General features: G+C 70.9%; 146 protein-coding genes and 2 pseudogenes (1 of these 148 cut by a window edge). 81 read left to right on the forward strand and 67 right to left on the reverse strand.

The genetic code is table 11. The features are described from left to right. The 4 genes from LXT23_RS35740 to LXT23_RS35755 all read left to right on the forward strand — a co-directional run. Positions 1 to 1,128: hypothetical protein (locus LXT23_RS35740; RefSeq protein ID WP_253984894.1), on the forward strand; the 1,128-nt coding region annotated here is incomplete at its 5' end. A gap of 53 nt (positions 1,129 to 1,181) precedes the next feature. Continuing rightward, positions 1,182 to 1,625 (forward strand): cupredoxin domain-containing protein, encoded by a 444-nt coding sequence (locus LXT23_RS35745; protein WP_253984895.1) that lies wholly within the window; start codon positions 1,182 to 1,184, stop codon positions 1,623 to 1,625. 57 nt (positions 1,626 to 1,682) lie between these two features. Continuing rightward, entirely contained in the window at positions 1,683 to 4,652 is a 2,970-nt protein-coding gene (locus tag LXT23_RS35750; protein ID WP_253984896.1) for a helicase C-terminal domain-containing protein, read from the forward strand. Between the two features lie 270 nt (positions 4,653 to 4,922). Continuing rightward, entirely contained in the window at positions 4,923 to 5,690 is a 768-nt protein-coding gene (locus LXT23_RS35755; RefSeq protein WP_253984897.1) for a Uma2 family endonuclease, read from the forward strand. Between the two features lie 24 nt (positions 5,691 to 5,714). Here LXT23_RS35755 and LXT23_RS35760 read toward each other — a convergent pair whose 3' ends face one another. Continuing rightward, positions 5,715 to 6,452 carry a sensor histidine kinase gene (locus tag LXT23_RS35760; protein WP_253984898.1) on the reverse strand — a complete coding sequence of 246 codons (738 nt, stop codon included), beginning with the start codon at positions 6,450 to 6,452 and terminating at the stop codon, positions 5,715 to 5,717. Then, positions 6,449 to 7,198, reverse strand: coding sequence for a HEAT repeat domain-containing protein (locus LXT23_RS35765; protein WP_253984899.1), 750 nt, complete (start codon positions 7,196 to 7,198; stop codon positions 6,449 to 6,451). The genes LXT23_RS35760 and LXT23_RS35765 overlap by 4 nt, the downstream gene beginning before the upstream one ends. Positions 7,199 to 7,376: 178 nt before the next feature. On the opposite strand from LXT23_RS35765, the gene LXT23_RS35770 reads away from it, so the two are divergent. From LXT23_RS35770 to LXT23_RS35825, 12 genes are all read left to right on the forward strand, one after another. Further along, positions 7,377 to 9,155, forward strand: coding sequence for a S53 family peptidase (locus tag LXT23_RS35770; protein WP_253984900.1), 1,779 nt, complete (start codon positions 7,377 to 7,379; stop codon positions 9,153 to 9,155). A 120-nt stretch (positions 9,156 to 9,275) separates the two neighbouring features. Further along, on the forward strand, positions 9,276 to 10,091 hold the full coding sequence (locus LXT23_RS35775; protein WP_253984901.1) for a hypothetical protein: 816 nt from the start codon (positions 9,276 to 9,278) through the stop codon (positions 10,089 to 10,091). 29 nt (positions 10,092 to 10,120) lie between these two features. Next, positions 10,121 to 10,921 carry a hypothetical protein gene (locus tag LXT23_RS35780; protein ID WP_253984902.1) on the forward strand — a complete coding sequence of 267 codons (801 nt, stop codon included), beginning with the start codon at positions 10,121 to 10,123 and terminating at the stop codon, positions 10,919 to 10,921. A 103-nt stretch (positions 10,922 to 11,024) separates the two neighbouring features. After that, positions 11,025 to 12,377: a DcaP family trimeric outer membrane transporter gene (locus tag LXT23_RS35785; RefSeq protein ID WP_253984903.1), complete on the forward strand. Its 1,353-nt coding sequence runs from the start codon at positions 11,025 to 11,027 to the stop codon at positions 12,375 to 12,377. A 107-nt stretch (positions 12,378 to 12,484) separates the two neighbouring features. Continuing rightward, complete coding sequence (locus LXT23_RS35790; protein ID WP_253984904.1) at positions 12,485 to 13,708, forward strand: hypothetical protein; 1,224 nt, start codon at positions 12,485 to 12,487, stop codon at positions 13,706 to 13,708. 233 nt (positions 13,709 to 13,941) lie between these two features. After that, positions 13,942 to 17,148, forward strand: a complete 3,207-nt coding sequence (locus tag LXT23_RS35795) for a poly-gamma-glutamate biosynthesis protein PgsC/CapC (RefSeq protein WP_253984905.1) — start codon at positions 13,942 to 13,944, stop codon at positions 17,146 to 17,148. Next, a complete protein-coding gene (locus LXT23_RS35800; RefSeq protein ID WP_253984906.1) occupies positions 17,145 to 19,781 on the forward strand; it encodes a hypothetical protein in 2,637 nt (878 codons plus the stop codon). Before LXT23_RS35795 ends, LXT23_RS35800 begins: the two co-directional genes overlap by 4 nt. Further along, on the forward strand, positions 19,778 to 20,791 hold the full coding sequence (locus LXT23_RS35805) for a hypothetical protein (protein ID WP_253984907.1): 1,014 nt from the start codon (positions 19,778 to 19,780) through the stop codon (positions 20,789 to 20,791). Before LXT23_RS35800 ends, LXT23_RS35805 begins: the two co-directional genes overlap by 4 nt. A gap of 6 nt (positions 20,792 to 20,797) precedes the next feature. Next, positions 20,798 to 26,008 (forward strand): hypothetical protein, encoded by a 5,211-nt coding sequence (locus LXT23_RS35810; RefSeq protein ID WP_253984908.1) that lies wholly within the window; start codon positions 20,798 to 20,800, stop codon positions 26,006 to 26,008. 73 nt (positions 26,009 to 26,081) lie between these two features. After that, a complete protein-coding gene (locus LXT23_RS35815; RefSeq protein WP_253984909.1) occupies positions 26,082 to 30,683 on the forward strand; it encodes a hypothetical protein in 4,602 nt (1,533 codons plus the stop codon). A 37-nt stretch (positions 30,684 to 30,720) separates the two neighbouring features. Further along, positions 30,721 to 31,959 (forward strand): GNAT family N-acetyltransferase, encoded by a 1,239-nt coding sequence (locus LXT23_RS35820; protein WP_253984910.1) that lies wholly within the window; start codon positions 30,721 to 30,723, stop codon positions 31,957 to 31,959. Continuing rightward, positions 31,941 to 32,381, forward strand: coding sequence for a serine O-acetyltransferase (locus LXT23_RS35825; RefSeq protein ID WP_253984911.1), 441 nt, complete (start codon positions 31,941 to 31,943; stop codon positions 32,379 to 32,381). Before LXT23_RS35820 ends, LXT23_RS35825 begins: the two co-directional genes overlap by 19 nt. A gap of 15 nt (positions 32,382 to 32,396) precedes the next feature. On the opposite strand, the gene LXT23_RS35830 is transcribed toward LXT23_RS35825, so the two are convergent. After that, positions 32,397 to 32,903, reverse strand: a complete 507-nt coding sequence (locus LXT23_RS35830) for a tetratricopeptide repeat protein (protein ID WP_253984912.1) — start codon at positions 32,901 to 32,903, stop codon at positions 32,397 to 32,399. Positions 32,904 to 33,074: 171 nt separating this feature from the next. Beyond that, the gene (locus LXT23_RS35835) at positions 33,075 to 33,659 is read right to left on the reverse strand and encodes a hypothetical protein (RefSeq protein ID WP_253984913.1); all 585 of its coding nucleotides are present in this window, start codon (positions 33,657 to 33,659) and stop codon (positions 33,075 to 33,077) included. 270 nt (positions 33,660 to 33,929) lie between these two features. On the opposite strand from LXT23_RS35835, the gene alaS reads away from it, so the two are divergent. From alaS to LXT23_RS35855, 4 genes are all read left to right on the forward strand, one after another. After that, positions 33,930 to 36,623 (forward strand): alanine--tRNA ligase, encoded by a 2,694-nt coding sequence (gene alaS / locus LXT23_RS35840; RefSeq protein WP_253984914.1) that lies wholly within the window; start codon positions 33,930 to 33,932, stop codon positions 36,621 to 36,623. Further along, the gene (locus LXT23_RS35845; RefSeq protein WP_253984915.1) at positions 36,620 to 37,282 is read left to right on the forward strand and encodes a hypothetical protein; all 663 of its coding nucleotides are present in this window, start codon (positions 36,620 to 36,622) and stop codon (positions 37,280 to 37,282) included. The genes alaS and LXT23_RS35845 overlap by 4 nt, the downstream gene beginning before the upstream one ends. Next, on the forward strand, positions 37,279 to 39,903 hold the full coding sequence (locus tag LXT23_RS35850; protein ID WP_253984916.1) for a TIGR02266 family protein: 2,625 nt from the start codon (positions 37,279 to 37,281) through the stop codon (positions 39,901 to 39,903). The genes LXT23_RS35845 and LXT23_RS35850 overlap by 4 nt, the downstream gene beginning before the upstream one ends. A 147-nt stretch (positions 39,904 to 40,050) precedes the next feature. Next, positions 40,051 to 40,668, forward strand: a complete 618-nt coding sequence (locus tag LXT23_RS35855) for an outer membrane beta-barrel protein (protein ID WP_253984917.1) — start codon at positions 40,051 to 40,053, stop codon at positions 40,666 to 40,668. 14 nt (positions 40,669 to 40,682) lie between these two features. On the opposite strand, the gene LXT23_RS35860 is transcribed toward LXT23_RS35855, so the two are convergent. Next, on the reverse strand, positions 40,683 to 42,020 hold the full coding sequence (locus LXT23_RS35860; RefSeq protein WP_253984918.1) for a glutamate--cysteine ligase: 1,338 nt from the start codon (positions 42,018 to 42,020) through the stop codon (positions 40,683 to 40,685). Between the two features lie 58 nt (positions 42,021 to 42,078). Here LXT23_RS35860 and LXT23_RS35865 point away from each other — a divergent pair, with 58 nt between their 5' ends. The 3 genes from LXT23_RS35865 to LXT23_RS35875 all read left to right on the forward strand — a co-directional run bounded on the left by LXT23_RS35865 (position 42,079) and on the right by LXT23_RS35875 (position 47,458). After that, positions 42,079 to 42,894, forward strand: coding sequence for an EI24 domain-containing protein (locus LXT23_RS35865; protein WP_253984919.1), 816 nt, complete (start codon positions 42,079 to 42,081; stop codon positions 42,892 to 42,894). 216 nt (positions 42,895 to 43,110) lie between these two features. Continuing rightward, positions 43,111 to 46,350: an MXAN_5808 family serine peptidase gene (locus tag LXT23_RS35870; protein WP_253984920.1), complete on the forward strand. Its 3,240-nt coding sequence runs from the start codon at positions 43,111 to 43,113 to the stop codon at positions 46,348 to 46,350. 178 nt (positions 46,351 to 46,528) lie between these two features. Further along, positions 46,529 to 47,458 (forward strand): hypothetical protein, encoded by a 930-nt coding sequence (locus LXT23_RS35875; RefSeq protein WP_253984921.1) that lies wholly within the window; start codon positions 46,529 to 46,531, stop codon positions 47,456 to 47,458. Between the two features lie 6 nt (positions 47,459 to 47,464). On the opposite strand, the gene LXT23_RS35880 is transcribed toward LXT23_RS35875, so the two are convergent. Next, on the reverse strand, positions 47,465 to 48,190 hold the full coding sequence (locus tag LXT23_RS35880) for a glycerophosphodiester phosphodiesterase (RefSeq protein WP_253984922.1): 726 nt from the start codon (positions 48,188 to 48,190) through the stop codon (positions 47,465 to 47,467). On the opposite strand from LXT23_RS35880, the gene LXT23_RS35885 reads away from it, so the two are divergent. Beyond that, entirely contained in the window at positions 48,189 to 48,533 is a 345-nt protein-coding gene (locus LXT23_RS35885) for a twin-arginine translocase TatA/TatE family subunit (protein WP_253984923.1), read from the forward strand. The genes LXT23_RS35880 and LXT23_RS35885 overlap by 2 nt on opposite strands. A gap of 26 nt (positions 48,534 to 48,559) precedes the next feature. Here the strand turns inward: LXT23_RS35885 and LXT23_RS35890 are convergent, their stop codons facing one another. Both LXT23_RS35890 and LXT23_RS35895 read right to left on the reverse strand, forming a co-directional pair. Further along, positions 48,560 to 49,363 (reverse strand): hypothetical protein, encoded by an 804-nt coding sequence (locus tag LXT23_RS35890; RefSeq protein ID WP_253984924.1) that lies wholly within the window; start codon positions 49,361 to 49,363, stop codon positions 48,560 to 48,562. A 7-nt stretch (positions 49,364 to 49,370) separates the two neighbouring features. Next, positions 49,371 to 51,740 carry a zinc-ribbon domain-containing protein gene (locus LXT23_RS35895; RefSeq protein ID WP_253984925.1) on the reverse strand — a complete coding sequence of 790 codons (2,370 nt, stop codon included), beginning with the start codon at positions 51,738 to 51,740 and terminating at the stop codon, positions 49,371 to 49,373. A 171-nt stretch (positions 51,741 to 51,911) separates the two neighbouring features. On the opposite strand from LXT23_RS35895, the gene LXT23_RS35900 reads away from it, so the two are divergent. Further along, entirely contained in the window at positions 51,912 to 52,577 is a 666-nt protein-coding gene (locus LXT23_RS35900; protein ID WP_253984926.1) for a polyhydroxyalkanoate synthesis regulator DNA-binding domain-containing protein, read from the forward strand. 34 nt (positions 52,578 to 52,611) lie between these two features. Here the strand turns inward: LXT23_RS35900 and LXT23_RS35905 are convergent, their stop codons facing one another. Together LXT23_RS35905 and LXT23_RS35910 are read right to left on the reverse strand one after the other, a co-directional pair. Then, positions 52,612 to 53,415 (reverse strand): ParA family protein, encoded by an 804-nt coding sequence (locus tag LXT23_RS35905; RefSeq protein WP_253984927.1) that lies wholly within the window; start codon positions 53,413 to 53,415, stop codon positions 52,612 to 52,614. A 9-nt stretch (positions 53,416 to 53,424) separates the two neighbouring features. Continuing rightward, positions 53,425 to 53,733, reverse strand: a complete 309-nt coding sequence (locus LXT23_RS35910; protein ID WP_253984928.1) for a hypothetical protein — start codon at positions 53,731 to 53,733, stop codon at positions 53,425 to 53,427. A gap of 164 nt (positions 53,734 to 53,897) precedes the next feature. Here LXT23_RS35910 and LXT23_RS35915 point away from each other — a divergent pair, with 164 nt between their 5' ends. The 4 genes from LXT23_RS35915 to LXT23_RS35930 all read left to right on the forward strand — a co-directional run bounded on the left by LXT23_RS35915 (position 53,898) and on the right by LXT23_RS35930 (position 58,483). Beyond that, positions 53,898 to 54,812 carry an ArsA family ATPase gene (locus LXT23_RS35915; RefSeq protein ID WP_253984929.1) on the forward strand — a complete coding sequence of 305 codons (915 nt, stop codon included), beginning with the start codon at positions 53,898 to 53,900 and terminating at the stop codon, positions 54,810 to 54,812. After that, complete coding sequence (locus LXT23_RS35920) at positions 54,809 to 55,927, forward strand: ArsA family ATPase (protein ID WP_253984930.1); 1,119 nt, start codon at positions 54,809 to 54,811, stop codon at positions 55,925 to 55,927. The genes LXT23_RS35915 and LXT23_RS35920 overlap by 4 nt, the downstream gene beginning before the upstream one ends. Positions 55,928 to 56,097: 170 nt before the next feature. Further along, entirely contained in the window at positions 56,098 to 57,234 is a 1,137-nt protein-coding gene (locus LXT23_RS35925; protein WP_253984931.1) for a tetratricopeptide repeat protein, read from the forward strand. A gap of 49 nt (positions 57,235 to 57,283) precedes the next feature. After that, positions 57,284 to 58,483, forward strand: a complete 1,200-nt coding sequence (locus tag LXT23_RS35930; protein WP_253984932.1) for a M48 family metalloprotease — start codon at positions 57,284 to 57,286, stop codon at positions 58,481 to 58,483. A gap of 110 nt (positions 58,484 to 58,593) precedes the next feature. Here LXT23_RS35930 and LXT23_RS35935 read toward each other — a convergent pair whose 3' ends face one another. Then, positions 58,594 to 59,115 (reverse strand): tetratricopeptide repeat protein, encoded by a 522-nt coding sequence (locus LXT23_RS35935; protein ID WP_253984933.1) that lies wholly within the window; start codon positions 59,113 to 59,115, stop codon positions 58,594 to 58,596. Positions 59,116 to 59,120: 5 nt separating this feature from the next. Beyond that, on the reverse strand, positions 59,121 to 60,677 hold the full coding sequence (locus tag LXT23_RS35940) for a hypothetical protein (RefSeq protein WP_253984934.1): 1,557 nt from the start codon (positions 60,675 to 60,677) through the stop codon (positions 59,121 to 59,123). 205 nt (positions 60,678 to 60,882) lie between these two features. Here LXT23_RS35940 and ruvX point away from each other — a divergent pair, with 205 nt between their 5' ends. Continuing rightward, entirely contained in the window at positions 60,883 to 61,338 is a 456-nt protein-coding gene (gene ruvX, locus LXT23_RS35945) for a Holliday junction resolvase RuvX (RefSeq protein WP_253984935.1), read from the forward strand. A gap of 48 nt (positions 61,339 to 61,386) precedes the next feature. On the opposite strand, the gene LXT23_RS35950 is transcribed toward ruvX, so the two are convergent. Continuing rightward, complete coding sequence (locus tag LXT23_RS35950; RefSeq protein WP_253984936.1) at positions 61,387 to 62,970, reverse strand: ArnT family glycosyltransferase; 1,584 nt, start codon at positions 62,968 to 62,970, stop codon at positions 61,387 to 61,389. Between the two features lie 167 nt (positions 62,971 to 63,137). Beyond that, the gene (locus tag LXT23_RS35955) at positions 63,138 to 64,292 is read right to left on the reverse strand and encodes a hypothetical protein (protein ID WP_253984937.1); all 1,155 of its coding nucleotides are present in this window, start codon (positions 64,290 to 64,292) and stop codon (positions 63,138 to 63,140) included. A gap of 134 nt (positions 64,293 to 64,426) precedes the next feature. On the opposite strand from LXT23_RS35955, the gene LXT23_RS35960 reads away from it, so the two are divergent. From LXT23_RS35960 to LXT23_RS35990, 7 genes are all read left to right on the forward strand, one after another. Beyond that, positions 64,427 to 65,188: an ABC transporter ATP-binding protein gene (locus LXT23_RS35960; protein ID WP_456106867.1), complete on the forward strand. Its 762-nt coding sequence runs from the start codon at positions 64,427 to 64,429 to the stop codon at positions 65,186 to 65,188. After that, on the forward strand, positions 65,185 to 65,982 hold the full coding sequence (locus LXT23_RS35965) for an ABC transporter permease (protein WP_253984939.1): 798 nt from the start codon (positions 65,185 to 65,187) through the stop codon (positions 65,980 to 65,982). The genes LXT23_RS35960 and LXT23_RS35965 overlap by 4 nt, the downstream gene beginning before the upstream one ends. A 342-nt stretch (positions 65,983 to 66,324) precedes the next feature. Then, complete coding sequence (locus tag LXT23_RS35970) at positions 66,325 to 68,388, forward strand: PrkA family serine protein kinase (protein WP_253984940.1); 2,064 nt, start codon at positions 66,325 to 66,327, stop codon at positions 68,386 to 68,388. 22 nt (positions 68,389 to 68,410) lie between these two features. Next, on the forward strand, positions 68,411 to 69,520 hold the full coding sequence (locus LXT23_RS35975; RefSeq protein WP_253984941.1) for a DUF444 family protein: 1,110 nt from the start codon (positions 68,411 to 68,413) through the stop codon (positions 69,518 to 69,520). A gap of 33 nt (positions 69,521 to 69,553) precedes the next feature. Next, complete coding sequence (locus LXT23_RS35980; RefSeq protein ID WP_253984942.1) at positions 69,554 to 71,047, forward strand: SpoVR family protein; 1,494 nt, start codon at positions 69,554 to 69,556, stop codon at positions 71,045 to 71,047. 166 nt (positions 71,048 to 71,213) lie between these two features. Continuing rightward, a complete protein-coding gene (locus LXT23_RS35985; protein WP_253984943.1) occupies positions 71,214 to 72,413 on the forward strand; it encodes a M23 family metallopeptidase in 1,200 nt (399 codons plus the stop codon). A 23-nt stretch (positions 72,414 to 72,436) separates the two neighbouring features. Then, positions 72,437 to 73,513, forward strand: a complete 1,077-nt coding sequence (locus tag LXT23_RS35990) for a methyltransferase domain-containing protein (RefSeq protein WP_253984944.1) — start codon at positions 72,437 to 72,439, stop codon at positions 73,511 to 73,513. Positions 73,514 to 73,534: 21 nt separating this feature from the next. Here the strand turns inward: LXT23_RS35990 and LXT23_RS35995 are convergent, their stop codons facing one another. After that, a complete protein-coding gene (locus LXT23_RS35995; protein WP_253984945.1) occupies positions 73,535 to 74,122 on the reverse strand; it encodes a TIGR02265 family protein in 588 nt (195 codons plus the stop codon). 148 nt (positions 74,123 to 74,270) lie between these two features. Here LXT23_RS35995 and LXT23_RS36000 point away from each other — a divergent pair, with 148 nt between their 5' ends. The 3 genes from LXT23_RS36000 (at position 74,271) to LXT23_RS36010 (ending at position 79,249) form a co-directional block, all read left to right on the forward strand. Further along, positions 74,271 to 76,775, forward strand: a complete 2,505-nt coding sequence (locus LXT23_RS36000; RefSeq protein ID WP_253984946.1) for a glycogen/starch/alpha-glucan phosphorylase — start codon at positions 74,271 to 74,273, stop codon at positions 76,773 to 76,775. Positions 76,776 to 77,041: 266 nt separating this feature from the next. After that, positions 77,042 to 78,151 (forward strand): esterase/lipase family protein, encoded by a 1,110-nt coding sequence (locus LXT23_RS36005; RefSeq protein WP_253984947.1) that lies wholly within the window; start codon positions 77,042 to 77,044, stop codon positions 78,149 to 78,151. A 21-nt stretch (positions 78,152 to 78,172) separates the two neighbouring features. After that, on the forward strand, positions 78,173 to 79,249 hold the full coding sequence (locus LXT23_RS36010; protein ID WP_253984948.1) for a hypothetical protein: 1,077 nt from the start codon (positions 78,173 to 78,175) through the stop codon (positions 79,247 to 79,249). A gap of 10 nt (positions 79,250 to 79,259) precedes the next feature. Here the strand turns inward: LXT23_RS36010 and LXT23_RS36015 are convergent, their stop codons facing one another. The 3 genes from LXT23_RS36015 to LXT23_RS36025 form a co-directional block, all read right to left on the reverse strand. Further along, on the reverse strand, positions 79,260 to 81,212 hold the full coding sequence (locus LXT23_RS36015) for a M3 family metallopeptidase (RefSeq protein WP_253984949.1): 1,953 nt from the start codon (positions 81,210 to 81,212) through the stop codon (positions 79,260 to 79,262). A gap of 156 nt (positions 81,213 to 81,368) precedes the next feature. Beyond that, positions 81,369 to 86,924: a lamin tail domain-containing protein gene (locus tag LXT23_RS36020; protein WP_253984950.1), complete on the reverse strand. Its 5,556-nt coding sequence runs from the start codon at positions 86,922 to 86,924 to the stop codon at positions 81,369 to 81,371. Positions 86,925 to 87,089: 165 nt separating this feature from the next. Beyond that, positions 87,090 to 87,890 (reverse strand): SDR family oxidoreductase, encoded by an 801-nt coding sequence (locus tag LXT23_RS36025; RefSeq protein WP_253984951.1) that lies wholly within the window; start codon positions 87,888 to 87,890, stop codon positions 87,090 to 87,092. A gap of 115 nt (positions 87,891 to 88,005) precedes the next feature. Between LXT23_RS36025 and LXT23_RS36030 the strand changes: the two genes are divergently transcribed. After that, positions 88,006 to 90,708, forward strand: coding sequence for a DUF3656 domain-containing U32 family peptidase (locus LXT23_RS36030; RefSeq protein WP_253984952.1), 2,703 nt, complete (start codon positions 88,006 to 88,008; stop codon positions 90,706 to 90,708). 21 nt (positions 90,709 to 90,729) lie between these two features. Here the strand turns inward: LXT23_RS36030 and LXT23_RS36035 are convergent, their stop codons facing one another. From LXT23_RS36035 to LXT23_RS36060, 6 genes are all read right to left on the reverse strand, one after another. Further along, the gene (locus tag LXT23_RS36035) at positions 90,730 to 91,770 is read right to left on the reverse strand and encodes a prephenate dehydrogenase/arogenate dehydrogenase family protein (RefSeq protein WP_253984953.1); all 1,041 of its coding nucleotides are present in this window, start codon (positions 91,768 to 91,770) and stop codon (positions 90,730 to 90,732) included. An 81-nt stretch (positions 91,771 to 91,851) separates the two neighbouring features. After that, complete coding sequence (locus LXT23_RS36040) at positions 91,852 to 92,049, reverse strand: hypothetical protein (RefSeq protein ID WP_253984954.1); 198 nt, start codon at positions 92,047 to 92,049, stop codon at positions 91,852 to 91,854. Positions 92,050 to 92,136: 87 nt separating this feature from the next. Then, positions 92,137 to 92,964: a crotonase/enoyl-CoA hydratase family protein gene (locus LXT23_RS36045; protein WP_253984955.1), complete on the reverse strand. Its 828-nt coding sequence runs from the start codon at positions 92,962 to 92,964 to the stop codon at positions 92,137 to 92,139. Between the two features lie 10 nt (positions 92,965 to 92,974). Beyond that, on the reverse strand, positions 92,975 to 93,697 hold the full coding sequence (gene sitI6 / locus LXT23_RS36050) for a SitI6 family double-CXXCG motif immunity protein (protein WP_253984956.1): 723 nt from the start codon (positions 93,695 to 93,697) through the stop codon (positions 92,975 to 92,977). Between the two features lie 24 nt (positions 93,698 to 93,721). Beyond that, complete coding sequence (sitA6, locus tag LXT23_RS36055; protein ID WP_253984957.1) at positions 93,722 to 94,393, reverse strand: SitA6 family polymorphic toxin lipoprotein; 672 nt, start codon at positions 94,391 to 94,393, stop codon at positions 93,722 to 93,724. A gap of 131 nt (positions 94,394 to 94,524) precedes the next feature. After that, positions 94,525 to 96,606 (reverse strand): methyl-accepting chemotaxis protein, encoded by a 2,082-nt coding sequence (locus LXT23_RS36060; RefSeq protein ID WP_323379121.1) that lies wholly within the window; start codon positions 96,604 to 96,606, stop codon positions 94,525 to 94,527. Between the two features lie 299 nt (positions 96,607 to 96,905). Between LXT23_RS36060 and LXT23_RS36065 the strand changes: the two genes are divergently transcribed. From LXT23_RS36065 to LXT23_RS36075, 3 genes are read left to right on the forward strand one after another with little or no spacing between them, the layout of a single operon-like run. After that, positions 96,906 to 97,610: an ABC transporter ATP-binding protein gene (locus LXT23_RS36065; RefSeq protein ID WP_253984958.1), complete on the forward strand. Its 705-nt coding sequence runs from the start codon at positions 96,906 to 96,908 to the stop codon at positions 97,608 to 97,610. 10 nt (positions 97,611 to 97,620) lie between these two features. Continuing rightward, complete coding sequence (locus LXT23_RS36070; RefSeq protein WP_253984959.1) at positions 97,621 to 99,048, forward strand: ABC transporter permease; 1,428 nt, start codon at positions 97,621 to 97,623, stop codon at positions 99,046 to 99,048. 18 nt (positions 99,049 to 99,066) lie between these two features. Further along, complete coding sequence (locus tag LXT23_RS36075; RefSeq protein ID WP_253984960.1) at positions 99,067 to 100,482, forward strand: ABC transporter permease; 1,416 nt, start codon at positions 99,067 to 99,069, stop codon at positions 100,480 to 100,482. 89 nt (positions 100,483 to 100,571) lie between these two features. Here the strand turns inward: LXT23_RS36075 and LXT23_RS36080 are convergent, their stop codons facing one another. Beyond that, complete coding sequence (locus LXT23_RS36080) at positions 100,572 to 101,120, reverse strand: DUF2378 family protein (protein WP_253984961.1); 549 nt, start codon at positions 101,118 to 101,120, stop codon at positions 100,572 to 100,574. 289 nt (positions 101,121 to 101,409) lie between these two features. On the opposite strand from LXT23_RS36080, the gene LXT23_RS36085 reads away from it, so the two are divergent. The 4 genes from LXT23_RS36085 to LXT23_RS36100 all read left to right on the forward strand — a co-directional run bounded on the left by LXT23_RS36085 (position 101,410) and on the right by LXT23_RS36100 (position 104,651). Then, complete coding sequence (locus tag LXT23_RS36085; protein ID WP_253984962.1) at positions 101,410 to 102,087, forward strand: TetR/AcrR family transcriptional regulator; 678 nt, start codon at positions 101,410 to 101,412, stop codon at positions 102,085 to 102,087. Between the two features lie 160 nt (positions 102,088 to 102,247). Beyond that, complete coding sequence (locus LXT23_RS36090; RefSeq protein WP_253984963.1) at positions 102,248 to 102,769, forward strand: DoxX family protein; 522 nt, start codon at positions 102,248 to 102,250, stop codon at positions 102,767 to 102,769. A 150-nt stretch (positions 102,770 to 102,919) separates the two neighbouring features. Beyond that, positions 102,920 to 103,495 (forward strand): SMI1/KNR4 family protein, encoded by a 576-nt coding sequence (locus LXT23_RS36095; RefSeq protein WP_253984964.1) that lies wholly within the window; start codon positions 102,920 to 102,922, stop codon positions 103,493 to 103,495. 118 nt (positions 103,496 to 103,613) lie between these two features. Continuing rightward, a complete protein-coding gene (locus LXT23_RS36100; protein ID WP_253984965.1) occupies positions 103,614 to 104,651 on the forward strand; it encodes a hypothetical protein in 1,038 nt (345 codons plus the stop codon). A 76-nt stretch (positions 104,652 to 104,727) separates the two neighbouring features. Here LXT23_RS36100 and LXT23_RS50785 read toward each other — a convergent pair whose 3' ends face one another. Further along, positions 104,728 to 105,072 (reverse strand): SDR family oxidoreductase, encoded by a 345-nt coding sequence (locus tag LXT23_RS50785; protein ID WP_253984966.1) that lies wholly within the window; start codon positions 105,070 to 105,072, stop codon positions 104,728 to 104,730. A 364-nt stretch (positions 105,073 to 105,436) separates the two neighbouring features. Between LXT23_RS50785 and LXT23_RS36110 the strand changes: the two genes are divergently transcribed. The 7 genes from LXT23_RS36110 (at position 105,437) to LXT23_RS50215 (ending at position 115,510) form a co-directional block, all read left to right on the forward strand. Beyond that, positions 105,437 to 105,622, forward strand: coding sequence for a DUF6229 family protein (locus LXT23_RS36110; protein WP_256561514.1), 186 nt, complete (start codon positions 105,437 to 105,439; stop codon positions 105,620 to 105,622). A gap of 3 nt (positions 105,623 to 105,625) precedes the next feature. Continuing rightward, entirely contained in the window at positions 105,626 to 108,511 is a 2,886-nt protein-coding gene (locus LXT23_RS36115; RefSeq protein ID WP_323379122.1) for a type 2 lanthipeptide synthetase LanM family protein, read from the forward strand. A 95-nt stretch (positions 108,512 to 108,606) separates the two neighbouring features. Continuing rightward, on the forward strand, positions 108,607 to 110,409 hold the full coding sequence (locus LXT23_RS36120; RefSeq protein ID WP_253984969.1) for an ABC transporter ATP-binding protein: 1,803 nt from the start codon (positions 108,607 to 108,609) through the stop codon (positions 110,407 to 110,409). Next, positions 110,406 to 111,848, forward strand: coding sequence for an FAD-binding oxidoreductase (locus LXT23_RS36125; RefSeq protein ID WP_253984970.1), 1,443 nt, complete (start codon positions 110,406 to 110,408; stop codon positions 111,846 to 111,848). Before LXT23_RS36120 ends, LXT23_RS36125 begins: the two co-directional genes overlap by 4 nt. A 91-nt stretch (positions 111,849 to 111,939) precedes the next feature. Next, positions 111,940 to 112,320 carry a hypothetical protein gene (locus tag LXT23_RS36130; RefSeq protein WP_253984971.1) on the forward strand — a complete coding sequence of 127 codons (381 nt, stop codon included), beginning with the start codon at positions 111,940 to 111,942 and terminating at the stop codon, positions 112,318 to 112,320. 37 nt (positions 112,321 to 112,357) lie between these two features. Next, positions 112,358 to 114,034: a hypothetical protein gene (locus tag LXT23_RS36135; RefSeq protein ID WP_253984972.1), complete on the forward strand. Its 1,677-nt coding sequence runs from the start codon at positions 112,358 to 112,360 to the stop codon at positions 114,032 to 114,034. Beyond that, positions 114,035 to 115,510 carry a TIGR02996 domain-containing protein gene (locus tag LXT23_RS50215; RefSeq protein WP_267146731.1) on the forward strand — a complete coding sequence of 492 codons (1,476 nt, stop codon included), beginning with the start codon at positions 114,035 to 114,037 and terminating at the stop codon, positions 115,508 to 115,510. 11 nt (positions 115,511 to 115,521) lie between these two features. Here the strand turns inward: LXT23_RS50215 and LXT23_RS36145 are convergent, their stop codons facing one another. Together LXT23_RS36145 and LXT23_RS36150 are read right to left on the reverse strand one after the other, a co-directional pair. After that, positions 115,522 to 116,370: an alpha/beta fold hydrolase gene (locus tag LXT23_RS36145; RefSeq protein WP_253984973.1), complete on the reverse strand. Its 849-nt coding sequence runs from the start codon at positions 116,368 to 116,370 to the stop codon at positions 115,522 to 115,524. Positions 116,371 to 116,508: 138 nt separating this feature from the next. Beyond that, positions 116,509 to 122,172: a sensor histidine kinase gene (locus LXT23_RS36150; RefSeq protein ID WP_253984974.1), complete on the reverse strand. Its 5,664-nt coding sequence runs from the start codon at positions 122,170 to 122,172 to the stop codon at positions 116,509 to 116,511. Between the two features lie 284 nt (positions 122,173 to 122,456). Between LXT23_RS36150 and LXT23_RS36155 the strand changes: the two genes are divergently transcribed. Both LXT23_RS36155 and LXT23_RS36160 read left to right on the forward strand, forming a co-directional pair. After that, positions 122,457 to 122,789, forward strand: coding sequence for a hypothetical protein (locus LXT23_RS36155; RefSeq protein WP_253984975.1), 333 nt, complete (start codon positions 122,457 to 122,459; stop codon positions 122,787 to 122,789). A gap of 121 nt (positions 122,790 to 122,910) precedes the next feature. Next, positions 122,911 to 123,081, forward strand: a pseudogene (locus LXT23_RS36160) (lysyl endopeptidase); the annotation flags it as partial. A 258-nt stretch (positions 123,082 to 123,339) separates the two neighbouring features. On the opposite strand, the gene LXT23_RS36165 reads toward LXT23_RS36160, so the two are convergent. The 4 genes from LXT23_RS36165 to LXT23_RS36180 all read right to left on the reverse strand — a co-directional run bounded on the left by LXT23_RS36165 (position 123,340) and on the right by LXT23_RS36180 (position 132,492). Continuing rightward, positions 123,340 to 123,876: a hypothetical protein gene (locus LXT23_RS36165; protein WP_253984976.1), complete on the reverse strand. Its 537-nt coding sequence runs from the start codon at positions 123,874 to 123,876 to the stop codon at positions 123,340 to 123,342. 140 nt (positions 123,877 to 124,016) lie between these two features. Then, positions 124,017 to 127,349 (reverse strand): tetratricopeptide repeat protein, encoded by a 3,333-nt coding sequence (locus tag LXT23_RS36170; protein WP_253984977.1) that lies wholly within the window; start codon positions 127,347 to 127,349, stop codon positions 124,017 to 124,019. 23 nt (positions 127,350 to 127,372) lie between these two features. Further along, positions 127,373 to 128,317: an ADYC domain-containing protein gene (locus LXT23_RS36175; protein ID WP_253984978.1), complete on the reverse strand. Its 945-nt coding sequence runs from the start codon at positions 128,315 to 128,317 to the stop codon at positions 127,373 to 127,375. A 212-nt stretch (positions 128,318 to 128,529) separates the two neighbouring features. Beyond that, a complete protein-coding gene (locus LXT23_RS36180; protein ID WP_253984979.1) occupies positions 128,530 to 132,492 on the reverse strand; it encodes a bifunctional serine/threonine-protein kinase/formylglycine-generating enzyme family protein in 3,963 nt (1,320 codons plus the stop codon). 99 nt (positions 132,493 to 132,591) lie between these two features. Here LXT23_RS36180 and LXT23_RS36185 point away from each other — a divergent pair, with 99 nt between their 5' ends. Next, the gene (locus tag LXT23_RS36185; protein ID WP_253984980.1) at positions 132,592 to 133,440 is read left to right on the forward strand and encodes a sigma-70 family RNA polymerase sigma factor; all 849 of its coding nucleotides are present in this window, start codon (positions 132,592 to 132,594) and stop codon (positions 133,438 to 133,440) included. Between the two features lie 144 nt (positions 133,441 to 133,584). Here LXT23_RS36185 and LXT23_RS36190 read toward each other — a convergent pair whose 3' ends face one another. From LXT23_RS36190 to LXT23_RS36205, 4 genes are all read right to left on the reverse strand, one after another. Then, positions 133,585 to 134,310, reverse strand: coding sequence for a hypothetical protein (locus tag LXT23_RS36190; protein ID WP_253984981.1), 726 nt, complete (start codon positions 134,308 to 134,310; stop codon positions 133,585 to 133,587). 830 nt (positions 134,311 to 135,140) lie between these two features. Beyond that, complete coding sequence (locus LXT23_RS36195; protein ID WP_253984982.1) at positions 135,141 to 135,341, reverse strand: hypothetical protein; 201 nt, start codon at positions 135,339 to 135,341, stop codon at positions 135,141 to 135,143. A gap of 705 nt (positions 135,342 to 136,046) precedes the next feature. After that, entirely contained in the window at positions 136,047 to 136,616 is a 570-nt protein-coding gene (locus tag LXT23_RS36200; RefSeq protein ID WP_253984983.1) for a hypothetical protein, read from the reverse strand. A 19-nt stretch (positions 136,617 to 136,635) separates the two neighbouring features. Continuing rightward, positions 136,636 to 137,985, reverse strand: a complete 1,350-nt coding sequence (locus LXT23_RS36205; protein WP_253984984.1) for an AHH domain-containing protein — start codon at positions 137,983 to 137,985, stop codon at positions 136,636 to 136,638. Between the two features lie 1,044 nt (positions 137,986 to 139,029). On the opposite strand from LXT23_RS36205, the gene LXT23_RS36210 reads away from it, so the two are divergent. The 5 genes and pseudogenes from LXT23_RS36210 to LXT23_RS36230 all read left to right on the forward strand — a co-directional run bounded on the left by LXT23_RS36210 (position 139,030) and on the right by LXT23_RS36230 (position 144,633). Then, positions 139,030 to 139,368: a hypothetical protein gene (locus tag LXT23_RS36210; RefSeq protein WP_253984985.1), complete on the forward strand. Its 339-nt coding sequence runs from the start codon at positions 139,030 to 139,032 to the stop codon at positions 139,366 to 139,368. A 247-nt stretch (positions 139,369 to 139,615) separates the two neighbouring features. Next, positions 139,616 to 140,458: pseudogene (gene istA / locus LXT23_RS36215) on the forward strand (IS21 family transposase); the annotation flags it as partial. A gap of 1,408 nt (positions 140,459 to 141,866) precedes the next feature. Next, positions 141,867 to 142,778, forward strand: a complete 912-nt coding sequence (locus LXT23_RS36220) for a hypothetical protein (protein ID WP_253984986.1) — start codon at positions 141,867 to 141,869, stop codon at positions 142,776 to 142,778. A gap of 103 nt (positions 142,779 to 142,881) precedes the next feature. Further along, on the forward strand, positions 142,882 to 143,382 hold the full coding sequence (locus LXT23_RS36225) for a 3'-5' exonuclease family protein (RefSeq protein WP_253984987.1): 501 nt from the start codon (positions 142,882 to 142,884) through the stop codon (positions 143,380 to 143,382). 30 nt (positions 143,383 to 143,412) lie between these two features. Beyond that, positions 143,413 to 144,633, forward strand: a complete 1,221-nt coding sequence (locus tag LXT23_RS36230) for a tyrosine-type recombinase/integrase (protein ID WP_253984988.1) — start codon at positions 143,413 to 143,415, stop codon at positions 144,631 to 144,633. Between the two features lie 97 nt (positions 144,634 to 144,730). Here LXT23_RS36230 and LXT23_RS36235 read toward each other — a convergent pair whose 3' ends face one another. The 4 genes from LXT23_RS36235 to LXT23_RS36250 form a co-directional block, all read right to left on the reverse strand. Next, positions 144,731 to 146,632, reverse strand: coding sequence for a hypothetical protein (locus tag LXT23_RS36235; protein ID WP_253984989.1), 1,902 nt, complete (start codon positions 146,630 to 146,632; stop codon positions 144,731 to 144,733). Then, positions 146,629 to 147,474 carry a cupin domain-containing protein gene (locus LXT23_RS36240; protein WP_253984990.1) on the reverse strand — a complete coding sequence of 282 codons (846 nt, stop codon included), beginning with the start codon at positions 147,472 to 147,474 and terminating at the stop codon, positions 146,629 to 146,631. Before LXT23_RS36240 ends, LXT23_RS36235 begins: the two co-directional genes overlap by 4 nt. Further along, positions 147,471 to 148,007: an RNA polymerase sigma factor gene (locus tag LXT23_RS36245; protein ID WP_253984991.1), complete on the reverse strand. Its 537-nt coding sequence runs from the start codon at positions 148,005 to 148,007 to the stop codon at positions 147,471 to 147,473. The genes LXT23_RS36240 and LXT23_RS36245 overlap by 4 nt, the downstream gene beginning before the upstream one ends. A 121-nt stretch (positions 148,008 to 148,128) precedes the next feature. Further along, positions 148,129 to 148,749: a hypothetical protein gene (locus LXT23_RS36250; RefSeq protein ID WP_253984992.1), complete on the reverse strand. Its 621-nt coding sequence runs from the start codon at positions 148,747 to 148,749 to the stop codon at positions 148,129 to 148,131. Between the two features lie 233 nt (positions 148,750 to 148,982). On the opposite strand from LXT23_RS36250, the gene LXT23_RS36255 reads away from it, so the two are divergent. Continuing rightward, positions 148,983 to 150,461, forward strand: a complete 1,479-nt coding sequence (locus LXT23_RS36255; RefSeq protein WP_253984993.1) for a S28 family serine protease — start codon at positions 148,983 to 148,985, stop codon at positions 150,459 to 150,461. A gap of 93 nt (positions 150,462 to 150,554) precedes the next feature. On the opposite strand, the gene LXT23_RS36260 is transcribed toward LXT23_RS36255, so the two are convergent. The 3 genes from LXT23_RS36260 to LXT23_RS36270 all read right to left on the reverse strand — a co-directional run bounded on the left by LXT23_RS36260 (position 150,555) and on the right by LXT23_RS36270 (position 152,697). Further along, the gene (locus LXT23_RS36260) at positions 150,555 to 151,349 is read right to left on the reverse strand and encodes a hypothetical protein (protein WP_253984994.1); all 795 of its coding nucleotides are present in this window, start codon (positions 151,347 to 151,349) and stop codon (positions 150,555 to 150,557) included. A gap of 242 nt (positions 151,350 to 151,591) precedes the next feature. Continuing rightward, entirely contained in the window at positions 151,592 to 152,044 is a 453-nt protein-coding gene (locus LXT23_RS36265; protein WP_253984995.1) for a DUF6174 domain-containing protein, read from the reverse strand. Between the two features lie 275 nt (positions 152,045 to 152,319). Further along, the gene (locus tag LXT23_RS36270) at positions 152,320 to 152,697 is read right to left on the reverse strand and encodes a hypothetical protein (RefSeq protein WP_253984996.1); all 378 of its coding nucleotides are present in this window, start codon (positions 152,695 to 152,697) and stop codon (positions 152,320 to 152,322) included. A 282-nt stretch (positions 152,698 to 152,979) separates the two neighbouring features. On the opposite strand from LXT23_RS36270, the gene LXT23_RS36275 reads away from it, so the two are divergent. Beyond that, positions 152,980 to 155,073, forward strand: coding sequence for a PQQ-dependent sugar dehydrogenase (locus LXT23_RS36275; RefSeq protein WP_253984997.1), 2,094 nt, complete (start codon positions 152,980 to 152,982; stop codon positions 155,071 to 155,073). A gap of 26 nt (positions 155,074 to 155,099) precedes the next feature. Here the strand turns inward: LXT23_RS36275 and LXT23_RS36280 are convergent, their stop codons facing one another. The 4 genes from LXT23_RS36280 to LXT23_RS36295 form a co-directional block, all read right to left on the reverse strand. Continuing rightward, the gene (locus LXT23_RS36280; protein WP_253984998.1) at positions 155,100 to 156,896 is read right to left on the reverse strand and encodes a hypothetical protein; all 1,797 of its coding nucleotides are present in this window, start codon (positions 156,894 to 156,896) and stop codon (positions 155,100 to 155,102) included. A gap of 65 nt (positions 156,897 to 156,961) precedes the next feature. After that, positions 156,962 to 158,494, reverse strand: coding sequence for a caspase family protein (locus LXT23_RS36285; protein WP_253984999.1), 1,533 nt, complete (start codon positions 158,492 to 158,494; stop codon positions 156,962 to 156,964). After that, positions 158,491 to 159,267, reverse strand: coding sequence for a hypothetical protein (locus LXT23_RS36290; RefSeq protein WP_253985000.1), 777 nt, complete (start codon positions 159,265 to 159,267; stop codon positions 158,491 to 158,493). The genes LXT23_RS36285 and LXT23_RS36290 overlap by 4 nt, the downstream gene beginning before the upstream one ends. Continuing rightward, a complete protein-coding gene (locus LXT23_RS36295; protein ID WP_253985001.1) occupies positions 159,260 to 159,802 on the reverse strand; it encodes an RNA polymerase sigma factor in 543 nt (180 codons plus the stop codon). Before LXT23_RS36295 ends, LXT23_RS36290 begins: the two co-directional genes overlap by 8 nt. Before the next feature lie 128 nt (positions 159,803 to 159,930). Here LXT23_RS36295 and LXT23_RS36300 point away from each other — a divergent pair, with 128 nt between their 5' ends. Next, positions 159,931 to 160,248 (forward strand): hypothetical protein, encoded by a 318-nt coding sequence (locus LXT23_RS36300; RefSeq protein ID WP_253985002.1) that lies wholly within the window; start codon positions 159,931 to 159,933, stop codon positions 160,246 to 160,248. Between the two features lie 158 nt (positions 160,249 to 160,406). On the opposite strand, the gene LXT23_RS36305 is transcribed toward LXT23_RS36300, so the two are convergent. Continuing rightward, positions 160,407 to 163,925 (reverse strand): VWD domain-containing protein, encoded by a 3,519-nt coding sequence (locus tag LXT23_RS36305; RefSeq protein ID WP_253985003.1) that lies wholly within the window; start codon positions 163,923 to 163,925, stop codon positions 160,407 to 160,409. A 510-nt stretch (positions 163,926 to 164,435) separates the two neighbouring features. Between LXT23_RS36305 and LXT23_RS36310 the strand changes: the two genes are divergently transcribed. The 3 genes from LXT23_RS36310 (at position 164,436) to LXT23_RS36320 (ending at position 169,517) form a co-directional block, all read left to right on the forward strand. After that, the gene (locus tag LXT23_RS36310; protein WP_253985004.1) at positions 164,436 to 167,663 is read left to right on the forward strand and encodes a beta strand repeat-containing protein; all 3,228 of its coding nucleotides are present in this window, start codon (positions 164,436 to 164,438) and stop codon (positions 167,661 to 167,663) included. Between the two features lie 134 nt (positions 167,664 to 167,797). Then, positions 167,798 to 168,376 (forward strand): flavin reductase family protein, encoded by a 579-nt coding sequence (locus LXT23_RS36315; protein ID WP_253985005.1) that lies wholly within the window; start codon positions 167,798 to 167,800, stop codon positions 168,374 to 168,376. Between the two features lie 508 nt (positions 168,377 to 168,884). Next, entirely contained in the window at positions 168,885 to 169,517 is a 633-nt protein-coding gene (locus LXT23_RS36320; RefSeq protein WP_253985006.1) for a hypothetical protein, read from the forward strand. 90 nt (positions 169,518 to 169,607) lie between these two features. Here LXT23_RS36320 and dnaE read toward each other — a convergent pair whose 3' ends face one another. Next, a complete protein-coding gene (dnaE, locus tag LXT23_RS36325) occupies positions 169,608 to 173,162 on the reverse strand; it encodes a DNA polymerase III subunit alpha (RefSeq protein ID WP_253985007.1) in 3,555 nt (1,184 codons plus the stop codon). 275 nt (positions 173,163 to 173,437) lie between these two features. On the opposite strand from dnaE, the gene LXT23_RS36330 reads away from it, so the two are divergent. The 3 genes from LXT23_RS36330 (at position 173,438) to LXT23_RS36340 (ending at position 176,995) form a co-directional block, all read left to right on the forward strand. Further along, on the forward strand, positions 173,438 to 175,528 hold the full coding sequence (locus LXT23_RS36330) for a sulfatase family protein (protein WP_253985008.1): 2,091 nt from the start codon (positions 173,438 to 173,440) through the stop codon (positions 175,526 to 175,528). 133 nt (positions 175,529 to 175,661) lie between these two features. Further along, the gene (locus tag LXT23_RS36335; RefSeq protein WP_253985009.1) at positions 175,662 to 176,111 is read left to right on the forward strand and encodes a Spy/CpxP family protein refolding chaperone; all 450 of its coding nucleotides are present in this window, start codon (positions 175,662 to 175,664) and stop codon (positions 176,109 to 176,111) included. 83 nt (positions 176,112 to 176,194) lie between these two features. Then, the gene (locus LXT23_RS36340; RefSeq protein ID WP_253985010.1) at positions 176,195 to 176,995 is read left to right on the forward strand and encodes a M14 family metallopeptidase; all 801 of its coding nucleotides are present in this window, start codon (positions 176,195 to 176,197) and stop codon (positions 176,993 to 176,995) included. Between the two features lie 18 nt (positions 176,996 to 177,013). Here LXT23_RS36340 and LXT23_RS36345 read toward each other — a convergent pair whose 3' ends face one another. After that, a complete protein-coding gene (locus LXT23_RS36345; RefSeq protein ID WP_253985011.1) occupies positions 177,014 to 178,411 on the reverse strand; it encodes a hypothetical protein in 1,398 nt (465 codons plus the stop codon). A 279-nt stretch (positions 178,412 to 178,690) separates the two neighbouring features. Here LXT23_RS36345 and LXT23_RS36350 point away from each other — a divergent pair, with 279 nt between their 5' ends. The 3 genes from LXT23_RS36350 (at position 178,691) to LXT23_RS36360 (ending at position 181,856) form a co-directional block, all read left to right on the forward strand. Further along, complete coding sequence (locus LXT23_RS36350; RefSeq protein ID WP_253985012.1) at positions 178,691 to 179,572, forward strand: aldo/keto reductase; 882 nt, start codon at positions 178,691 to 178,693, stop codon at positions 179,570 to 179,572. Next, on the forward strand, positions 179,572 to 181,173 hold the full coding sequence (locus tag LXT23_RS36355; protein WP_253985013.1) for a sigma 54-interacting transcriptional regulator: 1,602 nt from the start codon (positions 179,572 to 179,574) through the stop codon (positions 181,171 to 181,173). Before LXT23_RS36350 ends, LXT23_RS36355 begins: the two co-directional genes overlap by 1 nt. 227 nt (positions 181,174 to 181,400) lie before the next feature. Continuing rightward, positions 181,401 to 181,856 (forward strand): hypothetical protein, encoded by a 456-nt coding sequence (locus LXT23_RS36360; protein ID WP_253985014.1) that lies wholly within the window; start codon positions 181,401 to 181,403, stop codon positions 181,854 to 181,856. Positions 181,857 to 181,886: 30 nt separating this feature from the next. Here LXT23_RS36360 and LXT23_RS50220 read toward each other — a convergent pair whose 3' ends face one another. The 5 genes from LXT23_RS50220 to LXT23_RS36385 all read right to left on the reverse strand — a co-directional run bounded on the left by LXT23_RS50220 (position 181,887) and on the right by LXT23_RS36385 (position 191,498). Next, positions 181,887 to 185,357, reverse strand: a complete 3,471-nt coding sequence (locus LXT23_RS50220) for a serine/threonine-protein kinase (protein WP_267146732.1) — start codon at positions 185,355 to 185,357, stop codon at positions 181,887 to 181,889. Positions 185,358 to 185,489: 132 nt separating this feature from the next. Continuing rightward, positions 185,490 to 187,553, reverse strand: a complete 2,064-nt coding sequence (locus tag LXT23_RS36370; protein WP_253985015.1) for a glycoside hydrolase family protein — start codon at positions 187,551 to 187,553, stop codon at positions 185,490 to 185,492. A gap of 187 nt (positions 187,554 to 187,740) precedes the next feature. Beyond that, positions 187,741 to 188,943: a substrate-binding domain-containing protein gene (locus tag LXT23_RS36375; protein WP_253985016.1), complete on the reverse strand. Its 1,203-nt coding sequence runs from the start codon at positions 188,941 to 188,943 to the stop codon at positions 187,741 to 187,743. Next, entirely contained in the window at positions 188,940 to 189,749 is an 810-nt protein-coding gene (locus LXT23_RS36380; RefSeq protein ID WP_253985017.1) for a hypothetical protein, read from the reverse strand. Before LXT23_RS36380 ends, LXT23_RS36375 begins: the two co-directional genes overlap by 4 nt. Before the next feature lie 48 nt (positions 189,750 to 189,797). After that, a complete protein-coding gene (locus tag LXT23_RS36385; protein ID WP_253985018.1) occupies positions 189,798 to 191,498 on the reverse strand; it encodes a VWA domain-containing protein in 1,701 nt (566 codons plus the stop codon). 226 nt (positions 191,499 to 191,724) lie between these two features. Here LXT23_RS36385 and LXT23_RS36390 point away from each other — a divergent pair, with 226 nt between their 5' ends. Next, a complete protein-coding gene (locus tag LXT23_RS36390) occupies positions 191,725 to 192,531 on the forward strand; it encodes a hypothetical protein (RefSeq protein ID WP_253985019.1) in 807 nt (268 codons plus the stop codon). 6 nt (positions 192,532 to 192,537) lie between these two features. Here the strand turns inward: LXT23_RS36390 and LXT23_RS36395 are convergent, their stop codons facing one another. The 4 genes from LXT23_RS36395 to LXT23_RS36410 all read right to left on the reverse strand — a co-directional run bounded on the left by LXT23_RS36395 (position 192,538) and on the right by LXT23_RS36410 (position 195,606). Then, on the reverse strand, positions 192,538 to 193,245 hold the full coding sequence (locus LXT23_RS36395; RefSeq protein WP_253985020.1) for a hypothetical protein: 708 nt from the start codon (positions 193,243 to 193,245) through the stop codon (positions 192,538 to 192,540). Then, positions 193,242 to 193,655 carry a hypothetical protein gene (locus LXT23_RS36400; RefSeq protein ID WP_253985021.1) on the reverse strand — a complete coding sequence of 138 codons (414 nt, stop codon included), beginning with the start codon at positions 193,653 to 193,655 and terminating at the stop codon, positions 193,242 to 193,244. The genes LXT23_RS36395 and LXT23_RS36400 overlap by 4 nt, the downstream gene beginning before the upstream one ends. Before the next feature lie 28 nt (positions 193,656 to 193,683). Continuing rightward, positions 193,684 to 194,544 carry a WGR domain-containing protein gene (locus tag LXT23_RS36405; protein WP_253985022.1) on the reverse strand — a complete coding sequence of 287 codons (861 nt, stop codon included), beginning with the start codon at positions 194,542 to 194,544 and terminating at the stop codon, positions 193,684 to 193,686. Positions 194,545 to 194,610: 66 nt separating this feature from the next. Beyond that, a complete protein-coding gene (locus tag LXT23_RS36410; protein ID WP_253985023.1) occupies positions 194,611 to 195,606 on the reverse strand; it encodes an NAD-dependent epimerase/dehydratase family protein in 996 nt (331 codons plus the stop codon). Between the two features lie 95 nt (positions 195,607 to 195,701). On the opposite strand from LXT23_RS36410, the gene LXT23_RS36415 reads away from it, so the two are divergent. Then, complete coding sequence (locus tag LXT23_RS36415; RefSeq protein ID WP_253985024.1) at positions 195,702 to 196,727, forward strand: nucleotidyltransferase domain-containing protein; 1,026 nt, start codon at positions 195,702 to 195,704, stop codon at positions 196,725 to 196,727. An 82-nt stretch (positions 196,728 to 196,809) separates the two neighbouring features. Here LXT23_RS36415 and LXT23_RS36420 read toward each other — a convergent pair whose 3' ends face one another. Next, complete coding sequence (locus LXT23_RS36420) at positions 196,810 to 221,226, reverse strand: non-ribosomal peptide synthase/polyketide synthase (protein WP_253985025.1); 24,417 nt, start codon at positions 221,224 to 221,226, stop codon at positions 196,810 to 196,812. Between the two features lie 151 nt (positions 221,227 to 221,377). On the opposite strand from LXT23_RS36420, the gene LXT23_RS49835 reads away from it, so the two are divergent. After that, entirely contained in the window at positions 221,378 to 221,503 is a 126-nt protein-coding gene (locus tag LXT23_RS49835) for a hypothetical protein (protein ID WP_256561516.1), read from the forward strand. Between the two features lie 2 nt (positions 221,504 to 221,505). Here the strand turns inward: LXT23_RS49835 and LXT23_RS36425 are convergent, their stop codons facing one another. The 4 genes from LXT23_RS36425 to LXT23_RS36440 all read right to left on the reverse strand — a co-directional run bounded on the left by LXT23_RS36425 (position 221,506) and on the right by LXT23_RS36440 (position 225,328). Beyond that, positions 221,506 to 222,690 carry a GNAT family N-acetyltransferase gene (locus LXT23_RS36425; protein WP_253985026.1) on the reverse strand — a complete coding sequence of 395 codons (1,185 nt, stop codon included), beginning with the start codon at positions 222,688 to 222,690 and terminating at the stop codon, positions 221,506 to 221,508. A gap of 52 nt (positions 222,691 to 222,742) precedes the next feature. Next, positions 222,743 to 223,174 (reverse strand): cereblon family protein, encoded by a 432-nt coding sequence (locus LXT23_RS36430; RefSeq protein ID WP_253985027.1) that lies wholly within the window; start codon positions 223,172 to 223,174, stop codon positions 222,743 to 222,745. Between the two features lie 71 nt (positions 223,175 to 223,245). Beyond that, positions 223,246 to 223,776 (reverse strand): FHA domain-containing protein, encoded by a 531-nt coding sequence (locus LXT23_RS36435; protein ID WP_253985028.1) that lies wholly within the window; start codon positions 223,774 to 223,776, stop codon positions 223,246 to 223,248. Positions 223,777 to 223,795: 19 nt separating this feature from the next. Continuing rightward, positions 223,796 to 225,328 carry a GspE/PulE family protein gene (locus LXT23_RS36440; RefSeq protein ID WP_253985029.1) on the reverse strand — a complete coding sequence of 511 codons (1,533 nt, stop codon included), beginning with the start codon at positions 225,326 to 225,328 and terminating at the stop codon, positions 223,796 to 223,798. A gap of 214 nt (positions 225,329 to 225,542) precedes the next feature. Between LXT23_RS36440 and LXT23_RS36445 the strand changes: the two genes are divergently transcribed. Both LXT23_RS36445 and LXT23_RS36450 read left to right on the forward strand, forming a co-directional pair. Beyond that, positions 225,543 to 226,190, forward strand: coding sequence for an NAD(P)-dependent oxidoreductase (locus LXT23_RS36445; RefSeq protein ID WP_253985030.1), 648 nt, complete (start codon positions 225,543 to 225,545; stop codon positions 226,188 to 226,190). Between the two features lie 58 nt (positions 226,191 to 226,248). After that, positions 226,249 to 227,154: a sigma-70 family RNA polymerase sigma factor gene (locus LXT23_RS36450; protein WP_253985031.1), complete on the forward strand. Its 906-nt coding sequence runs from the start codon at positions 226,249 to 226,251 to the stop codon at positions 227,152 to 227,154. A gap of 706 nt (positions 227,155 to 227,860) precedes the next feature. Here LXT23_RS36450 and LXT23_RS36455 read toward each other — a convergent pair. Then, positions 227,861 to 228,748 (reverse strand): sigma-70 family RNA polymerase sigma factor, encoded by an 888-nt coding sequence (locus LXT23_RS36455; RefSeq protein ID WP_253985032.1) that lies wholly within the window; start codon positions 228,746 to 228,748, stop codon positions 227,861 to 227,863. A gap of 107 nt (positions 228,749 to 228,855) precedes the next feature. Between LXT23_RS36455 and LXT23_RS36460 the strand changes: the two genes are divergently transcribed. Then, on the forward strand, positions 228,856 to 229,323 hold the full coding sequence (locus tag LXT23_RS36460; RefSeq protein WP_253985033.1) for a carboxymuconolactone decarboxylase family protein: 468 nt from the start codon (positions 228,856 to 228,858) through the stop codon (positions 229,321 to 229,323). Positions 229,324 to 229,413: 90 nt separating this feature from the next. Here the strand turns inward: LXT23_RS36460 and LXT23_RS36465 are convergent, their stop codons facing one another. Next, positions 229,414 to 230,517, reverse strand: coding sequence for a citrate synthase (locus tag LXT23_RS36465; RefSeq protein WP_253985034.1), 1,104 nt, complete (start codon positions 230,515 to 230,517; stop codon positions 229,414 to 229,416). A 107-nt stretch (positions 230,518 to 230,624) separates the two neighbouring features. Continuing rightward, positions 230,625 to 230,686: the 3' end of a serine/threonine protein kinase gene (locus LXT23_RS36470; protein ID WP_253985035.1), read on the reverse strand. The gene runs 1,345 nt beyond the window's last position; only the last 62 of its 1,407 coding nucleotides appear in the window; its start codon lies beyond the right edge, outside the window; the stop codon is at positions 230,625 to 230,627.

Consider the following 230,686-nt stretch of genomic DNA (forward strand, 5'->3'; position numbering starts at 1 on the left):
ACGCCCCGGCCGACCGCCGCGGCGCCCACTCCCACGCCCGCGCCCCGGCCAGCCGCCACGGCGCCCACGCCGACGCCCGCGCCCCGGCCCGCCGTCACGGCCCCGGCGCCCTTGCCGGCCCCGACGCCGCGCCCCGCGGTGGGCGTGACGCCTGCCCCCACGCCCCGTCCGACGGGTGTCGCTCCGGGCGCGCGTCCCATGGGGCCCCGCCCCGGGGGTCCCGGCGGCGCGCCCCGGCCGGGTGGCTTCGGCGGACGTCCGGGCGGGTTCCGCCCCTCGACGCCGCGCCCGCCGCCCACGCCGGAGCAGATCCAACTGCTGGCGGCGCGCGAGCACGTCCCCGCCCGCATCGCCAAGGGCGAGCTGGAGGGGAAGATGAAGTGCCGCGTGTGGCGCAAGCTGCACGCCGAGGAGGCCAAGCGCTTCGACCAGGTCTATGAGCTCATGGGCCAGACGCCGGGCCTGTCGCTGGGAGACGCCTTCGGCGTGCTCCAGAGCGGCATGACGGTGGCCGAGTTCATGGCGCGCAAGGAGCGCACCCAGCGCAAGGCCGCCATCAAGCAGGCGCGTGGCGAGGTGGAGAACGCCATCGTCGCCGAGTTCCTGACGGGCCTCATCAGCGGCAAGGCGGAGGTCTCCGTGGTGCTGGCGGAGCGCTCCCTGCTGGACACGCTGGTGGTGGAGGAGCCCATCTCCTTCACGCTGGAGCGCACCGGGCGGCTGGAGAAGCTGCAGGTGGTGCTGCTGGCCCGCCGCGCGGACTGGGAGCGGCTGCTGCCCGGGCTGGAGCGGGACGCGAAGCTGACGCAGAAGCCCGCGTCGGTAGCGCGTCAGCCGGACAAGCGTCCGTACTCGGACCCTCGCGCCTTCCTGGACCACCTGGGCCAGGAGGTGAAGCTGGTGCTGCGCAACGGCATCACCCTGAAGCTCCCGCTGATGCACGTGGGCCGGTTCGACCTGCTGCTCGGCGAGAAGGGCCACGAGGTCTTCGTCCCGCTGCACGCCCTGCTCCGCTTCGAGCCGACCGCGGAGCCGAATCCGGATGTGGATTCGGAGACCGGCTCGGAGACCGGCTCGGAGACCGGCTCCGAGCCCGGCGCCGAAAGCGCCCCCGCGGACGAGGCCTGAGCCTGTCGCGGGGGTGCAGCACCCCCTTCCCTCCTCCCGTCGAGAGACACCCCATGCGCCCGTTCATCTCCCGCATCATCAAGCCCTGGCTCGCCCTGGCCGCGACGGCCGCCATGGTGGGCGCCACGCAGCAGGGGTGCTCCAAGCCCTCGGCGCCGGCGAAGGCCGAGGAGGCGCCCGCGGCGGCCGCTCCCGCGGCGGCTGCTCCCGCCGAGAAGCGCGAGGGGGGCGTGCGCGTGGTGGAGCTGACCGTGACGCAGAAGGGCTACGAGCCCAGCCCGGTGAGCCTCAAGAAGGGTGAGCCGGTGAAGCTGGTGGTGACGCGCAAGACGGAGGAGACGTGCGCCACCGAGGTCGTCATGGACGGCTACGGCATCAACACCCTGCTGCCGCTGAACCAGCCGGTGGAAATCGCCTTCACGCCCAAGGAGTCCGGCGAGCTGGTGTACGGCTGCGCCATGGGGAAGATGATTTCCGGCGTGTTCATGGTGGAGTGAGGCCGCCGGCCGATTTCTGTCCTCCGCGGCAGGTCGGGCTTAGGCTCGGCGGCCAGCATGGGCGGCGCGGCGGACCTCTTCACCCGGCATGTCTTCCTCGACCTCGAGACCACGGGGCTGGACCCGCGTGTCGACGAGGTCATCGAGCTGGGCTGCCTCTTCTATGAGAACGGGCGCGAGGTGGACCGCTTCGCGCGCCTGTACTCGGCGTCGAGGCCCCTGCCTCTCACCATCCGGCGCCTGACGGGCCTGACGGACGCGGACCTGGCGGGTCGGCCGCGCTTCGGCACCGACGTGGCGGAGCTGCGCGAGCGGCTCACCGGCTGGACGGTGGTGGCGCACAACGCGCCCTTCGAGAAGGGCTTCCTGCCCGACTTGCTGGGCCCCATCCGCGCCCCGGTGCTCGACTCGTGCGAGCTGATGCACTACCTGCACCCGGAGCTGCCCAGCCACTCGCTGGAGTCGCTGCTGCGGTGGGCGGGGCTGGCCCTGCGCCAGCCGCACCGCGCCCTGTCCGACTGCGAGGCGGTGCAGTCCGTGCTGGTGCACGCCATGGAGCGCTGCATCCGCGAGGGCCGCGCGGAGGACGTGACGGACCTGCTGGCCACGCTGGACCCTCGCCGCGGCGCGGAGCTGCGCCTGGCCCAGGAGGACGCGGGGCTGGAGGAGGCGGCCGGCGGCAGCGGCGCCTTCGACTACGAGGAGTGGCCGCTGGTGGACCTGCTGTCGCGGCTGCGCGCGGCGTGCCGGGCGGCGTCCGTGCCGCTGGCGCTGGAGCCGCAGGGCTTCCTGCGCGCGCGCCCGGAGCGCCGCCGGGCGGGGGGCATGGCGGCCCCGCCCGAGCCGGACGCGGACGCGCCGGTGGTGCCGGTGCGCCCGGACGAGGTGGCGGCGGTGCTGGGCGCGGGCGGTGCGCTGGAGCGCGCGGGCGACGGCTTCCTCGGGCGGCCCGCGCAGCTCGAGGTGGCGCAGGCGGTGGCGCGCGTGCTGTCGGACGGCGGGCAGGTGGCGGTGGAGGCCGGGACGGGCACGGGCAAGTCGCTGGCGTACCTGGCGCCCGCGGCCCTCTTCGCCGCACGCAACGGGCGCAAGGTGGGCGTGGCGCCGCACACCAAGACGCTGCAGGACCAGTTGCTGGAGAAGGACCTGCCCCGGCTGCACCGGGCGATGAATGGCGCGTTCGGCTACGCGCTGCTCAAGGGCCAGACGAACTACCTGTGCCGCCGCCGCACGCTGGAGGCCACGCGGGTGGAGCCCGGCATGGGCCACTCCGCTCGCGCGCCCCGGGCCTACCTGCGCGCGTACATGCGGCGCAGCAAGGAAGGCGACCTGGACCGGCTGAGCCACTGGTTCCGCGAGCGCTTCCCGGTGATGTTCGGGCTGCTGCCGGCGGTGCGCTCGGAGGCGGCGACGACGCTGGGCGAGAAGTGCCCGCACTTCCACAAGTGCTTCTACCACTCGGCGGTGGCGCAGGCCCGCGAGGCGGACGTGCTGGTCATCAACCAGTCGCTGGCCTTCGCCTGGCCCGCGCGCTACCCGAAGCTGGACCACCTGGTGCTGGACGAGGCCCACGAGGTGGAGGACGTGGCCACCACCGCGCTCGCCGTGGAGCTGTCCGACCTCGCCTTCCAGCGCCTCACCGAGCGGCTGCACGGGCGGGACGGGCGGCGCGGGCTGTTCGCGGAGCTGCGGCGGGCGCTGGGCTCGGCGCGGCTGGAGTCCCGCGCGCTGATGGGCGAGGTGGAGGACGGGCTGCGCCGGCTGCTGGACGCGGCGCGCGACCTGGGCCTGCGGGTGACGGAGCTGTGCGAGCCGTCCGCCACCGCCGTGGGTGAGGACCCGGACGAAGGCGCATATGCGCCGGAGCTGCGGGTGACGGAGGCCGTGCGCGCCCTGCCCGCCTGGGAGCCGGTGAGCGACGGGCTGGAGGCGGTGCGCGACGCGCTGCAGTCGCTGCACACGCTGCTGGCGGTGCGGGTGCTGGCGGCGCTGCCCGAGCTGGCCGCGAGGAACCCGGCGCTGGAGCGCGAGCTGTCCGGGGCCACGTCGGAGCTGGGGGAGCTGGCGGTGCTGGCGGGCGAGCTGTCCGGCGAGCCCGCGCCGGGGCGGTGCTACTCGGCCACGTCGGAGCCGAAGCGGCAGCGCTGGAGCGTGGGCGCGCAGCCGGTGGACGTGTCCGCGTACGTGTCGCGCGACTTCGCGGCGAACAAGCGCTCGCTGGTGCTGGCGTCGGCCACGCTGGGCACGGGGGACGGTGCGCCCTTCGTGCTGCGGCGGCTGGGCCTGGACGGGCGCGGCGAGGGGCCGGCTCCGAAGCTGGTGCGAGCGCCCTCCCCCTTCCGGCTGCGGGAGCAAGCGCTGGTGGTGCTCGTCACGGACGCGCCGCGCGCGCACGAGGAGGCCTTCGTGGAGTGGGCCGCGCTGCGGATTTCAGGGCTGGCGCAGACGATGGGCGGGCGGGTGCTCGGCCTCTTCGCGTCCACCCGGCGCATGGAGCGCGTGGGCGCGGAGGTGCGCTCGCGGCTGGAGCCGCTGGGCATCGAGGTGATGCGGCAATCGCGCGGGCACAGCCGCTCGCTGGCGGCGCGGCAGGAGCGGGACACCGGCACGGTGCTGCTGGGGACCAAGAGCTTCTGGCAGGGCGTGGACATCCCCGGCCGGGGCGTGGGCTGCGTGTTCATCGACAAGCTGCCGCTGGAGCCCGCCTTGCGTCCGCTGGTGGCCGCGCGCGAGGAGCCGCTGTCTCGCAACGGCGGTGAGTACCTGGGCTTCCTCCACTACCGGCTGCCCCGCGCGCTGCTGCTGCTGCGCCAGGGCGTGGGCCGGCTCATCCGCTCCACCACGGACAGGGGCGTCGTCATCCTCGCGGACCCGGGCCACTCCAGCTACCGCGGGCACCTCATGGCCGCGCTCGACGGCTACCGCGTGGAGGCCCTGCCGTGGGCCCAGGCGCGCCTGCGCATCCATGGCGTGCTGAAGGAGACGGGGCTCACCGTGGACGTGGACCCCGCGCGCTCCTGGGGCTGACGGGCGCCGAAGCCCGACGAGCTCGAAAATCCCGGCGCGTGACGCGTGCGGAGTCCGTGAGCCTGGACTCTTCCGCCCGTTCCGGATGGAGCGGAGGCGGGTGCGAGCACCCTGCCCTCTCGGCGCCCGCTGGCGCGCGGCTTGCCATGCACCGCGAGGCATTGACGCGCGAGGCTGCCGACCGCACGCTTTCACGGCATGGGATGGCACGCGGATGACGACCGTGGACGGACCTTCCCTCAGGCCCCCACCCAAGAGGAGTGGGACGCGATGGGGCCCGAGGAGAGGGCGGAGGTGGTGGAGTCACTTCCCGACGAGGTGACGGACAGCGAGATGTCACCGCCGGAGGGCGACAGACATCAGGAGGGCAAGCATCGGGCGTTGGACGTGCTGCGGGGCCACTTCCGCCACCAGCGGCGAAACGTGTACGTGGGCTCGGAGCTGCCGGTCTACTACCCTGCCGAGCGACGCTTCGCGCCGGACGTGCTGGTGGTGTTCGACGTCGAGGCCCACAGCCGGGGGAAGTGGCTGGTGAGCCACGAAGGCAAGGGCCTGGACTGGGTGATGGAGGTCCACGTCGGCGGCGACCGGAAGAAGGACGCCGAGTTCAACGTGCGGCGCTATGCCCGCCTCGGCATTCCCGAGTACTTCATCTACGACCGCAACCGGGAGCTGCTGGAGGGCTTCCGGCTGAAGACACGCTCCGCGCGCACGTACACGCGCATCAGGCCGCGAAAGGGACGGTACGTCTCGAAGGTGCTGGGGCTGGAGCTGGAGGTACGGGACGACCAGCTGCTGCTGTGGACGGGCGAGACGCTGCTGCTCGAGTCCTCGGAGTTGCTGGAGCTGCTCCGGGAGAAGATTGAGAAGGTGAGCCGGCGCGTCGACGAGGAAGCCCGGAGGCGCAGGGCGGCGGAGCGGCGCCTGTCTGCCGAGTCCCGGCGACGCGAGGAAGAGTCCCGGCGACGCGAGGAGGCCGAGCGACAGCTGGCCGCACTGAAAGCGGAGCTTCGCAAGCTCCGCCCCCGCAAGCACTGACGCGGCGAGGCCGCTCCCGGCGGGCTACGCCTCCAGCCGCGCCCGGTAGCGGCCTTCCAGCGTGCGCAGCTCCGCCACCAGCTCCGGCGTGGCCCCGGAGCGCTCCGCGGCCTCCAGTGCCTTCGCCAGCGCCCGCGCGTCCTCCTCGTGCTGCTCCCTCAGCCGCTGCACCATCTTCCGCGTCGCCTCGAAGAGGTCCCGCAGTTCGTCCCCGTCCCGCAGGCCGTACTGGGGCGGGCGCAGCTTGCCTTCGTGCACCTCGTTCACCATGCGCCGGATGCGCAGGAGCGGCCCCGCCAGCCGGTGCGTCACCACGATGGTGCCCAGCGCCACCACCACCGTGAAGCCCGCCAGCAGCCCCCCCAGCACCCACCAGGTGAGCCGCTGCTGCCGCTCCAGCTCCGCCCGCTGGGCGACGATGGCCGAGCGCTCCGCCTCGTACGCCGCGTCGATGGAGCGCGCCTTCTCGCGGAAGGTGGCCTCGAACGCCGGGTCGTCCATCCGCGCCAGCAGCTCGTTGGAGAGCGTGGCGCCGGACAGCTCGCGGCTCACCTCCGCCGCCCGCGAGCGGGCCTCCACCGCCGCCGCCGTCTCGCGCATCAGCGAGCGCGCCGCGCGCACCAGGAACACGCCCAGCAGCGCCGACAGCACCAGCGTCACCAGGACCATGTACGCCGTCAGCTTGAGCTGGAAGCCCGTGTCGAGCAGGAAGTTGCGCCAGCGCCGCTTCGTGGGCGCCATGGGAGCCGTGGTCGTCGTCATGTCTCGCTGCTCCACTCGAAGGTTTCCGCCGCCTCCTCCACCGCCTTCGGCACCAAGGCCTTGAGGAGGTCCCCGGGCTGCGCGCCCGCGGCCTTCACTTCCACCTGCCCCATCAACGACAGCTCCGGGTACGTCAGGCAGACGATGGCCACCTTCAGCCCGCCGCCCTCCGTCGCCTGAATCTCCGGGGTGAGCCGGTAGCCCGGCACCCCCAGCTTCTTCAGCGTGCCCTTCGCCGCCGCCTTCGACTCCTTCGCCGGGGCCAGCATCGCCCCCCTGCGCATCAGCCTCGAGCGCAGCCGCGCCTCCGTTGCCTTCACCAGCTCCGGCGGCAGCTTGCCCGTGCGGTCCTTCAGCCCGTCCATCGATACATACAGGCTCGGCGTCCGCGACTGGTACGCCTTCAGCGCCCCCACCGCCTCGCCCACCGCCGCCTGCACCGCCGCGTCCGCCTCGCCCTTGTGCCCCTGGAGACAGCCGAGCGCGGAGGGCTCCAGCAGCTTCTGCAGCCCCTTCGCCGCCGCCACGCGCACCAGCTCGCTCGCGTCCTTCAAGCCCCCGCACAGCAGGGGCACCGCCTCCGGGTCCTCGGTGGCGCCCAGCACCAGCGCCGCCTGCGAGCGCGTGCGCGGGTCCTTGCCCTGCTGGAGCTGGCGCCCCAGGAAGGCAATACGGGAGTCACCCTGGGCCAGGGCCGCGCAGGGCGCGAGGAGCATCAGGACGAGGGCAGAGGGCAGCAGCCGCATGCGAGGGGGACGGATGCGCTCACTCTAGCCTCCTATGCACGCTGGCGAACAGTTGCACAGCCTCCCAGCCGCACCCACCTTCCCTCAGCGCGTGAGCGCGCGGGTCCTCCTCGAGGGGGGGCGGGATGGGAAGCGGCCGGCCGGTCCAGGCCCGCCGCTCGGCTGGGGGAGCCACGACATGAGAGGAAGCATCCTTGCCGGCGTACTTCTCCTGACGGTCCTGGGAGGCACGGGCTGTCGAGACTCGGACCGGTTGGTTCCGGTGGGTCTGCCCAAGGTCACGGGTCCCACGGAACCCGTCCCTCCAGAACCTGCGCCCACTCCGCCGCCACAGCCACCTCCGCCGACGCCGCCTCCGCCCGAGCCGCCGCCGGCCCCCGTCGACCCGGACGGGCCACCGCCCCTGCCGGAGAACCCGGACCGCACGCCCACGCCCACCCCGGACGGCGTGCCGGGGCCGATGACGGGCGTCTACACGGACCTGGGGCCCGCCAAGAACACGGACCTCATCCGCGGCCTGGTGGCCCTGCCCATCCGCAAGAAGGCGGAGCTGGAGACGGCCATCCAGGAGATGTACGACCCGAAGAGCCCCCGCTTCCGCCGGTACATGACGCCCCAGGAGTGGAACGCGAAGCACGCGCCGTGGGAGCAGGACGTCAAGCTGGTGTCGGACCACCTGGAGTCGGTGGGCCTCAAGGTGGAGCGCGTCGCCACCAACCGGCTGCTCATCCACTTCACCGGCACCGTGTCCCAGTTCAACGAGGCCTTCGGCGTCCAGCTCATCGTGCTGGAGCGCAAGTCGCCCCAGGGCGGCAATGACCCGCACAACGTCTACGGCCTGCCACCCAACGTGGAGATCAAGGCGCCGGCGTACGTGAAGGAGCGCATCGCCTCCATCGTCGCGGTGGACCTGCCCACCGACCCGGGCCCGCTGCCTGGCGAGTTCGGCGACGTGCCCACCACGCAGCCCCAGCCGCTCAGCGACGGCCTCACACCCCAGCAGGTGGCGAGCGCCTACGGGCTGACGCCCCTCTACCAGCGCGGCTTCCGCGGCAAGGGCGTGAAGCTGGGCGTCACCATCGGCGCCAGCTTCCGGTGGAAGGACCTGCGCGCCTTCTGGAAGATCTTCGGCATCGAGCGCGCGGACCCCACCGTGGTCCAGACCATGGAGCCGCCCGGGACGCGCTACCGTGAGGGCCAGCTCGACGTGGAGTGGGCCAGCGTCATGGCTCCCGAGGCGGACATCGTCGTCTACATGGGCCCGGATGCCCGCAACACGTCGATGATCTACACCTTCAACGAGGCCATCGCCCGGGGCGAGGTGTCCGTCATCACCGACTCGTTCGCCCACCGCGAGGACTCGGAGCCGCGCGCGGTGCACGAGCAGTACAGCGCCTCCGCGACGATGGCCGCCGCGCTCGGCATCACCGTGGTCGCCGCGGGCGGTGACTCGGCCGGGGTGGACGTGCCCTCCTCCAGCCCCTACGTCACGTCCGTGGGCGGCACGCAGCTGCGGATGAACGGCAACACGGTGACCAGCGAGGTGACCTGGCTCTACTCCGGCTCCGGCATCAGCATGACCTTCCCCACGCCCGAGTGGCAGCGGGGCCTGCCCACGCCGCCCCGCCGCCGGGCCGTGGCGGACGTGGCCCTCAACGCGGACACCGGCTACTGGTACACGTGGCTGGGCAACACCCTCCCCAACACGGGCACCTCGTTCGGCTCGCCCATCTTCGCGGGGCTGATTGCGGTGGTGAACAGCGCCCGGGCGACGCAGAACAAGCCTCAGGTCGGCTGGCTCAACTCGCAGCTCTACACGCTGCCCGAGGTGCAGGACACCTTCCGGGACATCACCGTGGGTGTCTCCGACCGGGGCTACGTCTCCGGCCCTGGCTGGGACATCCCCACCGGGTGGGGCGCTCCCAGCGGGCTGGGCCTCTACAACACCCTGCCGTGAGCCGACTCCGGAGGCCCTCCGTCCGCCTGGCGGAACCCGGGGGAGGGCCCGCCGCCGGAGGTGCTGATCCGGATCCGCGCGGGTTGGGGTAACGTGCGCGGGTCCAGGAGGGCTCGCCAGGTGTCTTTCACTTCCCGGTTGGAAGGTCTGCTCCAGAACGTGGGGTTGGGTGGGGTGGTGGGTGAGGTGCGCGCGATGCTGGGGTACCGGCGCGAAGCGGCCTCGCCCCGGAACGAGGTCGTGGGACGTGCCCCGCCGCCCTCCGCTCCCGCCCGTGCCGCCGAACAGACTGTCGTGGAGCGCACGCCGCGCCCGAGGCCCATCTCCGAAGCCCGGGCCCCCGAGCCCGTGAAGGCCTCCGAGCCCGAGCTCCCGGCGCCTGCCGCCTCCGAGGCCGAGCCTCCGAGCCCGAGCGCGAAGAAGGCCGCGCCCGCCAGCCGCGCGAAGGCGAAGCAGGCCCGGGCCACGAAGGGCGGGAAGGCCGCCGTCCGCAATGGCGTCGAGGCCGCGGCCCCGAAGGCGCGCAAGAGCGCGGCGAAGGGCCGCGCGAAGCCGAAGAAGAAGGCGGAGCGCGCCGCGGGCGATGCGACGCAGGACGCGACGGTGGTGGTGTCCCGGCTGGTCGAGGCGCTCCGCGCGCACCCCAAGCACGAGGCGCTGGTCTCCGCGGGGCGGCAGAAGGACCAGCTCGTGCGCTCGCTCATCCCGCTGTACCTCGCCCGGGCCGTGGAGACGGACGTGGAGGTGACGTCCGGCACCACGTCGCGCTTCTGGGGCGAGCTGGGCGTCACGTACGCCGCGCCCAACGCCGCCAAGGCGCTCCGGCTGCACAGCGGCTACGCCCAGGACACCAAGAAGGGCAAGGCGATTACGCCCCGGGGCATCCAGTACGTCGAAGAGGCCCTGGCACGCGTGGGCACGCCGGCCTCGCGGTAACCACCGTTCCACGAAGAGGGGGAACATCCATGCGTGTGTGGCTCGTGACGTCGTTCGCGCTGGCCCTGGCCTGGGCACCCGCCGGCAGGGCCGAGGAGGCCACGGCGCTCATCTGGAAGGGCGCGAAGACCCGGGCGGAGGCGGAGGCGCTGCTCCCGGCCTGGAAGCCCATCGGACAGGTGCTCTCCAGCGGCGGCATCGCCGTGCCCGAGGGTGGCCCCACGCTCGTCGAGAGCAACACCCTGCCGGGGCTCAAGCCCGGTTTCTGGGTGTGGGTCGTCGGCATCTGTCCCAGGGAGGACGGTGGAGCGGTGCTCGAGCACCTCAAGAGCGTCGCTCCGGACGCGTACGCGCGCGACGTCAAGGTCCCCAAGGAGAAGCTGGCGTGCCCGGGCCTCGAGGCGGCCACCCTGAAGGTGGACTCCCACCGCTTCAAGCTGGACGGAGGCCGCGTGCTCCAGGTGTTCACGTACGAGGAGTCCGAAGCGCCCGAGGACGACATGCCGGGCGACACCTTCACGCGCACCCACTACCGCTTCGCGCTGATGAGCAAGGCGGGCCAGGTGCTCCACAGCGTGGCCGTCGTGGGTGAAGAGGACTTCTCCGGCGACGTGCGCAACGGCCCCGCGGCCTACCGCTGCACCGTGGCCAGCATTCGCCGCGCGAAGAAGGACACCGTGGTGTTCACCCGTCACTGCCAGGCGGGTATCGCCGAGTGCGGCTCGGTGGTGAGCGGGGACGAGGTCACCACCCTCACCCTCTCCGGAGACTCCATCGAGAGCAAGGAGGCACGCCGCAACGAGGTGCGGGAGGAGTGCGTCACCGACTAGCGAACACCCAGGTGACACCCGGGGCCGTGGTGCGGCCCTGGACCCGACTCCGCATCCTCCCCTCCCGGCGCTCCGCGTCGTCGGAAGCCACGGGGAGCGCCGCATGGGGAGAGCCAGCCAGGTGGCGATGCTGTGGGCGCTGGTGCTGGCCTCGAGCCGCGCCCTCGCCTTCCCCATGCCGCAGCCTCCCGACGCCGGGACGCCCGCTGACGCGGAGCCGGCCCGCGCGGAGGCGGCCCCGGACGGAGGCGTCCCCTCCATGGCCCAGGAGGCCACCGAGTCCGAGGAGCCCGAGCCGCCCACCACCGAGGCGAAGCCGGAGGAGGTGCCCGGGGCCCTCATCGACCCGGACCTCACCGGCATCGTGATGAAGGCGGGCCCGGCCACCGAGGAGGACCTGAAGCGCGGCTACGTCACCTTCCGGGGCCGCATCAAGGTGGACCTCAACTACGACTTCCGCCCCATCGAGAACGAGGAGGACTTCGTCCCCGCCTCCATCCCCGTGGGCTCGAGCCTGCGCGGGCCCAACCTCAACTTCAACGCGAAGCAGAGCCGCCTCTTCTTCGAGGGCGGCAAGCTGTCGATGCTCGGCCCGCTCATCGGCCACGTGTCCGCGGACTTCTACGGCGAGGGCTCCAGCGGCGGCGACTTCCGCGTGTACGAGGTGTACGCCGCCGTCGGCCCGTTCCTCGCCGGGCGCAAGTGGTCCACCTTCATGGGCCTGGAGTCCATCCCCGACACGCTCGACTTCCAGGGGCCGGGCTCCATGCTGGCCGCGCGCAGGGAGATGCTGCGCTACGGCCCCACGCTGGGCCCGCTGCTCGTGCAGGTGTCCCTGGAGCGCCCGCAGCCGGACCTCACGCTCTTGGATGACGAAGCGGAAGAGGCGCGCACGCCCATGCCCGACGTGTCCGGCGCACTGGAGTGGGACTTCGGCGAGGGCCGCAACGTCCGCGCGGCGGGCGTGGCACGGTGGCTGACCTACTACGCGCTCGACGGTGGGAGCGAGGACACCGTGACGGGCTGGGGCGTCATGCTGAACGGGCTGTGGACGTGGAAGCGCAATGGCTGGCGCGCGTCGGGACAGGTCCACTACGGCAGCGGCATCGGCACCTATATCGGAGACCTCGCGGGCCAGGGCCTGGACGCGGTGCTCGTGGCCCCCGGGCGACTGGAGACGGTGGCTTCCTTCGGCTTCTACGGCGGGCTCGAGCCCCAGTGGACCGAGTGGCTCGCGTCGACGTTCGTCTACGGCTACCTGGAGGTGCTCTCTCCCCCCGCGTCGCTGCCCGGCACCACGCTGAAGCGCACGCACTACCTCTCCGGCAACCTCAAGGTGCGGCCCATGCGCTCCTTCGAGCTGGGCGCGGAGCTGCTCTTCGGGCGGAGACAGAACCTGGACGGCGCCGCGGACCATGCGCTGCGCCTCATCCTCTCCACGCGCTTCTTCTACTGAGGCACCCCGCATGTGGGGCGGGCATGGGAGCAGCCCCCCGGCGGGCCGCCCCGTGCCGGGAGTGGTGGGAAGAATGGTCCCGACCAGTCGGCTGTTCGGCTCGGGCAATGGCCCCCATCCTGCGCTCGCTCGCTGCCTCGCTGATGCTCTTCTCCGTCGCCGCCTGTACGGGCTCCGACGGAGGTGGTGACTCGCCCGACGCGCCCGGCGCCGTGGAGGCCCCCGTGCCCTCTGCGCCCGCGCCCGGGAAGACGCCCGACACCGCGCTCCCCGACATTGCCGGTGCGACTCCGGCGCCTTCGCAGGAGGCCGTCGCGCCCGCGCCCCTCAACAGCTGCGGCCTGGCCGCCAGCCTGCCCCTCCAGAAGGGGAGCCTGCGCACGTGGCTCGGCGGCGTCTCCATCACGGCCCAGGACAGCGAGGGCTTCCGCGAGCCGGGCGGCACCGAGCTCGCCGCCTTCGAGCGGGCCTTCCGTGAGCTGCTCTCCTCCGGCCCCTCCGCGGAGCGGGCGCGGGACTTCGCCCAGCTCGGCTACGCGCTGTCCACCTTCCGCGACGACGACAGCGGCAACGGGTGGCTGGTGCTGACGGAGCAGGGCCAGGGCCGTGGCGGCGGCACGTTCATCGTCAACCTCGCGCCCGCGAGAGACCTGTGGCTGGAGACGCCGCACGCGGACTCCGACGCGGGCACCCTGCAGCAGGGCGCCGAGCAGCTCGTGGCGCTGGGCGCGCGCGCCCTGCTCATCACCGGCTCCAACCGCTGCGCCGGCGCCGCGGTCAGCCCGTGCAGCGGCACCACCACCCTCTGCGGCACCACCGGCCAGCGCGTCTCCGACGCCGCGCACTACGCCAACAACTTCTTCACCGCCGCCCACCGCGCCCTGCGCGGCACGTTTCCGGACGGCGTCGCGGTGAGCGTCCATGGCATGGAAGTCGCCGAGGAGGGCCCCGAGGCCGCAATCGTCAGCGACGGCACCTCGAAGGACCGCGCCGGCTCGCTCTCCGTCCGCCTGCGCGACGCGCTCAACCAGCGCCTGCCCGCGGGCCCGCGCCGCGTCTTCTCCTGCAATGCCCCCGACGACACCGGCAAGCACCGCGCGCTGTGCGGCACCACCAACGTCCAGGGCCGCATCGACAATGGCGCGGGCGACGCGTGCTACTCGGACGCGCCCACCGCCAGCGACCGCTTCCTCCACCTGGAGCAGGCGTCGATGCTGCGCGGCACCGCGTCGGGCGCCGTCATCGAGGCGCTCGCGGAGACGGTGCCCTGTTCGCTTCCGGGCAATGGCCTGGGCTGCCCCGCCGTGGCGAGCAGCACCGGCTGTCCGTGATCCCCCCGGGCGCCTGGTGCGTGCAGGCTCCGTGCCCCTGAGAATCCGACCCGCGCCTACTTCGTGGGCGTGAGCCTGATACTGGACCCCTTGCCGGTGGCAGTGTCTGGCGCCCGGCAGTCGCGTCCGGAAAGGCCGGGGAATTCGGTTCCCTGGCCGACGCTCGGCCAGTAACGGCGGGCGCGTTACTAGCCGGTGAGAAGAGTCTCCTTAGCTTGGCGCGGAGCGACGTCATGGCGCTCCTATCCACATTGACACTCTTCCCGGCGTACAGCCTCGACACCTCCATTCTGGCGGCGGTGCTCGTGGGCGTGCTCATCCTGGCCCTCCTCACCGAGTCGTTCGGGTGGGTGTTCGTGGGCCTGGTCGTTCCGGGCTACCTGGCATCTGTCTTCGTCATCCACCCCGAGGCGGGCGTCACCGTCGTGGTGGAGTCGATACTCACCTACGCGCTCGCCCTGGCGCTCTCAGCGGGCTTCAGCCGCACAGGCGCGTGGAGCGAGTTCTTCGGAAGAGACCGCTTCTTCGCCATCGTCCTCTCCAGCGTGCTGGTGCGCGCGGTGAGCGAGGCGGTGCTGCTGCCGCACGTGGGCCTGTGGATTGACGCGCGCTGGGGCACGTCGTTCGCCCTGGACCGCAGCCTGCACAGCATCGGCCTCGTGCTGGTGCCGCTGACGGCCAATGCCTTCTGGAAGCTGAAGCTGCGCCGCGGGCTGTGGCAGGTGGGCGTGCCGGTGCTGCTCACGTACGTGCTGCTGCGCTTCGTGCTGCTGCCGGCCACCAACCTGTCCTTCTCCAGCCTGGAGCTCATGTACGAGGACGTGGCGCAGGACTTCCTGGCCAGTCCCAAGGCGTACATCATCCTGCTCGTCACGGCGCTGCTGGCCGCGCGCTTCAACCTGCACTACGGCTGGGACTTCAACGGCATCCTGGTGCCGGCGCTGCTGGCCCTCACGTGGCTGGAGCCGGCCAAGCTGCTGGCCACGCTGGTGGAGGTACTGCTGCTGGTGGTGGGCACCCGCGCGCTGCTGGCCACGCCGGGCCTGCGCACCCTCAACCTGGAAGGCCCCCGGAAGACGGTGCTCGTCTTCTTCCTGGGCTTCGTCGTGAAGTGGGCCATCGGCTGGGCGCTGGGCGGCCGCGTCCCGGGCCTGAAGGTCACCGACCTGTTCGGCTTCGGCTACCTGGTGCCCACGCTGCTGGCGGTGAAGATCCTCCAGAAGCAGGCCGTGGCGCGGGTGATGCTGGCCACGGTGCACACGTCGCTGGCGGGCTTCATCGTGGGCAGCCTCATCGGCTTCGGCCTGTCGCTGGTGGAGCCCCGTCCGGCCATCGCGCTGGCGCCGGAGGCCCCGGCCACGCAGGCCCCCGGGCTGGGCCTGGACACGCGCCCGCTGGGCGTCATGGCGCATGCGCGCGCCACCGCCCGCGAGAATGACGCCAGCGGCGTGCCGCTGCGCCGGCGCAACCACGAGCTGCGCCAGTACTCCGCGCTCTGGCGCGCGGCCAATGCCTGGCTGGCGTCACCCGACGCGGCCGGACAGCAGCGGGTGAAGGAGCGCGCCACGGCGCTGGGCCTGGAGCTGCGCGCGCTGCCTCGCGAGACGCCGGAGGCGCCCGAGCGCTTCGCCCTGGTGGAGCGCGAGCGCGCCGAGGGCCGGCTGGGCTGGGACACCGCGCTGCTGATTCCGGGCGCGCCCGGCCCCGTGCTGGAGGTGCCCCGTCCGCTGACCGAGGCCCCCAGCGCCGAGGCCGCCGCCGCCCTGTGCGAGCGCGTGCGCTGCCGCGCCATCATCGCCAGCGGCCTGGACACGTCCGGCGCCGGGCTGAGGACGGGTGACGCCCTCCACGAGCCGGACGCGCCCCTGCGCGCCGCCCACGTCACGCTGACCACGAGCGAGCGCCTCCAGGTGCGCGCCGACGCGGCGGTGGCACCCGGCGGCGCGCAGCTCCACGTGCCCGGCGGCCAGGCTCCCACGGGCATGGAGGCCCTGTGGCCCGGCATCACCGTCACGGATGCCGCGCCGCCCGAGCCCGGCCTCGCCTGGGGCGACGAGCAGCTGAGCGTGCTGCGCGCGCATCCCCATGACCTGGCCGTGCTGGCGCTGGAAGGCCTGCCGGAGCTGCCCGCGCCCCTCACCGAGGCCCAGGCCCGGGCGGGACTGCTGTCGCCGCCACGGACCGCGCCGTACGCGGAGGGCGCCACGCCCCAGCCCACCGACGCGGAGCTGCTGGTGCTGGAGCAGCAGGTCGCCGCGCCGCTGCTGGGCGGGGGGGATGCGACGGTGCCCCAGCCGCTGCGCGCGCGCTGGGCCGCCGCCATGGCGAGGCTGATGGGGCTGACGGTGCAGCCGGTGGAGGGCTGCGCGGACTCGGGCCCGTGCTGGTGGGTGACGGACGCGCAGGGCCAGCATGGCCGCGCGGGCGCCGCGCTGCTGGTGCGCTCGGGTGGTGGGCCGCTCGCCTTCGGGGTGCCCGCGCCGGACCGCGAGCAGGGGACGCTGGCCGTGGCGCTGGAGGCGTGGAAGGAGTCCCGCGCCCGTGCGCTGGTGGTGGCCACCCAGGCCGACGCCATCGGCGTGCCCCACCCCGCCACCCAGGGCCACCTGCGCACGTCCTTCCAGGCCTTCCACCAGGCCGTGCACCGGGCGCTGCCCGAGGACACCGGACGCATCCTCCAGATTCGCGGCTTCTCGGGGCGGCCGTCGGTGAACGCGGACGTGCTGGTGGACGTCGGCGGGCCGGTGCTCCAGCAGGACCAGCGTCCGGCGGACCTCGAACGGCTGCTGGCGAAGAGCGGCTCGCTGGGCTGGCTCTCCTCGCGCGTGCGCTACCACGACGGCGCTCCGGAGCTGGCGGGCCTCACGGACGCGAGCCCGCAGGCGGCCTTCTCCCGTACCTTCGGCGGGGCGCGCCTCGCCACGCTGTGGCTGTCCGAGCCCCTGCGCGGCGCCTTCGTGGGCCCGCGCCTCGTGGCCTCGGAGCTGGCGCTGGCCGGCCTGGCGAAGCCGGCGCCCGCGCAGGACTCTCCGCTGCAGGCGCTGCTGAAGCCGGGGCTGGGGGTGGCCTCGCGACCTGCGCCGGCCGCGCTGCAGGAGCGCTTCGCCGCGCTCACCGCGAGCGCCGAGCGCTACATCATCCAGCAGAACGTGCATGAGCTTCGGATGCTCGCCCGGACGCAGCGGGCCGGGCCGGTGACGCAGTCGGTGCGCTCGGGCTTCAGCGCCGAGCACGGGCTGCCGTGGCTGGTGGTGGAGGCGCGCCAGGGGCGGCACGTGCTGCGCGGCGTGTACTTCCTCCAGCAGCACCCGTCGCCGCTGAAGCGGGTGGAGCTGGTGGCGGGCGTCGAGGGGCTGGAGGCGGCCGTGGACCGGGCGCTGCGCCACCGACGTCCGGTGGTGCTGACCGGAGAGCTGACGTCCACGGAGGGACGGCGATGAAGACGAAAGCTCGCGCCCTGCTGGCCCTGGCCGGCCTGGCCATCGCCCTGGCGCTCATCTATGCCGCCAGCGCGGGCGTGGTGCGCAGCGCCGACTCGGCGGCGGCCCTGCGTGACGACAAGTTCGCCCGCGCCGAGCGGCTCGTCTTCTACCGGCTGAAGCCGGGCGAGGAGATGCGCTTCAAGGTGCCCGAGGACGCCGAGGAGCTGCGCGTGGTGACGCACCTGGTGCTGCCCGACGGCACCACCTACGCACCCGAGCGCCAGTACCAGTACGGCCTGAAGGTGCTCCTGCGCGCCCCCAACGGCGTGCTGATGGAGCGCCCCCTCTTCACCCGCACCCGGCAGAGCAAGGACCAGCCCCAGGAGGATGGGACGTTCCTGCAGGAGAGCGCCTTCACCACGGACCCGAACCACCAGGTGACGGACGAGCGGGAGTTCCTGGTGCGCCTGCCGCTGCCGCGCCCGGAGCACACGGTGATGTACCTGCGCCCCGCTGGCGTCCACGGCACGCTGCTGGTGCGCATGTACGTGCGCACCCAGCGCCAGCTGCCGCTGCTCTCCTCGGAGCGGGCCGCCGAGGAGCGCGCCGAGAAGCGCGTGGAGCGCACCACCTTCCTGCCCTTCGAGAAGCTGTCCGCGGAGACGCGGCACCGGCTGGCCCGCGAGAAGTGGGAGCGGCTGAGCGCCGAGGGCGAGGCGGGCACCGACTACTTCATCGAGCCCGTCTACCGCACCCCGTTCCGCCTGCCGCTGGTGGAGGTGGCCGAGTCCGCGCAGGAGCGCCTGGGCGCCGGCGGCGCGGTGGCCCTCAACGTCACCGGCCCCACGCAGGCGGTGCTGTGGCTGTGGAGCACCACGCCGGACACGGAGGGTGGCACGCTCACGCCCGCCGGCCCCGTGACGGTCCGCGCGCTGGGCCCCACGGGCGCGGAGCGCACCTGGGAGGTGCCCGCGCTCGGCAACGGCGCGCCGGTGTCCCACGTGCTCGACGTGCCGGAAGGCCACCACACGCTGTCCATCCACAACACGGGCACCGAGGACCTGCGCTACACGGTGGAGGGCCCCGCCGGAGCCTGGCTCGCGCCGCCCGAGCTGCGCCCCACCGCGAAGCCCGACACGCGCATCGCCTGGCTGCCGGACCTGCGCCGCACCGAGGCGTTCGTCACCGGGCCCGGCTGCGCCACGCTGGACGTGGAGCTGGACCCGGCCATGGACTCGGCGGGGCGCCTGCTGCGGCTGGACGCGCGGCGGCTCGGCGTCACCGGCGCGGACGACGAGAAGCCCTCGGACGTGCTCTTCACCGTGCTGGACGCGCGCGGCAAGGTGCTGGGCCAGACGCGCATGGAGGTGACGACGCAGCCGGCGGCCTTCGAGAGCGCCGACCTGCCGCTGCTCCCGGGCCAGCGCCTGCCATGCGCGCAGGCGCAGGCGTCGGCGGCCGACGCGGGCACGGGCGAGGTGACGGACCGGCCGACTCCGGTGTCCGTCCCCACCAGCGCGCGGGTGTTCCTGCCCGCCGGGGCGCGCAGGGTGCGCGTGCAGGCCGCGCGTCCCACGGCGGTGTTCCTCTCCACCTTCCTGCCCACGGCGGGCGGAGTGGCGGGGATGGAGCCCTACCTCACGGACGGGCTGCAGGGGGTGCGCTGGCGCAACGCACCGCTGGAGCGCCGGAGCTGGCACCCGATGCGCCCCGCCAACGTGACGGAGCTGACCCGGCGCGGCGCGCGGCTGGAGCTGATGAGCCAGGTGCGCCTGGAGCCGGAGGGGCTGGAGACGGTGTCGTCCACGCCCTCGGGTGACACGGTGGTGCTCAAGCCGTCGGGCAGCCCGGACACGCTGGAGGTGCTGGAGCCGGTGCAGGGCGCCGCCGACGCGGCCCGCCCGCTGGCCACGCTGCTGACGCCGGGCCAGCCGGTGCGCGCGCGGTTCGACGCGCGCTCGCCGACGCGGCCGGAGCTGCGCCTGTCGCTGGAGGGCACGGAGGGCCTGGGCTCGGAGGTGGAGGTCGTCCTCGACGGAGAGCCCGTCCACCGCTGGACGCTGCGCTCCACCCGCTCGCGCGAGCTGCTGCCGCCGCTGCCGCCGGGGGAGCACGAGGTGCTGCTGCGCACCGACGCGGCGGGGCTGACGGCCACCCTCAACCGGCCTCCGGTGGCGGGCAGCGGGCTGCGCTCGCGCACCGTGTACCGGATGGGGAGCGAGGGCCTGAGCGTGCCGGTGCGCAAGCCGGGCGCGGGGGCCGTCACCGTCAACATCATTATATATGCGCGAGAGGCCGAGAGCTCCGCGCAGCAGCGCGTGTCGGTGACGCTCGACAACGGCCAGCCGAACCGGCGCAGCGGCGTGCTGCTGCCCCGCATCACCCGCGCCTCGCGCGTGCTGCCGCTGCCGTCCTCCACGCGCACTCCGGCCACGCCGGCGGGCCGGCCCCAGGCGCGGTGGTACGCGCGCACGGTGTCGGTGACGCTGGGTGAGGACCTGGCGCCCGGCCTGCACCACGTGCGCGTGGTGCCGCAGGGCATGGGCGACTCGCCGCTGTGGGTGCGCTTCTTCATGTTCGGCCACCAGGACGGTGACGGGACCACGCGCGAGTGGAACCGCTCGGGCTGGGAGCTGGAGGACACGCTGTGAGCCGGTGCCTGCCGCGCGGGGCCGCGCCCTGGCTCGCGGCGGGCGTCCTGGCGGCGTCCTCGTCCATCGCCATGGCCTCCGAGCCTCCCTCCAAGCCCGTGGAACAACCTCGGCCCACCCGGGGCGCGAAGGAGTGCGTCCCCGATGCGCGCTTCGCCGGGCTGTGGCCGAAGGTGGCGGACGTGAAGTTCCACCCCACCACGCTGCGCGAGCGCGCGGCCTTCTCGAAGCTGCTCCCCGCGCTGCTGGACGCGGCGCCCAAGCGAAGCAAGCCGCCCGAGGCGCTGAAGGCGACGGCCGCCTCGGTGGGCTTCCGGCTGGAGGTGTGGGAGGGCAGGCAGGACACGTTCTGGGTGCTGCGCGAGGAGGCCGAGCGGCTCCGGGGCGCGGGCGCCTACGTGGTGCGCACCGGGCCGGCCACGGATGACGTGGTGCAGGTGCCGCACCCCTGGTTCGACCGGGGCACCGAGGACATCGGCGTGGGGCTCTTCGCCTGCGCGCCGGAGGACCGCAAGCCGCGGCTCTTCATGACGGCCACCGCGCACCGCTACCACGGCAACCCGGGCGAGACGCCCGAGGACCCGGAGCACCCGGCGGACGTGGCGCACAACCCGGAGCACCTCTTCCAGGAGGTGACGGACCTGGTGGCCCGCACGCTGGCCGCGCCGCGCGTGGTGCAGCTGCACGGCTTTGGCACCGCGAAGGCGGAGGCCGGACTGCGGGACAAGGACCTGGTGGCGGTGGTGAGCGCCGGCACTCGCGAGCCCACGACGTGGGCGCGGCAGGTCTCGAAGCAGCTGGTGAAGGTGTGGGGTGAGGGGGTGCGCCTGTTCCCGGAAGGGGCACAGGTGCTGGGCGGGACGCAGAACGCCCAGGGACGGCTGCTGCGGACGTACGAATGCGCGCGCTTCCTCCATCTCGAGTTGTCGGCCAGGGCGCGCAAGTCCCTCTCCTCCGGGGAACGACTGGCGCGCGTGGGCCATGTGCTGTTCGCACCCTTGGAGGACTGAGCACCGATGGTTGCCCTTCGATGCCGCACCCGACTCGTCTCGCTTGCTGGCGTGCTCGTCATGCTGCCCCTGGCAGTGATGGCCGCCGCACCGCCGGAGCCGTTGCACTCGGTGGAGGGACTGAGCTGGGAGCCGCGCCCCGTGCGCGCTCCGGTTCCCCCCGCCGACGTGCGCGCCGCCGCGCCGTACGTGCCTGACGGCGTGCCCCAGGTGACGGGCGCCGTGGAGGTGGGCCCCGAGCGCGCCGCGGCGCTGTGGCTGGGGCCGCTGGACGTGGCGCGCGTCACGGGCACGCCGGGCGCGCTGCGCTTCGTGCGCGTGCCCACGGCGGGCGAGGACGGACCGCACCTGCGCCTGGAGGAGGAAGGCGTTCCGGAGAAGCCGGGCCGCTGGTACCTGGCCGAGCCCATGGGCCCGGGCAGCGTCTGGCTGGTAACGGCGACGAAGCCGGGCCGCATCTGGGTGGAGCGCCCCCAGCCCTACGAGACGGCGCACACCGACGAGGCCATGCGCCAGGCGCTGCTGCGCTGGGTGGACGGCCAGGGCCCGCGCCCGCCGCTGCCCTTCCATGCCTCGCTGCGCACGCGGCTGGACGTGGACGCCGAGCTGGAGGCGCTGCTGGCCGAAGGCGTGCCGGAGGGCTCGCCGCTGCGCACGGCCCTGCGCGACTGGCGCAAGGCCGCCGTGCTGCGCGAGTGGGCCCAGGTGTCGCCCCTGCGGGGCGCGGCCCTGCGCGTCTCGCGTCCCCAGCCGCCGGGTGACACGGTGACGCTGGAGGGCATGGACACGCCCTGGGTGCGACTGGCGGAGGGCACGGGCAGCTGGGCCGTGGAGCTGGAAGGCCCCGGCGTGCTGTCCCTGGAGGCACGGCCGCTGCTGAAGGGCACGGATGCAGCGCCCGCGGCACTCGAGGTGCGCAGCGCGGGTGAGACGGTGGCCCGTGCGGACCTGTCGCTGGAGCCCGCGTGGGTGGGCGAGGCCTCGGACGTGGCGATGCCCGGCGACCGCCGGCCGCGCGTGCTTCCGTCGGGTGAGCGCGTGGGTGTCGAGGAAGAGGTGCGCGTGGCACTGCGCCCGGGCAAGCACGCCTACCGCGTGCACTGGGCGGGCAGCCCGGTGCTGCTCCGCGCCCGGGTGGCGTCGCGGCGGCCGAAGCTGGGCGAGGCGCTGACGGACTCGGCGCACTGGCACGACCTCGCCCGCAAGGCGTGGGACGCGGTGAAGGCGGATGGCTCGCCCAGGGCCGCGCTGCTGCGCCGGCAGCTCGCCGCGCTCGCGCCGGAGCTGGTCTCCGGTGACGCCTCGTTTGCTCCGGAACTCGCCTCTGGTGACGCCGCGCGTGCACCGGTGGTGGCCGCCGGTGACACCGCACCTGCACCGACTCTGGCCTCTTCCGGCAACGCCGCGCTCGCACGTCAGCCGGTCTCCAGCAGTACCGCGCTCGCGCATCAGCAGGTCGCCGACAGCTCCGCTCGGGTGCAGCAGGCGCCTTCTGGCGACGCCATGCGCGCGCCCCCGCAGGCATCGGCCGACCTTCCTCCCCTCCTCCGTGTCCTGGCCGCACTGGACGCGAAGCAGGCGCCGCGGGCCTCGGAGCTGCTCCGCGCGCTGAAGGGCAACGCGGGCGCCTCACCGCTGGCGTGGCACCTGCGGCTGCGCACGGCCCGGCTGCTGCTCGACTCCGGGAAGCCGGACACGGCGCACGCGCTGCTGGGCACGGCGCCCTCCTTCCCGGAGCAGGGCTGGCTCGCCGCCGAGGCCGCCGGGCTGGTGGCGCGCCTCCCCCTGGGAGACCCGCTGCGCAGCCGCGAGCTCGCCGCGCTGGAGCTGGCGTGGCGCACCGAGCCGCTCTCCGACGAGGTCCGCCGCCGCTACCGCTCCGCGTGGTGGCGCGCGAGCCGCTGGTCCCGCGTAGTGCCCGCGCCGGACGATGACGCCTCGGCCCTGGTGCCCACGCGCTGGCTGGACGTGCAGCGCCTGGACGCAGAGGAAGGGACGCCCACGGACAGCGCCCTCTGGCCGCTGTCGCAGGGGGCCACCGCCCGCGTGCGCGCCGCCGGCCCGGCCGAGGCGCCGACGCTGCTGCGCGCCTACGTGCTCGCCCCGCCCCGCGCGGGAACGCCGCTGGTGCTGCGCGTGGGCGAGCAGGCGTTCCCGCTGCTGCCGCTGTCCGCGGTGGAGCCGGTGGAGATTGCCCTGCCTCCGGGTGAGCACACCGTGCGCCTCGAAGGTGGAGCGGGCGCGCGCGCCTTCCTGTCGCTGCGTCCGACGGCCATGTCGGCCGAGGTGACGGAGGTGGGCTACGTCCGCACGCAGTGGCCGGTGCACCTGGACAAGAAGGCGGTGCGCTTCCGCGTCCCGGACGCGAAGCTTCCCACGCCCGTGCGCGTGCAGCTCCGGCTGCCAGGCGCCGTCACCGGGCCCGTGTCGCTCCGCATGCACACGGACGTGGGCCAGCCGAAGCGACTGGTGCTGATGCCGGGCCCGTCCGGCGCGGGGCACCACGCGCTGGAAGGCGCGGAGGGCACCTCGGGCGCGCCCGTGTCCGCGGTGGTGGTGCTGCCGCCGCTGGCGCGCGAGGTGTGGTTCGAGGTGGAGGGCAAGGCCGCGCCGCTCGTCGCGTCGCTGTCGGTGCGCCGCGGTGCACCGGGCCTGTCGGATGAAGTGGCGCCTGCCGTGGCCGCCGCGGGCGCCTCGGCGATGGAGACGCTGCTGGCGCTGTCGCGGCAGCTCCGTGACGCCCCGGAGGACCCGGAGCCCCGGCTGACCCGCGCGGAGCTGCTGCTGTCGCTCCAGGAGGACGGCTTCGCCCGCGCGGACCTGGTGCCCCTGCTGAAGGACCAGCAGCGCCTGTCGCCGGAGCAGTCGCGGCGCCTGCTCGCGCTGCTGGGCCAGCTCCAGGACGGCGCGCGGGACGGGCTGCGCTTCCACCAGGCCATCACCGCGCCCACGCTGGTGTCTCCCGCCTTCTCCGTGCTGCCGGGCGCGAGCGAGGCGGACTTGATGGCGCGGGTGGCGAAGGCCCGTGAGGACGGCGCGTCGCTCGCGCTGGAGGGCCTGAGCTCCGAGGGCTCCGCCACCGTGGCGCGGCGCTACCTGCGCGCGCGCTGGCTGGCGGCCTCCGGCCAGGACGAGGCGGCGGCGCTCGCGCTGGTGGCGCTGTACCGCGAGACGGGCCTGCCCCAGGTGGGCCTGGAGGCGCTGGGCCTGCTGGAGCGGCTGGAGTCGTCCCCGCGCGCGTGGCGTGAGGGTGGAGCCCCGCTGGGCGCCGCGCTGGCCGCGCAGCTCGAGGGCTGGGCGGACCATCCGCGGGTGCGCCGCATGCGCTCGGTGACGGGCCGCTGGACGCGCTGGGAGCGACTGCGCGACGCGGAGCAGGCCGCCGGCCTCGTGGACGCCATGGCGGACGGAGACCCGGAGGAAGCGGGCGCGGACACGGTGCGCAAGGCGCTGCTCGCCCCGCCGTGGCCGCTGGAGCAGGGCCGGCTGCTGCCTTCGGGCCGGGCCCGCGTGCTGAGCATGGACGTGCGCGAGGCGCGTCCGGTGGGAGCCCAGGTGCTGTGTGGCTCCACTCCTCGCGTGGGCGCGGAAGGCCCGCGTCCGCCGTGCACCTTCGCGCTGCGCGTGGACGGCCGCACCGTGGTGGAAGAGCAGGTGGAGGACGGGAAGACGGCGCTGCTGACCGTCGTCATGGACGTGAAGGGGCGGCACCAGGTGGAGGTGCTGCACGCGAAGACGGACACTCCGGCCCTGGGGCTGGTGCGCTTCGTGGACCCGTCCGTCGCCGCCTCCAGAGATGCCTCGCCGCTGTCCGCGCAGCAGCCGCTGTCGCTGCTGCGCAGCAAGCCCGGCACGCCGGTGGTGATGACGGTGCTGGGGCCGAGTGCGCTGCGCATCCAGGCGCGTGCCCTGGCTCCGCGGGCCGGGCGGCACGTGCTGCTGTCGAGCAGCGTGGTGCCCTCCGGCGAGGGTACCGGAGGCGCGGGCGCGGCGGACGGGCCGCCGGTGCGCCTGGGCCTGCCCGAGGACGCGGACCCGACGGTGCGAGGCGTCACCGGCCCGGTGGGCCGCGCGGGCGAGACGTGGCTGCTGCTGCCCGGCAAGGGCCCCCACCAGGTGCGCCTGGAGTCGCCCGAGGGCGAGGCGCTGGTGCGAGTCGAGCTGGGCGTGGTGGAGCCGCCGGATGCGGCGCCGGCGCGCTGGTGGGAGCAGGGCTCCACGGGGCTGGAGCCCCTGCCGTGGCCCGCGCTGCCGCCGCGCCTGTCGCTGCTGCCGGAAGGCGTGGCGCCGGCACAGTCGCCTCGGGGCCTGGGCATGCTCTCCGCGGAGCTGGCCTACCGGCGCGAGGAGGTCGACGAGGGTGAGCTGGTGGAGCGGCCGCTGCGCTCGGGCATGGAGGTGCGCCTGGGCCTGCGCCGCGAGCTGGTGGAGGACCGCGCGTGGCTGCGCTTCGTGCCCGAGGCGCGCTACCCGAACGGCCAGCCCACGGTGTTCGGCGCCACCACCGGGCTGTACCTGACGCAGCTGCCGCTGGAGTTGCGGCTCAACGTGCAGGGCTCGCTGTTCACCCAGTCGGTGGACTCCGTGCTGCGCTGGAGCGCGCGGGGCCGGGCGAACGTGGACCGCTGGGTGCGGCTGGGCCCGGACCTCGGCCTGATTCCGGGCCTGGGCCTCGCCCTGGAGACGTCGCACGGCGGCTCGGCGGTGGACGCGGACCGGTATGACCAGGGCGTCTACTGGCGGTACGGGGAGAACCACCCGCGCCGTCTGACGCCGAAGCTCGCGCTGCGCTGGCAGCCCTTCCAGGACCACGTGGGCACGGTGGGCACGTCCGCCACCACCAACGCGGACCTGGGCTCGCTGGACCACGCGGGCGGGCAGCTGCGCTGGGCGGCGCTGCTCGGCGGTCCGCTGCGCGGCACGCGGGCGGAGCTGGGCTACGAGCTGTCCTACCGCTTCCAGGACGAGCACCGCTCCCAGGCGTACCTGCGCCACCGGGTGGCGGGGCGGCTGGACTGGAACGTGTGGGCGGGCAGCGGCAGCCGGCTGATGCTCTTCGCCGAGGACCGGGCGTTGGTGTCCGGCCCCTTCGGCCTGCAGAACGTCTTCTCCCTGGGGGCGCGGTGGGACTGGATGGGCGGTCGCGGCCTGAGGGACATCACTCCTCCTGAGGAGGAGTTCGAGGAGCTGCTCGATGCAGGACGTTCCATCGACTGAAGTGTCTCCGTCCCAACGCGAAGCGGCTCCCCGGCGGCAGCCCGCCGGGGCAGTGCATAGCTCTCCGCACCACATGCGACCGTCGTCTGATCCGCTGGAAGACCTGCTGCTCGAGGCGCTCCCACCCCTTCACCGGCGCGTGCGCCATGCCGTCGTCGCCACGCTGGCTCGCCGGTTGCTGGAGTCCTGCCCACGCCCCCATGGGGGCGGCGACGGGCTCGCGCTCTGGCTGCGCGAAGCGGTGCAGTCCCTGGTGGCGGAGGTGGCGGTGGTGGACGCAGAGGCCGCCGCCCTCACCCGCCGCTACCACGAGGCCGAGGGCGAGGAGGCCCGGCGGGCGGTGCTCGTCGCCCACCTCAAGGAGACGGTGAAGGACCGGAAGGAGCGCCGCGAGGACATCCGCGCGTTGGACAGGTGGATGGGCCTGGACGCGCTGCGCGAGCGGCTGGAGCGCAAGCGGCACCAGCTCCTCGTCGAGGAGGAGACGGCGCTGCGGTGCCTCGCGGGTGTGCTGCGGCGACTCGACGACGAGACGCGCACCACCCACGCCACGGCGCTGGCCGCGCTGGCCGGCGAGCTGCTGGGCCGTGCGGCCGGAGCGCCGAGGGCGCAGAACCGGCAGGCCGCGCTGGAGTGCTTCTACGAGCTGGTGCGGCAGGAGCCCGCGTCGGCGGCGGCGCTGACCGAGGCCAGCGCCATCCTCTCGGGCCTGGTGGGCCAGGAGGACGCGAGCCCCTTCTTCCAGGCGGAGGCCCTGAGGGCGCTGCTGATGACGGACCTGCTCGCGGGGCTCGCGCAGCTGCGCCAGCGGCTGCGAGGCCCCTACCCGTCCGCGAAGGACTTCCTCTTCCGGAGACAGGTGCTGGAGCTGGCCGCGCCGGTCCTCCCGGCCGAGCACCGCACCGCCCTGCTGGCGGAGGTGGCCGCGAACGACCCGAGCGAGTTCGTCCGCATGGGCCTGTGCGGCCTGGTGGCGTCGCGGACCGACGGGCAGCCGTTGCTGCGGCGCCTTGCGGGCCTGGACGGAGGCACGCAGACGCCGCGCGTGCGCACGGCCGCGGTGCTCGCCGCCGTGGAGGCCACGCGCCAGGAGGCCTCGGTGCGCGAGTCCACGCTCGCGCTGCTGGTGGACGTCCTGAGCATGGAAACCCACGCGCTCGTCCTGCGCGTGGCCTGCGAGCAGTCCGCGGCCCTGGCGGAAGCGCTCGGCCACGCGGGCCTGGGTGATGCCCATGCGCGGCTCACGGAGGCCGTCGCCACCCTGCGCGCGCGTCCCGGCACGGAGGGCGTGGTGCTGGAGGCCGCGGCCAACGCGGAGCAGGTGCTCCGCCGGACGGCCGACCCCGCGCGCCTCGCGTGGACGCAGTACCTCGCCCGGCGCGTGGAGAAGCTGCGCCCGGGTGGCAGGACGAAGGTGTCGCTGGCGCCGCTGCCGGAGGGTCTGCCGCCGCTGCCGGAGGAGCCGGCGTGGCTGGGCGCCATCCTCGCGGACCTGTCGCGGGACGGGTACGGCCTGTACGCGGAGCGCTCGGAGCGCACGCTGACGCTGTGGCAGGGAGACCGGCAGAAGCGCCGGCTGTGGCGCATCCTCCACGAGTTGCGCACGCCCGCGCCCAACAAGCGCCAGGCCTTCCAGCACACCACGGGCCGGGTGATGCCGGGCACGCTGCGCGCGCACCCGGGCCACCTGGACGAAATCACGGAGACGGTGGTCCCCGGCGAGCGCGTCCACGTGGCCAGCCAGGGCGGCTGGGGCCGGCACCTGCCCACCGTGGATGACCTCCTGGACCTGCCGCTGCGCGCGGGTGGCAAGGTGCACCTGTTCAGCAGCCACGGCACCACGGTGCTGGTGCCTCCGCCCTCGCTGGCGCGGCGGCTGCGCAACCGGCTCAAGGTGACGCGCGACTACCGCAAGCTGGCGGCGCTGCGCCTCAACGCGCTCGGGGGCGAGGAACCACGCGAGCGGCGCCGCTTCGTGGAGCACGTGGAGAAGGACCTGGGCGTCCTGGTGCACTTCTCGCCGTACGAGTCGCAGGCGCCGGTGCCCGGCCCGCTCTCCACCCTCTTCGGAGACCCGGACGAGCGCCAGGGCCCGCGGCTGCACTCGGCGGCGCTGGTGGGGCTGGAGAGCGGCTGGCTGGCGGTGCTCACCGAGCGCATCCTGGAGAACGAAGACTACTTCCTGGGCACCGGCGGCAACGGTGTCGCGGCGCTCGGCATCTTCACGGCGGCGCTGTTCACGCTCTTCCTGGGCGAGACGTACGTGAAGCGCCAGCGGGTGCGCAAGGCCCGCTCGCAGGTGCCGCTGAGCATCGGCGGCTGGGGCACGCGCGGCAAGTCCGGCACCGAGCGCCTGAAGGCGGCGCTCTTCACCGGCCTGGGCTTCGACGTGTTCGCGAAGACGACGGGCTCGGAGGCGATGTTCGTGCACTCCGCGCCGGGCGGGACGCCGACGGAGTTCTTCATCTTCCGTCCGTACGACAAGGCCACCATCTGGGAGCAGAAGGACATGGTGGAGCTGGGCGCGCGCCTGGGTACGGAGGTCTTCCTCTGGGAGTGCATGGCGCTGCAGCCCAACTTCGTGGAGCTGCTGCAGAACGACTGGATGAAGGACGACTACGCGACGCTGACCAACGCGTACCCGGACCACGAGGACATCCAGGGCCCGGCGGGCATGGACGTGGCGTCCGTCATCACGAAGTTCATGCCCAGGGGCGGCAACGTCGTCACGACGGAGGACCACTTCCTGCCCCTGTTCCAGCGGGTGGCGAAGGACGGCGGCACGGCGCTGCACCACAGCGCGTGGTGGGAGGCGGAGCTGATTCCGGAGGAGCTGCTCTCGCTGTTCCCCTACCGCGAGCACCCGCGCAACATGGCGTTGGTGGCCACGCTGGGCGAGCAGCTCGGCATCCCCCGCGCGCACGCGCTGGCGCTGATGGCCGAGCACGTGCAGCCGGAGATTGGCGTGCTGAAGGTCTTCCCGAGCGCGAAGGTGCGGGGGCGGAAGCTGACCTTCATCAACGGCCACTCGGCGAACGAGCGCACGGGCTTCCTCAACAACTGGCGGCGCATCGGGCTGGACACGGTGGAGCCGGAGACGCAGCCGGAGCGCGCCGTCATCACCGTGGTGAACAACCGGTGGGACCGCGTGGCGCGCTCGGAGGTCTTCGCGCGCATCCTGGTGGAGGACGCGCCGGCGGACCGGCATGTGCTCATCGGCACCAACCTGGAGGGCCTGCAGAAGTACGTGCGTGACGCGCTGGAGCGCCTCCTCCAGCGCACCGAGGTGGTGTCGACCGAGGACCTGGTGCCCGGCGCGGATGCCCACCGGCCCGAGGTGCGCCTGACGCGCGAGCTGGCGCGGCTGAAGATTCCCCGCCCCTCGGCGGAGTCCTTCCTGGAGCGGCTGCAGCTCTACGCGCGGGGCGCGGGCCTCACCGCGTCGCGCACGCCGGAGCTGGTCGCAGCGGTGCACTCGGCGCTCGAGTCGCCGGGGGACGAGCTGGGCGTGGCGCGGGTGCGCGAGGCCCTGGAGCAGGAGGTGGGCTCGCTGGTGATTCATGCGCTGCGCGAGGCCCCGGTGCGCGAGGACGCCGCGCTGCCCGAGGTGCTGTCTCCGGCGACGGCGGAGGACGTGCGCGGGCACGCGCTGTACCTGCTGGCGCGGCTGGTGGTGCACGCGCGGCTGCGGCGCGCCCTGCCCCGCCCCGGTGAGGAAGGGAGCGCGGAGGCGGTGGAGGCGTTCCACCGGAAGTTCCGCGCGGCGTACCGCGAGCTGTACCTGGAGCAGCTGGTGCCGGTGAGCGACGCGGCGGCCACGGGCGATCAGATCATCGACGCGTGCGCGCGCTCGGTGCCGCCGGGGCTGGACGTCAGCATCATGGGCGCGCAGAACATCAAGGGCACGGGCCTGGACTGGGTGTACCGGTGGCTGGCGTTGGACAGGGTGGGCTCGGCGCTGGAGGCGCTGCGCAAGGGCTCCGCCGAGTCGCGCCGCCGCGCGCTGGAGTCGCTGGAGGCGTTCGAGGACGCCGGGCTGGTGGACTCGGGGCTGGCGCGGGTGGCGCTACCGCGGCTGGCGGTGAGTGCCCAGACTCCGGAGGAATCCGAGCGGATGCGCCGCCTGGCGGAGCGGGCACGGGCCACGCACGAGGCGAGGCTCGCGGCGCTGCGGCACACGGGCTCGGACACGCTCATGCAGTCCGTCACGCGCAAGGTGGAGAAGGTGTTCGACTACCTGGACAGCGTGAAGCGGCGGCGGCTGAGCGAGCTGCTGCTGGCGGACCTGGTGAGCGGCCGCGTGTCGCATGCGCGCGCGGCGCTGGAGACGCGCAAGCTGTACGAGCGGCAGAAGGGCGGCTGGCTGCTGTCGGGCCTGGGGGTGCGCAAGCCGGAGGCGCCCGCGCTGCCGGTGGAGCCGCGGCCGCTGGCCCAGGAGCCGGTGGCGCCGCCGCCGCTGCGCGAGGTGTTCGACGAGGCGCTGGAGGCGAAGCGCGACAACGTGGCGGTGCCGGTTCCCCGGCCCGCTCCGGGGGTGGGCAACCCGGTGCTCGTCGCACCGCGGACGACATTGGAAGGAACGCACGCGAAGCCCAGGGAGGAGCGGGAGCAGGCGGCCAAGGAGGCTCCGGTGACGCGCACTCCGGTGGACGACGCGGGAGACCCGGCGAGCTGAACCAGGGACAGCCACGGCAACCGGAGGAGACGACTTCATGGAGGAGCAATCCACCCTGGATGCTCCCGGCATCGCGAGCGAGCCTCAGGGCCCGCGCCTCGAGGTCGGAGCGCCGGGTCACAAGGAGACCGCCGCACGGGCCCGCCGGAAGCGGGCGATGTTCTACGCGCGCCAGCGCTCCATCCTCGTCAGCGAGGTGAGGGACCTCGCGGGCTTCGACGCGCTGGCGCCGGAGTGGAACGGGCTGGTGGCGAGCACGGACGACCAGGTCTTCTACCGGCACGAGTTCCTGCGCTGCTGGCTGCGGCACTTCGCGCCCGAGGGGCGGCTGCGCATCCTGACGGGACGTGACGTCGACGGCCGGCTGGTGGCGGCCCTGGCGCTGCGCGCGACGCGGGGGCGGCAGTACGGGATGCCGGTGCGCCAGCTGCTGTCGCTGACGAACAAGCACTCGTGCCGCTTCGACCTGCTGGCGGAGGACCCGCGCCGCGCGGGGAAGGCCTTCCTGACGCACTTGCTGAAGGACCCGAGCTGGGACGTGCTGCGGCTGGCGGACGTGCCCGACGGCGGCTCCGCGTGGACCCTGCTGGCGGTGGCGCAGAAGCTGGGGCTGCCCTGTGGGACGTGGGAGAGCGCTCGCTCACCGTACCTGGCACTGCCGGAGACGGTGGAGGCGTGGCAGGAAGAGCGGGGACGGAACGCGAAGCCCCTGAGGAGGCGTCGGCGCCGGCTGGAGGAGCGCGGGAAGGTGACGCTGGAGCGGGTGACGGGGGGAGAGCGGCTGGCGGAGCGGCTGGAGGAGGGCTTCGCGCTGGAGCGCAGCGGCTGGAAGGCGCAGCGCGGGACGGCGATTGCGCAAAGCGAGCGGCGGCTGGCCTTCTACTCGGACCTGGCGCGCGTGGCGGCGAAGGCCGGGTGGCTGGGGCTGTACTCGCTGCGGCTGGACAGGCAGGCCATCGCGTTCCAGTACGGGCTGGAGTACGGCGGCCGGTACCTGGCACTGAAGCCGGGCTACGACGAGGCGTTCGCCGAGGTGAGCCCGGGGCAGCTGCTGACGGAGGGGCTCATCCAGGACTGCATCGGCCGGGGGCTGACGGAGCTGGACCTGCTGGGGGATGACGCGCCCTTCAAGCGGGAGTGGACAGATGCGGTGCGACCGCACCACTGGCTGTTCATCTACCGTGACACGCTGAGGGGCCGGGCAATGTACCGGGCAAAATTCCGCTGGGCCCCCGTGGCCCGGCGCATGGTGGGCAAATGGGTCCGACGGCGCTGACGTTCTACTGGGCCGCGAAGCGGCTGAAGACGTGGCGGGTGCCGCTGCTGCCGGAGCTGGTGGCGGCGGTGGGTACGCGCATGCACCAGTGCCACGTGGACCAGGACGCGCGCCTCCACGCGAGCGTGGAGCTGGGCTACGGCGGGCTGGGCGTGGTGGTGGCGCCCGGCGTGGAGGTGGGAGAGGGCAGCTTCCTGTCGCAGAACGTGACGGTGGAGCCGAAGCCCGGAGTGGCCGGGGCCCCGCGCATCGGCCGCAACGTCTACGTCGCCTCGGGCGCGAAGATTGTGGGCCCCGTGACGGTGGGGGATGGGGCGGTGATTGGAGCGAACGCGGTGGTGACGTCGGACGTCGCTCCCGGGGCTGTGGTGGCGGGGATTCCCATGCGCGAGCTCAAGCGCAAGGTGTCGGGAGGGCGGTGAACTCGAATCGAGGTCTCACCAGGCGCCGCAATTCGGAGTGGGGGCGGCCAGGAGGTCGTCGATGAGTCCCTGCGTTTCCCGCAACTTCAGCAGGTCGGGGTCGGTCTTGAGCGCGTGGGGGTCCTGCAGCCCCGCATGCCAGGCCTGCCGCACGAGGGCCGCGGCCTCGGCAACGTCATCTTGCTGGAGCCGCACCACCGCCAGGTTGTAGAGCGCACCGGAGAGCAGGGGCGCGCGTCTGAGCACGTCCCGAAGCTGCTTCTCCGCCTCCGCGAATCTCCCCTCCTGGATGCGAAGCGAGGCCCTCGCGCTGTCGATCAGCTCGCGGTCGGCCCCTGCCGTCGCCGCACGGTCGAGCGTCCGTTCCGCATCCTGGAGCCGTGCAGCGGCACTCTGCGCAAGGCCCAGCCCCAGGAGCCGCTCTGCTTCATCCAGGGGATCGCGCTCTGGCCCGAGGGCCTCGATGACCGCGACAGCCTCCGCCCCTCGACCGAGCTGAATGAGCAGACGCGCCTTCAGCATCTTCCCCGCTCGTGATGCCTGCTCACCCGCTGGCGCTTCCGCGATGGGGACACATGCCCCGAAGACTGCCGCAAGTACAACGACGCGCACGACCTGCATGCTCGGGCTCCTCGGCTGTCTGCATCTCCCGTCGAGAGATACTTTGAAGAAGCCCTCGTGTTCATGTGCGTTCTAGCGCTTCTTTGCCGGAACCTGCTCCCACTCGTCCGCGCGAACCTGGAACTCCTCTTCCACCCACTGCTTCGCGAAGCGCAGGGAGGTGGCGTTGGCTCCGTTGTCATGGAGCACGTCCATGTCCACCCGACGCTTCGCATGGTGGAAGCGCAGGAAGTACAGCGGCTCGGGCGCGTACTGGACGACCTCGATGACCCGTGGCACCTCCAGGCGTCCGCCGAAGCCGATGACCGCGTGTCTCCCCGTGGCCTGGTGATGCTTCTTCATTCGCACCCGCGCACGCACCGTGGGGCGCAGCTCGCGGAACTCGTCGAGCAGCGCGAAGAACGTCTGGGCAGCGTCCGCCTCGCTCCGGCTGTTGCTCGTCACCGCGGCGGCCCAGCCGCACGACAGGGACCAACCTCGCCGCAAGCGCAGCCACGCGCCGAAGTGGCGGCTGTCCAGCGCGAAGCCTTCATCCACCGAGTGGACCCACAGGGCCGTCGAGTAGCCATCAACCAGCATCTGCAGGTCGCGCAACGTCGCGAAGTACATGCTCGGGCGGCGCCGCACCTCATCAAGCCACTCGAACAGGGTCGACACCTCTCCCCCCTCGCGCGTCCGGCCGCCTGTGGTCCTGGCCCGTCCCATGGCTCCCTCCTGGTGCCTCTCACCCGACCGGGACTCCATACCCCACCGTCCCACACCTGACACCGCCCCGCCCGGCCCCCCCACGGCCGGCCGTCCCGGGCCGCCCCCTCCCCCGGCGTGCCGCCAGGCAAGGTCAGCCCGGGGCGCCGTGGGCCGTCCTCCTACCCCATGCACCCTCCAAGAACTCCTGCGCGGCCTGCTCTTGTGGCATATACCCACACCATGCCTTCCGTCCTCACCGCCTCCCAGATTCGCGAGGCGTTCCTCAAGTTCTTCGAGGAGCGTGGTCACCGCCGTATCGCCTCCTCCTCGCTGGTGCCCGCCAACGACCCGACGTTGCTGTTCACCAACGCCGGCATGGTCCAGTTCAAGGACGTCTTCACCGGCCGCGAGAAGCGCGACTACTCCCGCGCGACCACCTCGCAGAAGTGCGTGCGCGCGGGCGGCAAGCACAACGACCTCGACAACGTGGGCTACACCGCGCGCCACCACACGTTCTTCGAGATGCTCGGCAACTTCTCCTTCGGCGACTACTTCAAGCCCGAGGCCATTGCCTACGGCTGGGAGTTCGTCACCAAGACGCTCGGCCTGGACGTCTCGCGCCTCGCCGTCACCGTGTTCAACGGCGAGGGCGGCATCCCCTGGGACGAAGAGGCGTTCGAGCTGTGGGCGAAGCAGGGCGTGCCCCGTGAGCGCATCTACAAGCTCGGCCTGAAGGACAACTTCTGGGCCATGGGCGACACCGGCCCGTGCGGCCCCTGCTCCGAAATCCACTACTTCCAGGGCGCCGACATCCCCTGTGTCGAGGAGGCCGAGGGCAAGCCGTGCCAGGGCGTCGCGTGCGACTGTGACCGCTGGCTCGAAATCTGGAACCTCGTGTTCATGCAGTTCGAGCGCAAGGAGAAGGACGCGCCGCTGATTCCGCTGCCCAAGCCGTCCATCGACACGGGCGCGGGCCTGGAGCGCATCGCCTCCGTCGTCCAGGGCAAGCGCTCCAACTACGAGACGGACCTCTTCCAGAACATCCTCGCCACCGTCAGCGAGCTGTGCGGCAAGCCCTACTCGCAGGAGGGCGGCGCGTCCATGCGCGTCGTCGCCGACCACAGCCGCGCGGCGGCCTTCCTCATCTCGGACGGCGTGCAGCCCGACAACGCGGGCCGCGGCTACGTCCTGCGCCGCATCATGCGCCGCGCCATCCGCCACGGCACCCTGCTGGGCCTGGACGACCTGTTCTTCTTCAAGGTCGTCGACCGCGTCATCGACCTGATGGGCGACGCCTTCCCCGAGCTGCGCGAGAGCCGCACCTTCGTGCTCGAGGTCTGCCGCCACGAGGAGACGGGCTTCCGCCGGACGCTCAACCGCGGCATGAAGCTCATCGACGAGGAGCTGGCGAAGCTGCAGAAGTCCGGCAGCAAGGAGCTGTCCGGCGAGGTCCTCTTCCTCCTTCACGGCACCTACGGCTTCCCGTGGGACTTGACGCAGATCATCGCCCGCGAGCGCGGCTACGGCGTCGACCTGAAGCGCTTCTGGGAAATCATGGAGAACGGCCCGGGCCAGGACGGCACGGGCGGCGGCGGGCAGACGGCGATTGCCGACGTCTACATGAAGCTGGTGGAGCGGCTCGGGACCACCGAGTTCCTCGGCTACGAGGGCGAGGGCCACGAGGGCGAGGGCAGCATCCGCGCCATCGTGAAGGAAGGCGTGGAAGTCACCCAGGCGTCCCAGGGCGACACGGTGGAGCTCATCCTGGACCGCACGCCCTTCTACGGCGAGTCCGGCGGCCAGGTGGGTGACACCGGGCGCATCGTCGGCAATGGCGGCAAGTCGGTGGCGCAGGTGAAGGACGCGCAGCGGCCGGTGTCGGGCCTGGTGGCGCACACGGTGGAAATCACCGAGGGCAGCTTCAAGGTCGGCGACATGGTGCAGGCGGGCGTCAACGTCGAGCGCCGCAAGTCCATCCGCGCCAACCACTCCGCGACGCACCTGCTGCACAAGGCGCTCAAGCTGGTGCTGGGCGAGCACGTGAAGCAGGCGGGCTCCGTCGTGGCGCCGGACTACCTGCGCTTCGACTTCTCGAACTTCTCCCCGGCCACGCCCGAGCAGCTCGAGCAGGTGGAGGACCTGGTCAACGGCTGGATTCGCGACAACGCGTCGGCGGAGACGCGCGTCATGAAGCTGGACGAGGCGAAGAAGTCCGGCGCGGTGGCGATGTTCGGCGAGAAGTACGGCGAGACGGTGCGCGTCGTCACGGTGCACCCGGAGTCCACCGAGCTGTGCGGCGGCACCCACGTGCGGCGCAGCGGCGACATCGGCCTGTTCAAGATTGCCAGCGAGTCGGGCGTCGCGTCCGGCGTGCGCCGCATCGTCGCGCTCACCGGCATCGGCGCGCTGCAGCACGTGCGCGAGCAGGAGCACGAGCTGCGCCGCGCGGCCGAGCTGCTGAAGACGAACCCGAAGGAGCTGGCGAAGCGCGTCGAGGCCACCCAGAAGCGCGTGAAGGAGCTGGAGCGCAAGGTGGAGGAGGTCGCGGTCAAGGCCCAGACGGCCAGCAGCAAGGACCTGATGGACCAGGCGCGCGATGTGAATGGCATGAAGGTGCTGGCCACGCGGGTGGACTCGGGCGACGACAACGTGCTGCGCGGCATGGCGGACCAGCTCAGGGACCGCATCCGCTCGGGCGTGGTGGCCATCGGCGGCGAGAAGGACGGCCGGGCCATCATCCTGGTGGCGGCGACCAAGGACGCGGTGGCCAAGGGCATCAACGCGGGCGCGCTGGTGCGGGAGATGGCCAAGGAAGTCGGCGGCAAGGGCGGTGGCAAGGCGGACATGGCGCAGGCCGGTGGCCCTGACGCCGCGAAGCTGCCCGCCGCGCTCGACAAGCTGTACGAGCTGGTGAAGGGAGTGGGCGCCGCGTGAGTCCCCGGTCCTCTCCTTCCTTGGCGTCGGTGGCGGTCCTCTCGGCGGCCCTCCTGTGGGGGGGCTGCACGAAGGAGGAGTCCGCGCCCGCGGCCCTGGGAGGGGGAGACGACCGCACGCTGCGGAAGCTCCGTGAAGAGGTGGACCGGGTGAACCAGGGAGGCCGTCCCACCCAGGGCCCCGAGTCCACGCGCGGCGACCCGAACGCGAACCTCGCGGGCCTGGCCGCCGGGCTGGGCGAGTCCGCCGAGCGGAAGCTGTCGCTGCCCGAGTCCAACAGCACCGTGCACGTGGACACCGTGGCGGTGAAGCTCACCGGGCTGGACTCGTCCCACTCCGTGAAGGGCTCCGGGAAGGTGAGCCTGACGACGGAGGAGCTGTTCCTCCGCGTGCAGCTGGTGGCGCAGAACGTGGGCGCCGCGCCGCTGCCGCTGGACCTGGATGGGGCGAAGGTGGTGGGCGCGGCGGGCCAGGAGTACCCGGTGGCCCGGGACGCGCAGGTCGTGGCGGGCACGCGGCCTCTGCGGCGCACCTGGGCGCCGGAGGAGCGCAGTGACGTGGTCCTCCTGTTCGAGCTCCCCCCGGCCGCCCTGCGGGAAGACGGCCTGCACCTGGTCCTGCAGGGGTCCGGGGGAGATGTGCGGATTCCCCTTCGATGAGCGGAACCGCGTCAAAGCTCCTCCCCCTGCGCATCCGCCTTCCGTACACGACGGAGGACGAGTTCATCGACAAGTACGGCTCGAACGTGGCGCGCGGCGGCGTGTTCGTGGCCACGCGCGCGCTGAAGCCCGAGGGCACGGGGCTGGCGTTCGAGTTCGTGCTGTCGGACGGCACGCGGCTGCTGCGCGGTGAAGGCGTGGTGGTGAAGGCGCAGGTGGACGCGGGCGGCGGTCGCGCCGGCATGACGGTGCGCTTCGTGAAGCTGGACGCCGCGAGCAAGGCGCTCGTCGACCGCGTCGTGGCCCGGCGCAGCGGCGCGGTGGAGCCTCCGCCAGCGGTGGCGCCCGTGAAGACGCCCGCCACCGCACGCCGCGTGACGACGCCGGCCGCTCGCGCTCCGGAGCCGGCGGAGGAGCGTGGCTCGCCCCCTGCCGACGTCGTCCCGAGCGAGCCCACGGCTCCTGAAGCAGCGGGCCTTGCCCAGCCTTCCGAGACCGAGCCCACGCCCTCCGAGCTCGAGGGCATGGCCGAAGCGCCAGCAGCGAGCGGGACTGCCGCCGAGCCGTCCGAGCTCGCGGCGGGTACCGCCGACGCATCCGGGCCGTTCACGACCGTGCCCGCGCCTTCCGAAGCGGAGCCAGCGGTGACTGGCACTGCCGAGGAGCCGGCGGAGGACGAGGACTTCGACATCACCGCGAGCCTCACGGAGGAGGACGAGCAACAGTCGCATCAGCCCGCCTCGCGGGAGGCGCCTGGCGAAAAGCGTCCGGAGACAGCGGTCGCACCTGCCGGTGCCGAGCCGGCGACTGCCACGACGCGCGAAACCGCCCCGGTCCCGCCCCAGCCCGGGCCCACCCCGAGCGCCACGGCCACGGCGCAGGCCGAGCCCACCCCGGCACCTCAACCCGTTCCGCCGGAGCCCACGCCGAGCGCCACCGAGCCCGAGGGCCCGTCCTCCGCCGCGCAGGACGCGGAGGCCGTGCGCAACCGCCGCCGCGCGTTGCTCGACGTCCCCGTCAACACGGCCCTGCCCTCGCCCGCGATTCCCGAGGTGGTGCTGGGCATCGACCTGGGCACCTCGCATGCGCGCGTCGCCGTCTTCCACGAGGGCACCGCGCGGCTCGTCCCCCTCCCCGGCACGGACGGCACGGAGCTGCCCGCCCTCCTCGCCGTGGACTTCAGCGGCGAGCTGCTCGTCGGTCCCGCCGCGCAGGTGGAGGCCGACCGCGCCCCGCGCCGCGCCGCCTCGGGCCTCAAGCGGCTGCTCGGCCTGCGCGCCCGCTCGCCCCGCATCCGCGCCCTCTCCTCGCAGCTTCCCTTCCCCGTGGTCGCGGACCCGGGCGGAGACGCCGCCGTGGAGCTCGGCGGCCGCGTCATCGCGCCCACGCTCTTCACCGCGCTGCTGCTGCGCGAGCTGAAGCACGCCGCCGCCACCTTCGTCGGCCGCAAGGCCACCCGCGCCGTCATCTGCGCCCCCACGCACTTCACCGACCGCCAGCGCGCCGCCCTGCGCGAGGCCGCCACCCTCGCCGGCCTCGACGCGCAGCGCATCCTCACCGCCCCGGCGGCCGTGGCGCTCGCCTACGGCCATGGCCGCGGGCTGGCCAGGAAGCGCGTGCTCGTGGTGGACCTGGGCGGCGGCGGGCTCGAGGTCTGCGTGGTGCAGGTGACGGGCGAGGACCTGGAGGTCATCACCACCGGCGGCGACGCGACGGTGGGCGGCATGGACTTCGACGCCCGCATCGCCGAGGCGCTCGCCAGCGACCTCGCCGACCAGGGCGTGCCCCGGCCGGAGAGCCCGCTGGACTGGGCCCCCCTGCGCACCGCCGCCGAGTCCGCGAAGGTGGCCCTCTCCGAGCGCGAGCAGGCGGAGGTCTCCCTGTCCTCGGGCACCGTGCCGCCCCTCACCCGCGAGCGCGTGGAAGCGCTCACCGCGGACCTCGCCCAGCGCGTCACCACGGTCGTCCGCGAGGTGCTGGAGTCCAACGCCCTCTCCCCGCAGGGCCTGGACGCGGTGCTGCTCGTGGGCGGCCAGGGCCGCACGCCGCTGGTGCGCCGCCGGCTCGAGGAGAGCCTGGGTGTGCCCGTGCGCGACGACGTGGACGCGAAGGGCGCGGTGGCACTCGGCGCCGCGCTGCTCGGTCAGGCCCTGCTGCTGGCCGAGGCCGGCAAGCCCGCGGCCTCCGTCTCCGAGGTGCTCTCCGCCCCCATCGGCGTCGCCGAGCGCGGCGGCACGCTGCGCCGCGTGCTGGAGCGGGACACGCGCCTGCCCACCAGCAAGACGCTGGTGCTGCCCGTCGCCGCCCCCGGCCCGGTGGAGCTCGCCCTCTTCCAGGGCCCCTCGGCGGTGGCGGCGGAGAACGAGTACCTCGGCCGCATCCACCTCCCGGTGGAGCGCGCGGGCGAGGTGGAGCTGCACTTCGCCCTCACCGCGGACGCAGCCCTGTCGCTGGAGGCCACGCTGCCCGGCGGCCGGCGCAAGCCGGTGTCCCTGGGCAACGAGGCCCTGGACGACGCGGCCCGCGACGCGCTCATCGGCCGCTCCCCGCTGGAGGGCGAGCCCGAGGCGCGTCCTGGCGGCCTGCTGTCCGGCCTGAAGAAGCTCTTCGGCCGCCGCTGAGCGCCCGTCCGGCCGCTCCCCCCACGGCACCGTCAGCCCGCCCCGCCTGCGACCATCCAGGCTGTCGCCTTCCCTACGGTGTCTCTGTGTAGCCATGGCACCGGATGCCCACCTTTCCGGTGACCGACACTTTGGGGAGGAATGGCGATGCGACTTTCAGCGGTGGGAGGAATCGCGGCAGCGGCCCTGTGCCTGTCCGGGCCGGCCCTGGCGATTGAAGCCCAGAAGGTGGGCGAGGCGCTGAACTACAGCGATACGCCCCCGGTGGGTATCGACGTGCGCGTGGGCCTGGGCGGCTTCACGGGGGACCTGGGAGACCAGACGGGCGTGGGCCCGCTGTTCGGCATCAACGCCGGCGCGCAGCCCTGGTCCTTCATCGGAATCGAGGCGGGCTACGAGGGCCAGCGCCTGCCCATCGACGACAACCGCGTGGGCGACGGCGAGGGCATCTGGCGCCACAACGTGGGCCTGCTGGCCAAGGTGGGCCCGCTCATCGACGAGAAGTGGCGGCCCTTCGTGGGCGCGGGCGCGGGCTTGAGCTACCTCAACCCGTCCGACGACGCCGAGGGCATCTACGACAGCGACTTCGTCTCGGAGCTCCCGCTGGCCGCGGGCGTGGACTACCGGCTCGGCAACCTCTTCGCCGGCGCGCGCGCCACCTACCGCATCGTCGGTGACGAGGAGGTCGTCAACGACGCGGTGACCAACAACGACGAGAAGGGCAGCCTCTTCAACGCCAGCATCATGGTGGGCGGCCGCTTCTAGTCGCGCGGGCGCGCTCAGAGCGAGAAGCGCGCCAGCACCTGCTCGGGGCGGGGGTCCTTCTCCCATGCCTCGAGCACCGCCTTCGCGGGCGAGCGCCCGGAGGCAGCCACCTCCGCCAGCGGCTCCAGCAGCGGCGCGTCCGCGGCATCCAGCCGCTGCAGGCCGCGCCGGGAGATGGCCACCATCTCCGCCGCCAGCCGGTGCAGCTCCTGGGAGCCCAGCTTCCCGCCAAGGCCCTCGCGGCGCGCGGTGTCGTGGAAGGCCAGGTGCTCGGTGAAGGAGAGCTTCGGCAGCAGCCGCTCCGCCTCGTCCAGCGCGGTGGCGTCGTAGAGGATGCCGCGCCACAGCGCCCCCAGCGCGCCCGTCATCGCCGGGTTGACGCAGTCCGCGCCGCGCACCTCGAGGACCTTCTTCAGCCGCACCTCGGGGAACAGCGTGGACAGGTGGTCCGTCCAGTCCGCCAGGTCCGGCGGGTGCCCCTCGAAGCCCTCCTTCAGCAGCTGCCTGAAGGTGAGCTTGGGGTGCAGGTACTGCCCGTTGCGGCGCAGGAAGAGCAGCGGCGCGTCGATGGCCCAGTCCACATAGGCCCGGTAGGAGAAGGAGCCGTCGAAGAACGCCGGCAGGTAGCCACAGCGCGTGGGGTCCACCTCGTCCCAGACGCGGTTGCGGAAGGACAGGTAGCCGGACGGCTTGCCCTCCACGAGCGGGCTGTTGGCGTACATCGCGTTCATCAGCGGGGCCAGCCGCGCCACCACCACCGTCTTGCGGACACAGTCCGCCTCGTCCGCCCAGTCCAGGGACACCTGTCCGGTGGCGGTCATCAGCATCATGTTCAGCGCCAGCCGGCCGCGCTCCGGCAGGGTGCGCCGCATGACGAGGTAGCGCGTCTTGGGCATCCACGGCATGTCCGCCGTGGTGACGGTGGGGCGGTAGCCCAGGAAGACGACCTTCAGCCCCAGCGCGTCCGTGGCCGCCTTCACCTCCTGGAGGTGGGCCAGGTTCTCCGCGTGGGCCTCGCGGGCCGTGTGGAAGGGGCTGCCGGACAGCTCCAGCTGGCCGCCGGGCTCCAGGGAGATGGTGGCCTCGCCGCGCTGGAGGGCGATGACGGGCGACTCGGGCGTCTCGCGGAAGGGCGTGTAGCCCGCCGGGGCCAGCCGCATCAGCAGGGCGCCCACACCGGCCTCTCCCTCATAGGGAAGGGGGCGCGCGGAACCCGCGGGGTAGAGGAGCTTCTCGTGCTCCAGGCCGAGCCGGTGCTCGCTCCGGGGCTTCTCAGCGGCCCGGAAGCCGGCCACCAGCATGTCGACAGAAGTGATGGCCTCGGAGGCCGCGCGCTTGAGATCGAGAGACATGAGCGCGCCCTATATAACGGGGGGCGTTGGACCCGCCCTGATTTGCGCACAGGCCCCCATGAGCCCACATTCCGCCGTCCCCACCATCGCCCCCCAGCCCCGCCTGTCGGACTTCTTCCAGGGACTGGGGCTGCTCGGCCGTGCCCTCTCCCTGGTCTTCCGCTCCAAGCGCCTCTTCCTCCTGTCCGCCCTCTGCGCCGTCGTCACGGCCGTGGCCCTGGTGGGCCTGGCCTGGCTCCTCGTACGGCATGCCCCCGGCGTGCTGGACTCGCTGTGGACGCGGCCTGACTCCTGGTACGGCCGCGCCGCCTGGGGCACCGTGCTGGTCCTCTCCTCACTCGTCGTCTGGGTGGTGGGCGCCAACGTGGTGCCCCCGCTGCTGCTCGCCCCGCTGCAGGACCCCTTGTCCGAGACGACGGAGGCCGTGGTGGGGGGCGACGAGGGCGCGCCCTTCTCCCTGGGCAGCCTGCTGCGCGGGCTCGTCACCGGCGTGGCCCACACCCTGGCCCGCCTCTTCTTCCTCCTCGTGGGACTGGCCGTCCTCCTGCCCCTCCACCTGATACCCGTGGTGGGCAGCATCCTCTGGACGGTGCTCGGCAGCCTCTGGACGATGACCTGGATGGCGGGCGAGTTCCTGGCCGCCCCCATGACGCGCCACCTCTACCCCTTCGCCGAGGTGCGCCGCATGCTCCGGGAGCGCCGGGCCCTCTGCCTGGGCCTGGGCGCGGGCGTCTACGTCCTGCTCTGGGTTCCCATCCTCAACACCTTCTTCCTCCCCCTGGCCATCATCGCCGGCACCCTCCTCTACCGGGGCCTGCGTCAGGCCGGGGTGCTGGCTCCCCCTCCTGCCCCCGGACCGGGTGCCTTGAAATAAACGCCCCCGCCGCGTGTCGTCCCTGGGGGGCGGGAACGCAATGCCCACCAGGGACGTTCTGCATCCTCAGCAGCAAGGCGATGCCTTGAAGCACCCGGCAGGCGTGATTAGGCTTGCCCGGCCGCTCCCAGCGCTCGTTTCTCGCGTTACAAAGCTTCGGAATTTCAGGGCATTTCTCGCATCACCCCAGGGACGCCGCAGGGCGCCCCAGCTTGGATGAATCACATGCCGCGTTTCCTCCGCCGCATCACAGCCGTTGCCGTGCTCCTCGGCGCCTGGGCCCTGGTGGGCAGTGACAGGGCTCCCTTGCCGCTCACCATGGGCGCAGCCGAGGCCGGGCAAGGCTCCTGGGACGGCAGCCTGCCTGCCGCCAAGGGCGAGAAGAACCCTCACGACCTGAACAGCCTCCGGGTCCTGACGAAGGTCATCCTCTACGTGAAGGAGAACTACGTCGACCCCAAGCGCGTGAAGCCCAAGGAGATGATGATCTCCGCGCTGGAGTACGTGGAGAAGAGCGTCCCCGACGTCCTCGTCGAGGGCAGCGCGGACACGGGCAAGCTCAACGTCAACGTGAACGGCAAGCAGCGCGAGTTCGACATCGCGCACGTCGACTCGCTCTGGAAGATGTCCTTCGCCCTGAAGGACGTGTTCGACTTCCTGTCGAAGAACATGCGTCCCATCGAGGAGACGCGCGACATCGAGTACGCGGCCGTCAACGGCATGCTGTCCACGCTGGACCCGCACTCGGTGCTGCTGCGCCCGGAGCTCTACCGGGAGATGAAGCTGTCCACCAAGGGTGAGTTCGGCGGCCTGGGCTTCGTCATCCAGATGCGCGAGGGCAACCTCACCGTCGTCAAGGTGCTGCCCAAGACGCCCGCGCACCGCGCCGGCATCCAGAAGGACGACCGCATCAAGAAGATTGGCGAGGAGTCCACCGTCAACATGGACCTCAACGAGGCCGTGTCCAAGCTGCGCGGCGCGGTGGACAGCCGCATCACGATTACGGTGGAGCGCGACGGCTGGGAGAAGGCCCGCCCCATGACGCTGGCCCGCGCGATGATCTCCATCGAGAGCGTCCAGCACAAGATGCTCGCCGGCAACGTCGGCTACGTGCGCCTGAAGAACTTCCAGGGCAACACCACCCGCGACCTCGAGTCCGCGCTGTCCGAGCTGCGCAAGCAGGCGGCGGCCAAGGGCGGCTTCAAGGGCCTCGTGCTGGACATGCGCGGCAACCCGGGCGGCCTGCTGGAGCAGGCCATCCAGGTGTCGGACACCTTCCTCTCCAGCGGCACCATCGTCGCGACGGTGGGCCTGTCGGACAAGCTGCGCGAGGAGAAGCGCGCGCGTCCCACCGAGGGCGAGGACGCGTACCCCATCGCGGTGCTGGTCAACGCCGGCAGCGCCTCCGCCTCCGAGATTGTCGCCGGCGCGCTGAAGAACCTGGACCGCGCGGTCATCATCGGCCGGCAGACGTTCGGCAAGGGCAGCGTGCAGGTGCTGTACGACTTCCCCGACGACAGCGCGCTGAAGCTGACCATCGCCAAGTACCTCACGCCCGGTGACGTCTCCATCCAGGAGGTCGGCATCGTCCCGGACATCCAGCTCATCCCCACGCGCGTCACCGACGAGCGCCTGGACGTCTTCGCCCCCCGCCGCTCCATGGGCGAGGCGGACCTGGACCAGCACTTCGGCAACCCGGACTCCACCACCGTCGCCAAGAAGCGCGAGGACGTGCTGGACCGCGAGAAGCCCCAGGAGAGCCTCAAGTACCTGAAGGTGGACGAGAAGCAGCAGCAGGCCGCCGCCGCGAAGGAGGAGTCCAAGAACCCGAAGGTCGCCGCCAACGAGAAGGCCGCGGGTGAGAAGAAGCACGGCGAGAAGGACCCCATGCTGGACGTGGACGTGGCCGGCCAGGGCGAGGACCTGGACGACCAGCTCGACGCCGAGTCCCAGGACGAAATCAAGGAGGACTTCGAGGTCCAGTTCGCGCGCGACTACGTGCTGCGCGCCCCGGCCACCACCCGCAAGCAGCAGCTGCAGCAGGGCAAGGCCTTCGTGGACCAGAAGCGCAAGGACGAGGAGGCGCGCATCAACGCCGCCATCGCCGGCCTGGGCATCGACTGGAGCGCCGGCCCCACGCCCAAGAGCGTGCAGCTGGCCGCCACCCTGTCCCCCGGCGCGGACGCGAAGATTGCCGCGGGCGAGGTGCTGGAGATGGTCGTCACCGCCGAGAACAAGGGCACCGAGCCCCTCAAGCGCGTCCGGGCCTGGACGGAGAGCGACAACGCCTTCCTCGACCGCCGCGAGTTCCTCTTCGGCGCGCTGTCTCCTGGCGAGAAGAAGTCCTGGAAGGTGAAGGTGCGCCTGCCCAAGGACCTGACCAGCCGCCGCGACGACGTGACGGTGCGCTTCTTCGACGACCAGGGCGCGCTGCCCGAGACGCGCGTGGCCGAGCTCAACTTCGTGGAGCTGCCGCGCCCCGCCTTCGCCTTCAACTGGCAGGTGGTGGATGACTGCACGGCCTGCAACGGCGACGGCACGGTGCAGCGCGGTGAGACGGTGGCCGTGCTGCTGGACGTGACGAACGCGGGCACCGGCCCGGCGCTCGACTCCTTCACGCAGATCAAGAATGGCGGGGACGCCAACATCTTCATCGAGAAGGGCCGCTTCAAGCTGGGCGAGCTCAAGCCCGGCGAGACGAAGACGGCGCGCTTCAACCTGGAGGTGAAGAAGGGCTTCAAGGGCGACACCTTCCCGCTGAAGCTGGCCATCATCGACGAGCCCCTGGAGGAGTTCGTCATGGAGAAGCTGGAGCTGCCCGTGCGTGACGCCGCGGTGGCCGCGCTGGAGCCCAAGAAGAGCTTCGTCCGGGTGAACGACAAGGCGGAGCTGTTCGGCGCCCCGGCGACGGACGCCCGCCCGGTGGCCAAGGTGGGCGCGGCGACGGTGCTGCCCGTGGAGGCCGTGTCCAAGGGCTTCTACCGGGTGGAGCTGGAGAAGGGCCGCTTCGCCTTCGTGCGCACGCAGGACGCTCGCGAGCAGAAGTCCGCCCGTGGCGGCACGGCGCCCAAGCTGGCGTGGACCACGAACCACCGCCCGCCGGACATCCGCCTGGACGTGGACCCGGCCGCGGGCGGCCTGGTGGCCAACGGGGAGAAGTTCTCCCTGACGGGCACGGTGACGGACCCCAACGGCCTGCTGGACGTGTACGTGCTGGTGAACGACCAGAAGGTCTACTTCAAGGGCGTGGACCCCAAGGGCGGCGAGCCGAACACGCTGAAGATCGCCACGGAGTTCACGCTGAAGGAGGGCAACAACAACGTGCTGGTGGTGGCGCGCGAGGACAGTGACTTCGCCAGCCGCCGCACGCTGGTCATCCGCCGCCGTCCGGCGGAGGTGGCCCAGAAGGTGGCGTCGCCGGGTGGCGCCACCTCCGTGAAGCCCCAGCCGCAGTAGGCGCCCGCGCCACCCTGGCGCGTCCGTGCCGCTTCCGGGCGGCCTTTCCAGCGGGTCTTCCTCACGAAGACCGCGGGAGGGGCCGCCCGTTTTGTTGACGCTCCTCTCGGGCAGGCGTTAGCGTCGGACGCGTTGGGCGCCCCCCGGCCGGTTGTGCGCCCCGGAGACGGTGACTCGAATGCGGACGTTCAGTCGGTGGTTGGCCCTTGCGGCCTGGGCGTCAGGGGCAGCCGCATACGCGGACAACAACGACCTGCGCATCTCCCAGCTCGGCAACCCGAGGGCGAGGGACGACCTGGGGAATCCCACCGTCCGCGCGAACCTCGCCGCCAACGCGGAGTTCCAGGCGTTCGCCCGCGTCATGGGCGCGGCCATCACCTCGGTGAACCTGATGCCGCCGGAGACGACGGGCCACTCGGCCTGGGCCGTCAACGCGGAGCTGTCCGTGGTGTCGCTGCCGGACAGCGTGGTCATCCCCATGGAGGCCGCGCAGCCCTCCACGGTGCTCATCCCCTCCTTCCACGTGCGCAAGGGCCTGCCCTTCTCGCTGGAGCTGGGCGGGCGCGTGGGCTGGATTGAGCGCAGCAGCCAGGTGGTGGGCACGGGCGAACTCAAGTGGGCCGCCAACGAGGGCTTCACCTGGCTGCCGGACGTCGGCGTGCGCGGGCACGTGACGAAGCTCTTCGGCGCGCGGGACCTGAGCCTCACGGTGATGGGCCTGGACATCGGCGTGGGCAAGCAGTTCCCGCTGGGCGGCATGGTGACGCTGACGCCCTACGGTGGCCTGGACCTGGGCTTCGTGGGCGCCACCTCCAGCCGCATCGACTTCAACCCGGAGCGCTCGTTCGGCGAGTCGGCGGGCGACACCTCGCGCGCGGCGCTGGAGAACACCGAGGCGTACCGGAAGGTGTCCTTCGGCGACAACGTGAACCAGCGCCTCTACGGCGGCGTGCGCTTCATCGGCGGCGTGCTCCAGCTGGGCGCGGAGCTGTCGCTGACGCGCACGGGCAGCGTGGACGTCCCCCTGGAGCCGAACCCTGAAACCCCGGAGAACCGGGGCCTGCCGGCGGTGTTCGCCTTCAACACCACGCTCGGCCTGGACTTCTGAAGCCGCCTACGCCGCGGGGCGCAGGGCCTGGCGCACGACGCCGGGCCGGTTGGTGATGAGGTAGCTGACGCCCATCCGCGCCAGGACGTTGGCGCGCTCGGCATCGTTCACCGTCCAGGCCGCCACGCGCAGGCCGGCGTTGCGCCAGGCCGCGACGCGCTCGGGTGTGCACGCCTCGTGGGAGGGGTGGACCGAGTGTGAGGACACCAGCGGGCTCAACCCGTAGGCCTGCACGGCCCAGGGCTTGTCCGGGTCGATGAGGAAGCCCCGGCGCAGCTCCGGCGCGGCGGCGGCGAGGCGGAAGAGGCACAGCGGGTTGAAGCTGGAGACGACCACGCGCTCGGACATGCCGAGCCGCCGGACCAGCTCCCCTACCTTGCCCGCGAGGCCGCCGTCGTCGAAGCGCTCGCACTTCAGCTCGATGTTGACGAGGAAGTGCTCGGGCAGCGCGTCCAGCACCTCCTCCAGCAGGGGGATGCGGGCGGGGGCAAAGCCCAGCGTCGAGCCCACGTCGGCGCGGCGCAGCTTCCACCACGGGGTGCTGCGCACCTCCCAGGGCAGGCCCGCCAGCCGCTTCAGGTCGTCGTCGTGGCAGACCACCACCTCGCCGGAGCCGCACACCATGGCGTCCAGCTCCACCCCGTCGGCGCCCTGACGGGCGGCCTCGGTGAAGGCTTCCAGGGTGTTCTCGGGGGCGTCGTCACTGGCACCACGGTGGGCAAGCAGGAGCATGGCCCCGCACTTTGCGCCGGCCGCGTCCTGCGCGCAGCAGTCGTCCCACCGGGCGCGTCCACAGGTGGACGCGCGGCTTGCCTCCCCCGGGCCTTTGCTGCACTGTGCCCCCATCATGCTGGGCCTCGGCCTCGGAGAAATCATCGTCCTCGGCTTCATCCTGCTGGTGGTCTTCTCGGCCGCCCGCATGGGTCAGCTCGGCAATGCCGTGGGCAAGTTCGTCTATTCGTTCAAGAAGGCCTCGAAGGGTGAGGACCTGGTGGACGTGAAGACGCTGTCCACGACGCGCCGGGGCACCACGGACGCCGAGGTCTCGGACCCCGAGCCGCCGCGCCGCCGCTAGCCTGCCTCCCCGCCGCTTCCCGCCACTCAGTCGGGCCCGTGAGGCCCGCGCCGGGGCATGGGCACGGCCGCGCTCCCCTGCCCCACCGCAGGCCCCTGGGCCAACAGCCGGCTCGCCTGCTCTCGCAGGGCCACATGCAGCCCGGCAGCGGCGACGAGCTCGCGCAGGTCGGTGGTGTTGAGGAGCGGGACAATCTTGGCGCCAATCTCCGGCGGCAGGTACGGGTTGAAGACGAGCGCGCGGCGCACCGAGTGACGCACGGACCAGCGCGGCGACTTCCAGATTTCGATGAGCGGCTCGGGGCGGGCCGGGCGGCGCGCGGCGATGCGCACCACCAGCTCCTCGGTGAGCCGGGGGTTGATGAGCACGTTGCGCAGGACGGACGGGTCGCTGACGGTGGCCATGCGGGCCAGGGCATCCGGGTCCTTCGTCAGGCGGGCCTTCGTCTTGAGGTGGCCCAGGGACTGGGAGAACGCGGTCGCGTCCGCGCGGGCGGCGGCGTCCGCGTCCATCTCCAGCTTCGCGGGCCCCTGGGCGAACAGGTCCGCCACCGTGTCGAGCGACTGCACGTGCGCGAGCCGGCGCAGCGTGTCCACGTGGGGGATGTGCTCGGCCTCCTGCTCCAGCGCGGCCATGAAGTCCGACAGCACGCAGGTGGCGGGCCCCCAGCCGCCTCGGGACAGGGAGATGAGGTAGCCGACCAGCTCGTTGGTATCGAACGGATCTCTCCGGGCCAGCTCGCGCGCGGCGGCCTTGCGGCGCACGTCGGGGCCTCCGCTCAGTGCGTGCATGAAGCGAGCGACGTTGCGGGCGTCCTCCAGCGTGGGCATGGGCGGCTCACTCCGTGCGGCCAGCCTCCGCTGTCGCGGCGGGCATGGCCTCCAGCGTGACCTCCAGCCGGAAGCTGCCGAGGTCCGCCGGGTACTCGTGGAACATGACGAGGAAGGGGGCCTTCGCGCCGGGCGCCACGGACACGGCCCCCGCGTCCAGGCGCTGGGTGAGCGCCGCGGCGGACTCCGAGTTGCCCACGGCGTACAGGTCCTCGGGCGTGGGCAGCGTGCCCGCGAGCGCCTCCGCGGAGCGCACCCGCTGGTCGCCGTCGAACAGCGCGGCGCGCACGCGGATGCGGGTGGGGGCGGCGGTGCGGTTCTCGGCCTCGCCGCGCACGAAGAAGAGCGGGCGGCCCGACCGCGTCTCGTAGAGGGCGTTGGACACGTCGACGGCCACCAGCGGCTGGGGCGGCGGGACGACCAGCGCGCGCAGGCGCTCCGGCGAGAGCACCGAGAAGTCGATGCGGCCCTCGCGCAGGTAGACGCGGCCCACGGCGCCGACCGCCACCAGCAGCACCGCGGCCACGACGAGGTTGGCCACGAGCGCCGTCGCCTTGAGGGCGCGGCTGGCGGGGCGACGCAGGGGAATGCCCACGTCCTCGGGCCGGGCCGTGGGCTTCGCCACGGTGACGACGGGCGCGGCCGGCGCGGCGTCCAGGTCCAGCACCTCGCGGGTGCCGGCGGCGGGTGCCCCCACCTTGCCGAGCGTGATGGTGAACTCCTGGCCCTCGTCCGCCGGAGGCACGTCCCCCAGCAGCGAGCCGCCCCCGGCCTCCGCCCCGAAGTCGGAGCCGTCCAGTCCCTCCGCCTGCGGAGGTGGCGTCCCGAGCAGCGCGGCACGGCCGGTGTCCGTCGGCTGCATGCCGGCGTGCTCGCCGAACGCGTCCGAGTCCGACGAGAGGTCGAACAGGTCGGAGGGATTCGACGAGGGAGGCGGGGGCGCGGGAGGTGCCTTCGCGGGAGGCGCGCTCACGGGCGCGGCGGCGCCCTGGGTCCGCACTGGAGCCGGAGCCGGCGGCGCAGGAGCCATGGCCGGGGCAAGCCCCACGTCGATGTCGATGGACGCGAACGGGTCGTCGCTCGGGGGCGCGGCGATGGCCGGGGCGGCTCCCTGCGTCCTCACCGGGGCCGGAGCGAGCGCCGGGGCAGGCCCGACGTCGATGTCGATGGACGCGAACGGGTCGTCGCTCGGGGGCGTGGAAGCCGCCGGAGCCGCCATGGGCGCGGAGGTCACCGTGACGTCGTCGAGGTCGAAGGAGCCGAACGGGGCGGGCCCGCCGAAGGCCGGCGGCGCCGCGGGAGCCGGCGGCGCTGCGGGAGCTGGCGGCGCTGCGGGAGCCGGCCCCCTGGCGGCCGGCCGGGTCGGACCCAGGGCCACGGCCCCTGCGGGCGTGGCGGCCGGGGCAGGCGCGGCGGAGCGGCGGAGCGCATCCGCCGGAGCGGCCCGGGGCGCCGGCAGGTCATCGAAAGCCCCCGGCACGGGGGGCGAGGAGGACGGCGGGCCACCGAGCAGGTCCGAGAACGGATCCGGCCCAGTCGCGGCGAACGGAGGCGGCGCGGTGGGCCCGCGAGCGCCGGGCGCGACCGGGGCCGAGCCTGGAGGAGGCGGAGGTCGGGCCGCAGCGGCTGGCGCCCCTGGAGCGCCCCGAGGGGCCGGGGGCACCGGGGCCCCCGCCTTCGGCGCGCCGAACATGGTCACCGAAGCCGGAGCGGACATCGCGGCCGCCCCTGGAGGCGACGCACGCCCCGGAGTCCCCTGCCCGTTCGAGGCAGCCATCCCGGGAGCGGGAGGCGGCACGCCCCGGGGCGTACCGACGGCGCCCGGCAGCGGCACGGCGCCCACCGTCGGCTGTGCGCCGCTGGGAGGCACCGCGCTGCCATACAGGCCCGTCGAGGACCGAGGCGTCGGGCCCGCCATCCCCGGAGGGGCGGGCAGGGGCACGGCGCCCAGGTCTCCAGCCTCGCCGAAGGGGGACGTCGGAGGCCGGGCCGCGGGCGGCAGCGGGATGGGGCCGATGCGGGTCGGCTCCTGGAAGACGCCGGCCTCGGTATCGAGCTCCCCGTCCACGCTGTTCCAGGGGGCGGAGCTCGCCGGGGCAGCAGCCGAGCCCCGGGTCGCCTCCACGCCCTGCGCGAAGTAACCCGGTTTCGTTATCTCCACGCCCTTGGGGTCTGGGGCGACTCCGAAGCGGGCGAAGGGGTCCGCCTGCCCGGCCGCAGGGGGCGCTGGCGGCGCACCCGTATCGGCCGTGGCGGGTTCACGGGTGACTCGGAACGTGTTCTGACATTTGGTGCAGCGGACCTTGACCCCCTTCTCGGTCACCTTCTCGTCGGGGATCTTGAACCGCGTCTGGCACCGCTCACACTTGACGATCATTCAGCAGGGCCCGGCCGGGGGAAACGCAGTATAGGCCCACCGGGTGTACACGGCGAGCCGGGTTCTCGTAGCTTGCTCGCCCCCAACCCCTCTGGTACGAGACTCGCCCCTGCGAGACTCGGGCGCAGAGCAAGTGGCTTGGAGTCGAGCCCAAAAGGGGCGGAGAGACACATGAGCGAGGCTGAGCAAGCAGGCGCTCCGAGTAAGGAGCCCAAGATCATCAAGCGGTACACGAACCGGAAGCTCTACGACACCGTGGAGAGCCGGTACGTCACCCTCGATGAGATCGCCGCGATGATCAAGGAGGGTACCGAGGTCCGGATTGTCGATAATCGGACCAAGGAGGACCTGACCTCCGTCACGCTCGCGCAGATCATCTTCGAGGAGGAGAAGAAGAAGAACCAGATGCCGCTGTCGGTGCTGCGGGAGATCATCCGCCACCCCGGCGAGTCCATCTCCGGCTTCATCCAGAAGGAGGTCGCGCCCCGCGTGGTCTCCATCCGCGAGGAAGCCGAGTCCCGCCTCGACAAGCTCCTGCGCAGGGACGAGACCACCGGCAAGGTCGCTGGAACCCCGGAGGAGGCGCCGCAGCCGGAGCCCACCCCCGCCACGGCCGCTGATGCCAACGCCGCGGGCCTCAACCCCGCGGACCTGCTCAAGGCGAGCCAGCGCGCCTTCGAGGACTGGCAGCGGAAGATTGACGAGCGCGTGAAGCACGTCGTCGAGAACCTCACCGGCAACCTCCCTGCCCTGGGCCGCGACATGGCGTCGCTCACCCAGCGTCTGGAGGAGCTGGAGAAGAAGCTCGAGCAGGTCGAACAGCAGAAGAAGCAGTAGGCCCCGAGGGCGTGGGGCGCCGCCGGCCCCTGCCTCAGCCCGCCGCCGGTGCCCGCCTCCGCTTCCGGGGGGCGGGCCCGCCATGCAGCTCCGCGGCGATGGCCGCCAGCATCTGGGCGCCCCGGCTCTTCGGCGCGTACTCCCAGATGGTCTTCCCGTGGCTCTGGGCCTCGTCCACCTTGACGTCGTAGCCCAGCGGCGTGCTCGCCAGCGCGTCCGGGAAGTAGGCGCGCAGCCGCTCGAGAATCGCCGTGGCCAGCGCAGTCTTCCGGTACAGCGTGGGCACCACCTTGGTGACGCGCAGGTCCGGCCGCCCCTCCGCCTCGCCCACCTGCCGCACCGTGTCCGCCACCTCGGCGCAGCCATCCAGCGCCAGGTACGTCAGCGCCACCGGCACGACGACTTCCGTCGCGGCCACCAGGATGTTGCGCGTGGTGAGGCCCATGGACGGGGGCGCGTCGAAGACGATGGCGTCGTAGCCCGCCGCCTCCGCCGCCTTCAGCCGGTCCGCCAGCCGGTGGGCGCGGCGCGCGTCCTGCGCCACCACCACCGGGAACTCCGCCATCTCCTTGTACGCCGGCAGCACGTCCAGCCCCTCCACGGCCGAGCGCTGGACGACGTCCTCGAAGCGAACCGCCGCGTCGGTCAGCAGGTGGAAGACGTTGCGGGGCAGCGTGCGCACGTCCACGCCCAGCACCTTGCCCGCGTGCCCCTGCGTGTCCAGGTCCACCAGCAGCACGCGCAGGCCCTGCTCCCGCGCGAGCCACGCGGCGGTGTTCACCGCCAGCGTCGTCTTGCAGGTGCCGCCCTTCTCGTTGATGAACGCGATGCGCCGCATGGCCCGGGGCTACTTCTTCGACTGCGTCTTCGCCGCCACCAGCGTGTCCACCTTGCCCTCCACCGACGCCAGCAGCCGCTCCAGGTCGTCCACCTTCGAGCGCAGCTGCTCCAGGTCCGCCGTGGACGGCAGGTTCATCGCCGACAGCGCCGTGCGCAGCGTGCTGTCCATCGTCCCCTTCGCCGCCAGCGAGCGCGCCACCAGCGTCTGCACCGCCGCCACGAACTTCTCGTTCGACAGCAGCTGCTGCGCCAGCTTGCCAATCCGCTCCTCGCCCGTCTCCACGAGCTTCTTCATCACAGGATTGTTCTTGAGCATGGGTAGCGCGTCCTCGCGCGCGAGGCCTCGGAGGGCCTTCGGGAAGTCAGGAAAAAGACGCCGCACTCTGTGAGGTGCCAACGCGACGTGTCAAGCAGCGCAACAACGCGTGGCCAAACGCGTTGACTCCTGGAGACACGATTCCTACGGTTCGCCGCTCTTTTATGGCCGGACTACTCGACAAGCGACTGTGGATCGTCTCCGGCAAGGGCGGAGTGGGCAAGAGCACCGTTGCCGCGGCCCTCGCCCTGGCCTCCGCACGTGCGGGGCGCCGCACGCTGGTCTGCGAGGTGAACGCCCAGGAGCGCGTCAGCCGCTTCCTGGAACGCCCCGCGGCCGGCCCGGAGGTGACGCTGCTGGAGGAGAACCTCTGGGCGGTGGACGTGCGCCCCCAGGAGGCCATGCGCGAGTACGGCCTCATGGTCCTGCGCTTCGAGACCCTCTACAAGACGGTCTTCGAGAACCGGCTGGTGCGCTACTTCCTGCGCTTCATCCCCTCGCTCCAGGAGCTGGTGCTGCTCGGGAAGATCATGTTCCACCTGCAGGAGAAGCTGCCGGACGGGCGCTGGCGCTTCGACACCATCGTCATGGACGCGCCGGCCACCGGCCACGCCATCTCCTTCCTGAGCGTGCCGCAGGTGCTGGTGCAGACGGTGCCTCCCGGGCCCATGTCCCGCGAGGCGCAGAAGATGCGGGACTTGCTGGTCGACCCGGCGGTGACGGCGGCGGTGCTGGTGGCGCTGCCGGAGGAGATGCCGGTGAACGAGGCGCTGGAGCTGCACGCGGCGCTGCGTGACAAGGTGAACATCCGCACGCACGCGGCGGTGCTCAACCAGTCCTTCCCGGAGCGCTTCACGGAGGCGGACCTGGAGGCCCTGCTGGGCCACCCGGAGCTGCACCACGCGGCCAAGGCACACCACGACCGGGCCGCGCAGGCGGTGCTCGCCGGCACCAAGCTGGAGCGCAACCTGCACGCCCCCGTCTTCACGGTGCCCCGGCTCTTCACACCCGAGTTCGGGCGCGACGCGATTGAACAGGTCATGGGCCATCTCGAGCCACTCGTGACGGGGGAGCTGTGAGCAAGACGGCCCTGGCGCCCGCACTCGCGGGCAAGCGCGTCCTCATCTGCGTGGGCTCTGGCGGTGTGGGCAAGACGACGGCGGCGGCCTCGCTGGCCCTGCGCGCCGCGGCGGATGGCCGCAAGAGCCTGGTGTGCACCATCGACCCGGCGAAGCGGCTGGCCAACTCGCTGGGCCTGTCCGGCGGGCTGGGCAACACGGAGACGCGGGTGCCGGCCACCGCGCTGGAGCCGCTCGGCATCCAGTCTCGCGCGCCGCTGTACGCGATGATGCTGGACATGAAGCAGACGTGGGACGACCTGATTACCCGCGTCGCTCCGCCCGACCAGCGCGAGCGCATCCTGTCCAACCGCTTCTACCAGTCGCTCTCCACCGCCCTGGCCGGCAGCCAGGAGTACATCTCCATGGAGAAGCTCTGGGAGCTGCGCCGCCGCGGTGAGTACGAGCTCATCGTCCTGGACACGCCTCCCACCGCGCACGCGCTGGACTTCCTGGACGCCCCCAACCGGGTGCTCGACTTCCTCGACAACGAGGCGGCGAAGTGGCTGCTCTCCCCCGCGCTGAAGGCGGGCAAGTTCGGCATGTCGCTGTTCAACCGCAGCGGCTACGTCATGCGGGCGCTGGCGAAGTTCACCGGCACGGAGATGCTGCAGGAGCTGTCCAACTTCATGCTCGCCATCTCCTCCATGAACGAGGGCTTCCGCGAGCGCGCCCGGGGCGTGCGGCAGCTCCTGGAGGACCCGAGCACCGGCTTTGTCCTGGTGACCAGTCCCCACCCCGAGCGCATGGACGAGGCCATCCACTTCCACACGCTGCTGAAGCAGCACCGGATGGAGGTGGTGTCGCTGGTGGTCAACCGCGTGCACCCCATGCCGCCGGAGGCGCTGTGGGAGGACGCGGCCACGCTGACGCCCACCCGCCGCGCCAAGGTGGAGGAGACGCTGCGCGAGCTCCAGGTGCTCGCCGAGCAGGACCGGACCGGCGTCGAGCAGCTCCAGGCCGCCTGCCCGGGCGTCCCCATCGTCCAGGTGCCCCGCTTCGAGCTGGACGTGCACGACATCACCGCCCTGTGGCGCACCGGTCGCTACCTGCTGGGGGACGAAGCCCTGGAGTGACGGGGGCCGTCCGGAGGGCAGGCAACCGGGGAGGCGCGCCAGGAGGGGACGCATTAAGCTGGGCGCGCCCATCGCCGTAGGAAGGTGGGAACTCCACGGGGCCCGGCGCTGTCCTGGAGGATGGCCCGTCCAGGAGGACGCATTTCGTGATTGGGAGCGAGCGGACGCACATGTCGGTCAGTCGATGGTGGTGGGTGGCGGCGCTGGGGCTGGTGGTCTCCGGGTGCCGGACGACGGGCTCGGCCGCGCGGGGTGACGGGCAGGGGACGTCCCCGAAGCAGGAGCTCGAGTTCGACGCGGTGACGGTGACGGCGGACCTGGAGCTGGACAAGCTCAACGACGAGGAGCTCTTCGCGGGCGGCACGTCGGCCTTCGCGGCCAGCGACTTCAAGCAGGCGGCGCGCTACTTCGGCCGGCTCGTGGACTTCCACCCGGCCAGCCGCCACCGCCGCGCGGCGCTCTACAACGCGGGCCTCGCGCACCAGCGCCTCAAGGAGTGGGAGGAGGCCCAGCACCGCTTCTCCGAGCTGTCGGACCCGGCCAGGGGCCAGGGCGACGCGCTCGACGCCGCCTTCCGCGTGGCGGAGACGCAGTACCACCTGGAGCGCTACGACGAGGCGGTGGCCCTGCTGGGCGTCATCTCCGCGCGCCAGGACGTCACCGTCAACCGCCGCATCGAGGCCCAGGTGCAGCAGGGCATCTGCCAGCTGGAGGCCGGCCGCCCGGACGAGGCCGAGGCCACGCTGCGCAAGGCCCTCTCCACCTACGACGCGCTGACGGACAAGGAGGAGGTGGACGACTACTTCCCCTCCCAGGCGCACTTCTTCGTCGGGGAAATCTACCGGCTCCACTACGACAACGTGAAGCTGGACCCGGTCAAGGGCGCCGACAAGCTCGCCGAGGACCTCAACTACAAGGCGGAGCTGCTCCTGTCCGCGCAGGGCCACTACCTGCGCTCCATCCGCGTGGGCAACGGCTACTGGGCCACCGCGGCGGGCTCGCAGATTGGCGCGCTGTACGAGAACCTCTACGAGCACATGGTGAACTCGCCCGCGCCGTCCGAGCTGGACGCCCGCGAGGCCGAGGTCTACCGCCAGGAGCTGCGCAAGAAGATTCGCGTGCTGCTCACCAAGTCCATCAACATCTACGAGCGCACCCTCGAGACGGCCGAGCGCATCGGCTCCCAAAGCGCCTTCGTGGACCGCACCCGCGAGAGCCTGGCCAAGGTGAAGGCCCTGCTGCTGGCGGACGCGGAGGCCGAGCCCACGCCGGCCCCGCCCACCTCGGGCGCCGAGCCGCACTCCTGAGCCCCGGCTGGGCACCCGGGCCCCGGGCGGAATAGCCTGGGGCCCGCCCATGGAGCCCCTCTTCACCGCCGAGCAGCTCGCGGAGATTCACGCCTACCACCTGCCCTACTACATCCGGGCCGCGGTGAACCCGTTCGTGCGCCTGGGCCTGCTCGCGCTGCTGCTCGGGGTGCTCGTGCAGCCCCTGTATCGCGGGGCCCACGGCCTCGCCGCCGCGCTGGAGCGCAGGCTCGGCTTCCTGCGCACGGCTCCCGTCAGCCGGGCCTTCTTCCGCGTCATGGACCGGCTGTGGGGTGAGCCCGGCTGGGGGGCCGCGGTGCTCTTCGCGCTCTCGGTGGACCTGTTCGAGAAGCTCGTCTACCTGCCGGTGGACGTCTGGTTCGAGTACACGCTCGAGCACCGGCACGGCCTCTCCAACTACACCCCGGCCACCTTCGCCTGGGACATGCTCAAGGGCCACCTGCTGGTCGCCGTGGCCATCGCCTCGCTGGTCATCGGCATGTACGGGCTGGCCCGCCGCACGCGGCACTGGTGGCTGCTGCTGGGCGTGCCGATGTCGCTGGTCCTCCTCGTGTCCTCGGCGCTGGACCCGTACCGGGACATGCTCTACTTCGACAAGAAGCCGCTGCCCGAGGGCGCCCTGCGCACCCGGATAACGCAGACGATGGAGCAGGCGGAAATTCCCTTCGCCAACGTCATGGTGGAGGAGACATCCGTGGCCTCGCGCCGCGTCCAGGCCTACTTCGCCGGCCAGGGGCCCACGCGCACCATCGTCCTCAACGACGTCATCCTCCAGGAGCTCTCCGAGGACGAGGTGCTCGCCGCGGTGGCCCACGAGGCCGGGCACGTCCACGAGCCCAAGTGGCCCGGCCGCATCGCGTCCTCTTTTGCGCTGCTGGTGCTGCTCTTCGTCATGGACCGGCTGCTGCGCCTTTCCGCGTCCCGGGGCTGGTTCGGCACCACGCGCTTCGCGGACATCCGCACCCTGCCGCTCATCTCGGTGCTCCTCTTCTCCGTCAGCCTGCTGGGCAACCCCATCTCCGGGGCCTTCTCCCGCGAGCGGGAGCGCGAGGCGGACCGCTACGCCCTGCGCCTCACCGGTGACGTGGAGGCCTTCCGCCGCATGCTGGTGAAGGCCGCCCGGGTGAACAAGATGGACCCCGCCCCGCCGCGCTGGGTCGTCCTCCGGGGCATGAGCCACCCGCCCATCGGCGAGCGGCTCGCCGCCCTTCCTCCTCCCGTGAAATAGCGGCCGGCAGGTGGGCCCCCCTTCCCCGTCCTCGCCCCTCCCGAGCCCACCCGCCGACAGCCGCCACCGGGCCGCTCCCCGTCGTCCCAGCGGCACGACATCCCCTCGCGCTACGGCTGCGAGCCCTCCTTCAGCTTCTCCACCGCCACCAGGGTGATGGCCTTCACCAGCGCCCTCGCCCTGCGGCCTCCCGCCGTCTCCCCGTGCGGGTCCGCCTCCACCGCGTTGGCCAGGTCCGTGAAGCCCTGCCGCTCGCCCTTGCGAAGGTAGAGCTCCCCGCGGTTCGCCAGCGCCACCGGGTGGGCGGGCTCCCGCTCCAGCGCGGCGCTGTACTCGGCCACCGCGTCCTCGAACCGCCCCAGCTTCTGGTACACGGTGCCCAGCGCGGCCCGCGCCGCCGAGTCCTTCGGGTTCCCCTCCACCAGGCCCTCGAAGAGGATGCGCGCCTCCTCCAGCCGGCCGGCCCCCGCCAGGTCACACCCCACCTGGGCAATGGCCTTCGCCTCCTCGAAGGTCATCCCCTCCACCTCCGCCCACGTCGACTCCCCGCGCGCGAACGACTTCAGCCGCTGCACCGCTCCGCTCTGCATCCGCATGGCCACCGCTCCCTCGTGCTTGATGACGCGTCCCATGGCGCTCACGCGCTCCGCAGGTTGGAGATGGCCGTCTTCGCCATCTCGTTGAACTTCGAGGACATGTTGCTCATCAGGTCGAACATGGACTTGCGCTTCTCCATCAGCTTCTGCAGGCGCAGCTCCAGCTCCTGGAGGCTGGTGTCCAGCTTCGCCGCCTTCTTCTTGTCCCCATCGCTGTTGCCCAGCGTGGCCTTCTCCCCGCGCGCGCTGTCCATCTCGCGCATCACGTCGAGGACCTGCGCGTCCGTGTCCTCGGTGATGGACATCAGGACGGCTTGAATCTTGTCCTCGACGCTCATGTTGGGGTTGTCGATGATGTTCCGCACGCTCGCGCCGCTGCTGCCGCCCGGCCGGCCTCCGCCCGTGGACGGCTGCGTCCCCGAGGAGCCCAGCACCGAGTCCGCCTGGCGCAGCGCCGCCGTCACGTCCGGCCGCCCCACGTTGCCATCGCGCCCGCCCACGCCCGACGCCATCTCCAGCCGGTCGAAGTACTCGGGGTGGTCCTTGAAGAACTGCGCGGCCGTCTTCAGCGTCGACGAGGCCGCCGGGTTGTTCAGGATGGCGGCCAGGTTCTCACGCGTCATCACGTTGTCCCGCGCCCCCACGGCCGAATCGAAGGTGTCCCAGTTCGTGTTCAGCACGGCCAGCGCGTCGCGGTACTCCCGGAAGGCCGGGTCCAGCGGGCCCTTCGAAGGCCCGGGCACCGGCGTCGCCGGCGTCGTCGGCGTCGTCGGCGAGGGAGGCCCGCAGTCGGTCGTCGGTCCAGGACGGGGCGGCGGAGTCGGCGTGGGCGTCCCGCAGTCGGGCGGCGCCGAGGGGCCGGGCGCAGGGGTGGTCGGGCCCGCTCCCGTGCCGCAGCCCGGGCGCTCGGGGCGGCCGTACTTCGCGAAGTCGCCCTCCACCCGCGCCAGCTCGCTGCGGAGGTTGGCCGCCGAGAAGCGGTCGTTGTCGTTCAGCCGGGTCGCCGGGCCGAAGAAGCTCGGCAGCGGGCCCCGGCCATCCAGCCGCTCGAAGAGCCCCTGGTTCTCCAGCATGAAGCCGGCCGCCTTGCGCAGCGGCGACGACAGGCTGGCGTCGGTGGAGATGCGCTCCAGGTCCTTCTTCGACAGGGAGCCGTTCTTCTTGCCGTCCACCATGTCCAGCTGGTCGAAGTTCGCCTCCAGCACCTTCAGCGCGTCCGCGTAGTCCAGCAGCTTGGGGTCCAGCGGACTGGCGCCCGGAGCCAGGATGGCCGACGAGGCCTTGCCGGCCGCGGCCGACGTCGAGGACGTGGAGGTGGAGGACGCCGCATAGCCCTCCCCTGCCTTGGCGCTGCCTCCCGGGGAAGTCCCGGAGGACGGGCGGTACTCCGTCTTCCCCGGCGGATTCTCCGACAGGTCCTTCGCCACGCCCATGGCGCCGCTGGCCGCCAGCATGACGTTGCCCGTCGCGACGCCCGCGCCGACCTTGACTGCGTTGGTGATGAGGGGTGGCAGGCCCAACGCGCTGCCGGCACCGTCCACCACGGCGGACATCGGGCCAGCCAGCAGGTTCGCCGCACCTTTGAGGAAATCGAGCATGAGTCCTCCCACGCGGCGGGGTTGGAATGAGGGCCGCGCTGTCGTCCTTCGGACGGGAGGTCTGGTTTGCAGCGGCAATGCCGCGCGCCGTCCCCGGGGTGCCTCCAGGGAATTCAGCTGGTTGGCCCGCTCCCTCCACCACAGCGCGTCCCTGAGCGCGGACGAGCGGTCCACGGCGGAGGATTGCGGCTAGAGTCCCGGCGCCATGCGCACCATGGGTTTGGACCTGGGCACCAAGACCATCGGAGTGGCCGTCTCGGACGGCCTCGGGCTGACCGCCCAGGGCGTCACCACCGTGCGGCGCACCTCGCTCAAGGCGGACCTCGCCGCGCTGTCGGCACTCGCGACGGAGCACGAAGTGAGCCGGGTCGTCCTCGGCCTGCCGCTCAACATGGACGGCAGCGAGGGCCCCCGCGCGGAGGCCTCCCGGAAGTTCGCGCAGACGCTGGGCACCACCCTGGGCGTGCCCGTGGAGCTCTGGGACGAGCGCCTGTCCACCGTGGCCGCCACGCGGACTCTGCTGGAGGCGGACGTCAGCCGCGCCCGCCGCCGCGAGGTCATCGACCAGGTGGCCGCGCAGTTCATCCTGCAGGGCTGGCTGGACGCCCACCGCCCGCCGGACTCCGACTACCACGCGGACGACTACGACCCGGAGTCGTGAGCCGGACGCCAGGCGCCCGGGCAGCCCCGGGCGCCACCGTTCGAGGCGCTACTGACGGCGCCGGTACACGTGCAGCGGCGCGGTGAAGCCGTCCAGCTCCTCGTACGAGACGCCGTCCAGCACCAGGGTGCGGCCCTCCAGCTTGACGCCCGGGTCCTTCACCAGCGAGCCCTGGTCGAAGCGCACCAGCACCTCCGGGTTCGTCTCCTGGAGCCGCTTGCGGAACGTGTCCCAGCGCACGCGCGCCATCCGCAGCTCGGGCAGCCCGGAGAAGAAAGCAATCTGCAGGTCCATGTAGCTGGGGTCGTCGTCGATGGCCACCGCCCCGCCCTTGCTGGCCACCTCCTGCTTGATGAAGTCCGCGACCTTCATCACCGCCACCGGGTTGGTGGACGTGGGGCTCACCGGCCGCAGCGAGTCCTGCAGGCGGCCCTCGGTGCGGAAGGTGTACAGCCCCATGGCCACGGGCAGTGCCACCGCGAGCACCGCCGTCACTCCCGCCAGCGCCTTGCGCGCGCCAGCGCCTCGCGCCCCCATCAGCGCGGCGAAGCCGAAGGCCACGAAGACCGGCACCACCGTGACCTGCGTCACCGTGAAGCGCCCGAGCGGCACGAAGGTCAGCAGCACCACCGCGCGGAAGGTGAAGTACGCCGCGGGCACCACCGCGGCGACCACCAGCCAGCGCGTGTCGGGGCGCGCGCGCCAGGCCTTCACCATGCCCACCATGCCCAGCAGCGCCACGCCGGGGCTCAGCGTGAGCAGCGCGATGCCGGGCCAGAACCCCAGCTGCTGCAGCCGCCAGCCGATGGCCGCACCGGAGCCCGCGGAGGACTGCACCCAGTTGCGGTGGAACTCCTCCACCGCCTTCACCGGGTAGAACGGGTCCCCGTGCATCATCTCGTTGCCCTGCATCCACAGCAGGGGGAACGGCAGGCACACCAGCCCGAAGCCCACCGCGCGCGTCACCGACGCCACCCGGTCCTCGCTGCTGAAGACCAGCGCCAGCGACAGCAGCGGCATGTACATCCACGCGTCGTAGCGCAGCGCGCAGGCGAGGTTGAGCATCACCGCCGCCTGGAACAGGGGCGCGAACCGGTTCTCTTCGACGCCTTCCGCGTACAGCGCGAAGGTGGCCAGCATGAAGAAGAGGGACACCGCCTCGCTGCCCGCGGTCGTGGAGAACTGCAGGTGCATGCCCCATGCGGCGAAGGACAGCCCGGCCACCACGCCCGCGCGCCAGCCGAACAACCTCCGTGTCAGCGCGAACAGCGGCACCACCGACAGCACGCCGAACAGCAGGCTCACCGCGCGCCCGGCCACCTCCCGGTCCATCACGGACAGGGCCGCGCCCACCAGGTACATGTGCAGCGGGCCGAACTGGTAGGCGCCGTCACCGTATGCGGTGATGACATGGGGCGCATTCAACCAGCGCTCCGCCAGCTCCGTGCGCACCACCGCGTCGCCGTAGAGGTTCTCGTTGACGGTGAAGACCAGCAGGCGCGGGACGAGCGCCGCCACCAGCAACAGTCCGATGAGCAGCCGGGTACTCGGCTCGGGCGCGGGGGCGGGCACCGCCGAGAGACCAGGCGCGGGGGACGGGGGAGCGGACAGGGGGGACGGGGCGGTGGCCATGTTCGCGCGGCAGGATACGCAGGCAGGGGCCAAAGCCAAGCCGACGACCCTTGCTCCCCTGCTCCCAGGGCGTCCCCAGCTTCACCCTCCGCGAAGGTCCGCTCTCCCGGCCGCTTCCGTGGAGCCGCAACCATCCCTACCCGGAGCGACTTCCGCCCACCCCGGTCTCACTCCGGCACCGTACGCCCGACCTCGAGGGGCAGCGGCTCCGGCGCTCCCGCCTCCAGCGTGACGTGGGTGCGTCGCACCACCTCCAGCCTCCGCCTCGCCGACCCGAGCTCCAGTTGGCTCCGGGAGGTGTAGAGCACGGCCATCCGCTCGGGCAGCGGACGACGCAGGTCGAAGCGCAGCTCGCCTTCCGCCTCCGGCTCACTGCGCCTTCCTCGCTGCCGCGTGTGGAGCTGAAAGCGCACCCGCCCACGTGAGCCTCGAAGCTCCGCCAGCTCGTAGGTGATGATGGACAGGGCGTCTGGCCCTCGTGCCCATGCCATCGACCAGCGCGCTCCGGGGCCCACCGGCTCCTCGGGGAACCGGGGCGTGCCGAGCCACTCCGACGACAGCGCCTTCGCCACCAGGGCCGTCAGAGCCGGAGAGGCCCCTTCACGCAGGGCCATTCCACCATCCACCACGACGCCCGTCGCGGACAACACCACCTCACCCTCCCGGCCGCTCATCGCACCCAGCTCCTCCGCGAGCCGCCACGTGGACTCCACGCCGTCCTCGTCCACGGCGCGCACCTCGGGGCGCCCTACGCCCAGTCGATATCGAGCCTCTCCAGGCATCAAACGTCGACGGCCCCCCACGCCCCGCCACACCCGAAGCTCGACAGCGTTCGACACTGCCGGGGCCGTCACAGCTGCCTGAGCCCGAAACCCTCCGGCATCCGGCACTCGCGGAACCTTCACGCCTGCGTGAGCCCCACCCCCTCCCGCCGCCGGCTCCTCCCCATGAGCGCCCTCCACCCCTCGCCGGTACCCGCCTCCTCCATGCACTGGCAGCTCCAGCCGCAGCGGCACCACCCCACGCTGGGGCACGCCTCGTCCATGCACCGGCAGCTCCAGCCGCAGCGGTACGACCACCTCCGGCCCGTACTCCGTCCTCAGCTCCGCACCGGGACCGACGCCCAGCACCGTGTCCACCTGCCACGTCACCGACAGCCGTGCCCGCTGTCCCCAGCCCGGCCGGTGCGCCAGCCGCAGCGCCCGACGCGGTGCCGCCCCCGCGTCCACGAGCGCCAGGGCCACCGCCTCCTCGTCCGACACGGAGGCGATGCCCTGCAGCAACGAGCCCAACAGACATGACGCGACAAGCAAGGCGGACACCACTCGACTCCCTGGGTGGGGTGACGCCGCGCCCCTTCTGCACGGCCCGTGCTCACCGTCCTCCCTCGGAGGCCCACGCGGCGGAGCGTCCGGTGCCAGAGACACCGTGCGCGATTTCGGCTCCAATGGCCCCAATGCCGGAGGTCGAGGTCGCCGCCCTGGAGAAGACGTACCCGCCGCCCTGGAGCTGGGCGCGCCTGCGCGGCCGCGCGGCCCCGTCCCGCCCCGCCCTCCGCGGCGTCTCCTTCCATGTGGAGGCCGGTGAGGTCGTCGCCCTCATCGGCCCCAATGGCGCAGGCAAGTCCACCCTGCTGCGCATCCTCTGCGGCCTGCTGCTCCCCGACGCCGGCACCGCGCGCGTCGCCTCCCACGACGTGGTGAAGGACCGCCCCCAGGTGCGCCAGCACCTCGGCGCCGCGCTCAGCGATGACCGGGGGCTCGCCCCGCGACTCACCGCCCGCCAGAACCTCCGCTTCTACGCCGCGCTCTACGACGTCCCCCGGCAGGACGTGGAAGCGCGCATCGACGAGCTGGCCCACACGCTGGAAGCCCGGCGCCTGCTGGAGCGCGAGGCGCGCACCCTCTCCAGCGGCGAGAAGGCCCGCGTGGTGCTGATGCGCACCCTGCTCCACCGCCCGCGCGTGCTGCTGCTGGACGAAGTCACCCGCTCGCTGGACCCTGGCGCCGCCCGCCGCGTGCGCACCCGCGTCCTCGCGGATGCCGCCTCGCGAGGGGCCGCCGTCCTCTTCGCCAGCCATGACCTCGCCGAGGTCCAGGCCGTGGCCCACCGCGTCCTGCTCCTCGACGCCGGGAGCATCGCCGCCTCCGGCACCTTCGCGCAGGTGCAGCCCGCCGCCGAGGCCGTCTTCGCCGCCATCGCCGGAGACGACGCATGAGACGCCTGCTCGCCTTCCTCCGCAGGGACTTCGAAATCGCCACCGCCTACCGGCTCAACGGGCTGCTCTCGGTGGCTGGCGGGCTGTTCACCCTGACGCTCTTCTACTTCCTCGCCCGCACCGTGGGAGAAGCTCCCGCCATCCGCGGCCGCTACGGCGCGGACTACTACTCCTTCGCCCTCGTCGGCCTGGCCACCGCCGCCCTGCTGCGCAGCCTCCAGCGCGGCTTCGGCAACACGGTGCGCGCCGCACAGAACGATGGCTCGCTGGAGCCCCTGCTCGCCGCGCCCCTGTCCACCTTCCATGTCGTCTCGCTGATGGCCGCCGGCACCGTCGCCAGCTCGCTGGTGCGCGCCTGCGGCCTGCTTGCCGCGGGCTCGCTCTTCTTCGGCGCCCGGCTCTCCATCCACCCGCTGACCTTCGCGGTGACGCTCGCCCTCAGCGTGCTCGCCTTCAGCGCGCTGGGCCTGCTGTCCGCCGCCTTCGTGCTCGTCTTCAAACGCGGAGACCCGTTCGCCTACGCGCTGGACATGCTCAGCTATCTGTTCGCCGGTGTGCTGTACCCGGTGGACGTGCTGCCCGAAGCACTGCGCATGGCTGCCCGCCTGCTGCCGGCCACCCATGCCCTCCATGGCCTGCGCGCCGCCGCACTCGAGCGCGCCGGAGTGGAGCCCCTGCTACCCACCTGGGGCGCCCTGCTGGCCTTCAGCGCGGTGCTCTGGCCGCTCGCCGCCTGGGCGGTGCAGGCCGCGCGCCGACATGTGGAACGAACGGGCACGCTGCCCCACAGCTAGGTAACAGTCCGTCCCCACCAGGCGCCTGGAAAAGCACCGCTCAGGCGTTCAATACCCCTCGGGGAACCGGTGTGGACCTACCCCCGTGGGCCGGGGGTCTTATAATCAAAGTGCCTTTTCACCCCGTGGAGGGGGTGCGCCTGTTTCCGGCGTCCAACCCCCGACACGAGCGTAACGCGCGGTCCCACTCCGCGGCGGGGTCCCGAATCGGCAGCACATGGCGGTTTGTGCCTGGGACCTCGGCGGGGTGGTTGTGGAATGGCAATCCAGCCCTCCAGGTTCACCATTTTGGCCCCTTGTCGGCGCGGCTCCTCCGCGTCCCAGGTGGCCCGAGGGAGAGACATGAAGGACGCTGAGAAGGTTTCGTGGGTCTCCAGGATTGCCTCGCTGCAAGACCAGAAGACCTACGCTGAGCTCACCTGGGAAGGCTCGTTCGAGGACTACCTCGAAATCGTCCGGAAGAACCCCAAGGTCACCCGCACCGCCTTCCAGAGGATCTACGACATGATCCTCAGCCACGGGAAGTCGGAGTACATCGACAACAAGAAGAAGCTCATCCGCTACCACTTCTTCAGCGACGAGAAGTTCGGCGGCCGCGACGCCATCTTCGGCCTGGACGTGCCGCTGATGAAGCTGGTGAACGTCTTCAAGTCCGCCGCCCAGGGCTACGGCACGGAGAAGCGCGTCATCCTCCTGCACGGCCCCGTCGGCTCGTCCAAGTCCACCATCGCCCGCCTCCTCAAGAAGGGCATGGAGGACTACTCCAAGACGCCGGACGGCGCCGCCTACACCTTCTCCTGGACCACCGACCGCAAGCTGCCGGACGGGACGACCACGCGCGAGAAGATGAAGTGCCCCATGAATGAGGAGCCCCTCAACCTCATTCCCAAGGAGTGGCGGGCCAAGGTCTACGCCGAAATCTCCCCGCCGGAGAGCGGCTACACCATCCCCGACGGCTCCGAGCTGTGCCCCGCCTGCCGCTTCGTCTTCAAGGACCTCATGACGCAGTACCAGGGCGACTTCGCCAAGGTCATGAGCCACGTGAAGGTCAACCGCCTCGTCTTCAGCGAGAAGGACCGCGTCGGCATCGGCACCTTCCAGCCCAAGGACGAGAAGAACCAGGACTCCACCGAGCTCACCGGTGACATCAACTACCGGAAGATCGCCGAGTACGGCTCCGACTCCGACCCGCGCGCCTTCAACTTCGACGGCGAGTTCAACATCGCCAACCGCGGCATCATCGAGTTCGTCGAAGTGCTGAAGCTGGACGTCGCCTTCCTCTACGACCTGCTCGGCGCCTCGCAGGAGCATAAAATCAAGCCGAAGAAGTTCCCCCAGACGGACATCGACGAGGTCATCCTCGGCCACACCAACGAGCCCGAGTACAAGAAGCTCGAGAACAACGAGTTCATGGAGGCCTTGCGAGACCGTACGGTGAAGATCGACATCCCGTACATCACCAAGCTGTCCGAGGAGGTGAAGATCTACGAGAAGGACTTCAACTCCCGCGCCATCAAGGGCAAGCACATCGCTCCCCACACGCTGGAGATGGCCGCCATGTGGGCCGTCCTCACCCGCCTGGAGGAGCCCAAGAAGCACAACCTCTCGCTGCTGCAGAAGCTCAAGCTCTACAACGGCAAGACGCTCCCCAACTTCACCGAGGACAACATCAAGGAGCTGCGCAAGGAGAGCAACCGCGAGGGCCTGGAGGGCATCTCCGCCCGCTACATCCAGGACAAGATCTCCAACGCGCTGGTGAGCGACAAGGGCGAGGGCTGCATCAACCCCTTCATGGTCCTCAACGAGCTGGAGGCCGGCCTCAAGACGCACTCGCTCATCAACAGCGAGGACGCCCGCAAGCGGATGAAGGAGCTGCTCACCTCCGTGAAGCAGGAGTACGAGGACATCGTCAAGAACGAGGTCCAGCGCGCCATCTCCGCCGATGAGGACGCCATCAGCAAGCTGTGCGGCAACTACATCGACAACATCAAGGCCTACACCCAGAAGGAGAAGGTCAAGAACAAGTACACCGGCCTCTACGAGGAGCCGGACGAGCGCCTCATGCGCTCCATCGAGGAGAAGATCGACATCCCCGACAGCCGCAAGGACGACTTCCGGCGCGAGATCATGAACTACATCGGCGCGCTGGCCGTCGAGGGGAAGACCTTCAACTACCGGACCAATGAGCGGCTCCACAAGTCACTGGAGCTCAAGCTGTTCGAGGACCAGAAGGACAGCATCAAGCTCAAGAACCTCGTCTCCTCCGTCGTCGACAAGGAGACCCAGGAGAAGATCGACCTGGTGAAGGACCGGATGATGAAGAACTACGGCTACTGCGAGATCTGCTCCACCGACGTCCTCAACTTCGTGGCCAGCATCTTCGCCCGAGGCGACGCGAAGGAGTAACACCAGAGAGGGGCGAGCCGTCGTGACCTTGAAGATCCACCAGGACCACTCCCGCTTCAAACAGATCGTCCGCGGCAAGATAAAGGCCAACCTGCGCAAGTACGTGCAGAAGGGCGAGATGCTCGGGAAGAAGGGGAAGGACGCCATCTCCATCCCCATTCCCTTCATCGACATTCCCCGCTTCAAGTACGGCCACAAGGAGCAGGGCGGTGTCGGGCAAGGGGATGGAGAGGTGGGTCAGCAGCTCGGCCCCGGGGCCGTGGAGCCCGGGGAGGGCCACCAGGCCGGCCAGGGCGAGGGCGACCACGCCCTCGAGGTGGACGTCACCCTGGACGAGCTCGCCCAGATTCTGGGCGAGGAGCTGCAACTGCCCAACATCGAGCGGCGCCACAACGAGAAGATCGTCACCCAGAAGATCCGCTACACCGGCATCAACACCACGGGCCCCGAGTCGCTGCGCCACTTCAAGCGCACCTACAAGCAGGCCCTGCGCAGGCAGATTGCCGCGGGCACCTACGACCCGAACCGGCCCATCATCATCCCCATGCGCGAGGACCGGCGCTACCGCAGCTACAAGCTGCAGAACCTGCCGGAGACCAACGCGGTCATCATCTACATGATGGACGTGTCCGGCTCCATGGGCGACGAGCAGAAGGAGATCGTCCGCATCGAGAGCTTCTGGCTCGATACGTGGCTGCGCCACCAGTACAAGGGCCTGGAGTCGCGCTACATCATCCACGACGCGGTGGCGCGCGAGGTGGACCGGGACACGTTCTTCCACACCCGCGAGTCCGGCGGGACGATGATCTCCAGCGCCTACAAGCTGTGCCGCGACATCATCGCGGCGGACTACCCGAAGAGCGCGTGGAACATCTACCCGTTCCACTTCAGCGACGGTGACAACTGGAGCGCGGACGACACGCGCCAGTGCATCGAGATGCTGCGCAACGACGTGCTGCCCGCCGTCAACCAGTTCGCCTACGGCCAGGTGGAGTCACCCTACGGCAGCGGCCAGTTCATCAAGGACCTGCGCGAGGCGGTGGGGGACACGCCCAACGTCGCGCTGAGCGAAATCGCGGACAAGGACGCCATCTACGCGTCCATCAAGGACTTCCTCGGCAAGGGCCGCTGACCGCGGACTCCACGCCACCGGAGCAACTGCCCGATGCCCAAGAGCCTGACACCCCGCCTCGCCGCGCTCAGGGACGAAATCCACGGCTATGCCAAGGAGTTCGGCCTCGACTTCTTCGACACCAACTTCGAGATGGTGTCCTACGACGAGATGAACATGGTCGCCGCCTACGGCGGCTTCCCCACGCGCTACCCGCACTGGCGCTGGGGCATGGAGTACGAGCAGCTGTCCAAGGGGTACGAGTACGGGCTGAGCAAGATCTACGAGCTCGTCATCAACAATGACCCCTGCTACGCCTACTTGATGGAGAGCAACCCGGAGGTGGACCAGAAGCTCGTCATGGCCCACGTCTACGGGCACTGCGACTTCTTCAAGAACAACTTCTCCTTCCGGCACACCAACCGCCGGATGATTGACGACATGGCCAACCACGCCACCCGGGTGCGGCGCTGGGTGGACAAGATTGGCGTGGAGAAGGTCGAGGACTTCATCGACCGGACGCTGAGCCTCGAGAACCTCATCGACCAGCATGCGCCCCACATCCGGCGCAACCCGGACCCGAAGAAGGCGGAAGAAGAAGTCAAGGCCAACGAGCGCGTGGAGGGCTTCAAGGTCGGCCGCGAGTACATGCGCGGCTTCATCAACCCCTCCGAGTTCCTCGACTCACAGCGCAAGCGCGTGGAGGACGAGAAGCAGCGCGCCAAGAAGTTCCCCGAGCGCCCGCAGCGCGACGTGCTGATGTTCCTCCTGGAGCACGCCCCGCTGGAGCCGTGGGAGTCGGACATCCTCGCCATCCTGCGCGACGAGGCCTACTACTTCGCGCCCCAGGGCCAGACCAAAATCATGAACGAGGGGTGGGCCAGCTACTGGCACTCCACCATCATGACGCGGCGGGCCCTCAGGGACGATGAGATCATCGACTACGCGGACCACCACTCGGGCACCATGGGCACGCGCCCCGGCGCCATCAACCCGTACAAGCTCGGCATCGAGCTGTGGCGGGACATCGAGGACCGGTGGAACAAGGGCCGCTTCGGCAAGGAGTGGGACGAGTGCGATGACCTGCGCGCCCGCCGCAACTGGGACAAGAAGCTGGGCGCCGGCCGCGAGAAGATCTTCGAGGTCCGCAAGCACTACAACGACATCACCTTCATCGACACGTTCCTGACGGCCGAGTTCGCGATGGAGCAGAAGCTCTTCGTGTACGGCTTCAACGACAAGCGCAACTCGTGGGAAATCATGGACCGCGAGTTCCGCAAGGTGAAGGGCAAGCTGCTCCAGGGCCTCACCAACTTCGGCCAGCCCATCATCGAAGTCGTGGACGGCAACCACGAGAACCGCGGCGAGCTGCTCCTCGCGCACAAGCACGACGGGCAGGACCTCAAGGGCGACTACGCCCGCGAGACGCTGCGCAACCTCCAGTCCCTCTGGCGCCGCCCCGTCAACATCGTCACCCGCTACGACAACAAGGGCGCCATGCTCCGCTTCGACGGGACGAACCACACGGAGAAGAAGGTCGACCTCTAGCCGCCCCCCACCGGGCGGTTCAGCAACGCGGTAGAAGTTCAGACTTGGTGGCCCTGGAACGCCCTACCCGGCGGGTTCCAGGGCTGCCGGGCAGCCGAGCGCGGGAATTCTCCGGGCGGCTTCTGGGCGCGGGCGCGAGTGTCCACTACACTCGGCCGCCGCGCCCATGAGAATCGCCCCCCTGCTCTGCCTGGCTGCCCTGCTGGCGGCTTCCGTCTCCGAAGCCACCGTCCGCTACACCATCAAGAACCGCCGCATCGAGCCCGGCCAGGCGCTCGCGCAGGCGCTGCATGACGCGCAGCTCCCGGACGCGCAGGTGACGGCCGTCATCTCCGCGCTGGAAGGCGTGTTCGACTTCCGCAAGTCGCGCGTGGGAGACCAGTTCCGGCTCGTCATCCGCGACGGGGAGCTGGACTTCTTCGACTACCGCCAGAGCCTGGTGGACGAGTGGCAGGTGCGCCGCGACGGCGAGAAGTACGTGGGCAGCAAGCGCTCCATCGAGGTGGAGAAGCAGGTGTCCGTCGTCTCGCTGGACATCCAGTCGTCGCTGTACGAGGCGGCGGTGGACGCGGGCGAGGACCCGGCCATCGGCATGGTGCTGGCGGACGTGTTCGCCTGGGACATCGACTTCTACCGCGACGTGCGCAAGGGCGACCAGGCGCGCGCGCTGGTGGAGAAGTTCGTCTCCAAGGGCCGCGTGCTGCGCTACGGCGAGGTGCTGGCGGCCACCTACGCGGGCGGCCTCGTGGGCAACAAGAAGGTGTTCCGCTACGTGCTGCCGGACGGGCAGCCCAACTACTTCGCCGAGGACGGCGCCAGCGCGAAGAAGACCTTCCTCAAGAGCCCGCTGAAGTACGCCAACGTCACCAGCCGCTTCGGCTCGCGCTTGCACCCGGTGCTCAAGTACCTCAAGGCCCACAACGGCGTGGACTACGGCACCCCCATCGGCACCCCGGTGTGGGCGGTGGCGGACGGCACGGTGACGCAGGCGGGCTACTCGGGCGCCGCCGGCAACATGGTGGTCATCCGCCACGCCAACGGCTTCGAGACGCAGTACATGCACCTGTCGCGCTTCGGTGACGGCGTGCGCGCCGGCGCCCGCGTGCGCCAGAAGCAGGTCATCGCCTACTCGGGCAACACCGGCCGCTCCACCGGGCCGCACCTGCACTTCGGGCTCAAGCGCAACGGCGGCTACACCAACCCGCTCAACCAGCAGTTCCCGCGCGCGGACCCGCTGCCCAAGACGCTCCTGCCGGACTTCCTCGCGAAGGCCGCGGAGCTGACCGCGCAGTTGGAGGCCGTGTCCGTGGCCGCGGTGGCCGGCCAGGCCGCCAGCGCCCCCGTCGCAGTCCCCACGCAGCCCTAGCGCTTCCCGGGGGCCGGCAGCCCATGACCTCTGTCGCCGAGTTCATCGCGTTGTCGGAAGCGCTGCACGCCGAGCTCCTCGCCCTGGACGAGGAGCTGCTCCACGGCCTGCCGGAACGGCTGGCGCGCTTCCCCCGGGACCCGGAGCAGCGGCGCGGCCTCCGCCAGGAGCAGGAGGAGGCCCTCCAGCGCCACCTCCCCGCGCTCACCGCCCGCCTGGACGCCGCCTATGCACGGCTGACGGAGCTGGACGCCGGGTTCTCCGACGCGGAGCGCGAGGCCGCGCTGGAGCACCACCGCGCGCGCGTCCAGCCCTTCTTCCTCCAGTGCCCCTTCATCCGCCGCGCCGCGGACAAGCCGCTGGGCTACCCGGGCGACTACCTGACGGTGGAGATGATCTTCAACGAGCAGGACGAGGGCGTCTCCACCCTCGCCCGCCTGCTGTCGCGCTATGCGCTGCGCTGCGGCCCCTCGCGCGCACACCGCGCCCGCCCGCCCTGGCTGCTGCGCCACCTGCGCCAGCACGAGCGCGAGCTGGCCCGCCCCCTGCGCGTGCTGTCCTTCGCCTGCGGGCCCGAGCACACGCTGCGCGAGTACGCCGCCGCGGGCGCCACGGGCCACTTCACCCTCTGCGACTTCGACCCGGCCCCGCTGGAGCACTGCCGCCGCCAGTTCCAGATGCTCACCGGCCGCTCGGGCCCCGGCATTCCGCCCCCGCCCACGGTGGACTACGTCCAGGTGTCCACCTACCAGCTGCTGCGCCAGAAGGAGCTGGTGGACCGGCTGCGCCAGCCCGAGGGCCATGACGTGCTCGTGGTGGCCGGCCTGCTGGACTACCTGACGGACAAGGTGGCCGAGCGCTTCCTGGACGTCCTCGCGGCCCTGGTGGCGCACGGAGGGCTCGTCCTGCTGACCAACCTCCACCGCCCCAACCCGTGGCGGGCCTTCATGGAGTACGTGGGGGACTGGCGCGTGCTGCACCGGAGCACGGAGGAGTTCCAGGCGCTGTGCGAAGGAGGGCCGGAGCGGCGGCTCGCCACGCTGGAGCTCACCAGCGACGCCTCGGACACCAACCTCTTCTGGGCCGGGCGGCGGGGCTGAGCGCACGGCCCGCCGGCCGGGCTACCACTGCACCAGGAACTCGGAGTGGTCCAGTGCCATGGCCGTGCCCTCCACCACGCTCTGCGGGCCGCCGCCCACCGACATCAGCGCGGCCTTCAGGCTGCCCTCGTGGAAGAGCATGGGCTGCATGTCCCCGCGGAAGATGATGCGCACCCGCCGGCCTTCCAGCGGCTCGCAGTCATGGGTGCCGTAGCTCACCAGCGTCTTGTAGACGGTGGAGGTGCTGGAGAAGGCCCGCTTCGGGTCCCCCCGCCCCACCAGCTTGGACAGCGTGTTGCCCACGTGTGACTCGAAGAAGCCGCTGACGGTGGCCGCCCCGCAGGCCCGGAAGGTGTCATCGACGGAGCCGTAGACGGGCTCGAGCACGTCCACTGCCGCGTAGAGCAGCCGCAGGAAGTCCGCCGCCGGGTAGGAGAAGAAGTCGATGGGCTTCTTCATCTTGATGGACTCGGCCAGGCGGAGCATGGCCTCGCTGCCCGCCCGCTGGGACACGAGCATCAGGATGGAGTTGAAGATGAACCCTCGCACCGCATGGTCCGGCCGCGTCAATGCAATCCGCTGGGAGAGTTCGCTCTTGTCGCTGGGCATTCGAGAGGGGGTCTCCAGACAGTGGAGTGCAGGCCCGCTGACCTTGCAGGCGTCTTTTACCAGAGTCATCACAGAGCAGTGGAGCCAATGGCTCCAGACGCGATAAATGATGGGCTTCTGGAGGATTCCTTACCCGATGGGTGAACCCATGAGGACGCAGACCCCTGTCACGCCGCCCCGCGCTTCCGATGGAGGGCTGACGGACGACAGCGGCCGCACCGGACAGGACGCGGCGAGCATGCGCCGCTCCTTCCTCGACCACGTCCGCTACTCGCGTGGCAAGAACTACGAGACGTCCACCGCGCATGACCGCTTCATGGCGCTGTCGCTCGCGGTGAGAGACCGCCTGGCGGACCGCTGGGTGAAGACGGCGCGCCAGTACTACGAGGCCGACGTCAAGCGCGCGTACTACCTGTCCGCGGAGTACCTGCTGGGTCGCGCGCTCGGCAACAACCTGCTCAGCCTGGGCATGCACGAGGCCGCCGCCGAGTCGATGCGTGAGGTCGGCGTCGACCTGACCAACCTGCTGGAGATGGAGCCGGACGCGGGCCTCGGCAACGGCGGCCTGGGGCGTCTGGCGGCGTGCTTCCTGGACTCGCTGGCGACGCTGGCCTACCCCGGCATGGGGTACGGCATCCGCTACGAGTTCGGCATCTTCACGCAGGACATCGTCGACGGCTACCAGGTGGAGCGCGCCGACGAGTGGCTCAAGTTCGGCAACCCGTGGGAAATCGTCCGGCCGGAGAAGGCGGTGCCGGTGCGCTTCTTCGGGCGCGTGGAGCACCACCAGGGCCCGGACGGCCGGCCCGTGGCGCGCTGGGTGGGCGGCAAGACGGTGATTGGCGTGCCGTACGACACGCCCATCGCCGGCTACCACAACAACACCGTCAACACCCTGCGGCTGTGGCAGGCGCGCGCGTCGGAAGAGTTCGACCTGCTGCTGTTCAACGCGGGCGACTACGAGCGCTCGGTGGTGGAGAAGAACGACTCGGAGGTCATCTCCAAGGTCCTCTACCCCAACGACGCCTTCCAGGCCGGCAAGGAGCTGCGCCTCAAGCAGCAGTACTTCTTCGTCGCGTGCTCCATCGCGGACATCGTCCGGCGCTACCTGAAGAACCACACCGACTTCCGCGAGTTCCCCAACAAGGCGGCCATCCAGCTCAACGACACGCACCCGGCCATCGGCGTGGCGGAGCTGATGCGCGTGCTGGTGGACGAGAAGCGGCTGCTCTGGGACGAGGCCTGGTCGATTACGCAGGCGGTGTTCGGCTACACCAACCACACGCTGCTGGCGGAGGCGATGGAGCGGTGGCCGGCGACGCTCTTCGAGCGGCTGCTGCCCCGCCACCTGGAAATCATCTACGAAATCAACACGCGCTTCCTGCGCCAGGTGCAGATCCGCTACCCGTACGACCAGGAGAAGCTGCGGCGGATGAGCCTGGTGGAGGAGGGCCCGGAGAAGAAGATCCGCATGGCCCACCTGGCCGTGGTGGGCAGCCACAGCGTCAACGGCGTGGCCGCGCTGCACACGGAGCTGCTGCGCCGGGACGTGATGACCGACTTCGCGGCCATGTACCCGGAGCGGTTCAACAACAAGACCAACGGCGTGACGCCGCGCCGCTGGCTGGCGTGGTGCAACCCGCGCCTGAACAAGCTGATTACGTCCCGCATCGGCGAGGGCTGGGCCACGGACCTGGACCAGCTGCGCAAGCTGGAGCCGCACGCGGAGGACCCGGAGTTCCGCAAGGCCTTCCGCGAGGTGAAGCGCGCCAACAAGGAGGACCTGGCGCGGCACATCCGGGACTTGCGCTGGGTGCAGCTCAACCCGGACGCCATCTTCGACGTGCAGATCAAGCGCCTGCACGAGTACAAGCGGCAGCTGCTCAACGCGGTGCACATCGTCGCGCTGTGGATGAAGGCCCGGAGGGACCCGTCCACCATCATCCACCCGCGCGCGTTCATCTTCGGCGCCAAGGCGGCGCCGGGCTACCACCTGGCGAAGCTGACCATCCGGCTCATCAACGGCATTGCCGAGGTCGTCAACAGCGACGCGGGCACCACGGGCCTGCAGGTCGTCTTCGCGCCCAACTACCGGGTGAGCCTGGCCGAGCGCATCATCCCCGCGGCGGACGTGTCCGAGCAGATCTCCACCGCCGGCATGGAGGCGTCCGGCACGGGCAACATGAAGCTGATGCTCAACGGCGCGCTGACGCTGGGCACGCTGGACGGCGCCAACGTGGAGATTCGCGAGGCGGTGGGCGACGAGAACTTCTTCCTCTTCGGCCTCACCGCGGACGAGGTGATTGCCCGCAAGCGCGAGGGCTACCGCCCGCGTGACGTGTACAACCAGCACCTGGAGCTGCGCGAGGCGCTGGACCTCATCTCCACGGGCTTCTTCTCGCCCGAGGACAAGCACCTCTTCAAGCCGCTGGTGGACAGCCTCCTCGACGAGGACCGCTACCTCGTGCTCGCCGACTTCCCGTCGTACATGGCGAAGCAGGAGGAGGTCGTCCGCGCCTACCAGGACCAGGAGGGGTGGGCGAAGAAGTGCATCATCAACGTCGCCCGCGGCGGCATCTTCTCCTCCGACCGCACCATCAAGCAGTACGCCGAGGAGATCTGGCGCATCCAGAAGACGCCGGTGGAGCTGTGAGCCCCACCCGGCGCGGGTGAACCACAGACGCATCGCGTCACCCGCGGCCACACCCGACTGACGCAACGCATTGGCCCACCTCGTCACACTCGACGGGGTGGGCCTTTCATTGTCTGGCGCACAGCGTCAGCCGATAACGCGGCGCAATGTATTGACTGGGGAATCAATCCCGGGCACTAGCACTCCCAGTGTCCCGGGCTTCCCCGGTAGTGGGGGAAGGCTGGGACGCGGCTGGAATTGCCTCTCCTCTCCCGAAGGAGTCCCCCATGAAGCAGTCTCGTGTGTTGCTCGCGGCCCTGGCGCTCGGCGTCCTGGGGTTCGCCTCACCCGCCTCCGCCGCCGCGGAGAAGACGACGTACCCGGTGGTGTTCGCCCATGGCCTGGGCGGCTTCGACGACATCCTTGGCTATGATTACTGGGGCGACGACTACGGCACCTTCGTCGGTGACCCCTGCAACGAGCTCTTCGAAGTGACGTGCAACGAGGACATCCACAGCGGGCAGCGCTCCTTCGTCGCCGCGGTGCAGCCGCTCCAGAGCTCGGACGTGCGCGGGCTGCAGCTGGCCGAGGACATCGAGAGCTACCTGGCCTCCGCGGGCGTCCGCCACGTCAACCTCGTGGGCCACTCGCAGGGCGGCATCGACGCGCGCAAGGCCGCGCGGGTGCTGCGCGAGCGCAAGGGCTACGCCGTCGTGAAGGTGCTCCTGAGCGTCTCCTCGCCGCACCGGGGCTCGCCGGTCGCCAAGTTCATCCTCGACCTGGGCCCCGGCGTCACCAGCGTCATCGACGCGCTGTTCCGCATCTACGGCGACGTCGTCTACGGGCCGGGCAATGACGGCTTCGCCGCCGTCAAGGCGCTCGTCTACAACGACTATGACGCCAACGACGGCCTGGCCACGGGCGCGAAGCTGTTCAACTCGAACTACCCCGTCAGCGCGAACTACGCGTCCCACTACGCGTCGCTGATGACGGCCCAGTCCGGCATCAACGTGAATCCCGCCCTCTACCTGCTGCGCGGCTTCTTCTTCGACATCGACGGCGACGGCTACTGCGTCGACGACTGCGAGAATGACGGCGCCGCCGGCCGTGGCGACGGGGTGAAGGCGGAGGACGACGACGACGGCCTGGTGGGCATCAACTCGCAGCAGATGGGCTACCGGCTCCGCTACAGCGAGAACTTCTTCATGGACTCCATCTCCGTGGACACCGCGCTGGGCTACGTGGCCAACATCAACGCGCCGAGCGCCGCGCAGATGACCTCGTCGTCGTCCCTCATCAGCCAGGACCACCTGGACGTCATCGGCCTGGGCGGCGACACGTTCGACGAGATGGAGTTCTACGCAGCCATCTTCGACTACATCGCGCGCAACGACTAGCAACCCCGGGGTGAGGGCGGAATGAGAACGCGGACGAAGCTGATGCTGGGTGGCGCGGTGGCCCTCACGGGCCTGCTCGTCGGACTGCGCCTCATCCCCGCCGGGCAGGCGGCAGTCGCGCCCGCGCCCTCCCGTCAGGACACCGCGCGCGCGGCGTCCCCGGCTTCGTCCGCGCCCCTTCCCACAGCCGCCACGCCCGGCGCCGCGCCCGCGCCCTCCCCCACCCCCACCGTGGCGGAGGCTGGCGTGGACGCGGAAGTCGAGGCGCTCATCACCGTGATGCGGGAGCGCTACGGCGCGCGGCTGGACGAGCCCTCCGTGCAGATTCGCCTGCTGGAGGAGCTGATGCGCTACTTCCAGCGCAAGAGCCCGGACCGCTGGAGGGAGGAGCTGCTGGCCTTCCTCCAGAAGGCCTTCCCCGAGCGCTACCAGGAGCTGGCTGCCACCCTCCGCAACCGGGAGGACTACGAGAAGTGGGTGAAGGACAACGACGCGTACCTGCGCGGGCTGGGCGAGAAGGAGCGCCGCGCGGCGATGTGGGACGCGCGCAACCGGCTCTTCGGGAAGGAGACCGCGGAGCGCATCTGGGCCTCCGAGCTGAAGAACCAGGCCATCGCGGACACCCTGCGGACGCTCGACGCGACGGAGGGCGCCACCGTCACGCAGAAGCTGTCCGCGTACAAGCAGCGGCTGCAGGAGGTCCACGGCGAGCAGGCCCAGGCGTACCTCGCCCGCCACCAGCAGGAGACGCTCAACCGCTTCCTGGACCTGTCCTCCATCCAGCGGGAGCTGACGCAGATGCCGCCCCAGGAACGCTCGCGCAACCTGCGCACCATCCGCCAGGAGCTGGGGCTGGACGAGGAGGCGCTACAGCGCTGGGACGCGCTGGACCAGACGCGCGACGCCCGCTGGGACGCGGGCGCCCGGTACCTGGCGGAGCGCCAGGCCCTGGCGAAAGAGCACTCCGGCGCCGCGCTGGAGGCGAGGCTCCAGGAGGTGCGCGCCCGCTACTTCGGCGCCGAGGCGGACATCATCGCCCAGGAGGAGGCGGCGGGCTTCTTCCGCTTCGAGCGCCCCCGGCAGTGGGGGCGCAACTGAGCCGCGGGCCTCAGGCCGCCTTGTTGAGCCACTCCTCGTAGGCGCGGTAGTCGTAGTCGCGGCCGAGGAAGGCGTGCACCAGGCGGGCCGCGTCGTCCGAGCCGCCCGGCTCCAGCACCTTGCGCCGGTACGCCTGCGCGGGGGCCGGGTCCAGCATCCCCTTCTGCTGGAACACCGTGAAGAGGTCCTTCGCGATGACCAGCGACCACATATACGTGTAGTAGTTGGACGAGTACCCCTCGAGGTGCCCGAAGGAGAGGTGGAAGTACGTGCCCTCCACATAGGGGAACGGCGTGTACTTGCTCTGCAGCTCGCGCACGAGCGCGGTGGCGTCCACGCTGCTCGGCTCCCGGCGGTACAGCTCCAGGCTGAGCGCGGCGTAGTACATCTGCTGCCGCACCCACAGGCCCTTGCCGAACTCCTCCGCGCGGCGCATGCGCTCCACCACCTCCGCGGGAATCGGCTCGCCCGTCTGGTAGTGACGGGCGAACGTCTGGAGGCTGGCGGTGTCGCGCGCCCACTCCTCCAGCATCTGCGAGGGGGCCTCCACGAAGTCCCACTCCGTGCGCACGCCGGACACGCCCGCCCAGCGCGTGTGGCCGCCGAAGATGTGGTGCAGCAGGTGGCCGAACTCGTGGAGGAACGTCTCCACGTCGTCGTGCTGCAGCAGCGCGGGCTCGGTGCCGGGCCGGGGGAAGTTGCAGATGAGCACGCCCTCGGGCAGCCGGCGGCCCGACTTGCCGCTGGTGAGGGTGAACTGGGCCGCGTGCTTGTACTTGTCCTCGCGCGGGTGCATGTCGAGGTAGAAGCGGCCGCGCAGCGCGGTGCCCTCCAGGACGTCGTAGGCCTCCACGTCCGGGTGCCACACCGCCGCGTCGGGCACCTTGCGGTAGGTGACGCCGAACAGGCGCGCCGTCAAATCCAGCATGCCCTGCTTCACGCGCGTGTACTCGTAGTAGGGCCGCACCACCTGCGAGTCGAAGGCGAACTGCTCCGCCTTCACGCGGTCCTCCAGGTAGGCCTGGTCCCACGGGTCCACCTTCTGGGCGCCGGGCACGTCGCGGCGCTTGCGCTCCAGGAGCATGGCGTAGTCGCGCTCCATGCGGGCGCCGGCTGCGTTGGAGATCTTCTCGATGAAGTCCGCGGCGGCCTTCTCGTCGCGAATCATCTTGTCCTCCGTCGCGTAGGCCGCCCAGTTGCGGTAGCCCAGCAGCGTGGCCAGCTCGTGGCGGCGGGCCACCATGCGCTGGAGGACATCCGCATTGGAGGGGTGGCCGCGCATGCGGAACAGGCGCCACATCTGCTCGCGGGACTTCGCGTCGCGCGAGTACGTCATGAACGGGATGATGTCCGGGTAGTCCGTGGTGATGCGCACCATGCCGTCCGGCCCGGGCGGGTGGGCACGCACGTAGTCGTCGGGCAGGCCGTCCAGGGCGGACGGCGGCAGGCTGCCGGTGCGCGTGTCCTGGAGCATGTTGCGGCTGAACTCCTGGCCGATGCGGACCAGCTCCTCCTGGAGCTCCTTCACGCGCGTGCGGGTGGCCTCGTCGCGGTCCACGCCGGCGCGGCGGAAGTCACGCAGCACCTTCTCCATCCACTTGCGCGTGGCGGCGTCCTCGCCGGACAAATCCAGCGAGGCGAGCACGTCGTAGACGCCCCGGTCCATGCGGATGTCGTTGCCGAGCGTCTCCAGCGCCTGCTCGGCGGCCTCGGAGGCCTCGCGCATGGCGGCCTCCGGGTGGGCATGGCGGACCACGCTGGCGCGGGAGCTGGCGTCATCGAGGGCGGCCATCGACTCGTCGTACAGCTCGAGCACGTCGCGCACGACGAAGGGGGGCCTGAGGGACTTGAGACGGGCAATGCCGGCGCGGGCGGCGGCCATCGCTTCCTCACCGGAGCGGCGGAACTCGGCCGGCGGGCAGGTGATGAGGCGGGCGGCGTCGGGAACTGGGGTCTCTGACACTGTCTGCTCCTGGACTTGATGACAGGGAAGGTAGGGCCGCAAAGGTAATGCGCCCGCTCGCTGGGGGCAGCAGCCTTCGCGGGCTGGAAAGCAGGAGGCCGCCCTGGCGTGCAGGTGCCAGGGCGGCCTCCGTGGAATTCTGGTCGTTTCAGCGGCTCACGGCTGTTCGGTGCTGCTCGTCGAGCTCTGCGGCTGGCGCACCGTCCGGACGATGAAGTCCGTCGCGTTGTTGTCCGTGTCCGCGCCATTGCCCCGGAGCGAATCGGACCCACCCTCCATGGTGGTCGCCGTGGACGAGGGCAGCGCCTTGCGCTCCAGGCTGCCACCGGCGGCCGGGTGGAACGGGCCGACGGTGCCTTCCGGCTGGTTGCCGGTGCCATAGGCCAGCCGGTCCACCGGGACGTCCGAGACGCTGGCGGTGAGCCCTGGGCCGATGCGGACATGGCCACCGCCCGTGGTGGAGGCCGACGTGTCTTGCGAGTACGTCAGGTCCGGGGTCGCGCTCCCGGTGTAGTGGGTGTGCGCGAGGAGGTAGTAGCCATGGGCCCGGATGAACGTGTTCGGGGGGATGGTGGCGATGCTCGCATAGCTCGATCCCGTGGCCGACTTGTACTGCACCAGCCAGCCCCCGATGTTCACGGCCGCGCTCGTCGGGTTGTAGAGCTCGATGAACTCGTCCGTCTGCACCGTGGTCGCCGTGCCGGCACCGCGCCCGCTGAACTCGCTGATGACCACGTGGTTGGCCACCGGGTACGCGTTCACCGTCACCGTGCCGTAGTCCGCCGGGTTGCCCGGGCCGACGACGCCCTGCTGGTCGCAGTAGGCCCACTGGTCCGCACCGGCCGGCCCGCGCGTGAAGCGGTAGCGGAAGCCGTAGACGTAGCTGCCGGGCGTGGTGATGTTCAGCGTCGCCATCGTCTCGTCGTCGTTGCTGCCCCCCGGCACGTCGTAGCCCGGGTTGAACGGCGCGGGCGCCCACGTCCAGGACTCCGGAGCGCCGGGGTCCGTGCCGTAGCCCAGCTCGGCGACGATGAACGGGAAGTTGTCGTTGCCCCGCTGATGCCGGTTGGTCACCTGGTCGTCGTAAAACCGGCTGTAGAGGGGCTGCGGCGTGTTGATGAAGATGGGCGCCGGAATCGTCTTCGGGGACTGGATGACGCAGTAGTCCACCGGCGGGTTGATGGCCACGGCGCACGTCTCGTTGGGACTGCCCCCCGTGCCCCGGTCAGGGTTGCCCGGGTGGACCGTGGTGGCCGAACACCAGTACCAGGGGTACTGGCGCGCGGCGGTGCCCACCACCACCGAGGACAGTTGCAGGGAGCGGCCCGTCGACTGCGGGAAGAAGGACGTGTACACGAAGTCGTCCACCAGGGTGCCGCCCATCTGGACGGTGAGGCGCCCCCCGGTTTCGAAAGCCATGGTGGGGGGGATGGCGTAGTCCGCCGGCACGCCGTTGGCCCACATGTCCAGTCTGTGCGCGATGACGAAGGTCCTCCCTGGGGCGACGATGCGCGGCTGGCCTGCCGGGGACTGCACGGTGAAGCTCGTCACCTCGCCCGAGCGATTCTCGTAGGCAATGACGATGCCGGTCACGTCGAGCAACTGGCTCGTCACGTTGGTGAACTCGATGTACTGGGAGTAGCCCGGGCTGGGCGTGGTCATCAGCTCGGTGACGACCAGCTGCCCCGCCGTCGGCGGAGACGCGGTGTCGCAGGCGCCCTCGAAGCAGACCCCACCTGGGCCGGGGCAGGTCGAGCGCACGGGATTGTCGCTGCACACCCCGTTGCCGTTCTGCACGACACACGTCGACTCCCACGTGTAGATGCTCCGCTGGTCCGGGTCGCACTCCGCGGGCGGAGGCGTGCAGACGACGCCGCTGCAGGGGCCCAGCACGTCGACGGAGGCGAGCGTCAGGGTGCTGCCGTTGCCGGCGCCGTCGAAGCTGCGCAGCCCGAAGTACCAGGTTGCCTCCGCGTTGGGCAGCGTCACGGTGGCCACCTCGTCGGAGCCCTGGGGCAGTGGCGGAGTGGTGGAGATGCGGGTCGCCGCGCCGAAGTTGACGTCGTCGATGGGCTCGGGGCTGTAGCGCAGCTCGTAGCTCGCGGCCCGGCCGGTGTTGCCGTCATCCCCCGGGGCCCGCCACGTCAGGCGGACCGTCGTGTTGTCCACCAGGCTCGCCGTGAGCGGGGCCGCCGCGGGCGCCGTCGGGTCGGTGACGACGAGCGTGGCATCAATCGTCGGAATCCGAGCGTCCTCCGTGCGCACGAGGAGCATGTAGTCCCCTTCCTGACTCACGGTGAGGTCGCTGAAGACGGCCACGCCATCCACCGGGTTCACGGTCAGCGTGCCGCCCACCGTGGCGCCAGCAGGCCCGGACAGCACCACCGTCACCGCTGGCATGGTGACCGGAGGGGTGTTGTCGAAGTCGTCGCGCAGGGCCACCCGCGTGGGGGCCAGCGTCTGGCCCGCGATGCCCGTGCCCGGCGAGTCCACGAGGAAGATGCGCGTGGGCGGCCCCGCCTCCACCGTGACGTCCTCCGTCTCGGACACATTGAGGTCGAAGTCCGTGAAGGAGACGGTCTGCGGGCCCGCGGTCCTCAGCGTGACGCGGAAGAGGAACTCGCCGTTGTCCGCGGCGGTGAACGTGTGCGGCTCCATCGGCCCCGGGTTCTGGTCCGAGGTGGCGCTGTACACCGTCCCCGTGTAGTTCGTCTTCCGGTTGCCGAAGCCGTCATACGCGGTGACGACGAAGCCGAGGGCCTGGCCGGCGACGACGGACCCCGGCGGCCGAACCGCCCGCAGCTCACCGAGCGCGGCCGGCTGCACCACCACGGCCTCGCGGGCCTGGAGCCCGGGCCCCGCCACCTCCTCCGCGATGAGCTCGCTGTTCCGCGCGGCGGTGAACGTCACGCTGAAGGTGTGGCGGCCCGCGTCCGCCTCGGTGAACGCGTAGTTGGCGGGCACGGTGGCCTGGGCGTCGCCAGGAATCCGGAAGCCCACCGTGCCCCGGTAACCCGAGACACGGTTGTCGAAGCCGTCCAGCAGCGTCACCGTCGCTTCCACCGCCGCACCCGCGACGGGCGTGGCGGTGGACAGCGCCAGCGACATGCGCACCAGCGCCCCCGGCGCCACGCGCGTCTCCACCGTGACGCTCAGTCCCGTCCCGCCCTGCTCCGTCACGGTGACGGAGCGCACGCCGGAGGTCCGCAGCGTCACGGGGAATGCGTGCTGGCCGCCGTCCTGTGCGGGAACGAAGGTGTAGTCGGCCGGGAGCACCGCCTGGGCATCGTTCGACGTGAAGTGCACCGTGCCGGCGTACCCGGTGACGAGGTTGCCGAAGCGGTCTCTCGCGCGGAGGGTGAGCTGATTCTGGGTCCCCGCCGTCACGTCCGCGGGCAGGCCCGCCAGCTCGAAGGCTTCGGCGGTGGCGCTCGCCACCTCCACGTCCAGCGAGTCGGTGAGCAGCGCATCGCCCGCATCCACCACCGTCACCCGCCGGAGGCCGGTGGAGACCAGCACCACGCCGCTGAAGACATGGCGGCCCGCGTCCTGCGCGGTGAATATGTGGTCGCCCGGCAGGCTCGCCCGCGCATCATCCGACGTGAAGTGCACCGTGCCGGTGTAGCCGGTGGCCACGTTGTCGAAGGCGTCGCGCGCCGTCACCTCCAGGCTGCCCGCGACGCCCGCGGTGACGGGCGCCACCAGGCCGGTGAGCGCCAGGGTGACGGCCGCGCCCGGAGCGATGGTGAGCGGGTTGCTCTCCACCGGCTCCAGCCCGTTGGCGGTGGCGGAGAAGCGGTGCGTACCCGCGGCCTCCACGCGCAGGCCGTTGAACGTGGCAATGCCGTTGACCGCCGCGACGGTGACGGGCTGGAACGTCCCGGAGCCCACGAGCGCCAGCGTCACCGGCGAGGTCGCCGTGGTGACGACGTCGCCGTTCGCATCCAGCAGGGAGACGCGCACGGCCGGCAGCTCGGCGCCCGCGTTGCCGCCCACGGGCTGCGTGGAGAAGACGACCTGCGCCACGTCCGCGTTGCGCGTCTGGACCTCGAGGCTGGCGGAGCGGGCGGACTGGCCCTGGTTGTCCGTCACGCGGAGCGCCACGTGGTAGGAGGTGCTCGGCAGCAGTCCGGAGAGGGTGGCGGACTCAGAGGTGCCCGGCGCAGCGGGGTTGCCCACGCCCGCGACTGGGGTGGCCGCGGTGAACTCGGCGTCGGTGGTGATGGGGCTCAGCGAGTAGCGCACCTCCTGGGCGGTCGCCGTGCCCTCGTGGCCGTCGTCACCCACGGCAAGCCACGTCACCGTGGCGCCGCGGGCCGTGGTTGCACCCGCCGACAGCGTGGGCCGGGCCGGGGGCACGTCGTCCGCGATGGTGATGGCCGTGCTGGTGGCGAGGGAGAGCCCGCTCGCGGAGGCGCGCAGCTGGAAGCTCCCTTCCTCCGTCACCCGGAGGTTCGTGAAGGAGGCCACGCCATCCACCGGAGCCACCTCGGTGACGCCCGCGAGGCCGTTACCGCCCTGCTCCAGCGCCACCGTCACCGCGGGCGCGCCCACGGCGGCCCAGTTCCCGAAGGCGTCCTCGAGCGCCACCGTCACGGTGGCCAGCGTCGCGCGCACGGAGGCGCTCTCGGGGACGGAGGTGAAGGCCAGCGCCCGGGCCTCCGCCGCCACCACGCCCACGTCCTGGCCCACCGTCAGCGCGGCGGTGGCGCCGTCCTGCACGGTGACGCGCTGGCTGCCCGCGCGCTTCAGGGAGAGGCCGGTGAAGGTGAAGCGGCCCGCGTCCTCCGCCGTGAAGGCGTGGGCGGCCGGCAGGCCGGCGGTGGCGTCCGTGGACGTCACGGCCAGCGTGCCGGTGTAGCCGGTGGCCACGTTGCCGAATGCGTCGCGCGCCGTCACCTGGGCGCTCAGGGCGACGCCAGCAGGGGTGACGACGGGCAGGCCGGACACCTCGAGAGAAGTCGCGGCAGCGGGCGCGACGGCGAACTCGGGACTGGCGGCGCCCTCCAGGCCGGCGGCCTCCACGTCGAGCCGGTAGCCGGTGCCCGCCTTCTTCAGCACCGTCTCCGTGAACCGGGCCACGCCGGCCACGGCATTGACCGTCAGCGTGCCCTCCAGCGCGGCGTCACCGGGGCCCGCAGCCAGCGACAGCGTCACCGCGTCCGTGGCGCTCGCCACGGTGCGGCCCGCGGCGTCCCGCAGCACCACCTCCAGGCCGCCGATGGGCGCACCGGCCGAGGCCGACAGCGCCGTGGCGGTGAAGGCCAGCCGCGTGGGGCGCCAGGCCGTGAAGTCGATGACGGGGCGCGTGGCCAGCACCACCGGGCCGCCGTCGGACTCCACGGAGACCGTCACCGTCTTCGCTCCCGCGCGCGTGGACACCACGGAGGCCGTGGTGCGGCCCTGGGCATCCGTCCGCGACGTGGGCTGCGTCACGGTGTTGCCCTCGCCGGACACCTCCACATTCACGGTGCGGCCCTCGATGGGCGTGCCGTCCTGCTGCTTCACGGTGATGGTGATGCCCACCGCGTCCAGGCCGCTGGCCACCTGCGATGCCCGGCCCACCTCCACCAGCGACAGCGCCGCATCCGGCAGCGGCTTCGTCGGCGGCGGATTCGGCGGAGTGGAACCACCGCCACAGCCCAGGCCGAAGGCCAGGCACATCACACTCAGCCCCAGCAGACGGGCGAGCGGCACGAGACGACGGGACATGGATTCTCCGGGAGCGAGCACACCCGCGCTTGGACGTCCCCCCGCGGGGTTGCATCAGCTTGTACCAGACATTCCCACACGGAGAGTAGTGTCCGGCCGTAATCTTGCGCCCCCAATGAAATTCCTTGAGGGCGCCGGAGTCCCTGAGTCCGTCGTTCCGCGGGGTTACATGAGGGCGGCCATGAGGGCGCCGCCGCCCAGGAGGGACTGCCCGCCGTCGCACACCATGATGGAGCCGGTGATGTACGAGGCGGCATCCGAGGCGAGGAAGAGCGCGAGCTGGGCGATGTCGTCCTTCTTGCCGAAGCGCTGCAGGGGCAGGGCCTGGATGATCTTCTGCTTGCCCTCCTCGTTGGGGGCGAGCCGGCGCATGCCCTCGGTGTCGTCGATGGGGCCGGGGGTAATCGCGTTCACCCGCACGCCGGAGCCACCCCACTCGATGGCGAGCACGCGGGTGAGCATGTCCACGCCCGCCTTGGCGGCGCACACGTGGGCCTGCATGGCCATGGGCAGGTAGGCCTGGGGCGCTGAGATGTTGATGAGGCAGGCGCCGGGCTTGCGCAGGTGGTCGAAGGCGGCGCGGCTGATGTTGAAGGTGCCCAGCACGTCGATGTCCATGACGGCCTTGAAGCCGTTGGAGGACATGCCCAGCGCGGGCGCGGGGAAGTTGCCGGCCGCGCCGCACACGACGATGTCCAGCTCACCGAAGGCGTCGCGCACCGTCTGGAGCGCCTTCTCCACGGCGGCGTAGTCGCGCACGTCGGCGGCCACGCCCATGGCGGAGCCGTGGGCCTGGAGGCCCTTCACCGCGCCCTCCAGCTTCTCCACGTTGCGGCCGTTGATGGCGACCTTGGCGCCCGCCTTCACGAAGGCCTCGGCGATACCGAGGTTGATGCCACTGCTGCCGCCAGAAATGAACGCCGTCTTGCCCGCGAGCAGCCCGTTCCGGAACACGCCATCTGCCATGACTCGTCTCCTGTGGAAGCGACCAGGCGCGGACTTGAACAGAAGCTGCCGCACCGCGCCATGGCCTTCACGTGGCGGACGGCGGGTACGGGTTGGCTGTGTTAGAGGACGCAACATGACCCGCCGTCGTCCCGAAATCCTCGCCCCCGCGGGGGACCTCGACTCGATGAAGGCCGCGCTGGCCAGTGGCGCGGATGCCGTCTACTTCGGCCTGGACGAGGGCTTCAACGCGCGGGCCCGCGCGGAGAACTTCTCGCTCGCCACCCTGCCCCAGACGCTGGCGCTCGTGCACCGCGCCGGGGCGCGGGCGTACCTGACGCTGAACACGCTGGTCTTCGAGCCGGAGCTGCCGGTGGTGGAGGACATCCTCCGGCGCGTGGCCGCGGCGGGCGTGGACGCGCTCATCGTCCAGGACCCGGCGATTGCGCTGGTGGCGCGTGCGGTGTGCCCCCAGATGGAGGTCCACGCCTCCACGCAGATGACGATTTCGAGCGCGGAGGGCGCGCGCTTCGCCCGGGGGCTGGGCGCCACCCGGGTGGTGGTGCCGCGCGAGCTGTCGGTGGCGGAGATTCGCCGGCTGGCGTCGGAGACGGACATCGAGCTGGAGGTCTTCATCCACGGGGCGCTCTGCATGTCGTGGAGCGGGCAGTGCCTCACCAGCGAGGCGTGGGGCGGGCGCTCCGCCAACCGCGGGCAGTGCGCGCAGTCCTGCCGGCTGCCGTATGACCTGGTGGTGGACGGCCAGACGCGCGAGCTGGGAGACGTGCAGTACCTCCTCAGCCCCAAGGACCTGGCCGGAGTCATGGCGGTGCCGCAGCTGGTGGACATCGGCGTGCACTCGCTGAAGATCGAGGGCCGGCAGAAGGGGCCGCAGTACGTGGCCACGGCGGTGCAGGGCTACCGGCGCTGGGTGGACGGCGTGGCGGCGGGGAAGCCGGACGCGGGCGCGCTGCGCAAGGACCTGGCCGACATGACGCTGTCGTACAGCCGGGGCTTCTCGCACGGCTTCTTCGCGGGCTCGGACCACCAGACGCTGGTGGAGGGCCGCTTCCCCAAGCACCGCGGCGCGTACCTGGGCCGGGTGGAGTCGGTGCACGGGCGCGACGTGCGCGTGGTGGATGACCCGGAGGGACGCCCCTGGACGGGCGCGCTGGGGCACGAGGCCACGAAGGCGCGCCCGGCCTCGCCCGAGGGCAAGGTGTCCTCGCCGCTGGAGGGCGCCGCGCCGGTGGCGGCCGAGCTGTCCCCGCGCCCCGGCATGGGCGTGGTGTTCGACGCGGGCCATCCGGAGGACAAGCACGAGCCGGGCGGGCCGCTGTTCCGCGTGGAGCGCAAGGGGCGCGGCTGGGTGCTGGGCTTCGGCAACCCGGGGCCGGACCTCGCGCGCGTGGCGCCGGGCCAGCGCGTCTGGGTGACGAGCGACCCTTCGCTGGCGAAGCGCACGGAGGAGCTGCTGGCACAGGGCGAGCCCGAGGGCCGCGTGCCGCTGGAGCTGACGGTGTCCGGCGCGGCCGGGGCGCCGCTGGCGGTGACGGGGCGGGCGCGCGGCGGGCACGTGTGCGCGGTGACGAGCGAGGTGCCGCTGGCGGAGGCGCGCGGCGGGGGCATGGACGCGGCGCTGCTGCGGGACAAGCTGGCGGCGCTGGGCGGGACGCCCTTCCACCTGGCGGGGCTGGACGCGTCCGGGCTGGCGCCGGGGCTGCACCTGCCGGTGTCGGAGCTGAAGGCGCTGCGGCGCAGGCTGGTGGCGGAGCTGGCGGAGGCCGTCGCGCGCGGGCCGGTGCGCACGGTGCGCGAGGGCTCGGTGCTGGACGGGCTGCGCACGTCGCTGCGGGAGAAGGTGGCAGCGGCGGGTATGTCAGCGCGCGAGCACGTCACGGCGGCGCCCGCGCCGGAGGCCCCGGGGAGCTCAACGCCGGGGCGCTCGCCGGAGGCCGGGCGGCTTTTGCCGCTGTGCCGGACGGACGAGCAGTTGGAGGCCGTCATCGCCGCAGGGCTGCCCGAGGTGGAGCTGGACTGGATGGAGCTGGTGGGCCTGCAGCGCGCGGTGGAGCGGGCGCGGGCGGCGGGGCTGCGGGTGACGATTGCGACGGTGCGCGTGCAGAAGCCCGGCGAGGAGGGCTACGACGCGCGCATCGCGAAGCTGAAGCCGGACGCGGTGCTGGTGCGGCACTGGGGCGCGATGATGCACTTCCTGGAGCGCCCTCCCGCGCCCGGGGAGGCCCGGCCCGCGCTGCATGGCGACTTCTCGCTGAACGTCACCAACTCGGTGACGGCGCTGCACCTGCTGGGACTGGGGCTGGACACGCTGACCTTCGCCCACGATTTGGACGCGGTGCAGCTGGGGGCCATGCTGGAGCACCTGCCGGCGGAGCGCTTCACGGTGACGCTGCACCACCACATCTCGACGTTCCACACGGAGCACTGCGTGTACTCGCACACGCTGTCGCACGGGCGCGACTACCGCAGCTGCGGGCGGCCGTGTGAGAAGCACCGCGTGTCGCTGAGGGACCACAAGGGGCTGGAGCACCCGGTGGTGGTGGACGTGGGGTGCCGCAACACGGTGTTCAACGCGCAGGCGCAGAGCGCGGCGTCGCTGGTGCCCCGGCTGCTGGAGCGCGGGGTGAAGCGCTACCGGGTGGAGTTCGTGCGCGAGTCGCGTGACGAGGCCGCGCGCGTGCTGGCCGCGTACCAGGACCTGCTGGCGGGGAAGATTGGCCCGGCGGAGGCGGTGCGCCGGGCGGCGGTGCACGAGCAGTTCGGCGTGACGAAGGGCACCATGAAGGTGCTCAACCCCACGTTCACCGTGCAGCGCTGACAGTGAGCAGTGCGCCCCGGGTCAGTCCTGAGGCGTGCGGCGGGAGAAGCGCAGCACGGCGCGGAACACGTCCTCCACCGCGTCGGCGTCCACCTTGTGCTCCGAGGCCCACTGGCGCCGCACCTCCAGCAGGCTCTTCTCCCGGCCCATGTCAGGCAGGGGCAGGCCGTGCTCCGCCTTCACCTTCGCTGCCTGCTGGACCAGGCGTGCGCGCCGGGCCAGCAACTCCACCAGCTCTCGGTCCAGGACGTCGATGCGCTCGCGGACCTCGCTCAGTCCGGGCGGCGTGGGGATGGCCTCGGACGCCGCGGGGCTGGCCGATGCCCGCGAGGCCTCGAGCTCCAGGTGCAGTCGCGTGAGCGCATCCATCAGCCCCACGCGCGCGTCCCGGCCGTAGGGATTCTCCGACTGCACGACGCCGAGCAGGTGCGGCACCTCCTGGCGTGCGTACTCCACCAGGCGGGCAATGGGCTGGAAGCTCGGCGGCGCGAAGGGGAGGTCCTTGCCGGCCTCCGCTCGCGCCAGGCCGTGTGCCAGGAAGAACGTGAGGACGTGCGTGCGCGCCATCAGCCCGTCGTGCGCATCCGGCGACATCTCCGTCACCTCGCACCCCAGTCGCTCGAACAGCGCCCGGGCCCGCCGTACGGCGTCGGGGTGGAGCTCGTTCGGGCACACGACGGTGCGCAGCGGGCGGTCGCCTCGCGCGAGGCTGGCCGGGCCGAAGAGCGGGTGCGTGCCGGCCCAGGGGATGTCGCGCCCGAGCACGGAGGCGAGCACCTGCACGGGCTTCACCTTCACGCTGCCTACGTCGAGCACGGCCTGCCCGGGTGACAGGTGCGGGCGGAGCTCCTCCAGCGTCGCGCGCATGGCAGACACCGGCATGGCGAGCACGACGAGCCCCGCTCCGGCGAGCACCTCCGGGAGCGAGCTCGCGCGGAGCGTGGGAGGCACCTCGGCCTGCCGGGGGTCGAGCACCCGGTGCGCAACACCGGCCTCCAGCAACAGTCCCGACAGGGCACGGCCGAAGCGGCCATAGCCCAGCAACGCGATGCGCTCCGTCATTTCGCCAGGCTCCAGATGCACGTGCAGGAAGAGGTACAGATCCTCGCATCGGCATGTTCCTGGCGAAAGCCCCCCTGCCCTTCAGAGCAGCTCGCGCTTCAGGTACAGCCGGGTCAGGTTCGCGCCAGGCAGCGTCTCGGTCGTAACCGACACCAGCTCCCAGCCCTGCTGCCCCTGGGCTTGAAGCCACTCCCAGATGTTCTCGCAAGTCCCAGCACCGGAGCCTCCCGCCTTCATGGCCACTTCGACAGGGTCCTTCCCGGCCCATTTCCCATTCACGAACGTGACCTTCCCCTCCTGTGACTGCCCACAGAGATACTCGAACCGGCGCGAAAACATGGAGGGCTCCTCTTGTCGGGGTTGCTCTCAACGACCCTGGAAGCGGGGAGGCCGGCGCTCGGCGAAGGCGGTGAAGGCCTCGGCGAGGTCATGCGACTGGAGGAACGCGGAGTTCCACACCGCCACGTAGCGCAGGCCGTCGGCCACGGACTTGTCTGCGCAGTACTCCATCACCTGCTTGGCGCCCTGGACGACGAGCGGCGGGTTGTCGGCGACGCGCCGCGCGGTGGCCCGCGCCTCGGTGAGCAGCGCTTCCGGCGTGGGGAACACCTCGTTGACGAGTCCCATCCGCAGTGCCCGCGCGGAGTCCACGTCTCCGCCGGTGTACGCCAGCTCGCGCGTGTTGCCTTCGCCGATGATGCGCGGCAGGCGCTGGAGCGCGCCGAGGTCCGCGACGATGCCGACCTTCACCTCGCGCAGGGAGAACTTCGCGTCCTGCGAGCAGTACCGGAAGTCACACGCTGCGATGAGGTCCATGCCGCCACCGATGCACCAGCCGTGCACCGCGGCGATGACGGGCTTGCGGCAGCGGGCGAGGCCCTCGGTGGCCTGCTGCATCTCCCCGATGAGCTTGAGCAGCTTCAGCCGCTCCAGGGCCAGGTTGCCCTCACCGGTGAGGAGGGGCCCGAGGGACTCCATCATCCCCATGAGGTCCAGGCCGTAGGTGAAGTTCGGGCCGTCGCCGCGCACGAGCACCACGCGCACGGAGTCATCCGCGTCCAGGGCCCGGATGGCCTCGGGCATCTCCCGCCAGAAGTCGGGCCCCATGGCGTTGCCCTTGCCCGGGCCGGTGAGCACCAGCTCGGCGACGCCCTCACCCTTCTCGATGCGCAGCGACTTGTACGTGCCGTCCATCCGTTCCTCCTCAGCGAGTTTCCAGCTCCTGAAACGTCACGCCATCCAGTCCCAGACCTGCCACCGCATCAACGAAGCGTTCACTGACGATGACTGTCGCCCAGCCCTGTCGATGCCGGAAGACATCCACGTCCGTCGGGAGCGATGCGGCGTCGAGGATGATGACCTTGGGCCACTTGAGATTGCTGTTGCCACACTCCGGACACGGTGGCTCACGCGTCGGAGGGAGGCAGTCCGGATGCAGCAAGCCATGCAGCTCCAGCTGCAACTGGAGCAACACTGGCGGGCTCTTACCACGGAAGCGAACATCGACTGGGCACCCCTGGAGTCCACGCACTCCCGCCTCGCGCAGCTCCGTCATCGCCTCTTCACGGAGGAAGAGCGTGGGCGAGTCCTGCATGAAGAGCTGGCCGAAGCTGCCGGAGCCCTTTCCGGTACAAGGCCCTAATTCTGCGCCAGGCTCCAGGAGGGCCCACGAAGGAGCCAGGGGTCTGACCAATTCCCTTAGCCGACGGAACTCCTCCCGTGGCACAGGCCAGGGATCCGAGAGCTTCTCAAGCTCATGGGGAGGCAGGCCGGACAGGTCCACACATGGATAGGAGATCCAAGGCGAGCCTCCTCCTGCACGGCACTTTGGACAGGGCTGCACACCTGGAAGGCACCACCTGCTTGCCGCATCCAGTTGCCCCGTGTACCCCGACGACCTGTCCTCATCGGCCTTGTAGAACTTCAAGAGTCCTCGCGAAGCGGTCTGCAATCAAGGAGTCCGCAACTGTGGCCCCAGCTGCTGGTACGGTGCCAGAGGCGCATTGTAGGGCACTACAGGGCCAGTCAATTGGAAACGAAAGATGAGCTCCACGGCCTTGCGGTGAAGAACCTCAGGCGTCACAGAGCCGCCCTGCATACTGTCCCGGAAGTCCCGCCACGCTTGGTTCCACATGCCACCCCGCCCAGTACCGCTGTGAAGCTCGCGATGGATGTGCTCGGGAATGAGGATGGTGAACTTGTGGATGTCGACACCATTTCGTTTGAACCACCGCGCGAGCCCGGGCTCCTGAGGAAACAGGTGGTGATGGACCAGCTTCCCCGGCTCGCGAGGCAGCGCAGGAAGGAAGCCCTGGCGGTAGCGGAAGTGGAAGGTCATCCGAGGCCTGGCCCCAGAGCGGATGCCTGAGTTCCGCCAGTTGCGAAAGGCTGGCGGGCGGTGCGGAGGACGATAGGCACCCTGAGCCCGCTCCACTTTCGGCGCGGCAGCATCCGGGTCTAGGTCCTCACAGCTGAACAGCCCGCAGTCCTCCTCCTCACAAGCAAGGACGACACAGGAGTGCTGCCCCTCGCGCTCGCAGGACAGCGAGGGAGCGCTGGCTGCGCATCCGGAGAGCACCAGTGCCACCAGCGGCAACAAACGGACGAGCGGCGAGAGCCCCATGAAGACGCGACTCTACGGACTCTGATGCGCCCTCATCAATGAGCCGACGTCGTCCACGAGAGTGCCGGGGACGCATCGCCATCCGGTATCAGCCGAACTCCACCTCAAAACTCCGAGGATGGTGCGCCCGCCTACCGGGCCGGCTGCTCCCGCGCCTCCAGCGCGTCGGAGCGGAGCGCCTTCTCCGCGACGTCCGCCATGCTCTCGGCCAGCGTCTGCACGGAGTGCGTGACGGTCCGGGTCTCCTCGACGACCTTCAGCGTGCGCTGCATCTGACCGGACAGTTCCTGGATGGCCTGGGCAATCTGGTGCGTGCCCACGTCCTGCTGGGCCACCGCGGCGGAGATCTGCCGGACGTTGCTGCTGGTGTCGCTGATGATGCCGGACAGCTTCTGGAGCTGGACGCCCGAGGTGCGCACCGCGTCCAGGCTTCCCCGCACCCGCAGCACGCCCTGCTCGCTCAGCGTCGCCGTCTCGCGCACGCTCACGCCCAGGCCATCCAGCACCTCGCGGATGCGGTGGGTGGCCTGGATGGACTGGTCCGCGAGGCTTCGCATCTCGCGGGCCACCACGCCAAAGCCCTTGCCGCTGTCACCGTTGCGCACCGCTTCAATCGCGGCGTTGATGGCCAGCATGTTCGACTGGTCCGCCAGCGTCTTCACCGCGTCCACGATGCCGGAAATCTCCCGCGTGCGCGTGTCGAGCGAGAGGATGCGGCTGGCCATCTCCGACACCTCGGCGCGGATGGCCGCGAGGTCCACCAGCGTGCGCTCCAGCGCCGCGCCGCCTTCGCGTCCCACCTCCTCCGCCGTCTCCGCCGAGGCCGCCAGCAGGCGGGCCTTGTCCGCCGTGACGTGGGAGCCCTGCCGGATTTCTTCCACCGTCTGCTCGAGCTGCTGGAGCGCCGTCGCCTGGCGGCTGATGCCCGAGGTCTGCTCCTCGACCGTGGTGCGCAGCTGCTGCGCCACGGCAGCCAGCTCCCCGGAGCCGCTGCCCATGCGCTCGGCGAGCTGACGCACCTCGACCCGGCGCTCCTCCAGCTGACGCGTGTGCCCCGCGAGCGCCTGGACCAGCAGCGCGGAGCGGCGCCCGACGACGCCCACCAATGACAGCACGAGCGCGAGAAAGCCCCAGTGAACCTGGGTGCCGCCACCCGTGCGCAGCAGGCCAATCAAAGGAAGGATGCCCAGCACGAGCGCGATGGAGAGCAGGCCCAGGCCCACGCTGAGGATGCGCGCGTCCGCGTTGCCCCGCCACGCCTCGACCAGCACGATGCCCACGCAGACCAGCATCGCGGGGACGGAGTAGAAGATGAACGGCGCCATGAGCCCCATGGCCGCGGAGGGCTCCACGAGCACCAGCACGGCCTGGATGGCGGCCGGAACGGAGACGACCGCCGCGCCCCGGCGCAGCCAGCGCATCCGCCCCTCGCCGACCATGTCCGAGACGAACCAGGCCAGGCCCGGCAGGATGCAGTACGAGCCCAGCAGCGTCAGGCGGGTGCCCAGCGAGGGGTCGCCCCAGAGGGAGCTGAAGAGGCCGCTGGAGCCGAGCAACATCACGCCCGAGCCCGCGCAGAAGAGGGCCATGGGCACGAGCATCCGCGCCTCGCGCCGCACCACGGCGGCGCCCCCGGACACCGCCGCGATGACGAGGATGAGCAGCCCCATGAAGAAGGTCCCCAGGCCGGTGCGGGTCTGCGCATCGAGCAGCTCATGGTGCGAGCCCACCCGCGAGCCCCGGCTCACGCCAATGGCGGGCCTGCTGCTCTGGATGCGCAGCAGCACGCGCTGCCCCGGGGCCGTGGGCGGCAGGGGCACCAGGTGCCAGGACATGTTGTCCATGGCCTCCCTTCCGTCGGGGGCCAGCGTGCCGCTGGTGTAGATGCGCTCCCCCTGCGCATACGCCTCGAAGGCGGTGGCGACGCCTCCCAGGAAGAGGGCGGGCTCGGGCCACGTCCCCTGGGGGACCGGGATGCTCAGCCAGAGGAAGGTGTTCTTTCCCCGGCCCGGCGGCTCCTTCAGCGCGTCCACGGGCTGCCAGTCCGCGGAGTCGCCCGTCTCGTGTGCCCACGCGGGCGTGCCGTCCGGACGCTGCGGCCCGTCACCCCAGCGGTAGCGCCACCCGGACATCGCCGGCAGGACGGAGCGGGTCGCCGCATGCGCCGCCGCGGGCGCCAGCGCGAACACCAGCAGCAGGGCGAGCAGTCGCAACGGCTCGTGCCGCCGGACACGCGCGCACCGTGGAGCAAGGGAGGAGAGTCGGGGAACGACGAGCACCTGCGGCGCGCGGGAGTGACCCATGTAGGGGGAAATCGTCCAGCGCTTTGCCCCGTTCTGCAACTCGGGCCCCAGGTTCCTCGCTCACCCTCCGCCCGGCCACCCACCCGAAGGCGCCGCCAATCGCGCCCGCGTCACGGGCTTTCCTTTGAAAACCCGATACAGCTCCTGGCCGCAGCCATTAATGCAATCAGATTGCAACAACGCGCGAGGCCCGCTATGGGGGCCGCACCATGCTTGAAGCGAGAAAGCTGACCAAACGCTACGGCGAGCATCTGGCGCTCGAGGAGCTCGACCTGGCCATCGGGCCGGGCGAGGTGTTCTGCCTGCTGGGGGCCAACGGGGCGGGGAAGACGACGACCCTGAACCTCTTTCTCGGCTTCATCGAGCCCACCGCGGGTGAGGCGCGGGTCGCGGGCCTGGAGGTGCGCCAGCATGCGGCGCAGGTGCGCGGCCACCTCGCGTACGTGCCGGAGCTGGTGATGCTCTACCCCCGCCTGTCCGGGCGGGAGAACCTGGCCTACTTCAACACCCTGGCGGGCCGGCCCGCGCTGTCCCCCTCCGAGTCCACGGCCTGGCTCACCCGGGCGGGGCTCGCGCCCGGCGCGGTGGACCGCCCCGTGGGCAGCTACTCGAAGGGCATGCGGCAGAAGGTGGGAATCGCCATCGCGCTCGCGAAGGGCGCGCGGGCCCTGCTGCTCGACGAGCCCACGTCCGGGTTGGACCCGCTCGCCTCCAACGAGCTGTCCGAGCTGCTGCGGCACCTGAGCGGCGAGGGCATGGCGGTGCTCATGGCGACGCATGACCTGTTCCGGGCCAAGGAGTCCGGCACGCGGGTGGGCATCATGAAGGCGGGCCGGCTGGTGGAGACGCGCTCCACCCAGGAGCTGGGCCACGCGGAGCTCGAGCAGCTCTACCTGACGCACATGCGGGGCTGAGGACGGACAGATGATTCTCACCATCGCACGCAAGGAATGGGTGGAGCTGCTGCGCGACGGGCGCTTCCGGGGCGCGGCCTTGCTGGTGTTCCTGCTGGCCACCGTCGGCATCGTGGTGGGGGCGCAGCACGTGCGGAGCGCGCGCGCCGAGCGCGAGGAGGGCACGCGGCTGACCCGCCAGCACTGGCTGGAGCAGGGGGAGAAGAACCCGCACTCGGCCGCGCACTACGGGGTCTGGGCCTTCAAGCCCGAGTCCCCCCTGGCCGCGTTCGACCGCGGCGTGGAGCCCTACCTGGGAGTCGCCGTCTACCTGGAGGCGCACAAGCAGAACCTGACGCAATACCGCCCCGCGGCGGATGCCACCGCGGCGGCGCGCTTCGGAGAGCTCACCGGCGCGGGAGTGCTCCAGCTGCTCGTCCCGCTGCTCATCGTCCTGCTCACCTTCTCCGCCTTCACCACCGAGCGGGAGAGCGGCACGCTGAAGCTCCTGCTGAGCACCGGCGTGCGCCGGCACCAGCTCATGCTGGGCAAGGCGCTGGGCGTGGGCCTGGCGCTGGCGGTGCTGCTGGTCCCGATACTCGTCGTCTCCGCGGGGCTGCTGTTCCTGCCGGGCGCCACGTCCGGGCTCGCGGACGGTGACGTGCTCGGGCGCGCGGCGGTGATGGTGCTGGGCCATGGCCTCTACCTGGCCGGCTTCGTCTTCCTGGGGCTGGCGGTCAGTGCCTTCGTTCGCTCCTCGCGCGTGGCGCTGGTGGTGCTCCTGGGCCTGTGGACGGTCAACGCGCTGCTGATACCCCGGCTCGCGGCGGACGCGGCCCGCACCTGGAGCCCCGTGCCCGCGGCGCAGGACTTCGCCCGTCAGCTCGCCGACGACTACGAGCGGGGCCTCAGCGGCCATGACCCGGCGGACCAGCGGCTGGCGGCGCTGGAGCGGCAGACGCTGGAGCGCTACGGCGCGGCCTCGCTGGAGCAGCTTCCCGTCAACTTCCGGGGCATCGCGCTGCAGGCAGGAGAGGAGTACGGCAACAGGGTGGGCGCGGTGCGCTTCGGGGAGCTGGAGGCGCGCTATCACGCCCAGGAGCGCCTGCACCTCTCCTTCTCGCCCCTGTCTCCCCTGCTGGCCCTGCGCCAGCTCTCCGCGTCCCTGGCGAGGACCGACCTGGCGGCACACCTGCGCTTCACGCGGCAGGCGGAGGCGTACCGGCAGGGGCTGGTGAAGCAGATGAACGACGCCGTCGCGTTCCGCTCGCGGTACGCGGACTCGACCTACAAGGCGGATGCGGCCCTCTGGCGCGAGGTGCCCGAGTTCCGGACGGAGGCGGACACGCTGGGGCAGACGCTGGTGTCGCAGGCGCCCGGGCTGCTCCTGCTCGCCTTCTGGCTGCTGTGGACCACGGTGCTCGCGCTGCGCGCCGGCGCGCGCCTGAGCGCCGTCTGAGACGGAAGAACCACACCCATGTCCCTCCTTCGACACGAGTGGCGCCTGCTCCGCGCGGACCGGATGCTGGCCCTGACGACCACGTTCCTGCTCCTCCTCGTCGCGCTGGGCCTCTTCAACGGCTGGCGCTTCACGCGCACGCTCCAGGCACACCAGCAGTCCCTCATCGCCCAGGAGACGGAGCGGCGCGCACAGCTCGCGCTCCAGGCGGAGGAGCTGCGCCAGGGGAAGGGCCAGGAGGTGCCCGCCTGGAAGAGCCCGGCGATGCCGGTGCCCGTGGGCAGCCGGCTCGTCCAGCCCCAGGCGCTGCTGCCGCCCGGCCCGCTGGGCGCCCTGGTCATCGGCCAGCTGGACCTGCTGCCCACCGTGTACCAGGTCTCCCTCCAGGGCCGCGTCACCGACTTCGCGCGAGACACGCTGGAGCACCCCACGCACCTGGCCACCGGGCCGCTGGACCTGGCCTTCGTGCTGCTCTACCTCCTGCCGCTGTTCGCGCTCGCGCTGTCGTTCGACCTGGTGTCGCGCGAGCGCGAGGACGGCACGCTGCGGCTCGTGCTGGTGCAGGCCGCGGGCCTGCGCGGCTGGGCGCTGCGGCGGCTGGCGGTGCGCGCGGGCGTGCTCCTGGGGCTGTGTGTGCTCGCGGGCCTCGCCGGCCACGTGCTCACGGGTGGGCCAGGAGGAACGGGGAGGCTGCTGGGGTGGGTGGTGCTCGTCGTGGCGTATGGCGCCTTCTGGTTCGCGCTGGCGCTGGCGGTGAATGCGCTCGGGCTCGGCTCGTCCACCAACGCCCTGGTGCTGCTGGGCGCGTGGGTGCTCCTGGTGGTGGTGGTGCCGGCGGTGGCGCAGCTGGGCGTGAGCCGCATGTATCCGGTGCCATCGCGCGTGGCCCTCGTGGGTGCGACGCGCACGGCCTCGCTGGAGGCCGAGAAGCGCGGCAGTGAGGTGCTGTCGGCCTATCTCCAGGACCACCCGGAGCTGGCCCCGGAAGGCACCCGGACCGAGGGCTACTGGCCCACCGCCCTGGCCGTCCAGGACGAGGCGGCCCGGGCGACCGCGCCCGTCGTGGCCGCGTTCCAGGCGCAGCTCGCGCGACAGCAGGCCACGCTCGGCGTGCTGCGCTTCGCCTCCCCTGCCCTGGCCTTCCAGCAGGCGCTCCAGGACGTGGCGGGCACCGGCAGCCGCCGGCACGAGCATTTCCTGGCGCAGGTGGACCGCTTCCACACCGCCTGGCGCGAGGCCCTGCTGCCGCGCGTCTTCGCCGCCAGTCCCCTGGGGGCCGCGGAGCACCGGGCGCTGCCGCGCTTCGCCTATGAGGAACAGCCCGGGAGCGACGTGGTGGCCCAGGTCGCACTCGGACTGCTCGCGCTCCTGCTGCCCACGCTCCTGGCCCTGGGCCTGGGGTTATCGTGGCTGGGCCGCCCCCGCATCTCCTGAGCTCCCAGGACATGGGGGCTGGAGGAACCCTGCAAGGCGCTCCACCCCCGGGGCGAGGACGTACTCCCGCCAGCGCTGGCGGACGGCGCTCACGTCCACTGGATGCGATAGGTGCAGGCGCTGCCATCCTGCCGGACGATGGCCACGCGGCCATCCTTCGCTCCGGCGACACGTAGCGCCTGGAGCATGATGCCGCCGAAGTAGCGGGGCACGCCGCTCGTCTCGTTGATGCTCATCTCGAAGGTGTTGCCCTCGAGGTGGTTCAGCTTCGTCTCCAGGTAGTTCGTCGCCGAGCGGAAGTTGTGCGTCGTGCGCTCCAGCATCCGCTTCGGCCCGAGCAGCCGCACGGTGGCCATCACCGCCTTGCCCATCAGCGTCTTCTCGTAGCCCGTCACCAGCGACTCCCCCACCTTCTGCAGCGCCTCGTCGGCCGACAGGCTCGGGAAGACCTCCTCCGCCGCGATGCGCACCCAGCTATGGAATTGCGCCTCGGGATACGCGGGAGCGAAGGCCCGCCCCAAATCCAACCCCGCGGCCTTGAGCCGCTCCTTCGCGGAGCCAGTCAGCTTGTCCGACAGGGCCTGGACGAACAGCCCCTCCACCGTGTGTGCGAATACGACCTTCTGCTCTTCAGCCATGGAGATGTCTCGAGGAACGCAGCGCCGCCGAAGCAGTCTGACTGTAAAATATCCACTACATCGTAAATCTCTGTCATGACTGAGGGAATCAGCGCCGCGTGAGGGCGTCCCACACGGGCTGTGCAGCGTCCCCCTCCCCCGAGGGCAGGCTGGAAGAGCCTGGACTGTCACCAAGAAAACACGATTTACTAGTTATTGACTCTCCGTGTTTGCTGATGCTACCCATTGTAAATCCGCGACCGACCGGTAGGTAGGCGAACAGGTCGGCTGCGGCACGGGGAGGTGCCACATGACCCACATGGAGCGCAGTCCGGACGAGCGTGGGCGTTACCGCGCCATCCTGGAGACGGCGGCGAGGCTCATCTGCGACCGGGGCTATGAGGGCACGTCGATGCAGGAGATTGCCGACGCGTGCCGGCTGACGAAGGCGGGGCTCTACCACCACATCCAGAACAAGGAGCAGCTGCTCTTCGCCATCATGAAGTACGGGATGGACGTGTTCGACGAGCAGATCATGGACCGGGTGCGGGGCATCGCGGATCCGGTGGAGCGGCTGCGCGCGTGCATGCGCCACAACATCCACCTGGTGACGCGGGGGTGCAGCAAGGAGGTCATCATCATCCTCCACGAGCAGAACACGCTCACCGGCGAGGCCCGCGCGTTCGTCGACCAGCGCAAGAAGACCTACGTGCGGTTCCTGGAGGAGTCGTTCACCGAGGCCATGCAACAGGGCCGCATGCGCGCGGTGGACCCCACGGTGACGGCCTTCTCGTTCCTGGGGATGGTCCTCTGGCTCTACAAGTGGTTCAAGCCCGACGGGCGGCTGACGGACGACCAGGTCGCCGACGGGATGGTGGATTTGTTCTTCCAGGGGCTCGTCATGACCCCGGGTGCCGCGGCCGCTCCGGCGGCTCCCGCCCCGGCTCCGCTGCGAAGGGTGCCTCGCGCGGCCGACAGCGCGGAATGAGCGTGACGACAGATTGAGGGCGCGGGCGCGGACGGCCACTCGGGCACGACTGCGTCCGGAGCCCAGGCTTTGCGATTTGCTCCCGGCCGCCAGGCCATGGGTGTGGATTGCCAACGGTGTCTGGAATTGCAGCTCAACCCCCAGACGACAAGGAGACGTCATGAACTCCTTCGATTCTCCGCAGCAGTTGTTGGAATCCCCCTGGCGATTCGCATTGCGAATGTTCGCGGGGGTGGTGTTCATCTTGCTTGGTCAGGTGAAGTTCTTCGGCTCCATCCACCTGGGGACGGATGCCGTCGTCCTCCCCCAGGGGCCAGAGGGCTTCGCGCTCTACCTCTCCGCCGTGGGAGTCCCCTTCCCACTCTTCAACGCCTATATGGTCTGCTGGGTCGAGATGGTCTGCGGCGCGTTCCTGATGTTGAGCGCGCTGTTTCCCGCGCACTATTCGACCCCGCTCACCCGGCTGACAGCCTTTCCCCTGATGATGGACATGGTGGTGGCCTTCCTCACGGTGGGCCTGCGCAACGCGCTCGGCCACCCGGTGCGGATGAATGACATTGCAGTGACGGCCCAGGCCTGGCGGCTGCCACTGGAGGTCGTGCTGCTGATTGCCACTGCCTATCTGCTGCTGAAGCCCCTGCCACAGGGAGGCGCCCAGCCCGCGGCACTGGCGAGGTCCTGACCTGCGCCATCCACGGAGGCCGGGGCGGAGCCCGCACTCCGCCCTGGCCCGCGGCCGGTGCGCAGTCACTTCATGCATTCAGCGCGCCGTGCTTCGCTCGCGCGGGTAGAGTCGCAGCCGCCTTGGTCCCGATGAAGAGGAGCCCGAAGCGTGCCTCGTGCGATTGATGCCATCGAAGCCCTGAAGGAGCGTCTCGAGCGCGAGAAGGGGCTTCCCCTCCAGGCGGTGCGGTTGACGCCTGTCGATGCGAAGGAGCTTCGCATCCTGGAGAGCGCCCTGGGCACGGTGCTGCCCGAGTCGTACATCCAGTTCATCACCCGGCACGGGTTGTTCTCGGCGACGGGTGCGCATGGCGGCGAGCTCGCGAGGATGCTGAGCCCCACGGAGGTGCTCGAGTGGCACGCGTGGCAGAAGGAGTTCATGGAGGGTGGCTCGTTCGGAGACGACGACGAGGACCTCGAAGCCGCCCGCCGCGAGGCGCAGGTGCGGGCGAGACTCGTTCCCTTCCAGTACGTCTCCCGCTCCGTGAGCGACTTCTACTGCTTCGACCTGGGGCTCCGCCGTGCCGAGGGGCTGCTCATCCTCCAGGCGTACCATGACGACTTCGACCTCGCGCCCTGGCTGCTGGCCGAGTCCCCCGACGTCTCCGCCTGCACCTTCGACTTCGACGAGCACCTGACCTGGGTGCTCCGGGAGTGCCTGAACGAAGGGAAGTGGGGGCGATAGCCTTGGCCGGGTGACAGAACTCTCGAATGGAGGAGGTCCTTCCCTGGGCCTCGGCGGGTTTCGCGCAACTTCCGGACGCCTCCCGGGTTCATAGGGGAATTTCCCGGAGGAATCGCGCATGAAGCAGCACGGAAGGAAGACCCTCATCTCTGCGTACGGGCTGCTGGCCCTGGGCGTCATCGGCTGTGGAACCGGCGAGGACGCCCTCGAACCCAGCGCGGAGGCGCCCCCGGGCACCTCCCATGCCGCCCTCACCGTGTACGAACAGGCCGCGGTGGACACGGCGAACACCTCGGCGAGCTGCACGCCGCTCGGGAACTTCTACTGGGAGATTGGCAATGGAGCGGGGCCGCTCTACGGCCTCTCGCGCGGCAGCGACGTGTCGGCCACGACGGTGATGCGCATCGCCTCCGCGAGCAAGTGGCTGTACGCGGGGGCCTACGTGCAATCCAGGGGGTACGCGAACCTCACCCCGGACGAGAAGAAGCGGCTCAACTTCACCAGCGGCTACCTCGACGAGAACACCACCTTGTGCAAGGACGCCGGGACCACGGTCTCGGATTGCTACGGACCCTCCCACAAGAACGTGACCTACCGCCCGCTCCAGAATGGCCGGTATTTCTACGACGGGGGCCACATGCAGAAGCTGGCCCTCGACGACATCGGTGCGAGGAAGGGCACGGGGGTGCTGAGCGTCATGGACTGGGTCAACGCCCGGCTGGGCACCACCCTGCCGGAGTCCGACAGCGACGTCGCTCCGGCCGGCGGCTTCTCGGGCAGCGCGGCGCAGTACCGCGTCTTCCTGACGAAGCTCATCAACAACCAGTACGAGCTGTCCTCCAAGCTGACCGTGGACTCCGTTCCCGCCTGGCAGGGTGGCCCCAACGTGTCCTTCACGCCGTGGTCGGGGCCGGGCCAGGCGTATTACGGACTCGGGCACTGGATTGAAGGAGAGACGGTCAACGGCGTGTGGGCCGTGACGGGCCACTCCTCGCCGGGAGCGTTCGGCTTCTATCCCTGGGTGAACGCCGCCAGGAACCGGTACATGCTCCTGGCTCGCAGCCGCCAGCTCGGCGGGGATGAGGAGGGCGAGAAGTCACGCGCCTGTGCCCAGACCATTCGCAAGGCCTACGAGCTGGGCGTGCCGCAGCCGTAATCCACGGAGGCCTTGCTGCTGGCAGGCAGCGCTGCAACTGCAGGGGCGGTTCAGGTCCCGGAGACGAAGGGCATCATCACCCGAGCGACCCGCGCCGGCAGCGAGGTGAAGAGCACGGGGCGGCCTCGCACCTGCCCCAGCAGGTCCGCCACCTCCGACAGGCTGTGGGCCCGCGGCCCGGCATCTCCCAGGGAGAAGAACGCACGTGAGCCCCCACGAGGGCAGGACGCAGGGACTCGGGCCGGCGCAGGTCCCCTGCGAACAGCTCCGCCCCGGCTGACGCGAGCGGCTGTGCCCGTGACGCGTCGCGTACCAGCACCCGGACACGCTGCCCCTCCGCGAGCAGTCCGCGCGCCACCGCCGCGCCCACCCGCCCCGTCGCACCCAACACCAGGAGGGACGCCTCCGCCGTCGTCTGCATTCCGTGCTCCCCCTGCCCGCGAATGAATGGCGGTCAGGAGGCAATTGTAGAGCAACGGTGTTCTCGACGCGGTGCGCCCCGCGACGCACCGTCCCAGAAGCTCCGTCCTGCCCCAGGTATGACTGGCATGGAAATGTCGTCAGGCCGTGAGACGACACACAGGCAGACGGTTCAATCCGTACATATACGGTATTTTGTGGTTCATTGATTTGCAGAGATGCAGTCACTATCATCGACACCGTGCTGCAGGTCTGATGCATCCGGGCAGCGTGGACTCAGGAAGCGCGAGCAGTTCGGTCCGTGTTCGCCCTGAAGTGTTCATTCCTTCAGCACGTTCGTCAAACCCGAGCCTGAGGAGCGCGTTATGGACAATGTTCAGGGAATCGATCTCGTTGAACAGTGGCGCAACGATGCTGGCATGGACAACCCCGCCGGCCCGCTGTTCATCGGTGGCGAGTTCACCGAGGCGGACATCATCTGTGAGACCGGCACCATCAGCGGGCGCTGTGGTACGGCCTGCACGGGCTCGCGGACCCTCGACTGCTGCTGACCCGTGACGGCGTCTGACACAGGCGCCAGTAACTTCGACGCATCCCTGGGTTGCCTGGTCCTGCCCGCGCTGGAGGAACTGGCAACCCAGCTCGAGCGGGTTACTGGGTTGGCTCCCGGCGAACGCGACATCGTCGTCGCCGCGACGCGTGAATCGCTCTATGCAGTGCTCTCCCGGAAGCTGACCCGCCTGCTCGTCCTCGAGCTGAACGCCGCGCGCGTGATGGGACGGCTCACCGGTGAGGATGCCGCCCAGCGCTGGGCCCAGTTCCTGGAGCTCTCGTCCCAGCGCGCTTTCTGGGATGGCCTCGCGGGCCCGTACCCGACGCTGCTGTCCCGCGTCGGCCGCATCCTGCGCAACCGCTGCGCCGCCTCGCTGCGCTTCGCCGAGCGCTGGGCCGCCGACCGCGCCCGCCTCGACGGGTTGTGCGGAGGCCCGCCCGGTGAGCTGGAGGAGCTCAGCTTCGGCGCCGGAGACAGTCATTGCGGCGGTCAGACGGTCTCACTGCTCCGCTGCCAGGGCGGGCGGCTCGTCTACAAGCCCCGCTCGCTGGCCATCGACGTGGCCCTGCGCGACTTCATCACCGGGCTGGCGCGGCAGCACGACAGCGCCATGGCCATCCGGGTTCCCCTGGCGGTGATGGGCGAGGCCCACGGCTGGGCCGAGTTCATTCCGCACCGCTACGCCTCCAGCAGGGAGGAGCTGCTCAGCTTCTACCGTGGCATCGGCCACTGGCTCGCCATCATGCGGCTGCTGGGCGGCAGCGACCTGCACGCGGAGAACCTCATCGCCCACGGGGGAAGCCCCGTCGTCGTGGACTGCGAGACGCTCTTCACCCCGAAGCTCCCACCGTCCCCATCGGGGCTGGGCCAGGCGCTGGACCGCGCGGCCGAGCTCGTCGGCGGCACCGTGCTCTCCATCGGCCTGCTGCCGGGACGCGGCGAGGGCCTGGGCTGGCGCGGCGTGGACAGCTCCGCCGTGGGAATGCTCCCCGGCCAGCAGCCGCGTCTGCAGCAGCCCGGCGTCGTCAAGGCTGGCACCGACGAGGCGCGTATCGGCGCCACCCAGGTCGAGGCGCCGGTCTCCCAGAATCATCCCAGCCCGGAGCCCGCCCTGGCCCGGTACTGGCCCGAGGTCCTCAGCAGCTTCGACGAGCTGACCAGGACGCTGCGCCGGCTCGACTCGACAGGACAGCTGCGGAGCATGCTGGAGGGCTTCGACGCCTGCCGCATCCGCGTCGTCACGCGGACGACCGAGGTCTACTCCGAGCTGGCCCGCATGCTGTGGCACCCCGTGTCACTGCACAAGGATGCCCCGCCGCGCCAGCGCGCCAGGGAGCTGCTGGCGAAGATGGCGGCCAACGTCTCCACGGCCCCCGGCGACCCGGCGGTCATCGAGGCCGAGGTCGAGGAGCTGCTCGACGGCGACATCCCCGTCTTCACCACCGTGGCCCGCCACGGCCAGCTGGAGGGCCCGCGTGGCACCTCCTGGCTGCCGCCCCGGAACCTGGTGGACGCCGCGCTGGAGCACTGGCGCGGCGCCGACTTCAAGCTGGAGCGCAACGTCATCCAGTCCGCGCTGGTCAGCGCCTACATCAACGACGGTTGGCGCCCGGAGGAAGTGCCGCGCCGGCCCGAGCGGGTGAAGACGGACGCGCTCGACCTGCGCCGCCGTCGCATCGTGGCGCGCATCATGGGTGACCTCTGCTCCACCGCCATTCGTGGCGGGGACGGCAGCGTCACCTGGATTGCCCCCATCTTCCGGCCCACCGGCTGGTCCGTACAGCCGCTGGAGCAGGACCTCTACGGAGGCACCTCGGGGGTGGCGCTCCTGGTGGGCGCGTACCTGCGCGAGGCTGTCGCCGGCCGCGCCGACCCGGTGGAGGGCCTGGAGGCCCTGCTCGCCTCCACGCTGCGCACCCTGGACCTCGCCGAGGCCCGGCCCGGCGTGCAGCGCGCCCGGGGCGTGAAGCTCCGGCCCCAGGCGCCGGGCGCCTATATCGGCCTCGGCTCGCAGCTCTGGACGCGCCTCGTCCTCGCCGGCTGGGGCATGGACCGGGGCGACGGCGTGGCACGCGCCGCCGCGCTCGCGGAAGGCATTCCCGAGGCCGCCGCGGCCGACGACATCCACGACATCCTCACGGGCAAGGCCGGCGCCATCGCGCCCCTGCTCGCGCTGTACCGGAAGACCGCGGACGCGCGCCACCTGGAGCTGGCCCGCCAGCTGGGCGACAAGCTGTGCGACCTGGCGCAGCGCAAGGGCGACGGGGCCTTCTGGGTGCACCAGAGCTGGCCGGAGGGCGTCGGCGGCTTCGCGCACGGTGTCACCGGCATCGGTTGGGCGCTGACGCGGCTCGCCCGGGTGACGGGCGCTCCCCGCCATGCGCAGACGGCGCGAGCGGCCTTCGCCTTCGAGGAGTCCCTCTTCGATGAAGGCGAGCAGAACTGGCTGGACCTGCGCCTGCTCGAAGGCCTGAAGACGGCGGCCGCGTGGTGTCACGGCTCGGTGGGCATCGGCCTGGCGCACGCCGACCTCGACCCCAGGATGGAGAGCCCGCAGACGCGGCTGATGCTGCGCAGGGCCGCCGCGGCGACGTGGCGCATGGGCTTTGGCTGGAACCACTGCGCCTGCCATGGAGACCTGGGCGCGTGGGAGCTGCTGGACCGCGCCATTGCCGCCGGTGAGGGCCCCGAGGGACTGACGCGGGAGCACCTGCTGGGCACGATTCTGACCAGCATCGAGGAGCAGGGCCCGTCCTGCGGAATGGCGCGGGATGCCTTCGTCCCGGGCCTGCTGCCGGGCCTGGGCGGCGTCGCCTACCAGCTGCTCCGGGCGCACCCGGAGAACGGGCTGCCTTCGATTCTGCTGGTCGGGGGTGGGGACCTCTGAGCACGGACGCCAGCCAGGTCGAGCTGGAGACACCGTACTGGCGCCTCGACGGGGCGGCGCAGCCAGGACACGGGCTGCTGGCGCTCGGCCGGCGCGTGGGCCTGGCCGTCCAGCCGGTGCTGTCCGTGCTGCGCCGCGCCGCGCCCCGGGCCGCGCTCGCGGTCATCTTCTGCCAGCTCGTCGCGGGCGCGGCCACCACGTGGGCCCTGCTGCTCACGACGAGCGTCCTCGGACAGCTCCTGTCCGGCGGCACCGGCGCACAGCGGCTGGAGGCCGCCCTCCCCACCCTGCTCCTGCTGGGCGGCGTGCAGGCGGTCCGGATGGGCCTGGAGACGGCCACCAACGTGGCCCGTGCGTACCTCGTCCCGCGCGTGTTCCGGGTCGCCGAGGAGGCGCTCTTCCGGGTCAGCCTCCAGGTGGACCTGGCGTCCTTCGACGACCCCGGCTTCTACGACCGGCTGCACCGCGCCCGGGACCGGGGCGTCATGCACATGGAGGGCGCCACGACGTGCCTCGTCGAGGCGCTCCGTGCCGCGTTCTCGGTCTTCGGCGCGGTGCTCGCGCTGCTCTGGCTCCACCCGCTGCTGTTGCCCCTCCTGGGGGTCGCCCTGCTGCCCCAGGGCTGGGCGGTGCTCCACGCGGCGAGGCTGCAATACTCCGGCATGGCGACGACCATCTCCCTCACGCGCCAGGTCCACATGATGGCGGAGCTCGCCACGCAGCGGGAGTCCGCGCCGGAGATTCGCACCAACCAGGCCCAGGACTACGTGCTCGCCGAGTACCAGCGCAGCGCCGTGGCGCTGCAGGACCACCTGGTCCGCCTGGGCATCGCCGAGGCGCGCTCCACCGCCTTCGGCCGGATGCTGTCCGGCCTCGGCCTGGTCGCCACCTTCGTCGCGCTCGGGATGATGCTGCAGGCGCGCTGGCTGGAGCTGGCCGTCGCCGGCACGGCGGTCATCGCCGTGCGCAGCGCGAGCGCGGCGCTCGCCCTGTTCATGCAGATGGCGCATGGCCTGTTCGAGAAGGGCCTGTATATCAGCGACTACCGCGAGTTCATCGAGCAGTCCTCGCAGCGGGCCCGGCCCGCCACGGCGGGGGTGAAGGCGCCGGAGAACCCGGGACGCATCGAGCTGCAGGGCGTGGGGTTCCACTACCCGGGCCAGGAGGGCCGGCTGGCGCTGCGCGACATCTCCCTGACCATCGAGGCCGGGCAGAGCATCGCCCTCGTCGGGGAGAATGGCTCGGGCAAGACGACGCTGGCCAAGCTGATTGCCGGGCTCTACCCGCCGACCTCCGGCCGCATCACCTGGGATGGCATCGACCTGCGGGAGATGTCACCCGACAGCCTCGCGGACCGGGTGGTCATGGTGCTGCAGGACCCCATCCGCTGGCCGCGCAGCGCCCGGGACAACGTCCGCCTCGGCCGCCACCAGCGGGTGGACCCGGACGCCCGCATGCTGCTCCAGTCCGCCGAGCAGTCGCGCGCCCTCGAAGTCGTGGAGAACCTGCCGCAGGGCTGGGACACCCTCCTGTCGCGCCAGTTCCGGGGCGGCATGGACCTGTCGGGCGGGCAGTGGCAGCGGCTCGCCGTGGCGCGCGGCCTGTACCGGGACGCCCCGCTGGTCATCTGGGACGAGCCGACGGCGCCGCTGGATGCCAGGGCCGAGCATGCCGTCTACGAGTCGCTCCGGCAGCTGGCCCGAAACCGCACCGTGCTCCTCATCACCCACCGGCTGGCCAGCGTCCGCAACGCCGACCGCATCTACTTCCTGGAGCGGGGCGCCGTGGTCGAGCAGGGGCGCCACGAGGAGCTGATGACGCTGAACGGGCGCTACGCCGAGCTCTATCGCCTCCAGACGCGGCTGCACGGGCTGGAGGAGGACGCCCCCGGAAGATGACGACCTCGACTGAAGCCGAAGCGCGCTGCCGGGACGTGGACTGGTCTCCCCTGCGCACGGCCCTCGAGGGCGCGGTGATTGTTCCCGGAGATGAGCAGCTGCTCCTGGCCAACAAGCAGTTCGCGGCCGGCCGGCCGTTGCTTCCGCTCCAGGCCCTGGTGCGCTGCCGGAACACCGCCGACGTCCAGCGCACGCTGGAGTTCCTCGTGCGGCACGAGCTGCCCTTCTCGGTGCGCAGCGGCGGGCATTGCTTCGCCGACCTGTCCACCCGCGCGCCCGTCGTCGTCGACCTCTCGGAGAACAACCGCGTCGAGCCCCAGGAAGGCCTCGCCGTCATCGGCCCGGGCGCCCTGTCCGCCGAGGTCAGCAGGCGCCTGGCCTCCGTGGGGCGTGTCGTCCCCACTGGAGGCTGTCCCCGCGTGGCCCTCGGCGGACTCGCGCTCGTCGGAGGCTTCGGCTTCCTCGGACGCCGCCACGGGCTCACCACCGACCAGGTCGAACGTCTGGAGGTGGTCCGTGCCGACGGCAGCGTGGTCCATGCGAGCGCGGGCGAGGCGCCGGACCTCTACTGGGCGCTGCGCGGCTCGGGCACCGCCGGCTTCGGCATCGTCACCCGGCTGACGCTGCGAACGTTTCCCCTGGAGGCGCTCACCGTCGTCAACGGCAGGTGGGCCCCGACGGAGGCCGCCGGGCTGATGGAGCTCTGGCAACGGCACGCGCCCGACGCGGAGGACGACGTCAACCTGGAGCTGGGCCTCGTCGCGCCGGACGACCCGGAGCTGCCGACCTACGTGGAGCTCTTCGGCGTCATCCTCGGCAGTGAGGCCGGTGCAGCGAACCACCTGAGAGCGTGGGAGCGCCACCTGGGGCCGCTGGCCTCCGGACTGCGCACGTGGCGGCTGCCTCCGGCCGAGGCGGCGGACTACCTCGTCGGGCTCCTCGACCACGAGACGGCACCGGCGTGGATGCCCAGCCTCCCCTACAGGCACACGGGCTACCAGTTCACCCGCTCCAACTTCTTCGACGAGCCCCTGGCGCCGGAGTCCATCCAGGCCTGCGTCGAGCAGTTCCAGGCCGACCGTCGCTACGCCCAGCACCGCGAGCTGGAGCTCATCCCCTGGGGCGGTGCGTATGCACGCTCCAACGAGGGCTCCAGCTTCATCCACCGCAAGGCGCGCATGATGCTCCGCCACACCGGCACGGTGGGCTCGCGGTCGTCGGAAGCGCTGCGTGAGCATGCGCGCGGGTGGGTGGATGCCTCGCAGGCCACCGTGCGCCGTCACGCCAATGGCCATGTCTACCAGGGCTACGCGGACCTGCGCCTGGACGACCCTCACCGTGCCTATTACGGGGACAGCCTTCCGCGGCTCCGGCACCTCAAGCACGAGTACGACCCGCACGACGTCTTCCGCCACGCCCAGAGCCTTCCTCCGCGGTGAGCACGCCGTCCCGGGTCCGCTTGTTCAAGTCCAAAACACAACGCATCCAGCCGCGTCGGCTCCCAGGTGGCGCCGTGGTACGAGCGGGGACGTGCTCACCATTCGCACGTCCCAGATGCAGGCCTTCGTCACGCAGCGCGAGCGTGTCTTTGCGCAGTGGGCCCTGCCCCACCTGTTGCGGCGCGCCCCCGGGGCCCTCGCGGCGCTTCCAGGCCCGGAGCAGGAACGACGCGTCATGCTGGCCATTCGCCGGGCTCGGACCTGGGGCCTGTGGACGGGTGAAGGGCTCCTCGAGTTCGTCTCGCTGATGTTCGAGGTGGCCCCCAGGTTCGACGAGCACCCCGTCGTGCAGGCCCTCCTGCACGACGCGGAGCAGCCACCGGATGCGTCCGTCCACCTGCTGCGCTTCCGGCTGGAGCCGGGCGCGGTCGCCGAGCTGCGGCAGCGGTACGAAGACGCCCACTGGGAATGACGCGCCTGGGTGCACGCCGTCGCCGGAGCCCGCGGACATGACCTTGCCCCCCTACCCTCCCATCCGGTCCGAAGACTTCGCGGACTTCTCGGACGCGCCGTCCACAGGCATCCAGGCGACGTGCGACCTCCCGGACAACTCGTGCTCGCTGACGGGCCTTGCCATCACGTTCCGCGAGGCCCTGTTCCAGAATCAGAAACCTCATTTCTGGACGGAGCGGGGGCATGCCCCGGTCGGCCTGTGCGAGCCGGGCCGCTATCACGTCCCGATGAGGGCGCCGGGGACACGAGGGTTCCTGGGCGACTACGCGGTGGTCGTCTCCATCGAGAACCCGGAGCGGGTCGCCAGCGTGCTCATCCGGGTGATGAAGCCCCACGCGGACGTGCCGCTGGTGTCCTTTTCCGTCGCCCCAGCCAATGCGGCACAGGGAGTCCCGCTGTCCACCCTCCAGGATGTCCTGCTCCCCGGGAATGGGCCCTACAAGCTCGTCGTGAAGCTCATTCCCACCGCGGAGACCATCTTCGTGAAGCAGGGCACCGGCTGGGTCTACCTCGACGATGACGCGCCCACCTTCGGCTTCGAGTTCGAGTTCGTCCGGCCGGAGTACCTGGACGAGCGCCTCACGGACTCCCAGGCGCTGCACAACCTCGCCGTCCCGGACCTCGAAAAATGGAGGAAGGCGCTGGAAGCGCTCAAGGCCGGTCCGGAACTGACGCCGGAGACCGACTTCGAAATCTCCAGGGAAGAAGATGCCGACCACTATTCGATTACACAGTTGAAGTCGGGGAGCTTCCTCGTGCGCTACAGGCAGCTCGGCTGGGACATGAAGATTCACTACGACTCGGGCTGCATCGAGGTGAATGGCGCGCCCCGCACCCGGCGTGGCCATGAGCCGCTCGCGGGAATCATCCAGAAGCACATCTTCGGCATCGCGCAGAGCATCGGCCTGGCGCCGAACATCGACCCTCGAACGGGCAATGGGGCAGGTCACCTGCACATCGGCCTGAAGCCCACCTTCTGGACGAACCCGCTGCTGCGCTACAACTTCCTGGTGAGTTTCTTCAACTTCGCCACATGGGGCTGCGGCGTCTTCTACCGGGACTTCGGCCAGGCGTACCCGCTGCTCGTCTCCGTGGCGCCCGAAGAGGTCCAGGCGTTCTTCAAGGCCAGGGGTGGCATGCTGCCCCATGACCGGTTCTTCAACGAGTTCGAGCTCAAGTTCTACCAGGGCCGGGCCTTCCTCAAGGCCGAGTACACGGTCTCAGACACGCAGAAGTACCAGAGCCTGTCCGTGCAGAACCTCGCCCGCTACAGCCGCAAGGAGACGTTCGAGATTCGCGCGCTGCGCTCGCAGACCTCCTTCAAGGGCTTCGACGTGCTGATGGAGCTGGTGGAGCGGAAGCTCGACTCGCTGCGTCCCCTGGAGGCCCGCCTCGAGGTGAAGCCGAAGTCGGGCGAGCGACTGAAGGCGCTCCGCGAATACATCTCAAAGCGTCAGAGCCAGGGCCAGCTCACCAAGGAGGTGGACTACTACCGGGGCTGCGCCACCACTGGCGATCCGGAGCTGGAGGGCCGGTGTGACGAGCTGTGCCAGGAGCATGGCCTCGAGGAGCTCGAGGAGTACCTCGCGGGCACGGGCATGACGGTGGAGCAGCTGCGCGACAACCTCCGGCTCATGGGCCCGCCCGGGCCCGGCCCGGCGACGCAGCACTAGATGATGACGGGAAACGTCCTGAACGGTCTGCTGGCGGGCGCGCTCGTGGCCTTCGAGCAGCGCGAAGAGGAGGAAGTCCTCCGGCTCCTGCTGGACGCGTGGCGCGAATCGCGCTCGGTGCGCATCGCGACACTCGTGCAGAAGCTGTCGGACCGGCTCACCGTCGGGCTGCCACCGTGCGAGCGCCTGTCCACGGCGTTTTCCGGCGAGCAGCCCCGGCCCACCGGCGTTCCGCGCATCCTCAATTGGCTCCTGAGTGTCGCGAACGAGGGCAACGCGGAGACGCTCGAGCGCCAGCTCCGGAGCGCCCGGAGGTGGCCCGAGGACCCCCGGCTCATTCCAGTGCTGCGGACCATCGCGCGCTGGCCTGTCGCTCGGGATGCGGAGGTCATCGCGGCGCTTCGAGACCTCTTGCTCCAGCTGAGGGACCCACGCACGGCCGATGACCTTCAGGCGCTGCTCCAGGCCATGGGCTCGTGGACCACCTATGAAGAGGCGCTGGCCCGCCTCCAGGAGAGGAAGGATGCTCCGCCAGCGCACTCGCTGGACGTCGCACTGGACTCGGAGGCCCGGGACGCATGCGAGGCGCTGGAGAGGGCCCTCGCCCTGCGCGAGGAGGCCGAGGCACGCCAGCTTCCCTTGCGGGACATGCTCCTGGCGCGCGTGTACGCCCACCCGGACGATGACAGCGCGCGGCTCGTCCTGGCGGACCACCTGCTGGAGCAGGGCGACCCGCTGGGAGAGTTCATCATGCTCCAGTGCTCGGCGCAGCCGGACGAGGCCCGCATCCGTGAGCTGCTGGCCCAGCACGGGGCGGCGTGGCAGGCCCCGCTGGGGCCACTCGTCCGCCCCGATTCCACCCGCTTCGAGCGGGGCTTCCCGGCTGCGGTCCGGGGGTTCCTCGAATGGAAGAGGCCCGCCCCCGGGCCGGCCTGGGGCACGGTGCGGGAAATCAACGGGGAGTTGATAAGGGGGCCCTCGGCCGCGGGCTGGTTCGCGCACCCGCACCTGCACGCCGTGACGTACCTCCGTAGGATGCAGTCCTCCGTCGTCCCAGCTCTCGGGGCATACCCCCTGTCGGTGCGGCGGCTGGAGCTGTCCTGCTGGAGCCGCATCGAGGAGACACTGTTTCTCAGGCTGTCCACGCTGCCGCACCTGACGTGGGTGGAGCTGACGGAGGCGCACTCGCGCGACGTGGCGCTGTGCGCCAGCTCGCCCCTGGCCAGCCGGCTGGAGCGCTTCACGGCCAGGAGGGAGAACGCCTGGTCCCTGGAGGCAACGCCCTCGGAGGCGGTGACGGTGTCGGTGACGCTGTTGAGCGAGGAGGGCGTCGACGAGCTCGCGCAGGCCATCCGTGCCGCGGTGGGCTTCGGCACCCGGGGCCTGCGCCTGGTTTCGCGGCCCCGGCTCGAAGGCTCGAACCGGCGGCTGCTGGAAGAAGCAGCCGCCGCCTATGCGCACATCGAGTGGGTGTGAAGCCTCACCCCTTACGGCGCCTCGAGGAAACCCTTCGGCGTCTGGCCCTTCAGGAATGGCTCGATGAAGGCGTGAAGCAGCTCCGGCTGGCTGATGACGGCGGTGTGTGCCGTCGCCGGCATGACCGCCAGCCGCGAGGGGGACAGCGGCTTGCCCATGTCGCCGGGGCCGCCGCCGCCGAGGAGCCGGAACATGGCGACGGAGTGCTCGAGCGTCGCGACGTCGGCGTCACCGGTGATGATGAGGACGGGCGTCTCGAGCGCCTTCACGTCCTTCTCCCACGCCATCGGCTCCTTCTCGAGCTGGATGAGCTTCTTGACCAGCGCGGGGAAGCCCTTCGGATTGGCCGCGAGCTTCGGGTACTCCTTCGCGAAGGGCATCTCGAGGAACATCTCCACCGTCATCTTCGGGATGAACTCCCTGAACTCGGGCTGCCAGCCCTGGATGTCGTACGCGACAGACGCCGCGACGAGCTTGTTCACCTTCTCCGGATGGCGGATGGCGAGCTGCAATCCGGCCGCGGACCCCATCGAGTAGCCGAACACGTCGGCCTTCTTCAGCCCGACCGCGTCCATGAAGGCGGCCACGTCGTCCGCGAGGTTCTGATACGTGATGGGCCTGTCGATGTCGGTGGTGCGGCCGTGTCCCTGGAACTCGAGCGCGTAGACCTTATGGCTCTTCGCGAGCTTCGGGATGATGGCGCCCATCGTCGGGATGTTCATGTAGGCGCCGTGCAGCACGACCAGCGGCTCGCCCTTGCCCGAGACCTCGTAATAGACCTGCATCCCGTTCACCTGGACCCGAGCGCCCTTCGCTTGTGCGTCGGCAGCGGTGGAGGTGAGGAGCAGGGTCACAGCCATCAAAGCAGCGTGGAGCATCGTCAGACGCATTTGGGTCTCCCTTTCACCGAGGCGTCGAATGACGCGGGCGCGGATCGACAAGCGACGATTCTTTTTTCGCCGTCGCCCTCGCGAGCAGCCTGGCGGGCGGCTGTCCGGTCACCGCCCGGCGCACGGGAGGGTGACTGTGAACGTGGAGCCGACGCCGGGCACGCTCTGGACCTGGATGGAACCGCCGTGCGCCTCCGCAATCCTGCGGCTGAGGTACAGGCCAAGCCCCAGCCCGCCATAGTTCTTGGACACGCCGCGCTCGAAGCGCTCGAAGATGCGGCCCTGCCGCACCGGGGTGATACCGATTCCGTGGTCCCTGACCACGAGCCGCGCGCTCTCCGCCTCCTTGCCGACGGAGACCTCGATGGGCTTGCCCGGCCCGAACTTGAGGGCGTTGTGGAGCAGGTGGGTCACCACCTGCTCGAGCCGCGCGGCGTCCCACTGCCCCACCACCGGCGCGGCGCACGTGAAAGACACCCTGCAGCCGGCCGCGGTCAGCTCGGGCTCCAGGCGCTCCACCCTGGTGCGCACCAGCGCGCCGAGCTCGACCTCCCCCCGCTCCAGCTCCAGCCGTCCCTGCTCGATGCGCGTCACGTCGAGGATCTCCCCGGTGAGCTGCTCGAGCCTGTCGGTCTTGCTCAGCACCCGGTTGAGGCTGCGGTTCAGCGTCTCCGCCGAGACGGTCCTCCCGGACGCGGCCGCGCGGAGCAGGCCCTCCACCGAAAGCCTGAGCGAGGTCACCGGCGTGCGGAGCTCGTGCGAGGCCACGGTGAGGAACTCCTCCCGCAGGCGCAGCGCCCACTGCGTCTCCGCGAGGAGGCGCGAGTTGTCGATGGCCAGCGCCGCGCGGCGGCCCAATTCCACCGCCAGCTCCACGTCGGCCGTCCCGAACCAGTGCGCGGTGGCCGCGACGAACGTCAAGGCCCCGAGCGGCGTGTCTCGGGCGACCAGCGGAACGATGAGCACGCTGCGCGTGCCCAGCTGGTGGATGAGCGCGGCGTGGTGCTCGTCGAGCGTGAAGGCCCGGATCTGCTCGTCGGAGAGGGCCGGCAGGTGGATGAGGGCCCCGCCCTGGAGCACGCGCGTCACCGGCGTGGCCGTGCCGATGCGCGCGGGGTAGCGCTCCGAAAGCTCACGCAGGAGCGGCTGCTTCCGCGGGTCGCGGTGTGCGCCCGCCAGGCGCATCACCGTGCCCCCCTGGTTGAGGTCGATGACCGCCCACTCGGCGAACGAGCGCGCGCACAGGCGGGTCAGCGCGTCGAACATGCCCTCGTCGTCGAGCGTCGAGGAGATGAGCGCGGTCGCCTCGCCGAGCAGGAGCGCACGCCGCCCGGCCGCCTCGGCCTCCACGCGGCCGGCATGCTCGCGCTCGAGGAGGAGCGCGTTCTCGATGGAGATGGCCGCCTGGGCCGCGAGCAGCTCGAGCGCCAGCAGGCGCTCGGGCGTGAAGCTGCCGGGGACCAGGTCGTTCTCGAGGTAGAGGAAGGCGACGAGCTCCGCCTGCCTGCGGATGGGCAGACAGAGGACGGACCGCGGGCGCGTCCGCGCGAAGTACGGGTCTGCCGAGAACCGCTCCGCGTCGGCGGCCGCGTCGGCAAGCAGCACGTGCTCCCGGGTCCGCTGCGCGTACTGCAGGATGGACGCCGGGACGCGTGCCGCCAGCCCCTGCGGGGCCGTGCTGAACAGCATGCCCGGCGCCCCCTCCTCGCCCACGGCGGACTCGGCCGCGACCTCGAGCTCGCCCTCGCGGGACATGACGAGGAGGGCCCGGCGCGCCCCGCCCTGCTCGAGGACGACCTGCAAGAGCGTGCGCAAGAGCCGCTCGCGGACCATCTCGCCGGAGATGCTCTGCGAGGCCTTGACCACCGAGAGCAGGTCGAACTGCTCGGGTCGGGCCGCGAAGATGGCCGCGGGGCCGAGCGGACCTGGTTCGTGAAGGTGCGCGTGGCGCCGGGCAAGCTGCCTCACCTTGGCTTCCGCGCCCCACCGGACGTAACAGTCTCGAGCTTCCCGAAGATAGGCGGCGGTGATGGTCTCGAAGCGCCGCTCCCGGTAGAACGCCGCGGCGAGCTCGTTGGCCACGCCCTCCCAGTGGACGAAGCCATTGGCCCGCGCCGCCCGGATGGCCTCCTCGTAGCACCGCTCGGCCTGGAGCGCGTCTCCCGTGATTCGGGCAAGCTCCGCGGACACGAGGGCGTGCTTCGTGAGGAAGTTCTCCGGGCAGCTCTCTGCCCAGAGGGCGAGCTTCTGGCTGTAGCCCTCGAGCGTCTTCGCAATCTCCCGCTGCTCGGCCTCCGTCCTCCGCGGGTGGATGCGGGCGAGCAGAAGGGCGTGGAAGAAATAGAAGGTCGCCTCCATGGGCATGGCCATCGCGGCGCTGAGCGTCTTCTTCGCTTCGTCCGCGTGATGGAGCGCCTCGGCGTCGTCTCCGGCGAGATAGGCCGTGATGAGCTTCATCGTGTGGAAGAAGACGAGGCCGCACCCGAAGGCCGCCTCGGTAATCTTCGCGAGGCACGGGGCCTCCTGGAACGCGTCGTCCTCGAAGGACGTCCTCCCGCGCGTCTGCCCCTTCAGGCACGTGAGGAACTGCTGCTCCAGCCGGATGGTCTGGTAGATGGGTTCGTTGCGGGAGTCCCGAGCAAAGGCCGCGTAGCTCTGCGAGAACCTGAGGACATCATCGATGGCATCGCCCCGCTCGATGGCCTGCCAGACAATCTGGAACGCGATGGCGTTCGCGAAGACCAGGTCGCCCGCATCCAGGCATGCGAGGAATCCCCGCTCCAGGATGGGGAAGTCCGTCGAGATGTGCCGGCTCCAGAAGTTGATGTGGTCGCCGTGGAGGTGCATGACCGTGCCTCGTCGGCTGATGTCGCCGAGCTTCTGGTTGAGCCTGATGGACATCTCCGAGAACTCGTACGCGACCCGAGGCTCATCGTAGAGGGAGACGAGCATCACCCCGTAGCAGCTGTACCCCATGCAGGACTCGTAGGTGTGGCCGAACCGGAGGGAGTGATTGACGAGCTTCAGGATGACGAGCGGGAAGACCTGGGGCCGGCTGCCGATGTAGGCCGCAGGGGCCATGTTCGAGAACAGACCGATGACGGCCCTGACTTTCGGGTCGGTGGCCTCGGCGGCCTCCGCGAGGTCCGCGATGCGGCGCCCGCCCAGGTTGACCTGGATGGCCATGGCCTCGGCGTGGGTCGCCTCGCTCAGCAGCGCGTCGTCCTCGGGGATGTCCACACCGAAGAGCTGAAGGGCCTTGAGGCCCATCGCCACCGCCTCGTCGTATCGACCCGCGACGTGGCAGAGCTTCAGGCGGAGCTCGTACACCAGGGCCTTGTCGAAGTCGGTCCTCGCCCGGGCAAGGAGGAGGTCGAACAGGGCCTCGGCCTGCTCGAACGCGCCGCCCAGGTACTCGCACTCCGCGAGCTCGCGGAAGAGGGGAAACGCGAAGTCGTAGCGGGACTTCCAGGCATCCTCGGGCAGGAGGGCCGCCGCGATGGCGAGGAAGCCCTTCGCGGAGGCATAGGCGATGGATGCCTTGGCCTTCCTTCCCGCGAGGAAGTCGAGCCTCGCGAGCGCGTCCCTCTCCGCCGGGTCGGTGATGAGGGACAGGCCGTGGTTGAGCTGGCTGACGACGTCGAAGATGCGCTCCTCGATGCTCCGGGCGTCCAGGCTCGCCAGCAGCAGCCGCCCGATCCTCAGATGGACGCCCCGCTTCCTGGCGTCCTCGATGAGCACATAGGCCCCCTGTTGGACCCGGTCGTGCAGGAACGTGTAGACGTCGCCCTGCTGAAGCACCAGCCCTTCCCGGACCGCGTCCGAGAGCTCGCGCGCGACCTGCTCGCCCGATTGGTTGGAGATGACGGCCAGGGTGTGCAGGTTCGTGGTGTTTCCGACGCACGCGGCCAGCTTCAACACCTCCTGGGTGGCAGGTGGAAGGCGCTTGAGCTTGCGGACCATGAGGTCGACGACGTTGTCGGTGAAGCCCTTGGCGTGGATCTTCGCCACGTCCCAGCGCCATCGAGCGTTGCCGCGGTCGAACTCCAGCAGGCCCTCCTCGTGGAGCGTGGTGAGGAACTGGATGGCGAAGAAGGGATTGCCGGCGGTCTTCTCATGGACGAGGCGGGCCAGGGGCGCGGCGGAGCCGGGGGGGCAGCGCAGGGCATCCGCGAGGAACTGTCCCAGGTGCTCGACGGAGAGGGGGGCGAGGACGAGCTCACGGACGCGTGCGTCGGACTCGCGGAGGTTGTCGAGCGTGAGCGCGAGGGGGTGGGAGGGGCCCACCTCGTTGTCGCGGTACGCGCCCAGCAGGAGGAGGTAGCGGGTCTGCGGGTGGAGGACGAGCTCCTCGAGGAGCTTCAAGCTCCCGGAGTCGAGCCATTGAAGGTCGTCGAGGAACAGGGCGAGGGGGTGCTCCTTGCGCGCGAAGACGCTGATGAACTGGCGGAACACCCAGTGGAAGCGGTTCTGCGCTTCGAGCGGAGGGAGGGAAGGAAGCGCGGGCTGAGGGCCGAGGATGAGCTCCACGTGAGGAATGATGTCGATGATGAGCTGCGCGCTGGCGCCGAGCGCCTGTCGCAGCAGCTCCTTCCAGGCCACCACGCTCGCTTCGCTTTCGGTGAGGATCTGATCGATGAGCTCGGCGAACGCCTGGGCGAAAGTGGAGTACGGCACGTCGCGCCGGTACTGGTCGACCTTGCCGGAGATGAAGAACCCGCGCTCCTGCACGATGGGCCTGTGCAGCTCACGGACCAGCGAAGACTTGCCGATGCCAGAATACCCAGACACCAGGACGAGCTCCGGGGTCCCCTGCTCCACGACCCGCCCGAAGGCACGAAGGAGCTCGGTGCTCTCGGCCTCGCGGCCATAGAGCTGATGGGAGAGCTCGAGGCGGTCCGAGACATCGTGCGTTCCCAGGGCAAAGGGCGCGAGCGTGCCTTTCGCCTGCCAGTCGGACAGACAGCGCTCGAGGTCGTGCTGGAGCCCGCGCGCGGTCTGGTACCGCTCCTCCGCCAGCTTGGCCAGGAGCTTGAGGACGATGTCCGAGAGGACGCCCGCGAGGCGGGGAACGAGTGCGGAGGGGGCGAGCGGGGTTCGGGCAACGTGGCAGTGCACCCATTCCAGGGGGTCGCGCGCAACGAAGGGAAGGCGCCCTGTGAGCAGCTCGTAGAAGGTGACGCCGAGGGCATAGAGGTCGGAGCGGCTGTCGACGGAGCGGTTCATCCAGCCCGTCTGCTCGGGCGACATGTAGGGGAGCGTCCCCTCGACGAGCCGGGCGGCGCGAGGTGGGGGCTGCGCCCGGGGGCTGCGTACGGCGATGCTGAAGTTCCAGACCTTGAGTTCGCCACTCCCGGGGTCGAAGAGGATGTTCCCCGGATTGAGCTTCTTGTGGATGACGCAGCGCTCGTGGATGTCAGCGACAATCCCGGCCAGACGCACCGCCAGACGAAGGAAGTCCCCGACGGGCATGGGCGCACCCACGAACATCTCGAGCGGAGCGCCTGGGAAGTCCTCGAGCTCGAGCGCCGGCCGCCCCTCGAACGTCGAGAGGGCGAGCGGCTCGACGATGGCCAGGCCCGCGAGCGCACGACCTACCTCGTATTCCTTCCGCAGCCGCTCGACGTCCTCCGGGCGGCTGTACTCAGGCTCGAGGACCTTGAGGAGGATGGCGCGCCCATCAGAGGTCCGCACGGCGTGGTGGACGGCCGCCCGGTGCCCTGCATGGAGCCGGTCGCCCAGCGCATACGCCTGGAGCTCTGGTTTCATCATCCTCCCAATACCCCCAAGGTAATCAGGAGGGCCGGACTTCAGGCCTTCACCGGTCTGCCGCGCTCGAAGTGCCGCTCGAGGCCAGCACCGCAACCCGGTGAGCTTGCCGGGCTGCTGAATGTGGAGGCGGCGGGAATCGAACCCGCGGACTGGGGAGGACGGCCCCTTCCATGGGGAACACGACAGGCGCGAGCGACGCTCAGCCGGGATATACTGCCCCACGAGGAGGAACGCTCTTGAGCGATGTCCCCAGCGACGCGTCACACCGCCGAGGAGGCTTCATCGTGGGCGCAGCCCTGATGCAGGCGTTGGTGGCACCGTACCTGTTGCTCGCCGGGCTGATGGCCGCTGAGATGTCGGCGGTGCTGTCTGCGGTCCTGTTGGCCAGCGGGGGTGCGGTTGCCGTGGCCACCCTGTTCCTGTTCCGCCGCAGGGTCTGGGCCTGGCGCCTCTCGTCAGCTCTCGCGGTGCTGGCCTTCGTCGCGGGCGGGGCGTTGGCGTTCATGTCTCCCCACTGGCTGGGGGGAATTCATGCCGTGGGCGCAGCCATCATCCTGGCGGCCTTGTGGGCAGGCCGCCGCGCGGTCATGAGCCAGCGGGCACCGAGCTCCGCGTAGGGACGGCTTCAGCGCGAGTCGGTAACACAGAATGTCTCAATCCCTGTCGCGGGCACAGCAATCCCAGCCACAAGGATGTGACAGATTCAAACCAGACTTCATGGGGCACTCAGATACAGCAGCAACCCTGGCGCTCAACAAGCCGGCCACCGGCTCTACCGCCTGCAACAGCAGCGAAACGCCGGCCAAGGCGGTCAACGGCAGCGTCTCCGGGGGCAACACCGACAAGTTCTGCTCGTTGACCTCTCCGGCGTGGCTCCAGGTCGATCTCGGCTCGGTGCAGACGGTCAGCCGAAGGAACCGCTGGCGTGGGCTCCGTCCTCATCCCCGGGACGCCGTGCTCGCCGCCGCCTCCGCCGCTCACCCCGAGCGATTCCCGCGCGGCGCACCCAAGCCGCAGGCGCTACCCAACGCCGTCTGGATCAACAACCCCGCCCGGCTGGCCACCTCACACCTGAAGATGCGGAAGAAGGCTCGCGAAACGAGAGGGGCCGGGCCCGAAGTGAATCGGACCCGGCCCGGGGCTCAGTGAATCAACAGGGATGATGTCTCAGGGCGCCGCGACGCCGTAGACGGTGGTGGTCGCCAGCACGCTGCCGCCCGTCTTCGCCGTGCGGATGCTGAACACGTAGGACTGGTTGACCCCGATCCAGGTCGCGTCAATGCACGCCTGACCGGGGTCGCTCTCCTTCGTGAACAGCTGCTCGGCCGCGCCGTTCGCGCTGACCTTGATCCAGACGGGGTACGGCAGGCCCGACGTGTTCCAGCAGATCTTCGACGTGCCATGCGAGGCGCCCGCCGGGACGGTGACCGTCTGGGGCGTGCCCCAGATGTTGGCGGTGCTCGGGGTGGGCGAGCACGAAACCGCGTTCGGGCAGCCGCCCGCGCAGCCCGTGCTACAGGCGAAGCCGAGCTGGGTGTAGCCAGGAGGACACAGCGGACCGCAGACGATGAGCTCCTGCTCCGTCGTCTCCAGCGTGGACTCGGGCTCGACACCCTCTCCCTCTCCGCCCGCGCAACCCGCGAACACCAGGACACTGAGAACCGCGACACTTCCAAGGACTCCGCTCAACGTGTTCTTGAACATCCAATTCTCCCAGGGCTGGCGCAGAAGCGCCCCTCATTCGCAGGGGACCTTCCCCCACGAACAAGAGAGACACCGCGCGAGCGAGCTATGCAGGGAGTTCTCGCCTTCCGCTCGAGCCGCAACTTTCCCGAGGGCGCCACTCAGCGGGCCGGCCGCGGCTCGGGGTGCGGCGTCAACCCGCGCAGCGGTGTGTCCTGGCCGATGGCGATGAAGGGCGCCCAGAAATAGGGGTGCGGATGCTTCCGGCGCTGCGTCCTCATCGCCTCGCGCAGGGCCGTGATGCGCCCCTGCCCCGCCAGCAGGTTGCGGTAGTAGCCCTCCATGAGCTCCCGCGTCGTCTCGTCATTGACGCTCCACAGGCTCGCCACCACCGCCTCCGCCCCCGCCATCACGAACGCCCGGCGCAGACCGTAGACACCCTGGCCCCGCTTGATGTCGCCCAGGCCCGTGTCGCAGGCCGACAACACCACCAGCTGGGTGCCCCACAGATCGAGCCCAGCCAGCTCCAGGGCCGTCACCAGGGAATCCTCCCGGCGAGCTCCGCCGGGCCGCGCGGACTCCGCCCGTGCTCCCGCCAGCACCAGATACGAGCGAAGCAAGGGATCCGGAAGACGCAGCGATTTGTCCGCCTCGCTGAGCGCGCAGCATGCCACCACGGCGCGCGTGCCCACCCCGGTGGGGGCATCCTCTCGGAAGAAGCCGTGGGTCGCGACATGGAGGAGCCCCGGCGTGCGCAGCTTCAGCAGCGCCTCCTTGGTCGCCGCGCGGCCCAACAGCAGTTGCGCCTGCGGGAACAGGCGCTGGATGGCCTCCGCCTCCTTGCGAGCCCCGGGCAGAGGCGGGAATGGCTGATCCACCCCTGCCGTGCGCATGGCGGAGAAGAAGTGCTCGATGGCACCCGAGCGCTCGCCAGGGCGGGGCTCCACCAGCCCCGGGCGCCCAGCGAGTGGAGCGTCGAAGTCGGGGTCCGCCACGACGACGACCGAGCTCTCGGGGACAACGTCCTCGAGGCGAGGCAGCAAGTCCCTTCCCGAGGTGAGGTAGGCAAGCTCGAAGCCCTCCTCGAGGAGGTGGCGGCCATCGTGCAGCACCCCGAGGGGCACGAGGGAGAGCTGTCCATCCGTCGAGAGAAACAATCTCCTCGCCTTGCCGAGCCGCGGCACCAGGGGACGAAAGGCCAGCCTGTAGAGCTCCCTGGCAGCGGACTGGTAGTCGCTCACGTGGCGCGCCAGCACGCGATGCAGCCGCATGACGGCGCGGTCCACCGTCTCTGCCGGGCCCAGATCGACGGCTTGCGTGTGGCCATCCCCGAAGAGCAGGAGCGCGAGGTAGCGCGGCCCGCTCGAGCCCGGCAAGGCCGGAGCCGCGGGACTGGGGACGAGCGGGCCGTCATCGTAGGCCACGAACTCGACGAGCACACCGTCCTGGGGAAGCGCTGCCGCGACGCGGGCAACGAGCTCGGCGGGAGGTGGCCGCGTGACATGCGCCCGCAGCGGTGCCGAGCGCCGGGTGAGGTCGGCCTCCAGTCTGTCGCTCTGGGCAGCGAGCTCCTTGAGGTGCTGCTGATACTCAGTGGGCGGACGCGAGCCAGGCCCCGCGAGCGACTCCTCCGCGATGCGGGTCCGCAAGGCGCGCAAGAGTTCGAAGGCCTCGTGGTCCTCCGGCCCCAGGCTCCGAGAGACGATCTGGGAGGTGCCGGCGACCTCCTCGACGGAGCGTCCCTTGCGAAGGAGGGCGGCGGTCAGCGCGAGATGCCGGACACGTGCATCGTCCGGGTGAGCACGAACGAGCGCATAGAGCTGCTCCTCGCTCTTGCGGAGCAGACGCAAGAAGCTCTCCAAGCCTCGTTCGGAGAAGCCGAAAATCTCCTGGCGCAGATCCGCCTCGGAGACAGCCAATGCTCTCTCGAGGAGCGGCAGAGCCTCGGCAAGGCGCCGCTGCGCGAGGCGGAGGAGGGCCAGGTCGTGGAGCGATGCGGCGACGTCCGGGTGCGCGCCTCCCAGCACCGCCTCCCGGATCTCCAACGCCCGTTCGTGCAGCGGCTCGGCCCGCGAGTACTGCCCCTGGTTGAAATAGAGCCCCGCGAGATGGTGGAGCGAGATGGCCACCGTGGGGTGATTCCCACCAAGCGCCCGTTCGCGGATGGCCAGGCCCCGCAGGTGCAGGGGCTCCGCTCGCGCGAAGTCTCCCTGGCTCACGTAGACGTTCGCGAGCTTGTGGAGTGCCTCGGCGACGTCCGGATGATCTGGACCGACCGCCTGTTCCCGGACCGCTACGGACCGCGCATAGAGAGGCTCGGCCTGCGCGTAGCTGCCCTGCGCGGAGTAGAGGTTGGCAAGGCCGACCAGCGAGAAGGCGAGGAGGGGATGACTCTCTCCGAGCGTCGTCTGGCAGATCTCGATGGCGCGCAGTGAGAACCCCACTCCCCGCTCGTATTGCCCCTGGCGGTGGTACAGCTCGGAGAGCCCGTTGAGCACATCGACCAGCTCGGCGTGGTTTTTGCCAAGGGCATCTTCCTGAATCCCGAGCACGCGTTGATACAATGGCTCCGCCCGTGCGTAGTGCCCTTGATACATGGCGAGGCTGGCGAGGTTGTAGAGCGCGTCGGCGACCTCGGGATGCTTGTCACCGAGCGCCGCTGTCCAGATGGCAATGGCGCGCTGATACAACGACTCGGCCCGGGGGTACCTTCCCTGATGCACATAGGCATTGGCGAGGTTGTTGAGCGACCTGGCGACGTCGGGATGGTCCTTGCCATGGGTTGCTTCCTTGAGCGCGATCGCGCGCTCATACAACGGCTCGGCCCGCGCGTACTGCCCCTGCTTCATGTAGACGCTGGCGAGGTTGTTGAATGAGAAGGCGATATCCGGATGATTTCCGGGGAGGACCTTCTCCCGCACCGCGAGCGCTCGCTCATGGAGCGATGCGGCCCGCGCAACCTGGCCCTGCTGCAGGTAGAGGTTGCCCAGATTGTTCAGCGTGGCGGCGACATCGGGATGGTCCTTGCCGAGCACTTCCTCCCGAATCGCCAGCGCCCGCATGTACAGCTGCTCGGCCCGCTCACGCTGCCCCTGCTTCAGGAAGAGGGTCGCGAGCGTGTGGAGCGATTCAGCGACTTCAGTGTGGTGCCCACCGAAGGCTGCTTCACGAAGCGCGAGTGCGCGCTGAAGCAGGAGCTCGGCTCGAGCATAGCTTCCCTGAAACAACTGAATGGCACCGAGCAGATTGAGGCACCGGGCGACCTCGGGGTGCCTGTCACCGAGCGCGGCCTCTCGCAGTTCCAGCGCGCGTTCGAGCAACGGCGCCGCCTCCGCGTAGTGGCCCGCCTCCTTCTGCCGCAGCCCCTGCTCATAGGCCTGTTGCGCCTCTGCCAGGCGTGCGTCTCCCCCTCCCCTGTCCATCGTGGCGCACGCCGAGCTGCCCAGGAGCAGCAACACCGCCCTCAACAGGGCTTGCTGAAGGACCCTCTTCATGCCGCTCGTCCTGGCGGTGCGCCTCACGGAGAGCCTCGCGGAACGGAGGCCGGCTCGCTCTTCCCGTAGGAGCGATTTCGCAGCAGCACCGCCCCGGCGCGGGCCCCCTTGCGGAGCACCTGGCAGCGGTCCCCCTCCCCCAGGTCCTTCTCGCCTGGCTCGAAGAGCGCGGGACACTCCTCCAAGATGCGCTCCATGGCACTCCCATCTCGCGTCCGCGAGAGGCACCACGCCCCATCGCCCGTCCATGCGGCCTCGAATGAGGCCCGCCCCGGCTCCCAGCCCGCTGCCGCCTCCCTCGTCCGCGCCAGCACCCCCATGCCGTCGTACAGGTCGATCGGCGTGTCCTCTCGCGTGTGGCTGCGTCCGTTCCCGCAGTAGTCCGCGCGCGCCATCCGCGTGCAGGCCTGGTGCAGCTCTTCCAGCGAGTGCCCTGCCCTCCTGCCCCAAGGCTTGTAGCCCCACCCGATACACTTGGAGATCACCCCGTTCTCACAGGCAAAGGTGAACTGCCCTGCCTGCTCATGCCGCGCGCCCTGCTCATCCCATACGCCAGGCACGGCCAACGCCCGGGGCGAGGGCACGCGGTGGGTCGCCACGCACGGGTTCTCCCATTTCGAGCTCTCCGCGTTCCACACCTGGATCTGGTACCACATGACGCCCGGCTCCTCGGCGGTCGCCTCCGCACCGCACAGCGCCACCTCCACCGGCTGACCGTCACTCGACCTGCCCCACAGCACCGCGCCGACCAGGGCCTCGGGTTCACGCGCTGGAGCCACCAACCGCCCCTCTTCCAGGCGCACGCCTTTCACCGTCACCTCCCCGAGCCGCACGCGACCCAGCTCGACCGAGGCCAGGATGCTGCTCGTCTCGCTCCGCTCGTCCTTGCGTCCCGTCCCCCACAGCAACGTGCCCTGCGGCCAGACCTTGCGCTCGGGAGCCTGGGGCTGACAGGGAGGAACAGACACGGCCGCCCTGGCCCGGGTTGGCGCGGGTGCCCGAGCGGGCCCGGGCGTCGGAGCGGGCGCGGACGCCCAGGCAACCTCGGCAATCACGATGTATGAGAGAATCAGAAGGGGTCTCATCCTGGACGTCCTCGCGCTCGGCAACGCGGTCCGCGTGCCGTTTCCTGGGAAGAGACGCGGTGCAGCCGGGCTATGCAACCACTCGCCATCGGTGCTCACCGGGCCGGGAGCGAGGCGCAGGCGCGTACGCCAATCCGGGCATCTCGGAGCCTGGAGGTGCTGGCCTGGCGACTGGCCACCAGGGCGCCGGTCTCGCCGTAGTACCAGGCCCCCCCTCGAAGGACGATCTCCCCGAAGCCGCCCTGGGTGGGCCGGGTCATCTCGAAGGCATTTCCGGCCATGTCCTCGAGACCAAAGGGGCTGAGGGAGGACGGATGTGAGCCCACCTCGTCAGGCCCGTAGGCATCAGGCCGGAAGGCGTAGGTGGCATCGATGTTGGCGTCGTCCTTCTGGAAGCGGTTGCCGTGCGGGAACCTGCGCGCGTCCGCCCCCCTGGCCGCACGCGTCCACTCGAGCTCACCGCACAAGCGAGCACCTGGCAGCCGCCCGGTGCGGTCGAGCCAGGAGAGGTAGCCCGCGACGTCGTCGGCCGAGACGCCCAGGAGGGGAAAGCGTCGCCAGTCCTGCTCCGCGCGAGCCTTCCGACCTGGGTAGCGGATGGGCTCGCCAACGCGCGCGGTGAGGACGGCCCCGCTCACGAGATGGAGGGAGAAGCTCCAGGCTCCATCCGGCAGTTGCCGCAACGCCACGGCGCTGTCGCCGTTGAAGCTCGGCTTCTCGAGGATGCTCCGTTCGGGCGCATCCGCTGGCAAGGTGTCGAGGTACGTCAGCCAGTCCCCCAGCGTCACCTCGGTCCGCCCGATGAGATAGCCCTCCTCGAGGCAGCTCGAATGCAGGGGTGCGCTCTCCAGCATCGTCCGCAGCTCTTCCACGTCCGCGCTCCCTTCCAGGCTGCAACCGGGCGGAATGTAGACGTAGCCCTCGGGTACCCCCGTGGGGAGCCTGAGGGTGACACGCTCGTGCTCCCCTCGCTCGAGCAGGAGGGGCAGCTCGACCGGCGCATATCCCTCCCGCGAGATGCGGAGCTGATAGGAGCCCGGTGACGCGCTCCGCCACACGAGCGGCGTCGGTCCGAGTGACTCCGAGGGAGGCAGGGGCTCTCGCCTCAGCCTCTCCGGGTCGTCCACGTAGCGTGTGAGCTCGACACTCGCGCCTGGCGGCTCGGTCACCAGGACCAGCTCCGCGGGAGCATCGATCTCCTTCCGCAACGCCTCGCCCTCGACCGTCAACCGCCTGAGGCGCTGGATGAGCCGGGTGAGCTCCTCTCTCTGGTGAAAGCGCTCGGCCAGCAGGATGCGCTCATAGGTGAGCTGGATGAGGAGTTGTCGTGCGTCCTCCTGATCGCGGGCGCGTTCGAGGGCGTTCTCGATGGCTCGCTCCGCCTCCGCATAGGAGGCCTCGGCCTGCCTGCGCTCTTCGAGTGCCTGCCCCCATACCTCCTCGGCATGCCACCATCGCTCTTGTGGGTCCAGCGGCGCGCCCGGGTCACCGAGGTGCCGGCCCTTGAACAACGCCATCGCTTCCTCGCGGCCCTCACTGGCGCTCTGACCGTGCTTCTTCGCCTGGGCGAGAGCGCCCCTGGCCTCCGCCACCCGAGCGCTCACGAAGCCCTGGAGTTCCTGGTGCTGCCTCAGACGCGGCACGCCATAGAAGCCCGCCACGATGAGCACGAGGACCAGCGCGGCGAACCAGCGACGCTGGGACTGACGACGCACGGCGCGCCGGGAGGCGCGGAGGAAGTCCTGCTCCCGGGCCCCCAGCGTGAGGCTGTCGAGCGCTCTCGCCTCCTCCAGTTGACGCTCTCTCCACAGAAGGTCCTCGGCGCACCCGAGGCGCTCCCACTCGGCCCCGGCGGTCTCGATGCGCTGACGCAGCGCACGCTGACCCGCATCCTCGTCGAGCCATTGGCGCAACGTGCCCCAGCTCGCGATGAGCGCCTCGTGGGCAATCTCGTAGCTCGCCCGCTCCCCCGCCTTGCGCACATGCAGCAGGCGCCCCTCGACGAGCGCGCGGAGGGCGGTGCGTGCCTCCTCCGAAGCCGCGGTGAGTTCCTCCTCGCCGCGCTCATTGCGAGTGCCCTCCGCGGTGATGAGGCGCCCGAGCAGTCGGCGCGCGGCCTGCTGCTCGGCTTGGCCGAGGTGCGCGAGCACCCTGTCGGCATGACGCGACAGCGCGCCAGCCACTCCGCCCATCTCGTCGAGCGCCGCCCGGGTGATGCACCCCCTGGCGGCGTCGCGGCGCTCCCAGAGTTCAGCCAGCGCGAACTGGAGCAGGGGCAGACTGCCCGCATCTCGCGCCGTGGCCTCGACCAGGGTCTGGACCAGCGCCTCGGACTCGAAGACCACCCCCCTGCGGCGAGCGGGTCCGATGATGGCCTCGCGCACCCGTTCCGGGGAGAGAGGCTTGAGCAGGTAGAGCGCCTGCTCGACCACATCATCCAGCCCCGACAGCGCCCCGACCCGCGCGAGGAAGTCGCCCCGCACCGCGAGGAGCACTCGCACCCCCGCCGCCGGCAGGGCGAGCTCTCCCAGAAGACGCGCGAAGCGCGCCGCTTCAGCGGGCTCACTCAAGGTGATCAACTCCTCGAGCTGGTCGATGAAGAGGAGCAGGCCGCGCCCCTCCTGGTGGGCTGCTCGCAAGGCGGGCCCGAGCTGCTCCGGCGTCTCAGTGAACCAGCGCCCCAGCTCGGCCTCCGTGCGCTCCAGGACGGGTGCCAGTAGCGCCGCGAGCCTCGCGAGCGGACGGCGGCCGGGCCCCAGCGTCAGCGTGGAGAACTCGCGATACTCGCTGAGCGCCCCTTGCTCGACGCGCGGGAGGACGCCCGCACGACAGAGCGAGGACTTCCCCACACCCGAGTCTCCCGCCACGAGGACCAGAGGTTGGCGGCGCAAGCGCTCGAGCACGGCGAGGATCTCTCCGTCACGCCCGAAGAAGAGCGAGCGGTGCTCGGCTTCGAAGGGAGCCAGGCCCGGGTATGGATTCTCGGCGGGCAGCACGTCCGGCTCACGCAGACCGCCCAGCCTTTCGAGCTCGGCGCCGAGCGCGTCAGCCGAGACGAAGCGCATGCTCGGATCGACGGCGAGGCACCTCTCCACGAGCGCGGCGAAGTCGAGGTCGATGCCCGGCACGGCTGCCGTGAGCGAAGGCCCGCCTCCGCGCGCCAGTCCCTCCGTCGCCCCGGCTGAACCCGGAGCCGGAGGAGGAAGCGTGCCCGTACAGAGCTCATGGAGCACCAGACCGAGAGCATAGAGATCGCTCTGGGGCGTCGCCGCCCCCTCATGGAAGAGCTCGGGTGCCATGTAGCGCGGCGTGCCCACGGCGGCGCGTGCACCGCTCGGTCCCACCGACGCACTCTCATCCACGAGCTCCGCCAGGCCAAAGTCGAGCAGCTTGACCTCACCCTCCTCGGTGAGAAAGACGTTGGACGGCTTGAGGTCACGGTGCAGCACGCCCTGACGATGAGCCGCCGAGAGCCCTCGGGTCAGCCCCCGCGCCAGCCTGAGGACGCGTCGCCATGGCAGGGGCACGGCCAGACCCGCCAGGCTCTGTCCGGCCAAGTACTCGGAGACGAGATACGGATGCCCCCCCACCTCACCCACACGAAACAGGGTGACGACGTTGGGGTGCTGCAACCGGGCGATGGCGCGCGCCTCGTTGTGGAAGCGCGAGCGGATACGTGCGTTGGGCTGCTGCGCCGCGATGAACTTCACCGCCACCCGCCGATCCAGGAAGCGATCGTGCGCGAGATAGACGACGCCCATGGCGCCGCGCCCCAGGAAGCGCTCGAGTCGGAACTCATCGAACTCGGTGGGGGGAGTCCAGCCGACGGCCGGTGGCTCGGGGGCCGTCTCAGCCAGAGAGAAGTTCGACGGGTGGACAAGCTCCATGCGCAGCTCGCCTCGGACGACCGTGACGAAGAGCGCACGACAGTGCGGGCACTTCGCGGTGTGGCGATGGATCCGGGCCAGCTCATCCACTGTCAGCTGTCCATCGATCAGGCGAGCCAGGAGCTCATCCGTCAGACATGCCGACTCCACCTCTTCGGAAGAACGCGCCATCCACAGCTCGGAGGAAGACTGAGAATCGGGTTGGAACACCCGCGGCATTATCCTAGTCTCATCTGGTACGGCGGGCGTAAGTCAGGCGTGTGGAGCCACATGACCGAGTTCGAGAACTTGCTCCGTCGCGCATGGGAGGAGGGCCGTGACGCATGGCCCCAGGTGACGTTGCCCGCCGAAGTCTTCGTGCGCCACCTGTCCAGGGTGCTGCCCGAGGTCAACGAAGCGCCCTCGTCCTCGGAGCTGCTCGGGCAGCTGGCTCTCGAAGACCTCTACCTGGCTTGTGCCTGCGTCCACGGCGTGCCGGAAGCCACCGAGGCCCTGGAGCGCGACTACCTTGCAAAGCTGCCGGCGCTGATCGCGTACCTCAAGCTCCCCACCCCCATCCTCGAGGATCTGTGCCAGATGGTCCGCATCCATCTGCTGCTCGGCACCTCGGAGTCCGGGCCACGACTGGCCGAGTACACAGGCCGCGGAGCACTGCTGAGCTGGCTTCGTGTCATCGCCGCACGCATGGCGCTCAGGCTGGGCCCCCCGACCCGGGAGACCTCCGAGGAGAACGTCCTCGCGGCCCTGGAGAGCCTGCAGTCCCCCGACCCGGACGCGGATCTCGACCTCATCAAGCGTCGCTACCGCCCCATGTTCCTCCAGGCCGTCCGCGAAGCCTTCGACGCGCTGTCGAGCGAGCATCGCCACCTGCTGCGGCTCCACTTCGTGGATCGGCTACCGACGACCCGGATGGCGCCGTTGTTTGGCGTGGACCAGTCGACGATCTCGCGCTGGATCAAAAGCGCACGACAGGCCGTCTACGAGGATACGAAGCACCGCCTCAAGGAGCGCCTCCGCCTGTCCTCGCGCGAGTTCGACAGCCTCGTCACCACGCTCGAGAGCCAGCTCGACTTGAGCTTCAGCGAGATCCTCGACAATGACGAGCCAGAGAAGAAATAGGAGAGGAACGTGGTGGTGCCCCGTGCCGTCCGGGACGTCGGAATCGCCACGGGAACACCGCCCATGGCTCGCACCGCCGTCACGTCCGCCAGCCCCCGGACCACGTTGACGCCCCGTGGCGATTGAGCACGGGCATCTGGAGGCTCAGCGCGCCTCTTGAGCCCTCGGCACCTTCGCAAAGACGGAGCTGGCGGAGCGGCGCGAGATTCGTTGATAGCGCGCATACGCCTCCACGAGCGCGGTGCGCAGCTCCGTGGCCTCGGTGGGCCCATGCCGTGCAACGGTGGTGGCCAATGCCTCCAGGAGGTAGGCCTCGGGCGCCATGAGCGTCCGGGTGAGCGCGACGGGCCTGGCGCCCAGTGACTTCAGCACCGGACCAAAGAACTGCTCACTCATGCAGGCCAGGACGACGACGGGCCTTGGCGTGGCACCCGCAGGGGACTCCACCCTGGGCGGAGGGCGGTCCATGAGCCGGTCATGTCCGGCCCACACCACCAGGTCGGCCTGACTCGCGCCCGCCGCCGCACGCAGGAAGTCCTCCAGCGCGGTGTCAATCCGGTCTCCCGCATAGGCGTGGAGCAGGAGCCGAACCGGCCGCTCTCCCGGGGCGGCGGTCCGCTCGAGGACCAGCTCGCGCAACACCGCGGAATCCGCCGCTCCGTCCTGGCGACTCCGCACCTTGAACCCGGGGGCCCGGGAGAGGAATCGCTCCGCCCCATACATCGCGCCCCAGTAGAGGTTCGTCTCCAGGGAGCGAGGGTTGCCCGCCGGCTCGCGACCACACGCAATCAAGGCGTTGTCACACAACGGGACGAACACCTCGACCTCCACCTCGGCCACGGGCGGCGCGGTCAGCAGGCTCAGCAACATGAGGGTCAGCAGGACGGGCCTCCAGCGGTGACTCCTTGAGACGCCCCTGGCAGGCCATCCGTTCCCGCGGCCGCGAAGGAATGCCCCGCCGAGCGACGGGCGACGCGTGGAGGCCTCCCCTCAGCGAGGTGGAAGGCCGGCCCGTCACCACCCAGGACGTGCTCGAAATCGCGCTCGCGCTGGAGGGCCTGCGCCAAAAGCCCGGCATGCACGCGGCCGGCGTGGTGATTGCCGGTGCCTCGCGACCTTCGGGCGCTCTCTGCTCAGTGGAGGCGGCGGGAATCGAAGCCGCACTGGCGGATTTAGTCCCTACTCGGACCACAGGCTGCCCGCCCGGTTTTCCCTCTGAGAATGGGAGATGCCTTCCGTCCGGGTGAGTCCAGGCCCGTCCATTCGATTTGGTTCTTTTTTGGTCCCGTGAGGTAGCCGGGCCACCCGCTGAATCAGCGATGCGGGGCACTGCGTCGCGGTGCGTTCACCCTACATCCAAAGTCCTTCGGACGAAGCACCGTAACCGTACAGACCCCCAAGTCCCTAGCACGCCGCGCGGGTTGAGCTTGAGCTAGAGGCATGCCGAATCCGGGGGCGCTGCTTGGCCGCTCACATGTCCAGAACCCCTGAGATGGTGCTTGGCACGGGCCCTGGCTGCCGCTGCGCACCGGCACGGCACTACGGCCCGAGGTTGCGCTCGGCGGGGATGGCGTCCACCGCGCACCGGGCAGGCTCAACGGCTCCGAGGTAGTGCTCGGCTCGGGCCCTGGCTGCCACATTTGTGGCATGCCAGCGGGCAAGGCGCGCAGGGGCTGCCCAACACGGTGAAGGCGTAGGGGCTACTTCTCCACCTGCTCTAGGCTCCATGTGAACCGGTGACGGTTTCCCTTCTTGTCGCGCACCATGATGTCCCCCTCAGGCAGCTTGCCACCCGCCACGTCGAACCTGAAGAGGGTCGCCGCATGCTTCGGGCCGTCTGCCATGATGCTCCGGGAGAAGTAGACCTCACCAGCGTAAAGGCTGCACTCGTAAAGGGGCATAGGTCGCATTCTGCCACGGCCTGCATTTACCGCTCGGCCGTGGGCCTGGGGCAGGGCATCCGCGCAGCAGCGGGCATTAGTCAGAGACGTGGGCGAGTTGGTGGCAGACGAACTCCTCCAGCGCCCCCCAGGATCCCAGCCCTTCGGAGCACTCGAAGCAGAACACCCGCCAGTGCTCCACGACGTCATTCCCCGCCCCTGTCCGAACGACAAGGGGCGACCATGGCTTGCATGGCTCGCCGTCCGTCCACTTCCTGAATCCGAAGGGGCGTCGGCACCGGGCGCAGGTGCGTAGATCAAGGCAACGCGGCCCCCAGCGTCGGACGAGTTCGGACATTGCGGGGTCAAGCTGCTTCAGTTCCTCAAGCACCATCATTTGGTTCTCCTCTCCCGCTCGTGTCGGGTCGTTGTGATGGTCGCTACGGTGCGGGCCCTTTCCCGACTACTGCAAGCCCCTCCTGGCGCCTGCCTGCCGGGAGAGCGCCCCGCCCCCACGGCCGGCATCCACCGCTGGGCCGTTGAGTTTGTCCGTGCGCGGTGGAGGCCACCAATGCCGAGCGCTACCTGGGAGCCGTGAAACTTGCCCGGCATGCGGTGGTAGCCACGGCCTACGCCGAGCACCACCTCGGGCCGCAGAGCCCTCCCGGCGCGCAGCGGCAGCCAGCACCGGCACCGGGAACCACCTCGGAGCCGAGGAACATGCCCCTAAACCTCTTCAAACTTCGTTCCCGTGGCGCCCATGCGCTCAAGTGCGTCGCGGATCTCCTCACGAACGATCAATGCGATGGGCCAGCCCCAGGTGCGGAACACCTTCGCGTCACCTACCTGCGAAGCGTCAATCCGCATTCCCCAAACGTCTCGGTACTCTCCAACCTTCTCAGGGCGCCCGTCCTCCGGCGTCCACATCAGGATCTCCTCGGTGGCCTTGTCGTCAATGCATCGAATCAGCTTGGTTGCCACGAGAATGCAGAACTGCTCAGTCTGGCCCGCGACCTCCACGGGAAAGAGCTGCACGTCATCGGGAGCAAGATCCGCGAAGACGGATGCCACCTTGGCGTGGACTACCGGGGTTGAACGGGCCGCTAACGAGAAGTCGAGTGCTGCTCCGGGTAGATACATCGGGAGCTTTATGCGGCCCGGAGCGCCAATAGGAATCCCGTCAGTGAACACCCATGGTTCACTCAACGCTCGGCCTTCAGCGTCAGTCGGGGTGCCGAGCAGCCACCGGCCTGGAATGGTCATGTCGTCGCTCAGGTCAAAGTAGCGCTTGGGCATGCGGACCATTGTGTCGCCCCTATGCTCCCGTCACCAGTCTGTTGAGGATGGTGCCGGGAGTGGCGATCTCCTGCCCCAACTTGTCGAGTTCTGCGGTCAGCGCTTCGCGGCACTGCTCCATGGTGCGGCAGTTTCGCGTTGCCGCGTCCAGGCGCCGGAAAATGCGTTGATGGTACGCCAGTGGGTGGGGCCCCTTGTGACCTTTGACGCGGACGATGTTGGCTGGGTCGTCCAGCGACATGCCCGCCCTGTCGAAAATCTCCTGAAACCGGGGTGACCATGGGCCTTCATTGTTCGTGGCTTTCCACCACTTGTTCGTGGCGATGTGGTGGTCGTGGCCCTCCGCATCCACCGGGGCGGCAGCCGTGCCCCCCATGGCCCGTGCCGTCATGGCCACCGCGCTGGGTGCCAGTGCCACGGTGACAGCCTCGCCCGACACAGCCACCGCGCCCACTTCGCCCACGGCGACAAGGCGGATGCCTGCCCGCCCCCCGGCCAGTGCCGCCGCCTGGGCTGAGCCGGGCAGCGTGGGCACCTTGCTGGCGAACCCCGCAGCCGTGTTACCGACGGCCACCGTCGCAATCAGCGCGAAGGCACGTGCCGCATTCCGGCCCATCACCTTGCCGTAGCGCTCGCCTGCGTCCCGGAGTTCGTCAAACGTGGTGGCCCGGTCCGCTTCTTCCACCAGCCGTTTGAAGCCCTCGATCAGCGTCCAGAAGGTGTCCACCCCGAGGTAGACAATGGCTGTCGCCGTCATCACAGCAGCCAGGCCCTTGCTTACCGGCTCGGGCACCGACCAGAGGACCAAGTAGAGGGTCATGGTCCACAGCGCCGCCGAAAGCGCCGCGTGCGGGTCGGCCATGCCCCTGAAGGCGTCCAACATCTCTTCCAGGACCACGCCCTGGGCCAAGGCCATGGCCAGCGCATAGCGCCCGTCTCCGGTCACCGTGGGGCTGTCCACCAACAGGCGCAGACAGTCGCCCTTGCGTCCAGTGCGCTCGCACCAACGCAGATAGGCCCGCGTCAGCTCCACCTCCGCTAGCGGCATGTCGGAGGTCAGTGCAGCCCCCTCCTGCGGCGTCATCTGCCGGGTGCGCGGGTTGAAGAGGTACGTGCCGCTGCGGGCCTCCACGCCCAAGAGGTTCCGCGCGGCCCGCTGGGGATTGGCCGAGGGCCGCATCTGCCACACCAGCCTCGCCACGGCTTCTTTGAACTCGCGCCGCTCCACCTCCACCGGTCCGGCTTCGCCGCTGTGAGGCGTGAAGACGACCGGCGGCCCCCGGCCCGTCTCCAAGCGCACCACGCGCCCCGAAGCACAGCCCGTCAACCAAACCAGCAGCAGCAGCGCGGCAGCGCGATGCATTTTCATCCAGCCCCCAGCGGGAAAGGACTCCATCCTCCGAAACGAGGTCGGGCCACGGCCAGAACCCAGCGGATGGGCCTCCCACAGAGGTGTGTGCGCCGAGCGCTCCCCAGGGGAAGGTGTCCGCCGCCAATCTGGAACGGGCTCCAGAAGCATGGCGGCGGGTACGTGGGCGTGTCCCCGTCGAACCCGATCACCGAATTCGAGATGAAACGCTCACCGATGCGCCGATGTGGTGCCCGCCCGGTGCGCGGTGGCCGCCTGCGTCCATCCCGAGCGCCACCTTGGGCCCAAGTGCCCACCCGGTGCGTAGTAGAGGCCTGCGCCCGTGCTGAGCACCACCTCGGATCCATGGTGCCCGCCCGTGCCGCGCGGCACCTCGGGCCGGGCTGCCCGCCCAGTGTGTGGTAGCGCCAACGCCCATGCTGAGCGCCACTTCGGGTCGTGGTGCCCGCCCGTTGCGTGGTGTGGTGTCCGCCAGCGTCCATGCTGAGCGCCACCTCGGAGCCGTGATGTCTGCCCGGTGCGTGTCCGCCGCGCGCGTTCATGCCAAGTACGACCTCGGGTCGTGGCGCCGTGCCGGTACGCGGTGGCCACCAGCGCCCGTGCCGAGCGCCACCTCGGAGCCGAGGTGTCTGCCCGGTAGGTGGTGGCCGCCAGCGTCCGCGCCGAGCACCACCTCGGCGCCGTAGAGCTTACCCGCGCCGAGCACCACCTCGGCGCCGTGGTACCTGTCCGGTGCGCGGTGGCAGTCAGCGCGTAACTGATCGCCGTGCCCCTGTGAAAGGAGCGGCCTGCCGAGCCGGAGAAGGACGAGAGGTGGTCGCTGCGTCAGCGTCCCGCGCGCCCTGCTTTCTCGCTGAGTAGAACACGGCTGTCCGTCTGGCAGCTCATGGGCGGTGGCCGCCCCATCACAAAGACGGCGGGCAGTGAGGTAACCTGCCCCTCATGGCTACAGAGGCTCATCGCGAGTTCTGCCGTCGTCAGCATCGTGTGCTTGGACACTACCTCAGCCTCGAATCGTGGCGACGAGGCTTGGAGTGCATTGTCTTGACGCGGAAGGATCTGGAATCCTTCTTGGGACTGGAACGCATCAAGAAAGAGCGGGTCAATTGGTTCATGGCGGATCTACAGCCTTGGTTCCCGCATCAGGTGCGCCACAACACCACGAAGGCGCCAGATTCCTTCCACTCGATCTACTTGTCGCGAGTGCCCATTCAAGAGCACCTCCCTCCTGGCTCAATGTCGGTGGAGAAGAGGCTCGCGCTGATGGCCGCAGATGCACCGAAGGCCAAGCTATTCCTTTCGGATGACGTGACGCATCGTCCCAGTGAAGAGGAGATCGTGTCCCGATTGGCTCGACTGGCCGCTGGTCTGGAACCCCTGTAGTTCCTACGCAACCCAAGAACCGCATTTTGCGAATCTTGTCGCCGACCGACTCGCGGTGTTCGCCCTATCACCATGGGGCTGGGGCGAACATGTGCAAGAGGGTTGTAGGCCGGGCGGGCGGCCTCACGGCGGAGCTGGTGTAGAGCGACAGCAAAATTGACCCCCTCCCCGGGCCTGCAAACCAGGGAGGTAGGCATCAATGGAAGGGACAGCAGTAGTAGCCCTCCGCTCGACAGCGGAGGAGGCAATGGTCGAGCAGGAAGTGGTGCGGCAGATGCGCGTGCTGGCGGGGGCGGGCTGGGGCGCCAAGCGCATCGCGCGCGAGGTGGGCGTGGCGCGCAACACGGTGAAGCGCTACCTGCGTGCGGGCCGTGCGGTCGACAGGCAGGTCCGACCCAAGGCCCGGCGGCTCACCCCGACGGAGCAGCAACGGGCGGTGGAACTCTGGGATTCGGCCGCCGAAGGCAACACCGTGGTCGTCCGGGCGCTGCTGGCACAGGAGGGCGTGGAGGCCAGCGTGCGCACCGTGCAACGCGCGGTGGAGAAGCGGCGGCGCCAGGTGCACGCGGCGCAGGTGGCCACGGTGCGCTTCGAGACGAGGCCAGGGCAGCAGATGCAGGTGGACTTCGGCGAGAAGAAGGTGCGGCTGGGCGGGCAGGTGGTGAAGGTCTTCCTGCTGGTGGCGGTGCTCTCGTTCTCACGACGCCTCTTCGTGCGCGCCTTGCTCAACCAGCGCGGAGACGACTGGCGCGAGGGCGTGGCCGCGGCCTTCGTGCACTTCGGCGGCGTGCCGCTGGAGGTGCTTTCGGACAATGCCCGTCCCCTGGTTGAAGAGAACAATCGGCAGGCGGGCACCGTGCGTTTCCACCCGGCCTGGGTGCAGTTCTGCCGGGACTGGGACGTGACGCCCAAGGCGTGCGGGCCCTACCGCGCTCGCACCAAGGGCAAGACGGAGTCAGGGGTGAAGTACGTCAAACGCAACGCGCTGGCGGGCCGGGACTTCGAGTCCTTCGGCGCGCTGGAAGCCCACCTGGCGCAGTGGATGGGCGAGGCGGACGCGCGCGTGCATGGCACCACGCACGAACCTCCCCTGTGTTGATGGTCTCCAGGAAGCGCGGATTCCCGGTCATCCGTCAGCCGCTCGTCGACAGTCAGCTCGCCTTGCCCACGTAGCAGGCGCACGCCGCATAGCTCGCAGGGCATCACGTACAGGTTGCGCCGCCGAGCCGCCTCGCGGTCTGCACATGCCAGGTACCGCGCCCCTACCGTGCGCTCGTAGGTGATGACCTCGCCCGGCTCAATGGGAAGGGAGCACGCGGCACACGGGGCGCGCCTCTTAGCGGTCATGGTTGGCAGCTCAGCGCCCTCGCTCGACGAGCATCAGGCGCAGGTCGGCTAGAGCACGCACGAGCATCCAGTCGACTCGGCTCTTCGGCGCTCCCCAGGCTTCGGCCACGGAACGCACAGACTGAGCCGCACGGTTGATGCCGAAGACGCGGGAGACCAGCTCACGTCGGTCGGGGGCAAGGTGGCGCACTGCTTCGAAGACCCGGGCCCGGCGCTCGGCCGCGAGCGGATGCTTCGCAGCTCGTGAGTTAATTGAGTGGCGCACGTCGCTCACTGTGCGGTCAGCCTTGTGCTTCGTGGGGTCGGTCGTACAGCGGCATCGCGTAGGAACTCCGGAAAGCATTGCCCGTGCTTGCAGTCGGCGGCCATGCCCGGGCACACTCGGCCCGCTACCGCCGCCTGTGTAGCTGCATCGGTCACGCGTTGAACCAGAACTTTGGGGAGCAAGTCGCCCACCATCGAAATGCGTGCGCTTTGTGACGGTGGTTCGGCCGGTTCTTCCTGCGTGCTCGTCGCGCCGTTGTATCGCCGAGCATGCGTCAACCGTGGCCAGCGTCAAAAGCGCGGCGCCGAAAACCCCTAAACGCGCGCACCTCACAGGCGCTCACCTCTCCCTTATCCCTACTCCTACATCAACTTTTCTCTATGGGGTTATAGGAACAGAGGAATGACGAGTTGACGTGGCACAACCGCTTCACGGTGCCACTCGTGCCGGGCAGGCCAGCATCTGAATCCGCATTCGGGCCGCAATCCGCTGTGTGAACCATACGCGAAAAGCGCACGCATTTAGAGTGCTGTCAGCACCCACGATCCGGCGTGGCAGAACAGCGGTTACCGCTGGACGCACGTCGAGCTGAACGACGAGCAGCTCGCGCAGGTCGAGCAGTCGCGCAAGGAGTGCAAGCTCCCGACGCTCGCCGACGCGCTCAAGTAGCGGCTGCGGTGGCCGAGCTACACAGCTCGGCCGTGTGACAGTGAGGGGCGTCGCCCCGCCCCTCACGTCATACGTCGACACCCTTGGAGTGGGAGTGCCCCAGAGACGGACGGCCCGACATGTCCCACTTGCCCATACCCCGCAGGTTCTTGTCAGTTTCGCGTCGGGCTCTTCGTCGGCAGGCTGTTCTACAATCTGGCAGACCCAGGAGAGCAGCTTGTCGCCGACCAACCAGCAGTTTGAAGTCGTGGCGAATTTCTACGACGACTTGATCGATGCCTACCGCGCCGAACTTGCGAAGCTCGGGCACCCCACCGACCCCAACGACACCCCCGAGCAGGTTCACCGGCGATACCTCAACCTGCTAAGCCGTCGAATTCGAGCGGCCCCACGCAGAACGCACACGGCTCGTGATTTCGTTGGCCCGGCCGCGCATCAAGGCGCGATAGATGAAATCATCCGCAAGGCAAGCCAGGGTGAAGACCTCAATCCTCACCTGAGCAAGTCGATCGCCAAGGATGCGGATTTCTACGATCAGGCGCTCAACTACTGGGGAATTCATCATCTTCACCTGGGGAAAGCGCTTGAGCCCAACAGCGGCTTCATTGAACGTACGGGCCCGCTACTGTTTGCGCGCATAACCGCAAACGACTTCTACCTGATTGGCATTTTCAAGCACGGAGATTGGGCGGAAGGAAGGATCCTGGAAGTCCTCCACGCAAACTGGCCCGAGTCAATTCAGCAATTCCGACTCAATGGCATTCTGGGTCTCGAAGCGCCAACTACAAACGCGGAACATAAGATGGCGCAAAAGAAGCATTTCAATCTCCCGCTGCGGGTGGCGGACGGGACGGTGTATGCGCCGCTCGGAGGCGGTATTACGCCGCTCGGTATATCGCCAAACATTGTCTTCAGGGGAGATCGAGAGAAGGCATACATGGAGGACTTGGAGCGACTCACGAAGGCCAATGCCTCGCTCCTCGTCGACAAGGCGCGAGAAAACGGCCACTCCATCGGAACGAACCTGCACCTTAAGCTTACGCTCGACGAGAACCGCTTCCCTTTGATTACCGACACGATCTCTGGCGCTAAGTTCCAAATCTCGATCGATCCGCCGCCTCGACCCTGAACTGAGCGATGCTGGCGGATCTGCATTACACGCAACGCTAACGCTGACCCTCAACTCTCCCACTGACACAGAACAAGAACTGTCTCACTGAGAGGGTTGAGGCTTGAAGATTTGGTCGTTTGACACTGAGACCCACCGTAAGCGCGGGGGACTGATTTCGCCTCCGCTCGTGTGCGGCAGCATTGCGACGCGCGAGCCCGGAAGTGAGCGCCTACTCGACAAGGCGCAGACTCGGCACTTTTTCAGCAACACGATCGCCGACCCCGACGTTCACCTCGTCGGCGCAAACCTCACTTACGACCTCGGGGTGATGGCTGCGGACAACCCGCGGCTGATTGCTCCCATCTTCGACGCGCTCGACGCGGGCCGGCTGCATGACGTGGCCATTCGCGAAGCGTTGATCGACATCGCGAGGTGCCTGCACGGCGTAGACCCGACGACCGGGCGCAAGCTCGACGATGACGAAGGCGCCCGCTACCCGCTCGCGCTGCTCGTGAAGCGGAAGACGCTCTATGAGCCGATCCGGTTGAAGCAGGTGCGGGGGGCACATCGGGAAAGCGCTGCGGATCCGCCGTGCCGCTCTGGTAGAGTCCAGCCCCGGTAAGGGACGCGGTCCTGACGACAGGTGTCGACGATGAGCGTCAGGCTGCGGCGGTGGAAGAACAAGGCAGGGAAGTCTGAGGAGGCATGGACCGTGGACGTGGTGTTTCAGTTTCTGGACGGGAGGGAGAAGCGAGTCACTAAGACTTCGCCCGTGCAGACCCGTCGCGGCGCTGAGCAATACGAACGCGAGCTGCGGGCCTCCCTCCTCAACGGGACTTTCGGAAAGGAGAAGTGCGGCGAGGAAAGCGCGATCACGCTCGCGGAGTTCACCCCGCGTTTCCTCACCTACAGCGAGAACAACAACAAACATTCGAGCGTCGTCAGCAAGGGGCAGATCCTTGCCGACCATGTCGTTCCGTTCTTCGGGAAGATGGCGCTCACGAGCATCGGCCCGGCCGAGATCGAAGACTTCAAGGCGCTGATGCGGAAGAAGATGTCAGCAGCTCGCGCCCGGAAGGAAGCCCCCACAAAGGCGGCGATTCGGAAGCGGCAGGACGTAGAGGCCAAGCCCCTGAGCTTGAAGACCATCAACAACGTTCTGAACGTGCTTCACAAGCTGCTGACGCTCGCGGAAGAGCAGCGGGTCATCCCGCAGGCCCCGCGCGTGAAGCTCTTCGGGAAGGTGCCGAAGGCTGCCTTCGACTTCCTGAACTTCGACGAAGCCGAGCGGCTTGTCGCCGCCGCTGACCCGGAGTGGCGTCCCGTGCTGCTCGTCGCCCTCAAGGCGGGGCTGCGGCTGGGGGAGCTAATCGGGCTCCAGTGGACCGACCTGGACTGGCAGCGGAGCACCCTTCACGTTCGCCGGACTATCTGGCGCGGGGTGGAGGGCTTGCCGAAGGGCGGGCGCGAGCGGGCGGTCGAGCTGCCTGCGTCCGTGGTGGATGCCCTCAAGGCACACCGCCACCTTCGGGGCCGCTTCGTGTTCTGCCACGAGGACGGACTGCAGCTCACCGAAGGGACGTTGAAGGCGCCGCTACGTCGGGCGCTCCGGGCGGCGGGCATCACCCGCGAGCAGGGGCAAATCGGCTGGCACGACCTGCGGCACACCTACGGGAGCCACCTCGCGATGAAGGGGGTTCCGCTGAAGGTGATTCAGGAGCTGATGGGGCACGCGACCATCGAAATGACGATGCGCTACGCCCACCTGAGCCCCGAGACCCGGAAGCAGGCTGTCGCGGTGCTCGACGCGCCCTTTGCGACGGCACGCGACATAGACGCAACACGGCTGGAAGGTGCTGCTAACCAGCCGTGATCACGGCCTAAAAATGTGGAGGCGGCGGGAATCGAACCCGCCGCCGGAAGCTTCCGGCGCGACCGCTCCAGCGCATGCCAGCCGAGCCACGAAGGCGTCAGAAGCGCCCGTCCACCGCGAACAACGCGCCGCCTCGCATCGGCACCATGGACACCCGCGGCAGGTGCCGCAGGTCCGGGTCCGTGGTCCACTGATGCACGAGGTGCTCGGTGGCGCTCTCCGTGTACCAGGCGCGCAACAGGTACGAGACGCCGCCAACCGCGGCGACCAGCGACGCGATTTCTCCGCTCACCACCGTCTCGTGGCCGGCCCCCTTCGAGCGCTGGTACTCGGCGACGAACAGCGTCACCGCGCCCGAGCCCAGGTAGAGCCAGCCCAGCGTCTCCAGGGTGCGCCCTATCCTCCGCTCCTGCGCGAGGAAGCGGTTGAGGCGGTAGTCCACGCGGGCCACGGTGCGGCCCGGGTCCGCCGCCGGGTCTGCCTCGGCGGCGCTGAACTCCTGGAGGAGGGCCTCCGGGTCCTCCTTGCGCAGCTGCTGCACGAGGTCCGCGCCATTGAAGAACACCCCCAGGCCCAGGTTGCCGACCCCCTGCAGGCGCGAGGTGGTGTCTCCCTGCACCAGCAGGATTGCGCTGGAGCCCACCGCCGACACCAGGGACGCACCGAAGAGAATCTTCTGCGTCCGCCGCCGGTCCCGCTCCACCGCGCCGAAGGTCTCCAGCAGCTGCCGCATCCGCTCCCGGTCCGCCAGGGAAATGCCATACACCGGCGCCGGCTCCGAACGTCTCGCCTGCTCGAAGGCGGCCAGGGCCTGGGGGCCGAAGGGCGTCGCGAAGAGCTGGCGCAGCTGCTCCTGCACGCCGCGCGCGACCGCGGGCACGGGCCCCGGAGCGAAGCCCGCCAGCTCCACCGACGTGTCGGGTACGACGTCCTCCAGCGTCCAGGCCCTCGCGGCGTCGGGCGCCCCCAGGCGCTCCACCTCCATGCCTCGCGCCACCCCGGCGGGCAGCCGCAGCGCCAGCGGGACACCGGCCTCCTTGTTCAGGTCCGCCCACCGCAGCCCCTGGGCGTCGCGCAGCGTGAGCCGCACCGAGGGCGCGGCGTCTACCTTCAGCGTCACCGCCGAGCGCACCGCGCGCAGGTCCACCAGCGTCGCCTGCGCGCTGCGCCCCGGCCCGAGCGCGAAGAGGCGGGGCCGGAACAGGGGGTTGGGAATCTCCTGCGCGGCGATGCTCGCGAAGGCCTCCATCTCCACGTAGGTGATGCGCCCGTCCGCGTCCGCGTCCGCGGCCCCCATCAGCCCCGCACGCACCACGTGGCTGAAGACGCCTGACTGCAGCTCGGACCACTCATACACCTCGGCTTCGGCGCTGGTGGACAGCAGCACGCCCACCGCGGGCAGCCGCTCGCCCAGTTGCTGCGTCATGTCCTTCGGGGTGGCGTAGCGCCGCCCGCCCGCCTTGCGCGGGCTCACCACGAAGAAGGAGTTGCAGCTGTCCAGCAACACGTGGGCGCGCGTGGCGTCCACCTGCCGCAGCAGCGCCTGCAGGTCCTCCGAGTCGAAGGCCCGGTCGGCGAGCTCCAGGAAGCCGCGCCCCTTGTCCACGTCGCCGTGGCCGGCGAAGACGAAGTAGAAGTCCACCTCTCGCCCGGAGCGCTTCACCTCGGCGATACGCGCGGCCAGCGTCCGGGCCGCGTCCGCCACGTTCTCGTAGGTGGGGATGCGTGCCAGCGGCACCAGCGCCGGGAAGAGCCGGCGGGTGTCCGTGTCCAGCTCGGTGAGGAGCACCAGTCCCCCGGGCTCCGCCAGCATGGAGAAGACCTCGTGGTACTTCGCCCCGTCGTCGTCCGCGTACTGCAGCGTGGCCCGGCCCGGCGCGTAGCTGCGGTTGTTGGACACCACCAGCGCGAACACCGCCGGCGGCGAGGACGGCAGCTCCTGCGCCGAGGCGGCGGTGGACAGCGTGAGCGCGAGGGCAAACGACAGCAGGGACCTCAAGGCCTCGCCCCCGGCCCCGCCAGCACGACGGACAGCGACTCCACCGAGGCCTCCGGCCACCGCTGTCGCAGCGCCTCGGGGGTGCGGGCCTCCGGGGCGAGCGACTCGATGTCCCTTACGCCCAGCGGCGCACGGGTGACGACAGACACGAGCCGCAGCGGCCCCGGCGCGGGCTCCTCCAGCACCACCACCTCCTCCAGCGTCCGCGCCTCCGGGGCTGCCTCCAGCTGCACCGACGGCTCGTTCGCGTCCTCGTGCAGGTGGGCGGGATGGAGCCAGTGCACCTCCCCCCGCGCGTCCTGGGCGAAGGCCAGCAGGAACACCGGGCCGCGCGCATCGACGTTGCGGTAGCGCACCCCGAAGCCCGCCTCCGCCGGCACCACGGCGCCGGGGGCCAGCGGCGTAGTGCCCGTCAGCGGCGTGTGGAAGGTGACGCCCACGCTGCGTCCCAGCGACGACGCCGCCGCGGTGCCACGCGCCAGCGCCGTCCCCTCTCCATGCGGAGGCCCTGGCACGGGCCGCAGGAAGAGCACCGCGAGTCCCGCGGCGAGCGCGGCGGCCACGGCCCCTCCCGCCCAGGGACGGTTCCACCGGGCGCGGGCGCGCTGCTCGGCGGGGCCCGCACGCACCCGGCGCAGCACCCGCGCCACCGCCTCATCGGTGGAAGACGCCGGCTCCAGCGGCGCGGCGATCCGGGCCGCCAGGGCCTCGGTGTCCCGCAGCCCGCGCTGACAGTGCGCGCAGCCGCGGGCATGGGCCCGCAGGGCCTGCGCCTGTTCCTCGGGGAGCTGCCGGTCGACGAGCTGCAACCAGACCGACGGCTCGGGGCATGGCGACGTCACGGACGACCTCCAGACACACTGGCACGGAGCTTCTTCAGGCCATGGAACACGCGCGAGCGCATGGTGGCCTCGTTGCGCCCGACGATGCGGGCAAGCTCCGCGTAGTCGAGCTCCTGGTCGAAGCGCAGCAGCAGCGCCTCGCGGAACTTCTCCGGCAGCGCCATCATCGCCTCTCGCACGCGCCGCTGCTGCTCGCGCTCCAGCAGCTGGTCCACCACGTCCGCCTGGTCCGGCGAGGCCACCGCCTCCAGCCCGGCAGCGGGGGCCTCCTCGTGCCACCGGCCGCGCCGGCCCGAGTCCCGCACGCGCTTGCGGCACAGGTTGCGAGCGAGGGTGAGCATGAAGACGACGAAGGGTGCGCGCGGCTGGTAGTCACGGCGCGCCTCCCAGACGCGCACCAGCGTCTCCTGTGCCAGCTCGTCGCCCTCGGCGGCGCTGCCCACGGACTTGCCGCAGTAGCGCGCCAGGCGCGCGTGGTGCCGGCGCACGAGCTGCTCGAAGGCCTGCTCGGAGCCAGCGGCGGAAAGGAGCATCAGCTCCTCATCCGTGCGCGAGTCGAGCCGTCGCCGGGCGTCCCCGGGAAAGGGGACCACCCTGGGTGAGTCACTGGTGGAATCCGTCATGGCGGGGCGCGCGGCAGCCTAATGGAAACACCTAGAGAACGGAAAAGCCGCCGGAGATGCCCAGCACCACGCCGCCGGGCCGCGAAAAGCGCAGCACCTGCTCCTCCAGCTCGGTCAGCGGGCGCTGGCTGCCCGCCCGGTATCGCGGGGTGTCCAAGCGGAAGGCCCAGCCCGCCTCGAAGGCCAGCCATCCGCGAGAGCCCAGGTCGTGGCGCCAGCCCAGTGAGGCGTTGGCGGTGGTGACATCGGAGCGGGTGACGTAGACGCCCTCCTCCTCCCCGCCGACCCAGGCATCGCGCCCGAGGTTGTGCGCCAGCGCGCCCTGGAGGAAGAACGCGCGCGAGACGCCCAGGGGATAGACGCGCGCGTGCGCCGTGAGGCGCGGGCCCCACAGCCCTCCGCCCAGGCCTGTGCCCACGGAGAGGAAGTCCACCAGTCGCAGGTCGGCCGCCAGGCCGAAGCCGGTGAAGTACCCGATGCCTCCGGCGTTGTTGAAGCCGAAGCTGCCGCCCACGTCGAGCCGGTGGCCATACGCCGGTGTATTGAGGACGGAGCCCGGGGCGCCGGAGGGCCTGGGCTCCGCGGCCCGGGCCCGCGTGGACAGGGTGAGCGAGGCGAGCAGCACGGCAACCGTGGCGCGGGCGGTCTTCATGGAAGGGGGCTCCCGGGGCCCGCCCAGCGGGCCCGTATACGTCGTGACTGCGCGAAGAATCCCCAGGGGCCTCCCGCGTTTAAAAAATCGTTCCGGGCTCATTCCATGAGCTCGGACCCTCAATCCACCTGCTGGTGCAAATCCGTTTAAACAAATGCGCTCCCTCGGGATTCATGCGTGCGGCGCACGTCGTAGGCATCGACTGAATCCGGCGCACATCAGGGAGACGTGACATGCGGAGTGACGAGAAGCGGAAGCGGAGTGCGTGGTGGCTCGTGGCAGCGGCGCTGTGGCAGGCCTGTGGCGCGCCAGTCGAGCCGGAAGCAACGGCTGCAGAGGCTGCTGTCACCACCACCGTGGCTGCATTGGAGGTGTCCCAGGCCCAGGAGGCGGACCTCGTCCAGCGGCTCCAGGCCGTGCCGGGCGTGCTGTCCGTCGTCGAGCGGCCCTCGACGGTTCCGGGGACGCGCTTCTTCCACCTGGGCTTCGAGGTGCCCACCGACCACCGGCGCCCGTCCGGGGAGCGCTTCACGCTGCGAGCGACGCTGCTGCACCGCTCGGAGAGTGCACCCATGGTGCTCTACTCCGGCGGGTACGCCCTCTCCTCCTACTCGTCCGAATACGAGCCCACCTGGCTGCTGGGGGCCAACCAGCTCTCCGTCGAGTATCGCTACTTCGGCGAGTCCTTCCCCCTGTCGCGTGACTGGAGGCGGCTGGACGTGTGGCAGGCCGCGGCGGACTTCCACCAGCTCGTCCAGGCCTTCAAGCCCCTGTACCCGGCCCGCTGGCTGAACACCGGTGGCAGCAAGGGAGGCATGGCGGCCGTCCACCACCGCTTCTTCTACCCGCGCGACGTGGACGCCACGGTGGCCTATGTCGCGCCCAGCTCGCACGGCCTCAGCGACCCGCGCTACATCGGCTTCCTGGAGAGGGTGGGCGACGCGGCCTGCCGGGAGCGGCTGAAGGGCCTCCAGCGCACGGCCCTGGAGCGCCGCGAGGAGATGCTGCCGTACGTGGAGGACCTCGCGGAGTCGTATGAAGACTCCTTCCACCTCCTCGGCACCGACCGGGCCTTCGAGTTCGCCGTCCTCGAGTTCCCCTTCGCCTTCTGGCAGTACGGCTCCGCGGAGTGGTGCGACTACCTCCCCGAGCCGGAGACCGTCTCCACGGACGAGCTGTTCGAGCTGCTCGATGATGTGTCCGACATCCTCTACACGTACGGGGACCTCGCGCTCGGGGCCTACGCTGGCTACTACTACCAGTCCGCCACGGAGCTGGGCGGGCCGGGCTACCCGGATGCCCACCTGAAGGACCTGCTGCGCTACCGGGGCCAGGACGTGTCCGCCGTCTACCTGCCGTTCCAGGTGACGGAGCCGTACAACCCGCTGGTGCCGCTGCTGGCCGAGCTCTGGGTCCACCATGCGGGCCAGCGCATCATGTTCCTCTACGGAGACCAGGACCCGTGGTCCGCCGCGGCCTTCAGCGTGCGGGAGCGCAACGACTCCTGGCGCTTCACCGTTCCCAACGCCAACCACAGCAACGCGCGCATCCGCCGCCTGCCCGATGCCGAGCGCGCGCTCGCGGCCCAGCGCCTTTCCGAGTGGATGAACGCTCCCGTGAGACCCATGCCAGCGCAGGGCGCGCTCACCGCGTTCTCGGTGGCGGAGGACGGCCCCGTGAACGAGCCCACCGAGGGACGCCGGCGGAGGTAGGCTCACACGCCGCCCTCCCCCGGCACGCGGCCGGCTCCCCCCGCGGTCAGGCGGGAGTATCGACCGCTTCCGAGCGCCTGTAACGCTGCGTGCCTAGAGCGTCTTGCAGAGGGTCGCACCGATGAGGCCGGGCTCCCAGTCCTTGATGACGCAGCCCGCCCCCGGGCCCTTCATCGTTCCGCGCCCTGACAGACGCTGGATGTCCCACCTGCCGAGCGTGGCGCAAATCTCACTCTGCCGGGCCCGGGCCTCCTGCGGGGACAGCTCGGCCGTCCCGGGCGCGCACGGTCCGTCTCCGTCCACCACGGTGAAGGGGAAGCCCGTGGGCTCGCAGAGCGACCACCCCATGGGCTGCGTGTCCTGCTGACGGATGACGCAGCCCGCGCCATACCCCACCATCGAGCCGCCTCCCGTCAGCCGGACGATGTCCCACTTGCCCAGGTACGCGCAGAGCTCGGTGCGTCTGGCGACCGCGGTCTCCGGGCTCATGAGGGCGGCATTCGTCGGGCACAGGTTGTCGCCTTGCGACTTGAAGTAGGCCGGCATCGGCCGCGGCATGCAGACGCTCGCCCCCATCGCGCGGAAGTCGAGGTCCTGCACGGTGCAGCCATGACCGGAGCCGACCATCGAGCCCCCACCCGCCAGGCGGACGATGTCCCAGGTGCCGAGCTGCGCGCAGAGCGCCTCCTGATGGGTGCGCGCATCCGCCACCGGCATCAGGTACTCGTTCGGCGGGCACACGGTGTCTCCGCGGATGGAGTGGATGTCTCCCACCAGGGCAGCGTGGCTCCGGGCAGTCTGGTCCGCCGTGGCCTCCGGGGTGCTCATGCCCTCACCGCAGGCGGTCATCGTCAACGACACCAGACAGCCGAGCAGACTCTTCTTCATGTGCATCTCCGGGTATGCCGCGGGCGCCTTCGCGTCCGTGGCGGGGAACGGAGATGCACCTGAGCAAGGGCGGGACCAGGGCACCCGCAGGGGGAGACCCGCACGGAAATCATGAGGTTGGAACACGCGAGACGTCGGCGGACGGGGTGATGGCGGAGCGAACGTGCCAGTCCTGGCACGCGCGCCGCGCGCTCCAGCGGACGCGGATGTCAGTGCCCTCCGAGCGGGCGGCACCGCTCCGGTCAGTCCACGGGAGTGAGCCCCTCGGCCTTGAAGCCGTCGCCCTCCATCCCCCTATCGAAGTGCGCCTCGACAGGATGGTGCCACTGAGGGTCGTGGCGCACCGTCACTTCGACGGAGGACGCGTCGAGGGCCCGCGCCACGCGCTCGAAGAGCACGTCGACAGTGGGTGCGGTCGCCTCGGTGAATCCTGGCGTGGGGACCGCCCCCTGGCCGACGTAGGTCACCGATACGACCTGCTGCTCGTTCACCTCGATGCGCCAGGGGCCCCCGCCGGGCGCAAAGCCCGTCGCGGTGTAGTCGAATCGGTAGCGGCTCGGCCGCACCGTCTCCCAGGCCCTGCGCTCGGAGTCCACCTGCTCCCGCTCGCCGTCCGTACACCCCACCGCCCCAACGATGAGAGCCCCGGTAAGTACCCGGATGACGGCCCTCCTGCTCCAGCCAGACCGCGTCATGCTGCCTTCCTCGCAATGCATCTCCAGGCGGCCGGCCCCGCACCCAACACGCACGGGTGTGCCAGATATCCCTTCTGCCTGTCGAGGGGGGCGATCCATACACCGTCATCCCAGCGGAGGACCCGCACGGTCACCTGCTCGCCGGGATGGACTTCCCGCTCACCCGCGAGCCCAGTGAGCTACTGCCAAGGCACAGGTGTCGCCGAGAGCAGGCGCGCGGCGCGACGTCCAGCGCCGCGCGCCCGGGTCAGGACCGCTGTGATGCCGCTCGAAGCTCAGCCGCGGCGACCCCAGCAGGCGCCCTGGTAGGACCAGCCACGCTGGAAGCAGAAGTTCTGGGCCTTCTCCCCGCACTCTCCATGGCTGATGTACCAGCAGGCGGAGAGCCCGGAGCCCGAGGCGGCCCAGCCGGTGTCCATCCAGTAGTTGGTGCCCGAGCAGTTCGCCAGACACCGGCGGCCGCCGGCCTCCCAGCCCTCACAGATGGCGTGCGCGCCGGGACCGCAGACATTCTGCTCCGCCTCGCCGAGGTTCTCCTCGGGCACATGGGCCGACACCTCGCTCGCGGCCGGCTCCTCCTGCTCGACCCCGCAACCGGTGGTCAGGGCGACGGCGACACAGAGCATCAATCCAGAGAAGAAAGACCTACGCATGTGTACCTCTTCAGGTTCAGGGCTGTGGGTTGATGGGTACAGCCACCGACGGATTGAACGCGGATTACGTGGATGGATCACCTTCCCGCTCTATTTCTGGGTTTTCGCCCTCGACCCAGGGGGCCGCATGTCGCGCCTGGGCAGCTAGAAGGCCCTCCCCCGGCATGTCGGTTGCCGGCCACCTGCTGACCGGGGGTCAACACCCGCCGGCGCGGCACACAAAGATTGCTTGAGGCCAACCCGGAATACCGGGAAAGAGGTGACACACCCAGGAGCGTCTCAATGCACCTTCGTCACCTGCCCGTCGTCGTTCGCCGCACCGGACTGGCCTTGTTCCTCGCCACCGCCGTGGCCTGTGGAGTGCAACCGGAGCACGAGTCCGAGCCCCCAACGCAGACCGCCGCGCTGGTCGCGGGCACCCGGCTCATCGGCGTGCAGTCCGGCCGTTGCCTCGACGTGGCCCAGAACAGCCAGACGTCAGGGCAGGGGCTCAACATCTATGACTGCCACGGGCAGGGGAACCAGCGGTTCCTGTTCACGCCCGAGGGCGAGCTGCGCGTGTTCGACGGTGCCTGGTGCGTCCAGCCCGCGACCGCCAGCGCCGGGGCCCGGGCCGTCATCGGCGCCTGCACCGGGGCGGCGAGCCAGCGGTGGGTCCGCAACGCCAACGGCACGGTGGTCCACACTTCGTCCTCGCTGTGCCTCGACGTGTCCGGCCAGGCCACCGCCAACAGCTCGCCGGTCGTCGTCTGGAATTGCAACGGCCAGACGAACCAGCAGTGGTCGCTGCCGCCCGACACCCAGCCCCCCACCGTGCCCACGGGGCTCACCCTGTCCAACGTGACGTGCAACTCGGCCACACTGTCGTGGTCCGCGTCCACGGACAACGAGGGGGTCGCCTTCTATGACGTCTACCACGACGGCCAGCTCATGAAGAGCGTGTCCGGCGCCACGGTGTCCACCGGGCTGACCGTGGTCCCCGGCGCGACGTGGGGCCTGTATGTGAATGCACGGGACGCGGCGGGCAATGTCTCTCAAGGCAGCGCCACGCTCTCCATCACCCCGCCGCCGTGCCAGACGGACACCCAGCCGCCCACCGTCCCCACCGGCGTCACCGCCACCGCCTCGGGCACCAGCGTGACGGTGAGCTGGACTGCGTCGACCGACAACCAGGGCGTGACGGCGTACGACGTGTTCCGAGGAGGCGTGAAGGTCGGGACGGTGTCCGGCTCGCCGCCCGGGACGTCTTTCTCCGACAGCGGCCTCTCCCCGAATACGGCCTATTCCTACGCCGTGCTCGCCCGTGACGCCCAGGGCAATGCGTCCGCCCGGAGCTCGGCCGTGACGGTCACCACCGGCCAGGCCTGCGCGAACCCCGTCTGCTCCGTCACCCAGGTCACCACCGACACGGACATCCCGTGGGGCCTGGTGCACCTGCCGGACGGCACGGTGCTCTACGGCCGCCGGGACGCGCAGAACATCGTTCGCCTGGACCCGGCGACGGGACAGAAGACGTCGGTGGGCACCGTCCCCAACGTGCAGAGCACCGACGGCGAGGGCGGGCTGATGGGGCTGGCCATCTCCCCCTCCTTCTCCACCGACCGCTGGCTGTACGTGATGCACACGTCCCCCACCGACAACCGCATCGTGCGCCTGCGGTACGAGAATGGCGCCCTCAACATCGCCTCGCTCCAGGTGCTGCTGCAGGGCATCGGCCGCAACAAGTTCCACAACGGCGGGCGCCTGCGCTTCGGACCGGACGGGAAGCTCTACGCGGCGACGGGTGATGCCCAGAACGGCGCCTACGCGCAGGACATCAACAACCTGGCCGGCAAGGTGCTGCGGCTCAACACCGACGGCACGGTCCCGTCCGACAACCCCTTCGGCAACTACGTGTGGAGCTATGGCCACCGCAACCCGCAGGGGCTGGCCTTCGACTCCCAGGGGCGCCTCTGGGAGCAGGAGTTCGGCAACTCGGTGATGGACGAGACCAACCTCATCCAGAAGGGCGGGAACTACGGCTGGCCGAACTGTGAGGGGACGGTGTCCCAGGGCGGCTCGGGCTGCGCGACGGCCGGGTACATCGCCCCCAAGCGGACCTACCCCACGTCGGAAGGCTCCTGCTCCGGCATCACGGTGGTCCGCGACGCGCTCTACGTGGCCTGCGCCCGCGGCTCACGCCTCTACCGCGGGGTCATCAGCGGCACCGAGCTGACCAACGTGCAGCAGTTCTTCGTCGGCACCTACGGCCGGCTGCGCACCGTCGAGCCGACGCTCGACGGCAACCTGTGGCTGACCACCACCAACCAGGGCGACAAGGACAGCATCCCCGACAACAGCAACGAGAAGATCTTCCGCGTCCTTCTCGGGCAGTAGGGAGCGTCCGAGGGCCGCCGGAGCGGCTACTGCGGGCGGATGATGGTCAGGTCCCCCGGGTATCCCGCGGATGCCCAGGGGAGCCCCTTCGCATCCAGCCGGAACCCGCTGAGCATCTCGCCCGCGATGAACTGCTCCGGCTCCCACCCCGTGGCGCGGCGCCTCCGGTACACGCCTTCCGCGTCACCGGAGCCCCGCCGCTGCCAGGCCACCCAGGGCTCCCCGTCGGCATCGAGCTCGAGCAAGGGCGGGCCGAGGTACAGCAGCTCCGTCGCGGCCTGGATGCGCTCCGGCGTCCCCCAGTCGCCCAGCGAGAGGTCTCCATTCCACCGGGAGACGAAGAGCATCCCGGTGGCGCGGTCCGGGGCGCTTTCCCGCCAGGCGACCACCACGTCGTCTTCCCCCTCGCCCTTGATGGCGAGGTCCCACGTGCTGCCCTGCTCCGTGCCGCGCAGCAACCGGCCCATGCGGTGCCAGCGCCCATTCGCGTACCTCGTCACGAAGACGTGCTGCGCGTCGTCTTCCCGGGAAGGAAACCCCGACCAGGCCACGAACACGGTGCCGCCTTCCACGGTGATGGCCGGGTGCCCCGCGTACGTCTGGAGCTCGGGAATGGCTCCCCGAGGGTCTCCCAGGGGCTCCCAGGCCGTGTCGCTCCAGCGCATCACCCGGAGCCCGCCAGCGCCGTCCGGGTAGACGAGGAAGGGGCGCCCCCACCAGTCCAGCGCCAGTTGGAACCGGGGATGGGTGTCCCGGGTGTCCAACGGCGCTCCCAGGCGGACCCATGACATGCCGTCATGCTTCACCACGTGAATCCACGAGGTGGAGTCCTGGGTCTCGCTCCAGGCGAGCACCAGGGCGCTTCCGAGCCGGGAGGTCGCGAGCCGCGGCAGCTCGGGCGCTACCGCCCGCGCATGGGGCTCACGCGGCGCGGGGAGCGGCTCCCATGCCGTACCGTTCCAGCGGTTGACTCCGAGCTGCGGCACGACGCCAAACGACTCGGTGGTGACGAAGGCGAGGACCGGCCGGCCCTCTGGAAACTGCTCCGTGGCCAGGGAATGCAGGTAGTGGGAGGGGTTGTGCCACAGGTCTCCGACCCGACTGAAGGGCCAGTAGCGGATGCGATGGCTGTGCACCCCCACGCCTTGATTGCCGGCCCGGTCCTTCAGCTTCACCTGGGACAGGTCGACGTGCAGGATGGCCGGTGGACGCAGGGGTGAGGCCGGCACCAGCCGGAGGACCTTCCCATCCTCGCTGAGCACCACCTGGTGCGCGACCGAGAACCCCCTGTCGTCGCGCAGCACGGTGGGCGAGACCTCGAGCGACCCGGCCAGGAGGGGTTCGGAGATGCCAATCTCCGGAGCCTCGTGCACGTGGGGAAAGGACCCGTCCGGACGAGAGAGGCCCACCACGGGAGGCGTGCGGTCCACGACGACCGTGGCGCTCCGGCTGGTGACGCTCTGCTCTCCGAGCACGGCCCGCGCGGCGAAGGTGACAAGGCCCTGCGCATGGGTGGCACAGTCCACGGCGTGCCGGTACGGAGGGGTGAGGTCGCTGACGGACGGCTCGGGGTCGCCCTCCGCCTGGGTGACCAGCTCCACCTTGTCCGGGTTGCCTTCGACGTGGACGGACAGCGTCCACTGGCCCTCCCGGCAGAACTCCGGCCCCTCCGTGCTCAGGGTGACGAGGAGCTGACCACCGGACGTGTCGTCCGTCTTGGGAGAGGACGTCGGCTCCGACTTCAAGGAGTCACAGGCAAGGGAGCCCAGTGCCGTGCAGAGCAGCAGGGGCACCCAGGTGCAGCGGGTGAGGCCGGGTTTCATGGGGGACGCTCCGGGAGGCAGTCGCGAGACCTCTCTTGGACACGCGACGCCGCCAGGTTGGGACGTCAGCGCACCCAACCCAGGCCGAGGCTGCCGCCCAGCGACAGCGCGGAGCCAGCGCCCGCATCCGCGCGCGACCAGGTGTGCCCCGCATTGCCGAGGACCGACAGCCGGAGCGGCCCGTGCACTCGCAGCCACGCTCCCACCGTCGCTCCCACCTGGGGTTGCAGGGCGAGCCCCACCTCTCCGGTGGAGGGCTGCCGCTGGCGGGACAGGGTGGCGCCGGCATCCAGGGAGACGTGGAGCTGGAGCCCATGCCAGTCCCGCGTGAGATGCCCCAGGCCCAGCCGCGCCGTGGCGTCGTATTGCTCGAGGTCCCCGGAGGGATGCGCTCCCCGGCGAACGTCCAGCACGGCCGTCGTCAGGTTCACCCCGGACTCCTTCCAGGAATGCTGGAGCGCGGCCGTGGCGCCCACCATGGGCCCGAAGGATGGGATGAGCGGACGTCCCACGCTGGGGCCCAGGTGAAGCCTCCACCTCGGCGGCAGCGCACCCTTGAGCACGTTCGTCTCCAGGCGCTGGGGACGCAGCTGCGAGCGCGTCAGCTCCGCGCGGCCCGCGTCGGGGACCTGCACGCGCGCCTCCATGGCGGTGTGCTCGCTCCGCGTGGTGAGGATGTAGCCGCCCGCGGGCAGCGCCAGCGTGGTCGCCCCCGCGCCCTTGCGCACGTGCCCGAGGACGGGCTCTCCCGAGAGGGTGGACACCGTCCAGTCCCCGGGCTCCTCGATGGCGAGCGTCAGCAGCGACGTCGCCCGCGCGGGCGAGGAGAGGACGAGGTCCCCCTTCCCCTGGAGGTCGAAGCGGAAGCTGGGGTGCTGCGTCCCCGCGCGGGACAGGAGCGAGGACTCCACCGTGCGCGCGTAGGAGTACGTATAGGCCTCGGCGAGCGTGACGCGTCCGTCCCCCGACACGTCCGCCGCCCCGCGCAGCGCCGCGACCAGGTGGTGCGTGAAGACGGAGCCCGCGAGCGCATCCGACTCCTGCGCGGACTCGTCCGCGGCGGACGCGGTGATGATGACGCGCCCGGACAGCTCCTGCCGCTCCAGGTTCACCAGCACGCCTGGAATGGGCTTGAGCCCCTTGAGGCGCGCCGCTTCACCCGACTGGCACGAGTCCACCACCAGCAGGGCGACGCTCACGGGCGCGGCCTCCAGGAAGCGGACCACCTCGTGCAGCGGCAGGCGCGTACCGGACAGGTGCAGCTCGCCCGCGTCCGCGTGGCTGGAGACGTAGACGAAGAGCTGGTCTCCCTGCCGGGCCTGGGCCCGGAGGTAGCGCTCGAAGCGGGCCAGCGCGTCGCGCACCGCGTCCGCGTCGGAGCCGAGCACCACCAGGCCGTCCTCGCGCCGCAGCCCGCCCACCTCCCGCAGCACGCCGAGCACCGCGAGGGCGTCGCGCTCCGCGTAGCGCAGCGGCACATTCGCAGCAGTGCCACGGTTGTTGCCCACCACGAGCGCGAACCGGCGCGGGCCCGCTCCCACCTCCGTGGCCCCGGGCTGCGTGGCCACCATGGCCGCCAGCAGCAGCGCGAGCGTCATGGCCGGGCCTCGACGCCGAGCGCCACCGCCGCGTGCGCGGAGCCCGGGGGAAGCCCCGAGGGCTCGTGGCAGGCCACCTCCACCGAGGCGCCAGGGCACCGCGGCCCGTGCGTGGCCAGCCAGGCGCGGACCTCGTCGAACCGCAGCGGCGTGTCCGAATAGATGGCATGCACCACGAAGTCTCCCCGGGTGACCTGGAACAGGGGCGCGGGCTGCTCGGCGACCAGCTCGCCGCTGCGCCCCGCCCCCGCCGGCCACAGTGCCTCCACCTGCCCCCCCACGTCCATGGAGACGACCAGCGCATAGGGCCGGCCCCCGCTCCTCAGCCGGAGCGCGACCGCATCCCCTTCCTTCAGCGCGGGGTTCACCTGGCCGTCCTCCAGCCGGAACAGCTCCACTGCGGGAGGCCCCTTCACCCGCGTCCCCTGCCCCCCGGCGGGCGCGGCGCCCTCCGCCCCCGTGGACGGTCCGGCCTGGCCCCCTGCGTCGACTGGCGGCGTCCCCTGGACCACCACCACCGCCAGCGTGGCCAGCGCGGGGACGAGCAGCCACGCGGAGAACCAGGAGGTGGTGGGCCGGGACGGGCGCTGCGCCGCCTCCGCCAGGAGCCGGGCCCGGACGCGCGAGAAGTGGGGCCCGGCCTGGACCGACTCCGCGTGGGCCCCCAGCCGCGCCAGCCGCTCCCGGCAGGCGCCACAGGACTCCAGGTGGGGCGACCTCGGGCCGCCGGCCAGCACCTCGTCCAGGGCGAAGTCCGACAGGTGTTCACTCATGCGGCACCTCCTTGCGCACCACCGGGCTCGCGGGCTCACCCAGCGCGCGGGCCCGCACGCTGATGCGCTGCACCTCGCGCACGATGGTCTTCCGGGAGAGGCCCAGGACCTGGGCAATCTCCTCCTGGGACATCCCGTCCAGGTAGTACAGCGTGGCCACCGTCAGGCCGCGCTCATCCAGCTCGCGCGCCAGCTTCAACAGGAAGTCCCGGCACTCGGTGGACGCCAGCCCATCCACGGAGCCCTCCGTCCCCTCCCCCTCCGGCGCCACGTCCCTCAGCGCTCGCGAGCGGAGCATGTTGAGGCAGACGTTGGTGGTCACCCGGTAGATGAACGTCATCGGCCGGGCCTCGCGCCGGAAGTCGTCCGCTGACTGGAGGAGGCGGACACACGACTCCTGCACCGCGTCCCACGCGTCCGCCTCCCGCTGCAGCAAGGCGAAGGCCCTCCGGTACATCCCAGGTGCGTACCGGTCGTACAGGTCCTGTATTTCCGCGGGGCTCAGCCCTGAACGCATCTTCGCCAGCTTGGACACGCGAACCGGAATTATTGGGACATGGGGGCCGCGCGGGAGGAGCTGCGCACGGCGCGCACCGAGTTGCTCACCTTCTCGCCCACCGAGGTGGTCTGGGGCATCGGGGACCGGAGCGCACAGCCGTCCAGGTGGCCACGCTGCGCATCGCGCCGGGCTCCAACGTGTGCCTGCTCCAGGACGAGTCGGCCCTCAACGCGGTGTTCGCCGCGGGCACCGTCCAGCCCAGGCCTGACGGCTCGCGGCCGCCCGTGCGGCTCCGGCTGCGGCGGAGCCTCCTCGGGCAGACAGGGACGTTCTCCGCCGCGGCCGAAGAGGTGACGGCGGACTTCTCGTTCGCGGCGGACGAGGTCACCCGGCCCGACCTGGTGCCGGGTACCTTCCGGCTGTGCGCATTCAACCCGCAAGCCGTCGCCGTCAGCGCGAAGCTGGACCTGCGGACGAGCTGAGGCTGGCGCCGCGCCCGCGGAGGCTGGTGCCACCGGCACCGGCTCGAGCCGGGCCCGCCGCCCGTGAAGCAGGCGGCGGACCCGTGGACTTCAGCACCTGGCAGAAGTGACTGCGGGTGTTGCAGCAGCGGAGGTGCCTCCGCCTTCAGCGGTGGCTGCTACCTCGCCGTCATCCGCCACGTCTTGCTCTCGGAGCTGCCGCCCTTGCCGTCCTGGGCGATGACCTTCCAGAAGTAGTCCTTGCCGGACTCCAGCGTCACCGTGCGGGTGAGCGCCTGCGTCGGCTGCGCCTCACATGCCTGGAAGGTGAAGGCGGTATTCACACCCCAGACGCAGTGCCGGTAGAGGACCGCGTCCTGGTTCGGGTCGAAGGTGGGCTCCCACTTGAAGGACACCGTCGCGGGAGCGACGGAGAAGTCCCTCGGTGACACCAGCCCCACGGCCCCGGGGTTGCGGTTGGCTTCCACCCGCTCGGACTCCGCGAACGTGTGGGCGAAGATGGGGTCGCCCGTGGCGGCCACGTCCTGCGCGCACTGCTGGCGCCGCACCTCGTTCGTGACGCCCCGGCAGAGCTCCAGCGCCCGCTGCATCGACAGCGCCGGCAGCGCCGGCACGATGGGAATCCCCGGGGGCGCCTTGGCGATGCTGCACGAGCTCGCGTTGTACGCCGGCCAGCCCTGGAGCGTGTACGACGCGGTGGAGTACCCGGCCGGGTAGTCGAACAGCGACGTGGAGTCCTTCACCCGCCAGGAGTCCCCGAACCTCGCATACAGGTCGACGTAGCGGTCGTAGAGGCTCGTCGGGCGGGAGCCTGGCTGCGTGCCGTCGGAGAGCGTCGGCAGCCAGTTGCCCGGGGCGATGGCGCCGAGCAGGCCGTCCGTGGCGCGGGCATGCTGCACGCTGACGTTCATGTACCAGAGCTGGTAGTGCGCCCACCAATCGACGGTGATGATGATGCGCGTCCCACCCGGCGTCTCAATCTGGATGCCGCCCTGAGAAGGCGTCCGGAGGATGCGTCCCCCGGAGGGGAGCAGCAGCTCCGTGCCGAGCTGCACGGGCCGTCCATCGACGCGCAGCTCCAAGCCCTCCCGCCGCTCGGGGTTCATCTGGTAGGTGATTCGGTGCGGGCCGGCGCGCACCGCCACCGCCGTCATGATGCTCACACACGAGGTCAGCCCGGTGTGCGCGTCCGGGCCCACGGGCCCCTGTGTCTGCACGGGGGTGTGCCGCGCCTGGATTTCCGTCCCCGGGTCGCGCAGCAGCACGAACTCGCCGGCGCTCTGGAAGTCGTAGCGCACGCCATCAATCGTCGTCAGGTGCGGGTCCCCCCAGGTGGAGGGGTTGCCACCCACAATCCAGCGGCGAATCGTGTCGACATCCGCGGCGCTCAGCGGCGGCCCGCCACACGGCATCATGCCGCCCGGGCAGTCCTCCGACGTGCGGGTGATGCGGTCGAACAGCATCCCCGTCAGGCTGGTCGCCATGGGCTGCGCGAGGCCGTACGACTGCGCGAGCGGGTCCACGCCGGGGCCGACCTGGTTCTCCGCGAGGTTCAGGTACGTGCCGTAGTTCACGTACGGCGGGTAGTCGAGCCCGCCGTGGCACTCGACGCAGCCCTTGTTGAAGATGCGCTGCACGTCCGTGTACGTGGGCACGGCACTCGCCAGGGGCAGCGTCCCCAGCGAGGCATTCACCGCCGGAATCAGGTTGGCACAGGTGAAGGACGTGAGGCCGGGGAACGGGTCCGCGGTCAGGTTGGCCTGGAGCACCGACTGGAGGGTGCTGGTGTACGAGTTGAACACGTCGGCGAAGGCATAGGTGCGCGACCGGCCGCGCACGCCCATGGACCACTTGTCCACCGAGACCCCGAGCGGCTCGAGGAAGTAGCGGTACAGGGCCATCCGCGTCGTGTTGCTGTAGATCTCCCGGTCCACGAAGATGCCGCCCATCACCGTCCCGTCAGGGCCAATCTCATCGATGGGCCGGCGGAACACCTCCTGCCGGAGCCGGGGGAACGAGGTCACCGTCCCCGCGCTGGTCGCCGCGCCATGCTGCTGGACGAGGCCGTTCACCACCGGCAGGGTGGTGATGGTGTACAGGTCACCGGTCCGGTCGAGGTTGAACTTCTGGATGTCGACCTTCCTGCGCGGCACGCTCTTGGTGCGCACCGTGGTGTCATTGAACACGTCGGCGATGCCCAGGCCGCCGTGCCGCGCCGTGAAGAACGCCTGGCTGAACGTCAGGCTCCCGGCGGAGCTGATGACCTGATTGTTCGGCGTGTCGATGGTGAAGCAGCCCTTGGTGATGGCCAGGGCCACGGGCCGGGGGTCGATGAGCACGTTGCCGGTAGCCCAGCGGTGGGTCGCGAGCTCGTCGGCGACGCGCTGCTGGTTGAGGTTGCCGTCGAGGCCGCCAGCAAGGTCGAACAGCTGGACGCCGCGCCCCTCACCACCGCTGAGCTGCGAGAGGTGGTACAGCACGACGAAGGTCCCACCGCGAATGACGGAGCTGGTCGGGCCCAACAACGTGTTGTCGAAGTTGTACGCGGTGTTGATGGAGGCGACGGAGCCCACCGGGGCGGGCTCGAGCGTCACCGGAGGCGACGTGTCGAACGACAGCCGGGGCGTGCCGTCACCCGCGCCACCCTGGAAGCGGGTGATGCGGTCCGCGACGGGGACCCCGGGGGGCTGCAGGCGAAGCTGCTCCACCAGCGAGCGGATGGCGTGGCTGGAGCTCCACGTCCAGGGGTTGTAGAGCCTGCGGAACGCGGCCGTGTCCAGCGAGCCCTGATACAGCCGGTCCCGGTTGAACGGGAGCATGCCGCCCCAGCTGTCATACGGGTCCCAGTTGGGCTTGTTCTTCGTCTGGATGACGCCCACGGGCAGGCCCGTCGTTCCCGGGAGGTCCGACGTGTTGAGCACGTTCCGCGTCGAGTGGCAGCTCGAGCACTTCACGTCGTCCTTCTCAATCGTGCGCGTGCGCGGAGGAATGGAGCCCATCGCCGGGATGGTCTTCAGGATGATTTCGTGGAAGCGGAAGTTCTTCGTGGCCGCATCCCACTGCATGTACTCGATGACGTCCGGGTGCGAGCCCGGGTACGCGGAGTGCTGGACGGGCCCGATGGAGAAGACGGACTTCGCGTTGATGCTCGACAGCAGGATGCGCGGGTGCTCGGCGGTGCCCGTCTGCAGGCTCTCCGAGCGCGTCATCAGGATGGCGCTCTGCCGGTACTGCAGGGGCAGCGCGGCGACGAAGCGGGCCACGCTGTCGACGTTGTTGTTGAGGGGGTCGATGAGGTACGCCTCGATCTCCTCGGGCGTGATGTTGCTCGGGTCCGCGGCCACGAGCGGGTTGATGCCGGAGGAGAGGTTGAAGGTCGCCTTCACCGACCGCGCCTGGCTCGTCGACAGGGTGCAGGTCAGCGTCATGCCGGAGCAGTCCGGTGAGGACAGGGGGTCGGCGTCGGCATCGGTGTTCCAGCCACCGAAGGTGGAACCCGAGGCGGGCGTGGCCGTGAGCGTCACGGTGGTCGACCCGAAGGGCTCGTCACAGTCGCCGCCGAGGTCGGTGCAGCTGATGCCCGTCCCCGTGATGGAGCCCGAGCCGAGCCCCATCGTCATGACCTTCATGGGCACGGCCTCCGCGCTGAGCGCGAACAGCGAGGACGCGAGCAGCACGCCCAGGAGTGCTGGACGGTTCGGGGGTGATGAAGCTGCGAGGAGTCTGCTGAATCTCATTCGGATTCCGTGGGTGCGCCCAGAGCACTGCCGAGCGTGAAGCGCTGAAAGGTGGACAAACGCTGCAAGCGCGCAGCCGGCCCCAACCCTGCGAAACCACTGGATGACGCACTGGACCATGTAACCCTTCGTGCCACAGGCCTTCACTGAGCGTGGCATCCATGGACACAGGCGGGGCCGGGGGCGGCCGTGGTTCCAGTGGCTGCGTTCCTCATGCAACCCAGTTGAAGCATCCGGACGTTCGGTCGCCCGGGACTGAAGCGGCGCCGGCCGGCCGCTGTTCAAGAGCCAGGGAGAAGGTCCATGCGACTGTCACGCTCAGGTCTGCACGCCGGTTGGCTCGTACTCGCGTTGCTCGGCTGTTCAGCTCCACCCCGGGACGAGAGGGCTCCCAGCGCGGCGGCCGCCTCCGCGAGCACGTGCGCGAGCCTGACCGCGCCGCAGCCGCAATTGCTGGCTTCCGCTACCTTCGTGCCCTCCGACGGGCTGGCCTACGTGACGCTCACCCTCACACCCCGGGACGCGATTGGAGCGCCGCTGGGGCCGGGGCTGCACGTCGAGGTGCTGAGCAGCGACGGGCTCGTCACCCTGGGCGGCACGGGAACCTCGGCGTGCACGGTCAATGCTCCGTCCGCGACCTGCCTGAAGGCGGTGGACTCGGGAGCCGGGAGCTACGTCGTCACGGCGAGGAGCTCGACGGCGCTGTCGGTGCCGACGACCTTCTCCGCCACCGTCACCGATGCGAACGGCACGGTGACGCTTCCGGACACGGCGGACGTCACGTTCGACTCGAGCAGGTTCGAGGGCGGCGCGGGTTGCGGCGGCAGCTGTGGCACCACCGTCACCTCGGGAAATGTCACCATCACCGGCAGCCACGCGGGCGGCCGCAACCTCTACATCTCCGGGGGCACGGTGACATTCGATGCCACCACGGAGGGGCAGACCTTCGGTGACGTCTTCATCACCGGCGGCACGGTGACGCACCTGCAGGCCACCAACACGACCATGTACAAGCTCGACATCCTCACGGGCTCCTGGAACCTCCTGGGCGGCACGGTCAACACCATCAGCAAGGGATATGGCAAGACGTGCTATCCCAATGGCTCCTGCGCCAGCGGGAGCGGGCTGTTCAGCTTCGGTCCCAATGGCGCGCCCTCGTCCGCGCTGGCGGGGACGAGCGAGCTGTACGGCGCCAGCCACGGCGGCATGGGCTCCGGCAACTACCGCATCAACATGACCGCGGCCAGCAACGCCCACGCTGGCAACGCGGGAGCGACGTACGGCGACTACCGCGACCCGAGGTATCCCGGTGCCACCAACAGCACCTACTCGGCCTATCACGGGGGCGGCGTCGCCCGCATCACCTCGACGGGGACATGCGTGCTGGCCGGCACCGCCTCCATCACCGCGAGCGCTCCGTACAACGGCGCCGGAGGCTCCATCAACCTCCGCTGCGGAGGCATCACCTCGACGGGCTGGACGGGAACCCTCAATGCGGACGGCGGCCCTGGTTCGGGGAACTCGTCCATTCCCGTGGGTGCTGGCGGCGGCGGTCGCATCGCGCTGGTCAGCACCGGTGACGCCGCGACCCTCACCGGCGCGGTGAGCTACCCGCCCACGAACCTCACGGCCCGGGTCCACGCCTTCGGCGGCGCGCCGGCCAACTCCAGCTACGTGATTGGCGCTGGCGGCGCGGGGACCATCTACCTCAAGCACAGCGGGCTGACGTACGGCGACCTCATCATCGCCAGCAACTCCCCCGCGCATTACCAGAACGAGGGTACGACGCGGCTGCCCGCGATTGCCGGCACCCTCACCGCGAACGTCGCCGCGGGCGCCACCCAGCTCCCGGTCTCCATCGCCAGCACCAGCTTCAACGCGACCTACTACGAGAATGCCGGTGCGCCGCTGAACACGAACCCCTCGCTCACGCAGAACACGACCCCCTCGTCCTCGGCGGCCTACAACGGGGTGTTCGCGGGCGGCTGGCTGCGGCCCGACATCAACGCCGCGGGCGGAGCGCTGTTCGACCCGTCGAACCTCGTGAGCGTCACCACCAACGCGGTGGGCAGCCTGACGACCAGCCCCGTCCCATCCGACATCGCCGCGAGCGCGTTCTTCCGGAGCGTGGAGGTGCTGGACCACCTCGACGTGCTCGGCAATGCCATCCTCGAGACCAACGGTGACATCTACATCCTCTCGGGCAACACGACGAGCTCCGGAGCGGGCTCGATGACCGTGAACGGCCTGGTGCTCTTCGACACGACGAGCAACCAGACGGGCCGCATCCAGTACGCGGGCGGAGCGGTGAACGTCGTGCAGAGCACCCAGGTGATGCCTCCGGTGGCGGGCGGCACGCTCGTCGCGGACAACGTGTCGTTGGCGGGGGGCGCGCTCACCGTGCCCGCCATCGTCGCGTCCAACGACGTGGTCGTGTCGGGCGGCACGCTGACCACCAATTCGCTGAAGGCGACGCGCTATGCGCAGACGGCGGGTGGCCTCAGGCACTACCCGCCCATCTTCAAGACGTCGCCGGCCGCCGCGGTGGCGTACGGGCTCAACCTGACGCTCGCGGACACGTTCACGCTCACGGGAGGCTCGGTGGATGTCGCGGGGCTGGGCTATCCGATGGCGTGCGACCCGCAGGGCGCGCCGCTGACGGCCTGGGGCTTCGGAGCAAATGGCCCCCTGGCCGCGACCGGCGTGGCCAACGGCTATGGCGCGGGCCACGGCGGCGTCGGAGGCGGCTACACTGCCGGGTCGGTTCGCGGCATGGCCTATGGCGACTATCGGGACCCGCGGTATCCCGGGGGAGCGGCCGCGAGCGTGGGCGGCTCGCCGTCGTACCTCTCCTACCGGAGCAACGGCGGTGGGGTCTTCCGGCTCGATGCCGCCGGGGCCTGCACGCTGGGCGGGAGTACGCTCATCAAGGCTGGCGCGGTGACGAGCGGCGGCCAGTACGGCGCCGCGGGAGGCTCGGTCTCCATGCGCTGCGGAAGCTTCGACACCACGGGCTGGACTGGCTCCATCACCGCCAACGGGGCGAATGCGTACTCGGGCTCGCTCGGCGCGGTGCGCGCGGGCGGTGGCGGCCGGATTGCGCTGGTCAGCACGGGCGGAGCTTCGAGCTTCGTCGGAGCCCTCACCTATCCGCTCCCGACGAGCAGCACGCAGGTGCAGGCGCGGGGAGGCACCGGCATCAGCGCGGCGTACAGCGACGGTGGCGCGGGCACGGTGTTCCTCAAGCAAGGTGACGTGCCGTATGGGCAGCTGCTCATCAACAACAACAATCAGACGCACTACGCCGCGGGCGGGTACACGCCGCTCATCTCCATCGCGGGAACCCTCAGCAGCCCGGTCGCCGCCGGTGACACCACGATGGGGGTGACCATCACCAGCACGCCGCTCCACGGCTCGGCCGCCCTCAACCAGCGCCTCTCCGGCATCTGGCTGCGGCCCGACACCAGCGTGAACAGCGGCAACCTGCCCGCGGACAACCTGGTCACGGTCTCCGGCAATACCTTCGTCAGCTCGTCGCTGACCCAGCTGACGACCTCACCGGCCCTGGCCCCGGTGCCGGCGGGCGCGAGCTTCAAGAGCGCAGACCTCTTCAACGTCTACAACGTCGTGGGCGGCGCCATCACCCAGACGAACGGCGACATCTACATCGTCCCGTAGCAGCCCCCCGGCTCGACGCGGGGTGGCCGCACCGGGCAGCCGCTGATGATTTCCCTCCCGGGCGGCGGCGGTGCGCCTGCCGCACAAGAAGCGCTGAGCAGCACCGCCGCTCCAGCGGGATAGAGTGCCCGGCCATGAGAGTCCCGCTGGAGCTGCGCCGTGCCTACAAGCTGCTCAACCACGGCCCCACCACGCTCGTCGCGAGCGCCGCGCAGGGCCGCACCAACGTCATGGCCGCCGCCTGGGCCATGCCCATCGACTTCGAGCCTCCCAAGGTCTCCGTCGTCATCGCCGAGGGCACCCTCACGCGTGAGCTGGTGGATGCCTCGGGCGAGTTCACCCTCTGCGTCCCCACGTGCGCGCAGCTGGAGCAGGTCTATGCCGTGGGCTCGGTCACCGGCCGCGATGAGGACAAGTGGGCTGCCTCGGGGCTGAAGGCCCTCCCCGCCTCCCGCGTGCAGGCGCCGCTCGTGGAGGGCTGCGTGGGGTGGCTGGAGTGCCGCGTGCTCCCCGAGCCAGACGTCCAGCGCAAGTACGACCTGTTCATCGCCGAGGTCGTCGCCGCCTGGGTCGAGGACGCGGTGTGGAAGGACAATGGATGGGACTTCAGCGCTGGAGATGCCTACCGCCCCATCCACCATCTGGCCGGCGGCGTATTCTTTGCCACGGGTGAGCGGATGCAGGCGCACAAGCCCGAGGGTGGGAAGGGGTAGTGAGTCCTGCGCGCGCCCGTCGAGTGAGCGCAGCTCCTACCGCGTAGAGGGATGCGACCCGGCCAGACTCCCTGGCTGCTCCACGAGGGATGGAACTGGCGCCTGGCGTCTGAGGAGCTGCGCTACGGGCCCCCTTGATTCCCAGTTGGCCTGCCATTGAATGATGGCGCATCTGCTCATCGGGGCCACAGGCCTGACGTGTTCGTCTCCGTGCGAGGAATGCTTGCCACGCGCAATGCGAGGCATGAGGCCGCGCTCGAGGCGCCCCCATGGCGGCGGGGCGTCGTCCCGACCGCCCCCTCCGCGATGACACACCCCGCTCGAACTGCCCACACCCCGCAGGGCGGGTTTCACGCGGCCCTGCAATGACAGACAGCTCGAGCAGGTCGTCAGAGCCTCCTGGATGCCCCACCGGGGCCAGGAGGCATCCGGCGTCAGCCCGACGGCTGGTCTGCCAGCCGTGAGCCATGTCAAAGTTGCCGCAACCCCGTTACTCATGGAGCAGGACATGCATCAGCTGCTGTTGAAGAGTCTTCTGGCGGTGGTGGCGTGCGCGACCTTCGCCTGTGGCCCCTCCCGGCTTTCGGTGAAGGAGATGCGCGTGACCGCTCCCTCCCTCATGATCTCGAACAAGAGCCCCCGCACCGCCTACCTCGTTCTCGACCCCGCGAAGGTGCCGGCAGTGATGCCGGTGCTGGTGGACAACACCGACCGTGGAGGGAGGCTCGAGGATGTGCAGGCCTTCGTGCAGAGAGATCTCGTCAAGGTGTTCGGCAACTACTTCGACAAGGTGGAGGTGGTCGCTCCCGGTCAGCCCCTCCCGAGCACGCCACATGCGGTCATCGACGTGAAGGTCGAGCGTGTCGAGGTCCGCGTCGCGGGGGTCGTCGGAGGGACTTCCGTGGGGCATGCAGCAATGACCTGGGGGCTGGGGCTCAAGCTCTCCGAGGAGAACGAGTATCTCTTCTCGTTCGCCGGGGAGTCGGCAGGCACAGCGACGGGTGACGTCGGCGTGGTCTTCCGCTCGATGTTCGAGGAGGGCATCGCGGACATGCTCAGGGGCTACTCCGACAAGGACATCCACTCCAAGGTGTTGAGCGTGCCCTCGGCGGCCCCGACCGCGAAGTCGACTGACATCTAGGCCCTCCGCCACGGCCACGGTCCAGCCCGGAAGGACGCCGCCGGGCTGGACGTGCCCGGCTCCCAGAGAGCCGGGCACTACCTCCCGGCGTCAGCCGAACTCCACCACGCGCATGCCGAACAGCCGGTCCACGGCCAGCAGCAGGTCGTCGTTCACCTGCACCTTGATGGACGTGTTGCCGATGAGCGCCTCGCCCTCGCCGTGGAAGAGCACGCTGACGGCCACCGGCGTGGCGCCCGCGTACTTCTTCGCCAGCTCGTGCAGCTTCGCCACGCGCTCCTCCGTCAGCAGGTCCGCCGGCACGCGCAGCTCCAGCCGCTTGGTGCGCTTCTCGCGCACTTCCTTGAGGCTCTGGATGTCGTCGACGATGAGCTCCGGCGTCGGCGAGTCCTCGTCGCGCTGGCTGATCTGCACCGTCCCCGTCACCAGGATGGGGTCGTCCGACTTGAGCAGGTGCTCCCAGTTCTCGAAGCCCGGCTTGGGCCCCTGCTTCGCCCACTTGCCGTCCCGGCCCATCACGTTGCGCGTGCCTTCCTTGCCCGGGAAGCACACCAGCTCGATGGAGCCGGACAGGTCCTCAATCGTCACCCACGCCATGCGCTTGCCCGTCTTCGTGGGCCGCTCGCGCAGCACCGTGACGACGCCCGCCACCGTGAGCTTGTCGTCCTTGCGCGCCCGCTGCACCGCCGTAATCGGCTTCGCGTAGCGCTTGAGCTCCTTGTCGTACTGATGCAGCGGATGGCCGGACACGTAGAAGCCGATGGCCTCCTTCTCCAGCGCCAGCCGCTCCTTCTCCGACCACTCCTCCACCGCCACGTACTCGTCCTTCAGCCCGCCACCGCTGCCCGAGGCCGGGCCCGCCAGCATGCCGAACAACGAGCTCTGCCCCGCCGCCTTGTCCTTCTGGCTGGCCGAGCCGCGGTTGATGGCCTTCTCAATCGTGTCGAAGATCTGCCGGCGCGGGCGCTTCTCGAAGTCGAAGGAGCCCGCCTTCACCAGCGCCTCCAGCACCTTGCGGTTGACCTTGCGGCTGTCCACGCGCTCGCAGAAGTCGAAGAGGCTCTTGAAGGGGCCGTCCTTGCGCGCCTCCAGGATGGACTCGATGGCGCCCTCGCCCACGCCCTTGATGGCGCCGAGGCCGAAGCGAATCTTCCCCTCCACCGCGCCGAAGTGCAGGTCCGACTGATTGACGTCCGGCGGCAGCACCGCGAGGCCCGACTCGCGCGCCTCGCTGATGTGCTTCACCACCTTGTCGGTGTTGTCCTTCTCGGAAGAGAGAAGGGCCGCCATGAACTCGCACGGGTAATGCGCCTTCAGCCACGCGGTGTGGATGGTGACGAGGCCGTACGCCGCCGAGTGGCTCTTGTTGAAGCCGTACTCGGCGAACTTCTCCATCAGGTCGAAGATTTCGCCGGCGACCTTGAGGTCGACGCTGTTCTTCGCGCAGCCCTCGAGGAAGCCGGCGCGCTCGGCCTGCATGACCTCGGCCTTCTTCTTGCCCATGGCGCGGCGAAGCAGGTCCGCGCGGCCCAGGGTGTAGCCACCCAGGACCTGCGAGATCTGCATCACCTGCTCCTGGTACACGATGACGCCGTAGGTGTCCTTGAGCACCGGCTCCAGCGCGGGGTGCGGATACGACACCTTCTCCCGGCCGTGCTTGCGGTTGATGAAGACGTCCACCATGCCGGAGTCCAGCGGGCCCGGGCGGTAGAGCGCGCCGGCGGCGATGACGTCCTCGAAGCAGTTCGGCTTGAGCTTCACGACCATTTCCGTGAAGCCGCTCGACTCCATCTGGAAGACACCGGCCGTGTCCCCCTTGGCCATCAGCTCCCAGACCTTGTCGTCGTTGAGCGGAATCTCGTGCCGGGGGATGTGCTTGTCGTGGTTGCGCTTGACCAGGTCCAGCGCGTGCTGAATCACGGTGAGCGTCTTCAGGCCGAGGAAGTCGAACTTCACCAGGCCCGCCGCCTCCACCTCGTCCTTGGCGAACTGGGTGATGAGCGTCTTCTCACCCGGCGGCTGGTAGACGGGCACGAACTCCCACAGCGGCTTGTCGGCAATCACCACGCCGGCCGCGTGCATGCCGGGCTGCCGGTGCAGGCCCTCCAGCGCGAGCGCGATTTCGAGCACGTCCTTGGTGGTGACGGGCCGGCCTTCCACCTCGCCGAGGTTGGAGGGCGTCTCCATCATCTCCTTGAGGCGCGGCTCCATCTCGATGGCCTCCTTGAGCGTGATGTTGAGCACCTCGGGCACCAGCTTGGCGATGCGGTCACCCTCGCTGAACGGCAGCGCGAAGACGCGGCACACGTCGCGCAGCACGCTCTTGGCCTTGAGCGAGCCGAAGGTGATGATCTGCCCCACGTTCATCTCGCCGTACTTCCGGCCGACGTACTTGATGACCTCGTCGCGGCGGTCCTGGCAGAAGTCGATATCGAAGTCCGGCATCGACACGCGCTCCGGATTCAGGAAGCGCTCGAACAGGAGGTTGTACGGAATGGGGTCCACGTCGGTGATGCGCAGCGCGTAGGCCACCAGGCTGCCGGCGCCGGAGCCGCGGCCCGGGCCCACGGGGATGTTCTGCTTCTTCGCCCAGTTGATGAAGTCCTGGACGATGAGGAAGTACCCGCTGAAGCCCATCTTCTGGATGACGCCAATCTCCAGCTTGAGGCGGTCCTGGTACACCTCGCGGTCGATGGGGTACGTGACGGTGGCGGCCAGCTCGTTGAAGCGCTCGCGCAGGCCCTCGTAGGCCAGCTCCGCCATGTAGCTGTCCGGGGTGTGGCTGTCCGGCACCTTGAAGGTGGGCAGCATGGGCTTGCCCAGCTTCAGCTCCAGGTTGCACTGCTCGGCGATGCGCTGGGTGTTGTGGACGGCCTCGGGAATGTCCTTGAAGGCCTCCAGCATCTCCGCGGGGCTCGTGACGTAGAGCTTGTCCGTGGAGTGCTTCATGCGCTTGCCGTCCGCCAGCGTCTTGCCGCTGGCGATGCACATCAAGAGCTCGTGCGCGCGCGCGTCCTCGCGCTTGATGTAGTGCGCGTCCGCCGTGGCGCACAGCGGGATGTCCATGTCCCGCGAGAGCTGCTTGAGGTTCTCGTTGGCCTTCTCCTGCTCGGGCATCCCGTTGGACTGCACCTCCAGGAAGAAGTGCCCGGGCTCGAAGATGTCCTTGTATTCCTGCGCGGCGCGGCGGGCGTGGTCCATGTCGCCGCGGAAGCACGCGCTCGTCACTTCACCACCAAGGCACGCGGTGAGGGCGAAGAGCCCCTTGCTGTGCTCCGCGAGCACCTTCTTGTCGATGCGCGGGTGGTAGTAGAAGCCCTGCATGTACGCCGTGGACGAGAGGTAGCGGAGGTTGGCGTAGCCCTCCGCGTTCTTCGCCACGAGGATGAGGTGGTGGGAGACCTTCTCGGAGCGGTCCTCGCGCCCCTTGGGGCCGGCGACGTAGGCCTCCATGCCGAGGATGGGCTTGATGCCGGCGTCCTTGGCCTTCTTGTAGAAGTCGATGGCGCCGAACATGTTGCCGTGGTCCGTCACGGCAACGCTGGTCATCCCCTTCTCCTTCACCGTCTTGATGAGGTCCTTCATCCGAATCGCCCCATCGAGGAGCGAGTAGAGGGTGTGCAGGTGGAGGTGGGTAAAGGACATGGGCTCGTGCCACTCCAGGAAGCGGGATGCTGAACAGTAGGGCGGGGCTCCCCTGCTCGCCAGTCCAGTGTCGAGACTCTGGAGGTAGGCGACGGCGGAGCCGATAATTCGGCCTCGGAGCCCGTTCTGCCATGGGCGGAAGCCAGGGAGAAGAAAGTAACGGAGGGGCACGCCCTGCGCCCGCCTCCGTGCCACCTGGCGTGCGTCCGGTCATGGTCATTCGTGTCAGATTTCGGGGTGTTGCATCGCCGGGTGGATGCCCAGGGTGTGGGTCCATGGCATCCGCGGACCGCCCCACCCTCGCCCGTGCCCTCCTGCTCGGCTGCCGTGCGGGCCTGCTCGTCTTCCTGGCGCTCTACACGCTGTGCGCAGTCTTCAACATGAAGCTGGGCTACCAGGGGAACGAGAGCCAGGTCGTCTCGGAGTACGTCTGGAGCGAGTGGCGGGGCGTGGTGCTGGGGCAGGTGGCGCGGCTGATAGGGGCCTACACCGTGCTGGGGCTGGCCGCGGGCGCGTTCCTGGGCGCCGGCCTGTGGGCCGCGGGCGCCGGCCGGCGGGCCGTGTTCTGGGGCAGCGCGCTGGCGTGCCTCGGGGTGGACGTGCTGCTGGTGCTGGGGGACATGGCGCACCACCCGCACCTGTACGCGGCCACGCTGTACGAGCGCTCGGCCGTCACCCGCCAGGTCCTGCTGTCGGTGAGTGGCACCCCGCCCCTGGCCTGGGGGATGGCCGCGGCAGTGGCCCCCGCGCTGGCCGTCCTGGCCCTGCTCGCCCGGGCGCTGCGGGCCGCGCCCGGGCGCGCGCTGGCGGCAGGCGGTGCGCTGGCGGTGCTGCTGGGGATGGGCACGTTGGTGCGGGCCGCCGGGACGCCTCCCGAAAAGGCGGCGGCGCGCGCCAAGGGGCCCCACCTGCTCATCCTCTCCGCGGACGGGCTGCGCCCGGACCACTTCTCCGGCAACGGCTACCCGCGCCCCACCACGCCCAACATCGACCGGCTGCTGCGCGAGGGGACGCAGTTCCAGGAGACGGTGGTGCAGGTGCCGCGCACGGCGCCCTCCTGGACGACGCTGCTCACCTCGCAGTGGGCGGGCGAGCACCCCATCCGCCACACGCTGGTGGGGCGCGAGGCCCGGGAGCAGCCGCTCACCACGCTGGCCACCGCGCTGAACGAAGCGGGCTGGACGACGGCGGTGGTGGCGGACTACGCGGGGGACCACTTCTCCCGCCTGGACTACGGCTTCCAGCACGTGGAGGCGCCGGCCTTCCACTTCCCGGACCTCATCCGCCAGCGGATGCTCATCACCCACGTGCCCCTGCTGCCATGGACGGCGCTGGCCCCGGGCCTCTTCCCGGAGCGCGGCCAGTTCCCCGAGCTGACCGACCCGGCGCCGCTGCTCCGCCGCACGCGGCGCATGCTGGAGGGGATGCCCGCCGACGCGCCCTTCGCGCTCGTCGTCTTCGGCTCCACGCCGCACTTCCCCTACGCCGCGCCCTGGCCCGAGGAAGGCCGCTTCGTCGCGCCGGACTACACGGGCCCCTGGCGCTTCGGCACCACGCCGCGCATGGAGCAGCCTCCGGACGAGGCGCCGCCCACGCCCGAGGACGTGGAGGCGCTGGTGGCCAACTACGACGCGGGGCTGCGGGCCTTCGACGGGCTGGTGGGGGACGTGCGCGCGGAACTGGAGCGCCGCGGGCTGTGGGACTCCACGCTGGTGGTGGTGCTGTCGGACCATGGCGAGCACCTGGCGGACGAGGGCCGCGGCGTGGGCCATGGCGACCACCTGTGGGGCAGCGCCGCGCTGCGCGTGCCCTTCGTGCTGCGGCTGCCGGGACAGGTGGCCGAGGGGCACACGGTGAGGCAGCGCGCGCGGGCCTTGGACGTGGCGCCCACGCTGCTGGAGCTGCTCGGCGTGCCCTGGCCGGAGACGTTCCGGGGACGCTCGCTGGCGTCGCTCGTCCGGCCCGGCGCGGAGGACCTGGGGATGCCGGACGCGCCCGCGCTGGTGGAGTCGGACCTCTGGTTCAGCGACCGCGACGGCCAGCCCTATCAGCGGGTGCGCATCCCCTACCCGTGGGTCTACGAGACGGCCACCGTGGAACCCGAGACGGGCGACATCGCCCTCAAACCCGAGTGGGAAGCGCCCGTGCACGCGGCGCGGCACCGGGGCCTGTACCTGGGCCGCTGGAAGCTGCTGGAGCTGCCCACGCCCCGGGGCATCAAGGTGGAGCTGTACGACGTGGTGACGGACCCCGGCGAGGCGCACGACGTCAGCGCGGACCACCCGGAGGTGGTGCGCAACCTGCGCGAGCTGCTCGCCCGCGAGCGGCCGGTGCCGCGCATGCCCGAGGCCCGGGGCACGCGCTGACCCGCGGGCGCCACGCTTCACACTTCTTCACGCGCGGTACAGGCGCCCGACATGGGCGTTCGGCACATTGAGCACCGTCGCCACAGAGGCGAATCCACCCGGGGCCCCACGCGGGGTCCATCAGGAGAGTGCCATGTCCAAGAAGCTCGCCGTCGCCGGTTCCGCCGTCCTCGCCGTCGTCCTCCTCAGCGGCTTCGCGTTCCGGGGAGGCCACCATGGCTTCGGCCGGGACCCGGAGCGCATCAAGCAGATGGTCACCTGGAAGCTGAATGACAAGCTGGAGGACCTGGACGCATCCGAGGCGCAGACGAAGTCCATCAACGCCGTGAAGGACCGCCTGTTCGACGAAGGCGTGCAGCTCATGCAGGAGCAGCGCGCGGCGCGCACGGAGGCGCTGACGCAGCTCGAGTCGGCCAACCCCGACGCGCAGAAGCTGCACTCGCTGGTGGATGCGCGCATCGACGCGTTCCGCGCCTTCGCCCACAAGGCGACGGATGCCCTGCTGGAGGTGCACCGCACGCTGACCCCGGCGCAGCGCAACGAGCTGTTCACCGAGTACCGCGAGCACACCGGCCAGAAGTGAGGCCGTGTCGCACTGAACGCCCGCCCCCTGTACCCAGGTGGGAATGGGTGGGCGTCAAGGGGTGTGACGACTAGTCTTGATGCGTGAAATACGCCGACTACGCACAGCGCATCCGCTCCTTCGTTTCGCTCGCGGAGGTGGCCGAGTACGGCCACGTCACCGAGGGCGGGCAGGACTACCCGCTCTTCCGGCTCATCGTCCCGGGAGAGCGTTGGCTGGTCATCACCTCGGGCTTCCACGGGGAGGAGCCCGCGGGCCCGCTGACGCTGGCCGAACACTTCCCGGAGGTGGTGGCCTACGCCCGCGAGCGTGGCGTGGGCCTGCGCGTCTACCCGTGCATCAACCCCTCCGGCTTCGAGGCCGGCACCCGCTACAACCGCAGCGGTGAGAAACCCAACAACGACTTCCTCCGCTACGAGGTGGCCCCCGGCGAGTGGAAGGGAGAGCTGAGCCGCCCGCAGCCCATCCTCCGCTGGGTGCTGTACGACGGCGGGCCCAAGGAGACGCGCGCGGTGCGCTCGGACCTGGCGCGCTTCCCGCCTCCCAACGCGGCGCTCGACATCCACCAGGACAACTACCTGGGGGGGGCGGCGACGTACGCCTATACCTTCGGGGACAAGAATGCGTACCGGCCGCTGGTGGACGCCTGCGCCAGCCACGTCACCGTGGTGCGCAACCAGAAGGTGGACGAGAACAACGTCACCGACGCGGACGGCCTCATCGAGTACCACGACGGCAGCATCACCGACTGGTACATGCGCCAGGGCGTGCCCTACGCGGCGGCCCTGGAGACGACGACGCCCACGCCGCTGGCGACGTGCCATGCCGTGAATCTCATCTGGATTCGCGGCTTCATCGACCTGGCCGCGCGCGGAGGGCGGTGACGCCGAGCGCTGGGGCCCTCAGCTCTCGTCGCCCGCGGCGGCGAGCTGCTGGGCATCGACCCCGTCGAACTCGATATCGTTGTCCTGCGTCGTCCCGGTGATGGTGTAGCGCGCGGTCACACTGCTCCCCTTGCGGTTGATACAGGGCACACGGGCCAGCGGACTCCTGCCAATGGAGACCTGGGCGTAGACCCAGACCTCGGCGCCGTCAGGGACGCCATACTCGCTCGGCGCGGCGGTGTAAGACTTCCCCTTGGCATAGGGGTTCGACGTCGGCCTCGTCGTCTGCTCCCTGCCGTCCGCGTCGAAGTACACGAACCGCTGTGAGACCAGGAACAACCCCTCGTTCTTCAAGGTGATTTCGCCGACCTCGGGCAGGGGGAAGAGCTTGTCGTCGATGACCTGGTGATGCCACTTGTCGCCGGAGGCGTAGAGGTCGGCCAGGCGGCCCCTGGCGTCGCGGTACACCACATGGTTCTGGTTGGCGAAGATGAGGGTCGCCGGGTCGCCCTTCGCGCCCACGCTGTCACCCACCTTCTCATTCAGGCGCGTCATGCCCCACTTGCTGTCGCCCATGAAGTGGTACTGGTAGATGTCGTCGTTCTTCGAGCGGAAGAACACCCGCATGCGGTCGCCGTAGACGATGCCGCAGGGGTCGCCCTTCGCGCCGGGGGCGTCATCGACCTTTTCATCGAGCACCTCGGCCCGCCAGCCGTTGGCGTAGTAGACGTGTGAAATCGCGTCCCGCGTGTCGCGATACAGCACGTGCAGCTGCTTGTCGGTGGCCATCATGAAGGGCTCACCCGCCGCGGGCCTCGCGCCCTTCGCCACCGACATCAGCCAGTCGGACCTCCAGCCATCCTTCGGGTCCCTGTAGAGATGGTACAGGTCGCCACCGCTGAGGCGGAACACGAGGTGCAGTTGCCCGTAGTAGGCGAGGACGCTCGGCCTGCCCTCCGCGGCGGGGATGCCCGTCAGCGTCGTGGACAGGTTCTCGTAGCGCCAGCCGCGGTCCGTCCACACGAGCCGGGCAACCTGGTTCCGGGCGTCGCGGAAGAACACCTGCATGGCGTCGTCGTAGACGAGGGCTGTCGGGTCGCTGGCGGCCTCGGGCGCCCCCGTCAGGTCCGTCAGGTCGTCCTGGCGCCAGCCTTTCTCATGGACGTAGTAGACATGGATGACGTGGTTGCGCTCGTCGCGAAAGAGCGCGTGCCGCTGGCCCTCGGTCGTCAGCGCGAACGTCTCGCCGATGGCGGCGGGCGTGCCCCTCAGCCGGTTCGAGAGGTCCTGCTGGCGCCACTTCCGGACATCACTGTCGTAGAAGTCGTCGAGCACGCTGCCATTGGCCTGCGTGTAGACGACGTGCATCTGGGACGCGTACGTGATGCAGCTCGGCTTGCCGTAAATCGTTGCCATGAGGTCTGTCTTTCCGGGTCAGGGTGGGAGGCCGCCCCGGGGGAGGAGCGGCACGCCCACCCATGAGCAAGCGTCGTGCCCTGCCTGACTGCCCCCGGGGACACCACGGCTGGCGGGCTCGAGCACGCTGGCGGGCCGGTCTACGGCGGGCTCGCCGTGTCAGCTGACATGCCAGTGACGGCGGCTGACATGCCAGCCGGGGGGCACGCGTCCATGGCTTCCTGTAAGAAGACTCCTCGGCGGTCGCTCTGGCCTGCCCGCGTGAGGAGGTTCACGGAGATGGAGCGTCGCCCCCTGGGAAGGACGGGACTGCACGTCTCCGTGCTCGGCTTCGGCGCCGGGCACGTGGGCAGTCCGGACCTGGCGGAGGCAGATGCCGCCGCGCTGCTGCACGGCGTGCTGGACTCGGGCATCAACCTCATCGACACCGCGCCCGGGTACGGGCTGTCGGAGGAGCGCATCGGCCGGCACCTGCATGGCCGGCGGGGCGAGTTCATCCTGTCCACCAAGTGCGGCTACGGCGTGCCCGGCGTGGAGGACTGGACGCCCGAGTGCATCACCCGAGGCGTGGACCAGGCCCTCCAACGGCTGCGCACGGACGTGCTCGACGTGGTGCACTTCCACTCGTGTCCCGTGGAGGTGCTCCGGCGGCCCGGGCTGATTGAAGCGCTGGTCCGCGCCGTGGAGGCGGGCAAGGTCCGCGCCGCCGCCTACTCCGGGGACAACGCCGCGCTGGAGTACGCGCTGGGCACGGGCGCCTTCACGGTGGTGCAGACGTCCGTCAACGTGTTCGACCAGCGCGCCATCGACCGGGGCGTCGCGTGGGCGCGGGACAAGGGCGTGGGCGTCATCGCCAAGCGCCCCCTGGGCAACGCGCCCTGGCGCTTCGCCGAGCGGCCCGGCGCGCACGACATTGGCGAGTACTGGCACCGGATGCGGACCATGGGCCTGGACACGCGGGGCCTGGACTGGAGCGAAGTGACGCTGCGCTTCGCCGCGCACGTGCCCGGCGTGTCCACCTGCATCGTGGGCACCGGGCGGCTGGACAACCTGCGCCGCAACCTGCGCACGCTGGAGCACGGACCGCTTCCCCCGGACTTCGTCTACGTCATCCGCGAGGCCTTCCGGCGGAGCGACCAGGGCTGGGATGGGATGATTTGATGCAGCCCGTGCCCGATGATGAATCCACGGCCAATGTGCCACCGCCCGACGCCGATGCCCCGGGCTCCCGGCCGGTGCCCGCCCTGACCCTCGTCTCCCACCCCATGGTCCACCGGGTGGGCGAGCGGCTGTTGCTGGACGCGCTCCTCCAGGGCCGGGAGGTCGCGCTTTCGCGCAACGCGCCGCTCTTCACCCGTCCCGGAGCGGCCCTGGGCCTGCCGCTGGCGGACCCCTTCCTGAGCCGCAAGGCCCTGCGGCTCGGCCCGGGCGTCCGGGGCGGTGTCCGGCTGGAGGTGGAGGAAGGTGGCACCCGCGTGGTCGCCGGTGGCATCCCTGGTGAGCGCTGGGACTTCGGCCCCGAGGCACTGGCGGCAGGAGTGCCACTCGAGCTCGCGGGCCGGGTGGTGGTGCTGCTGCACCTGGTGGACGCCTCCGAGCCTGACTCACCGGACACCCTGGGCATGGTGGGGCAGAGCGCGGCGCTGGGGCGCGTGCGCGTGCGGGTGGCCCAGGTGGCGGACCTGGACGTGCCGGTGCTCATCCGCGGCGAGACGGGGACGGGCAAGGAGCTGGTGGCCCGGGCGCTCCACCAGCGCAGCCCCCGCCGGCAGGGGCCCTTCGTCAGCGTGAACCTGGGCACCCTCCCCCGCGAGCTGGCCGCCGCCGAGCTGTTCGGCGCGCAGCGCGGCGCATACACCGGCGCCACCCAGGCCCGAGAGGGCTTCTTCCGCGCCGCCCACGGCGGCACCCTCTTCCTGGACGAGGTGGGTGAGGCCTCGCCCGAGGTGCAGGTGCTGCTGCTGCGCGTGCTGGAGACCGGGGAGCTGTTCCCGGTGGGCGCCTCCACACCGGTGGCCACGAACGTGCGGCTGGTGACGGCCACGGACGCGCCCCTGGAGGAGCTCATCCAGCAGGGCCGCTTCCGCGCTCCGCTGCTGCACCGGCTGGCGGGCTACGAAATCCGCCTGCCTCCGCTGCGCCAGCGCCGCGAGGACATCAGCCTCCTCTTCCACCACTTCGCGCGCCAGGAGCTGGAGGTGCTCGGCGAGGCGCGGCGGCTGGTGACGGAGGACCCCCACGCCGAGCCCTGGCTGCCAGCGCCTCTGGCCTCCCTCCTCCTGCGCCACACCTGGCCCGGCAACATCCGCCAGCTTCGCAACGTGGCGCGCCAGCTCGTCATCACCAGCCGTGGCCAGCCACGCTTGAAGATGGACCCGCAGCTGGAGCAGGAGCTGGGGCCTGTCACCGCACCGGCTGCCGAGGTGGCCACGCCCCAGCCCGAGGGTGCCGAGCCCTCCCCGCCGCCGCGCCGCAAGCCCTCGGAGGTCTCGGAGGAGGAGCTGGTGGGTGCGCTGCGTGCGTGCGCGTGGGATTTGAAGGCCACCGCCGGCCGGCTCGGCATCACCCGTGCGTCCCTCTACAACCTCATCGACCGCAGCACCCGCATCCGCACCGTCCGCGACCTGGGCACCGAGGAAATTCGCCGGTGCTTCCAGGAATGCGGCGGCGACCTGGACGCGATGGTGCGGCGCCTGGAGGTGTCAGGGCGGGCGCTCCAGCGCCGCATCCGGGAGCTGGGGCTTGGGACCGAGGAGGAATGAGGTCCAAACGGCGACACCCTGGCATGTCAGCGGGGGCCTGACATGTCAGCCCTGGCGCCTGGCATGCATCCCCGTGCCGGGACGAGGCCCGTGCGTTGGCGCGGGGACAGGCAGACTCCAGCACCTGCGCGGCACGGGCATTGCTCAGCCCGTCACCCGCTAACATCCGCTCCAGGAACGCTCCCGCGAGGAGCCCTGGTGGGATGGCCATACCCGGAGGAGTCATCATGCAGGAGCCACGTACCGAGAGCGTTGTCGAGCTGGCGTCGGCCACCCCGTCGCCTGAGACGTCAGGCGAGGGCAGCCCACCCTCGCATACCGAGGACATCAACCTCGACACGCCCCGCCGCATGTCCTGGCACCTGACCCCCGACTCCAACCCCCGGCTCCTCATCGGCTCCAGGGTCACCTTCCGCAACGTCAGTGGATGGAAGGGTCCATTGACCCTGCAGTTCAAGGATTCATCCGGTAACGCGGTCTTCATCAATCGGTTGTTCGATACATCCTCCAATGAGAAGACCCTGGATGTGCATCCCAGTACGCCCACGACACTGGATGTCCGGATGGATGCTCCTCACGGCGCGTATCAGCTCCATGCCCGTATCAATGACTTTCAGGCCTGGCAGCGCCTGAGCGACATCGAGGTGATCTGCGATCCGAAGGAGCGGGACTGCACGGATTGAGGGCCGGGCCCGACACCTCCGCGGGTGCGCCTACTCGTCCAGTGCTCTCGTGAGGCTGGCACGCAGCGAGCGTGCCTCCGGTGAGCCGGGGCGGGCCGCCAGCACCTCGTCGGTCAGCGTCAGTCCCAGCCGGAGCATCGCCTGGAGCTCATGGCCGGACCGCCGCCGCGCGACGGCCCACTCCTGACAGGCCCTCGCGAAGGCGAGCCGCTCGTCCAGGGGCCATGCGCTCAGCTCGATGGCCTTGCGCCAGGCGCGCTCGGCCTCATCGAAGCGCGCGGCGCCCCGTGGGTCATCCCGTGCGTACCCGCGAGCACCAACCCCATGCACCAACGCCAGCGCATGCCAGACCTCCGCGCGCCGGGCACTGCCCTGAAGCGCCTGTCCGAGCGCCGCCTCGGCCAGGGCCAGGGCGGGACGCGGATTCCGCCCGCGCGCGAGGTCATGGGCCGCCAGGACCTGCTGCGCTCGCGCCTCCTGGACGAGCGCCGACACGTCCGCCGGTCTTTGCTCCCGGGCTGTCCTCGCGGCACGCAGCGCGGCCCGTGCGTCCGCTTCCGGGTCCCCTCCTCGCTCGTGGAGATACGTGGCCCGCAGGACGTGAGCGAGGGCGAGGTGGCCATGGGCCTCGGCCTGCCTGGGAGCAACCTCCAGGGCCCTGGCGAAGGCCCCCCTGGCCAGGTCCAGCAGCGCAAGAGGGTCCTCTCCCCGCGCCCACGCGTCGCGAGCCTGCTCCACGTGGACGAGGCCCAGGCCGAGGTGGACCTGGGGCACCTTGTCATCCAGCGCGAGCGCGTTTCGATGGGCCGCGAGCGCCGCTGACAGCGCCGGGCGGGCGTCCTCGCCCCGGTAGCGCAGCCAGCGGGCCCGGAACTCCTGGAGCTGTCCCTCGTTGAACCACGCCACCAGGTGCCGCGGGTTGAGGGCACGGGCCTTCTCCAGCGCTTGCGCGGCGCGCGCCAGGTCCCCCTCCACGTCGGCCGCGCGCGGAGTCGCGGCCCGCTTGAGGTACGCGCTGCCCAGGTTGACCCACAACCCGGTGACGCTCGCGTCCAGTCGCGTGGCGGCGACGAAGGCTTCCACGGCCTGGTCCCGGTGCGCGCGCGAGTCCTCTCCGGCCTCCTCCTCGTGGTCCGCCCATATCTTGAAGACGAGGCCCAGGTTGGAGTGGAACTCGTAGCCGCGCCCCTCGTCGCCGACCTTCTCGAAGGACTCCAGCGTCTGGCGGAGCAGCTCGCGCGGGTCCTCCCCCCGGCCCTCGCGGTAGCGCGCCCACTGCCACAGGACCAGGCCCTGCTCGTGCCAGGCCGTGCTCGACGCGGGCTCCAGCGAGGTGGCCCGCTTCGCGGCGGCCAGCGCCTCCTGGAGCGCCGGCTCCGCGTCCTCGCCCTGACGGGTGCGGTGCTCCGCCAGGCGACGGTGGTGGGCGGCCCGCAGCACGTGGGCCCGGGCATGGTCGGGTGAGAGGGTCAGCACCCGGTCGAGAGACTCCAGGGCCCGGGTGACGGGAAGCTGCACGTCGCCTCCGCCCGTGAGCCCCATCCGCAGGGCCAGCTGCTCCGCGCGGGCCAGGGCCAGGTGCGCCTCGGGAAGGCTCTCCGCCGTCGCCGCGGCGCGGGCATAGGCCTGACGCGCGGCCTCCAGGCTGGCCCGGGCCTGCTCACGGCGGCCCGCCGCCGAGTGCGCGCTCGCCTGAGCCCGCAGCACGTCGCCCCTGAGCAGCGGCGCCTCGAAGAACCACGGCAGCCGGTCTCCGAGCGCGTCCAGCCGGGCCAGCGCGTCCTCGTGATGCTCCTCGAGGAAGGCGATGAGCGCCTCCACGTACTCCGTGGAGGGGACCTCGGCGCCCCCGCCCTGCCTCAGCCAGGAGAGCGCCGGGTCGCGATGGCTGCGCGCCAGCTCCTGACGCCGCGCCTCGCGCTGGCGGGGCGACAGGGACTCCATGGCCTGGAGCTGCTCCTGGTAGAGCCGCGTCCAGGCCAGCGCCAGCGCATACGCGACCCGGGGCGTGCGGGAGCCGTGGGCCCACGCCGCCTCCAGGTGCTCGCGGGCGCGGGCCGCATCGCCCAGGGCGAGCCACCCACGCCCCAGCGCGGCGTGGCCGGGCCCCAGGGCCAGCTCGCCGCCCTGGTTCATCTCCGCCTCGATGTCCCCCAGGCGTTCCTTCAACCTCCGCTGCCCGGCACGGGTGTCATGCAGCCGGGCCAGGGCCTCGTAGCGGGCGCGGGACTCCACGTGCTCGGCCAGCTCGGAGAAGCGACGGGCGAGGTGCTCGCGCAGGTCCGCTTCACGGCGCGCCAGCACGGCCTGCACGCCCGCGCCAGCCGCCAGCACCAGCACCACCGCCGCCACGGACAGCGCGCGCCAGTGCTTGCGCGCCCGCTTGCGCAGCCGGTACCCGAGACCCGCCGCGCGGGCCCGGACAGGCTCGCCGTCGAGGAAGCGCCGCAGGTCCTCGGCCAGCGCGCGCGCCGAGTCGTAGCGGGCGCCCCTGTCTTTCTCCAGGCACTTGAGGGTGATGGCCTCCAGGTCCACGGGGATGTCCCGGTCCACGGCGCGCGGAGGGCGGGGCTCCTCGGTGGCGATGCGGCTGAGCACCTCCAGGTTGTTGGCGCCGTGGAGGGGAGGCTGCCCCGTCAGCAAGGCATAGAGCGTGGCGCCCAGGCTGTAGACGTCCGCGCGCCGGTCGAGCCGTGCCACCTCGCCGCGGGCCTGCTCCGGCGCCATGTAGTGCGGGGTGCCCAGCACCGCCCCGGTGGCCGTCGCCCCCCCGGTCCAGTCCCGGGCGAGGCCGAAGTCCATGACATAGGGCCGCAGCTGCCCATCCGGGGTGCGCTCCACCAGGATGTTGGAGGGCTTGAGGTCGCGATGGATGAGGCTGGCGCGGTGGGCCGCGTGCACACCCTCGGCGACCTGTGCGAGCAGCATCGCCTTCTGCTCGGAGGTGAGCTCCTCCCCCAGCTCCTGGAGAGGCCTCCCGTCCACGTACTGCATGGCGATGTAGGGATGCCCCTGGACCTCGCCCACCTCGTACACCTTGCAGACACGCTCATGGTCCACGCGGGCCTGGGCCTGGGCCTCGGCCACGAAGCGGCGCGCGAGCCCGGGGTCCTCGCCCCGCACGAACTTGAGGGCGACATTGCGGTTGAGCCTCGGGTCGAAGGCGAGGAACACACGCCCCATGCCACCGTGGCCCAGGAAGCGCACGGGCTGGTAGCGCTCCCAGCCGGGCACCGGGAAGGTGGAGACCTCCGAGCGCTCCGGGCCCGCCGGGAGGGGGCCCGCCGTGGAGGCCTGGACCGGCCCGCCGCCCGCGACGGCTCCGGCAGCTCCCAGGAGCGAGGCGAGCGTCTCTGCCGACAAGCGCTTGCGCTCGACCAGCAGGGTCAGGGGACTGCGCCCCAGGCGCAGGGCCTCCTCGCGCAGCGCCTCCGCCTCTTCATGGGAGAGCAGGCCCTCGAAGACAGCGACATGCAGCTCGGCTTCGTGTTCCTCGCGCATCCGCTGCCCCCGCGCTCAAGGCACGAGACGGCTCGACCCCGCCCGGCATGGAAGGTCTAGCACAGGGCCCGGGCAGTCCGGCGCGGACCGGGGCAGGCCCCGGAGACCTGACGTCTCCGGGGCCTCGCCCCTTCACTCGCGAGGGCTCGCCCCGGTGCGCGGCCGCCTCCGACGCGCGGCCAGGCCGAGGAGCGCGAGCACCGCCAGCGGCAGCGGCGCGAGGGCCGTGCTGCTGCAGCCGTGCTCACCGGGGTTCCCCAGGTCGTCCACGGACTCCGGGGCGGCCGGCTCCTCCTCCTGCTGGGGCGGAGTCGGGGCGGGCGGCGTAGGAACAGACGGAGTCGGCGCAGGCGCGGGCGCAGGCGCAGGGGGCGGAGTCGTGGTGTCCTCCACCTTCCCCGAAGGCCCGTCCCCCTGGAGCGCCACCGAGCCGCGACCTCCAGCCACGGCGTCCCTCCGCTCGAGCTCCCCCAGACGGTCCAGCAGGGCGACCGGGAGTGCCTCATCCTTCGGGGGCTCGCTCCCTGCGGCGGTGGCGCCGACCCTCACCGTGTGGCGCAGCACCCGGAAGTCGCTGGCCTCCAGCACCGTCCTCACCGAGACGCGGCCGATGTCGTCGATGGCCGGCGCGCCGGTGCGGAACGCGTAGTTGTTCGCAAGCTGGATTTCACTGCCGCCGGGCGGGCGGACCCAGACGCTGTAGCGCTTCGCGGGCAGGTCCGCGACGATGCGCACGTGGTACGTCTGTCCCGCGACGAAGGGCACGCGGGTGAGCACCGAGTAGCTCCCGCCATTGCGCACGTCGAAGTAGCCGTCCGGGTTCATGCGCACCGTCATCGCCAGGGACGCGTAGCCCGTCACGTTGGTGGAACTGTCCGCGTAGCCCACCGTGCCGTCCTGCGACGCGACGCGCGGGTTGACGTCGTACTCCAGCGTGCGCACGCCCGTGTTGCTCGAGCCGAGCAGGTGCTGGCTCTGGTAGAAGTCCGTCCGCGAGTACCAGGGGTACGGCGGCTTCGGGTTGAAGCGCAGCACCGCCTCCAGGAAGTAGTAGTCGCCGTAGATGAGCGCGGTGTCGATTTCCTTCCCCGCTGGCAGGTGCCCCACGCCGTGCAGCAGCAGGCCCGGGCTGTTGGTGCCCTCCGCGAAGTAGGTGGGCGTCATCAGCGTGTCCAGCGTACGCAGCGCCGCGTCCCGGTAGCGCGTCTTGCGCGTGGCGTCCGTCTCCAGCGTGCTCAGCTCCAGCAGCGCCGAGGCGGTGATGGCCGCGGCCGACGAGTCCTTCTGCGAGTCCGGCGCGTTGAAGTCCCACTTGGGCACCATGTCCGCCGGCACGTTGGCCAGGTACCAGTCCGTCACCTTGCGCGCCGCGTCCAGCATCCGCGCGTCACCCGTGTACCGGTACACCATGGTGTACCCGTAGATGAGCCACGCGTGCCCGCGCGCCCACGTGGAGCTGTCCGAGTAGCCCTGGAACGTCCCCTTCGAGCGGATGGCCCCCGTGGTGCGGTTGTAGTCCACGTAGTGGAAGGAGCTGCCGTCCGCCCGCACCGCGTCCTGCAGCGTGCGCAGCGCGTGGTTGATGGCCATCGTCTTCCACTCCGGGCGGCCGCCGTTCTGCGACGCCCACAGCAGCAGCTCCAGGTTCACCATGGTGTCGGTGACGAGCGGCGCCTGCCAGTCGGAGTTCCAGTCGCAGCAGTTGATGAAGCCGACCTGGGAGTTGTAGCGGGACGCGAGCGACTCGGCGGCGGTGAGCAGCACGCCCCGGTAGTACGTGTCCCCGGTGAGCCGGTACGCGTTGCCGAAGCTCAGGAACATCTTGAAGCCCAGGTCGTGCGTCTGCCGGTTCGTCTTCTGGAGCTCCAGGGGCCGCGTCCAGCGGTCCGCCCTGTCGCGCCAGAGGGGCTCGGCGCCCACCTGGTACATGAACCACATGCTTCCGGGGAAGAAGCCCTGCGTCCAGTCGATGAGGTCCGTGTTGGCCTCGCGAGACCACGTCCCGTCCGGAAGCCCCGCCTTGGGCGACCACGTCGCGTCCGGCATCTCCCGCGTGGTGTCCGCGAGCTGCGAGCGGGCGAAGCCAATGACCTTCACTGCATCTGTGTCGCTGAAGGCCTGTGCCTGGGGCACCACCGCCAGCATCAGCACGCACAGCGCCCCGATTCCTCGTCCTACGGACCGACCGGATGTCATCTGAAACCCTCCCCCTCGCCGCGCAAGGTGGCGGCGTACGCATGGTGAGACCAGGGGCACGCTCCGTCGTGCCGTCCGGCTGCCCGGTCGGCGACGTGGCGAGCCCGGGTGTCCATCCACGAGAGGGAATGGCCAGGGCAGATGTGAACGGCGAGGGTGCGAGCCCGCCTGCTGGGAGAGCAGCCGACTACCGTGAGGCAGCCACCACGCGGGACCACATGGTCAGGAGGTTACGGACGACAGGGCCTTCTGGAACTTCCGCCACCGGAGGCACGTCTACCTGGATGCCGTGCGAGGCCAGCCGGGTGAAGGGGTTGGCCGCGTCCTGCGTCTTCAGCGGAACGGACGGGTCCGCGGGCCGGAAGCCGAACGCCAGCGCCCGCTCCTGCACGGGGCGGCTGCGCAGGTAGCGCAGCCACTCCAGCGCGGCGGCCTTCTGCTTCGGCGTCACCCAGCTGCCCTGCAGCACCGCCGCCGGGTGGTCGCTCCAGAGCGTGAGGGCGGGGTAGTACACCTTCAGGTTGCCCCACCGCCCCTGCGCGTTGGAGATCTGCGAAATCGCCAGGTTCTCGTACACCACCGCGATGTCGTACTTGGACGGGCCGAAGCGGACCATGTCCGTCATGAAGGTGCCGGTGGACGTCTCGAAGCGGGTGACGCCCTTCTCCAGTTGCTTCACCCACTCCTGGTACTTCGGGTCCAGCAGGTCACCCACCGTCAGGCCGCTGCGCTTGTTGTAGTACTCCATCGTCGCCAGCAGCAGCGCCTGGAGCCCGGAGTTGGAGCGCGTCGGGTCCGTGTGGCCCAGCTTCACGAAGCCCCACTCCGGCTTGCCGCCGACCGCGGGCCAGCCCTGGTCGCTCGCCACCGCCTGGTGGATGGCCTTCCACGACACCGCCTTGCCCGCGTTGGCCTTCTGCAGCACCTCCGCCCGGTCCTCCCACACCACGAAGACCAGCGGGGTAATCACCAGCGGCTGCGGGGCCTCCTCGCCGTCGGTGGCGAACAGCGGCCCGCGCGAGGGGTCGGTGGCCCAGTCCGACTCCAGCATGCGCAGCACCGCGCTGTCGGCGGGGCTCCACACGGTGGGCTTCTCCCGGCCGTCGAGGATGCCCTGCGCCGCGTCCAGCGAGCCCCGGCCCACCAGGTTGAGCTTGATGGAGGGGTGCTCCTTCTGGAACGCCGCCGCCGCGGCCTCCACCCAGTCCTTCTTCTCCGTGCTGTAGAGGAAGGAAATCTCCGTCACCTCCCCGGGCCGGGTCGGCCGCGCGTCCTCCGCGGCACCGCCCCCCTGCTGGCCGGACGTGCCCGCGTTGCGCTGGGAGGACAGATAGAAGACCCCGCCGACCGCGGCGAGGAACCCGATGATGATGAGGACCTTGGGCTTCATGCTCCGACTCGCACCTCTTGGAAGGACTTCAGGGTCTCCTCGAAGACACCAATCTCGCCGTTCATCCGGCCGAGTTCCTCGTTGAGGTCCCCGTACATGCTTTCCGTCGCCTGCGCATCCAGCGCGTGCAGGCGCATCACCTTCGCGGGCAGCCCCTGGTAGGTGGCGGCGATGCGGGACAGGTTGGCCACCACCCGCTCACGCGCTGCGTCGATGTCCACCAGGGCGGCGAGCTGCTCTTCGCGCGCCGCGCGGGCGCTCTCGTACTGGGCGCGGGCCTCTGCGTCCCGGGTGCCCACGGCCTGCTCCGCCGACAGGCGGATCTGCTCCCGCACCGCCCCCAGGTCCACCGAGGCCAGGAAGCGCGCCAGCTCCTCGCCGCGCACGGCCAGCCGCGCCGCGCGCCCCTCCAGCTCGTGCAGGGAGGACAGGGCCATGCCCATGTGTGAGCGCACCGTCTCCGGGGACTCCTTCAGCGTGCGCTCCAGTTGCTCGTGCGCGGCGGCGATGGCGCGCACCGCGTCACGCACCCGCGGGTCCTTCAGCGAGTCCGGGGCCGGCAGGCGGACGGTGGCCTCGTCCTCCGGCCTGCCGCTCAGCACCTCGCGCCAGAAGGACGGGGAGGCCAGGTCCCACGCCACCAGCGCCGCGTAGGCCGCGCCGCCCAGCGCCAGCACGGGCCAGGACTGGAGCGCCGCCGCGCCCAGCGCCGAGGCCCCCGCCACCACCAGGTTCAGGGTGCCCCCCGCCGAGCGCAGCAGCACCCGGGGGAAGTGCTGTACCAGCGCTGACTCACGCTCGGCCATTCTCACCCCTGCCTCGTCCGCCGGCCATGCCTGGTCCCGTTCCCTTGCCTAGAAGAAGGAGGCCATGTCCCGGTACACCTGGACGATGTCCTCGACGCTGCCCTTCGCGCTGGAGCCCTTGCCCGCCTCGGCGATGCCCTCCAGCACCCCGCCCTCGGCGCCCTCGCCGTAGGCGATGGTGAAGACGCGCACCGCGGAGTCCTGCTCGTCGCTGGAGGTGAGCCCCGTCTTGAGCTGGGCCAGGGTGATGGCGCTGCTCTCGTCGCGGCCGTCCGTCATCACCATCACCGCGTGGATGCGCCCCGGGTGCTGGCGCGCGCGCGCCTGGGCCACCTTGTAGGCGGCCTCGGTGGCGCCGTACAGCGCCGTGCCGCCCGAGGCGATGGTGTTCTCGATGCGGCCGGCCAGGTCCGCGCGGCCCTTCGCGTCCAGCGCCATGGGGCCGACGGGCGGGTACACGTTGTTGTCGAAGAACAGCAGCGTCACCTCGTCGCGGTCGGACAGCGTCTCCAGGAAGCGCTTCGCGCCCACCTTCGCCTCGGCCAGCGGGCGGCCCTCCATGCTGCCGGACTTGTCGAAGACGAAGATGACGTCGGTGCTCTTCTTCGTCTGGCGCCACACGGCCAGCAGCTTCTCCAGCACGCCCGCCTCCGGCACCTCCAGCAGCGTCTGTGGCTGCTTGGGGTCCGCGCCGTGCGCGGCGTCCACCGGGGCGCCGATGGGCACCGCGGGGTCCGCCGGACGGAAGCCCAGCGCCAGCGCGCGCTCCTGCGCGGGCCGCGCCTTGAGGAAGCCCAGGAAGGCCTCGGCGGCCTCCTTCTCCTCGGGGCCCACCCACTCGGCGTCCAGCGTCGCGTACGGGTGGTCAGACCAGAAGGTGCCCTCCACCGGGTAGATGGACACCAGCGGGAAGGGCGCGTGCGTGTTCTTCGCGTAGGACTCGATGACCAGGTTCTCGTAGAGGACGGCCGCGGAGATGTAGCCCGGGCCGCGCTCCAGCATCTTGTCCGCGAAGAAGCCGGTGGACTTGCCGTAGTGCACCACCGTGCCCTCAATCTGCTTCAGCAGCTCCAGCGTCTTCGGCGCCTCCACGTCCGCCGCGCTCAGCCCGCGCGTCTTGGCCGCGCCCGCGTACGCCTCCGCCAGGACGGACAGGAGGCCGGAGTTGGAGAACTCCGGGTGGGTGTGGCCCAGCTTGAAGCGGCCCCACTCGGCATGCCCGTAGGCGGCCCAGCCCTGCTTGTTGCCAGCCACCTTCATCAAGTCCGCCCAGCCCAGGGGCTTGCCGGGCCAGCCGAGCGCCTCCGCCATCGGCTTCCACATGGCGATGACGATGGGCGACAGCAGCACCGGCTCGCCCTGCCCCACCAGCGGCTGCGTGCGGCCGGTGGCCTGCGTCCACGCGCTGTTGAGCAGCGGCATGTACGCGCTGGAGGCCGGGCTGTAGACGTGGGCCTTCAGCCGGCCGGAGGTGATTTCCTGCAGCGCCTCGCCGGAGCCCAGGGCCCTGCCCTCGACGCGGATGGGACGGCCGGACTTCGTGGTGGCGCCGCTGGCCTCGAAGGCGCGCGCCTGCTCCTCCAGCCACGTCTTCTTCTCGCTGCCGTAGGCCACGGTGAGCACCACCGCGTTCGCCGCGCGCGGAGCCGCGCCGCTGCTCGCGCTACCGTCCTCACCCGACGCGGGGCCGCCGCACTTGCAGGCCGCCAGGAACACCAGCGCGAGCCATCCCGCATGGAACTTCCACATTGGAACTCCTCCCCCTGCGTCGCCGGTCACCACTGTGAAACGTGCCGACGCCGTGCCACAAGGAGTCAACCGTTTAACTCACCTCGTCTTTGCACCCCTGTCACAGGGCCGTCACAGGACGGCGACATGCGCGAGACGACGCGGTGCCCCGTGACTCGTGCCCGGCTGCCCACCGGGCGTTCGTCAGAAGGTTGTTTGTGTTCAAAACGCGAGCCAGAATGCGGGGATGACAGCAATCTTTCGACGGCTGGCGCTGACGGGCCTGGGCGTGGCGCTGGGCGCCTGCGCGACGAAGGCCGCGCCCCCCACGCAGCGGTATGCGCTGGGCATGGCGCGGGCGGACTACCGGGACTACGCGGGGGCGAAGGCCAACCCGTGTGATGCCGAGCCCCGGTGGTTGTCGGACGAGCTGACGGCGGTCAACGGACTGCTGTCGCGCTTCCTGCAGGACACGGAGGCGCCGCAGCAGGCACAGCAGGCGGCGCTGCTCCAGGAGGCGACGCGGACCCTGCCTCCCGTGCTGAAGGTGCACGAGGGCACGCTGGCGGCCCTGCAGCAGTGTGGCTTCCGCCGCAGCGGCGCCTTTCCGGAGATTGCCCGGCGCGGCGCGGAGCTGCTGAAGGCCACGCAGGCCCGGCTGGCGGAGGCGCCCGCGGCGCTGGAGGCAGCGGCGCTGGGCGAGGCCCGCAAGCGGTGGCAGGAGGAGGCCCCCCAGCGGGAGGCCACCGCGCGAGGCAGCTGGTGCGCGGACAAGCCGCAGGTGGGCCAGGCCCTCCTGTACTACGCGCGCCAGGACGCGGAGGGCCGCACCGAGTGGCGCTTCTGCGACGGGCTCCGGGTGGAGCAGCCCGCGAATGGAGCGCCCCAGCTCGTCGAGCCCGAAGGCCTGTCAGCCCGCGACCGCCGGCGCATCCAGCCGCAGCGCTACCTGGATGCCGCGCGCGACTTCCCGCCCGAGGAGGTCGACCGGCAGCCGACGCGCGTGCCCGCCAAGGAGACCGCCCCGGAGAGCGCGTCGGGTGGCAACGGCTGAGCGGGCCTACGGGTTGTAGGTGACGACGACGTGGTTGCCCGTCACCAGCAGCCGGCTCGGCACGGCGCCGTGACCCTGGAGGGTCATGTCGAAGACGAGGGCCTGCTTCAGCGCGCGGTTGTTCATCTCGCTCTGCAGGCGGCTCTCCGCGCTGGAGTCGCGCTTCGCCTTGAGGCGGATGTCCGTGGCCTGGGCCCGGGCCAGCACCCGGCTGCCGTCCAGCGTGAGCTGGATTTCGAGGTCGGCGATGGCGCCCTTGGTGACGGCCTGCTCGAAGTCCTTCACCTGTCCCCGTGCGAAGGACGGGACGCTGCCGGTGTACTTCACCTTCTCGCCGCGCATGTGCGCCTTGCAGCTCAGCCGGTTGCGGGAGAGGAAGCGGAAGTCGGTCAGCCGCTCGACGATGATTTCGCCCCGGAGCTTGCTGTTGAAGTCGCGGCCGGGCATCCGGTACGGCACCGCCTGCGCGGCCATCCGCTCCAGCGACTCGGGCGTGAAGTAGAGCGAGAAGGCCCCGTTCGCCTTCGCGGGAGTCCTCAGCTCGTCGGCGTACGTGGCGGCCGCCTGCACGGACGCGTCGGCGGCCTGCACCTCGCGGGTGAGCTTCCGGTTCTCCTCCTCTAGGGAGCGCATGCGGACCTTCGGGTCCACCGCGCAGCCCGCGAGCAGCACCGTGGCGGCCAGCGCGCTCCAGGGGGCAAGGCGCGCGCTCATTGCGGAGTCACCTGGCAGTTGCCCGGGGACACCTTCCAGCCGCCCGTGGTGCGCGCGGCGGAGAAGCCCGGCGCCAGCTGGAAGGCGCGGTGCTGGAGCTTCAGGCGGGAGTGGACGCTGCCCGAGCGCGGCATGCCCCGCGCGGGCGCGCTGGCGGACATCACTCCGGCGCAGTCCAGGCCGCGCAGCCCGGCGGCGTTCTCCGCCTGGGTGGTGGCGCTGAAGGCCTGCTCGATTTCCGCCTGCTTGCGGCGCAGCTCCTCGCGCAGCTCCTGGTTGCGTGCCTCCAGGTCCTGCGCGCGCGCGTCCGTCGGGGCGTCTGCACCGCGCTTCGCGCCGCTGTCGGACGCACAGCCCGCCGCCAGCAGCGTCAGCGCCGCCAGCAGCACTCGTGAGGTGTGGCTCGTCATGCGCGCACGGTAGCACCGGCGCGCGGGCTCACGCCTCCAGGCGGGCCAGCCGCTTCGCCAGGTGCGCGTCGCTGCCCGCGTCGACGCCCTTCACCCAGGCCGCCACCGAGCCGCCCGCGGAGGTCAGCTGTGACTCCACATGCGGCCGCAGCTCCGCCCAGCGCTTCGCCCAGCCCTCTTCAGACAGGCTGCCGCTCACCCCGGGCCGCTCCGCCAGCAGCATGCCCAGGCGCAGCGCCAGCTCCGGTTCACCCAGCGCGGCGGTCTGGTTCGACACCACGGCGGCTGCCGGGGCCGCCTGGGCCGCGCGGCGCCAGAGCTCCGTGGCGCGGACGAAGGCTGCGGCGTCCACGGCGCCCAGCAGGGACAGGGCGTGCCGCAGCGGCAGGCGGCCTTCCTTCGGCGCCACCACCACCCGCTCCATCAGCGCGGTGAAGGTAGCGGCCAGCTCCGGGTGCGCGGCGGGGTCCACTCCGCCCAGGGCCCTCAGCGCGCGCCGCGCACGGCGGGCGCGGGAGGTGACTTCCCAGCTGCGCCAGCCGAGGCGGGCGCGCAGCGCGGCCAGGGCATCCGCGGCGGCCTTCACGGCCTCGGGGGTGGGCGTGGCCTTCGGCACGCGACGGGGCAGCGGCGGCTTCTCGGGCGTCTTGGGAGGAGGCGGCGTGGCGGCCTCCTCGGCGCCCGCGGACACCTCGCGGTAGCCCTCGCGCAGCTTCTCCGCGACCTTCTTCTCGTACTCCTTCCGGGCGGAGGCCTCGTCGGGGAACGCCTTCTCCTTGCGCTGCCCCGAGGTGCCGATGCGGCCGAACGTGACGGTGAAGGTGCTGCCGTTGAGCTCCGGCTCCCAGAACTTGGAGCTGCCACCCTCGACGAACTCGAACCTGCGCATGGCACATCCTCCTGGGGCCCGTCGGCGACGGGCCGCACGTTAGCGCACGCGGGGGCGCACCGCGCCTCAAAGTGTGCGCGGCGACTTCTCGCGGTGGTCCGCCTTCAGCTCGCGCAGGCCCTCTTCGATGCTCCTGCGGCCCTCGTAGCCCAGCTCGCGGCGCGCCTTCTCGTCGCTCACCGTCACCTCGCGCCCCATCAGCAGGAACTCGGTGCGGGACAGGGGCGGCCGGCCGCCCAGGTGGAGCGTGCCCCACAGCAGGTCGCCCAGGGTGGCCAGCAACGACGCCAGGCCCGCGGGCACCGAGCGCGTGCCCGCGTCCACACCCTGCGTCGCGAGGAGCTTGGTGATGAAGTCGCGGAACACCACCGGCTCGCCGTCGGTGAGGAAGTACGCCTCGCCGCCACGGCCCTTCTCCGCCGCCAGCAGCGCGCCCTCCACGCAGTTGGCCACGTGGCAGGTGGAGGAGAGGTAGCGCCCGCCGCCGAACCACATGAAGCGCTTCGAGCGCACCGCTTCCACGAACTCCGGAAGCAGCGACGTGTCACCGCGTCCCCAGACGAAGCGGGGCCGCACGGCCACGGTGGTGAACTCCGGGGAGTTGACGCTCAGCACGAGCCGCTCCGCCTCCGCCTTGGTGGAGGGATAGTCGCCGATGGGGCGCTCCGGCACCGGCCACGTCTCGTTCACCTTCACCAACTGCCTGCCATCCACCAGCACCGCCTCCGTGCTGATGTGCACGAAGCGCTTCACGCCCGCCGCGCGCGCCGCCTCCAGCACCCGCTCGGTGCCGCGCACGTTGGCCTCGTAGAACGCCTCGCGCGGGCCCCAGGACTTCACGTACGCGGCCGCGTGGAAGACGGTGTCGCAGCCCTCCATGCCGGGCCGCAGCTTGTCCGCGTCGGACAGGTCCCCCTCGAAGGGCTCGGCCCCCGCCTCCGTCACCGCCGCTACCGCCGTGGACGAGCGCGCCAGCGCGCGCACCGAGTCCCCGCGTGCCCTCAACGCCGTGATGAGGTTCCTGCCCACGAAGCCCGAACCGCCGGTGACGAACGCGCGCATCGACTGCTCCCCTGTCCTGAAGCCCACGCGCTCCTACCACCACCCGTGTCGCTCGCGGTAGCCTTCCGGGGAACTCCAGAGACGCCGAGGCCCCCGTGCTTGATGAAGACCTCCCCCTGGTCGGAATGACGGAGAGCCTGCACGTCAACTCCGCCCTCTTTGGCTTCGTCAGCCTGAGCAGGCTGGTCTTCCCGCGCCGCATCCGCGCCTGCTACCTGCTGGGAAGCCATGCGACGAGCGAGGCGGTGGAGGAGAGCGACGTAGACCTGACGGTCGTCTTCAAGGACCGCTTCCAGCCCGGAGAGCGCGAGCGGTGCGCCCACTTCCGTCAGGCACTGGCCGGGCTGACCCGGATTCCGCTCGACCTCACCGTGGTGGACGAGGCGCAGCTGCTGGAGGAAGGCGAGGTGAAGCTCAAGCGCGCCTCCCTGCTGGTGGCGGGAGAGGACATCCGCGACCAGGTGCCCACCATGTCCCCGGAGCGGTGGCTGCGCTACTGCATGCACGGGCCCTACTTCTTCATGGAGCGTGGCCGCGCCCGAGGCGAGGGCGAGCCCCTGCGCTATCCCCTGGGCCCTCCGGACCCGAATGGCGAGTTCCACGGCTACGACTTCCGCGAGACGCTGGACGCGAAGGGGCAGCTGTACCGGGGCTTCAAGGAGCTCGTCGCCCTGGCCACATGGCTGGCCGCCTCCGCGGTAGCGCGGACCGGACGCAGCACCGCCTCCACGCGCGAGGCCTTCGCCGCACACCGCGAGTACGTCAACGACGCGTGGACGCCCCTGTTCACGGACATCTACGCGTGCCGCGAGCGCTGGGGCTATCGGCTGCCCGAGGCCCGGGAGGACCGCGAGCACCTGCGCGCGCTCTGCGCACGGATGGTGGATGCGGAGAACCACTTCCTCGCGGGCTATCGCGAGTACCTGCTGACGGAGGTGCGGCGGGGCGCGCTGGCGGACCGGCTGCTCGCCGTCCAGCGCCTGGGCGACATCCTCTACCCCGATGACGAGGTGCGCGCCGCGCTGGAGTCACTGACGGGCTCGCCGGAGGACTCGCTTCGCGAGGCGGCCCGCGAAGCGCTCCGGAAGCGGAAGCAGTACGGCGCGCCCCCCACCCGCTAAGCCACCCGCGGCAGGTCCTGTCAGGAGCCTCACCGCCCAGGCCGAAAGCCTGGGCTTCTGCGCGATTCTGATTCCCGAGGGCCTAGCCGGCCCTCCTCGGCTCCTCGGCCGGGCGGGACCGCGCCAGGAGGGCTCGCAGCTTCGCGGCGAGCCCGTCCACGTGGGGCACGGAGACGAGGTTGAAGTGGTTGCCCGGCACCTCGTGGACCTCCACCCCGCCGCGCGCGAGCTCACTCCAGCCGAGGTCCGCCTCCCGGTCGGCCTCCCCCTCGGCGGCGCGCAGCAGCACCAGCGAGCAGTCGAAGGGCTTCGGCACGTACGTCAGCGAGGCCAGCCGGTTGCGCAGGTACATCCTCCACAGCTCCCGCACCGCCTCGCACGCCTCCGCGTCCACGCCATGGGCCACCTCGTCGCGTCCCTCCAGCACGGCCGCCAGCTCCACGAGGTCCACGTGCTCCAGCACCTCCACCGCCCTCTGGTGGGGACCGGCGAGCTTGCTCAGGTGGTGGGCGAACTCCAGCACCCGCTGCCCCTCCACGCCCTCACCGGCCTCTTGCTCCCGGCCCGTCGTGTCGATGATGACCAGCATCCCCACCTGCTCACCCTGCGCCTCCAGTCGCCGCGCCATCTCGTACGCGATGCGGCCTCCCAGGGACCAGCCGCCCAGGAAGTACGGGCCCTCAGGCTGCCGCTCGCGCACGGCCTGGAGGTAGCGCTCCGCCATCTCCTCCACGGTGTCGCCGGAGCCGCCGGTGGGCACCTGCAGCCCGTAGAAGGGCTGGTCCGGGTCCATGCGCCGGGCCAGCTCCAGGTAGGCCAGCACGTCGCCGCCCACTGGGTGCACGCAGTAGAAGGGCTGCGCGGCGCCGCCCTTCCTCAAGGTCACCAGCGGCGAGTCCGACGTGGTGCCCGCCTCGATGCGCGCGGCCAGCCCCTCCAGCGTCGGCGCCTCGAACAGGTCGATGACCGCGAGCTGCACCGCGAAGAGTGAGCACGCGCGCGCCACCACCTGCGTGGCCAGCAGCGAGTGGCCCCCCAGGTCGAAGAAGTCGTCGTGCACGCCCACGCGGGGTACGCCCAGCAGCTCCTTCCACAGCACGGCCAGCCGCTGCTCCGTCTCCGTGCGCGGCTCCACGTACCCCGCCTCCGAGCGCTTCCGCGACGGTGCCGGCAGGGCCTTCCGGTCCACCTTGCCGTTCGCCGTCAGCGGCAGGGCCTCCAGCACCACGAAGAACGCGGGCACCATGTAGTCCGGCAGCCGCTCCGCCAGGTACTCGCGCAGCGCGGACTCCTCCAGCGTCTTGCCGGCCCTGCCCACCGCGTACGCGACGAGGTGCCTGTCACCGGGCACCTCCTCCCGTGCCACCACCACGCACTCGCTCACGCCGGGGTGCCCCGCCAGCACGGCCTCCACTTCCCCCAGCTCCACGCGGTAGCCGCGAAGCTTGAGCTGGTGGTCCACGCGGCCGAGGAACTCGATGCTGCCGTCCTCCAACCACCGCACCCGGTCTCCCGTCCGGTACATCCGGGTCCCGGGAAGACCACAGAAGTCGTCCGGCACGAAGCGCTCCGCCGTCAGCTCCGGCCGGCCCAGGTAGCCCCGTCCTACGCTCTCGCCTCCCACGTACAGCTCACCCGGCACACGTGGCGGCACCAGCCGGCCGTACCCGTCCAGCACGTACACCCGCACGTTCTCCAGCGGCCGGCCCAGCGGCACCGACTTCGCGCCCCTCGCGCGCTCGCCGCGCTTCACCCGCTGCGCGAGCACGCCCACCGTCGTCTCCGTCGGGCCGTAGTGATTGAAGACCTCACACTCCGGGGCCAGCGCGTGGACGCGCTCCACCAGCGACCACTCCGCCCGGTCTCCGCCCAGCACCAGGCGCTTGCGCGGCAGCAGCTCGCCCACGTCATCGGCCACGAGCAGCGCCTCCAGGTGCGTGGGGACGATTTTCAGCCCCTCCACCCCGTGCTTCCGCCCATACGCCCACAGCCGCGCCGAGTCCGATGCCGCCGCCGTGCCCACCAGGTGCACCGTGCCGCCCGCGCACAGCGTGGGGAAGAGCGCCGTGTGCCCCAGGTCCGCCGCCAGCGTGGACACCGACGCGAAGCTCATCCCCGCAGGCAGCTCCAGCCTCCGGCTGACGCCCGCCACGTAGCAGGCGAGCTGCCCGTGCTCGATGCACACGCCCTTGGGCTGCCCCGTGCTGCCGGACGTGTAGATGACGTACGCTGCGTTCTGGGGCACCACGCCGCTGTCCGGCGCGTCCTCCGGCTGCGACTCCAGCACGCCGTCCTCCGCGTCCAGGCTGACCAGGAACTCGCCCTGCGAAGGCAGCTCGCTGGCCAGTACCTCCTCGGTGACGATGACCTGCACGCGCGCGTCCTCGAGGACGTGCCGCACGCGCTCGCTCATGTGCGCGTAGGCCGGGTCCAGCGGGACGTAGGCGCCGCCGGCCTTGAGGATGCCCAGCAGGCCCACCAGGGCGTGCGCCCGCCGCTCCACGAACAGGCCCACCCGCGTCTCCGGCTCCACGCCCAGCGCCTTCAGCCAGTGCGCGAGCTGGTTGGCCTTCCGCTCGAGCTCCGCGTAGGTCAGCCGCTCGTCACCGGCAATCACCGCCACCGCGTCCGGCGTCCGCGCCGCCTGCTCGGAGATGAGCGCGTGGATGCACCGCCGCGCGTAGTCCGCCCCGCTGCCGCTCCAGTCCACCAGCACCCGCCGCTTCTCGTGCGGCGTCAGCAGCTTCAGCTCGGACAGCTGCTGCCGGCCTTCCTCCTCCACCACGCCTTCCAGCAGTCGCTGGAAGCGCCCCGCCAGGCGCTCCACCGTGTCCTCCTCGAAGAGGTCCGCGCTGTACCGCCACGAGCACACGAGCCCCTCCGGCGTCGGACTGACCAGCACCGTCAGGTCCAGCTTGGACGCGGCCCCCTGCGACTCGCCGACGCGCAGCTTCAGCCCCGGCAGCTCCGGCGCCTCCAGCGGCATGTTCTGCAGCACGAGCTTCACCTGGAAGAGCGGCGCGTGGGCCAGGCTCCGCTCCGGGTTGAGGGCGCGCACCACCTCCTCGTAGGGCAGGTCCTGGTACGCGTACGCCTCCACCGCCACCCGCTTTGTCTGCTCCAGCACCTCGCGGAAGGTGGGGTTGCCCTCCAGCCGCAGCCGAAGTGCGAGCTGGTTGATGAAGAAGCCGACGAGCGGCTCCGTCTCCGCGCGGTTGCGGTTGGCCACGTCCGTGCCCACCACCAGGTCCGTCTGGCCGCTGAGGCGGTGCAGCAGGGACTGGAAGCCCGCCATCAGCACCATGAAGAGCGTGGCCCCCTCGCGGCGGGCCAGCGCGTCCAGCTGGTCCGCCAGCGCCGGGCGCAGCGTGGCCAGGTACGTGCCTCCCCGGTACGTGCGCACCGCGGGGCGGGGATGGTCGGTGGGCAGCTCCAGCACCGCGGGCGCGCCCTCCAGCTGCTTGCGCCAGTAGCCGAGCTGCGCCTCCAGCACGTCTCCCTTCAGCCACTCCCGCTGCCACGCCGCGTAGTCCGCGTACTGCACCGTCAGCTCCGGCAGTGGCGCCGGCCGTCCCTCGCGGTGCGCCGCGTAGTGCGCCACCACCTCGCGCACCAGCACGCCCATGGACCAGCCGTCCGAGGCGATGTGGTGCATCGTCAGCAGCAGCAGGTGCTCCGCGTCGTGGACTCGCAGCAGCCTCGCGCGCAGGAGCAGCCCCTGGGCGAGGTCGAAGGGCCGCCGCACCTCCTCTGCCTCCAGCCGGCGGGCCTCCTGCTCCCGCACGTCCTCGGGCAGGACGCGCAGGTCCTCGCCGGTCAGCGGCAGCGCCACCCAGGGCGCCACCACCTGCACCGGCCCCTCGGGTGTGTCGAGGAAGCGGGTTCGCAGCGCCTCGTGTCGGCGCACCACCTCCTGGAAGGCGTGCTCCAGCGCGGGTACGTCCAGCGCACCCTCGATGCGAAGGGAGACGGGGACGTTGTAGGTGACGCCGCCAGGCTCCAACTGCTCCAGGAACCACAGTCGCTGCTGGGAGAACGACAGCGGCATGCGCTCCTGGCGGGGCATGGGCACGAGCGGCGGAGCCTGGAATGAACGTTCCTTCCCGGCGAGCGCGTCCACGCGAGCCGCCTGCTCCGCCAGCGTGCGGGCCTCGAAGAGAGCCTGCAGCGGCAGCTCCACGCCCAAGGTGCTCCGGATGCGGGACAGGAGCTGCGTGGCCAGCAGCGAGTGGCCGCCGAGCAGGAAGAAGTCGTCCCGCGCGCCCACCTGCTCCACGCCAAGCAGCTCCCGCCAGAGTCCGGCGAGGCCGCGCTCGGTGTCCGTGCGGGAGGCGACGAAGCCCGCATCATTATATACGGCCGCGGGTGCGGGGAGCGCCCGCCGGTCCAGCTTCCCGCTGGGGGTGCGCGGCAGCGACTCCAGCGTCACGAACGTGGAGGGCACCAGGGACTCGGACAGCCGCACTCGAGCGAACGCGGCCAGCTCCGCGCTCTCAAACGAAGTCCCAGGACGTGGGACGAGGTACGCCACCAGTCCCGGACCGCCCGTCACCGACAGGTCGTCCCGCAGAACCACCGCCACCTCGTGCACCGCCGGGTGCGAGGCGAGCACGGCCTCCACCTCTCCCGGCTCGATGCGTACGCCGCGCAGCTTCACCTGGAAGTCGGTGCGCCCCAGGAACTGGAGCTGCCCGTCCGCCAGCCAGCGCACCCGGTCTCCGGTGCGGTACAGCCGTGCGCCGGGCTCGGTGCTGAAGGGATGGGGAATGAAGCGCTCGGCGGTGAGCGCCGGCCGGTGCAGGTAGCCCTGCGCGAGCTGCGCGCCACCGAGGTAGAGCTCTCCCGGCACGCCCACGGGGACAGGCTGCAGCGCGGCGTCCAGCACGTAGCCCCGGGTGTTGGAGACCGGGCGGCCGATGGGCGCGGTGGGCCCGGGTTCCTCGCCCGTGACGTGGGCGAAGGTGGCGTCGATGGTCGCCTCGGTGGGCCCGTAGAGGTTGACCAGCCGGGCCTTGGGCAGCGCCTGGCGCACGCGAGCGGCCAGCTCGGCCGGCAGCGCCTCGCCGCCGCAGAACAGCCAGCGCAGCTGCGTGGCCCAGGAGAAGGCGGGCTCATGGAGCAGGAAGCGCAGCAGTGACGGCACCACCTGCAGCACGGTGATGTGGTCGGCCGCCGCGCAGTGGGCCAGGGCCTCGGGGTCCCGGTGCGCGTGGGGTGGAGCGAGCACCAGGCGAGCGCCCACCAGCAACGGGGCCCAGCACTCCCACACGGAGGCATCGAAGGTCAGCGGCGTCTTCTGGAGCACCCTGTCTTCAGCGGTGAAGCCGAAGGTGGAGAGCAGCCACGCCATGTGGTTGGCCAGGGAGCGGTGCGAGACGACGACGCCCTTCGGCTGGCCGGTGCTGCCGGACGTGTAGAGGACGTAGGCGGGCTGGTGCGCAGAGACACCCCTGGCCAGCGGCACCGGAGCGGCACCGGAGATGGCGGGCCCGTCCGCGTCCAGCCGCACGAGGTGGCCCGCGAAGGACGGCAGCCCGCCGCACAGGTGCTGCTGGGTGAGCAGCACGGGGGCACCGGTGTCCTCCAGCAGGAAGGCCACCCGCTCGCGAGGAGCGGACGGGTCCAGCGGGACGTAGGCGGCGCCGGCACCGAGGATGCCCAGCAGGCCCACCACCAGCTCCGGAGCACGCTCCACGCACAGCGCCACCCGGTCTCCCGGGCGCACGCACAGGGAGTACAGGTACCAGGAGAGCTGCTCGGCGCGCAGCGCCAGCTCCGCGTACGTGAGCCGGTTGCTGCCGAGCTCCACCGCCACCGCTTTCGGAGTCCTCAGCGCCTGGGCGGCGAACAGCTCATGCACCCCGGCGTCGAGCGGGAGCTCCACGTCGGTGGCGTTCCACTCCACCAGCACCCGCTGGCGCTCCGCTCCGGTCATCAGCGGCAGCTCGGACAGGCGCTGCTCGGGGCGGGCCACCGCGCCCGCCAGCAGCACGCCCAGGTGCTCCATCATCCGGGCGACGGTGGCGTCCTCGTACAGGTCGGTGCGGTACTCCACCGTGCCGCGCAGCCCCCGAGGCGTCTCGTCGAAGAGCAGGGAGAGGTCGAAGCGGGAGGTGCCACTGTCCACCGCCAGCGGCTCCATCCGCAGCCCGGGCAGCTCCAGCTTCGCGGTGGGGACGTTGAGCAACATCAGCGACACCTGGAAGAAGGGAGTGCGTCCCACCTGCCTCGGCGGCTGGAGCACCTCCACCAGCTTCTCGAAGGGCACGTCCTGGTGCGCATAGGCGTCCAGCGTGACGTCCTTCACCCGCGCGAGCAGCTCGAGGAAGGTGGGGTCCCCCTCCAGCCGCGTGCGCAGCACCAGCGTGTTCACGAAGAAGCCGATGAGCCCTTCCGTCTCTGCCTGCGTGCGCCCGGCGATGGGAGCGCCCACGCTGACGTCGTCCTGGCCCGAGTAGCGCGACAGCAGCGCCTGGAGCCCCGCCAGCAGGCCCATGAACAGCGTGGCGCCCTCGCGCTTGCACAGCGCCGTCAGCGCCTGCGTCAGCGGCAGGGGCACCTCGAAGGGCCGCGCTGCGCCCGGACTGCTCGGGTCCGCGGTGCGGGGCCGGTCGGTGGGCAGCTCCACCGCGGCGGGTGCGCCTTCCAGCTGCGTCTTCCAGTAACCCAGGTGCTGCTCCAGCACCTCGCCCTGGAGCCACTCGCGCTGCCACGTCGCGAAGTCCGCGTACTGGAGGGGCAGCGAAGGCAGCGGCGATGGCCTGCCGGCGACGAAGGCCTCGTACAGCGCCGCCAGCTCGCGGACGAGCACGGTCATGGACCAACCGTCGGTGACGATGTGGTGCATCGTCACCAGCAACAGGTGCTGGTGCTCGGACAGCCGGAGCAGCCGCGTGCGCAGCAGCGGGCCCTGGGCGAGGTCAAACGGCCGGCGCGCCTCTTCGCGAGCCAGCCGCATCGCCTCGTCTTGCCGCCCCGACTCCGGCAGGTGTCCCAGGTCCTCCACCGACAGAGGGAAGGCGGCGGCGGGCGAGATGACCTGGACCGCCCTCCCCTCGCGAGCGCGGAACGTGGTGCGCAGGGCTTCATGCCGGCGCACCAGCCCGGTGAAGGCCCGCTCCAGGGCTGTCACGTCGAGCACGCCCTCCAGCCGCAGCGCGACCGGCAGGTTGTAGAGCGGAGTGCCAGGATGGAGCTGGTCCAGGAACCACAGCCGCTGCTGGGCGAAGGACAGCTCCGCTTCCACCGTGCGTCGGACGATGACCGGAGCCACCATCCGGTGTGCCCCGGCCGGCACCTGTCCTTCGAGGCGCCGGGCCAGCGACTCCACCGTGGGCGACTCGAACAGCTCGCGCAGCGGCAGCTCCAGCCCGAGCACGCCACGCAGGCGCGAGACGAGCTGGGTCGCCAGCAGCGAGTGGCCGCCCAGGGCGAAGAAGTTGTCGATGACGCCCACCTGGGGCACGCCCAGCACGCTGGCGAACACCTCCGCCAGCGACTGCTCCAGCGGCGTTCGAGGAGCCACGAAGCGTCCATCCCCGCGCAGGCCGTCCGCATCCGGCGACGGCAGCAGGCGGCGGGCCAGCTTCCCACTGGGTGTCAGCGGCAGCGCCTCCAGGCGCACCAGGGCCGACGGCACCATGTACTCGGGGAGTCGGCGCCTCAGTGACTCTCGCAGGGACTCGGGCTGCCAGGGGGCTTCGGGCGGGAGCACCACGTACCCCACCAGTCGCTTGTCACCCGGAACGTCCTCGCGCACTACGGCGGCGGCGTCACGCACCTCCGGCGTGTCGCGCAGGGCGGCCTCCACCTCGCCCAGCTCGATGCGGAAGCCCCGCACCTTCACCTGCCCATCCAGGCGGCCGAGGAACTCCACGGAGCCCTCCGCCTTCCACCGCGCCCGGTCGCCCGTGCGGTAGAGCCGCGCGCCCGGCTCGCGGGAGAACGGGTCGGGCACGAACCGCTCGGCGGTCAGCTCCGGACGCCCGGAGTAGCCGTGCGCCACCTGCACGCCACCGATGAGCAGCTCTCCCTGCACGCCAACGGCACAGGGCTGTCCGCGCGAGTCCAGCACGTACAGCCGGGTGTCGGGCAGCGGCGTCCCGATGGGAGGCAGCCGGGGCCAGGAGGCCGGTGCGCCCTGGAGCCGGTACGCACTCACCACGTGCGTCTCCGACGGGCCGTACTGGTTCTCCAGCACGCACCCCGGCAGCCGCTCGAAGAAGGACACCAACGCGGGCGTCACCTGGAGCTGCTCACCGGCCGTCACCACCTCGCGCAGGGCGCGGGGAAGGGGCGCGCCATGAGTCGCCGCGTCCGCCAGCGCCTGGAGCGCGACGAACGGAAGGAACACGCGTTCCACGCCGTGCCGTGCCATGAGGTCGAGCAGCGCGGGCATGTCCTGCCGCACCTCGGCCGTGGGCACCACCAGGGTGCCGCCCGCGCACCACGTGGAGAAGAGCTCCTGGAAGGAGACGTCGAAGCTGAGCGACGCGAACTGCAGCGTGGTCGCGCTCGGCTTGACGGACTGCTTCAGTTGCCACGCCAGCAGGTTGGACAGCGCACGGTGTGGCAGCGCCACGCCCTTCGGCCGTCCCGTGCTGCCGGACGTATAGATGACGTAGCAGGCGGATTCGGGCGACCCCACCACCACCGGCGCATCGTCCGGCTGGCGAGCGATGGCCGAGGCCTCCGCGTCCACCTGCACGCGGCGGGCGCGCGCCTCCGCCGGCAGCAACGGCGACACGGCAGCGTGGGTGAGGACCACCGGCGCTCTCGAATCCTCCAGCATGAACGCCAGGCGCTCCGCCGGGTAGCCAGGGTCGAGCGGGAGGCAGGCGGCACCGGTCTTCAGGATGCCCAACACGCCCACCATCAGCTCCAGCGAGCGCACCATGCACAGGCCCACCCGGTCTCCCGCGCGAACCCCCAGCGAGCGCAGGTGGTGCGCGAGCTGGTTCGCCCGGCACTCCAGCTCCGCGTAGGACAGCCGCGCGTCCTCGAAGACCACCGCCACCGCGTCGGGAGTGCGAGCCACCTGGGCCGCGACGAGCTCATGCACACAGGCCGCGCGCGCGGAGACCGCCGCCGTGTCATTCCAGTCCACCAGGACCTGGTGTCGCTCTGTCTCCCCCATGAGCGACAGCTCGGACAGGCGCCGCTCGGGGTGCGCCACGGCGTCGCGCAGCAGCACGCCCAGGTGCTCTACCAGCCGCGCGCCGGTGGAGGCTTCGTACAGGTCGGTCCGGTACTCCAGGGCGCCGCGCAGGCCCTGGGGCGTCTCACTCAGCGTCAGCGTGAAGTCGAACTTCGCGGTGCCGCTGTCCAGCTCCATCAGGCGCAGGGTGAGCCCGGGGACATGCATCTCCGTCGTGGGCGTGTTGAGCATCACCAGCGCCACCTGGAAGAAGGGCGTGCGCTCCGGCTGCCTCGGCGGCTGCAGCGCCTCCACCAGCTTCTCGAAGGGCACGTCCTGGTGCGCATACGCGTCCAGCGTGACGTCCTTCACCCGCGCGAGCAACTCGAGGAAGGTGGGGTCCCCCTCCAGCCGCGTGCGCAGCACCAGCGTGTTCACGAAGAAGCCGATGAGCCCTTCCGTCTCTGCCTGCGTGCGCCCGGCGATGGGAGCGCCCACGCTGACGTCGTCCTGCCCCGAGTAGCGCGACAGCAGCGACTGGAGCCCCGCCAGCAAGCCCATGAACAGCGTGGCGCCCTCGCGCTTGCAGAGCGCCGTCAGTCCCTGGGTCAGCTCCAGCGGCAGCTCCACCCGGAGCCACGTGCCGGGGTTGCTCGTCTTCGCGGTGCGCGGCCAGTCGGTGGGCAGCTCCAGCGCGGGTGGCGCACCGTCGAGCTGCTTGCGCCAGTAGTCGAGCTGGCCGTCCAGCACCTCGCCCTGGAGCCACTCGCGCTGCCACACCGTGTAGTCCGCGTACTGGATGGGCAGCGGCGGGAGCGGCGACGGTCGGCCGGCCACGGCCGCTTCGTAGAGCGCCACCATCTCGTGGGTGAGCACGGCGATGGACCAGCCGTCCGAGATGATGTGGTGCATCGTCACCAGCAGCAGGTGGTGCTGCGCGGCCAGGCGCACCAGCCGCGTGCGCAGCAGCGGGCCCCGGGAGAGGTCGAACGGACGGCGTGCCTCCTCCCGCCCCAGGTTCATCGCCTCCTCTTCGCGCTCCGAAGCGGGCAGGAATGACAGGTCCTCCACCTCCAGCACCGGGTCCGACGCGGGTGACACGACCTGGACCGGCGTGTTCCCACGCACCTCGAAGGTGGTGCGCAGGACTTCGTGTCGGCGGACCAGCTCGGTGAAGGCCCGCTCCAGGGCCGCCACGTCGAGCACGCCCTCCAGCCGCAGCGCGGCCGGCATGTTGTAGAGCGCGCTGTCGGGCTGGAACTGGTCCAGGAACCACAGCCGCTGCTGCGCGTAGGACAGCTCCGCGTCCCCCCTGTCCGCGCGCGGGACGATTCCCGGCGCGGACGGCCGGCGGGAACCGGCAGGCAGGCGCTGCTCCAGGCGCCGGGACAGCGACTCCACCGTGGGCGCCTCGAACAGCTCCCGCAGGGCCACCTCCACGCTCAGCGCGGTGCGCAGCCGCGCGACCACCTGGGTGGCCAGCAGCGAGTGGCCCCCCAGCGTGAAGAAGTTGTCGGTGACACCGACGCGCGGAAGGTTCAGCACGCTGGCGAAGGCATCCGCCAGCGCCTGTTCCAGCGGATTGCGAGGCGCGACGAGGGGAGCCTCGCCTCGCAGGCTCTCCACATCCGGCGCGGGCAGCAGGGCGCGGACCAGCTTGCCGGTGGGCATCAGCGGCAGCGCGTCCAGTCGCAGCAGGACCGAGGGCAGCATGTACTCGGGCAGCCGTCGGGCCAGGGCCTGACGCAGGGCCTCGGGCTCCCAGGGGGCTTCGGGCGGGAGCACCACGTAGCCCACCAGCCGCTTGTCGCCGGGAATGTCCTCACGGACCATCGCGGCGGCCTCGCGCACTCCAGGCGCGTCGCGCAGGGCGGCCTCCACCTCGCCCAGCTCGATGCGGAAGCCCCGCACCTTCACCTGCCCATCCAGGCGGCCGAGGTACTCGAGGACTCCGTCCGATTTCCAGCGGGCGCGGTCGCCGGTGCGGTACAGCCGCGCGCCCGGCTCGCCGGAGAGCGCGTCGGGGAGGAACTTCTCGGCCGTCAACTCCGGCCGCTCGTGGTAGCCGAGCGCCACCTGGACGCCACCGACGAATACCTCTCCGGGCACGCCGATGGCGCAGGGACGGCCGTGCGCGTCCAGCACGTACAGGCGGGTGCCGGGCGCCGGGCTGCCCACCGGAGGCAGCAACGGCCACGAGGACGGGGCCCCCTGGAGCCGGTGCGCGCTCACCACGTGCGCCTCCGACGGGCCGTACTGGTTCTCCAGCACGCATTCCGGCAGCCGCTCGAAGAAGGACACCAGCGCGGGCGTCACCTGCAGCTGCTCCCCCGCCGTCACCACCTCGCGCAGGCGCGTTGGGAGGTGCCTGGCGTGCGCCACCGCCTCCACCAGGGCGCGGAGGGCGATGAACGGAAGGAACAGTCGTTCCACGTCATGCCGCACCATGAAGTCGAGCAGCGCCGGCATGTCCTGGCGCACCCGGTCCGTGGGCACGGCCAGCGTGCCGCCCGCGGCCCAGGTCGCGAACATCTCCTGGTAGGAGACATCGAAGTTGAGCGACGCGAACTGCAGCGTGGTGGACGCTGCCCGAACGGACTTCCGTCGCTGCCAGGCCACGACGTTCGACAGCGTGCGGTGTGGCACCGCGATGCCCTTGGGCCGGCCCGTGCTGCCGGACGTATAGATGATGTAGCAGAGGGCTTCGGGCGACATGGGCCACACCGGGGCACTGGCGGGCTGCCGGGAGAATGCCTCGCCCCCGGTGTCCAGGCAGAGGACGCGCGCCCGGGTGTCCCCGGGGAGTGACGCGAGCAGCCGGGACAGGGTGAGCACCAGCGACGCGCCGGAGTCCTCCAGCATGAAGGCCAGCCGCTCGGCGGGGTAGCTCGGGTCCACCGGCACGAAGGCGGCGCCCACCTTGAGGACGCCCAGCACGGCCACCAGCAGCTCCGGCGAGCGCTCCAGGCACAGCGCCACCCGGTCCCCGACGCGCACGCCCAGCTCGCGCAGGTGCCAGGCAAGCTGGTTGGCCCGGCGCTCCAGCTCCGCGTACGAGACCTGGCCTCCGTCGAACACCGCGGCCACCGCCTCGGGCGTGCGCGCGGCCTGGGCATCGAAGAGCGCGTGGATGCACGGCTCGGCCTGGGCCTCCACGGCGGCGGCGTTCCAGTCCACCAGCACCCGCTGGCGCTCCGCCTCCCCCATGAGGGACAGCTCGGACAGGCGCCGCTCGGGATGGGCGACCGCGTCCTCCAGCAGCGCGCGCAGGTGCTCCATCATCCGCGCGGCGGTGGAGGACTCGAACAGGTCGCTCCGGTACTCCAGCGTGGCGTCCAGACTCCCGGGCGTCTCGGTGAGGACCAGGGTGAAGTCGAACTTGGAGGTACCGCTGTCCACGTCCACGGGACGAAAGGCGAGCCCCGGCGCGACCAGCTCCGCCGAGGGCGTGTTGAGCAGCACCAGCGTCACCTGGAAGAAGGGCGTGTGCCCGGCGTGCCTCGGAGGCTGGAGCACCTCCACCAGCTTCTCGAACGGCACGTCCTGGTGCGCGTACGCGCCCAGCGTCACGTCCTTTACCCGCCGCAGCAGCTCCTGGAAGCTCGGGTCTCCTTCCAGGCGCGTGCGCAGCACCAGCGTGTTCACGAAGAAGCCGATGAGCCCCTCCGTCTGCGGCTGGGTACGCCCCGCGATGGGTGCCCCCACGCAGATGTCCTCCTGCCCCGTGTAGCGGGACAGCAGCGCCTGCAGGCCGGCCAGCAGGCCCATGAACAGCGTGCCCTTCTCACGCCGGCACAGCGCGCGCAGGCCCTGCATCAACTCCAGCGGGAGCTTCACCCGCAGCGACGCGCCGGGGCTGCGCGTGTCCGGGGTGCGAGGATGGTCGGTGAGCAGCTCCAGCGCGGGCGGCGCACCTTCGAGCCGGCCCTTCCACCAGGCGAGCTGCTCCTCCAGCACGGGCCCCTTCAGCCAGTCGCGCTGCCACACGGAGTAGTCCGCGTACTGGATGGGAAGCTCCGGCAGAGGCGACGCCCTGCCGCTCGCGAAGGCGTCGTAGAGCGCGACGAGCTCGCGGATGAGCACGCCAATGGACCAGCCGTCGGAGACGATGTGGTGCATCGTCACCAGCAGCAGGTGCGCCTCTTCCGACAGGCGCAGCAGCCGCGAGCGCAGCAGTGGGCCCCCGGACAGGTCGAAGGGGCGGCTGGCCTCCTCGCGAGCCAGGCGCAGGGCAGCTTCCCCGCGCTGCTCCGACGGCAGGTGCCTCAGGTCCTCCACCTCCAGCAAGGCGGCCGAGTCAGGGGACGCGAGCACCTGGACCGGATGGCCCTCGTGCGCCCGGAAGGTCGTGCGCAGGGCCTCATGCCGGCGCAACAGCTCCGCGAAGGCGCGCCCGAGCGCGTCCACGTCGAGCACGCCCTCCAGCCGCATCGCGGAGGGAATGTTGTAGAGCGCGGTGCCCGGCTGGAACTGGTCCAGGAACCACAGCCGCTGCTGCGCGAACGACAGCGGCAGCGGGCCGTTGCGCGTCACCCGGGGAATCAGCGCGTCCGCGCGAACGGACGGACCTCCACGCACGGGAGCGGGAACCGGAGCCGGAGGGCTCGAAGCCGGCTCGCTCCAGGCCGGACGCCGGCGGGCCGCGGGCGTGGGCGCCGAGGCAGCGGCGCGGGCCACGCCCCGCCGTGCCTGACTCTGGCGCCGCAGCACGTCCAGGTGCCACAGGCCCTCCATTGCGACCTCGTGGCTCAGCCCGAAGTCGACGAGGCAGGCCACCTCGTCCACGTCCGCCTGGCGCAGCTGCTCCACGCGTCCGGCGAGCGTCTCGGGCGTGCCGAAGAGCCCCCCCGCCTCCAGGTAGCGAGAGACGCCCTGCTCCAGCAGCACCTCCAGGTCCTGGGGCGTGAGGCTGCTCACGTCGAAGCCCGGGCCCTGGCTGGCCACCAGCCCGCGGACCAGCTCCACCGAGCTGCGGAAGTAGCGCAGGAGCGGCTCACGCGCCTGACGCCGCACCTCTTCGAGGCTGCCCGCCACGAAGGTGTGCAGCATCAGCACCACGTGGCCCCGGTCGTGCCCCGCCTCGCGCCGGGCCTCGCGGTACAGGGCAATCTTGCGTGACAGCTCCTCGAAGTCCTGGCCCAGCCCGAGCACGTTGGTGAGCAGGCCCGCGCCCAGCTCGCCCGCCAGCCGGAAGGTGTCCGGGTTGAAGGCGGCGGTCAGCCACAGGGGCAGCTCCGCCTGCACCGGGCGGGGGCGGATGGAGACGTCCACCTCGGCGCCGTTGCCATTGGTGCGGCGCACGGTGCCGCCACGCCACAGGGCGCGCACCTCCTCCACGCCGCGCCGGACGGCCTCGGGACGGCCGTGGAAGTTTTCCGGCGCGAAGACGAAGTCGTTCGCGTTCCAGCCCGTCGCGAAGGAGATGCCAGCGCGGCCATTGGAGAGGTTGTCGATGACGGACCACTCCTCGGCCACGCGAAGCGGGTCGTGCAGTGGCAGCACGACACTCCCGGCACGGATGGCCACGCGCTCGGTGACCATGGCCAGCGCGGCACTGGTGGCGGTGGGGCTGGGGTATGGCCCGCCGAAGGCATGGAAGTGCCGCTCGGGCGTCCACACCGCGCTGAAGCCGTGCGTGTCCGCGAAGCGCGCGCCGTCGAGGAGCAGCTGGTACTTGGCCCTGCCGGAGGCCTCCGCGTCGTTGGCGAAGTAGAAGAGGCTGAAGTCCAGCGTCCGCTCCTCGCGAGCCGGCGAAGCGGCCATGCGCCCGGGCGCCGCTCCCTCGGTCCGGTGCTCCTCCCGCGCCCCATCGAGGGGCAGGCGCGACAGCGGCGTGTCCGGCGATGCCACCGCACCGGCCAGCAGTGCCTCCCACTGCGCGAGCAGGCGCACGATGGTGGAGGCGTCGAACAGGTCGACGGCGTACTCCAGGGTGCCGGAGAAGCCGTGCGCATCCTCGCGCATCAGCAGCGTGAGGTCCGCGAGCGACGTGCCGTACTGGGCGGGCAGCTCCGTCACTTCGAAGTAGCCCAGCCGCAGGCCTGGGAACTCCAGGATGGGCGCGGACACGTCCTGGGTGTGCAACAGGAAGATGGCATCGAACAGGCGGGAAAACGTTGCCTCCTCGCCGGGCTCCAGCTCGCCCAGGAGCTGCTCGTACGGCACGTCCGGATGAGCGAAGGCGGACAGCGTGGTGTCGCGCACTCGCAGCGCCAGCTCGCGGAAGCCCGGGTCGCCGCCCAGGTGGGTGCGCAGCGCCAGCGCATGCGCCACATAGCCAATCAGCGGCTCGAGCTCCGGGCGCGTGCGGTTGCCGATGGAGGTGCCTACCAGGATGTCCTCCCGACCCGAGCAGCGGGCCAGGAGGGCCTTGAAGCCCGCCAGCAGCGTCATGTACGGCGTGAGGCCCTCGCGCTGGCTGAAGGCCTTCAGCGCGGCCCCCAACGCGCTGGAGAGCGCGAACGAGTGCCGGGCACCGCGCCTGCGCGCTCCGGCGACCCGGGGCCGGTCCAGTGGCAGCGGCAGGGGGCCGGGCCGCCGCGCGAGCCGCTGCCGCCAGTACGCCTGCTGCGCCGACAGCGAGCCATCCGCGAGCGCTCGACGCTGCCACGCCGCGAAGTCGAGGTACTGGATGGGCAGCTCCGGCAGGGGCACGGAGACGCCACGGGTGAAGCCGCTATAGAGGGCCACCGCCTCCCGGATGAAGTTCACCAGGGACAGGGTGTCCGCGACGATGTGGTGGAGGGTGACGAGCAGCACGAGCTCGGTCTGCGCCAGCCGCAGCAGGAGCACCCGCGCCAGCGGGCCCCGGGCGAGCTGGAACGGCGCGGTGGGCTCCAGGCGGGCCAGGCGCATCGCCTCGGCCTCGCGGTCTCCGGCGAAGTCGCTCAGGTCCACCAGGGGCAACGGCATGCGCACCTCGGGGAGGATGCGCGGCACGGCCCGTCCATCCACGGCCTGGAAGACGGTGCGCAGCGACTCGTGCCGGCGGATGACCTCGTTGAAGCCGCGCTCCAGCTCGGCGACGCGGAGCACCCCGGAGATTCGAATCGCCAGGGGCTCGTTGAAGATGGAGCTGCCCGGCTCCTGCAGCTCCAGCTCCCAGACGCGCGCCTGCACGTGGGACAGGGGCAGCTCGCCCGTTCGCGGGATGGGCGCCATCACCGCCGCCTGGGCTCCGCTGCCGGGCTTCTGCGCCTGGAGCCGGGCCTCGATGCGCGCGGCCAGGGTGGCGACGGTAGGCGCCTCGAACAAGTCACTGAGGGGAAGCTGGACCTGGAACGCCTCGCGCAGCCGGGTGAGCAGCTGCGCCGCCATCAGCGAGTTGCCCCCCAGCTCCAGGAAGTTGTCGTCCGGGCCGATGTCCGTCACGCCCAGCCGCTCGCGCCACAGCTCCACCAAGCGCTGCTCGACATCGCTCCAGGGGCTCGCCACGGAGGGCACCGGTGCCGCGGACGGCACGGGCGCGACCTCCGGCACGGGCGCGACCTCCGGCAGGGGCCTCGCTTCCAGGGAGAAGCTGCGCTCCTCGAAGGGGTAGCCCGGCAGGCAGATGCGGCGGCGCGGCGCTTCGCCGTGGAATCCCTCCCAGTCCACGGCGGCACCGGCTCGCCACAGCGCGCCCACCGACTCCATGAGGGTCTGCGCGTCCGACGTGGAGGAGCCGCTCTTCGGAAGCGAGGGCACCACCATCGCGCTGCGCTCGGTGCGCAGGCGCAGCCGGGCGAGCGCGGTGAGGTGCTGGTCCGGGCCGGCCTCGATAAACCAGCCGCAGCCCCACTTCACCAGCTCGTTCATGCCCGCGGTGAAGCGGACCGGCTCACGCATCTGCCGGGCCCAGTAGCGCGGAGAGGTCGCCTCGTCGGGGAAGATCCACGTCCCCGTGAGACTGGAGACGTACGGCACCGTGGGGGGGTTCAGCGTCAGCCTGGCCACCGCCCGCTCCATCTCGGGCATCAGCGGCTCGACCGCGCGCGAGTGGAACGCGTGCGCCGCGCTCAGCCGCATCACCCCCACGCCACGCCCGCCCAGGGTGTGCTCCAGCGCCTCCAGCGGCCCGAGGGGGCCGGACACCACGCAGCGGAACGGGCCATTGAAGGAGGCCAGCTCCAGCATGGCCGGGAGCTGCGGCACCAGCTCCTCGGGGGAGAGCCCCACCGCGAGCATGCCGCCGGGGGGCATCCGCGACATCAGCTCCCCGCGAATGACGGCCAGCCGCAGCGCATCCTCCAGCGACAGCACGCCGGACAGGCACGCCGCCGCGTACTCGCCGAAGCTGTGTCCCAGCAGCGCCGCCGGCCTGAAGCCGAAGCTCATCCACAGCCGCGCCAGCGCGTACTCCACCGACAGCAGCGCGGGCAGCGCGAAGCGGGGCGCGGTGAGCGTCGCCTCGGCCAGGGCTTCCGCCCCCTGCTCCGGCAAGAGCACCGGGCGCAGGTCCTCCGCCAGCCCGGCCCGGGGCAGGAGCGCGAGGCATGCGTCCAGCTCCCGCTGGAACACCGGCTCCGACGCGTAGAGTCCCCGGGCCATGCGGGCGGACTGCGCGCCCTGCCCCGGGAAGAGGAACGCCACCCGGGTGGAGCGGGCGGCATCCAGGTCCTTCACCTCGGAAGTCACGCTCGGGTTGCGCAGGCGCCGCAGGAGTCCGGCCGGGCTGCCGGTAATCAACGTGCGGCGAAACTCGAACGCCCTGCGTCCCACGGCCCGGGTGAAGGCCAGGTCCGCCAGGTCCACCTCCGGGTGGGCCTCCACATGGTCCGCGAGCTCGCGAGCCATCGTGTCCAGCGCGGAGGCACTGCGGGCCGACAGCGTGACGAGGTGCCGGGTGCGCCGGCTGCCCTGCCCCTTCACCCTCGGCGGCGCCTCCTCCAGGACCAGGTGCGCGTTGGTGCCACCGATGCCGAACGAGCTCACCCCGGCCCTGCGCGGCCCCTCCCCCCGCGCCCACGGGCGCAGGGCGGTGTTCACGAAGAAGGGGCTCTTCTCGAAGTCGATCTCCGGATTGGGCCGCTCGAAGTGCAGGCTCGGCGGCAGCTCTCCGTGGTGCAGCGCGAGCGTGGCCTTGATGAGCCCCGCGATGCCCGCGGCGGTGTCCAGGTGTCCGATGTTCGTCTTCACCGAGCCGATGGCGCAGTATCCGGTGCGGTCGGTATGCTCGCGGTAGGCGCGCGTCAGCGCGGCGATTTCTATCGGGTCGCCGAGCGGCGTACCGGTGCCGTGGGCTTCCACGTAGCCGATGCTGGAGGCGTCCACGCCCGCCGACGCCAGCGCGCGGGCAACCACCTCGCGCTGTCCTTGGACGCTGGGCGCGGTGTAGCTGACCTTCGCGTCCGCGTCGTTGTTGAGCGCGGAGCCCTTGATGACCGCATAGACGCGGTCTCCATCGCGCAGCGCGGTGGAGAGCCGCTTGAGCACCACCACGCCCAGCCCGCTGCCCAGGACGGTGCCACGAGCCCGCGCGTCGAAGGCGCGGCAGTGCCCGTCGGGCGAGAGAATCATTCCCTCCTGGAACAGGTAGCCGGTGCGCTGCGGCAGGGCGACCTTCACCGCGCCCGCCAGCGCCATGTCCGACTCACCGGCGTGCAGGCTCCGGCACGCCAGGTGGACCGCCACGAGGCCGGTGGAGCAGGCGGTGAAGACGTTGAGGCTCTCACCGCCGAGCTTCAGCTTGTACGCGGTCTTGGTGGCCGCATTCTCACCCGTGGTGGTCCCCAGCGCCTCGAACAGCGAGGCGGGGTCCTTCTGCGTCTGCCCCAGCAGGGACAGCATGTGCCCGCCCGACGAGCCCGTGCCGGCATAGAGCGAGATGAGCCCCTGGAAGCGTGCCGGGTCATGGCCCGCGTCCTCCAGCGCGTTCCAGACGCACTGGAGGAAGAGCCGCTGCTGCGGGTCCATCCACAGCGCCTCGCGCGGGGACACCTCGAAGAAGCGCGCGTCGAAGCCGTCCGCGCCCTCCAGCACTCCGCCCGCGGGGACGAAGTCCGGATGGCGTCGCAGCGAGTCGGGGAACAGCGGCGAGGTCTCCAGCTCCTCGGGGCTGAAGCGGGAGATGGACTCCACGCCCTGGCGCAGGTTCTGCCAGAAGGCCTTCACGTCCGGAGCGCCCGGGAAGCGTCCGGCCATACCGATGATGGCGATGTCGCCGGAGCCCTCCGCGGCGCCGCCCCCGTGCTCCGGCTTCGGTCTCTTCGAAGCCGGAGGGGCCTCTTCGAAGCGGCGCTCCCGCTCCAGCCGCGCGGCCAGCGCCTCCACGGTGGGGTGCTCGAAGAGGTGGGTGACGGGCACCTCCTGCCCCAGCGTCTCACGCAGCAGCGTGCTGGCCTTCACCGCCAGCAGCGAGCTGCCGCCCAGGGTCTCGAAGAAGTGGTCGTGCGGGCCCACCCGCTCCACCTGGAGCGCCCGCGCCCAGACCTCGGCGATGCGCTGCTCGAGCCCGGAGCGAAACCCGGCGAGGGGGGCCTCCGACGTCGGCCGGGCCGCGGACTCGAGCCGGGGCAGCGCCTGCCGGTCCACCTTGCCGCCCGGAGCGAGCGGCAGCGCGCCCAGCATCACGAAGGCGGAAGGCACCAGCACCTCTGGCAGCCGCTCCTTGAGGAAGCGCCGCACCGCCGCGGGCTCCAGCGCGTCCGCGACGACGTAGGCCACCAGTCGCGTCTCGCCCGCCTCGTCGCGTGGCAGCACCACGACCTGACGCACGCCGGGGTACTGCGCCAGCGTCGCCTCCACTTCGCCCAGCTCCACCCGCACGCCCCGCACCTTCACCTGTGCGTCGCGCCGGCCCAGGAACTCCAGCCGTCCATCCGACAGCTGGCGCACCCGGTCTCCCGTACGGTACAGCCGCTCTCCGGGGACGGTCGCGAAGGGGTCGGGCACGAAGCGCTCGGCGGTGAGCACCGGCTGGTGGAGGTAGCCGCGGGCCAGCCCCGGCCCCCCCACGAACAGCTCGCCCGGGACACCGGGAGGCACGGGCTCCAGCCACGCGTCCAGCACGTACACGCGGGCCCCGGCGATGGCGCGACCGATGGACGGCCGGCGCGGGTCCACGTCCGGGTCGATGGTGGCGCAGACGGATGCCTCGGTCGGGCCGTAGGCATTGAGGAAGCGGCGACCGGGCGTCCAGCGCGCGGCCAGCTCCGGCGTACACGCCTCGCCCACGGAGGCGACGACTTCCAGCTCCGGCAGCGACTCCGGCGCCAGCGGCGCCAGTGAGGTGGGGGTGGCCGTGAGGGTGGTGATGCGCTTGTCCGCGAGCACCTTCTGGAGCGGCGGCCCCGGCAGCAGCGACTCCGGCGGGGCGAGACACAGCTGCGCGCCAGCCAGCAGCGTCGAGAAGAGCTCCGACACCGAGGCATCGAAGCCGATGGCCGCCAGCTGCAACAGGCGATGTCCGGGACGCAGGCCCAGCGCATCACGGGTGGCGAGGGCGGTGTTGCACAGGCCGCGGTGGGGAAGGAGCGTTCCCTTCGGCGTGCCGGTGGAGCCGGAGGTGAAGATGACGTAGGCGAGGTTCGCGGGCGTGACATCGGACGCGGGTGTCAACGCCGTCGAGGGCTGGCGCTCCAGCTCGGTGCGGTCCGTGTCCAGCAGCACCAGCACGTCCGTGTGAGCGGCGAGCCGGTCGGCCAGTGCCTCCCGGCTGACCAGCAGGGGCACCCGGGCCTCGCGCAGCATCAGCTCCAGCCGGGCGGGCGGGTAGCCGGTGTCGAGGGGCAGGTAGACGCCGCCGGCCTTGAGCACCCCCAGCACCACGATGACCAGCTCTGGCGTGCGCTCCAGGTGCACGCCCACCACGACGTCGGGCCCCACGCCCAGGGAGCGCAGGTGCCAGGCGAGCTGGTTGGCTCGCACATCCAGCTCCCGGTACGTCAGCGTGCGCGCTTCGAAGGAGACGGCGATGGCATCGGGCGTGCGCAGCACCTGCTGCTCGAAGAGGTGGTGCGCGCAGGCCTCCGGGGTGGCGGGCGCGGTGCGGCTCCACTCTTCCAGCGCGTGGCGGCGCTCCTCTTCGGACAGCAGGGGCAGCTCGCAGATGCGGCGCTCGGGGGTGGCGGCGGCCTCCGTCAGCAGGCGGACCAGGTGCTCCAGCATGCGGCCGACGGTGTCCGCATCGAAGAGGTCGGTGGCGTACTCGCCTAGCAGCTCCAGGCCGCTGGGGGTGTCGGTGACCGAGAGGGTGAGGTCGAGCTTGGTGGCGCCCGTGTCCCCCAGCGCGCTCTGCAGCGTCAGGCCCGGCAGGCGCAGCGGCGCGGGCACGGCATCCTGGACCACCAGCTTCACCTGGAACACGGGCGCATGGGCCAGGCTGCGCTCCGGGTTGAGGTCGCGCACGAGCTCGTCGAAGGGCAGCTCCTGATACGCCAGGGCGCCCATCGTCGCTCCATGGAGCTGCGAGAGCAGCTCGCGGAAGGCCGGGGCACCGGAGAGTGTGCCGCGCAGGGGAAGCTGGTTGACGAAGAGGCCGATGAGGCCGGCCGTCTCGGCGCGGGTGCGCTGCGCGGTGTCCACTCCCACCACGACATCGTCCTGGCCGGTGTAGCGGTGCAGCAGCACCTGGAAGCCGGCCAGCAGGGCCACGAAGGGGGTGGTGCCTTCCCCCAGCGCCAGCGCCTTCACGCGCTCCCACGCGGCCCGCTCCATGCGCCGGGCCACGTGCGCCCCGCGGTAGGACTGCGCCTTGGGGCGGGGACGGTCCGCCGGCAGCGCCAGGAGCAGCGGCGCGCCAGCGAGGTGCGCCCGCCACCAGCCGAGCATCGCCTCGAGCTGCTCGCCCCGCAGCCGCTCGCGCTGCCAGCGCGCGTAGTCGGCATACTGCACGGGCAGCTCGGCCAGCGTGGGCACGAGGCCCGCGCGGAAGCCCTCGTAGAGCTTCGCCAGCTCGCGCACCAGCACGCGCATGGACCAGCCATCCGCGATGATGTGGTGCAGCGTCAGCAGCAGCACGTGCCGCTGGCTGTCCAGGCGCAGCAACGTGGCGCGCAGCAACGGCCCGCGCTCGAGGTCGAACGGGCGGCGCGCCTCTTCCCCCGTCAGCCGGTGCAGCTCCGCTTCGCGTGCGGCCTCGGCCAGTCCGCCCAGGTCCACCAGGGTCAGCGGCAGCAGCAGCGTCTCCTGGATGCGCTGCACCGGCTCGCCGTGCTCCTCGGCGAACACCGTGCGCAGCGCCTCATGCCGTTGCACCAGCGCCTGGAGCCCACGCTCCAGTGCCAGCACCTCCAGGTGCCCCTCCAGCCGGGAGACCACCGGCACGTTGTAGAAGGCGCTGCCCGGCTCCAGCCGGTCGAGGAACCACAGTCGCTGCTGGGCGAACGTCAGCGGCACGGCGCCAGTTCGTGGCACGCGGGGAATGGGCGAAGCCGCGACCCGGGTGGCGAGCTGTCGAGCCAGCTCCGAGGCACTCGCGCCACTCAGCAGCAACTCCATGGGAAGCGCCACCCCCAGGTCCTGCTCCAGCGCGTGCGCCAGCTCCGTCGCGGCCAGTGAGTCCAGCCCGTAGCGGGTGAGCGGCGCCGACGCATCGAGCGTCTCGACGCGGGCCCCCAGCCGAGCCGCCACCCGAGCCAGCACGCGGGCTGCCCATCCGCCGTCCTCATCGTGCCCGGTCGGCGGTGCGCGTGGGCCCTCGTTCACCCCCGCCGGCTCCAAGCCCGCTGGAAGTCGCCATGCGTAGACCTCACGCAGCTCTCCCGCCAGGAAGGCCGCCCGGCACGAGCGACGCCGCACCTTGCCGCTGGAAGTCTTCGGCAGGCTGCCCGGCTCGATGAGCACCAGTGCCTGCGGCAGCACCTCATGCAACTCCGCCAGCCGCTGCCGGATGGAGCCCGCCACCTCCTCCACCGCGCCCGCCAGCTTGCGCGCATCCACCTCCTGCACCACCACCAGCCGCTCCTCGCCCTCCACCTCGACGCTGAAGGCCGCCCCACACCCCGGCCGCAGCGAGGGATGGCTGCCCTCCACCGTCGCCTCCAGGTCGTGCGGGTAGAGGTTGCGCCCGCGCAGGATGAGCAGGTCCTTCCTCCGCCCCGTCACATACAACTCGCCCGCTTCCAGGAACCCCAGGTCCCCGGTGCGCAGGAAGGGCCCATCCCCCCTCGCGGTATGTGCCTCGAAGACGCTCCGGGACTCATATGGCCGCTGCCAGTAGCCCTTCGCGACACTCGGCCCACTCACCCAGATTTCGCCCACCTCTCCCGGCACGCACACCCGCAGCGACTCCGGCTCCACCACGACAATCCGCTGCCCGGGCAGTGCCTCACCGCAGCCCACCAGCGTCCGGCCATCCTTCACCGGCGCCTCGGAGAAGCCCCGCTCCAGCGCGGCCACGTCCACCGGGAGCAGCCGCGGCGGCGCCTCCTTCGCCCCACCCGAGACGATGAGGGTGGCCTCGGCCAGGCCGTAGCAGGGGTAGAAGGCCTCGCGCCGGAAGCCCCACGGCGCGAACGCCTCGGTGAAGCGCGCCAGCGTCTCGGCGCGGACGGGCTCCGCGCCGCAGAAGGCCACCTCCCAGCGACTCAAGTCCAACCCCTCGCGCTCGGCGGGAGGGATGCGGCGCACGCACAGCTCGAAGGCGAAGTTGGGGCCACCACTGATGGTGCCGCCCAACCGCGTCAGCGTCTCCAGCCACAGCCTCGGCCGCTTGAGGAAGTCCAGCGGAGACATGAGCGCGGTGTGGAAGCCCTGGTACAGCGGCACCAGGATGCCGCCGATGAGCCCCATGTCGTGGTAGGGCGGCAGCCAGATGACGCCCACGCTGTCGTCACGCGTGCCGAAGGCGCCGCGAATCAGCTCCAGGTTGTGCAGCAGGTTGGCGTGGCTGAGCACCACCCCCTTGGGCGAGCCGGTGGAGCCCGAGGTGTACTGGAGGAAGGCCACCGAGTCGGCCGTCACCGCCGGCTCGCGCCACGAGGACTCGCTGCCCGCTTCCAGCGTGTCGGTGGCCACCCAGCGCAGCGACTTCAGGTCGGGAGCGCGCTCGAAGAGCACCTCCAGCATGGAGGCAATGAACGCGGTGGTGAGCACCACCGTGGCCCGCGAGTCCTCGATGATGGCGCGCAGCCTTGGCAGCGTGCGCTCCAGCCGCGCCGGGTCCGGTGGGTAGGCGGGCACGGCCACCAGCCCGGAGTACAGGCAGCCAAAGAAGCCCAGCAGGTACTCGGCGCCGGGCGGATACAGCAGCACCGCACGCTCCCCCTCGGGGACCAGCGCCTGGAGCGCACCGCCGATACGCCGGGCTCGCAGCGACAGCTCCCCCCGTGTCAGCGGAGTACCCTCTCCCGTCCCGTCCTCCAGGAACGTGTAGAGGGGATGCTCGGCACGCGCGATGCTGCGCGCTTCCAGGAGGTCGACGAGGGTGCGTGGCTGGGGCATGGTCTGGAAGGTGACGGGGGAGTCCTGAACTTCCGCTCCTACCGGAAGGTCCAGGATACGTCACAATGGAGTCCAAGACCTGGAACCGGACTGCCCGTCGCCCTTCCTGAAACCAGGGCCGGCCAGTGCCGGGACGCGGCTGGGTCACGTCATGGTGATGGGCTACCACGAGAACTCGCCGCAGCTCGTCGAGTCCCGGAAGCTCATCGCCTGGTGCCGCGAGCACGGCATCTCCGCGGACATGCCGTACGGCCAGGCCGAGCACTTCCTGCGCTGACGTCAGAACATGTCGCGGATGGACGGCGGCGGCCCGGAGAACAGGGCCATGGCCGTGCGCACCGACGCGTCGTCCACCCGCACGAAGGCGCCCATCGTGCGCAGCGCCTCCGCCGACATGAAGCCCGTGTACAGCGAGGACAGCGTCCGCACGTTCATCGCCATCCGGCCCTCACCGCCGCGCCGCACGCGCGCCTCGCCGTCGGAGACCTCCAGCACGAAGCGCCCGTGGTTCTCCGGGAACAGCTCGTCCTCCACCTCCAGGTGGAGCGTGCCGGAGAACCCCGCGGGCCAGCCGCGCGCCTGCAGCGCAGTGGCGACATCCAGCACGCGAATCATCCAGTGCATGTGCAGCTTCACGGAGTAGGTCTGCTCCTTGAGCATCCGGAGCAGCGGCTCGTCCCCGCCGCCGAACCACACCGCTTCCGTGGCCAGGGACTGGTGGTCGCCCAGGAAGGACCACAGCCGCAGCGCGGCCTCGCGCGTGTTGGCCACGAAGTCCGACAGGAGCAGCTCCTGCTTCCACCCCTGGAGCTGCTTGCGCACCACGTACAGGTAGCCCTCCACTCCGGACGTGCCCTCCACGAGGTAGCCATGGGCCTGCCCGTCTCGCGGCGTCCGCACGCGGCTCCACACGTAGGCGCCGCGGTCCAGCCAGCCCTGCCGTGAGCGCGCGGTGCGCTGGTAGCACTCGGTGATGGCGGCCTCGTCCCGCGCCTCGATGGCGCGCAGCGACAGGGGGCGCTCGTGGAAGCTCAGCGACGGCACCTGGACGCGGTACTCGTAGCGGGCGCCGGCCTGCTCATAGCCCACGCGCCGGTAGAGGGGCTGGGTGGCGGGGTACAGCGTGGACAGCGGAGCCCCGGTGGCGCGGGCATCGCGCAGCAGGTGGGTCATCAGGGTCGTCGCGGTGCCGTGTCCCCGGTAGACAGGGTGCACGCCCACGCCACCCACGCCGACAGTCGGGACGCTGCGCCCGCCGTACCACTGGCCCATCTTCATGTAGACCAGGGTGCCGACCACCTGCCCGTCGTGGCGCAGCAGCCGCAGGTCGTCCCGGCCGACGCGCTGGGCCCAGGCCAGCGCATCCGCGGCAGACATGGCGTACGACTGCTGCATCACCTCCGCCGCGGCTGCCAGCTCCTGCTCGTCTCGCGGCTGCCCGTAGTCTCCCGACGTCGTCTCCACGTGGTTCCCCTTCCCGGCTCGCGCCCGGCGCGCGCTGAAATGCGTAGCACGCTCAGGACGGGAGGGTCAGCCTGTCCAGCAGCAGGCCGAAGAAGGCTCCGTCACCGCGAAAGCACCAGCCCAGGTGGGTGTGGCATGCGGAACAGTGCGCCACCTGCCACAGGAAGCCGGGGAACCACGTCTCCTCGGCGGTGGGAGGCCCGTCCGCGGTGCAGCCCTCCGCCAGGGCGAAGCAGCCGAAGTGGAAGACGATGCCGAACGGGTTCACCCGCGTGTGCGCATGCCGGCCGCTGACGGCGATGCGATGGCGCTCGCGCGTCACCGGGTGACCGCACCGCGCGCAGCACAGCGGCGTCTCCGGCTCCCGCGTCTCCAGGGACTGCTCCGCTTCCGCCTCGGGCGTCTGGGGCGCGCCGGAGGCAGACCCCTTGAGCCGGTATTCCCCACCGGGGTGCCACTCCGCCCCGTGACTGGCCGCCTGCATCCACCCTCCCGAGCCTGGGCCCACGGCGCTCAGGTAACACCGGTGCGCGCGAAGCGGGAGGGGCCCGGCGCTCACAGGGAGGCGCGCTGCCGCATCTTCACGTAGAACGAGGGCGCGAGCAGGAAGGCGAACGTCGCATCGCCGAAGCCCAGCAGGTCGCCGTCTCGCACGTGCAGCTCACCGCCCGGCTCCAGCTGCTTCGCGTTGATGAAGGTGCCGTTGCTGGAGCGCAGGTCCACCAGCGTGCAGCCCGCGGCGGGGCCGTGCCAGCACAGCTGCGCGTGGCGCTTGGAGACGGAGGGCTCGTTCACCACCAGGTCACAGTCCGGCTGGCGGCCCACGGTGAGCACGTCCTGGCCCTCCACGGGCGGCAGCGTGGCCACGGTGAGCGCGTCGAAGTGGAGCCAGAGGGCCACCTGCTGCCGCTCCAGGCTGGGGATGTCGCGAGCCATCGTCGTGCGCGCGGCGCCCATCTTCAGCGCCAGCTGCGCCATCACCGGGCTGGGCGGCTTCTGCACCAGCACGAAGGGCCCCACCTGGCGGCAGAAGAACGACTCGGTCAGCTGCCTGCTCAGCGCTCGCAGCTCCTGGACGGTCATCATGATGGAAGGCTCCCCCGTGTCATTCCCGCGCGGCGTGCTCGTCGCGAGCCTGCACGATATGCCGGTAGGGCACCACGCGCACCAGCTCCGCGAGCGTCGTCGTCCTCGCCGCGACCTTGTCCACCGCGTCCTCCACCAGCGTCCGCAGGCCGTGCTGGCGCGCGTGGCGGCGCAGCTCCACGGCGGGCGCGCCCCGGCCGATGAGGTCCTGCAGGTCCGGGTCCACCACCAGCAGCTCGAAGATGCCGGAGCGGCCCCGGTAGCCGGTGTGCTGGCACGCCTCGCAGCCCCGCCCCGCGTAGGGCTGCACGCCCTTCAGCAGCCCGCCGAGCAGCGCCTCCTGCTCCTCGGTGGGGCGGACGGGCTCCTGGCACTTCTCGCAGATGCGGCGCACCAGTCGCTGGGCCAGCACCGCCAGCAGTGAGTCGCTGATGTCCACGTCATCCAGCTTCAGCCCGCGCATGCGGGCCACCGCGCCCACGGCGTCGGCGGTGTGCAGGGTGCCCAGCACCACGTGGCCCGTGGCGGCGGCCATGAGGGCCGTGCTGCCCGTCTCCAGGTCGCGAATCTCGCCGACCAGCATGACGTTGGGGTCCTGCCGCAGCATGGCCCGCAGCAGCGTCGCGTGCGGCATCTGCGCCGTCACCTGCTTCTGGTTCACCTTGGGGACGTAGTACTCGATGGGGTCCTCGGCGGTGATGATCTTCCGCCGGCCGTCATTGAGCCGGGCCAGCGCCGAGTACAGCGTCGTCGTCTTGCCGCTGCCCGTGGGCCCGGTGACGAGCACCAGCCCCTCCGGGTTGGACAGGAGCCGGAGGAAGAGCGTCTGCATGTCCGGCGACATGCCCAGCCGCTCCACCGGCACCAGGCCCACGTCGGCGTCGAGGATGCGGATGACCACGTCCTCGCCCACGGGGCTCGGCACCACGCTGACGCGGAAGTCCACCAGCTTGCGGCCGCTCGCGCCCTCCACGAGCGCCCGGAGCCGGCCGTCCTGCGGGCGGCGGCGCTCGGTGATGTCCAGCCCGGCCAGCAACTTGATGCGGCTGACCACCTCCGGCAGCGAGCGCGGGTCGATGTCCGTGTACGACTGGTGGAGGATGCCGTCGACGCGGTAGCGCAGGTCGACGTCGTCGAAGTAGCCCTCCAGGTGGATGTCGGACGCCTTCAGCTCCACGGCGGTGGAGAGCACGTGGTCCACCAGCTCCACGGCGGAGGGCGCCTGGGACAGCGGCACCCGCGTCTTGAGCGTGAGGTCCGCCGTGACGCGAGGCCCCGCGCCGAAGCCCAGCTCCAGCGCGGACTCGACTTCGTAGTGGTTGAGGCGGATGGGAACGAGGGGGCGCCGCAGGAACTCGGTGATGAGCTCGAGGACGGCCCGGTTGTCCGGCTGCACCATGCCCACCGTGACCGGCGCGTCGGTGGCGGTGGGGTCCACCTTGCCCAGCACCACCACCTGGTTGCGCCGGCAGAAGGACTCCGGCAGCAGCCGGAGCGAGGGACGGTCCAGGGTGAACTGGGAGAGCTCTGAGAAGGGCGGGACGTCCGACATGACGCCCCGGATTATCAGGTAGGCGCGTCAGGCGTCGAGGACCGCCCGGGCCAGCGGACCGAGGCGCGCCGGGTCGGCACTCACTCCGATTGGTACGCCGACGGGGCCCCCGACCTCGCGGCGCCGGCTTGCGCCCCTTCGACCGGCCCGGGACTCCCACCGCCCATGGCGGCCCCTACCTGAAAGAAAACGGCGGGCCAGGTCACGTTCGCGCGTGCTGTCCGGTCTTGCCTGCATGACCCTACGACTCCTCGTGCTTGGCGCGACAGGCAAGACCGGAACCCACATCCTCGACCTTGCGCTCGCGCGCGGGCACCAGGTGACGGCGTTCGTCCGTTCACCCCAGAAAATCGTGCGGCGCCACCCGGCGCTCTCCATCGTCCAGGGCGACCCGATGCAGGTGAACGCGCTCGCCCAGGCGCTTCCCGGGCATCACGCCGTCCTCTCCGCCCTCGGCCCATCGGGGCGGGAGGCCTTCCAACCGAACTCGCTCCTGGCCGAGTGCGCGGCCAGCACGGTGGCGGCGATGGAGCGGGCGTCCGTCACTCGCCTCGCCATGGTCTCCGCGGCGCTGCTGTTCCCCGGAGGGGGCCTGCGTTTCGCCCTCTTCCGCCGGCTGATTCGTCACCACCTCCGAGACCTCGTCGCCGCCGAGGCCGTGATTCGCGCCACTCCCTTCGACTGGACGCTCGCGCGACCGCCACGACTGGTCGAAGCACCGGAGGAGACCTACCGAAGCGAGCGCGAAGCGCTGCCCACCGGCGCGTGGTCGATGTCGTTCCGAGCCGTGGGGGCGTTCCTGCTCGATTGCATCGAGCAGGGAGCTCACACACGAGAAGTCGTCGGGCTTGCTCGGCGGTAGCATGGCGCGTGCATCCCTTGTCACCCAACGGAGTGCTCATGCTCGCCAGGTTCCCCTGATGGAAGGTCGGCTGTCGTTGGCGCGCCGCGTGGAGGCCTTCGAGTCGTGCCGTCACGAGCTCGTTGCGCTGTCGTACCGCATGCTCGGGGACCTCGGCCGCGCCGAGGACATGGTCCAGGAGGCCTGGCTGCGGTGGCAGGGCCACGAGGGCGACGTGGAGTCGTCGAGAGCGTTCCTCGTCACCGTCGTCACCCGCCTCTGCCTGAACGAGCTCGGCTCCGCCCGGGCGCGTCGGGAGGAGGCCCGCCCCGACCGCCTGCCCGAGCCCGTCGACCTCGACGATGGCGGCATCGCTCGGGTCGAGCGCGTGGAGCAGGTCTCCATGGCCTTCCTCGTCGCGCTCCAGCGCCTGACGCCCGCCGAGCGGGCCGTCCTGCTGCTCCACGAGGTCTTCGACTTCGGCCATCAGGAGATTGCCGAGCTCGTCGGCAACACCGCGGCGGCGTGCCGCAAGCTGCTCGAGCGCGCGCGCCGGAGCCTGGCGACCGAGCGGCGGATGCAAGCGGCCTCGCAGGAGGAGCATCGTCGCCTGCTCGCGGCCTTCCTGCAGGCAGCGTCAGGCGGTGACGTCCAGGGAATCGTCCGGCTCCTCGCCGAGGATGCGGTCATGGTGACCGACGGCGGGTCCGAGGGGCGCAGGTTTGCCGGCCAGCGCAACCTCTCGCAGCCCCTGCGGAACGCTGTACGCATTGCCGCCTTCGTCGTCGCGACCACGCGGCGCACCGCGAGCGCGCTCCGGGTCGAGGAGCGCCAGCTGAACGCCCAGCCGGCCGCCGTGTTCTGGAACGGCGACCAGCCCTTCGCGGCGCTGCTGCTCGCGGTCGCCGATGGGAAGGTCCAGCGCGTGTACTTCCATGCCGACCTGCGGCGCCTGGGCCATCTCGGTCGTCCGGTTGACGCGTGACGCCCGCCGGGGCTCTGCCCCCGCGCCCCACCGAGAAACCGTGAGGCACTCGTCCGCCCAGGACTCGGAATGAAAGGTCTTGCCCGGGGCGCCAGGGGACATCTTGGGCGTCATGAGGACCAGGACCGCGAACCGCCTGGTGTGCAGCGCGTTGCCGACGTGCTTGGCGAAGCGCTCCAGGCTCTGGACGCCCATGGCCATGTCATCCACGACGATGAGGTCGGCGGACTCCGCCGCGAGCTCGAAGTCGAGCAGCTTCCGCTCGACCCACCGAGTCGACGCGAGCTTCAGCTCCGGGTCCACACTGCACCGGCGGCAGAGCTCCCGCCCTGCATCCAGCGACTGGCGCAGGGCATCGGCAACTGCCCCAGCAGCGCTCTTCCCGCGGAAGTACTCCCACCAGGGAGGCCTCCGGTTCGCCAAGGTATTCGCTCGGGCGATGCGGAGCTTCGCGGCCCCGGCGGCGGACGACAGGGCCGCCCACAAGCGCCGCTCGTCCTCATGCGACCAGCCCCCGGGCAGCACCAGTCCGACGCTCAGCCCCCGCCGCAGCTTGAAGTTCGGGAAGCCATAGGCTCCCAGCTTCCGATGGCGACATCCAGCTCCGCGAACTCCACTTCAGACCCCCAATCGAGTGGGCAGACTCAACCACACGTTTCGTGACGACAGGGGCCGCTTGCCGCACGGGCTGCGCGAGGCCGGTGCGTCAGGCGTCGAGCACCGCCAGGTCCAGCTGACCGAGGCGCGCAGGGTCGGCAATCACCTCGATTGCGGCAATCCGCTCCTGGGTCAGCGTGAAGCGAAGCACCAGGCGCAGCCGGCCCTGCGGCGCCATCACGAGCCCCACCGCTCCATTGATGAGCGCCAGCTCGGAGACCCGGGCGCGCTCGGCATTGGAAATCGACTGCCGGGCCACGTTCCGCGCCCCGCGGACCTCGTTCGGCATCCCCGTCGGCGTGGTGGCGCCGTCGGTGCGGACCACTGCGTCCGGGTCGAGCACCGCGACGAGCGCGTCGAAGTCACCGGCGCGCGTGGCCGCGAGGAAGGCGCCGACGATGCCGCGCTGGCGGGTGAGCTCGGTCTCGGGAAGCGGTTCCACGCCCTGGACCCGGCGGCGCGCGCGGCTGGCGAGCTGCCGCGCCGCCGTCGACGAGCGCCCCACGATGGGGGCAATCTCATCGAAGGACACGGCGAACATGTCGTGCAGCACGAAGGCGATGCGCTCGGCGGGCGTCAGGGCCTCGAGCACCACGAGCAGCGCGAGCCCCACCGAGTCGGCCATCTGCATCTCGTGCTCGGCGTCCTTCCCGTCCGAGGGGACGTCCATCGGCTCGTGAGCCTGCTCCCCCTGGACCTCTTCTTCACGGCGGGCGCGGCGGGAGCGCAGCATGTCCAGGCACACCCGGGCGACCACGGTCGTCAGCCAGCCATTCAGGTTCTGGACGCCGCTCGTGTCGGCGCGGCTGAGGTGGAGCCAGGACTCCTGGACGGCATCCTCCGCCTCACTGAGCGAGCCGAGCATCCGGTAGGCCACGCCCCGCAGGTGGGTCCGGTGGGCCTCGAACCGCTCCGCCAGCCACTTCCTTTCGTCCATCGGTCACATTCCTTTTTCGGGTTCCGTCATCGCGGTGACGCACGAAACCCGGCCGATGTGACCAGCAGCCCGCTGTTCACTCCGAGGCCCTTTAAAGGAGCGCGGTCATGAAGTCACGGATGAGCAACCCGGCGATGGTGGTTCCCGACGCGATGAAGGCCCTGATGAACCTGGGCGCCGTCACCAAGAACGGCGCGGTACCCGCGAAGACGCTGGCCCTGGTCCACCTGCGCGCCAGCCAGCTCAACGGCTGCAGCTTCTGCGTGGACATGCACCCCCGCCACGCGAAGAAGGAGGGAGAGACGGACGAGCGGCTCCTCGCGGTGGGGGCCTGGCGCGACACGCCCTACTTCAATGACGCCGAGCGCGCCGCGCTGGCGCTCACCGAGGCCATCACCCGGCTCAGCGACCGCTCCGACCCCGTCCCCGACGACATCTGGAACGAGGCGGCGCGGCACTACGACGAGCGCGCGCTCGGGACGCTGGTCCTGTCCATCAGCCTGGTCAACCTCTGGAACCGCCTCAACGTCGCCACCCGGCAGGTGGTGGACCCCAACAACCGCTGGGGCGGGTGAGCCGCCCGGGCACACGAGGCCGAACGGCGCTCAGCCAGCCGGAGCCAGGGTGCAGGCTCCGGCTGCGCGCTGTGCTTGCGGCTCTGACGCCTACTCCTTCGGCATCGTGCCCACGTAGCGGGAGGCGGGGCGGATGAGCTTGCCGGTGGCCCGCTGCTCGGCGACGTGCCCGAGCCAGCCCGCGACGCGGCCACAGGCGAAGGCCGTGGAGAACAGCGTCCGGTCGAGTCCCACCGTGTCGAGCAGCACGGCCGTGTAGAACTCCACGTTGGCGCGCAGCGGGCGATCCGGGTAGCGCTGGCGGAGCAGCTCCTCGGCGGCGCGCTCCACCGCCCGGGCCAGCGCGAGCCGGTCGGTCCGCAGCCCGCCGCGCTCCAGTCGCTCGATGGCGCGCTCCAGCACGGCCGCGCGAGGATCTCGCACGCGGTAGATGCGGTGGCCCATGCCCATGATGCGGCGGCCGGCCTTCAGCTCTCCTTCCAGCCACGAAGCCGCGTTCTCCGGTCGGGAGATGGCATCGAGCATGTCCAGCACGGGACCCGGCGCCCCACCATGGAGCGGGCCCTTGAGCGCGCCGAGGGCGCCCACCGTGGCGGACACCGCATCCGAGCCGGTCGAGGTGATGACTCGCGCGGTGAACGTGGAGGCATTCAGGCCATGGTCGGAGACGGTGACCAGGTACGCGTCGAGCCCGGCGGCGCGCTCGGGCTGGTGCTCTCCGGTGACCATGCGCAGCAGGTCCGCGGCATGGGGCAGCCTGGAATCCGGCCGCACGGGCGCCAGCCCGCGCCTGCGCCGGGCCCACGCGCCCGTGAACACCGCGGCGGCGCCTGTCAGCAGGAGGAACGTCTCCTGCTCGTTGCCCGGCTGGCTGGGGACATGGGCCATCGCGGCCCGGAGCGCGTCCATCCCATCCTCGGCCGAGAGGGCATTGCCCAGCCCCTCCAGCAGCCCGAAGGCCCGCACGCGAGCCTCCCCGAGGGCGGCCTGGAGCGAGGAGGGCAGCGGCTGCTGGGCGTACGGCGCCCACAGCCTCGCGCACACCTCCTCGAAGGAGACGGCGCCCGCGAGCGCCTCCACATCACTTCCGGCGATGACCAGCCGTCCACGCTCGCCGTCCACGTCGCTCAGCCGGGTCTCCGCGACCACGACCCCATCAAGCCCCGCCTGCAGTGCTGCCTCTGTCGTGCCCATGTGCTCGGGTTCCTCCTGCACAGGAGTAAGAACCGGCCACGAGCCTGGAAACTCGATTCGACTATCGACATGACTGTGCCCCTGTACGCCGGGGGCAGGGACGGCTTCTATTGGCCGCCATCGTGACTGCCAGGACGTGAGGTCGCGGGGCGCGGGGGGGAGAGGACGG

This window comes from Pyxidicoccus xibeiensis, assembly GCF_024198175.1.
GTDB lineage: Bacteria > Myxococcota > Myxococcia > Myxococcales > Myxococcaceae > Myxococcus > Myxococcus xibeiensis.

Excerpts from the sequence above, each read along its gene's own strand:
- LXT23_RS35760 (WP_253984898.1), bottom strand. The coding sequence starts at position 6,452 with ATGACGACGACCACGGCTCCCATGGCGCCCACGAAGCGGCGCTGGCGC.
- LXT23_RS35810 (WP_253984908.1), top strand. The coding sequence starts at position 20,798 with ATGGTTGCCCTTCGATGCCGCACCCGACTCGTCTCGCTTGCTGGCGTG.
- LXT23_RS36460 (WP_253985033.1), top strand. The coding sequence starts at position 228,856 with ATGAAGTCACGGATGAGCAACCCGGCGATGGTGGTTCCCGACGCGATG.
- LXT23_RS36350 (WP_253985012.1), top strand. The coding sequence starts at position 178,691 with ATGGAGCGTCGCCCCCTGGGAAGGACGGGACTGCACGTCTCCGTGCTC.
- LXT23_RS50220 (WP_267146732.1), bottom strand. The coding sequence starts at position 185,357 with ATGCGCGAGGAACACGAAGCCGAGCTGCATGTCGCTGTCTTCGAGGGC.
- LXT23_RS35890 (WP_253984924.1), bottom strand. The coding sequence starts at position 49,363 with ATGCCCACGCTGGAGGACGCCCGCAACGTCGCTCGCTTCATGCACGCA.
- LXT23_RS36045 (WP_253984955.1), bottom strand. The coding sequence starts at position 92,964 with ATGGACGGCACGTACAAGTCGCTGCGCATCGAGAAGGGTGAGGGCGTC.
- LXT23_RS36065 (WP_253984958.1), top strand. The coding sequence starts at position 96,906 with ATGCTTGAAGCGAGAAAGCTGACCAAACGCTACGGCGAGCATCTGGCG.
- LXT23_RS35970 (WP_253984940.1), top strand. The coding sequence starts at position 66,325 with ATGAAGGACGCTGAGAAGGTTTCGTGGGTCTCCAGGATTGCCTCGCTG.
- LXT23_RS36390 (WP_253985019.1), top strand. The coding sequence starts at position 191,725 with ATGACAGCAATCTTTCGACGGCTGGCGCTGACGGGCCTGGGCGTGGCG.
- LXT23_RS35915 (WP_253984929.1), top strand. The coding sequence starts at position 53,898 with ATGGCCGGACTACTCGACAAGCGACTGTGGATCGTCTCCGGCAAGGGC.
- LXT23_RS35965 (WP_253984939.1), top strand. The coding sequence starts at position 65,185 with ATGAGACGCCTGCTCGCCTTCCTCCGCAGGGACTTCGAAATCGCCACC.
- LXT23_RS35940 (WP_253984934.1), bottom strand. The coding sequence starts at position 60,677 with ATGCTCGATTTCCTCAAAGGTGCGGCGAACCTGCTGGCTGGCCCGATG.
- LXT23_RS36420 (WP_253985025.1), bottom strand. The coding sequence starts at position 221,226 with ATGCCCCAGCCACGCACCCTCGTCGACCTCCTGGAAGCGCGCAGCATC.
- LXT23_RS36110 (WP_256561514.1), top strand. The coding sequence starts at position 105,437 with ATGGACAATGTTCAGGGAATCGATCTCGTTGAACAGTGGCGCAACGAT.
- LXT23_RS35770 (WP_253984900.1), top strand. The coding sequence starts at position 7,377 with ATGAGAGGAAGCATCCTTGCCGGCGTACTTCTCCTGACGGTCCTGGGA.
- LXT23_RS36190 (WP_253984981.1), bottom strand. The coding sequence starts at position 134,310 with ATGTTGCTGAGCCTGCTGACCGCGCCGCCCGTGGCCGAGGTGGAGGTC.
- LXT23_RS36345 (WP_253985011.1), bottom strand. The coding sequence starts at position 178,411 with ATGGCAACGATTTACGGCAAGCCGAGCTGCATCACGTACGCGTCCCAG.
- LXT23_RS35995 (WP_253984945.1), bottom strand. The coding sequence starts at position 74,122 with ATGCCCAGCGACAAGAGCGAACTCTCCCAGCGGATTGCATTGACGCGG.
- LXT23_RS36360 (WP_253985014.1), top strand. The coding sequence starts at position 181,401 with ATGCAGGAGCCACGTACCGAGAGCGTTGTCGAGCTGGCGTCGGCCACC.
- LXT23_RS36330 (WP_253985008.1), top strand. The coding sequence starts at position 173,438 with ATGGCATCCGCGGACCGCCCCACCCTCGCCCGTGCCCTCCTGCTCGGC.
- LXT23_RS35820 (WP_253984910.1), top strand. The coding sequence starts at position 30,721 with ATGGAGGAGCAATCCACCCTGGATGCTCCCGGCATCGCGAGCGAGCCT.
- LXT23_RS36370 (WP_253985015.1), bottom strand. The coding sequence starts at position 187,553 with ATGACATCCGGTCGGTCCGTAGGACGAGGAATCGGGGCGCTGTGCGTG.
- LXT23_RS35800 (WP_253984906.1), top strand. The coding sequence starts at position 17,145 with ATGAAGACGAAAGCTCGCGCCCTGCTGGCCCTGGCCGGCCTGGCCATC.
- LXT23_RS36080 (WP_253984961.1), bottom strand. The coding sequence starts at position 101,120 with ATGGCTGAAGAGCAGAAGGTCGTATTCGCACACACGGTGGAGGGGCTG.
- LXT23_RS36165 (WP_253984976.1), bottom strand. The coding sequence starts at position 123,876 with ATGTTCAAGAACACGTTGAGCGGAGTCCTTGGAAGTGTCGCGGTTCTC.
- LXT23_RS35755 (WP_253984897.1), top strand. The coding sequence starts at position 4,923 with ATGGGGCCCGAGGAGAGGGCGGAGGTGGTGGAGTCACTTCCCGACGAG.
- LXT23_RS36135 (WP_253984972.1), top strand. The coding sequence starts at position 112,358 with ATGACCTTGCCCCCCTACCCTCCCATCCGGTCCGAAGACTTCGCGGAC.
- LXT23_RS35780 (WP_253984902.1), top strand. The coding sequence starts at position 10,121 with ATGCGTGTGTGGCTCGTGACGTCGTTCGCGCTGGCCCTGGCCTGGGCA.
- LXT23_RS36285 (WP_253984999.1), bottom strand. The coding sequence starts at position 158,494 with ATGACGCTCGCGCTGCTGCTGGCGGCCATGGTGGCCACGCAGCCCGGG.
- LXT23_RS36280 (WP_253984998.1), bottom strand. The coding sequence starts at position 156,896 with ATGAAACCCGGCCTCACCCGCTGCACCTGGGTGCCCCTGCTGCTCTGC.
- LXT23_RS36410 (WP_253985023.1), bottom strand. The coding sequence starts at position 195,606 with ATGCGCGCGTTCGTCACCGGCGGTTCGGGCTTCGTGGGCAGGAACCTC.
- LXT23_RS35765 (WP_253984899.1), bottom strand. The coding sequence starts at position 7,198 with ATGCGGCTGCTGCCCTCTGCCCTCGTCCTGATGCTCCTCGCGCCCTGC.
- LXT23_RS36375 (WP_253985016.1), bottom strand. The coding sequence starts at position 188,943 with ATGAAGCCCAAGGTCCTCATCATCATCGGGTTCCTCGCCGCGGTCGGC.
- LXT23_RS35785 (WP_253984903.1), top strand. The coding sequence starts at position 11,025 with ATGGGGAGAGCCAGCCAGGTGGCGATGCTGTGGGCGCTGGTGCTGGCC.
- LXT23_RS36270 (WP_253984996.1), bottom strand. The coding sequence starts at position 152,697 with ATGCGTAGGTCTTTCTTCTCTGGATTGATGCTCTGTGTCGCCGTCGCC.
- LXT23_RS35750 (WP_253984896.1), top strand. The coding sequence starts at position 1,683 with ATGGGCGGCGCGGCGGACCTCTTCACCCGGCATGTCTTCCTCGACCTC.
- LXT23_RS36440 (WP_253985029.1), bottom strand. The coding sequence starts at position 225,328 with ATGTCGGACGTCCCGCCCTTCTCAGAGCTCTCCCAGTTCACCCTGGAC.
- LXT23_RS36090 (WP_253984963.1), top strand. The coding sequence starts at position 102,248 with ATGAACTCCTTCGATTCTCCGCAGCAGTTGTTGGAATCCCCCTGGCGA.
- LXT23_RS36030 (WP_253984952.1), top strand. The coding sequence starts at position 88,006 with ATGACCCGCCGTCGTCCCGAAATCCTCGCCCCCGCGGGGGACCTCGAC.
- LXT23_RS36145 (WP_253984973.1), bottom strand. The coding sequence starts at position 116,370 with ATGGCTGTGACCCTGCTCCTCACCTCCACCGCTGCCGACGCACAAGCG.
- LXT23_RS36290 (WP_253985000.1), bottom strand. The coding sequence starts at position 159,267 with ATGAGTGAACACCTGTCGGACTTCGCCCTGGACGAGGTGCTGGCCGGC.
- LXT23_RS35815 (WP_253984909.1), top strand. The coding sequence starts at position 26,082 with ATGCGACCGTCGTCTGATCCGCTGGAAGACCTGCTGCTCGAGGCGCTC.
- LXT23_RS35745 (WP_253984895.1), top strand. The coding sequence starts at position 1,182 with ATGCGCCCGTTCATCTCCCGCATCATCAAGCCCTGGCTCGCCCTGGCC.
- LXT23_RS36075 (WP_253984960.1), top strand. The coding sequence starts at position 99,067 with ATGTCCCTCCTTCGACACGAGTGGCGCCTGCTCCGCGCGGACCGGATG.
- LXT23_RS35870 (WP_253984920.1), top strand. The coding sequence starts at position 43,111 with ATGAATCACATGCCGCGTTTCCTCCGCCGCATCACAGCCGTTGCCGTG.
- LXT23_RS36355 (WP_253985013.1), top strand. The coding sequence starts at position 179,572 with ATGCAGCCCGTGCCCGATGATGAATCCACGGCCAATGTGCCACCGCCC.
- LXT23_RS36245 (WP_253984991.1), bottom strand. The coding sequence starts at position 148,007 with ATGCTCCTTTCCGCCGCTGGCTCCGAGCAGGCCTTCGAGCAGCTCGTG.
- ruvX (WP_253984935.1), top strand. The coding sequence starts at position 60,883 with ATGCGCACCATGGGTTTGGACCTGGGCACCAAGACCATCGGAGTGGCC.
- LXT23_RS36260 (WP_253984994.1), bottom strand. The coding sequence starts at position 151,349 with ATGAAGAAGAGTCTGCTCGGCTGTCTGGTGTCGTTGACGATGACCGCC.
- LXT23_RS35900 (WP_253984926.1), top strand. The coding sequence starts at position 51,912 with ATGAGCGAGGCTGAGCAAGCAGGCGCTCCGAGTAAGGAGCCCAAGATC.
- LXT23_RS36320 (WP_253985006.1), top strand. The coding sequence starts at position 168,885 with ATGCATCAGCTGCTGTTGAAGAGTCTTCTGGCGGTGGTGGCGTGCGCG.
- LXT23_RS35850 (WP_253984916.1), top strand. The coding sequence starts at position 37,279 with ATGAGCGGAACCGCGTCAAAGCTCCTCCCCCTGCGCATCCGCCTTCCG.
- LXT23_RS36450 (WP_253985031.1), top strand. The coding sequence starts at position 226,249 with ATGGAAGGTCGGCTGTCGTTGGCGCGCCGCGTGGAGGCCTTCGAGTCG.
- LXT23_RS35860 (WP_253984918.1), bottom strand. The coding sequence starts at position 42,020 with ATGTCTCTCGATCTCAAGCGCGCGGCCTCCGAGGCCATCACTTCTGTC.
- LXT23_RS36275 (WP_253984997.1), top strand. The coding sequence starts at position 152,980 with ATGCACCTTCGTCACCTGCCCGTCGTCGTTCGCCGCACCGGACTGGCC.
- LXT23_RS35950 (WP_253984936.1), bottom strand. The coding sequence starts at position 62,970 with ATGGCCACCGCCCCGTCCCCCCTGTCCGCTCCCCCGTCCCCCGCGCCT.
- LXT23_RS36400 (WP_253985021.1), bottom strand. The coding sequence starts at position 193,655 with ATGACGAGCCACACCTCACGAGTGCTGCTGGCGGCGCTGACGCTGCTG.
- LXT23_RS35880 (WP_253984922.1), bottom strand. The coding sequence starts at position 48,190 with ATGCTCCTGCTTGCCCACCGTGGTGCCAGTGACGACGCCCCCGAGAAC.
- LXT23_RS36455 (WP_253985032.1), bottom strand. The coding sequence starts at position 228,748 with ATGGACGAAAGGAAGTGGCTGGCGGAGCGGTTCGAGGCCCACCGGACC.
- LXT23_RS36465 (WP_253985034.1), bottom strand. The coding sequence starts at position 230,517 with ATGGGCACGACAGAGGCAGCACTGCAGGCGGGGCTTGATGGGGTCGTG.
- LXT23_RS35865 (WP_253984919.1), top strand. The coding sequence starts at position 42,079 with ATGAGCCCACATTCCGCCGTCCCCACCATCGCCCCCCAGCCCCGCCTG.
- alaS (WP_253984914.1), top strand. The coding sequence starts at position 33,930 with ATGCCTTCCGTCCTCACCGCCTCCCAGATTCGCGAGGCGTTCCTCAAG.
- LXT23_RS35830 (WP_253984912.1), bottom strand. The coding sequence starts at position 32,903 with ATGCTGAAGGCGCGTCTGCTCATTCAGCTCGGTCGAGGGGCGGAGGCT.
- LXT23_RS36385 (WP_253985018.1), bottom strand. The coding sequence starts at position 191,498 with ATGTGGAAGTTCCATGCGGGATGGCTCGCGCTGGTGTTCCTGGCGGCC.
- LXT23_RS36085 (WP_253984962.1), top strand. The coding sequence starts at position 101,410 with ATGACCCACATGGAGCGCAGTCCGGACGAGCGTGGGCGTTACCGCGCC.
- LXT23_RS35795 (WP_253984905.1), top strand. The coding sequence starts at position 13,942 with ATGGCGCTCCTATCCACATTGACACTCTTCCCGGCGTACAGCCTCGAC.
- LXT23_RS36010 (WP_253984948.1), top strand. The coding sequence starts at position 78,173 with ATGAGAACGCGGACGAAGCTGATGCTGGGTGGCGCGGTGGCCCTCACG.
- LXT23_RS36435 (WP_253985028.1), bottom strand. The coding sequence starts at position 223,776 with ATGATGACCGTCCAGGAGCTGCGAGCGCTGAGCAGGCAGCTGACCGAG.
- LXT23_RS36100 (WP_253984965.1), top strand. The coding sequence starts at position 103,614 with ATGAAGCAGCACGGAAGGAAGACCCTCATCTCTGCGTACGGGCTGCTG.
- LXT23_RS35855 (WP_253984917.1), top strand. The coding sequence starts at position 40,051 with ATGCGACTTTCAGCGGTGGGAGGAATCGCGGCAGCGGCCCTGTGCCTG.
- LXT23_RS35895 (WP_253984925.1), bottom strand. The coding sequence starts at position 51,740 with ATGATCGTCAAGTGTGAGCGGTGCCAGACGCGGTTCAAGATCCCCGAC.
- LXT23_RS36020 (WP_253984950.1), bottom strand. The coding sequence starts at position 86,924 with ATGTCCCGTCGTCTCGTGCCGCTCGCCCGTCTGCTGGGGCTGAGTGTG.
- LXT23_RS36035 (WP_253984953.1), bottom strand. The coding sequence starts at position 91,770 with ATGACGGAGCGCATCGCGTTGCTGGGCTATGGCCGCTTCGGCCGTGCC.
- LXT23_RS35960 (WP_456106867.1), top strand. The coding sequence starts at position 64,427 with ATGCCGGAGGTCGAGGTCGCCGCCCTGGAGAAGACGTACCCGCCGCCC.
- LXT23_RS35910 (WP_253984928.1), bottom strand. The coding sequence starts at position 53,733 with ATGCTCAAGAACAATCCTGTGATGAAGAAGCTCGTGGAGACGGGCGAG.
- sitA6 (WP_253984957.1), bottom strand. The coding sequence starts at position 94,393 with ATGGGGCTCTCGCCGCTCGTCCGTTTGTTGCCGCTGGTGGCACTGGTG.
- LXT23_RS36180 (WP_253984979.1), bottom strand. The coding sequence starts at position 132,492 with ATGGCGCGTTCTTCCGAAGAGGTGGAGTCGGCATGTCTGACGGATGAG.
- LXT23_RS36380 (WP_253985017.1), bottom strand. The coding sequence starts at position 189,749 with ATGGCCGAGCGTGAGTCAGCGCTGGTACAGCACTTCCCCCGGGTGCTG.
- LXT23_RS35985 (WP_253984943.1), top strand. The coding sequence starts at position 71,214 with ATGAGAATCGCCCCCCTGCTCTGCCTGGCTGCCCTGCTGGCGGCTTCC.
- LXT23_RS36265 (WP_253984995.1), bottom strand. The coding sequence starts at position 152,044 with ATGACGCGGTCTGGCTGGAGCAGGAGGGCCGTCATCCGGGTACTTACC.
- LXT23_RS36315 (WP_253985005.1), top strand. The coding sequence starts at position 167,798 with ATGAGAGTCCCGCTGGAGCTGCGCCGTGCCTACAAGCTGCTCAACCAC.
- LXT23_RS35935 (WP_253984933.1), bottom strand. The coding sequence starts at position 59,115 with ATGGGACGCGTCATCAAGCACGAGGGAGCGGTGGCCATGCGGATGCAG.
- LXT23_RS36255 (WP_253984993.1), top strand. The coding sequence starts at position 148,983 with ATGCGGAGTGACGAGAAGCGGAAGCGGAGTGCGTGGTGGCTCGTGGCA.
- LXT23_RS36395 (WP_253985020.1), bottom strand. The coding sequence starts at position 193,245 with ATGAGCGCGCGCCTTGCCCCCTGGAGCGCGCTGGCCGCCACGGTGCTG.
- LXT23_RS36230 (WP_253984988.1), top strand. The coding sequence starts at position 143,413 with ATGAGCGTCAGGCTGCGGCGGTGGAAGAACAAGGCAGGGAAGTCTGAG.
- LXT23_RS35825 (WP_253984911.1), top strand. The coding sequence starts at position 31,941 with ATGGGTCCGACGGCGCTGACGTTCTACTGGGCCGCGAAGCGGCTGAAG.
- LXT23_RS50785 (WP_253984966.1), bottom strand. The coding sequence starts at position 105,072 with ATGCAGACGACGGCGGAGGCGTCCCTCCTGGTGTTGGGTGCGACGGGG.
- LXT23_RS36205 (WP_253984984.1), bottom strand. The coding sequence starts at position 137,985 with ATGAAAATGCATCGCGCTGCCGCGCTGCTGCTGCTGGTTTGGTTGACG.
- LXT23_RS36005 (WP_253984947.1), top strand. The coding sequence starts at position 77,042 with ATGAAGCAGTCTCGTGTGTTGCTCGCGGCCCTGGCGCTCGGCGTCCTG.
- LXT23_RS35980 (WP_253984942.1), top strand. The coding sequence starts at position 69,554 with ATGCCCAAGAGCCTGACACCCCGCCTCGCCGCGCTCAGGGACGAAATC.
- LXT23_RS36150 (WP_253984974.1), bottom strand. The coding sequence starts at position 122,172 with ATGATGAAACCAGAGCTCCAGGCGTATGCGCTGGGCGACCGGCTCCAT.
- LXT23_RS49835 (WP_256561516.1), top strand. The coding sequence starts at position 221,378 with ATGGTGATGGGCTACCACGAGAACTCGCCGCAGCTCGTCGAGTCCCGG.
- LXT23_RS35905 (WP_253984927.1), bottom strand. The coding sequence starts at position 53,415 with ATGCGGCGCATCGCGTTCATCAACGAGAAGGGCGGCACCTGCAAGACG.
- LXT23_RS35790 (WP_253984904.1), top strand. The coding sequence starts at position 12,485 with ATGGCCCCCATCCTGCGCTCGCTCGCTGCCTCGCTGATGCTCTTCTCC.
- LXT23_RS36070 (WP_253984959.1), top strand. The coding sequence starts at position 97,621 with ATGATTCTCACCATCGCACGCAAGGAATGGGTGGAGCTGCTGCGCGAC.
- LXT23_RS35925 (WP_253984931.1), top strand. The coding sequence starts at position 56,098 with ATGTCGGTCAGTCGATGGTGGTGGGTGGCGGCGCTGGGGCTGGTGGTC.
- LXT23_RS36025 (WP_253984951.1), bottom strand. The coding sequence starts at position 87,890 with ATGGCAGATGGCGTGTTCCGGAACGGGCTGCTCGCGGGCAAGACGGCG.
- LXT23_RS35930 (WP_253984932.1), top strand. The coding sequence starts at position 57,284 with ATGGAGCCCCTCTTCACCGCCGAGCAGCTCGCGGAGATTCACGCCTAC.
- LXT23_RS36170 (WP_253984977.1), bottom strand. The coding sequence starts at position 127,349 with ATGAAGAGGGTCCTTCAGCAAGCCCTGTTGAGGGCGGTGTTGCTGCTC.
- LXT23_RS36405 (WP_253985022.1), bottom strand. The coding sequence starts at position 194,544 with ATGCGCAGGTTCGAGTTCGTCGAGGGTGGCAGCTCCAAGTTCTGGGAG.
- LXT23_RS36185 (WP_253984980.1), top strand. The coding sequence starts at position 132,592 with ATGACCGAGTTCGAGAACTTGCTCCGTCGCGCATGGGAGGAGGGCCGT.
- LXT23_RS36200 (WP_253984983.1), bottom strand. The coding sequence starts at position 136,616 with ATGCCCAAGCGCTACTTTGACCTGAGCGACGACATGACCATTCCAGGC.
- LXT23_RS35885 (WP_253984923.1), top strand. The coding sequence starts at position 48,189 with ATGGCCCCGCACTTTGCGCCGGCCGCGTCCTGCGCGCAGCAGTCGTCC.
- LXT23_RS50215 (WP_267146731.1), top strand. The coding sequence starts at position 114,035 with ATGATGACGGGAAACGTCCTGAACGGTCTGCTGGCGGGCGCGCTCGTG.
- LXT23_RS36250 (WP_253984992.1), bottom strand. The coding sequence starts at position 148,749 with ATGAAGACCGCCCGCGCCACGGTTGCCGTGCTGCTCGCCTCGCTCACC.
- LXT23_RS36000 (WP_253984946.1), top strand. The coding sequence starts at position 74,271 with ATGAGGACGCAGACCCCTGTCACGCCGCCCCGCGCTTCCGATGGAGGG.
- LXT23_RS36125 (WP_253984970.1), top strand. The coding sequence starts at position 110,406 with ATGACGACCTCGACTGAAGCCGAAGCGCGCTGCCGGGACGTGGACTGG.
- LXT23_RS35990 (WP_253984944.1), top strand. The coding sequence starts at position 72,437 with ATGACCTCTGTCGCCGAGTTCATCGCGTTGTCGGAAGCGCTGCACGCC.
- LXT23_RS36430 (WP_253985027.1), bottom strand. The coding sequence starts at position 223,174 with ATGCAGGCGGCCAGTCACGGGGCGGAGTGGCACCCCGGTGGGGAATAC.
- LXT23_RS36335 (WP_253985009.1), top strand. The coding sequence starts at position 175,662 with ATGTCCAAGAAGCTCGCCGTCGCCGGTTCCGCCGTCCTCGCCGTCGTC.
- LXT23_RS35875 (WP_253984921.1), top strand. The coding sequence starts at position 46,529 with ATGCGGACGTTCAGTCGGTGGTTGGCCCTTGCGGCCTGGGCGTCAGGG.
- dnaE (WP_253985007.1), bottom strand. The coding sequence starts at position 173,162 with ATGTCCTTTACCCACCTCCACCTGCACACCCTCTACTCGCTCCTCGAT.
- LXT23_RS36195 (WP_253984982.1), bottom strand. The coding sequence starts at position 135,341 with ATGCCCCTTTACGAGTGCAGCCTTTACGCTGGTGAGGTCTACTTCTCC.